This is a genomic window from Aeromonas sp. CD (assembly GCF_033349375.1).
Classification (GTDB): Bacteria; Pseudomonadota; Gammaproteobacteria; order Enterobacterales; family Aeromonadaceae; genus Aeromonas; species Aeromonas hydrophila.
The window spans coordinates 4,230,107-4,453,324 of sequence record NZ_CP137631.1; the positions used below are offsets into that span (position 1 = coordinate 4,230,107).

At 61.0% G+C, this 223,218-nt stretch carries 219 protein-coding genes, 9 tRNA genes, 1 other RNA gene, 3 pseudogenes and 2 riboswitches (2 of these 234 only partly in view); of the genes and pseudogenes, 83 read left to right on the forward strand and 149 right to left on the reverse strand.

Annotated elements, in window-relative coordinates:
- The 11 genes from parC to nudF all read right to left on the reverse strand — a co-directional run.
- Nucleotides 1–391, reverse strand: the beginning of a protein-coding gene (parC, locus tag R2E40_RS19655; RefSeq protein WP_318164190.1) for a DNA topoisomerase IV subunit A. The gene continues 1,904 nt to the left of window position 1, outside the view; 391 of the gene's 2,295 nt are visible here — the first part of the coding sequence; it begins with the start codon at nt 389–391; the stop codon falls past the left edge of the window.
- Between the two features lie 83 nt (nt 392–474).
- Nucleotides 475–2,370, reverse strand: coding sequence for a DNA topoisomerase IV subunit B (gene parE, locus R2E40_RS19660; RefSeq protein WP_171281622.1), 1,896 nt, complete (start codon nt 2,368–2,370; stop codon nt 475–477).
- Nucleotides 2,371–2,484: 114 nt separating this feature from the next.
- The gene (locus tag R2E40_RS19665) at nt 2,485–4,494 is read right to left on the reverse strand and encodes an FUSC family protein (protein ID WP_318164191.1); all 2,010 of its coding nucleotides are present in this window, start codon (nt 4,492–4,494) and stop codon (nt 2,485–2,487) included.
- 1 nt (nt 4,495) lies between these two features.
- The gene (locus R2E40_RS19670; RefSeq protein ID WP_041216469.1) at nt 4,496–5,362 is read right to left on the reverse strand and encodes an HlyD family secretion protein; all 867 of its coding nucleotides are present in this window, start codon (nt 5,360–5,362) and stop codon (nt 4,496–4,498) included.
- Nucleotides 5,355–5,624 carry a DUF1656 domain-containing protein gene (locus R2E40_RS19675; protein WP_043158843.1) on the reverse strand — a complete coding sequence of 90 codons (270 nt, stop codon included), beginning with the start codon at nt 5,622–5,624 and terminating at the stop codon, nt 5,355–5,357. Before R2E40_RS19675 ends, R2E40_RS19670 begins: the two co-directional genes overlap by 8 nt.
- A gap of 66 nt (nt 5,625–5,690) precedes the next feature.
- Entirely contained in the window at nt 5,691–6,092 is a 402-nt protein-coding gene (locus tag R2E40_RS19680) for a GFA family protein (protein ID WP_043171324.1), read from the reverse strand.
- Between the two features lie 37 nt (nt 6,093–6,129).
- Complete coding sequence (locus R2E40_RS19685) at nt 6,130–6,753, reverse strand: NUDIX hydrolase (RefSeq protein WP_318164192.1); 624 nt, start codon at nt 6,751–6,753, stop codon at nt 6,130–6,132.
- Between the two features lie 2 nt (nt 6,754–6,755).
- Nucleotides 6,756–7,343, reverse strand: a complete 588-nt coding sequence (locus R2E40_RS19690; protein ID WP_318164193.1) for a YqiA/YcfP family alpha/beta fold hydrolase — start codon at nt 7,341–7,343, stop codon at nt 6,756–6,758.
- A 9-nt stretch (nt 7,344–7,352) separates the two neighbouring features.
- The gene (cpdA, locus tag R2E40_RS19695) at nt 7,353–8,171 is read right to left on the reverse strand and encodes a 3',5'-cyclic-AMP phosphodiesterase (protein ID WP_043164547.1); all 819 of its coding nucleotides are present in this window, start codon (nt 8,169–8,171) and stop codon (nt 7,353–7,355) included.
- A gap of 26 nt (nt 8,172–8,197) precedes the next feature.
- Nucleotides 8,198–8,623, reverse strand: a complete 426-nt coding sequence (locus R2E40_RS19700; RefSeq protein WP_370539134.1) for a DUF1249 domain-containing protein — start codon at nt 8,621–8,623, stop codon at nt 8,198–8,200.
- 129 nt (nt 8,624–8,752) lie between these two features.
- The gene (gene nudF, locus R2E40_RS19705) at nt 8,753–9,394 is read right to left on the reverse strand and encodes an ADP-ribose diphosphatase (protein ID WP_024943166.1); all 642 of its coding nucleotides are present in this window, start codon (nt 9,392–9,394) and stop codon (nt 8,753–8,755) included.
- A gap of 304 nt (nt 9,395–9,698) precedes the next feature.
- Between nudF and tolC the strand changes: the two genes are divergently transcribed.
- Nucleotides 9,699–11,024 (forward strand): outer membrane channel protein TolC, encoded by a 1,326-nt coding sequence (gene tolC / locus R2E40_RS19710; protein WP_318164194.1) that lies wholly within the window; start codon nt 9,699–9,701, stop codon nt 11,022–11,024.
- A 103-nt stretch (nt 11,025–11,127) separates the two neighbouring features.
- Here the strand turns inward: tolC and hldE are convergent, their stop codons facing one another.
- Nucleotides 11,128–12,555 (reverse strand): bifunctional D-glycero-beta-D-manno-heptose-7-phosphate kinase/D-glycero-beta-D-manno-heptose 1-phosphate adenylyltransferase HldE, encoded by a 1,428-nt coding sequence (hldE, locus tag R2E40_RS19715; protein ID WP_043164541.1) that lies wholly within the window; start codon nt 12,553–12,555, stop codon nt 11,128–11,130.
- Nucleotides 12,556–12,860: 305 nt separating this feature from the next.
- Here hldE and lpxL point away from each other — a divergent pair, with 305 nt between their 5' ends.
- Nucleotides 12,861–13,784, forward strand: a complete 924-nt coding sequence (gene lpxL, locus R2E40_RS19720) for an LpxL/LpxP family Kdo(2)-lipid IV(A) lauroyl/palmitoleoyl acyltransferase (RefSeq protein WP_318164195.1) — start codon at nt 12,861–12,863, stop codon at nt 13,782–13,784.
- A gap of 152 nt (nt 13,785–13,936) precedes the next feature.
- Nucleotides 13,937–14,404, forward strand: a complete 468-nt coding sequence (locus R2E40_RS19725; RefSeq protein WP_024944696.1) for an energy transducer TonB — start codon at nt 13,937–13,939, stop codon at nt 14,402–14,404.
- Nucleotides 14,405–14,464: 60 nt separating this feature from the next.
- Here the strand turns inward: R2E40_RS19725 and R2E40_RS19730 are convergent.
- Nucleotides 14,465–15,427: pseudogene (locus R2E40_RS19730) on the reverse strand (IS1595 family transposase).
- A 127-nt stretch (nt 15,428–15,554) separates the two neighbouring features.
- Nucleotides 15,555–16,514 (reverse strand): CYTH domain-containing protein, encoded by a 960-nt coding sequence (locus tag R2E40_RS19735; protein ID WP_318164196.1) that lies wholly within the window; start codon nt 16,512–16,514, stop codon nt 15,555–15,557.
- Between the two features lie 169 nt (nt 16,515–16,683).
- Between R2E40_RS19735 and R2E40_RS19740 the strand changes: the two genes are divergently transcribed.
- The 3 genes from R2E40_RS19740 (at nt 16,684) to ybaK (ending at nt 19,262) form a co-directional block, all read left to right on the forward strand.
- On the forward strand, nt 16,684–17,364 hold the full coding sequence (locus tag R2E40_RS19740) for a TIGR00153 family protein (protein WP_005305357.1): 681 nt from the start codon (nt 16,684–16,686) through the stop codon (nt 17,362–17,364).
- 23 nt (nt 17,365–17,387) lie between these two features.
- Nucleotides 17,388–18,653, forward strand: coding sequence for an inorganic phosphate transporter (locus tag R2E40_RS19745; protein WP_043162891.1), 1,266 nt, complete (start codon nt 17,388–17,390; stop codon nt 18,651–18,653).
- Nucleotides 18,654–18,800: 147 nt separating this feature from the next.
- The gene (ybaK, locus tag R2E40_RS19750) at nt 18,801–19,262 is read left to right on the forward strand and encodes a Cys-tRNA(Pro) deacylase (protein ID WP_318164197.1); all 462 of its coding nucleotides are present in this window, start codon (nt 18,801–18,803) and stop codon (nt 19,260–19,262) included.
- A gap of 48 nt (nt 19,263–19,310) precedes the next feature.
- Here ybaK and R2E40_RS19755 read toward each other — a convergent pair whose 3' ends face one another.
- The 4 genes from R2E40_RS19755 to R2E40_RS19770 all read right to left on the reverse strand — a co-directional run bounded on the left by R2E40_RS19755 (nt 19,311) and on the right by R2E40_RS19770 (nt 22,421).
- Nucleotides 19,311–20,573, reverse strand: coding sequence for a DUF1479 domain-containing protein (locus tag R2E40_RS19755; protein WP_318164198.1), 1,263 nt, complete (start codon nt 20,571–20,573; stop codon nt 19,311–19,313).
- A gap of 213 nt (nt 20,574–20,786) precedes the next feature.
- Nucleotides 20,787–21,509: a GNAT family protein gene (locus R2E40_RS19760; protein WP_318164199.1), complete on the reverse strand. Its 723-nt coding sequence runs from the start codon at nt 21,507–21,509 to the stop codon at nt 20,787–20,789.
- Nucleotides 21,499–21,936, reverse strand: a complete 438-nt coding sequence (locus R2E40_RS19765; RefSeq protein ID WP_318164200.1) for a rhodanese-like domain-containing protein — start codon at nt 21,934–21,936, stop codon at nt 21,499–21,501. Before R2E40_RS19765 ends, R2E40_RS19760 begins: the two co-directional genes overlap by 11 nt.
- 17 nt (nt 21,937–21,953) lie before the next feature.
- Nucleotides 21,954–22,421: an OsmC family protein gene (locus R2E40_RS19770; RefSeq protein ID WP_318164201.1), complete on the reverse strand. Its 468-nt coding sequence runs from the start codon at nt 22,419–22,421 to the stop codon at nt 21,954–21,956.
- Between the two features lie 128 nt (nt 22,422–22,549).
- Between R2E40_RS19770 and R2E40_RS19775 the strand changes: the two genes are divergently transcribed.
- Nucleotides 22,550–23,986 (forward strand): PLP-dependent aminotransferase family protein, encoded by a 1,437-nt coding sequence (locus tag R2E40_RS19775; protein ID WP_318164202.1) that lies wholly within the window; start codon nt 22,550–22,552, stop codon nt 23,984–23,986.
- A 54-nt stretch (nt 23,987–24,040) separates the two neighbouring features.
- Nucleotides 24,041–24,919: a hypothetical protein gene (locus R2E40_RS19780; RefSeq protein ID WP_318164203.1), complete on the forward strand. Its 879-nt coding sequence runs from the start codon at nt 24,041–24,043 to the stop codon at nt 24,917–24,919.
- Nucleotides 24,920–24,925: 6 nt separating this feature from the next.
- Here the strand turns inward: R2E40_RS19780 and R2E40_RS19785 are convergent, their stop codons facing one another.
- Nucleotides 24,926–25,801 carry a LysR family transcriptional regulator gene (locus R2E40_RS19785; protein WP_318164204.1) on the reverse strand — a complete coding sequence of 292 codons (876 nt, stop codon included), beginning with the start codon at nt 25,799–25,801 and terminating at the stop codon, nt 24,926–24,928.
- 127 nt (nt 25,802–25,928) lie between these two features.
- On the opposite strand from R2E40_RS19785, the gene R2E40_RS19790 reads away from it, so the two are divergent.
- The 4 genes from R2E40_RS19790 to R2E40_RS19805 all read left to right on the forward strand — a co-directional run bounded on the left by R2E40_RS19790 (nt 25,929) and on the right by R2E40_RS19805 (nt 28,978).
- Nucleotides 25,929–26,330, forward strand: coding sequence for a CidA/LrgA family protein (locus R2E40_RS19790; protein WP_318164205.1), 402 nt, complete (start codon nt 25,929–25,931; stop codon nt 26,328–26,330).
- Nucleotides 26,323–27,012 carry an LrgB family protein gene (locus tag R2E40_RS19795; protein ID WP_011707492.1) on the forward strand — a complete coding sequence of 230 codons (690 nt, stop codon included), beginning with the start codon at nt 26,323–26,325 and terminating at the stop codon, nt 27,010–27,012. Before R2E40_RS19790 ends, R2E40_RS19795 begins: the two co-directional genes overlap by 8 nt.
- A 96-nt stretch (nt 27,013–27,108) precedes the next feature.
- Entirely contained in the window at nt 27,109–28,023 is a 915-nt protein-coding gene (locus R2E40_RS19800) for a hypothetical protein (protein ID WP_029304761.1), read from the forward strand.
- Between the two features lie 76 nt (nt 28,024–28,099).
- On the forward strand, nt 28,100–28,978 hold the full coding sequence (locus R2E40_RS19805; protein ID WP_252377637.1) for a hypothetical protein: 879 nt from the start codon (nt 28,100–28,102) through the stop codon (nt 28,976–28,978).
- Between the two features lie 82 nt (nt 28,979–29,060).
- Here the strand turns inward: R2E40_RS19805 and R2E40_RS19810 are convergent, their stop codons facing one another.
- Complete coding sequence (locus R2E40_RS19810) at nt 29,061–30,299, reverse strand: multifunctional CCA addition/repair protein (protein WP_252376393.1); 1,239 nt, start codon at nt 30,297–30,299, stop codon at nt 29,061–29,063.
- Nucleotides 30,300–30,562: 263 nt separating this feature from the next.
- Here R2E40_RS19810 and exeA point away from each other — a divergent pair, with 263 nt between their 5' ends.
- The 5 genes from exeA to mltC all read left to right on the forward strand — a co-directional run bounded on the left by exeA (nt 30,563) and on the right by mltC (nt 35,623).
- The gene (exeA, locus tag R2E40_RS19815; RefSeq protein ID WP_318164206.1) at nt 30,563–32,209 is read left to right on the forward strand and encodes a type II secretion system protein ExeA; all 1,647 of its coding nucleotides are present in this window, start codon (nt 30,563–30,565) and stop codon (nt 32,207–32,209) included.
- On the forward strand, nt 32,209–32,889 hold the full coding sequence (gene exeB / locus R2E40_RS19820; protein WP_318164207.1) for a GspB family T2SS assembly factor variant ExeB: 681 nt from the start codon (nt 32,209–32,211) through the stop codon (nt 32,887–32,889). Before exeA ends, exeB begins: the two co-directional genes overlap by 1 nt.
- A gap of 197 nt (nt 32,890–33,086) precedes the next feature.
- Nucleotides 33,087–34,148, forward strand: coding sequence for an A/G-specific adenine glycosylase (gene mutY / locus R2E40_RS19825; RefSeq protein ID WP_318164208.1), 1,062 nt, complete (start codon nt 33,087–33,089; stop codon nt 34,146–34,148).
- 8 nt (nt 34,149–34,156) lie between these two features.
- Nucleotides 34,157–34,429, forward strand: a complete 273-nt coding sequence (locus tag R2E40_RS19830) for an oxidative damage protection protein (RefSeq protein ID WP_005305420.1) — start codon at nt 34,157–34,159, stop codon at nt 34,427–34,429.
- Between the two features lie 93 nt (nt 34,430–34,522).
- Entirely contained in the window at nt 34,523–35,623 is a 1,101-nt protein-coding gene (gene mltC, locus R2E40_RS19835; RefSeq protein WP_005305423.1) for a membrane-bound lytic murein transglycosylase MltC, read from the forward strand.
- Between the two features lie 68 nt (nt 35,624–35,691).
- On the opposite strand, the gene R2E40_RS19840 is transcribed toward mltC, so the two are convergent.
- Entirely contained in the window at nt 35,692–36,072 is a 381-nt protein-coding gene (locus R2E40_RS19840; protein ID WP_024944710.1) for a YgiW/YdeI family stress tolerance OB fold protein, read from the reverse strand.
- Nucleotides 36,073–36,309: 237 nt separating this feature from the next.
- Between R2E40_RS19840 and R2E40_RS19845 the strand changes: the two genes are divergently transcribed.
- The gene (locus R2E40_RS19845; RefSeq protein ID WP_253627981.1) at nt 36,310–37,326 is read left to right on the forward strand and encodes an SGNH/GDSL hydrolase family protein; all 1,017 of its coding nucleotides are present in this window, start codon (nt 36,310–36,312) and stop codon (nt 37,324–37,326) included.
- A 59-nt stretch (nt 37,327–37,385) separates the two neighbouring features.
- Here the strand turns inward: R2E40_RS19845 and R2E40_RS19850 are convergent, their stop codons facing one another.
- A complete protein-coding gene (locus tag R2E40_RS19850; protein ID WP_043127047.1) occupies nt 37,386–38,120 on the reverse strand; it encodes a substrate-binding periplasmic protein in 735 nt (244 codons plus the stop codon).
- 233 nt (nt 38,121–38,353) lie between these two features.
- Here R2E40_RS19850 and ompA point away from each other — a divergent pair, with 233 nt between their 5' ends.
- The gene (gene ompA, locus R2E40_RS19855) at nt 38,354–39,412 is read left to right on the forward strand and encodes a porin OmpA (protein WP_011707503.1); all 1,059 of its coding nucleotides are present in this window, start codon (nt 38,354–38,356) and stop codon (nt 39,410–39,412) included.
- An 86-nt stretch (nt 39,413–39,498) separates the two neighbouring features.
- On the opposite strand, the gene R2E40_RS19860 is transcribed toward ompA, so the two are convergent.
- From R2E40_RS19860 to R2E40_RS19870, 3 genes are read right to left on the reverse strand one after another with little or no spacing between them, the layout of a single operon-like run.
- The gene (locus R2E40_RS19860; RefSeq protein ID WP_318164209.1) at nt 39,499–40,068 is read right to left on the reverse strand and encodes a PqiC family protein; all 570 of its coding nucleotides are present in this window, start codon (nt 40,066–40,068) and stop codon (nt 39,499–39,501) included.
- Nucleotides 40,068–41,714 carry an intermembrane transport protein PqiB gene (gene pqiB, locus R2E40_RS19865; protein ID WP_011707505.1) on the reverse strand — a complete coding sequence of 549 codons (1,647 nt, stop codon included), beginning with the start codon at nt 41,712–41,714 and terminating at the stop codon, nt 40,068–40,070. Before pqiB ends, R2E40_RS19860 begins: the two co-directional genes overlap by 1 nt.
- The gene (locus R2E40_RS19870) at nt 41,707–42,987 is read right to left on the reverse strand and encodes a paraquat-inducible protein A (protein WP_043160297.1); all 1,281 of its coding nucleotides are present in this window, start codon (nt 42,985–42,987) and stop codon (nt 41,707–41,709) included. The genes pqiB and R2E40_RS19870 overlap by 8 nt, the downstream gene beginning before the upstream one ends.
- Before the next feature lie 177 nt (nt 42,988–43,164).
- Between R2E40_RS19870 and hfq the strand changes: the two genes are divergently transcribed.
- On the forward strand, nt 43,165–43,527 hold the full coding sequence (hfq, locus tag R2E40_RS19875; protein ID WP_011707507.1) for an RNA chaperone Hfq: 363 nt from the start codon (nt 43,165–43,167) through the stop codon (nt 43,525–43,527).
- A gap of 139 nt (nt 43,528–43,666) precedes the next feature.
- Here hfq and R2E40_RS19880 read toward each other — a convergent pair whose 3' ends face one another.
- The 4 genes from R2E40_RS19880 to dapA all read right to left on the reverse strand — a co-directional run bounded on the left by R2E40_RS19880 (nt 43,667) and on the right by dapA (nt 48,038).
- A complete protein-coding gene (locus R2E40_RS19880; RefSeq protein WP_318164210.1) occupies nt 43,667–44,257 on the reverse strand; it encodes a beta-phosphoglucomutase family hydrolase in 591 nt (196 codons plus the stop codon).
- 65 nt (nt 44,258–44,322) lie between these two features.
- Nucleotides 44,323–45,426, reverse strand: a complete 1,104-nt coding sequence (locus R2E40_RS19885) for an EAL and HDOD domain-containing protein (protein WP_318164211.1) — start codon at nt 45,424–45,426, stop codon at nt 44,323–44,325.
- Between the two features lie 4 nt (nt 45,427–45,430).
- Entirely contained in the window at nt 45,431–47,071 is a 1,641-nt protein-coding gene (locus R2E40_RS19890; protein ID WP_318164212.1) for a sensor domain-containing diguanylate cyclase, read from the reverse strand.
- A 94-nt stretch (nt 47,072–47,165) separates the two neighbouring features.
- Complete coding sequence (gene dapA / locus R2E40_RS19895; protein ID WP_011707511.1) at nt 47,166–48,038, reverse strand: 4-hydroxy-tetrahydrodipicolinate synthase; 873 nt, start codon at nt 48,036–48,038, stop codon at nt 47,166–47,168.
- Nucleotides 48,039–48,318: 280 nt separating this feature from the next.
- On the opposite strand from dapA, the gene rsmC reads away from it, so the two are divergent.
- The 9 genes from rsmC (at nt 48,319) to R2E40_RS19940 (ending at nt 53,307) form a co-directional block, all read left to right on the forward strand.
- The gene (gene rsmC / locus R2E40_RS19900) at nt 48,319–49,347 is read left to right on the forward strand and encodes a 16S rRNA (guanine(1207)-N(2))-methyltransferase RsmC (RefSeq protein ID WP_318164213.1); all 1,029 of its coding nucleotides are present in this window, start codon (nt 48,319–48,321) and stop codon (nt 49,345–49,347) included.
- A gap of 149 nt (nt 49,348–49,496) precedes the next feature.
- Nucleotides 49,497–50,714 (forward strand): glucose-1-phosphate adenylyltransferase, encoded by a 1,218-nt coding sequence (gene glgC, locus R2E40_RS19905; RefSeq protein ID WP_011707513.1) that lies wholly within the window; start codon nt 49,497–49,499, stop codon nt 50,712–50,714.
- A complete protein-coding gene (gene glgA, locus R2E40_RS19910; RefSeq protein ID WP_039214006.1) occupies nt 50,704–52,164 on the forward strand; it encodes a glycogen synthase GlgA in 1,461 nt (486 codons plus the stop codon). Before glgC ends, glgA begins: the two co-directional genes overlap by 11 nt.
- Nucleotides 52,165–52,280: 116 nt before the next feature.
- Nucleotides 52,281–52,366: transfer RNA gene (locus R2E40_RS19915), tRNA-Leu, on the forward strand.
- Nucleotides 52,367–52,421: 55 nt separating this feature from the next.
- Nucleotides 52,422–52,507 (forward strand) — tRNA-Leu (locus tag R2E40_RS19920).
- Between the two features lie 44 nt (nt 52,508–52,551).
- Nucleotides 52,552–52,637 (forward strand) — tRNA-Leu (locus R2E40_RS19925).
- Nucleotides 52,638–52,682: 45 nt separating this feature from the next.
- Nucleotides 52,683–52,768, forward strand: a tRNA-Leu gene (locus R2E40_RS19930).
- 71 nt (nt 52,769–52,839) lie between these two features.
- A tRNA-Leu gene (locus R2E40_RS19935) sits at nt 52,840–52,925 on the forward strand.
- 109 nt (nt 52,926–53,034) lie between these two features.
- Complete coding sequence (locus R2E40_RS19940) at nt 53,035–53,307, forward strand: late competence development ComFB family protein (protein ID WP_016352123.1); 273 nt, start codon at nt 53,035–53,037, stop codon at nt 53,305–53,307.
- On the opposite strand, the gene R2E40_RS19945 is transcribed toward R2E40_RS19940, so the two are convergent.
- Nucleotides 53,302–53,511 carry a hypothetical protein gene (locus tag R2E40_RS19945; protein ID WP_011707516.1) on the reverse strand — a complete coding sequence of 70 codons (210 nt, stop codon included), beginning with the start codon at nt 53,509–53,511 and terminating at the stop codon, nt 53,302–53,304. The genes R2E40_RS19940 and R2E40_RS19945 overlap by 6 nt on opposite strands.
- Before the next feature lie 299 nt (nt 53,512–53,810).
- Here R2E40_RS19945 and nhaC point away from each other — a divergent pair, with 299 nt between their 5' ends.
- From nhaC to R2E40_RS19980, 7 genes are all read left to right on the forward strand, one after another.
- Nucleotides 53,811–55,220 carry a Na+/H+ antiporter NhaC gene (gene nhaC, locus R2E40_RS19950; protein ID WP_318164214.1) on the forward strand — a complete coding sequence of 470 codons (1,410 nt, stop codon included), beginning with the start codon at nt 53,811–53,813 and terminating at the stop codon, nt 55,218–55,220.
- Between the two features lie 106 nt (nt 55,221–55,326).
- The gene (locus R2E40_RS19955) at nt 55,327–56,250 is read left to right on the forward strand and encodes a LysR family transcriptional regulator (RefSeq protein ID WP_318164215.1); all 924 of its coding nucleotides are present in this window, start codon (nt 55,327–55,329) and stop codon (nt 56,248–56,250) included.
- Nucleotides 56,251–56,449: 199 nt separating this feature from the next.
- Nucleotides 56,450–57,595, forward strand: coding sequence for an ABC transporter substrate-binding protein (locus R2E40_RS19960; protein WP_318164216.1), 1,146 nt, complete (start codon nt 56,450–56,452; stop codon nt 57,593–57,595).
- Between the two features lie 72 nt (nt 57,596–57,667).
- Nucleotides 57,668–58,681: an ABC transporter ATP-binding protein gene (locus tag R2E40_RS19965; RefSeq protein WP_318164217.1), complete on the forward strand. Its 1,014-nt coding sequence runs from the start codon at nt 57,668–57,670 to the stop codon at nt 58,679–58,681.
- Nucleotides 58,678–59,646, forward strand: a complete 969-nt coding sequence (locus tag R2E40_RS19970) for an ABC transporter permease (RefSeq protein ID WP_024944801.1) — start codon at nt 58,678–58,680, stop codon at nt 59,644–59,646. Before R2E40_RS19965 ends, R2E40_RS19970 begins: the two co-directional genes overlap by 4 nt.
- 110 nt (nt 59,647–59,756) lie before the next feature.
- A complete protein-coding gene (locus R2E40_RS19975; protein WP_019840685.1) occupies nt 59,757–60,572 on the forward strand; it encodes an ABC transporter permease in 816 nt (271 codons plus the stop codon).
- 29 nt (nt 60,573–60,601) lie between these two features.
- Nucleotides 60,602–62,032, forward strand: coding sequence for a gamma-aminobutyraldehyde dehydrogenase (locus R2E40_RS19980; RefSeq protein ID WP_318164218.1), 1,431 nt, complete (start codon nt 60,602–60,604; stop codon nt 62,030–62,032).
- 94 nt (nt 62,033–62,126) lie between these two features.
- Here R2E40_RS19980 and cyoE read toward each other — a convergent pair whose 3' ends face one another.
- The 4 genes from cyoE to R2E40_RS20000 are packed head-to-tail and all read right to left on the reverse strand — an operon-like array spanning nt 62,127 to nt 65,216.
- A complete protein-coding gene (gene cyoE / locus R2E40_RS19985) occupies nt 62,127–63,032 on the reverse strand; it encodes a heme o synthase (RefSeq protein ID WP_318164219.1) in 906 nt (301 codons plus the stop codon).
- Complete coding sequence (locus tag R2E40_RS19990; protein WP_318164220.1) at nt 63,029–64,039, reverse strand: COX15/CtaA family protein; 1,011 nt, start codon at nt 64,037–64,039, stop codon at nt 63,029–63,031. The genes cyoE and R2E40_RS19990 overlap by 4 nt, the downstream gene beginning before the upstream one ends.
- Nucleotides 64,036–64,521: a hypothetical protein gene (locus R2E40_RS19995; protein ID WP_318164221.1), complete on the reverse strand. Its 486-nt coding sequence runs from the start codon at nt 64,519–64,521 to the stop codon at nt 64,036–64,038. The genes R2E40_RS19990 and R2E40_RS19995 overlap by 4 nt, the downstream gene beginning before the upstream one ends.
- Nucleotides 64,518–65,216, reverse strand: coding sequence for an SURF1 family protein (locus R2E40_RS20000; RefSeq protein WP_318164222.1), 699 nt, complete (start codon nt 65,214–65,216; stop codon nt 64,518–64,520). Before R2E40_RS20000 ends, R2E40_RS19995 begins: the two co-directional genes overlap by 4 nt.
- Nucleotides 65,217–65,289: 73 nt before the next feature.
- On the opposite strand from R2E40_RS20000, the gene R2E40_RS20005 reads away from it, so the two are divergent.
- Nucleotides 65,290–65,499, forward strand: coding sequence for a DUF2909 family protein (locus tag R2E40_RS20005; protein ID WP_253627400.1), 210 nt, complete (start codon nt 65,290–65,292; stop codon nt 65,497–65,499).
- 8 nt (nt 65,500–65,507) lie between these two features.
- On the opposite strand, the gene R2E40_RS20010 is transcribed toward R2E40_RS20005, so the two are convergent.
- Genes R2E40_RS20010 through coxB form a run of 4 tightly spaced genes read right to left on the reverse strand, consistent with a single transcriptional unit; the run spans nt 65,508 to nt 69,676 of the window.
- Entirely contained in the window at nt 65,508–66,389 is an 882-nt protein-coding gene (locus tag R2E40_RS20010; protein WP_318164223.1) for a cytochrome c oxidase subunit 3, read from the reverse strand.
- A 2-nt stretch (nt 66,390–66,391) separates the two neighbouring features.
- A complete protein-coding gene (locus R2E40_RS20015; RefSeq protein ID WP_318164224.1) occupies nt 66,392–66,946 on the reverse strand; it encodes a cytochrome c oxidase assembly protein in 555 nt (184 codons plus the stop codon).
- Nucleotides 66,947–66,955: 9 nt separating this feature from the next.
- Nucleotides 66,956–68,554, reverse strand: coding sequence for a cytochrome c oxidase subunit I (ctaD, locus tag R2E40_RS20020; RefSeq protein WP_318164225.1), 1,599 nt, complete (start codon nt 68,552–68,554; stop codon nt 66,956–66,958).
- Nucleotides 68,555–68,563: 9 nt separating this feature from the next.
- The gene (gene coxB, locus R2E40_RS20025; RefSeq protein ID WP_253627404.1) at nt 68,564–69,676 is read right to left on the reverse strand and encodes a cytochrome c oxidase subunit II; all 1,113 of its coding nucleotides are present in this window, start codon (nt 69,674–69,676) and stop codon (nt 68,564–68,566) included.
- 410 nt (nt 69,677–70,086) lie between these two features.
- Between coxB and R2E40_RS20030 the strand changes: the two genes are divergently transcribed.
- Nucleotides 70,087–70,686 (forward strand): Yip1 family protein, encoded by a 600-nt coding sequence (locus R2E40_RS20030; protein ID WP_318164226.1) that lies wholly within the window; start codon nt 70,087–70,089, stop codon nt 70,684–70,686.
- Between the two features lie 199 nt (nt 70,687–70,885).
- Here the strand turns inward: R2E40_RS20030 and R2E40_RS20035 are convergent, their stop codons facing one another.
- Nucleotides 70,886–71,218 carry a hypothetical protein gene (locus tag R2E40_RS20035; protein ID WP_016352131.1) on the reverse strand — a complete coding sequence of 111 codons (333 nt, stop codon included), beginning with the start codon at nt 71,216–71,218 and terminating at the stop codon, nt 70,886–70,888.
- A 335-nt stretch (nt 71,219–71,553) separates the two neighbouring features.
- Nucleotides 71,554–72,420 (reverse strand): EamA family transporter, encoded by an 867-nt coding sequence (locus R2E40_RS20040; protein ID WP_318164227.1) that lies wholly within the window; start codon nt 72,418–72,420, stop codon nt 71,554–71,556.
- A gap of 103 nt (nt 72,421–72,523) precedes the next feature.
- Between R2E40_RS20040 and R2E40_RS20045 the strand changes: the two genes are divergently transcribed.
- Complete coding sequence (locus R2E40_RS20045) at nt 72,524–72,982, forward strand: Lrp/AsnC family transcriptional regulator (RefSeq protein ID WP_016352133.1); 459 nt, start codon at nt 72,524–72,526, stop codon at nt 72,980–72,982.
- Nucleotides 72,983–73,101: 119 nt separating this feature from the next.
- On the opposite strand, the gene R2E40_RS20050 is transcribed toward R2E40_RS20045, so the two are convergent.
- From R2E40_RS20050 to treR, 4 genes are all read right to left on the reverse strand, one after another.
- Nucleotides 73,102–73,707, reverse strand: coding sequence for a sugar O-acetyltransferase (locus R2E40_RS20050; RefSeq protein ID WP_318164228.1), 606 nt, complete (start codon nt 73,705–73,707; stop codon nt 73,102–73,104).
- A 3-nt stretch (nt 73,708–73,710) separates the two neighbouring features.
- Entirely contained in the window at nt 73,711–75,372 is a 1,662-nt protein-coding gene (gene treC / locus R2E40_RS20055) for an alpha,alpha-phosphotrehalase (RefSeq protein ID WP_318164229.1), read from the reverse strand.
- A gap of 69 nt (nt 75,373–75,441) precedes the next feature.
- Nucleotides 75,442–76,872 carry a PTS trehalose transporter subunit IIBC gene (gene treB / locus R2E40_RS20060; RefSeq protein WP_042066915.1) on the reverse strand — a complete coding sequence of 477 codons (1,431 nt, stop codon included), beginning with the start codon at nt 76,870–76,872 and terminating at the stop codon, nt 75,442–75,444.
- Nucleotides 76,873–77,063: 191 nt separating this feature from the next.
- Entirely contained in the window at nt 77,064–78,011 is a 948-nt protein-coding gene (gene treR, locus R2E40_RS20065) for a trehalose operon repressor TreR (RefSeq protein WP_318164230.1), read from the reverse strand.
- 281 nt (nt 78,012–78,292) lie between these two features.
- On the opposite strand from treR, the gene R2E40_RS20070 reads away from it, so the two are divergent.
- From R2E40_RS20070 to ansB, 3 genes are all read left to right on the forward strand, one after another.
- Nucleotides 78,293–79,243 (forward strand): AEC family transporter, encoded by a 951-nt coding sequence (locus R2E40_RS20070; protein WP_025201088.1) that lies wholly within the window; start codon nt 78,293–78,295, stop codon nt 79,241–79,243.
- Between the two features lie 67 nt (nt 79,244–79,310).
- Nucleotides 79,311–79,505, forward strand: coding sequence for a heavy-metal-associated domain-containing protein (locus tag R2E40_RS20075; RefSeq protein WP_011707532.1), 195 nt, complete (start codon nt 79,311–79,313; stop codon nt 79,503–79,505).
- A gap of 132 nt (nt 79,506–79,637) precedes the next feature.
- The gene (gene ansB, locus R2E40_RS20080; RefSeq protein ID WP_011707533.1) at nt 79,638–80,696 is read left to right on the forward strand and encodes an L-asparaginase 2; all 1,059 of its coding nucleotides are present in this window, start codon (nt 79,638–79,640) and stop codon (nt 80,694–80,696) included.
- Between the two features lie 90 nt (nt 80,697–80,786).
- Here ansB and R2E40_RS20085 read toward each other — a convergent pair whose 3' ends face one another.
- The gene (locus R2E40_RS20085) at nt 80,787–81,773 is read right to left on the reverse strand and encodes a sodium:calcium antiporter (protein WP_318164231.1); all 987 of its coding nucleotides are present in this window, start codon (nt 81,771–81,773) and stop codon (nt 80,787–80,789) included.
- An 89-nt stretch (nt 81,774–81,862) separates the two neighbouring features.
- A riboswitch (yybP-ykoY riboswitch) is annotated at nt 81,863–81,969 on the reverse strand.
- Nucleotides 81,970–82,164: 195 nt separating this feature from the next.
- Between R2E40_RS20085 and R2E40_RS20090 the strand changes: the two genes are divergently transcribed.
- Nucleotides 82,165–82,752 (forward strand): superinfection exclusion B family protein, encoded by a 588-nt coding sequence (locus tag R2E40_RS20090; protein WP_010635988.1) that lies wholly within the window; start codon nt 82,165–82,167, stop codon nt 82,750–82,752.
- Nucleotides 82,753–82,812: 60 nt separating this feature from the next.
- Here the strand turns inward: R2E40_RS20090 and R2E40_RS20095 are convergent, their stop codons facing one another.
- From R2E40_RS20095 to R2E40_RS20110, 4 genes are all read right to left on the reverse strand, one after another.
- Nucleotides 82,813–83,271: a methylglyoxal synthase gene (locus R2E40_RS20095; RefSeq protein ID WP_318164232.1), complete on the reverse strand. Its 459-nt coding sequence runs from the start codon at nt 83,269–83,271 to the stop codon at nt 82,813–82,815.
- Between the two features lie 88 nt (nt 83,272–83,359).
- A complete protein-coding gene (locus R2E40_RS20100) occupies nt 83,360–85,465 on the reverse strand; it encodes a DUF885 domain-containing protein (protein ID WP_318164233.1) in 2,106 nt (701 codons plus the stop codon).
- A 202-nt stretch (nt 85,466–85,667) separates the two neighbouring features.
- Nucleotides 85,668–86,147 carry a bacterioferritin gene (gene bfr, locus R2E40_RS20105; RefSeq protein ID WP_011707537.1) on the reverse strand — a complete coding sequence of 160 codons (480 nt, stop codon included), beginning with the start codon at nt 86,145–86,147 and terminating at the stop codon, nt 85,668–85,670.
- Between the two features lie 142 nt (nt 86,148–86,289).
- A complete protein-coding gene (locus tag R2E40_RS20110) occupies nt 86,290–86,496 on the reverse strand; it encodes a bacterioferritin-associated ferredoxin (protein ID WP_016352142.1) in 207 nt (68 codons plus the stop codon).
- A 137-nt stretch (nt 86,497–86,633) separates the two neighbouring features.
- Here R2E40_RS20110 and R2E40_RS20115 point away from each other — a divergent pair, with 137 nt between their 5' ends.
- The 3 genes from R2E40_RS20115 to R2E40_RS20125 all read left to right on the forward strand — a co-directional run bounded on the left by R2E40_RS20115 (nt 86,634) and on the right by R2E40_RS20125 (nt 90,273).
- Entirely contained in the window at nt 86,634–86,945 is a 312-nt protein-coding gene (locus R2E40_RS20115; protein ID WP_103827093.1) for an HlyU family transcriptional regulator, read from the forward strand.
- Complete coding sequence (locus R2E40_RS20120; RefSeq protein ID WP_318164234.1) at nt 86,942–89,005, forward strand: tRNA(Met) cytidine acetyltransferase TmcA; 2,064 nt, start codon at nt 86,942–86,944, stop codon at nt 89,003–89,005. The genes R2E40_RS20115 and R2E40_RS20120 overlap by 4 nt, the downstream gene beginning before the upstream one ends.
- A gap of 254 nt (nt 89,006–89,259) precedes the next feature.
- Complete coding sequence (locus R2E40_RS20125; RefSeq protein WP_011707542.1) at nt 89,260–90,273, forward strand: chemotaxis protein; 1,014 nt, start codon at nt 89,260–89,262, stop codon at nt 90,271–90,273.
- Nucleotides 90,274–90,332: 59 nt separating this feature from the next.
- On the opposite strand, the gene R2E40_RS20130 is transcribed toward R2E40_RS20125, so the two are convergent.
- Nucleotides 90,333–91,505, reverse strand: coding sequence for a nucleoside recognition domain-containing protein (locus R2E40_RS20130; protein ID WP_024944786.1), 1,173 nt, complete (start codon nt 91,503–91,505; stop codon nt 90,333–90,335).
- Nucleotides 91,506–91,847: 342 nt separating this feature from the next.
- Nucleotides 91,848–92,363 carry a ClbS/DfsB family four-helix bundle protein gene (locus tag R2E40_RS20135; protein WP_318164235.1) on the reverse strand — a complete coding sequence of 172 codons (516 nt, stop codon included), beginning with the start codon at nt 92,361–92,363 and terminating at the stop codon, nt 91,848–91,850.
- A 112-nt stretch (nt 92,364–92,475) separates the two neighbouring features.
- Here R2E40_RS20135 and R2E40_RS20140 point away from each other — a divergent pair, with 112 nt between their 5' ends.
- On the forward strand, nt 92,476–92,808 hold the full coding sequence (locus R2E40_RS20140) for a hypothetical protein (RefSeq protein WP_318164236.1): 333 nt from the start codon (nt 92,476–92,478) through the stop codon (nt 92,806–92,808).
- 27 nt (nt 92,809–92,835) lie between these two features.
- On the opposite strand, the gene R2E40_RS20145 is transcribed toward R2E40_RS20140, so the two are convergent.
- From R2E40_RS20145 to plsY, 14 genes and pseudogenes are all read right to left on the reverse strand, one after another.
- The gene (locus R2E40_RS20145) at nt 92,836–94,179 is read right to left on the reverse strand and encodes a potassium channel family protein (RefSeq protein WP_039213987.1); all 1,344 of its coding nucleotides are present in this window, start codon (nt 94,177–94,179) and stop codon (nt 92,836–92,838) included.
- A 138-nt stretch (nt 94,180–94,317) separates the two neighbouring features.
- Nucleotides 94,318–94,569: pseudogene (locus R2E40_RS20150) on the reverse strand (hypothetical protein); the annotation flags it as partial.
- Nucleotides 94,570–94,594: 25 nt separating this feature from the next.
- Entirely contained in the window at nt 94,595–95,200 is a 606-nt protein-coding gene (locus R2E40_RS20155) for a hypothetical protein (protein ID WP_318164237.1), read from the reverse strand.
- A 77-nt stretch (nt 95,201–95,277) separates the two neighbouring features.
- Nucleotides 95,278–95,598: pseudogene (locus R2E40_RS20160) on the reverse strand (IS1 family transposase).
- Between the two features lie 34 nt (nt 95,599–95,632).
- Nucleotides 95,633–96,007 (reverse strand): hypothetical protein, encoded by a 375-nt coding sequence (locus tag R2E40_RS20165; protein WP_318164238.1) that lies wholly within the window; start codon nt 96,005–96,007, stop codon nt 95,633–95,635.
- Between the two features lies 1 nt (nt 96,008).
- Nucleotides 96,009–100,226 carry an RHS repeat-associated core domain-containing protein gene (locus R2E40_RS20170; RefSeq protein ID WP_318164239.1) on the reverse strand — a complete coding sequence of 1,406 codons (4,218 nt, stop codon included), beginning with the start codon at nt 100,224–100,226 and terminating at the stop codon, nt 96,009–96,011.
- Nucleotides 100,227–100,490: 264 nt separating this feature from the next.
- Nucleotides 100,491–100,898, reverse strand: coding sequence for a DUF1795 domain-containing protein (locus tag R2E40_RS20175; protein WP_318164240.1), 408 nt, complete (start codon nt 100,896–100,898; stop codon nt 100,491–100,493).
- 9 nt (nt 100,899–100,907) lie between these two features.
- Nucleotides 100,908–102,761 (reverse strand): type VI secretion system tip protein VgrG, encoded by a 1,854-nt coding sequence (gene tssI, locus R2E40_RS20180; protein WP_318164241.1) that lies wholly within the window; start codon nt 102,759–102,761, stop codon nt 100,908–100,910.
- 325 nt (nt 102,762–103,086) lie between these two features.
- Nucleotides 103,087–103,605, reverse strand: coding sequence for a type VI secretion system effector Hcp1 (hcp1, locus tag R2E40_RS20185; RefSeq protein WP_010634822.1), 519 nt, complete (start codon nt 103,603–103,605; stop codon nt 103,087–103,089).
- 861 nt (nt 103,606–104,466) lie between these two features.
- Nucleotides 104,467–104,542 (reverse strand) — tRNA-Asn (locus R2E40_RS20190).
- A gap of 45 nt (nt 104,543–104,587) precedes the next feature.
- Nucleotides 104,588–104,663, reverse strand: a tRNA-Phe gene (locus R2E40_RS20195).
- Between the two features lie 3 nt (nt 104,664–104,666).
- Nucleotides 104,667–104,742 (reverse strand) — tRNA-Thr (locus tag R2E40_RS20200).
- A gap of 52 nt (nt 104,743–104,794) precedes the next feature.
- Nucleotides 104,795–104,870, reverse strand: a tRNA-Phe gene (locus R2E40_RS20205).
- A gap of 47 nt (nt 104,871–104,917) precedes the next feature.
- Complete coding sequence (plsY, locus tag R2E40_RS20210; RefSeq protein ID WP_016352149.1) at nt 104,918–105,580, reverse strand: glycerol-3-phosphate 1-O-acyltransferase PlsY; 663 nt, start codon at nt 105,578–105,580, stop codon at nt 104,918–104,920.
- Between the two features lie 176 nt (nt 105,581–105,756).
- Between plsY and folB the strand changes: the two genes are divergently transcribed.
- The 3 genes from folB to R2E40_RS20225 all read left to right on the forward strand — a co-directional run bounded on the left by folB (nt 105,757) and on the right by R2E40_RS20225 (nt 107,347).
- Complete coding sequence (folB, locus tag R2E40_RS20215; protein WP_011707547.1) at nt 105,757–106,128, forward strand: dihydroneopterin aldolase; 372 nt, start codon at nt 105,757–105,759, stop codon at nt 106,126–106,128.
- A gap of 105 nt (nt 106,129–106,233) precedes the next feature.
- Nucleotides 106,234–106,743, forward strand: coding sequence for a 2-amino-4-hydroxy-6-hydroxymethyldihydropteridine diphosphokinase (gene folK, locus R2E40_RS20220; RefSeq protein ID WP_318164242.1), 510 nt, complete (start codon nt 106,234–106,236; stop codon nt 106,741–106,743).
- 121 nt (nt 106,744–106,864) lie between these two features.
- On the forward strand, nt 106,865–107,347 hold the full coding sequence (locus R2E40_RS20225; RefSeq protein ID WP_318164243.1) for a YbaK/EbsC family protein: 483 nt from the start codon (nt 106,865–106,867) through the stop codon (nt 107,345–107,347).
- A gap of 9 nt (nt 107,348–107,356) precedes the next feature.
- Here the strand turns inward: R2E40_RS20225 and mdtD are convergent, their stop codons facing one another.
- The 4 genes from mdtD to R2E40_RS20245 form a co-directional block, all read right to left on the reverse strand.
- Nucleotides 107,357–108,745, reverse strand: a complete 1,389-nt coding sequence (mdtD, locus tag R2E40_RS20230; protein WP_318164244.1) for a multidrug transporter subunit MdtD — start codon at nt 108,743–108,745, stop codon at nt 107,357–107,359.
- 61 nt (nt 108,746–108,806) lie between these two features.
- A complete protein-coding gene (locus R2E40_RS20235; protein WP_318164245.1) occupies nt 108,807–109,934 on the reverse strand; it encodes a GTP-binding protein in 1,128 nt (375 codons plus the stop codon).
- Between the two features lie 71 nt (nt 109,935–110,005).
- A complete protein-coding gene (locus R2E40_RS20240; RefSeq protein WP_029302081.1) occupies nt 110,006–111,400 on the reverse strand; it encodes a D-arabinono-1,4-lactone oxidase in 1,395 nt (464 codons plus the stop codon).
- A 123-nt stretch (nt 111,401–111,523) separates the two neighbouring features.
- Nucleotides 111,524–112,141, reverse strand: a complete 618-nt coding sequence (locus tag R2E40_RS20245; RefSeq protein ID WP_257703485.1) for a LysE family translocator — start codon at nt 112,139–112,141, stop codon at nt 111,524–111,526.
- Nucleotides 112,142–112,217: 76 nt separating this feature from the next.
- Between R2E40_RS20245 and R2E40_RS20250 the strand changes: the two genes are divergently transcribed.
- Nucleotides 112,218–113,111, forward strand: a complete 894-nt coding sequence (locus R2E40_RS20250; RefSeq protein ID WP_318164246.1) for a LysR family transcriptional regulator — start codon at nt 112,218–112,220, stop codon at nt 113,109–113,111.
- A gap of 4 nt (nt 113,112–113,115) precedes the next feature.
- Here the strand turns inward: R2E40_RS20250 and R2E40_RS20255 are convergent, their stop codons facing one another.
- From R2E40_RS20255 to R2E40_RS20265, 3 genes are all read right to left on the reverse strand, one after another.
- The gene (locus tag R2E40_RS20255; protein ID WP_318164247.1) at nt 113,116–114,690 is read right to left on the reverse strand and encodes a cyclic diguanylate phosphodiesterase; all 1,575 of its coding nucleotides are present in this window, start codon (nt 114,688–114,690) and stop codon (nt 113,116–113,118) included.
- Nucleotides 114,691–114,853: 163 nt separating this feature from the next.
- Complete coding sequence (gene acnB / locus R2E40_RS20260; protein WP_318164248.1) at nt 114,854–117,451, reverse strand: bifunctional aconitate hydratase 2/2-methylisocitrate dehydratase; 2,598 nt, start codon at nt 117,449–117,451, stop codon at nt 114,854–114,856.
- 228 nt (nt 117,452–117,679) lie between these two features.
- On the reverse strand, nt 117,680–119,938 hold the full coding sequence (locus tag R2E40_RS20265; RefSeq protein ID WP_318164249.1) for a patatin-like phospholipase family protein: 2,259 nt from the start codon (nt 119,936–119,938) through the stop codon (nt 117,680–117,682).
- A gap of 237 nt (nt 119,939–120,175) precedes the next feature.
- Between R2E40_RS20265 and R2E40_RS20270 the strand changes: the two genes are divergently transcribed.
- The 3 genes from R2E40_RS20270 to R2E40_RS20280 all read left to right on the forward strand — a co-directional run bounded on the left by R2E40_RS20270 (nt 120,176) and on the right by R2E40_RS20280 (nt 124,192).
- Entirely contained in the window at nt 120,176–122,083 is a 1,908-nt protein-coding gene (locus R2E40_RS20270; protein WP_318164250.1) for a methyl-accepting chemotaxis protein, read from the forward strand.
- Nucleotides 122,084–122,216: 133 nt separating this feature from the next.
- Complete coding sequence (locus R2E40_RS20275; protein WP_318164251.1) at nt 122,217–123,863, forward strand: methyl-accepting chemotaxis protein; 1,647 nt, start codon at nt 122,217–122,219, stop codon at nt 123,861–123,863.
- 146 nt (nt 123,864–124,009) lie between these two features.
- The gene (locus R2E40_RS20280; RefSeq protein WP_011707560.1) at nt 124,010–124,192 is read left to right on the forward strand and encodes a hypothetical protein; all 183 of its coding nucleotides are present in this window, start codon (nt 124,010–124,012) and stop codon (nt 124,190–124,192) included.
- Here the strand turns inward: R2E40_RS20280 and R2E40_RS20285 are convergent.
- The 6 genes from R2E40_RS20285 to ampD all read right to left on the reverse strand — a co-directional run bounded on the left by R2E40_RS20285 (nt 124,189) and on the right by ampD (nt 133,212).
- On the reverse strand, nt 124,189–125,145 hold the full coding sequence (locus tag R2E40_RS20285) for a sensor domain-containing diguanylate cyclase (RefSeq protein ID WP_318164252.1): 957 nt from the start codon (nt 125,143–125,145) through the stop codon (nt 124,189–124,191). The genes R2E40_RS20280 and R2E40_RS20285 overlap by 4 nt on opposite strands.
- 122 nt (nt 125,146–125,267) lie before the next feature.
- Nucleotides 125,268–126,695, reverse strand: a complete 1,428-nt coding sequence (gene lpdA, locus R2E40_RS20290; RefSeq protein WP_318164253.1) for a dihydrolipoyl dehydrogenase — start codon at nt 126,693–126,695, stop codon at nt 125,268–125,270.
- A 149-nt stretch (nt 126,696–126,844) separates the two neighbouring features.
- Nucleotides 126,845–128,746, reverse strand: a complete 1,902-nt coding sequence (aceF, locus tag R2E40_RS20295; RefSeq protein ID WP_318164254.1) for a pyruvate dehydrogenase complex dihydrolipoyllysine-residue acetyltransferase — start codon at nt 128,744–128,746, stop codon at nt 126,845–126,847.
- A 113-nt stretch (nt 128,747–128,859) separates the two neighbouring features.
- Complete coding sequence (aceE, locus tag R2E40_RS20300) at nt 128,860–131,520, reverse strand: pyruvate dehydrogenase (acetyl-transferring), homodimeric type (RefSeq protein WP_011707563.1); 2,661 nt, start codon at nt 131,518–131,520, stop codon at nt 128,860–128,862.
- A gap of 79 nt (nt 131,521–131,599) precedes the next feature.
- A complete protein-coding gene (pdhR, locus tag R2E40_RS20305) occupies nt 131,600–132,364 on the reverse strand; it encodes a pyruvate dehydrogenase complex transcriptional repressor PdhR (RefSeq protein WP_011707564.1) in 765 nt (254 codons plus the stop codon).
- 275 nt (nt 132,365–132,639) lie between these two features.
- Nucleotides 132,640–133,212, reverse strand: coding sequence for a 1,6-anhydro-N-acetylmuramyl-L-alanine amidase AmpD (ampD, locus tag R2E40_RS20310; RefSeq protein WP_202003185.1), 573 nt, complete (start codon nt 133,210–133,212; stop codon nt 132,640–132,642).
- Nucleotides 133,213–133,359: 147 nt separating this feature from the next.
- Here ampD and R2E40_RS20315 point away from each other — a divergent pair, with 147 nt between their 5' ends.
- The 9 genes from R2E40_RS20315 (at nt 133,360) to yacG (ending at nt 141,057) form a co-directional block, all read left to right on the forward strand.
- Nucleotides 133,360–133,830 (forward strand): retropepsin-like aspartic protease, encoded by a 471-nt coding sequence (locus tag R2E40_RS20315; RefSeq protein ID WP_318164255.1) that lies wholly within the window; start codon nt 133,360–133,362, stop codon nt 133,828–133,830.
- Nucleotides 133,831–133,835: 5 nt separating this feature from the next.
- Nucleotides 133,836–134,693: a carboxylating nicotinate-nucleotide diphosphorylase gene (nadC, locus tag R2E40_RS20320; RefSeq protein WP_318164256.1), complete on the forward strand. Its 858-nt coding sequence runs from the start codon at nt 133,836–133,838 to the stop codon at nt 134,691–134,693.
- Between the two features lie 322 nt (nt 134,694–135,015).
- Nucleotides 135,016–135,498: a type IVa pilus major pilin TapA gene (gene tapA, locus R2E40_RS20325; protein ID WP_318164257.1), complete on the forward strand. Its 483-nt coding sequence runs from the start codon at nt 135,016–135,018 to the stop codon at nt 135,496–135,498.
- Nucleotides 135,492–137,207 carry a PilB family type IVa pilus assembly ATPase TapB gene (gene tapB / locus R2E40_RS20330; protein WP_318164258.1) on the forward strand — a complete coding sequence of 572 codons (1,716 nt, stop codon included), beginning with the start codon at nt 135,492–135,494 and terminating at the stop codon, nt 137,205–137,207. The genes tapA and tapB overlap by 7 nt, the downstream gene beginning before the upstream one ends.
- Before the next feature lie 115 nt (nt 137,208–137,322).
- Nucleotides 137,323–138,564 (forward strand): type II secretion system F family protein, encoded by a 1,242-nt coding sequence (locus tag R2E40_RS20335; protein ID WP_286041689.1) that lies wholly within the window; start codon nt 137,323–137,325, stop codon nt 138,562–138,564.
- A gap of 22 nt (nt 138,565–138,586) precedes the next feature.
- A complete protein-coding gene (locus tag R2E40_RS20340) occupies nt 138,587–139,459 on the forward strand; it encodes a prepilin peptidase (protein WP_065392462.1) in 873 nt (290 codons plus the stop codon).
- A gap of 19 nt (nt 139,460–139,478) precedes the next feature.
- Entirely contained in the window at nt 139,479–140,093 is a 615-nt protein-coding gene (gene coaE, locus R2E40_RS20345; RefSeq protein ID WP_318164259.1) for a dephospho-CoA kinase, read from the forward strand.
- A 37-nt stretch (nt 140,094–140,130) separates the two neighbouring features.
- Nucleotides 140,131–140,853, forward strand: a complete 723-nt coding sequence (gene zapD, locus R2E40_RS20350; protein ID WP_024945431.1) for a cell division protein ZapD — start codon at nt 140,131–140,133, stop codon at nt 140,851–140,853.
- 9 nt (nt 140,854–140,862) lie between these two features.
- Entirely contained in the window at nt 140,863–141,057 is a 195-nt protein-coding gene (yacG, locus tag R2E40_RS20355; RefSeq protein WP_005305661.1) for a DNA gyrase inhibitor YacG, read from the forward strand.
- Nucleotides 141,058–141,117: 60 nt separating this feature from the next.
- Here the strand turns inward: yacG and mutT are convergent, their stop codons facing one another.
- The 20 genes from mutT to R2E40_RS20455 form a co-directional block, all read right to left on the reverse strand.
- Nucleotides 141,118–141,531, reverse strand: coding sequence for an 8-oxo-dGTP diphosphatase MutT (gene mutT / locus R2E40_RS20360; RefSeq protein ID WP_016352173.1), 414 nt, complete (start codon nt 141,529–141,531; stop codon nt 141,118–141,120).
- A gap of 8 nt (nt 141,532–141,539) precedes the next feature.
- The gene (locus R2E40_RS20365; RefSeq protein ID WP_318164260.1) at nt 141,540–142,724 is read right to left on the reverse strand and encodes a tetratricopeptide repeat protein; all 1,185 of its coding nucleotides are present in this window, start codon (nt 142,722–142,724) and stop codon (nt 141,540–141,542) included.
- 74 nt (nt 142,725–142,798) lie between these two features.
- Nucleotides 142,799–145,519 carry a preprotein translocase subunit SecA gene (gene secA, locus R2E40_RS20370; RefSeq protein ID WP_318164261.1) on the reverse strand — a complete coding sequence of 907 codons (2,721 nt, stop codon included), beginning with the start codon at nt 145,517–145,519 and terminating at the stop codon, nt 142,799–142,801.
- A 59-nt stretch (nt 145,520–145,578) separates the two neighbouring features.
- Nucleotides 145,579–146,484, reverse strand: coding sequence for a peptidoglycan DD-metalloendopeptidase family protein (locus R2E40_RS20375; RefSeq protein ID WP_318164262.1), 906 nt, complete (start codon nt 146,482–146,484; stop codon nt 145,579–145,581).
- 140 nt (nt 146,485–146,624) lie between these two features.
- Complete coding sequence (lpxC, locus tag R2E40_RS20380) at nt 146,625–147,548, reverse strand: UDP-3-O-acyl-N-acetylglucosamine deacetylase (RefSeq protein ID WP_011707578.1); 924 nt, start codon at nt 147,546–147,548, stop codon at nt 146,625–146,627.
- Between the two features lie 101 nt (nt 147,549–147,649).
- Nucleotides 147,650–148,801: a cell division protein FtsZ gene (ftsZ, locus tag R2E40_RS20385; RefSeq protein ID WP_005305686.1), complete on the reverse strand. Its 1,152-nt coding sequence runs from the start codon at nt 148,799–148,801 to the stop codon at nt 147,650–147,652.
- A gap of 40 nt (nt 148,802–148,841) precedes the next feature.
- Nucleotides 148,842–150,101: a cell division protein FtsA gene (ftsA, locus tag R2E40_RS20390; protein ID WP_005305690.1), complete on the reverse strand. Its 1,260-nt coding sequence runs from the start codon at nt 150,099–150,101 to the stop codon at nt 148,842–148,844.
- On the reverse strand, nt 150,082–150,834 hold the full coding sequence (locus tag R2E40_RS20395; RefSeq protein WP_017409434.1) for a cell division protein FtsQ/DivIB: 753 nt from the start codon (nt 150,832–150,834) through the stop codon (nt 150,082–150,084). The genes ftsA and R2E40_RS20395 overlap by 20 nt, the downstream gene beginning before the upstream one ends.
- Before the next feature lie 97 nt (nt 150,835–150,931).
- Nucleotides 150,932–152,386, reverse strand: coding sequence for a UDP-N-acetylmuramate--L-alanine ligase (murC, locus tag R2E40_RS20400; protein WP_010635950.1), 1,455 nt, complete (start codon nt 152,384–152,386; stop codon nt 150,932–150,934).
- Nucleotides 152,383–153,468 (reverse strand): undecaprenyldiphospho-muramoylpentapeptide beta-N-acetylglucosaminyltransferase, encoded by a 1,086-nt coding sequence (gene murG, locus R2E40_RS20405; RefSeq protein ID WP_318164263.1) that lies wholly within the window; start codon nt 153,466–153,468, stop codon nt 152,383–152,385. The genes murC and murG overlap by 4 nt, the downstream gene beginning before the upstream one ends.
- Nucleotides 153,468–154,649: a cell division protein FtsW gene (gene ftsW, locus R2E40_RS20410; RefSeq protein WP_016352178.1), complete on the reverse strand. Its 1,182-nt coding sequence runs from the start codon at nt 154,647–154,649 to the stop codon at nt 153,468–153,470. Before ftsW ends, murG begins: the two co-directional genes overlap by 1 nt.
- Nucleotides 154,646–155,929 carry a UDP-N-acetylmuramoyl-L-alanine--D-glutamate ligase gene (murD, locus tag R2E40_RS20415; protein WP_318164264.1) on the reverse strand — a complete coding sequence of 428 codons (1,284 nt, stop codon included), beginning with the start codon at nt 155,927–155,929 and terminating at the stop codon, nt 154,646–154,648. The genes ftsW and murD overlap by 4 nt, the downstream gene beginning before the upstream one ends.
- 3 nt (nt 155,930–155,932) lie before the next feature.
- Nucleotides 155,933–157,015 (reverse strand): phospho-N-acetylmuramoyl-pentapeptide-transferase, encoded by a 1,083-nt coding sequence (gene mraY, locus R2E40_RS20420; RefSeq protein WP_011707583.1) that lies wholly within the window; start codon nt 157,013–157,015, stop codon nt 155,933–155,935.
- Nucleotides 157,009–158,364, reverse strand: coding sequence for a UDP-N-acetylmuramoyl-tripeptide--D-alanyl-D-alanine ligase (murF, locus tag R2E40_RS20425; RefSeq protein WP_318164265.1), 1,356 nt, complete (start codon nt 158,362–158,364; stop codon nt 157,009–157,011). Before murF ends, mraY begins: the two co-directional genes overlap by 7 nt.
- The gene (gene murE, locus R2E40_RS20430) at nt 158,361–159,842 is read right to left on the reverse strand and encodes a UDP-N-acetylmuramoyl-L-alanyl-D-glutamate--2,6-diaminopimelate ligase (RefSeq protein ID WP_318164266.1); all 1,482 of its coding nucleotides are present in this window, start codon (nt 159,840–159,842) and stop codon (nt 158,361–158,363) included. The genes murF and murE overlap by 4 nt, the downstream gene beginning before the upstream one ends.
- On the reverse strand, nt 159,826–161,589 hold the full coding sequence (locus tag R2E40_RS20435; protein WP_318164267.1) for a penicillin-binding transpeptidase domain-containing protein: 1,764 nt from the start codon (nt 161,587–161,589) through the stop codon (nt 159,826–159,828). Before R2E40_RS20435 ends, murE begins: the two co-directional genes overlap by 17 nt.
- Nucleotides 161,586–161,900, reverse strand: a complete 315-nt coding sequence (gene ftsL, locus R2E40_RS20440) for a cell division protein FtsL (protein ID WP_318164268.1) — start codon at nt 161,898–161,900, stop codon at nt 161,586–161,588. Before ftsL ends, R2E40_RS20435 begins: the two co-directional genes overlap by 4 nt.
- Before the next feature lie 3 nt (nt 161,901–161,903).
- On the reverse strand, nt 161,904–162,842 hold the full coding sequence (gene rsmH / locus R2E40_RS20445; RefSeq protein ID WP_318164269.1) for a 16S rRNA (cytosine(1402)-N(4))-methyltransferase RsmH: 939 nt from the start codon (nt 162,840–162,842) through the stop codon (nt 161,904–161,906).
- On the reverse strand, nt 162,843–163,301 hold the full coding sequence (mraZ, locus tag R2E40_RS20450) for a division/cell wall cluster transcriptional repressor MraZ (protein ID WP_318164270.1): 459 nt from the start codon (nt 163,299–163,301) through the stop codon (nt 162,843–162,845).
- Nucleotides 163,302–163,541: 240 nt separating this feature from the next.
- The gene (locus R2E40_RS20455; protein WP_017409426.1) at nt 163,542–163,838 is read right to left on the reverse strand and encodes a hypothetical protein; all 297 of its coding nucleotides are present in this window, start codon (nt 163,836–163,838) and stop codon (nt 163,542–163,544) included.
- A 257-nt stretch (nt 163,839–164,095) separates the two neighbouring features.
- Here R2E40_RS20455 and R2E40_RS20460 point away from each other — a divergent pair, with 257 nt between their 5' ends.
- A complete protein-coding gene (locus tag R2E40_RS20460) occupies nt 164,096–164,950 on the forward strand; it encodes a lytic transglycosylase domain-containing protein (RefSeq protein WP_318165576.1) in 855 nt (284 codons plus the stop codon).
- On the opposite strand, the gene R2E40_RS20465 is transcribed toward R2E40_RS20460, so the two are convergent.
- The 24 genes from R2E40_RS20465 to lfgB form a co-directional block, all read right to left on the reverse strand.
- Nucleotides 164,886–165,344 carry a hypothetical protein gene (locus R2E40_RS20465; protein WP_318164271.1) on the reverse strand — a complete coding sequence of 153 codons (459 nt, stop codon included), beginning with the start codon at nt 165,342–165,344 and terminating at the stop codon, nt 164,886–164,888. The two genes, R2E40_RS20460 and R2E40_RS20465, sit on opposite strands and share 65 nt — an antisense overlap.
- The gene (gene lafU, locus R2E40_RS20470; protein ID WP_017409424.1) at nt 165,331–166,278 is read right to left on the reverse strand and encodes a lateral flagellar motor protein LafU; all 948 of its coding nucleotides are present in this window, start codon (nt 166,276–166,278) and stop codon (nt 165,331–165,333) included. The genes R2E40_RS20465 and lafU overlap by 14 nt, the downstream gene beginning before the upstream one ends.
- The gene (lafT, locus tag R2E40_RS20475; protein WP_017409423.1) at nt 166,278–167,135 is read right to left on the reverse strand and encodes a lateral flagellar motor stator protein LafT; all 858 of its coding nucleotides are present in this window, start codon (nt 167,133–167,135) and stop codon (nt 166,278–166,280) included. The genes lafU and lafT overlap by 1 nt, the downstream gene beginning before the upstream one ends.
- A gap of 47 nt (nt 167,136–167,182) precedes the next feature.
- Nucleotides 167,183–167,896 (reverse strand): lateral flagellar system RNA polymerase sigma factor LafS, encoded by a 714-nt coding sequence (gene lafS, locus R2E40_RS20480; RefSeq protein ID WP_318164272.1) that lies wholly within the window; start codon nt 167,894–167,896, stop codon nt 167,183–167,185.
- 7 nt (nt 167,897–167,903) lie between these two features.
- Nucleotides 167,904–168,362 (reverse strand): lateral flagellar basal body-associated protein LafF, encoded by a 459-nt coding sequence (gene lafF / locus R2E40_RS20485; protein ID WP_318164273.1) that lies wholly within the window; start codon nt 168,360–168,362, stop codon nt 167,904–167,906.
- 38 nt (nt 168,363–168,400) lie between these two features.
- The gene (lafE, locus tag R2E40_RS20490; protein ID WP_318164274.1) at nt 168,401–169,513 is read right to left on the reverse strand and encodes a lateral flagellar hook-length control protein LafE; all 1,113 of its coding nucleotides are present in this window, start codon (nt 169,511–169,513) and stop codon (nt 168,401–168,403) included.
- Complete coding sequence (locus R2E40_RS20495; RefSeq protein ID WP_318164275.1) at nt 169,504–169,656, reverse strand: hypothetical protein; 153 nt, start codon at nt 169,654–169,656, stop codon at nt 169,504–169,506. The genes lafE and R2E40_RS20495 overlap by 10 nt, the downstream gene beginning before the upstream one ends.
- 309 nt (nt 169,657–169,965) lie before the next feature.
- Nucleotides 169,966–170,358, reverse strand: coding sequence for a lateral flagellar export chaperone LafC (lafC, locus tag R2E40_RS20500; protein ID WP_318164276.1), 393 nt, complete (start codon nt 170,356–170,358; stop codon nt 169,966–169,968).
- 54 nt (nt 170,359–170,412) lie between these two features.
- Nucleotides 170,413–171,696: a lateral flagellar capping protein LafB gene (lafB, locus tag R2E40_RS20505; protein ID WP_318164277.1), complete on the reverse strand. Its 1,284-nt coding sequence runs from the start codon at nt 171,694–171,696 to the stop codon at nt 170,413–170,415.
- 120 nt (nt 171,697–171,816) lie between these two features.
- Entirely contained in the window at nt 171,817–172,656 is an 840-nt protein-coding gene (gene lafA / locus R2E40_RS20510; RefSeq protein WP_318164278.1) for a lateral flagellin LafA, read from the reverse strand.
- A 188-nt stretch (nt 172,657–172,844) separates the two neighbouring features.
- Complete coding sequence (locus R2E40_RS20515; protein ID WP_039213950.1) at nt 172,845–173,120, reverse strand: hypothetical protein; 276 nt, start codon at nt 173,118–173,120, stop codon at nt 172,845–172,847.
- On the reverse strand, nt 173,117–174,403 hold the full coding sequence (locus tag R2E40_RS20520; protein WP_318164279.1) for a motility associated factor glycosyltransferase family protein: 1,287 nt from the start codon (nt 174,401–174,403) through the stop codon (nt 173,117–173,119). The genes R2E40_RS20515 and R2E40_RS20520 overlap by 4 nt, the downstream gene beginning before the upstream one ends.
- Nucleotides 174,404–174,453: 50 nt before the next feature.
- Entirely contained in the window at nt 174,454–175,455 is a 1,002-nt protein-coding gene (locus R2E40_RS20525) for a hypothetical protein (protein WP_318164280.1), read from the reverse strand.
- Nucleotides 175,456–175,476: 21 nt separating this feature from the next.
- Nucleotides 175,477–176,376 carry a lateral flagellar hook-associated protein LfgL gene (lfgL, locus tag R2E40_RS20530; RefSeq protein ID WP_039213947.1) on the reverse strand — a complete coding sequence of 300 codons (900 nt, stop codon included), beginning with the start codon at nt 176,374–176,376 and terminating at the stop codon, nt 175,477–175,479.
- A 10-nt stretch (nt 176,377–176,386) separates the two neighbouring features.
- Complete coding sequence (lfgK, locus tag R2E40_RS20535; protein WP_017409410.1) at nt 176,387–177,706, reverse strand: lateral flagellar hook-associated protein LfgK; 1,320 nt, start codon at nt 177,704–177,706, stop codon at nt 176,387–176,389.
- The gene (locus R2E40_RS20540) at nt 177,706–178,104 is read right to left on the reverse strand and encodes a rod-binding protein (protein WP_017409409.1); all 399 of its coding nucleotides are present in this window, start codon (nt 178,102–178,104) and stop codon (nt 177,706–177,708) included. The genes lfgK and R2E40_RS20540 overlap by 1 nt, the downstream gene beginning before the upstream one ends.
- Before the next feature lie 8 nt (nt 178,105–178,112).
- Complete coding sequence (gene fgIL / locus R2E40_RS20545; protein WP_017409408.1) at nt 178,113–179,216, reverse strand: lateral flagellar basal body P-ring FlgIL; 1,104 nt, start codon at nt 179,214–179,216, stop codon at nt 178,113–178,115.
- Nucleotides 179,217–179,224: 8 nt separating this feature from the next.
- Nucleotides 179,225–179,896 carry a flagellar basal body L-ring protein FlgH gene (gene flgH, locus R2E40_RS20550; RefSeq protein WP_017409407.1) on the reverse strand — a complete coding sequence of 224 codons (672 nt, stop codon included), beginning with the start codon at nt 179,894–179,896 and terminating at the stop codon, nt 179,225–179,227.
- Entirely contained in the window at nt 179,896–180,681 is a 786-nt protein-coding gene (gene lfgG / locus R2E40_RS20555; protein ID WP_017409406.1) for a lateral flagellar basal-body rod protein LfgG, read from the reverse strand. Before lfgG ends, flgH begins: the two co-directional genes overlap by 1 nt.
- Before the next feature lie 83 nt (nt 180,682–180,764).
- The gene (gene lfgF, locus R2E40_RS20560; RefSeq protein WP_017409405.1) at nt 180,765–181,499 is read right to left on the reverse strand and encodes a lateral flagellar basal-body rod protein LfgF; all 735 of its coding nucleotides are present in this window, start codon (nt 181,497–181,499) and stop codon (nt 180,765–180,767) included.
- 10 nt (nt 181,500–181,509) lie between these two features.
- Entirely contained in the window at nt 181,510–182,736 is a 1,227-nt protein-coding gene (flgEL, locus tag R2E40_RS20565) for a lateral flagellar hook protein FlgEL (RefSeq protein ID WP_318164281.1), read from the reverse strand.
- A gap of 18 nt (nt 182,737–182,754) precedes the next feature.
- Entirely contained in the window at nt 182,755–183,450 is a 696-nt protein-coding gene (locus R2E40_RS20570) for a flagellar hook assembly protein FlgD (RefSeq protein WP_043126859.1), read from the reverse strand.
- Between the two features lie 3 nt (nt 183,451–183,453).
- On the reverse strand, nt 183,454–183,879 hold the full coding sequence (gene flgCL, locus R2E40_RS20575; RefSeq protein WP_017409402.1) for a lateral flagellar basal body rod protein FlgCL: 426 nt from the start codon (nt 183,877–183,879) through the stop codon (nt 183,454–183,456).
- Nucleotides 183,880–183,881: 2 nt separating this feature from the next.
- A complete protein-coding gene (gene lfgB / locus R2E40_RS20580; RefSeq protein ID WP_268000075.1) occupies nt 183,882–184,271 on the reverse strand; it encodes a lateral flagellar basal body rod protein LfgB in 390 nt (129 codons plus the stop codon).
- 51 nt (nt 184,272–184,322) lie between these two features.
- Between lfgB and lfgA the strand changes: the two genes are divergently transcribed.
- The 3 genes from lfgA (at nt 184,323) to lfgN (ending at nt 185,915) form a co-directional block, all read left to right on the forward strand.
- The gene (gene lfgA / locus R2E40_RS20585) at nt 184,323–185,123 is read left to right on the forward strand and encodes a lateral flagellar basal body P-ring formation protein LfgA (protein ID WP_318164282.1); all 801 of its coding nucleotides are present in this window, start codon (nt 184,323–184,325) and stop codon (nt 185,121–185,123) included.
- Nucleotides 185,124–185,199: 76 nt separating this feature from the next.
- The gene (flgM, locus tag R2E40_RS20590; RefSeq protein ID WP_045525721.1) at nt 185,200–185,475 is read left to right on the forward strand and encodes a flagellar biosynthesis anti-sigma factor FlgM; all 276 of its coding nucleotides are present in this window, start codon (nt 185,200–185,202) and stop codon (nt 185,473–185,475) included.
- Nucleotides 185,472–185,915, forward strand: a complete 444-nt coding sequence (lfgN, locus tag R2E40_RS20595; RefSeq protein ID WP_045525723.1) for a lateral flagellar protein LfgN — start codon at nt 185,472–185,474, stop codon at nt 185,913–185,915. Before flgM ends, lfgN begins: the two co-directional genes overlap by 4 nt.
- 3 nt (nt 185,916–185,918) lie before the next feature.
- Here the strand turns inward: lfgN and lfiJ are convergent, their stop codons facing one another.
- The 16 genes from lfiJ to rsmI all read right to left on the reverse strand — a co-directional run bounded on the left by lfiJ (nt 185,919) and on the right by rsmI (nt 201,105).
- Nucleotides 185,919–186,335, reverse strand: coding sequence for a lateral flagellar protein LfiJ (gene lfiJ / locus R2E40_RS20600; RefSeq protein ID WP_318164283.1), 417 nt, complete (start codon nt 186,333–186,335; stop codon nt 185,919–185,921).
- A 9-nt stretch (nt 186,336–186,344) separates the two neighbouring features.
- Nucleotides 186,345–187,676, reverse strand: a complete 1,332-nt coding sequence (gene lfiI / locus R2E40_RS20605) for a lateral flagellar FliI-like assembly ATPase LfiI (protein WP_318164284.1) — start codon at nt 187,674–187,676, stop codon at nt 186,345–186,347.
- The gene (gene lfiH, locus R2E40_RS20610; protein WP_318164285.1) at nt 187,669–188,361 is read right to left on the reverse strand and encodes a lateral flagellar assembly protein FliH; all 693 of its coding nucleotides are present in this window, start codon (nt 188,359–188,361) and stop codon (nt 187,669–187,671) included. Before lfiH ends, lfiI begins: the two co-directional genes overlap by 8 nt.
- A 12-nt stretch (nt 188,362–188,373) precedes the next feature.
- Nucleotides 188,374–189,402, reverse strand: coding sequence for a lateral flagellar motor switch protein FliGL (gene fliGL / locus R2E40_RS20615; RefSeq protein ID WP_017409395.1), 1,029 nt, complete (start codon nt 189,400–189,402; stop codon nt 188,374–188,376).
- Nucleotides 189,389–191,131: a lateral flagellar M-ring protein FliFL gene (fliFL, locus tag R2E40_RS20620; protein WP_318165577.1), complete on the reverse strand. Its 1,743-nt coding sequence runs from the start codon at nt 191,129–191,131 to the stop codon at nt 189,389–189,391. The genes fliGL and fliFL overlap by 14 nt, the downstream gene beginning before the upstream one ends.
- A 17-nt stretch (nt 191,132–191,148) precedes the next feature.
- Nucleotides 191,149–191,475 carry a lateral flagellar hook-basal body complex protein LfiE gene (gene lfiE, locus R2E40_RS20625; protein WP_017409393.1) on the reverse strand — a complete coding sequence of 109 codons (327 nt, stop codon included), beginning with the start codon at nt 191,473–191,475 and terminating at the stop codon, nt 191,149–191,151.
- A gap of 12 nt (nt 191,476–191,487) precedes the next feature.
- Nucleotides 191,488–192,864 (reverse strand): lateral flagellar response regulator transcription factor LafK, encoded by a 1,377-nt coding sequence (gene lafK / locus R2E40_RS20630; protein WP_318164286.1) that lies wholly within the window; start codon nt 192,862–192,864, stop codon nt 191,488–191,490.
- Between the two features lie 137 nt (nt 192,865–193,001).
- Nucleotides 193,002–193,089: riboswitch (cyclic di-GMP riboswitch) on the reverse strand.
- A gap of 196 nt (nt 193,090–193,285) precedes the next feature.
- Nucleotides 193,286–195,361, reverse strand: a complete 2,076-nt coding sequence (gene lfhA / locus R2E40_RS20635; RefSeq protein WP_318164287.1) for a lateral flagellar biosynthesis protein LfhA — start codon at nt 195,359–195,361, stop codon at nt 193,286–193,288.
- A 3-nt stretch (nt 195,362–195,364) separates the two neighbouring features.
- The gene (gene flhB, locus R2E40_RS20640; RefSeq protein WP_318164288.1) at nt 195,365–196,501 is read right to left on the reverse strand and encodes a flagellar biosynthesis protein FlhB; all 1,137 of its coding nucleotides are present in this window, start codon (nt 196,499–196,501) and stop codon (nt 195,365–195,367) included.
- On the reverse strand, nt 196,498–197,280 hold the full coding sequence (lfiR, locus tag R2E40_RS20645) for a lateral flagellar biosynthetic protein LfiR (RefSeq protein ID WP_017409389.1): 783 nt from the start codon (nt 197,278–197,280) through the stop codon (nt 196,498–196,500). Before lfiR ends, flhB begins: the two co-directional genes overlap by 4 nt.
- On the reverse strand, nt 197,277–197,546 hold the full coding sequence (lfiQ, locus tag R2E40_RS20650) for a lateral flagellar biosynthetic protein LfiQ (RefSeq protein WP_005305849.1): 270 nt from the start codon (nt 197,544–197,546) through the stop codon (nt 197,277–197,279). The genes lfiR and lfiQ overlap by 4 nt, the downstream gene beginning before the upstream one ends.
- A 1-nt stretch (nt 197,547) precedes the next feature.
- Nucleotides 197,548–198,282 carry a flagellar type III secretion system pore protein FliP gene (gene fliP / locus R2E40_RS20655; protein WP_318164289.1) on the reverse strand — a complete coding sequence of 245 codons (735 nt, stop codon included), beginning with the start codon at nt 198,280–198,282 and terminating at the stop codon, nt 197,548–197,550.
- Nucleotides 198,282–198,659, reverse strand: a complete 378-nt coding sequence (lfiN, locus tag R2E40_RS20660) for a lateral flagellar motor switch protein LfiN (protein ID WP_017409386.1) — start codon at nt 198,657–198,659, stop codon at nt 198,282–198,284. The genes fliP and lfiN overlap by 1 nt, the downstream gene beginning before the upstream one ends.
- Nucleotides 198,660–198,666: 7 nt before the next feature.
- Entirely contained in the window at nt 198,667–199,542 is an 876-nt protein-coding gene (lfiM, locus tag R2E40_RS20665; protein WP_029302030.1) for a lateral flagellar motor switch protein LfiM, read from the reverse strand.
- Between the two features lie 227 nt (nt 199,543–199,769).
- Nucleotides 199,770–200,156: RNase P RNA component class A (gene rnpB / locus R2E40_RS20670), an RNA gene on the reverse strand.
- Nucleotides 200,157–200,271: 115 nt separating this feature from the next.
- The gene (rsmI, locus tag R2E40_RS20675) at nt 200,272–201,105 is read right to left on the reverse strand and encodes a 16S rRNA (cytidine(1402)-2'-O)-methyltransferase (RefSeq protein ID WP_318164290.1); all 834 of its coding nucleotides are present in this window, start codon (nt 201,103–201,105) and stop codon (nt 200,272–200,274) included.
- A 199-nt stretch (nt 201,106–201,304) separates the two neighbouring features.
- On the opposite strand from rsmI, the gene R2E40_RS20680 reads away from it, so the two are divergent.
- The 4 genes from R2E40_RS20680 to dolP are packed head-to-tail and all read left to right on the forward strand — an operon-like array spanning nt 201,305 to nt 204,588.
- Nucleotides 201,305–203,092 (forward strand): penicillin-binding protein activator, encoded by a 1,788-nt coding sequence (locus tag R2E40_RS20680; protein ID WP_318164291.1) that lies wholly within the window; start codon nt 201,305–201,307, stop codon nt 203,090–203,092.
- Nucleotides 203,013–203,405: a YraN family protein gene (locus tag R2E40_RS20685; RefSeq protein WP_274277505.1), complete on the forward strand. Its 393-nt coding sequence runs from the start codon at nt 203,013–203,015 to the stop codon at nt 203,403–203,405. Before R2E40_RS20680 ends, R2E40_RS20685 begins: the two co-directional genes overlap by 80 nt.
- A 9-nt stretch (nt 203,406–203,414) precedes the next feature.
- On the forward strand, nt 203,415–204,005 hold the full coding sequence (locus tag R2E40_RS20690) for an SIS domain-containing protein (protein WP_005305871.1): 591 nt from the start codon (nt 203,415–203,417) through the stop codon (nt 204,003–204,005).
- Between the two features lie 4 nt (nt 204,006–204,009).
- Nucleotides 204,010–204,588 (forward strand): division/outer membrane stress-associated lipid-binding lipoprotein, encoded by a 579-nt coding sequence (gene dolP / locus R2E40_RS20695; protein WP_024945441.1) that lies wholly within the window; start codon nt 204,010–204,012, stop codon nt 204,586–204,588.
- Nucleotides 204,589–204,636: 48 nt separating this feature from the next.
- On the opposite strand, the gene R2E40_RS20700 is transcribed toward dolP, so the two are convergent.
- The 8 genes from R2E40_RS20700 to zapE all read right to left on the reverse strand — a co-directional run bounded on the left by R2E40_RS20700 (nt 204,637) and on the right by zapE (nt 210,810).
- Entirely contained in the window at nt 204,637–205,062 is a 426-nt protein-coding gene (locus R2E40_RS20700) for a ClpXP protease specificity-enhancing factor (RefSeq protein ID WP_017409380.1), read from the reverse strand.
- Nucleotides 205,059–205,688, reverse strand: a complete 630-nt coding sequence (sspA, locus tag R2E40_RS20705) for a stringent starvation protein SspA (protein WP_318164292.1) — start codon at nt 205,686–205,688, stop codon at nt 205,059–205,061. The genes R2E40_RS20700 and sspA overlap by 4 nt, the downstream gene beginning before the upstream one ends.
- An 87-nt stretch (nt 205,689–205,775) precedes the next feature.
- A complete protein-coding gene (locus R2E40_RS20710) occupies nt 205,776–206,510 on the reverse strand; it encodes a cytochrome c1 (protein WP_011707595.1) in 735 nt (244 codons plus the stop codon).
- On the reverse strand, nt 206,507–207,724 hold the full coding sequence (locus tag R2E40_RS20715; protein WP_011707596.1) for a cytochrome b: 1,218 nt from the start codon (nt 207,722–207,724) through the stop codon (nt 206,507–206,509). Before R2E40_RS20715 ends, R2E40_RS20710 begins: the two co-directional genes overlap by 4 nt.
- Nucleotides 207,725–207,726: 2 nt before the next feature.
- Nucleotides 207,727–208,317 (reverse strand): ubiquinol-cytochrome c reductase iron-sulfur subunit, encoded by a 591-nt coding sequence (petA, locus tag R2E40_RS20720; RefSeq protein ID WP_011707597.1) that lies wholly within the window; start codon nt 208,315–208,317, stop codon nt 207,727–207,729.
- 295 nt (nt 208,318–208,612) lie between these two features.
- Complete coding sequence (gene rpsI, locus R2E40_RS20725; RefSeq protein WP_005336286.1) at nt 208,613–209,005, reverse strand: 30S ribosomal protein S9; 393 nt, start codon at nt 209,003–209,005, stop codon at nt 208,613–208,615.
- A 15-nt stretch (nt 209,006–209,020) separates the two neighbouring features.
- A complete protein-coding gene (rplM, locus tag R2E40_RS20730; RefSeq protein ID WP_005336289.1) occupies nt 209,021–209,449 on the reverse strand; it encodes a 50S ribosomal protein L13 in 429 nt (142 codons plus the stop codon).
- Between the two features lie 266 nt (nt 209,450–209,715).
- Complete coding sequence (gene zapE / locus R2E40_RS20735) at nt 209,716–210,810, reverse strand: cell division protein ZapE (RefSeq protein WP_016352189.1); 1,095 nt, start codon at nt 210,808–210,810, stop codon at nt 209,716–209,718.
- Nucleotides 210,811–210,950: 140 nt separating this feature from the next.
- Between zapE and R2E40_RS20740 the strand changes: the two genes are divergently transcribed.
- From R2E40_RS20740 to R2E40_RS20795, 12 genes are all read left to right on the forward strand, one after another.
- Nucleotides 210,951–211,331, forward strand: coding sequence for a YhcB family protein (locus tag R2E40_RS20740; RefSeq protein ID WP_011707599.1), 381 nt, complete (start codon nt 210,951–210,953; stop codon nt 211,329–211,331).
- An 81-nt stretch (nt 211,332–211,412) separates the two neighbouring features.
- A complete protein-coding gene (locus R2E40_RS20745; RefSeq protein ID WP_011707600.1) occupies nt 211,413–212,774 on the forward strand; it encodes a Do family serine endopeptidase in 1,362 nt (453 codons plus the stop codon).
- Nucleotides 212,775–212,863: 89 nt separating this feature from the next.
- A complete protein-coding gene (gene degS, locus R2E40_RS20750) occupies nt 212,864–213,985 on the forward strand; it encodes an outer membrane-stress sensor serine endopeptidase DegS (protein ID WP_011707601.1) in 1,122 nt (373 codons plus the stop codon).
- A 310-nt stretch (nt 213,986–214,295) separates the two neighbouring features.
- Complete coding sequence (locus R2E40_RS20755) at nt 214,296–214,658, forward strand: transcriptional regulator (protein WP_017409378.1); 363 nt, start codon at nt 214,296–214,298, stop codon at nt 214,656–214,658.
- Nucleotides 214,659–215,024, forward strand: a complete 366-nt coding sequence (locus R2E40_RS20760) for a glycine-rich SFCGS family protein (RefSeq protein WP_011707603.1) — start codon at nt 214,659–214,661, stop codon at nt 215,022–215,024. It begins immediately after the preceding gene.
- Complete coding sequence (locus R2E40_RS20765) at nt 215,024–215,320, forward strand: DUF4312 family protein (RefSeq protein ID WP_017409376.1); 297 nt, start codon at nt 215,024–215,026, stop codon at nt 215,318–215,320. The genes R2E40_RS20760 and R2E40_RS20765 overlap by 1 nt, the downstream gene beginning before the upstream one ends.
- 40 nt (nt 215,321–215,360) lie before the next feature.
- A complete protein-coding gene (locus R2E40_RS20770) occupies nt 215,361–216,137 on the forward strand; it encodes a DUF4311 domain-containing protein (RefSeq protein ID WP_016352193.1) in 777 nt (258 codons plus the stop codon).
- A gap of 11 nt (nt 216,138–216,148) precedes the next feature.
- Nucleotides 216,149–216,799 carry a DUF4310 family protein gene (locus tag R2E40_RS20775; RefSeq protein ID WP_318164293.1) on the forward strand — a complete coding sequence of 217 codons (651 nt, stop codon included), beginning with the start codon at nt 216,149–216,151 and terminating at the stop codon, nt 216,797–216,799.
- Nucleotides 216,800–216,842: 43 nt separating this feature from the next.
- The gene (locus tag R2E40_RS20780; RefSeq protein WP_318164294.1) at nt 216,843–217,982 is read left to right on the forward strand and encodes an amidohydrolase/deacetylase family metallohydrolase; all 1,140 of its coding nucleotides are present in this window, start codon (nt 216,843–216,845) and stop codon (nt 217,980–217,982) included.
- Nucleotides 217,966–219,081: a DgaE family pyridoxal phosphate-dependent ammonia lyase gene (locus tag R2E40_RS20785; RefSeq protein ID WP_318164295.1), complete on the forward strand. Its 1,116-nt coding sequence runs from the start codon at nt 217,966–217,968 to the stop codon at nt 219,079–219,081. The genes R2E40_RS20780 and R2E40_RS20785 overlap by 17 nt, the downstream gene beginning before the upstream one ends.
- The gene (dagF, locus tag R2E40_RS20790) at nt 219,081–219,821 is read left to right on the forward strand and encodes a 2-dehydro-3-deoxy-phosphogluconate aldolase (RefSeq protein WP_318164296.1); all 741 of its coding nucleotides are present in this window, start codon (nt 219,081–219,083) and stop codon (nt 219,819–219,821) included. Before R2E40_RS20785 ends, dagF begins: the two co-directional genes overlap by 1 nt.
- Nucleotides 219,822–219,925: 104 nt before the next feature.
- Complete coding sequence (locus R2E40_RS20795; protein WP_318164297.1) at nt 219,926–221,830, forward strand: BglG family transcription antiterminator; 1,905 nt, start codon at nt 219,926–219,928, stop codon at nt 221,828–221,830.
- Between the two features lie 15 nt (nt 221,831–221,845).
- Here the strand turns inward: R2E40_RS20795 and npr are convergent, their stop codons facing one another.
- The 3 genes in view from npr to ptsN are tightly spaced (at most 42 nt apart) and all read right to left on the reverse strand, a layout consistent with a single transcriptional unit that may run on beyond the window.
- Nucleotides 221,846–222,118 carry a PTS phosphocarrier protein NPr gene (gene npr, locus R2E40_RS20800; protein ID WP_039213922.1) on the reverse strand — a complete coding sequence of 91 codons (273 nt, stop codon included), beginning with the start codon at nt 222,116–222,118 and terminating at the stop codon, nt 221,846–221,848.
- A gap of 20 nt (nt 222,119–222,138) precedes the next feature.
- A complete protein-coding gene (rapZ, locus tag R2E40_RS20805) occupies nt 222,139–223,005 on the reverse strand; it encodes an RNase adapter RapZ (RefSeq protein ID WP_011707611.1) in 867 nt (288 codons plus the stop codon).
- 42 nt (nt 223,006–223,047) lie between these two features.
- A protein-coding gene (ptsN, locus tag R2E40_RS20810) for a PTS IIA-like nitrogen regulatory protein PtsN (RefSeq protein WP_005305951.1) crosses the window boundary here: on the reverse strand, nt 223,048–223,218 show its 3' portion. It continues 276 nt past the right edge of the window; the window shows 171 of its 447 coding nt (coding positions 277–447); its start codon lies off the right edge, out of view — the gene reads right to left on this strand; its stop codon occupies nt 223,048–223,050.

Consider the following 223,218-nt stretch of genomic DNA (forward strand, 5'->3'; position numbering starts at 1 on the left):
GCGCCTCGGTATAACGCATGGCGGCGAAGGATTTGGGATCGTCCGGCGCCCCCCAGTTGCCCTGACCGTCCACCAGCGGGTAGCGGTAGGAGAAGGGCTGGGCCATCAGCACCATGGCTTCATAACAGGCGCTGTCGCCGTGGGGATGATACTTACCCAGCACGTCACCCACGGTACGGGCGGATTTCTTGTGCTTGGAGAGGGCCGACAGACCCAGCTCGCTCATGGCGTAGATGATGCGCCGCTGCACGGGCTTGAGGCCGTCGCCGATATGCGGCAGGGCCCGATCCATGATGACGTACATGGAGTAGTTCAAGTAAGCCTGTTCGGTAAAGGTGCGCATTGGCTGGCGCTCTACCCCGTCCAGACTGAGCTCGATAGCATCACTCATGTGATTATCTCTTTCGGTTCGGGAGCCGCCACAGGGCGACTCCGGCTAAATGCTTGCCGGCCCCGAGAGGGCCGGCCGACGGCTTAGATGATGGCGAGGTTGCCCTTCTCTTCCAGCCACTCGCGGCGATCACTCGCCCGCTTCTTGGCCAGCAGCATGTCCATCAGCTGCAGGGTCTCGTCCCCCTCGGCCTCTGGCCCCATGGTGAGCTGCACCAGACGGCGGGTGTTGGGATCCATGGTGGTTTCCCGCAGCTGTTTCGGGTTCATCTCACCCAGCCCCTTGAATCGGGTCACCATCACCTTGCCCTTCTTCTTCTCGGCTTCGACCCGCTGCAGCACGCCGTTCTTCTCGTCCTCGTCGAGGGCGTAGTAGACCTCCTTGCCGATATCGATCCGGTAGAGCGGCGGCATGGCCACATAGACGTGGCCCTGATTGACCAGCGCACGGAAGTGCTTCACAAACAGAGCGCAGAGCAGGGTGGCGATGTGCAGACCGTCCGAGTCCGCATCCGCCAGGATGCACACCTTGCCGTAACGCAGGCCGGAGAGGTCGTCGGAGTCGGGGTCGAGCCCGATAGCCACCGAGATGTCGTGCACTTCTTGCGAGGCGAGCACCTGACCGGCTTCGACCTCCCAGGTGTTCAGGATCTTGCCGCGCAGCGGCATGATGGCCTGAAACTCCCGATCCCGCGCCTGCTTGGCACTGCCGCCCGCGGAGTCACCCTCCACCAGGAACAGCTCCCCCTGCATGGGGTCGGCGCAGCCGCAATCGGTGAGCTTGCCGGGCAGCGCCGGGCCTTGGGTTATCTTCTTGCGCACCACCGTCTTGGCGGCGCGCATCCGGCGCTGGGCGCTGGAGATGCACAGCTCGGCCAGCTGTTCGGCCAGCTCGGTGTTGCTGTTCAGATACAGGCTGAAGGCATCCTTCACCACGCCGGAGACAAACGCCGAGCTCTGACGGGAGGAGAGCCGCTCCTTGGTCTGACCGGCAAACTGCGGATCCTGCATCTTGATGGAGAGGATGTAGGCGCAGCGATCCCAAATATCTTCCGGAGTCAGCTTGACCCCGCGCGGCAAGAGGTTGCGGAACTCGCAGAACTCGCGCATGGCGTCGAGCAGGCCCTGACGCAGACCGTTGACGTGAGTACCGCCCTGGGCGGTGGGAATGAGGTTCACATAGGATTCGGCGAGGCATTCGCCCCCTTCCGGCAGCCAGCACAGCGCCCAGTCCACCGCCGACTGCTCGGTGCTGAAGGCGCCGACGAAGGGCTGCTCCGGCAGGCAGGTGAACTGCTTGACCGCGTCGACCAGGTAATCCTTGAGGCCGTCTTCATAGCACCACTCCAGCTTGATGCCGGTGTTCTTGTCGAGGAACTTGATGGTGAGGCCCGGGCAGAGTACCGCCTTGGCCTTGAGCAGGTGCTCCAGCTTGGAGACCGAGAATTTGGGCGAATCGAAGTAGTGGGCTTCCGGCCAGAAACGCACCCGGGTGCCGGTGTTGCGTCGCCCGCAGGTACCGGTGATGGTCAGCTCCTGCACCTTCTCGCCCTTCTCGAAGGCGATGTCGTAGACCTGGCCATCGCGGCGCACCGTTACCTCGACCCGCTCGGAGAGGGCGTTCACCACCGAGATGCCCACCCCGTGCAGACCGCCGGAGAACTGGTAGTTCTTGTTGGAGAACTTGCCGCCCGCGTGCAGCTTACAGAGGATCAGCTCCACCCCGCACACCCCTTCCTCCGGGTGGATGTCGACCGGCATGCCACGGCCGTCGTCGATCACCTCGAGGGACTGATCTTCATACAGGGTCACCTCCAGGGTACGGGCGTGACCCGCCAGCGCCTCGTCGACGCTGTTGTCGATGACCTCCTGGCCGAGGTGATTGGGCCGGGTGGTGTCGGTATACATGCCGGGGCGGCGACGCACCGGTTCAAGGCCATTGAGGACCTCAATGGCATCCGCATTGTATTGAGTAGACATGGAGGGCCTTGCGAATTGACGTTTGGGGAGAATCTTACTCGTTGGGAGGGTATTGGACAAACCCGGCGGCGGCAAAGCTTGATCCGGACGGGGTAAGTCGCCCCGCCGGCCCGTTCAGCGCGCCTCGGCCGCCACCGGCAGCGCCTGCTGCAACTGGGAGAGCGAGCTGTGCAGCCGCCACACCATGCCGGCCAGCTCCCGCGCCGTCGGCTCCCTGTGGTTGGCCAGGGCCGCGCTGAGCCGCTGCAGCTCGGCCAGGGTGCGATCCAGAGAGGTGTGCTGCACCCCCTGCTCGGTGAGGATCCCCTGCAGAGAGCGGATGCAGTTGTCGCGCACCAGGTAGAGGGGCTGATCCTCGCCACGCCACTGGCGCAGCTGCCAGACGATGTGGCTACAGTTGAGCAGCACCACGCCCCAGCGCAGCACCCAGAGACGGGCGGTCTGATCCTGGCTCTGGCTGAGCTGGCTGATGCAATGATAGATGAGCGATTCGAACTGGCTCTCGCTCTGGCGCGGGGCCGGCTCCAGCTGATCCATGAAGTGGCGGCGCAGGGAGCGGATGAGGCGGCGGCTCTTGCGCCGATCCGAGCTCGGTCGCAACAGCTGGAACGCCAGTCCGGCGCTCATCACCCCCAGCGCCTGCCCCAGGCTGCCGTTGATGTACTGCAGGTAGTCGTAGCTGGGCGGATTGGTGATGGCGAGAAAGGAGCCGAGCAGCACGATGAGCTGGCCCCACAGCACCGCCTGCCTGGGCTGTTGCTGCTTGAACAGCTGCATGGTGATGAGCACGGGGAACAGGAGGGCACAGAAGAGCCAGAAGTCGTCGAGGCGGATCATCAGGCCGAACTTGACCGCGAAGCAGATGAGGCTGAGCAGCAGGATCGCCTTGAGCATGGTGTTGGCCCCCTTGGCGGGCGCCGGGGTGGCCGAGTAGAGCACGCAGCAGATGGAGAGCAGGGTCAGCGCCGAGCTGCCCGCATCCCACTGGCTGTGGATCCAGAAGGCGCAGCCGAGCAGCACGCAGAGGAAGGTGCGCCCGCCGTTGTAGGCCGCCTCCAGCGTGTCGGTGTGGCTGGTGAGCGAAGAGTGGCGCGGCGGCGCCGGCCACTCCTGATCGTCGTAACGGGCCAGCCGATCCAGCCAGCGCTGACACTCCAGATAGCTCCAGCAGAAGTGGCGCAGCCGTCGCCAGAAGGTATGCAGCCGATAGTCACTGGCCGCCGTCGACACCAAGGGGGCCAGCAGCCGGGCGATGCGGTACTTGTCGCAGCCGGGCTGGCCCAGCTCGGCCAGTAGCCGCTCCAGCAACGCCTGCAGCCCCTCCGGTTGCGTCGGCCAGTTGTGCAGCATGCGGCGCTGGCTGGAGATGAGGCTGATGAGCCGCAGCTGGCGGTGCAGCAGGAAGTTGAGCAGCCGGTTGTGGCGACGCAGCCTGTGATGGCTCCAGACCGCCTGGATGCGCAGCACGTTCATGGTGAGGATCTGGCCGATCAACCCCTCGTGGGCGGTACGCACCTCCGGGCTCGCCTCCCCCAGCCAGAGCAGTTGGGCATGCTCCAGCAGACGGGCCTGGGTCTTGTGCAGCGACTGCAGCAGGGTGTCGCCATCCGAGGTGCTGGGCAGGATCATCATCAACAGGCCGCCGCAGAGGATGCCGATGATCACCTCGCTCACCCGCGCCTGGGCGATGTCGAAAATGTGCTGCGGGTCGGTCACGTTGACGCAGGAGAAGGCGATGATGGCTGCGGTATAGCCCGCCAGCGCAAAGGCGTAGGAGACGTTGTTCTGATGGTGGTTGGAGATGTAGGTGCACAGCGCCAGCCAGAGCGCGATGAGGAAGCTGAACAGCCAGGGATCGCTGATGCCAAGGCCGGTGATCACCACCGCCGCCATGGCACCGATGAGGCTGCCCACCACCCGCCCCAGACTCTTGCTGATGACACCGCCCACGGTGGGAAAGCTCACCACCGCGGCCGAGGTCATCGCCCAGTAGGGGGAGTCCAGCTCCAGCACGAAGGCCAGCCAGAGCGACAGGCACATCGCCAGGCTGTTGCGCAGGGCGTAGCGCCACTGGCCGCCATTGGCCTTGCCCCAGGGGGTCTGGCGCCAGAGCGAGGCGGCCACCTCACTCCCCTATGGTGATGGTGCAGGTGGTGCCTGCAATCAGCGTCAGCTCGGGCGGCACCTCCAGCAGCTTGATCCGCACCGGCACCCGCTGGGCCAGTCGCACCCAGGGCACATTGGGTTTGACGTCCAGCAGCAGGTTGTCGGCCCCCTCCACGCTCTGATCGTGGATGGCGCGCCCTATGCTCTCCACTTCGCCGCGCAGCCGCTGCTCCCCGCTGTAGAGCACCACCTCGGCCGGTTTGCCCGGCGCTATGTGCCTGAGCTTGGTCTCCTCGAAGTAGCCCTGCACGTAGAAGGAGTGGATGTCCACCAGCGCCACCAGCGGCACGCCGGCGCTGGCATAGTTGCCGACCCGGGTCTGCAGGTTGGTGATGTAGCCGTCGCTCGCGGCATGCACCCGGGTCTTGGCCAGCGACCATCTGGCCTGCTCCAGATTGGCCTGGGCCACCTGGTAGGCCGCCTTCATCGCCTGGGCGTTGAGGCGGGCCTCATCCACCGCCTCGGCGGAGATGACGCTGCGCGACAGGCCGCTGCGCCGGCTCGCCTCGTGCTCCGCCTTGTCGAGATCCGATTTGGCCTTGGCCAGCGCCGCCTGGGCGTTGTCCAGCGCGATCCGGTAGGGCTCGGGATCCAGGGTAAAGATCTCCTCCCCCGCCTTGACCAGCTGGTTGTCTTTCACCGCTATCTTGATGATCTTGCCCGACACCTCGGGGGTGATGCTGACCAGCTCGGCCCGCACCTTGCCATCCCGGGTCCAGGGCCCCTGCATGTAGTAGTTCCACAGCCACCAGCCCGCCGCCAGCGCCAGCGCGCAGACCAGCAGGGTAGAGAAGTATTTGAGGGTCGCGAGGGGTGATTTAGCCATGTAGCAATATCCATAGGGCGCCGCTGACGGCGAGGATAAACAGGGAGAGATCCATCAGCAGGGGATGCCAGACATCCCCGCCGTAGAGCCAGTCGCGCAGCAGGTGGTGCACGGGCAGCCAGCCCAGCAGGCCGAGCAGGACCGCCTTGAACAGGGGCGGAAAGTAGAGAGAGGCGCCCAGGATCAGATCCGGCAGTGCTGAAGTTGTCACAAGCGGGCTCCCTGTTGGCAAGCGAGAGAATGCGGACTCACGGCCCGCCATGCGGCGGGTCTGGCAAGACTATCACAGCCCCGCAGGGTGCTACAGGAGCAGATGAGACCCTGTAGGTCAGACCAGCCGATCCGCCGGATGGTTGATGCCATCGAGCAGCGGCACCTCGCCCAGCTCGAATGGATTGACGCCTTCGAGGCAGGCGAGGTTGTAACCATACTGGGCCGGATTGGAGCGGCGCTGATGGTGGGTGTAGATGCCGCAGATGCTGCAGAAGTAGTGTTTGGCGGTGCGGGTATTGAACTGGTAGCAGCTCAGCACCTCCTCCCCTTGCAGGATGCGGATGCCGGACAGCGGCACCGAGGCGACGATGGCGCCCCGGCGCCGGCAGAGCGAGCAGTCGCAGCGGCGCGGATCCACCACGCCATCCGGCAGGGTCAGCTCCAGCACCACGGCGCCGCAGTGGCAGCTGGCCTTGTGCCGCTCCTGAATGGGGGTATTGCCGATGCGTTTGATCATGCTGCCTCCTTACAGACGGGTTAATTCTCCGTGCTAGTCAATCAAACAGGGTATCCTGCCGCCCCTGCAAAAGATGGTCGTACAGGGTGCGCAGCTGGGATTCCACCACCCGATGGCGAGAGAGCGGGGGCAAGTCGTCGATGGGGAAGTACCCCGCCCCTTTGGTTTCATCGGTTTCGCCCAGCAGCTGGCCACCGGTCACCTCGCACAGGAAGAACGCCTTGTGAGCGTGGGGCAGCTGGGGCGGATGAGGGTGTTTTAGCTTGTCGAACAGCGCCAGCAGCTGCACGGCCCGACACGCCAGGCCGGTCTCCTCCACCACTTCGCGCACCACGGCCCCCGCCGGCGAGTCACCGATGTCGCACCAGCCCCCCGGCAGGGTCCAGCAGTCGTCGCTGCGCTCCTGCACCAGCAGGATATGGCCCGCATCGTTCTGAATGAAGGCCCGCACATCGAGCTTGGGGGTGGGATAACCGCGATCGAGGGCGATCCAGTCGCTGATGGCTTCCGGTGCCAGCTCGCTCTGGCTGGCGATGAGCACCACCGTGGCCGCTCGCAGCGCCTCGAAACGGCCGATATCGAAGGGATCTTTGGAGTAGGTGAGGCCCGCCTGCGCCGTGGCCAGCACCTGCTCCAGAAAGGTGGCCAACGGCGGCTGCATGGCTAGAGCCCGAGGAAACGGACGATCTGGGCGGGGTAGCGTTCGAACGCCACGAAGGCGTGGTCGCCGCCGCACTCCAGCGAGAGGCGGGCAAAGCGGTATTCGTCCAGCGCCTTGCGATAGTCGAGCACCTCGTCCTCCTGCTGTTGCAGCACCCAGAGTCGCTCGGGGGCGCTCACCGATACCGCCAGTGCCCGCAGCTCATCCATGTGTTCAGGCAGCAGTTGATACTGCTCCCCCGTGTAGGGGTTGGTCTGGGGGCCGAGGTAGTCGCAGAGCAACTCGTGCGGGCGCACCGCCGGGTTGATCAGGGCGGCGTGGCAGCCGTATCGCTCGCTGACCCGGGTCGCCATAAAGCCGCCGAGGGAGCTGCCCACGGCGCCAAGCTTGAATTCGTTGCCATAACGGCTCTGCAGATCGGCAACTGTCTGCTCGATGGCCGCCCAGGCCGCCGCCGGGGTGTTGGGCTGGGCCGGGATCACCACCTCGATATCGGGTCTGTGTTCTGCCACCCAGGCAGCCATCTGCTGCGCCTTGGCAGAACCGGGCGAGGAGTTGAAACCGTGCAGGTAGAGGAGTACGGGCTTCATCGCAACTCCTCAATAACCGGTGGCATTGGGGTCGGGCACGAACTGCCCCACCGGCAGACGCCACACCTGGCTGGCGATACGGCCATCCGGGTAGAGGGTGAGGTAGCGCCAGCCAGGGCCGGATTCGTCCAGCGCGAAGCCATCAGAGAGCGGTTTGAACTGGATGCAGGTGGAGGGGCTGGCGATCAGCCGCACCCCGCGGTGCACCTCGTCAAACTCCTGGTGGACGTGGCCGAACAGTATGGTCTTCTGCTGCGGGTGGCGGGCCAGCACGGCAAACAGGTCGTCGGCATTCTTGAGATTGTGCTGATCGAGCCAGGCGCAACCCACCGGCACCGCCTGATGGTGCAGGGCGATCAGGGCATGGCGCTCGGGATGCTGGCGCAGCGCCTGATCCAGCGCCGCCAGCTGGTGATCCCCCAGCACCCCATGGGGTTTGCCGCGCACCTGGGTATCCAGCAGGATCACCTGCCAATGCTCGCCTACCAGCTGCTTGGCCTCGCTGATGCCGGCCGCGTGCAGGTATTCGGTCATCAGGGGGCCGTCGTCGTGATTGCCGGGCAGCCAGTAGATGGGGCGCGCCAGGGTTGCCATCATGGAGGCGAAGCGCTGGTAGGACTCCGGACTGTGATCCTGAGAGAGATCCCCGGTGGCGAGGATCAGATCGAACGGATGGTCATTGGCCTGCACCCGTTCCAGCACGGCAGCCAGGCTCTCGGCAGTGCGCACGGCCAATAGCCGCCCCTCGGCACTCGCGAAGAGGTGGGTGTCGGTAATTTGCAACAGGCGCACACTGCCGTCCTGCGCCTGGGGTAGCTCTGTTTCCAAAATCACGCTTCTTTTTATGAGTTCAACTAGAGGATGTTTATCAGGCTGGTACCATGTCTGAGACAAAATTTTAGCCAATCGGCCAGAAACAGGTTTACCTGCTCCTTTTCATCCCGCTGGTGCATATTTTTATTGGGATAATCATAACGTGGTTGCAACCTTGAAATCTGTTGCGCCGCACACACTTCCGCCATCCGCACGTCATGGTACAAACGAATCTCTATCCGGGCCTGCAAATAACTCGGCAATTCCGGGTTGTGCTGGGCCAGGATCACCTGGCTGGTGAAGCGACTCTCCTCGCTCACCGTGAGCTGAAACTGCAGGCCGTTGCCCACCTGATAGCGGCGTTCGGCGCCGACACTGCCGCCCGGGGGCAGCAGCTTCATCAGGGTCATGTAGTTGACCTCGCAGGTACGCTGCAAGGACATCAAATCAGGCACATAGCGCTTCATCGGGCTCTGGACTAACGACATTTCTCAGCTCCATCAATCCGAGCACATGGATAGTTGACCTCACAAGTACGCTGCAAGGACATCAAATCAGGCACATAACGCTTGGCCTGGGTCTGAACGAGCGCCACCTTAGCGCTCCGCCAGCCAGCGGGCACGCAGCTCGCCGTGATTGAGAGCCAGCCACTGCAAGGCGATGACGGAGGCGGCGTTGTCGATGCGCCCCTCTTTGAGCCAGGCATAGGCCTGCTCGCGGCTCACCACGTGAACCCGGATGTCTTCCCCCTCTTCCGCCAGACCGTGGATCCCCTCGGCCTTGCTGGCATCCACCTCGCCCACATAAACCTCGATACGCTCGGTGCTGCCGCCCGGGCTCACCAGATAGCTGATGGCGTGTTCGCAGCGGCCCACCTCGATGCCCGCCTCTTCCACAGCCTCACGCCGCACCACCTCTTCAGCGACCTCGCCCGGGTCTATGATGCCGGCCACCAGCTCCAGCAGCCAGGGGGTGGCGCTGGTCTCGATGGCGCCGATACGGAACTGCTCCACCAGTACGATCTGGTCACGCACCGGGTCGTAAGGCAACAGGGCGGCGGCATGGCCGCGCTCGAACAGCTCGCGGACGATGGGCTCGTTCCAGCCCCCTGCAAATAACCTGTGCTGCAGACGATAGACGTTCACTTTGAAGAACCCGTTATATCCTGCTGATTTATCGATAATTTTCACGTCATCGGCAGAGTAGTGACGGGTTTGGGGCAAGGCTTGCTGCGACATACGAGACTCCCGCCAGCTTGACTTGGCTCGGTTAGGCCATAAAATCCGGGAACATGAATGAACATTCATTCACTCGCTCCCGTCGGAGATGAGGGACGGATTTTAGCAGCCACAGGACATTTGGCTAGGCACGAGGGGGAGAAAACTCACCCTCGTTCTTGACGTTCCTGTCGCTGGAAAAGAGACAGTTATCATAAAATTTTGCTTATAGTAGAGTGATTAAGCTGCAATCAAGCTTGGTCGGTGACAATATTTGCCCTCTCCAGCAACCAGTTTGGGTTACTACATAAGGTTAAATCGATCTATGAAAAGAACACTTTTGTCCGTCATGGTGTTGCTGGGCGTCAGTGCCGGTGCCCATGCCGAAAACCTGCTCGACATCTACCAGCAAGCCCAGATCAAAGACCCGCAGTTGCTGCAGTCCAAAGCCGTTCGCGATCAGGCCTTCGAGAAGATCAACGAAACCCGTGCCCCTCTGCTGCCCCAGATCGATCTGGGTGCCGGACTCAATTATCTGAAAAACAAGAACGATACCCAGAGCAATAACAACGCCAAGGGTGAAGTGACGCTGTCGCAGTCCCTCTATCGTCGCAGTAACTGGGTCAATATGGATATCAGCGAGAAGCAAGCAACCCAGTCTGATGTCGCCTACAACCTCGAGATCCAGAGCTTGATGCTGCGTACTGCCCAGGCCTATTTCAACGTGCTCAAGGCGATGGATACCCTGGAGTTCGTGCGCGCCAACAAGGTTGCGGTAGAGCGTCAGCTGGAACAGACCCAGCAGCGTTTCGAAGTAGGCCTGACCGCCATCACCGACGTCCACGAAGCCGAGGCCTCTCGTGACCAGGCGCTGGCGGACGAGATCAATGCCGAGAACTCGCTGGACAACAGCTACGAGACCCTGCGCGAGCTGACCGGTATCGATCACCGTCAGCTGGACGTGCTCAACACCGATCGTTTCAGCCCGCAGAAGACCGCCTTCGGCTCCGACAAGTGGCTGGAGCTGGCGCTGGACAAGAACCTGCAACTGCACAGTGCCCGCATCGGCAAGGACATCGCCAAGGAGCAGATTGACCTGGCCAAGACCGGCCATGAGCCGACTCTGGATCTGGGTGCCGGACTGCAAACCAGCAATACCGATTACAAGCTGGATAGCATGCCGGGTGGCAATGACAATCAGGCCAATATCGGCCTGACCTTCAAGCTGCCGCTCTACAGCGGTGGCGCCACTAGCTCCAAAGTGAAGCAGGCTCAGTACAACTACGTGGCGGCCAGCGAACTGCTGGAGAAGAACTTCCGCTCGGTGCAGAGCACGGTGCGTTCCTCCTACAACAACGTGAACGCCAGCATCGGCTCGGTACGCGCCTACAGCCAGTCCGTCATCTCCGCCGACAGCGCCCTCAAGGCGACCGAGGCGGGTTACGAAGTGGGTACCCGTACCATCGTCGACGTGCTGGACTCCACCCGCAAGCTGTACGAGGCCAAGCAGAAGCTCTCCGAAGCCCGTTACAACTACATCCTCAATATCCTGAGCCTGAAACAGGCTGCCGGTGTGCTGGAGGCGCAGGATCTGGTGGAAGTAAACCAGGGTTTGATGCCAGCCACTGCAAAAGCCAAGACCAAAGTCTGATAGTCGTTATCGGCAATGAAAAAGGCGACCGTAAGGTCGCCTTTTTGTTATCCGGGTGTCATCGCTTGCTGGCGATGGCCCCGGATAAACGGGGCCAGCAGTATTAGCCGCGTTCACGGATGGTCTTGATGATGTCGCTGGTGGAGCAGCCATCCTCGAAGTTGAGGACCCGCACCTCGCCGCCGTTGGCGGTCACCTCGGCATAGCCGGCAATCTCTTCCGGCTGGTAGTCGCCGCCCTTGACCAGCAGGTCCGGCAGCACCTCGGCGATCAGCCGCTGCGGGGTATCCTCGGAGAAGGGCACCACCCAGTCCACGGCACCCAGCGCGGCCAGCACGGCCATCCGGCGCTCGGTCGGATTGACCGGACGACCCGGCCCCTTGAGGCGACGCACCGACTCGTCGGTGTTGACCGCCACAATCAGGCGATCCCCCAGCTTGCCGGCATTGGCCAGGTAGGAAACGTGACCGGCGTGCAGGATGTCGAAGCAGCCGTTGGTCATCACCACCTTCTCGCCACGCAGACGGGCGGCCTGCACGGCAATCTTGAGCTGGGCTTCTGACATGACGCCAAAGCCGGTTTCCTGCTCGGTGTAGAGGGCGTTGGCCAGCTCCACCGGGCTGACGGTGGAGGTCCCCAGCTTGCCGACCACGATGCCGGCGGCGGTGTTGGCCAGGGCACAGGCTTCGTCCAGGCTCTTGCCGGCGGCCAGCGAGGTGGCCAGGGTGGAGATGACGGTATCACCGGCACCGGTCACGTCATACACCTCGTGGGCCTGAGCCGGCAGGTGCAGCTCGGGTTGGCCTTCGCGGATCAGGGTCATGCCGTTCTCGGAACGAGTGACCAGCAGGGCCTCCAGCTCGAAGCGCTTGACCAGCTCCAGCCCCTTGGCAACCAGCTCCTCTTCACTCTTCACCTTGCCCACCACGGCCTCGAACTCGGACATGTTGGGGGTCAGCAGGGTGGCGCCGCGGTACTTCTCGAAATCGGTCCCCTTGGGATCGACCAGCACCGGGATGCCGGCGGCGCGGGCGCGCTGGATCATGCCGGGCACGTCGTTGAGGGCGCCCTTGCCGTAGTCGGAGAGGATCATCACGTCGCTGTGCGGCAGTGCCTGCTCGACCTTGCCCATCAGCAGGGTGGAGTCCACATCGTGGAAGGCCTCTTCAAAGTCCAGACGCAGCAGCTGCTGGTTGCGCGACAACACGCGCAGCTTGGTGATGGTCGGGTAGTCGGCCAGACGAACGAAGTCACAGGCGACCTTGACGCCAGCCATCTGGCCAGCCAGGGCATCGGCGGCCTCATCCTGACCAGTCAGACCCAGCAGCACGGCGTGGGCGCCCAGTGCGGCGGAGTTGAGCGCCACGTTGGCGGCGCCACCCGGGCGCTCTTCAATGTGTTCGACCTTGACCACGGGCACCGGTGCCTCGGGCGAGATCCGGCCGGTGGGGCCATGCCAATAACGGTCCAACATGACATCGCCAACGACCAGAACGCGGGCTTTTTCAAACTCGGGCAGGGTGATCTTCATCTGTATCGACTCTCAAAACCTGAAAAATCAGTCGCCGATTTTATCACACTCTTTTATTTGAGGGAGAAAAAGCAAACCTGCGGTTTCCATTTAAAGAAACCGGTAGTGACGATTCCCGTCACGCCAGTGAACCACCATCAGCCCCTCTGACCAGCACATAGCCATTCGCCCCCGACCCCGCTTTTCGGCTAGAATCCCCGCTTGCGAATAAAACGATCCGTTCAGGATCCCCACGTGCCTTTATCGCCTCCCCTTATTCGACCGGGCTTGCCCGGTGCATGGCGATTGCGAACAAGAGACTTTTCATGGCCCACGACAATGCTCCCCGCCTCGAACCCCGCCTGTTTCATCCCCGCTACTGGGCCAGCTGGTTCGGCCTCAGCCTGCTCTGGCTGCTGGTGCTGCTGCCCTGGCGCAGCCAGATGTGGCTGGGACGCCAGCTCGGCAGTCTGGCCCGCAAGCTGCTGAAATCCCGCGTCAAGATTGCCCGCCGCAATCTGGAACTGGCGATGCCCGAGCTGACCAAGGATGAGCGCGAGAAACTGCTCAAGCAGAATTTCGAGAGCGTGGGCTGCGCCATCTTCGAAGTCGGCATGGCCTGGTTCTGGCCGGATTGGCGGATGCGCAACCTGATGAAGGTAGAAGGGGAAGAGCACGTCATCGCCGCCATGGAGAAGGGTCAGGGCATGCTGCTGCTCTCCTGCCATTTCCTCACGCTGGAACTCAACGCCCGCTGCTTCGGCCTGGTGCGGCCCGGGGTCGGCGTCTACCGTCCCAACACCAACCCGGTGCTGGAGTATGCCCAGTACCACGGTCGCTGCGCCTCCAACAAATACCTGGTGGACCGGATGGACGTGAAGGGGATGATCAAGGCGCTGCGCAACGGCGATGCGCTCTGGTATGCGCCGGATCACGACTACGGCAGCCATGCCAGCGTGTTCGTGCCCTACTTCGCGGTCGAGCAGGCCGCCACCATCACCGGCACTGCCACCCTGGCGCGGGTGAAGAACACCGTCACCCTGCCCTGCTACAACATTCGCACCAACGAGGGTTACACCCTGCATATCGGTGCGCCGCTCGCCGACTATCCGAGCGGTGACGACCTGGCCGATGCGACCCGCGCCAACCGCGAGATAGAAGCCGCCGTGCGCAAGGCGCCGGAGCAGTACATGTGGCTGCACCGCCGCTTCAAGACCAGACCCAACCCGGATGATGCGGGCTATTACTGAGTGGGAAAAAACCGAAAAAGCCGCCGAAAGGCGGTTTTTTGTGGCCTGTCGCCGGTAAAGGGTTTTCATTCGTGGCTGAATATTTTATTAATGGCCCTGCCGAGCGGCGGGCCCAGGCCCGCCAGCAATACCAATAACGAAGGGAAGCGAACATGAAAGCCACTCTTTTGCTGGGCGCCCTGTGCGCATTGACCGGCTGCAGCCAGCAGACCCACAGCATCCATCTGACCTCCCTCCCCTTAAGCGATCTCAAGGAAGTGAACGCCCAGTGGAGCCCGCTCACCCGGATGGAGTCCCGCTACCCCAAAGAGGCCATCCTGGCCGGGCAGACCGGTTGCAGCTCGCTCGAGTACGTGATCAACCCGGCGGGACGGGCCGAACAGATCCGGGTGCTGGACAGCAGCGACCCGCAGTTCAGCGACGCCGCCATCGCCGTGCTGCAGCAGTGGCAATGGCAGGCCACCCCCACCAACTCGCAGCACATTCCGGTAAAATCCCGTACCCGCTTCGAATTCTGCATCGAGCACAACGGCCAGCCCTGCGACACCAGCGAACTGGAACTGCGCTGCCAGGGGGAAGACGTGGTGCGCAGCACCGGGCTGATCTACACCCAGGTCTGAATCAGCAGCGTAGACCTCCATTGCCAGCCCCGCTGGCCCCATCGACAGCCAAAGAAAAGGCTATGTCCCAATTACGTGTTGCATGGGGCGCCCCAGCGCCTCATGCAAGCAGCGTGAGATATTCACTTCCCGCCCATAGCGCTCCAACATCCTGCGCCAACCCAGATAATTCCTCAGATAGTGGGTCGCTACCCCATGGAACCGCTCCATCCACTCCTTCAATCACCTGTGGTACCCGTTCACATGTTGGATGTGATATGCACCCACCACCCGCTCTCCCGCTCGATTGCGCACCACTTGGTGTGTTATCCCTTGCCCCTTGCTGAAACTCGCATACACCCCGGCACCATCGCTGCACAGGACGGCATCCGGGGCGATAAGCGGCTGAAGCACTGCCTTCACCGCCCTGGCATTCAACTGTTCCAACTGGAAGTCAGCCAGGTGGCCTGCCCGGTCTTGCACCACCATCACCGGGATGTAATCCGGTCCTGTGCCTCGGGTACGGCCTTTACCTCCACGATGGCGGGCCGGGCGGGGCAATCCGCGCTGTCCTTTGAACGACTCCAGGAAGAAGGTCTCATCGACCTCGACAATACCCTCTTCCCGTACCGCCTGGTGGCTGGCCATGGCCTTCAGGAAGCGGTGACGCCACAAAAAGGCGGTGTTTTTACCGACCCCACAGCGGAGCGCCGCCTGCCGGACGGTCAGACCGTCGATGAGGGCCTGAGCATAGTCTTCCCAGCATTGTGGCTTGCGAAGTCGGGCGAGAGGCGTGTTGGTGAGCACGGAACTGGTGCGCAGACACTGCTTGCAGCGATAACGACGCAGCCCGCGAGACCAGCCCCAGGGAGCCAGCTGTGTGGCCTCGGCCTGGCAGTGAGGGCAGCATTGGCATGCGGGGAGTTGAGTGGCCAACGAGGTGATGGGGTGAGGGGTGGTGAGTTCATGTTGCGCGAGACGACGCTGACGCGAAGTGAGCGATGGAAAGAGGGACAATAGATGTTGAAAGGCTTGGGTATCCATGATGGGGGCCCTCAAGGTGATGACCTACTTCAAGGTTAGCCTTTCAACACATAACTGGGACAGAGCCAAAGAAAAAGGTGAGCCAGACTCACCTTTTTGCATTGCAAGCGCTGCGGCGCGCGGCTCATCATCCTTGCCGGTGCAGCCAGGCGGCGATGGCCAGTTGCAGGCGCACATAGTCGGCCTGAAGGAACAGTGCCGGCAACGCCTGCTGCCAGTCGGCCTGTCCGGCGACCGAGGCCAGCCGCGGCCCGAGCCGGGTCAGCTCAACCAGCCAGTCCGCTGCCGGCAACCTGTCGGCCGCCTCGGCAATCAGGTCCATGCCCAGGCGCAGCTGCTGCAACGCCAGCCCCTGCGCCTCGGCGTCTGTCTGCTCAAGCCAGTACTGCTCGTGATGCTGCCAGTGCTGCAGGCCGAGGGCGATACACTCGGCTGCGCTCAGGTCGGTCAGTGCAGGCAAGGCTTGCAGCGCCAGCGGCTTGCCGAGCCCAGCCAGCCGATAACCGCGCTGGGCCTTGGACTGAGCCCCGAGCCGCAGACCGCCAAGCCCGGCCAGCTGCTCTGCCAAGCCGAACAGGGCGCTCGCCTCGCCGGATTTGAGCTCCAGCTCCAGCTCGTCGATGCGGCTCTTGCCGAGCACGCCGACGATCTCCCCCTGATCCCAGGCCAGCTCGATTTCGGCTCCTTCGAAGGCGATCAACCAGTGGCGGCGCAGGAAGTCGGTACGAAACTGGGCCACCAGGGCGCCCTGGATTGCATCACGTGTGGAAAGACTCGGCCAAATCTCGTCAGGAAAAACGTCAAGCGCGGGCATATCGCCAGCGACCGGGGCATTGTATTCGGGTCTGGCATGCAGTCCGCCCACCGCCTGGCCCCGACATTTAATCGTCTGTTCGGCGAAATCATCGCTGCGACGGATCCGCAATCCCATCTCCAGGCGGCGCAAATCCAGCGCTGGCGTATCAAAATAGACATTGCCGAGCTCGGTTTGAGAGTTGGATATAATTTCCAGTGAATTCAGAAGGTTGAAAAAAGGCTGTCGAATATCTCGGGAGACAAAAAACTTTATCTCGATCTCAGTTTGCATAGTCATTCCGGGCTGGCAGGCAACTTTGGGGGGCGTGATGCTAAGCGCGAGGATATAATGCCTGCGATACATCAGGATTAATTCACGGTTTTATTGATGGCGCAGTTCGGTTACCATGCGCCCCTCATAAAATCGTATCGAGTGTTTTTTCACCGACACAGGTTTGGCCATGCCAGTAAATACTATTTTGGGGCTTTTTGCCAAGTCCCCCATCAAGCCGCTGCAGAAGCATATCGTCAAGGTTCACCAGTGCTCCCAGCAGTTGGTTCCCTTCTTTGATGCCGTTGCCGAAGACCGTTGGGAAGATGCCGAGAAGATCCGGCAGCAGATTGCCCAGCTGGAAAAAGAAGCGGACATCCTCAAGCGTGAAATTCGTCTGAAGCTGCCTCGCGGCCTGTTCCTGCCGGTCGCCCGTACCGACCTGCTCGAACTGCTGACCCAGCAGGACAAGATTGCCAACCGTGCCAAGGATATTTCCGGCCGCATGCTTGGCCGCAAAATGGAATTCCCCTCCGAGATGCGTGCCGATTTCATGGCCTATCTCAAACGCTGTATCGATGCGACCGCCCAAGCCGAGAAAGCCATCGGAGAACTCGATGAGCTGCTCGAAACCGGCTTTAAAGGACGTGAAGTTGAAATGGTTGCCGAGATGATCCACCAGCTGGATCTTATCGAGGACGATACTGACACCATGCAGATCGGACTGCGCCAACAGCTGCAAGCCGTTGAGCAGAAATACAATCCGATCGACGTTATGTTCCTCTACAAGATCCTCGAATGGGTAGGTGACCTGGCAGATCAGGCCGAGCGCGTTGGCGCCCGTCTGGAACTGATGCTGGCTCGTTCGTAATCGACTGACTGGGTAAACACTGAATGGACATTATCGCGAATTACGGCACTACTCTGGTGCTCGTGGCGGCCTTGTTCGGCTTTTTGATGGCCTGGGGTATCGGCGCGAATGACGTCGCCAACGCCATGGGCACGTCGGTCGGCACCAAATCCCTGACCATCCGTCAGGCCATCATCATCGCCATGATCTTCGAGTTTGCCGGTGCCTATCTGGCCGGCGGCGAAGTGACCGCGACCATCCGCAACGGCATCATCGACAGCAACGCCTTTGCCGATACGCCGGATCTACTGGTGCTCGGCATGATCGCCTCCCTGCTGGCTGCCGGCGCCTGGTTGATCCTGGCCTCCTACTTCGGCTGGCCCGTCTCCACCACCCACTCCATCATCGGCGCCATCGTCGGTTTCGCCGTGGTGAGCATTGGCCCGGAAGCGGTGCAGTGGAGCAAGTTCGGCGGCATCGTCGGCTCCTGGGTAGTCACCCCTGCCATCTCGGGCGTCATCGCCTACTTCATGTTCATCAGCGTGCAGAAGCTCATCTTCAACACCGATGATCCCCTCAACAACGCCAAGCGCTACGTGCCCTTCTACATGTTCCTGACCGCGCTGGTGATCTGCCTGGTGACCATCAAGAAGGGGCTGACCCACGTCGGTCTGCACCTGACCGACGGCGAGGGCATCCTGCTCTCCATCGCCATCTCCATCGCGGTGGCGTTTGCCGGCTGGCTCTACATTCGCGGCCAGCAGTACAACCCGCAGGATGACAGCAAGATGCACTTCGCCAACGTGGAGAAGGTATTCGGCATCCTGATGATCATCACCGCCTGTGCCATGGCCTTTGCCCACGGCTCCAACGACGTGGCCAACGCCATCGGCCCGCTCTCCGCAGTCGCCTCCATCGTGGCGGCCGGCGGCGAGATCGGCGGCAGCTCCCACATCGCCTGGTGGATCCTGCCGCTCGGCGGCATCGGTATCGTCATCGGTCTGGCTACCATGGGCGAGAAGGTGATGGCCACCGTCGGTACCGGCATCACCCACCTGACCCCGAGCCGCGGTTTCGCCGCCCAGCTGGCCACCGCCGCCACCGTGGTAATCGCCTCCGGCACCGGCCTGCCCATCTCCACCACCCAGACCCTGGTCGGTGCGGTCATGGGCGTGGGTCTGGCGCGCGGCATCGCGGCGCTGAACCTGGGCGTGCTGCGCAACATCGTGGTCTCCTGGGTCATCACCCTGCCCGCTGGCGCCATCCTGGCCATCGCCATCTTCTACGTGCTGCAGATCTGCTTCTCCTGAGATGCACTGCATTGAAAAGCCCGGGTCATTGACCCGGGCTTTTTTTATTTCGGCGCGCTCATCCACCCCTAGAGGACGCGAGCAACTTGCATCACCCGCCCCACAGGCGCAGACTGTTTGGCCTTGTTTCGACTCAAGGCACCCATCATGACGCCAGCCATCAACCTGCTGAAGAAGCTCAAGATCCCCCACAAGCTCTACCCCTACGAGTGCGAAGCCCACGACGACTTCGGCAAGCATGCCGCGACCCAGCTCGGCCTGCCGGAAGCCCAGGTTTTCAAGACCCTGATCGCCCATCACAACAAGCAGGCGGTAGTGGCCATCGTCCCCTCGTCCGGCCTGTGCAGCCTCAAGCAGCTGGCCAAGGCCACCGGTCTCAAGAAGGTGGAGATGATGAAGCCGGCGGAGGCCGAGAAGTTGACCGGCTACAAGGTCGGTGGCATCAGCCCGCTGGCCCAGAAGAAGCTCTTGCCCACCGTGCTCGACGACTCGGCCATGCAGTTTGACGAGATCCTGGTGAGCGGTGGCAAGCGCGGCCTCTCGGTGGGGGTGGCGCCCGCTGACATGCTACGCCTGATGAAGTGGATTGCCGCCCCCATCGGGGAATAGAGGCGTGAGCGGGCCTGCTACTGCGCAGGCCCGCCCGGCCACTCTCGTTTACGGGAGCATGCCCAGTGCGCGGCGGCCATGGTCGTTCAGATCGGCCAGGGTGAAGCGCCCCTGCCAGTCGGCCTCGTAATCTTCGCGGGGGAAGTCGCCAGGCGAAGTTCCCTGCTCCAGCGCCTGCCGCACCAGGCGCGCATAGGCCATGTTCTTCTCGCAACGGGGCGCCGCCGGAATATACATGACGTTGCCCCATCCCTGCTGCTGTTCCACCGGCGCCACGCCGTGGATCAGGTCGCAGTGCCACCAAACCGAATCCCCTGCGGTCACCGCCGGGATCGAGCTCATCGCCCGCAGCAACAGCGGATGCCAGGTCTCGGAGACCGGCAGCACCTTGCCCGGCGCGACACCGCACAACTCATCCTCCGGCACGTCCGGCTGCAGCGGCCGCAGCAGCACGTAGGCCATCGCCTCGGGGATCGGCACCACGTGCAACAATCCCTGTCCCGGCAACATGTCGGAGAGCGCCGTCCACCCCTGGAAGGTACGAAATACCGAGCACTTGGTGGTGTTCTCCACACTGTACTCCTCGACCTCGGTGCGATGGGCCGCATCCCAGGGATCGTAGGCAGCGACCTCCCCCCGGAAAATCGGCGCGAACACCTGCTGGTAGGCCGGCAGCAACCAGCGCTCGAGGGCCCCCGAGTCGGTATGGGCACCCAGCCCGCGAGAACAGGTACCGGGCGGACGGCGGCGAATGCGATCGGGATAGATGATGCTCACGTCCGGGTCGAACCAGTGTGTCCCATCCGGTCGCTCGAACTGCCACAGGCGGTTAAGGAACGACTGCACGGTCGCCATCTCGTCGCTCTGGCGCGCCTCCATCTGGGCCCGTGACCAGTAGATGGGATAAATCTCGGGGCGCGACGCGGCAAGGGAGCCGAAGAAACTGTCGCCGGGACCGCGATACAGCTCATCAAAACGGTTGAGATCCAGGTAGTCGAGCATGTCGCGATCCCAGGCCAGCGCCCGTTCCCGTGCAAAGTGCCCGCGGATCACCAGGCAGCCGCGCCGCCGTATGGCTGCAAGCTCGGCCTCGCCGACCTGGCCCGCCGCCAGCGCCTGGTAATTCACTTCTGACCACACCGGCTCACCACGGGCTCGCAACGCTTCCACCTCGGCCACCCGCGCCTCGATGCGGCGGCTGACCTCGGCAAAGACCGCCTCCACGTCGCCGAGTTGTGCGCGCAGGGCTTGTTTCATCTGACGGATGGCCGCCTTGTGATCGGCGGGCAACTGGGTATGGGTGACGCTCATCTTGCCTCCTGGATAATGGACGAAAGTCAGCAACCAACTTTCGTTCGAAACATTATGTAATTTCAAAAACAAAATACATTAAAAAAATGTTAATACAATCCTCTCCGCGCTCGGGCAATGAAGAAGCGGTGCAGAAAGAGAAGCGAAGGGAGATCAGCAGCGAGCAGAAAAGACGGCAAAAACAACAGGGCGGCCATGGCCGCCCTGGTTTATTCAAGCGCCGTGCAAGGCGGCCGTGAGGGTCGAGAGGCGCAGGCGCTGGTGCCCCTGTGCATCGAAGTTGTCAGGCGCCAGCCAGCGCTCGAAGCAAGCCTGCAGCGCCGGCCACTCACTGTCGATCACCGAGAACCAGGCGGTATCGCGCGTACGCCCCTTGTCCACCCGACTCTGGCGAAAGGTCCCCTCGTAGCGGAAACCAAGGCGCAACGCCGCCTGCCAGGAGGGCTGGTTGAAGGCATTGCACTTCCATTCGTAACGCCGATAGCCGAGGGCAAAAGCATTGGCCATCATCAGCGCCATGGCCGCCGTCGCCAGCCGCGAACGCTGCAAGGCGGGGGAAAAGTGCAGCCAGCCCACCTCGATGCTGCCGGCCAGGGGGTCGATGCGCAGATAACTAGCCAGCCCCAGCGGCTGTTCGCCATCCTGGTCGAAGATGGTGTAGAACTGGGGATCACTCTTGGCGGCGCACTCTCGCAGCCAGACCAGCATGTCCGCCTCTGTTGCGTAAGGGCCTGTGGTCAGGTAGGTCCACATGGCCCCGCTGTCGGCACTGAAAGCCTGCCACAGGCCGGGGCCGTGACGCTCAGGATCCAGCGGCTCCAGCCGGCAACCCCAGCCGTTGAGGGGGCGACGGGGCGGGAACTCGGCGCCCCGCCAGTCGGGCAGCGGTGCACCGACCGGCTGGCCGAACTCGTTCAGATGGATGTCAGCAGCCACAGGCAATCCCTCCCGTTTCCAGCACGCCCGCTTCGCTACCGGTGGCGACGGCAAAGCCATCCTGCCGCCACCAGTGCAGGCCGCCGATCAGCTCCTTGACCTGAAAACCGAGCGCCGCCAGCTTGCAGGCGCCCCGGGTCGAGCCGTTGCAGCCGATGCCGTCGCAATAGCAGACATAGACCTTGTCCCGCGCCAGCGCGGCCGTGGTCACCGGGTTCATGGTGGCGTGGGGAAAGCTGATGGCGCCGGGGATGTGTCCCTCGGCATAGTGACCGGCAGAGCGGGTGTCGATGACGACGATCCGCTCTTCACCGGCCAGCAGATCGGCGGCCAGATCCGCCGGATCGGTACGCAAGGCCAGCTGGGCCTCGAAGAAGAGGCGGGCTTGTTCGGCACTGGCCAACCCGCTGCTCAATACATGACTCATAGTGACGCTCCTTGTACTCAAACCCGGATCCGGGTGGTGATGTCGGTGGTGACCGAGTTGGCGATGAAACACTCCTCGTGTGCCTGGTGGTGCAACTGCTCCAGCACGGCCAGATCCGGCTGACGTTCACCGCCGAACTGCACCAGCGGCTGCAGGGTGACCCGGGTGATGGCCTGACGACCACGGGCATTGGCTTCCATGATGCCCACCGCCTCGTCCCGGTAGCTCTCCACCAGGTAGCCCGCCCTGGCCGCCAGCCAGAGGAAGGTAAGCATGTGGCAGCTGGAGATCGCCGCGACGAAGGCCTCTTCCGGGTCGACGTTTTCAGCCACCGACCAGGGCAGCGGCACCACGTGGGGAGACGAGGAGGCGGGCACCCTGACGCCGCCGTCGAACTCCCACCAGTGGGCCCGGCTGTAACCTTGATCGACGAAGGGCTCGCTGGCCCCGCGCTGCCAGCTGATGATGGCGCCGTACTCCGACATGCAGACTCCTTTCATTGCCAATAGTTGTGAATCCCGAACCTTGAGCCTCACTGTAGCGACATAATGGCCTTGCCACGCCGACCAATTTTGCCAATATGAGCAGACCAATTAGCGCCCGGGAGATCCCCATGCCTGCCCTGCCCACCCTGTTTGCCACCCAGCAAGCCAGCGATCTGCCGCTGCACGAACAGCTGGTCCGCACCCTGCGCTCGGCCATGCTGGCCGGCCACCTGCCCCAGCACAGCCGGCTGCCCGCCAGCCGCATGCTGGCCGCCGATCTGGGGGTCTCCCGCAGCACGGTGGAGCTGGCCTACGGCCGGCTGGAGGCGGAGGGCTATCTGGTGCGCAAGGTGGGGGCCGGCAGCTTCGTGGCGCTGGCTGCGGTCTCCCCGACTCCGCGCCCGCCCCAGTCAGCGGCCGGTCTGTCACGCCGAGGTCAGGAGATGGCCGACAGCGGTGCCTGTCACGACGTGCCCGAGGTGGGCCGCTCCTTTGCCTCCAGCCAGCCGGATCCCCGCCTCTTCCCCCAGGCCCTGTGGGGCCGGTTGATGCAGCAGCAGTGGCGCCGGCACGCCGGCGACTGGATGAATTACGGGGAGCCGCAGGGGTTGGAGGCGCTGCGCGGTGCCATCAGCAGCTATCTGGTGCAGTCGCGCGGCGTGGTGTGCGAGCCGGACCAGATCCTGATCCTCACCAGCTCCCAGCAGGGGATACTGCTGGCGACCCAGCTGCTGATCGATGCCGGCGATACCGTCTGGGTGGAGGATCCCGGCTACCCCGGGGCCCGCACCGCCATGGAGAGTGCCGGCGCCCGGGTGCACCCGGTGCCGGTGGATGAAGAGGGGCTCAACCCGCTGGGGGAACACCCGGCGCCGCGGCTCATCTACACCACGCCGGCCCACCAGTATCCGCTCGGCGTGCCCATGAGCCTGCCGCGGCGGATGGCGCTGCTGGCCGAGGCCGAGCGGCACGGCGCCTGGATCCTGGAAGACGACTACGACGGCGAGTACCAGTACGATCAGCGGCCGCTCCCCGCCCTGCAGGGGCTGGATGGTCAGGGACGGGTGCTCTATGTGGGCACCTTCAGCAAGGTGTTGTTCGGCTCGCTGCGCCTCGCCTACCTGGTGCTGCCCAGGCCGCTGATGGAGTCCTTCTGTCGGGCCCGGGCCGCGGTCGATGGCCACAGCAACCAGCTGCTGCAGGCGGTCACCGCCGACTTCATCCGCGCCGGCCACTTCGCCACTCACCTGCGCCAGAGCCGGCTGATCTACCAGAGCCGTCGCGACCTGCTGCTGGCCGAGCTGGCCAGCCACTGCCCCGCCCTCACCCCCATCCACAGCGGGGCCGGCCTGCAGTGCGCCGTGCTGCTGCCCTCCGGCGGCGAGGCGCGCTGGACAGAGACCGCCAACGCACAGGGGCTGGGGCTGCGCCCCCTCGGCCAGTTCTACCTGGGCCCGCCGACGCAGGAAGGGTGGCTGCTCGGTTTTGCCTCCCTCGACAACCAGGCCCTGCGCCGTCTCTGCCGCCAGCTGGGCAGCCTGCTGGCAAGCGACCGGCACGCCTGAACGGCTGGGGGCCGAACTATAATGGATGAAACAAAATCGTAGAGCCTAGCCTGGATGTATAGACTCCTGTTCCTGCTTCTCTCCCTCTTCCTCTCCTCCACGTCGATGGCGGCAACCCGCTTTACCTATATCAGCCCGGAGAGCGAACATGATCCGCGCATGACCTACGACAGGGAACTGCTCCGCCTCGCTCTCGACAAGACCCGCGATACCTTTGGCGACTATGAGCTGCTCCCCGCCCCCCCCATGACCAAGGCACGGGTACGGCTCAGCCTGCAGCTCAACAGCTTCACCAACCTGTTCGCCATGGACAGCTACAGCAGCACGCGTGATGGAAGAGGGTTGGCCTATGCCCGCTTTCCCATTCATCTCGGCATTGTCAGCTACCGCATCTGCTTCGTCAGTCCCCGCCAGCAGGCCGCCATGGCGAAGGTGCATGATCTGGCGGCATTGCGCCGTTTCACGTTCGGTCAGGGCAAGGGCTGGCTGGATGTGGAGATACTGCGCCACGCCGGCCTCAAGGTGGTGGAGGTGGATGGCTACGAGATGCTGTTCAAGATGGTGGCGCGCGGCCGGTTCGATCTCCTGTGCCGGGGTGCGAGCGAACTGCACAGCGAGCTGCTGACCCACAAGGACATAGAGGGTCTGCAAATGGATAACTACCTGCTGCTCTACTATCCACTGCCCAGAGTTTTCTATACCAATATGGCAAACAGCGAGGCCCTGAAACGGGTGGAGACAGGCCTGCGACAGGCCTGGCAGGATGGTTCGCTGCAGGCCTTGTGGCGCCACAGCTTCGGTCCCGCCATCGCCTTTGCCGGGCTCAAGCAACGGCGCATGCTGCGGCTGGAGAATCCCTTCCTCGAGGGGATCAACTTCGACTACCGTCCCTACTTCTATAATCCCATGACCGATCGCTTCGGCGAACCCTGATGCGGTTCAGCCCTGCTCGCGGCAGAGCGCCAGCCAGGCCTCGGCGGTGCGGGAAAGATAGCGCTCGCTCGGCCAGATCACCCCGAGCCGCCAGCTCAGCTCGGGCACCAGCGGTCGCAGTACCAGCCCATCCGGCGCCAGCCGCCGGCAGATGGGCTCGGGCAGAAAGGCGACCCCCATGCCGCTGCGCACCATGGCGGTGAGAAAGTCCCACTGGCTGCTGCGCGCCGCCACCTGGGGCTCGAAGCCGGCCGCTCGGCACGCCTGCTCCAGCCGCTCGCTCAGGGTGAAGGCCTGGGTGTAGAGCAAGAAGGGCTCGTCGCAGAGCGCCTCCAGCCGGATTTCAGGGCAATCCCGCCAGCGCGGCAGGTCGGGCAACACCACCTGGATCGGGTACTGGTCCAGCTCCAGCGCACTGAGGGCGCCACCCTCTTTGGTCGGCAGCATGGTGATGGCGAGATCCAGTTCCCCTTCCAGCACCGCCTGCTCGATGCGCCGGCCGCCGTACTCGACGATGGAGAGCTCAACCTTGGGATAACGGCTGCGGTAGGCGCGGATCAGATCCGCATAGACGTGGCCCACCATGGGCGGAATGCCGAGCGCCAGCCGGCCGAATTGCAGGCTCTGCAGATCGGCGAGCTCCGCCTCCAGCTGTTGCATCTCGGCCAGAATGGTCTGGGCCCGGTTGAACAGCACCCGACCGCTGTCGGTCAGGGTGAAGCGGCGCCCCGCGCGGCTCAGCAATGGCTGACCCAGCTCCTCCTCCATGTTGCGGATCATCTTGCTGATGGTGGGCTGGGTGACGAACAGTTTCTCGGAGGCGCGGGTGAAGCTCTGTTCCCGCACCAGTTCGACAAAGTAACGCAGGGCACGGATGTCCATGGCTCTCTCCTGGCGGACGGCAAAACCTGATCATGCCTCTTTGGCATGATTTTGATAATTTAAATTCATTTTTTGCAGGTTTGGCCTCTCTCTATACTGTGAGCAAGTTCACAGAAAGACCTAGATCATGAAAGCCCTCTGCATTCGCTGGTTCCAGACCCCCTTCCAAATCGCCCTGCTGGCCGCCATCTGGCTGCTGGCCGATGCGGCGGTACGTACCTTCCACCTGCCACTGCCTGCCAACCTCACCGGCATGCTGGCCCTGCTGGCCTTGATCCTGCTCGGCGTGGTCAAGACCCACTGGTTCAGCGCCGGCGCCCGCTGGTTGCTGGCCGAGATGCTGCTGTTCTTCGTGCCGGCGGTGGTGGCGGTGGTCAACTATCAGGATCTGCTGCTGCAGGAGGGGTGGCGCATCATGGTGGTGCTGCTGCTCAGTACCATACTGGTGCTCGGCACCACGGCGCTGGTGGTGGACCGGGTCTATCGCCTCGAGTTGAAACTGGCCCGCCGGAGTCGTCGTCATGTCTGATACCCTGCTTGGCCTGCTCTGCTTCGCGCTCACCCTGCTGTTCTACTACGCCAGCAAGTGGCTCTACGGCAAGAAACGCATCCTGCCCTTGATGCCGCTGCTGCTGGCCCCCACCCTGCTGGTGGCGGTAGTGATGCTGTTCCACATCCCCTATCAGGACTATATGGCCGAATCCCACTGGCTGCTGTGGCTGCTGGGGCCGGCCACCGTCGCCTTCGCGGTACCGGTCTACGAGAACCGCCAGCTCATTCGCCGCCACTGGCTGTCATTGTCGGTGGGGGTGGTCGCCTCGGTGGTGATGGCGGTGGGCAGTACCGTGCTGCTGGCCCGCTGGCTCGATCTCTCCGACATGCTGCAGCGCAGTCTGGCGATGCGCTCCATTACCACCCCGTTTGCGGTGGAGGCGACCCGCGCCATCGGCGGCCAGACCGATCTCACCGCCCTGTTCGTGGTGCTGACCGGCGTCATCGGCATGGCGGTCGGCGAGAGCGTGCTCACCCTGCTGGCCATTCGCAGCCGCCTTGGCAAGGGGGCAGGGTTTGGGGCCTCGGCCCACGGCGCCGGCACCGCCAAGGCCTATCAGATGGGCAACGAGGAGGGGGTGGTCTCCAGCATGGTGATGATGATCGCCGGCATGGTGACCGTGCTGCTGGCCCCCTTGCTCGGCCAGCTGTTCTGGTAACCTGCACGTCGGTAAAAGCCGGGTTTCCCGGGCCCAGGCCCCCAGCCTTGGCGCCACAGCCGCTACACTCAACTCAATGTGACAGCAGTGAGCGGTATGATGAACCACAGAGTGATGATCCTCGGGCTGCTGGCCGGCAGCCTGTTCTTCTCCCCCCTTCTGCCGGCCCTGGACATAGTGACCCACGTCAGCCCGGAGAGTGAGCGGGATCTGCGCACCCTCTACGGCCAGCAGCTGCTGCAACTGGCGCTGGAGAAGACCCGCGACAGCTTCGGCGACTACGAGTTGCGTCCGGCCCCGCCCATGAGCCGAACCCGGCTGCGTCAGGTGCTGCAGTACAACCTCTACCCCAACCTGCTGGCCATCGACAGCTTCCCGCGCCCGGAGGGCAGCCACGACCTCGACTACGTCCGCTTTCCGGTGGATCTCGGCATACTCGGCTATCGCATCTGCTTCGTCAGCCCCAAACAGCAGCAAGCCGTGGCCCAAGTCCGTACCCTGCACGAGCTGCAGCAGTTCAGCCATGGCCAGGGCCGCGGCTGGCAGGATGCCGACATACTGCGCAGTGCCGGCTTCAAGGTGCAGGAGGTGGAGGGTTACGAGCGGCTGTTCAAGCTGGTGGTGCGCGGCCGGGTGGATCTGTTCTGTCGGGGGGCCAACGAGCTGCTGACCGAACTGGATACGCACCGGGATCTGGGGCAATTGACGGTCGACCAGCATCTGGCGCTCTACTACCCCTTCATCCACCTCTTCTACAGCCACAAGGACAATCAGCACGCCCTGCGCCGGGTCCGGGCCGGTCTGCAGCTGGCCTGGCAGGACGGCTCCCTGCAGGCGCTCTGGCTCAAGACCTTCAAGCCAGCGCTGGATTTCGCCAGGCTGGACCAGCGGCTGCTGTTCAGGCTGGACAACCCCTTGCTGCAGGGGCTCGACTTCGATTACCAGCCCTATCTTTACGATCCCCTCACCCAGCGCTTCGGGCCCGGCGAGCCGGCCAGCGGCAAGCAGTGACTCCGGCGGCTCCCCGCTCACCGCCGGGGAGAGCCACTACACTCAGAGGAGTCTCAGCCTTTCACAGGAGCTCATGATGCACTGGACCCCGCTGCTCGCCCTGCTGCTGGCCCTGCCCGTGCTGGCCAGCCCGACCCTGTTCACCTACATGAGTCCGGAGAGCGAGCACGATCCCAGAAGCACCTATGATCGCGAGCTGCTGCGCCTGGCACTGGAGAAGACCCGCGCCAGCCACGGCGACTACCGGATGCAGGCCGCGCCCCCCATGACCCTGGCCCGGATGTGGGTCAGCCTGCGCTTCAATGACTACCCCAACCTGTTCGCCATGGACAGCTACCGCTCCGATCGGGACATGAGCGGCATCGACTACGTGCGCTTTCCCATCCACCTCGGCATCGTCAGCTACCGCATCTGCTTCGTCAGCCCAGAGCAGCAGAGCGCCGTCGCCGGAGTGACCAGCCTGGAGGGGCTCAAGCGCTTCGACATCGGTCAGGGCAAGGGCTGGCTCGACGTGCAGATCCTGCAGCGGGCCGGTTTCAAGGTGCAGGAGGTGGAGGGCTACGAGCAGTTGTTCAAGATGGTGGCGCGCGGCCGTTTCGCACTCTTCTGCCGCGGGATCAACGAGTTGCCCCAGGAGAAGCTGAACCACAGTGATGTTCCCGGGCTGGTGATGGATGAGAACGTGGCGCTCTACTATCCGCTGCCCAGGGTCTTCTTCACCCACAACAGCAACCAACAGGCCATCACCCGGGTGCAACAGGGGCTCAAGGCCGCCTGGCGCGATGGCTCCCTGCAGGCGCTCTGGTTGAAGACCTTCAAACCCTCCCTGAGCTTCGCCCACCTCCATACCCGTCGGCTGTTCCGGCTGGAGAATCCCTACATCAAGGGGATCGACTTCAACTATCAGGCCTACTTCTACGATCCTGTGCAGGGGCGCTTCGGCCCAGGTGAATAGCCGCTCGCCGTGCAGACGCAGCAATGAAAAAGCCCGGGTCAGTGACCCGGGCTTTTTTGTCCATGCCTCGCCTCCTGCCTCGTCAATCTTCGAGGAAGGTCCACTCGTCGCGCACCCGGCTGATGGCGTCGAGCCGCCGCTTGGCCAGCTGCTCGCGAATAGCCTCCCCCTTGAACCCGGCCGCCACTATCTCCTTCACCGGCACGGCCTGGGCCGCCGCCAGCGCTTGCGCCACATAGTCGGGCTCGGCATAGACCCGCTCCTCGAAGCCGGTGCGGCCGTGAAAGTCGGCGCGGCAGGCGTCCAGCAGCTGGGCGAAGCGATCCGGCCTGCGCCAGGCATCGGCCTTGTCGAACACCTTGAGCAGGGTCGCCGGCTTGAGCTCGAAGGCGATATGGATATGGGTGTGCAGATCGCTCACCAGCAGCGCCAGATCGCGGCACTCGTTCGGTACCCGGAACCGCTCGCAGAAATCGCGGATGAGCGGCAAGCCCTTCTGGCCGTGGCCGTGGTGACTCGGCCAGAACTCCGGCGGGGTCAGCCCCTTGCCAAAGTCGTGGCACAGCGCCGCGAAGCGCACCGCCAGCTCGGGGGAGAGGCGGCAGGCCTGTGCCAGCACCATCATGGTGTGGATGCCGGTATCGATCTCCGGGTGCCATTTGGCGGGAGCAGGCACCCCGAACAGGGCATCCAGCTCGGGAAACAGCGCCGCCAGGGCGCCGCACTCGCGCAGCACCTCGAAAAACACCTGCGGGGTCGGCCCCAGCAGCACCTTCTCCAGCTCCTTCCAGACCCGCTCCGGGGTCAGGTGGGCCAGCTCACCGGCCTCGGTCATCTCGCGCATCAGCGCCAGCGTCTCAGGGGCCACCACGAAGCCCTGGGCGTGGAAACGGGCGGCGAAGCGGGCCACCCGCAAAATGCGCAGCGGATCTTCGGCAAAGGCGGGGGAGACGTGGCGCAGCAGCCGTTGCTTCAGATCCTCGATGCCGCCATAGGGATCGTGCAGTTGCCCTGCCTCATCCTCGGCGATGGCGTTGACGGTGAGATCCCGGCGCAGCAGATCCTGCTCCAGCGTCACCTCCGGCGAGGCGTGGCAGACGAAGCCGGTATAACCGCGACCCTGCTTGCGCTCGGTGCGGGCCAGCGCGTACTCCTGCTGGGTCTTGGGGTGCAGGAACACGGGAAAATCGCGGCCCACCTGGGTAAAGCCCAGCGCCAGCATCTGTTCCACGGTCGCCCCGACCACCAGGTGATCCCTGTCGCCCTGCGGCAATCCCAGCAGGCGATCTCGCACCGCGCCCCCAACCAGATAAGTCTGCAAGCTGTGTCTCCCTTGATAAACCTGTCCCGATTATACCGGTTTGGCCGGTGGAGACTATGGCTGCCCCATCCCCCGTCGGCGGGACGAGGCCATGACGGCCCCATGAGAGGCAAAACGCCCCTCGCCAGCCAACCCGGCAGCGCCCTTTCTCCCGCCGGCAAATCAGGGTGCGCGCTGCCCCCCCCCCCTTAATAGCATCCGGGTCTTTGACATCCCTTTGGGGAGGCTTTAACCTGCCGCCCATAACAACGGAATGGATCCTTATGTACACACAGTTCTTCGGTCTGTCGGAGCACCCCTTCTCCATCTCGCCCAATCCCAAATACCTCTACATGAGTGAACGCCACGGGGAAGCCCTCGCCCACCTCAACTACGGATTGCAGGATGGGGGCGGCTTCGTGCTGCTGACCGGGGAAGTGGGCACCGGCAAGACCACCGTCTCCCGCTGCCTGTTGCAGCAGTTGCCGGCCGAGACCGAGATTGCCTACATCCTCAATCCATCCCTGACCGAACGAGATCTGCTGGCGGCCATCTGCGACGAGTTCCAGCTGGCCTATGGCCAGGATGCCGGCCTCAAGCAGCTGTTCGACCTCATTCGCGATCACCTGCTGGCCAACCTGGCGGCAGGCAAGCGCAGCGTGGTGCTGGTGGACGAAGCCCAGCACCTGCTGCCCGGCGTGCTGGAACAGCTGCGCCTGCTCACCAACCTGGAGACCGACGAGAAGAAGCTGCTGCAGGTGGTGCTCATCGGCCAGCCCGAGCTGCAGCAGATGCTGCGCCAGCCCCTGCTGCGCCAGCTGGCCCAGCGTATCACCGCCCGCTACCACCTGCTGCCGCTCTCCTGCCAGGACGTAGACGCCTATGTCCGCTTCCGTCTGCAGGTGGCCGGCTGCGTGCAGCCCATCTTCACCCCCAAAGCTATCCAGACCCTGCACCGCCTCTCCGGCGGCATCCCGCGCCTCATCAACCTCATCTGCGATCGCGCCCTGATCGCCGCCTTCGCCCGCGGCAGCCACAAGATAGTCCACGGCGACATCAGCCTGGCGGCCTTCGAGGTGAGCGGCATCCGTGACGAGGGGACCTGGCAGTCCGGTTTGATGGTGGCGCTGGTCGGCGCCTTGCTGGTGGCCACCGGCTGGTGGGGCTGGCAGTTCTTCGGCTTCTTCCCTACCCGCCCGGTGGTCACGGTGGAGGTGCCGGTCAAGGTGGACGACACCCCGGAGCAGCAGGAACAGCTGACCCGCGCCATCAATCAGGCGCTGGAACCGGACAGCGCCATGCAGAATCTCTACAAGGTGTGGGGCTATCAGACCGAGCTGGAAGAGGCAACCTGCGACAACGCGCCGCGCGCCGGCCTGCGCTGCCAGGAGGGCGAAGCCTCCCTGGCCGATCTGCAGGCACTGCAGTATCCCGCCCTCGTCAGCCTGACCGACGAGACCGGCGGCACCTATTACGCCACCCTGGTCAACCTCGGACCCGACCAGGCCAACCTGCTCATCGGCAACCAGAGCTGGCAGGTGGACAGGCAGTGGCTGAGCGATTACTGGGGCGGCAGCTACACCCTGCTGTGGCGCATGCCCAAGGGTGGCGTCACCCTGATCGGCAACAACGCCGGCCCCAGCCAGGTGCAGTGGCTCGACAACGCCCTCAGCCGGGCCCTGCAGCAGCCGGATCGCAAGGTCCGCCGCTTCGATGCCGAGCTCAAGACCAAGCTGCAGCAGTTCCAGCGCGCCCAGGGGCTGAACCCGGACGGCATCGCCGGCAGCAACACCCTGCTGCGCCTCAACGTGATGGCTGGCGAACCCATGCCGAAGCTGGAAGACCCTGCCCAGCGGGCCAGCAAGCCGGCCAGGCTGGACTCGGCAGAGGATGACGATGCCATGAACACACTGTCGGAGGAGGCTTCCTGATGTCCACCCTGCTCAAGGCGCTGCGGCGGGCCGACCAGCCCCAGTTCACCCCGCACATCCCGGCGATGGGGCTGCCGGTCAGCCAGGAAGAGGAACAACCCAGGCGCTGGATCTGGTGGTTGCTGGCCCCGCTGGCGCTGGTGATGGGGGCTGCCGCCAACTACGGCTGGCACCTGCTCAACAACCGCCCCATCGAGAAGACGGTGGAGGTGAAGGAGGTGGTGACGCCGCCCTTCGTGCGAGTCGAGCCCAGGCCGATGATCACCCGTCCGCTGCCACCGCCGCCGCCCGAACCCGTGGTCATCCCAAAAACCGATGCCCAAGCCGCACCGGCACCCGCCGACAGCAGCCAGGGGCTGGCCGAGCGCATCCTCAATGCCCTCAACAACACCCCGTTGCAGCAGAGCGCGCCACCACAGGTGCCGGCCGAACTGCAGGCCACGCCACTCAGCGCCCTGCCGCAGGCGCTCCGCCAGCAGGTGCCACCGCTGGCCTACGGCGCCCACGTCTTCTCCTCCAACCCGGCCAACCGGGCCGTGACCCTGAACGGGCGCACCTACCGGGAAGGCAGCGAGATCGCCCCCGGTGTCACCCTGCTCGCCATCGCCCAGGATTACATCATCCTGCAGGTGGGCGGCCAGAACGTCAGCCTCAAGGCGCTGCAGGACTGGCGCGGCTGAAGCGCGCCTCTGCCAGCCCGAGGCTGGCCACCATTTCAAGAGGGAGCCTGAGAGCTCCCCTTTTTAATCAATAACATGAGAACAACGTGAGCCATCCGAACAACACCACCTTCACCAACCGGGCGTTGCACTGGTATCAGCGCCAAGACCGCTACACGTTAGTCAATTTAGTTTTAAATCAATAATATGAGCATAATGTGAACAACTCAGATAACGTGACCTTCGCCACCAGGATCCTGGACTGGTATCAGCTCCACGGCCGCAAGACCCTGCCCTGGCAACAGGAGAAGACCCCCTACCGGGTCTGGGTCTCGGAAATCATGCTGCAGCAGACCCAGGTCGCTACGGTCATTCCCTACTATCAGCGCTTTATGGCACGCTTTCCCGACGTGCTGGCACTGGCCGATGCCCCCATCGACGAGGTGCTGCACCACTGGACCGGGCTCGGCTATTACGCCCGCGCCCGCAACCTGCACAAGGCGGCCCAGCAGATCCGCGACCTCCATGGCGGCCTCTTCCCGGAGCGGCTGGAGGAGGTGATGGCGCTGCCGGGGATCGGCCGCTCCACCGCGGGCGCCGTGCTCTCCCTCTCCCTTGGCCAGCCCCACGCCATTCTGGATGGCAACGTGAAGCGGGTACTCACCCGCTGGCTGGCCCTGCCCGGCTGGCCCGGCCAGAAGCAGGTGGAGAACGATCTGTGGGAGCTGGCCACCCGCCTCACCCCCAAGCTCGGGGTGGCCCACTACAACCAGGCCATGATGGACATGGGGGCCACCGTCTGCACCCGCAGCAAGCCCGCTTGCGAGCGCTGCCCGGTGCGGGAGGATTGCCAGGGGCTGTCGCAGGGCAACCCCACCGCCTACCCCAACAGCAAGCCCAAGAAGAGCATCCCGGCCCGCACCGGCATCATGCTGCTCATCCGCCACGGCGATCAGCTGCTGCTGGAGAAGCGGCCACCGCAAGGGATCTGGGGCGGGCTCTACTGCTTCCCCCAGGTGGAGTCGGACGCCGAGGTGGCGGGGCTGTTGCAGCGGCTCGGCCTGACCGGCAGCGAACCCCGTGAACTGGCCGGTTTTCGCCATACTTTCAGCCACTTTCACCTCGATATCCGGCCCATGCTGATCGAAACCGACACGCCGCCGGCCCCCCTGCTCATGGAAGCGGATAACCGACTCTGGTATAACTTACGCCATCCTGCAGAGGTGGGTCTGGCGGCCGCCACGGCCCGTCTGCTCGCCTATCCGGACTTACAACCATAGAGGTCAACATGAGCCGTACCGTATTTTGCCAGCGCCTGAAAAAAGAGGGCCCGGGTCTCGATTTCCAGCTCTACCCCGGTGAACTCGGCAAGCGCATTTTTGACAACATCAGCAAGGAAGCCTGGACCGAGTGGCAGAAGAAGCAGGTGATGCTGATCAACGAGAAGAAGTTGAACATGATGAACCTCGAGCATCGCCAGCTGCTGGAGAAAGAGATGGTGAACTACCTGTTCGAAGCGGGTGAAGTGGCCATCGACGGTTATACCCCGCCCAGCAAATAACCCGTGCACGGGGTCGGCCTGCGCAGGCCGGCCCCGCCGACTCACGGCAACGACGGAAGTGACGGGCGGCCCGCCGCCCAGTTTGAGGACTCTATGGGCCGAATTTTCTGGCTGCTGTGCACCCTGCTGTTTCTCTCTGCCTGCTCATCCTCCCCCAAGCCCAATGGCAACGAGGATGACGATCTCGTCAACGGCAAGGACATCCGCGGTTTCGAACACATGATCAGCGCGCTCTCCCACAACGTGAACGAGATATGGGGGCGTGAGGCGCTGTTTGCGGGCAAGTTTGACTACGTCAAATACACGGATCAGTACAAGAGCCGGGCCCACATCGACTTCTCCAGCGGCCACATCATGGTCGAGACCGTCTCCGGCATCGACCCGCGCTCCCATCTGCGCCGCGCCATCATCGAGACCCTGCTTACCCCGGACGATCCGGCGGAAGTGGATCTTTACTCCGACGCCGAGATCCTGCCCGGCGGCGAGCCCTTCCTTTACGGCCAGGTGCTGGACAACCAGGGCCAGCCGATCCGCTTCGACTGGCGCGCCGAGCGCTATGCCGACTACCTGCTCAACACGGCGATGAAAAAGCGCACCCTCGGCATTCGCACCATCTTCTTCGTCGACATCCCCATGGTGGCCAACCACGAGGATCGACGGGGCTACAAGTACGCCAGCCTGATCCGGGAAGCCTCCCGCAAGTACGGGGTGGCCGAGAGCCTGATCTACGCGGTGATCAAGACCGAGAGCAGCTTCAACCCCTATGCGGTCAGCCATGCCAACGCCTATGGCCTGATGCAGGTGATCCCGGCCACCGCAGGGCGGGACGTCTACGTGCGGGTCAAGGGCAAGAGCGGCCAGCCGACCCGGGAGGACCTGTTCAACCCAGCCTACAACATCGACGTCGGGACCGCCTACCTGCACCTGCTGCAGACCGTCTATCTGGTGGATATCCAGGATCCGCGCTCGCGTCGCTACGCCGTCATCTCCGCCTACAACGGCGGTGCCGGCGGGGTGCTCAACACCTTCTCCAGCGACCGCAAGGCGGCGCCAGGCATGATCAACCAGCTCTCGCCCGAGGCGGTGTACCAGATCCTGACCGAACAGCACCCCAAGGCGGAAGCCAGACGCTATCTCTACAAGGTCAATCAGGCCGAGAAGGGGTTCAAGCGCACGCTGGCCCGCACCGGCTAAGCAGACCAACAGCAAAAGGGCGCCTCCATGGAGGCGCCCTTGTTACGTCTGGCGTAGGGATACAGACCTTACTTGGCGATGAAACCGCCCTTGCTCTGCGGAGCGGCGCCCACCTTCTCCAGGCTCTCCACTTCCACTTCGGTCTTGTTCCAGCTGTGGTCCACCTCGCCACGGATGCGGATCAGATCGTCTGGGCCCACCTCGGTGCCGCGCCACACATCCTGATCCACTTCCACTTCCACCTCGCCACTGGCGTCGCGGAACAGGTAGTTCTCGCCGCCCAGGTGCTTGACCAGCTTCCCTTCCAGGGTGGCCCAGCTGTCATCGGCCAGATCCTTCAACTGCGCGACGGACACCTTGTTCTGCTCCTGCGGGCCGGTATAGGCCGCCATGGCGAAAGAAGAGATGGACATCAGGGTCAACAGACCGATTACGCTTGCCTTGTTCATTTCATGCTCCTGTCATTGGGTACGGGAGCAGTGTGCCGGCCGGTGCGTGAAACAAACGTGAAGCCTCCCCATCTGGGGGACAGCGGTGTGACCGTAATCGATTTAATCCATACCACATACTGCGAAATTAAATTCGGCTAGATACCCTGCAAGATGGCAAAACAGCTTCCCAGCACCTTTGCCTATCGAGGAACAGTCTGCAGGCACCACCTGCTTCCAACCAATGAGAACAACAAGATGAAAAAATGGTTTGTGTGTTTATTGGGACTCTGCGCGCTGACAGTTCAGGCAGCCGACAGTCGCCCCGCCTTCTCCCGGATCGTGATGTTTGGCGACAGCCTCTCCGATACCGGCAAGATGTACAGCAAGATGCGCGGTTACCTCCCCTCCAGCCCACCCTACTATCAGGGCCGCTTCTCCAACGGGCCGGTCTGGCTGGAACAGCTGACCCAGCAGTTCCCGGGGCTGACCATCGCCAACGAGGCGGAAGGGGGCGCCACCGCGGTGGCCTACAACAAGATCTCCTGGAATCCCAAGTATCAGGTCATCAACAACCTGGACTACGAGGTGACCCAGTTCCTGCAAAAGGACAGCTTCAAGCCCGATGATCTGGTGATCCTCTGGGTCGGTGCCAACGACTACCTGGCCTATGGCTGGAACACCGAGCAGGATGCCAAGCGGGTACGCGACGCCATCAGCGATGCGGCCAACCGCATGGTATTGAACGGCGCCAAGCAGATCTTGCTGTTCAATCTGCCGGACCTGGGCCAGAACCCCTCGGCCCGCAGCCAGAAGGTGGTCGAGGCGGCCAGCCATGTCTCCGCCTACCACAACCAGCTGCTGCTGAACCTGGCACGCCAGCTGGCCCCCACCGGCATCGTCAAGCTGTTCGAGATCGACAAGCAGTTCGCCGAGATGCTGCGCGAACCGCAGAACTTCGGCCTGAGCGACACCGAGAACGCCTGCTACGGCGGCGGCTATGTGTGGAAGCCGTTTGCCTCCCGCAGTGCGGCCAGCGTCGCCAGCGACAGCAGCCTCTCCGCCTTCAACCCGCAGGAGCGGCTCGCCATCGCCGGCAACCCGCTGCTGGCCCAGGCCGTTGCCAGCCCCATGGTGCGGCGCAGCGCCAGCACCCTCGACTGCGAAGGCAAGATGTTCTGGGATCAAGTGCACCCCACCACCGTCGTGCACGCCGCCCTGAGCGAGCGGGCCGGTGCCTTCATCGAGGCTCAATACGAGTTCCTCGCCCACTGATGAAAAAGGGCCGACGACAGTCGGCCCTTTTTATTGTGCGGCCCCGGCGGACCCACCGCTCAGCGGTAGCGCTTGACGATGCCATCGTAGATGCCGTTCTGCTTGATGGTGGCCAGCGCCTCCTGCAGCCGCTTGATCACCTCGGGCGGCGTCTTCAGACTCGCCGCCACGTACAGATCGCCCCCGGTAAAATCCTCGATGTCGTGCACTATCTTGAGGGCCTCCGGCCCATAGCCCGCCTGGCGCACATAGTAGTTGGCCGTCTCCTGCGATACCGGCCAGAGATCGATGCGCCCCATCAGCAGTTTGAGCATGTTGGCCTCATGGTTGTTGTTGCGTTGCAGGTTGGAGAACTTGCGACCGATCAGGTACTGCTCCAGCGCGTCGTTGCGCACCGTACCGATGGACCAGGCCCGTGCCTGCGACAGCTGGCTGAACGGCTTGATGTCGTCCCGCTTGGCCAGGGCGAAGACGTGAAAATTGATCTGCGCTATCGCCCCGATCCACTGGAACTGCGCCTCGCGCTCGGGGAAGCGGCTGATGCTGTAGATGAGCACGTTGGGGCGGCTGCGCGCCAGCGAGATGGCCCGCGCCCAGGGGTAGATGTCCAGCGTGTATTCGAAGCCGGCCTGCTCCAGCATGGCCTCCACCACCTCGGTGCCGAGCCCTTTGACATCGGCCTCCTCCAGATAGTTGTAGGGGGCATAGTCCTCGGTCACTACCTGCAGGGTCTCGGCCGCCCAGCCCGGCGCCAGCCACAATGCCCAGCACAGCCATATCCATCTGATGTTCATGCCCACCTCGCAGCAAATCCGCCTCGGTTAACTATTGCGCTCCCTCGCCAGAGCGCAAATCCCCACGGCAAATTGCGGCAATGGTAATCACATTATGTTTTATATCAGTTGGTTGAGAACCTGCTTAAAGCGACTACCCTTAATCTGTTGTGGCTGTGCTATAAGCCCCGACCCATAAGGAGAGGCGACCCTATCAACCTCCCCCCAACAATATGAAATTGCAGAGGCTCAACATGAATAAAACACTGATTACCTTGCTGGTTTCAGGCTTGCTTGCGGCCAACGCCCAGGCAGCCGGACAGGACAACACCTGGTATGGCGGTGCCAAGCTGGGTTGGTCCAACTTCTATGGCGTCGATCACAACCAGGCTATCAAGGACGACTACGCCATCAGCGAAGAGGACAAGAATGACGTCGGTGCCGGCGCCTTCCTCGGCTATCAAATCAACCAGAACCTCGGTGTCGAGCTCGGTTATGACTGGCTCGGCAAATACAAGTACACGGCGACCGACAAACTGATCCCCACCGACATCAGCCGGGACGAGATCAAGGCCCAGCTGGCCCAGCTCACCATGAAGATCGGCCTGCCGGTCAGCGAGAGCCTGGATCTCTATACCCGCCTGGGGGGCGCCTACGCCTGGACCGACAGCAAGCAGCTGGACAATGACAACGGCGCCGCCTTCGTCGGTGCCTTGGGCGCCGAGTACGCCTTCAACCGCGACTGGGCCGCCCGTCTCGAATACCAGTACACCACCCCGCTCGGCGACAAGGCGCTCGACAAGACCGGGGCCGAACTCGACAACGGCCTGCTGGCGGTCGGCGTGGTCTATCGCTTCGGTCAGGTAGCCCCCGTGGTGGCCGCCCCGGTGCCGGCCCCGGCGCCCGAGCCGGTAGTGGTCGACAAGCAGTTCACCCTGAGCTCGGACGTGCTGTTCGACTTCAACAAGGCCACCCTCAAGCCGGCCGCCGGCCAGGCGCTGGATAACCTCTACAGCCAGATTGAGCAGGCCAGACCCAAGGATGGCGTCGCCACCGTGATCGGCTATACCGACCGCATCGGCTCCGATGCCTACAACCAGAAGCTCTCCGAGCAACGCGCCCGGACCGTCGCCGACTATCTGGTCGGCAAGGGCCTGCCGGCAGGCAAGGTCAACGTGGAAGGTCGCGGCAAGGGCAATCCGGTCACCGGCGACAGCTGCACCAGCAAGTCCAAGAAAGAGCTGATCGTCTGCCTGGCCCCGGATCGCCGGGTTGAGGTCAAGGTCGAAGGGATCTCGGAAGTTCAGCAGTGATCCTCAAGCGTGGCTGACAGCCACGAATGAAAAAACGGGAGGCCAAGGCCTCCCGTTTCATTTTTGGTCGCAGCATCGGCACAGCGTCAGGCGCCCTTGCGCACCTCTGCCGCAATCTGGTCGAGCAGCTGCTGCCAGCCAGCCCCCAGCTCGCTCACCAGAGTGCCGTAGCCATCGGCCGGCAGCACCCGCACCTGCTGGAAAGGGACGTCACGCAGTACAGTACCCTCTTCGGTCAGCAGGCGCCAGCGGCCGCTCAGCACGGCACGCCCGTCGTGGCGCCCCTGGAAGCGCTCTACCGAAATGGTCAGCACCGGCCCCTTGCGGGCACCGTCCTGCCGCACCACCCAGCCCGGCAAGCGGCTGGAGAGGCCGTTCAGGGTCAGCTGATCGAGCTGGGCATCCAGCGACCCCGCCCAGCGATGGTACTCGGCGAAGTGCAGCTCCTTGCCCTCCAGCTGATAGACCAGGCTCATCCGATCCAGCTGGCCGGAGAGGGACACCGGCTTGAGCACCAGCTGGTGCTGCGGCTGAGCGACCACCGCGGCCGGTTGCTGCGCCTCGGCGTCGAGGGAGTAGTAGTGCAGCTGCGTCGGCGCGGAACTGCAACCCGCCAACAGGCCCAGCAAGGCCAGCACCATCATCTGTTTCTTCATCATTGACCTCGCTTGGGCTCGGGATCACGGGGACGAGCCCGATCGAAAATCAACGAACTCGGCTGCTCGTTGAGCGAATGCACCAGCGGCTGCAACTCGCGCATCAGCTGGTTGAGCGACTGCACCGACTGCCGCAGATCCTGGTTGGTCTGGGAGTTGGCGTCGTACTCCTGCAGCGTGCTCTGCAACTGCTTCAGGCTGTCGTTGAGGGACGCCGGCAACTGCTGGGTCGCACTCTGACCGGTGAACTTGTCCAGATTGGCGCTCACCGCGCTGACGTTCTTCAGGGTCTGTTCCAGGGTCACCAGGGTGTGGTTGACCTGGTTCAGCGTCTTGGCGGTGTCCATGTCGACGAACTTGTCGAGGATCTGGTTCACCTTGCGCTCAATCTGATCCAGCCCGGCCTGCACGGTCGGGAACACCTGATAGCCCGCCAGCTTGGTGGGCTGGAACCTGGGCGCATCCGGATAGAAGTTCAGATCCACCACCTTGCCCCCGGTCAGCAGGCTGGAAGTCTTGAGTGTCGCCCGCAACCCCTCTTTGAACTGCCTGCCGAACAGTGCCCGCCACTGCTCCTTCTCCGCGTTGGCATAGCGGTGGGAGAGGCGCTGCACCTCGATCCGCGCCAGTACCGGGATCTGCCGACTCTGGAACATTTGCACCCCTTTCTCATCGATGAGATAGGGGGCCGAGATGACGGTGCCGACCCGGATGCCGCGATACTCCACCGCCGCGCCCGGGTGCAGGCCGCCGACGCTGTCCTCGAACAGGAACACATAGTCGATGAACTGATCCAGGCTACCGGCCAGTACGCTGGCCTGATCCTGGAACAGGGTGAAGTCGTCCATCTGCTTGACCGGCTCACCGGGCGCCCAGCCGGGCGGCAGCCCCATGGTGATGCCGCCGTCCAGCAGGCTCTCCAGCGAATCCATCTTCACCTTCATCCCCTCGCTGCTCATGGAGACCTCGAAACCCGGGGTCATCCAGAAGCGGGAGTTGCTGCTCACCAGCACGTCATAGGGGGCGTTGATGAAGATCTGGTACTGCATCTCGCTCTTCTCGGGCAGGAACTTCGCCTCTTCCACCTGGCCTATGGTGAAGCCCTGGTAGTTGATGGGCGAGCCGACCCCGAGCGCCCGGGTGTCGCGGCTGCTCAGCGATAATCGCAGCCCCTTGGCGTCCTGCGAGGCCAGTGGCGGCTTGTCCAGCATGGCGTACTCGTCGCGCGCCTTGCCCTTCTTGCCGGGAGCCAGTTCGATGTAGGCGCCGGAGAGCAGGGTACCGAGGCCGGACACCCCCTCCCGGCCGACCCTGGGCTTGACCACCCAGAACTGGCTGTCCTTCTTGAGCATGCCGGCGGCAGCATTGGTCAAACGGGCCTTCAACACCGCATGGCTGTAGTCCTCGCTGAGCTCCACCGCCTCGATGCGGCCTACTTCCACCTCGCGGGAGCGGATCACCGTCTTGCCCGCCACTATGCCTTCGGCCGTCGCCACCGTCAGGGTGAAGCTGGGACCTTGTGAATACCAGTGCTGGAACAGCATCCAGATCCCGATGAACAGCGCCAGCAGCGGCACCATCCAGATAGCGGCGGCCGAGCTCAGAAAATCAGAGCCGGGTTTCCACCTTTTCTTACGCTCACTCACGTTCGCGTTCTCCTTGTTGTAAATCCCAGATCAGGCGGGAATCGAAGCTCATGGCTGCCACCATGGTGATCAGCACCACACCCGCAAAAGCGACGGCCGCAGGGCCCGGATAGATGGTCATCAGGTTGTCGAGCCGGATCAGGCCCGCCAGAATGGCCACCACGAAGACGTCGATCATCGACCAGCGTCCCACGAATTCAGTCATGCGATAAAGTTTGAGCTTGCCAAGGGGCGACGCCCCCTGGCCGCGCTGCACCATGTAGCAGAGCCACAGCAGCGCCAGGATCTTGACCAGCGGCACCACCACGCTGGCGAAAAAAATCACCGCGGCAATGGGATAGGAGCCCATGGCCCACAGCAGCACCACCCCGCCGAGAATGGTGGAGGGGCTGTCATCTCCGAGGAAGACGGTGTCCATGATGGGATAGAGATTGGCCGGGATATAGAGGATCACCGAGGTGAAGAGCAGCGCCCAGGTCCGGTTCAGCCCACCCGGTTTGCGGCTGTGCAGATGATCGCCGCACCGTTTGCAACTGTCGGCACCGGTCTCGCTCAGGGCGCCGCAGATGTGGCAGCCCACCAGCCCGGAGGTCATGGCGCTGGCCTCGTCATCCTCCACCGTCAGCCCGTGCAGCTCGCTCGGCCCGAACAATCGCTGCCACAGCCACATTCGGTCCAGCGACGAGATCATCTTGATCAGCAGCACCGTGTAGCCGACGAACGCCCAGAACGACAGGCCCATCTTGATGTCGGCCATCCCCATCAGCTTGACCAGCGAGATAAGCACCCCGATGAGGAACACATCCACCATCAGCCAGGGCTTGATCCGGCACAGCAGCCGGCCGAGGGAGCGCAGGGCGTTGCTGTGCAGATCCTTGTCGACCCGCCACAGCACCAGCATGATGGAACCGATATAGACCAGCGGCAAGCCGATCAGGGTCAGGCTCAACACGGCCCCGAGAAACAGGTAGCCCTGATCCACCAGGGTGGTGATGCACTGCAAAAAGGTCATCTCCTGCCCCACCCCCTTGGCGGAGAAGGACATGAAGGTAAAAGAGTTGGAGAGCACGAACATGATGATGGCCGCAAAGCCGTAGGCGATGGGCCTGCGCTCCTGCTCCGGCAGATGGCGGCTCAGAGTGTGACCGCAACGCGGGCAGCTGCTCGCCTCCCCCACGGCCAGCGTGGTGGCCGGCACCAGCAGGTCGCACTCTTCGCACGCGGTGGCGTCATGGGTATAGGTGGGTTGGTGTTGGTGTGAAACCGGATGCAAGATGAAACCCCAGCATGAGGCCCGCCACGGGGCCAGAGCCGCCAATTATTACAGCAGCGGCCCGCGCCGACCAGCCCTGTCGTTGCACCATCCGGGTCAGGTGTGAGAATGACTTTGACAAGCAAGTGACCATTTAGCACAATCAAACGCCACTTTTTTTCCGCGGGACAATAATTTATGACAACTGAATCCCCAAGCTACTCCACGATTGAGCAAGCCTTCTCCCTCGGGAACGGGCAAGATTCTGCCCTCAACTGGTTGCGCAAGAATCGCAGTCAGGTCGCCATCTTCCTGGTGAGCGGCATCAAGCTGGAGGGGACCATCAGCGGTTTCGACCAGTACAGCGTGCTGTTGACCGATGCCCACGGCAACCAGCAGCTGGTCTACAAGGCCAAGATTTCCACCATCGCCATGCACTCCGGCCGGCCGCAGGTCAGCATCCAGCGTGCCCGCAAGCCCCGCGTCTCCATGGCGCCGCGCCCCCACGGCGCGCCCGGTCGTTACGACGACAACCAGGGCGGCGGTAGCAGCGAGCAGTAATGCACTTGCCTGAGTCACCCCGACGCCATTGCTGCGTCAAAGGGTGACCGAGTCCATTCTCATGTATCATGTCTGTCCCGTATGAGAATGGACTCCACTCTTCCTCCGAGTGGACCCATCCGTTTTCTCTCTCATTCCTTCAATACTGCAAGTCGACCGGTCGGCCATCCCTGACCATGCAGGTCTGCATCCCCGCAGCCTGACCGGCCTGCACGCCGATCCCCGTATCCTCGAATACCAGACAGCCTGCCGGCTCGACAGCCAGCCGACGTGCGACCAGCAGAAACGTATCGGGATGGGGTTTGTGCAGTTCCACATCGTCGGCGGTCACCACCACGGGGAAGTAGCGATCCAGCCCGGTATTGCGCAGCACGGCCTCGGCATTGATACGGGGCGAGCCGGTACCGATCCCCATCGGGATGCGGCCATGATAGCGCTCGACCAGCTCCAGCATGGCCGGGAAGGGGGTTGCCTTGTGCAGGTTGGCGACGTAGTGCTCCGTCTTGCAGCGCGTCACGGTCAGGGGGTCCAGCGCGATCTGCTGCACCTCGGCCACCAGCAGGGCGATTTTGCGGCTCGGCATGCCCCCCAGCTCATAGAACCAGTCGGCATCGAACCGGAAGCCAAACTCGCGGGCCGTGTGCTCCCAGGCGGCCAAGTGCAGCGGCATGGAGTCAACCAGGGTGCCGTCGAGGTCAAATACCAGGCCTTGAAATCCGGATAGGGTCATGTGCGGAGTCTGTCTCTGAACAAAGGGCCCCCATTCTAGCCAGAGTCATCTTTGCTCGCCACGACCTAGGTGGCGAGAAACGCTTGCCCCCACATTTGTGCCTGAAAATAGATGGGCGTCAGCCTGGCGGGATCCAGCTGATAAGTGGGTGCCAGCTGGGCCAGCAAGGGCCAATCCCCCTGTTCATAGCTCTTCACCAGCTGGAACAGATGAAAGAGCGGCCCCTCGCGAGACTCCAGCGCCCGCCTCACGTCCTTGGGCAAGTGGGCCTTGAGCTGCTCGGAGAGCAGTGAGCCATCCAGCACCAACCCCACCAGAAAGGCCCAGCTGGCAGCCGCCTTGCCGAGCGTATTCAGGGCGATCAGCTCGCAGAAACGTCCGCGGGCGATGGCCATGCGGGTGCAGGCCTCCGGCATGTGCTGGCTGACCCTGGCCAGCCCGTAGATGAGCACGAACTTGCGGATCTCCTGCTCCCCCAGATAGGAGAGCGCTCGGGTGACCGAGACGATAGGGCTGGCGTGATCGAAACCGGGGGCGTTGACATAGCTCAGCAGCTGCCCCGGCAACCAGGCATCCTGCTCCAGCAGGGTGGCCACCCGGGCGAAGGAGAACTCCTCGCGGCAGATCAGTTGCAGTATCTCCTGCACCAGCTTCATGTCTGGCTGGGCGGCGCGCTGGTTGACCAGCTCGGGGCGGGCGAGAAAACCGCCGGCGAAGAAGTCGACTCCCGCCTCCTTGAGCGGCAGGAAGTCTCCCCAGGTCTCGATGTCGAGCGCCATCCGCTTGTGCTCGGTCGGCTGGCGGATCCCCTCTTCACCCATCCAGAACACCAGCAGCCGGGAGGCGTTGAACCAGCGCGGCTCGCGCTGGGCACCGTGCACCGCCAGCCGGCGCCGGTAGTCGCGCCACTGCTCCAGCACGGGGAAGGAGGCGGGCAGCCGATCGGTGGAAGCCTCGACCAGCGGTATGGTGTCCTGATCGAACAGCAGGGGACGCAGTTCATCGAGCTGCTCGTGGGTGAAGGGCAGCAGGTATTGCCGCCCCTGTGCCAGCAACCGGCACTGGGCGGCCAGCAGGGGCCATTCGGCAGGGTCGGCAAGCTGGTAGTCGATGCCATAGGCGACGAGGGCGAGGCGGCGGTTGAAGATGGGATAGCGACGTAACAACATGGGCTCACCGATAGGCTAGCGTACACGCCCTCCCCTGCGATTTGGCATGATAGAGCGCCTGATCAGCCTGTTCGGTCAAGCTCTGCCATGTTCCATCCAGCGAGGGAACCAGATAGCTAAAGCCTATGCTAACCGTAATGAAATCAGCAACTCGGGAGGCCGGATGCGGGATCTTTAATTCGCTGAGCCCCTGGTGAATCTGTTCCGCCAATCGCTCCGCCTCGCCGGGTTGCGGACCGCACAACAGGATCACGAACTCCTCGCCGCCATAGCGTGCCACCAGGTTGGTGCGCCGCCGCTCCGCCTCCTGCAGCAGACGGGCGACCTGCTGCAAACATTGGTCCCCCTTGGCATGACCGAAGTGGTCGTTGTAGGACTTGAACTCATCCACATCGATCATCAGCACCGCCAGCAGGTTTTGATGGCGGCGCGCCCACTCCCACTCCCGCTGCATGGTGAGATCCCAGTGGCGGCGGTTGGCGATGCCGGTCAGCGGATCCTCCAGTGACAGCAGCGACAGGCGCTTGTTGGCTTCCTCCAGCGCCCGGTTGGTCTCCGCCAGCTGCATGGTGCGCTCGCTGACCCGCTGCTCCAGTTCACGATTGAAACGCTCAAGTGCCTCCTGGGTACGCTGACGGATCAGCAACTGGGAGAGCATGGCCGCATACTGCTTGAAGATCTCGCTCTGATAGGCCTTGAGCGGTCGACGCCACAGCAGGTTGTCGGCCGCAATCCAGCCGATCGGGGTGGCGCCGTCCCACAGCGACACCATGGCGTTCCAGCCGCGACCCACCTCCTGCTTTTCGTAGTAGAGCGGCGCATCCTCCAGCACCAGCACATAATCCTTGCGGCGCAGCGCCTCCTGCACCGTGGGGTGATCAGGAATGGGACTGATGAAGTGATGTTCGTCGATCAGCTCGCCAGCCTCGTTGGTGCCCCAGGTGCCGTGCATGGTCTTGAACTCGGCGTCGACCAGGAAGATGGCGATGCGATCGAACTGCAGCTCCTGGCGGGCCAGCACCACGGCCTCGCGCAGCAGTTGATGCTCGCTGTCGCAGCGGGAGAGCTGAACCCCCACCTGATGCAGCGCCTGCAGCATGCTGAGGAAGGAGCCTTGCAGCGCCTGGCTGCGGATGAGGTCGGCCTGGGTATGGCGCCGCTGATCCCGCTCCAGATCGATCTGGCTGGCGAGCAACCGGCTCTCCAGTTCGGCGGCAAGATAGTGCATCAGCAGCTGAATGCTCTGTTGCTGGCGACGGGAGAGGCGATCGAGACGACGGCGGGTCTCCAGATAGACCACCGCCTCCAGCCCCTTGTGGCGTTTGAGCGGGAAACAGGCGCGCAGGCGTGTCGTCTGCGGCTCCACCGTCTCCCAGATGTCTTGAGGGTGGGCTAGCTGCTCCACCACCAGCTGTCCCTTGTCGAGGGCATGTTCGATGAAAACGATTGGCAGCTGGAGCGTAGCAAGGGCGTCGGCAGTCAGGCAGATCAGCCCCTGTTCGAGCTGAAAGCTGTATAGCTGGGACTCGGGCGCCCGCAGCCACAAGTAGATCTGTTCGGCTTCGGTTTTTTCCCTGACTGCCGCCAGCGTCACTTCACAGAGATGTTCAAAACTGGTGAAGTGCTCTGGATCCCATTCCTGCATGCCTGCCATCCTTGATTGTATCCAAGCGAGTATATCGGCAAACTTTGCACTTTAATTGACTAGCCAGTCAAAAGCGCGATCCAGAGCCCACTTTTTATAACAGATTCAACGCCTGCATCGCGTCACGAATGCGGGTGCGCGTCGCCTCTGACAGCGGCATCACGGGCAGACGGCACTCCTCGCTGCAAAAGCCCAGCAGGGAGACTGCATACTTGGCACCGGCGGGACTCGGCTCGGCAAACATCGCCTGATGGAGCGGAATCAGCTTGTCTTGCAGCTCACGGGCGGCTTGCCACTGGCCGGCCAACGTGAGGTTCTGCACTTCGGCCACCAGCTTGGGCGCCACGTTGGCGGTCACCGAGATGCAGCCCTGGCCGCCGCCGATGTTGTAGGCCACAGCGGTGGCATCTTCACCGGACAGCCAGGCAAACGGCTTCTTGATCAGCTGGCGTTCGGTCCAAGGGCGGGCCAGATCGCCGGTGGCGTCTTTCACCCCGGCAATGCGCGGCAGCTCGGCCAGTCGGGCCAGGGTGGCCGGTTGCACGTCGACGATGGCGCGCGGCGGGATGTTGTAGACGATGATCGGCTTGCTGGTGGCATCGTGCACCGCCTTGAAGTGGTGGTAGAGCCCCTCCTGATTGGGGCGGTTGTAGTAACCGGCCACGTGCAGGGTGGCATCGGCCCCCGCCTGCTCGGCATGACGGGTGTATTCGATCGCCTCGACCGGGTTGTTGGAGCCGGCCCCGGCAATCACCGGAATGCGGCCCGCCACCAGCTTGACCACCAGCTCCACCACCCGGCAGTGTTCGTCATGGGTCAGGGTCGGGCTCTCGCCCGTGGTGCCCACCGGCACTATGCCGTGGGTACCCTGTTCGATATGCCACTCCACCAGACGCGCCAGCGCCTCTTCATCCAGCTTGCCCTGTCGAAAGGGAGTGATCAGGGCGACGATTGAACCTTTGAACATGGAATTTCCTTCTCCGTTGACTCATGAATGTGGCAATAAAAAACCCCGGTACGATGTGCGCAACCGGGGTTTGAATCTGCTCAGGGATGAGAGGTTACGCGCGAACGTCGGCAGGCCCGAATGTCAGGCTTTTTTTATGCTTTCGTTTCAACCCGTTGAACCGCATTGCGTCATCTCTGCTCAAAAAATGGTGTCTGGGCATATTTCGGGAACACGGCATAAATGTCAAGGCGAAAGCGGCTATGTATAATGGCCGCCCAAAATTGCGTGGAGAGACCCGATGAGCAGCCCGATCAGTGCCGTCAGCCAGATGCTGGAACGAAACCAAGCCCTCTTTGTCGGCAAGCGGCTGCTGGTGTGCGGCGCGCTGGAGGATGACTATCCGCGCCAGCTGGCGACCCTGACTCACTCCCTCACCGTCTTTACCACGGATTACTGCTACTACCGCAGCCAGCAGGCCGCGCTGGGGGATACCATCCTGTTCGACCATCAGCTCGGCGGTGCCCCCCGTTTCGATGCCCTGCTGCTGCTGATGCCCAAGGCCAAGGCCGAGGCCCAGTATCTGCTGGCCATGATGACTCCACTGCTGGAGGCCGGTGCCGAGCTGTTCCTCGCCGGTGAAAACCGCGGCGGCATCAATGGGGCCGACAAGCTGCTGGCCCCCTACGGCGACAAGCCGGTCAAACGCGACTCGGCCCGCCGCTGCTCCCTCTATCACGGCGAGCTGAGCAAACCGGTTGAACCGTTCGAGCTGGATAGCTGGTTTGGTCGCTATCAATGCAAGGCCGGCGAGACCGAACTGACCGTGCTGGCGCTACCCGGCGTGTTCAGTGCATCCGAACTGGATCTCGGCAGCCAGATGCTGCTGGCCAGCCTGCCGGCCATGCAGGGAGCGCTGCTCGATTTCGGTTGCGGCGCCGGGGTGATTGGCTCGGTGCTGGCCAAGCGCAATCCCGAACTCCAGGTCACCATGGTGGATATCAACGCGCTGGCGCTGGAATCCAGCCGCCGCACCCTGGCCATCAACGGCCTGCAAGGCGAGGTGCGGGCATCCGACGTCTATTCCGACATCCAGGGAAAATTTGACCGGATCGTCTCCAACCCGCCGTTCCACGCCGGCCTCAAGACCTTCTACGCGGCCACCGAGACCTTCCTGGCCAAGGCACCGGATCATCTGCAGTCCCAGGGCTCGCTGACGATAGTTGCCAACGCCTTCCTGCGATATCAGCCTATACTGGAAACGCACTTCAAACGGACTGAAGTGATCAGCAGCGATGCCAAATTCAAGGTCTATCTGAGCAAAGTGTAAATAAGTGTAACCAGTCACCGGAAACAGGTAGAGAGCCCCATACGGGATCTGATAAGGTAATTGTCACACCTCAAACCACCCCTTTAGGGGTGTTTTTTTGCATCAGACTGAAAACCTTTTCATAGTATGAATTCAGGGAGAGAAATACGATGGCAGGCATACTCACCATGATCCTGGCCGGCGGCGAAGGTACTCGCCTCCAGCCACTCACCACCACCCGCAGCAAGCCCTCGGTTCCCTTCGGCGGCAGCTACCGACTGATCGACTTCGTCCTCAACAACTTCGTCAACGCCGACTTCCTGCGCATCTACGTATTGACCCAATTCAAGTCCCAGTCCCTCTATCTGCACATGAAGAAGGGCTGGAACATCGTCGGCATCACGGATCGCTTCATCGACCCGATCCCGGCCCAGATGCGGATGGGCAAACGCTGGTATGACGGCACCGCCGACGCCATCTACCAGAACCTGCGTTTCATCGAGATCTCCGACCCCGAGCACGTCTGCATCTTCGGCTCCGACCACATCTACAAGATGGACGTGAGCCAGATGGTGACCTTCCACAAGCAAAAGGCCGCCGCCCTGACCGTCGCCGCCCTGCGCATGCCCATCGAGGAGGCGAGCGCCTTCGGGGTGATCGAGGTGGATCAGGAGGGCCGGATGATCGGCTTCGAAGAGAAGCCCAAGCGACCCAAGCACATCCCCGGCGATCCCACCCAGGCGCTGGTCTCCATGGGCAACTACATCTTCGAGACCGAGGCGCTCTATCGCGAACTCAAGCGCGATGCCGCCGAGGAGAACTCCAGTCACGATTTCGGCAAGGACATCATCCCCAGCCTGTTCCCGCGCGCCCCCGTCTATGTCTATGACTACAGCACCAACGTCATTCCGGGCGAGAAACCCAACGTCTACTGGCGCGATGTGGGGACGCTGGACTCCTACTGGCAGGCGCACATGGACCTGGTGGCCGACGATGCCCCCTTCTCTCTCTACAACCGCAAGTGGCCGCTGCATACCCACTACCCGCCGCTGCCGCCCGCCACCTTCGTCGATACCGACGACTGCAAGGTGAAGATTGCCAACTCGCTGATCTCCGGCGGCTGCTTCATCCAGGGCAGCCAGATCCAGCGCTCCATCCTGGGTTTTCGTTGCAACGTGGGGCCTTGCAGCCACATCAGCGAGTCGGTCCTGCTCGGGGACGTGAAGATCGGCGAGGGCTGCTCCATTCGCCGCGCCATCATCGACAAGAACGTTGAAATTGCGCCCGGCACCGTGATCGGTGAAAATCTGGACCATGACAGAGAACGATTTACCGTGTCCGAAGGCGGTATCGTCGTGGTACCTAAGGGAGCAAGAGTTGGCTATTAACCCACTGAAAATCCTGTTCGTTGCCTCGGAAGTTGAGGGGCTTGTGAAGACCGGGGGCCTGGCAGACGTGGCCAGAGCCCTGCCGCTGTACCTGGCCCAGAAGGGGCATGATGTCAGGATCATGCTGCCCTTCTACAAGACGATAAAGCGACGGGATGAGGCCAAACTGCTGGTCTCGCGCTGGCTGCCAACCCACCCGGGCCTGCCGGATATCGGCTACCGCATCTATCAGATGGATCTGGAGGGAGTCTGCGTCTACCTGCTCGACTGCCCGCAGTACTTCGATCGCCCCCAGCTCTACGCCGAGAACAACCAGGCCTATCCGGACAACGGCGAGCGCTTCGCCTTTCTGGCCGCGGCAGCGCTGCACGCCAGTGAACAGCTCGCCTTTGCCCCCGACATAGTGCACTGCAACGACTGGCACACCGGCCTGCTGCCGCTGCTGCTGAAAACCCGTCACGCCCACAATCCCTTCTTCCAGCACACCCGCAGCGTGATCAGCATTCACAACGCGGCCTTTCAGGGGGTATTCGAGCGCCAGCAGTTCTGGGCCGTGCCCGAGATTGCCGACTACGAACAGCGCATCAGTTACGACTACGGCCACGTCAACCTGCTCAAATGCGGCGTGCTCTATGCCGACAAGATCAACGCGGTCAGCCCCAACTATGCCAGCGAATTGCTGACCCACCTGGGTGCCCACGGCATGGCCAGCATCTTCCAGCAACGGGCGGCGGATCTGCGCGGCATCCTCAACGGCTGTGACTATCAGGACTGGGATCCGGCGTTTGACGACTTCCTGCCGGCCACCTATGACGTCGACAATCTGGCCGGCAAGCGTATCTGCAAGCAGAGTCTGCAACAGGAAACCGGCCTGCCGGTGGCGGATCTGCCCATCTATGGCATGGTGTGCCGGCTGACCGAACAGAAGGGCGTTCACCTGCTGCTGCCGGTGCTGGACAAGTTTCTGCATCACAAGGTGCAGGTGGTGATCGTCGGCTCGGGGGATCCCTCCCTCGCAGCTCAACTGCAGACCCTGGCGCAACAATTCCCGGACCGGCTCGCCTTCATCAACACCTATGACGACCGGCTCGCTCATCTGGTGGAAGCGGGTGCCGACTTCTTCCTGATGCCCTCTCTGTTCGAACCGTGTGGACTCAACCAGATGTACAGCCTGGCCTATGGCACCCTGCCGCTGGTGCGGGCCGTCGGTGGCCTGAAAGATACGGTGGTGGACTGGGATGCCGACCCGGAGCACGCAACCGGCTTCTGCTTCAACGATCCAACCGCCAACATCTTGCTCGATGCCATGCGCCGCAGCCTGCTCTACTACCTGCAGGATCCCGAACAGTTTGCCCGGGTGCAGCGCAATGCCATGAACACCCGCTTCAACTGGCCGGATTCGGTCACTCAATACGAGCAGATGTATCAGGACGCACTGGCCCGCCACTGAGGCAGATTGCTGAAGTTTTGTCCCCTTGATGCTGCTTTGAACGTCAACAGCGAAAAAAGTCCCCTTTGGCTGTTGACGCTCCTTCAAAACTCTATAGAATCCCCCACCGCAGTGATGCGAAGGTGGCGGAATTGGTAGACGCGCTAGCTTCAGGTGTTAGTGTCCCACGGATGTGAGGGTTCGAGTCCCTCTCTTCGCACCATACTGCAACATGCTTTATCAGACAGCATGTCAATCCAGACTGATAACCCGAATGTGCGAAGGTGGCGGAATTGGTAGACGCGCTAGCTTCAGGTGTTAGTGCCCCCCGGGTGTGAGGGTTCGAGTCCCTCTCTTCGCACCATGCTTCTCCAGACAGCATGTAAATCAAAACTGGTAACACAATGTGCGAAGGTGGCGGAATTGGTAGACGCGCTAGCTTCAGGTGTTAGTGTCCCACGGATGTGAGGGTTCGAGTCCCTCTCTTCGCACCATGCTTTATCCAGACAGCATGTAAAACCAGACTGGAAACCCGATGTGCGAAGGTGGCGGAATTGGTAGACGCGCTAGCTTCAGGTGTTAGTGCCCCCCGGGTGTGAGGGTTCGAGTCCCTCTCTTCGCACCATGCTTCTGGCATGTAAAACGCAGAAAATGCGCTCCAACCGCATTTAAAAACCCGCTGGAGAAAATCAGTGTGCGAAGGTGGCGGAATTGGTAGACGCGCTAGCTTCAGGTGTTAGTGTCCCACGGATGTGAGGGTTCGAGTCCCTCTCTTCGCACCATTCATTATGCAAAAGGCCCATCACGAAAGTGATGGGCCTTTTGTTTTTAGCCCTTGTTATGACTATGCTTTTGACGACTCACCGCCCATCGTCATGCCAAGGAACGCATATGATACTGGATACCGACATTCACAACTTCTACGAGCATCTGGTGCTCAAGGAGATTGAGAGACAGGGGCTCAACCAGAAGCTGAGCGCCAACCAGATGGCCGATCTCTGCTGCCTGACCCTGAACCAGCTGCCCTCCCACTACATTCGTCACGACGTCGACATGATCTACTTCCTGACCGATGCCAAGCGTACCGAGATGGAGAAAAACGTCATCGAGTCGCTCAAGCTGGCGCAAGAGAAGGTGCAAAGCGCCCCGGCCACCTCGTCATAACCAGGGCTGTTGCCAGATCAGGGCCGCGACACCCGTCATACCGGCCACCGGCAGCAGGATCAGCGCAGGCCTCAGCCTGGGTTCGAGCATGACCCAGGCGGCCAGCAAAAAGCCCAGGCTCCACATACCGTACGCCTTGTCCTGACCCCAGATCAGGATCGCCAGCAGCCCGATCAGCAGCATGGCTCTCACTATCCATCTCATGACACACTCCCCTCCAACAATTGATAACAATTATCATTTGTATTTTAGAAGTATGCAATCGGACTTTTCTATCGGAGTCGAATGTCCCATCGGGGCAAACAGAGCACTCAAAAACGGGTTATGAGATCAACTAATTTGTAAGTTTTTCAATCAAAACTGCATTTTTGCTAAATCAGTTGGGATTTGCCCCCCCAGGTTTGTGGTAGATTGCGGCCTCTTTTTGGGTGGGCCCCTCGGGATACGTGTATCCACAGGACGAGAGGGACTGACCTTGGCGAGCAAGAGTTTAGGAAGTATCTATGCAAAACCAACAAAACCACATCCGATTGCCAGGCATGTCGCAGGTGTTTGCCTGCCTGGCCATTTTCCTGGCCCTGGCCTTCTCCTTCACCAGCGTGCTCGACCTGCCAATCCAGTTGGCACTGTTCATCGCCTGGTTCGTCATCATGGGGCTTGGCATCAAGCTTGGTCATGACTACAAATCCCTGGAGCAGGCGGCCGTCGACGGCGTCGCCAAGGGGATGGGGGCCATCCTGATCCTGGTCTCCGTCGGTGCTCTGGTGGGCACCTGGATTGCCGGCGGCATTGTCCCCAGCATCATCTACTTCGGCCTCAAGGTGATTCACCCGTCCATCTTCCTGTTGGCCACCCTGATCATCTGTTCGCTGACCTCGCTGGCCACCGGCACCTCCTGGGGCTCGGCTGCCACTGCCGGCATCGCCATGATGGGGATCGGCCACAGCCTCGGCGTGCCCGCGCCGCTGGTGGCGGGAGCCGTGCTCTCCGGCGTCTACTTCGGTGACAAGCTCTCCCCGCTCTCAGACTCCGTGGTGCTGGCCTCGACCATGTCCAACGTCGACGTGATGGAACACATCAAGGGGATGCTACCCATCAGCCTGTTCTCCTATGTCATCACCGCCGCCCTGTTCACCGTGGTCGGCATGCAGTACTCCGGCAACGTCAGCCTGGAGCAGGTCAACCTGGTGATGGAGGCGCTCGACAAGCAGTTCAACATCACCCCGCTGGCCATAGTCCCGGTGGTGCTGGTGCTGGGCCTGCTGGCCAACCGCAAACCCGCCTTCCCGGTGATCAGCTTCGGTGCCCTGCTTGGTCTGATCTGGGCCATCCTGTTCCAGGACATGGACCCGGTCAAGGCGATGCACTCCGCCTACAGCCCGTTTGCCATCACCTCCGGCGTCGACTTCATCGACAACATCCTGGGCCGCGGTGGCATGGAGTCCATGCTGGGCTCGGTCGCGGTCATCATCTTCGGTTTGGGGTTTGGCGGCCTGCTGGAGAAGGTCGGCATTCTGGAAGTCATCGCCAGCGCCTTCGAGAAGCGCATCAATAGCGTCGGCAGCCTGACCAGCCACACCATCGGCACCGCGTTTCTGGCCAACGTGTTCGGCTCGGCCATGTATGTGTCGCTGATCCTGACCCCCAAGATCATGGCCAAGAACTACGACCGGCTGGGACTGGCACGCAAGAACCTCTCCCGCAACGCCGAGTTCGGCGGCACCCTCACCTGCGGCATGGTGCCCTGGAGCGACAACGGCATCTTCATGGCCGGGGTACTGGGGGTGGCGACCCTCGACTACCTGCCCTACATGTGGCTCAGCTTCACCTGCATCATCGTGACCATCACCCTCGCCTATCTCGGCAAGGCGGTGAACCGGATCCCGGTGATCGAGGCGGCCAGCTCCCGCTAACCGCCGGAAAAACCATGACAAAAGGCGCCAGCACGGCGCCTTTTGTCTGGCCGCGATTCGAGGGTAAGCTGGCAGTCACCTTGATCACTCGCGGCAGGACGCCCAGATGAACTTCACCTTTCGCCAGATCCGCTATTTCGTGGCGGTGGCCGACAGCTTCTCGGTCAGCCGCGCCGCCGCCGAGCTGCACATTTCCCAGTCGGCGGTCACCAGCGCCATCCGCGAGCTGGAGACCGAGCTCGGCGCCGCCCTGTTCGAGCGCAATCCACGCGGCGTCAGCCTCACCACCCAGGGTCACCAGTTTCTGCTGCACGCCCGTCGCATCCTCGGCGCCATGACCGAAGCCGGCCAGTCCCTCAAGGCGGTGGCCCAGCAGGATCAGGGGCGGCTCACCATAGGCGTGACCACGCTGGTGGCCGGCTACTACCTGTCGGAGGCGCTCGGCCGCTTTCGCCGCGCCTTCCCGGCGGTGCAGATCGAGGTGAAGGAGGACGAGCAGCCCTATCTCGAGCACCAGATCGTCAATGGCGAGGTGGATGTGGGGATCCTGATGACCAACCGCACCATCCGCCAGGAGGCGTTCGATACCGAGCTGCTGACCCGCTCGCCGCTGCGGGTCTGGCTCGCCGCCAACCACCCGCTCTGCGCCGAGTCGACCCTCTCCCTCAAGGCGCTCGGCGAGGAGCCCATGATCTCGCTCACCGCCGACCAGCTGGACCAGATCATCGGTGGCGGCCTGCGCCGCTACGGCATAGCGCCACGCATCGTGCTGCGTACCGCCTCGGTGGAAGCGGTGCGCAGCCTGGTGGCGAGCCAGCTCGGGCTCGCCCTGCTGCCGGACTTTGCCTACCGCCCCTGGTCGCTGGAGCAGGAGCGGGTCGAGGCCCGCGCCATCAAGGAGCCCATCCCCGCCATCGACATCGGCCTGGTGTGGCGGCGAGGCTCGCGGCTGGAGTGGACCGCCCGCGAGTTCATCGACATAGTGCGGGATCAGAGCCGGCTGCGGACCCGTCAGCCCCTCGCCCGCTGAGCCTGCCCCCGGCACTGTCGTGGCATCTGCCGCAGAAATTCAGATTCATCTGCACTCGATATCGATTTAGCAGATACCTCTGGCGTTAAAAATTGAAATTCTCATTGCTCACGGCTTCTCCTACGCTCATGACTGGTTAACAAGATGTTAATTGTCAGCATGGCATCACAACCATGCCCGCCCCAGCAAGGAGAGCAAGATGAAACTGACCCCCCTCACCCTGGCCCTGATCCCCGCCCTGCTGGCAGGCCAGACTCAGGCTGTCCCCACCACCCTCGGCAAGGGTGAAGGCCAGCTCAACATCGTGGCCTGGGCCGGCTACGTGGAGCGCGGCGAGACCGACAAGAACTACGACTGGGTCACCGGCTTCGAAAAAGAGACCGGCTGCAAAGTCAACGTCAAGACGGCGGCCACCTCGGACGAGATGGTGGCGCTGATGAACGAGGGGGGCTTCGATCTGGTGGCCGCCTCCGGTGACGCCAGCCTGCGCCTCATCGCTGGCGGCAAGGTGCAGGCGCTCAACCTGGCGCTCATCCCGAGCTACGGCAAGATAAACCCCCGCCTGCAGAATGCCCCTTGGCACACGGTGGATGGCAAGCACTACGGCGTGCCCTACCAGTGGGGCGGCAACATCTTGATGTACAACACCAAGGTGTTCCCCAAGGCGCCCGACTCCTGGAGCGTGGTGTTCGAAGAGCAGACCCTGCCGGACGGCAAGTCCAACAAGGGGCGAGTGCAGGCGTTCGACGGCCCGATCCACATCGCCGATGCCGCCCTCTATCTGATGAGCCACCAGCCGGCACTCGGCATCAAGGATCCTTACGAACTGAACGAGGATCAGTACAAAGCAGCCCTCGACCTCTTGCGCCAGCAGCGTCAGCTGGTGGGGCGCTACTGGCACGACGCCTTCGTCCAGATCGACGACTTCAAGAACGAGGGGGTGGTGGCCTCCGGCTCCTGGCCATTCCAGGCCAATACCCTGACTGCCGACAAGCAGCCCATCGCCACGACGGTGCCCAAGGAGGGCGTCACCGGCTGGGCCGACACCAGCATGGTGCACAGCGAGGCGAAGAACCTCACCTGTGCCTATCAGTGGCTGGAGCACTCCCTCAACAACAAGCTGCAGGGGGATCTCGCCTCCTGGTTCGGCTCCGTACCCGTGGTGCCAGCCGCCTGCGAGGGCAATGCCCTGCTCGGGAAAGAGGGGTGCAAGACCAACGGCATCGACAACTTCGATCGAGTGCACTTCTGGCGTACCCCCGTCACCCAGTGCAAGAGCCAGGGAACCTGCGTGCCTTACTACCGCTGGGTCTCGGACTATATCGCCATCCTGGGTGGTCGCTGAGGTGCCTCAGTAAATGCCGATATGGGGCCGGACAGGAGTCCGGCCCGCTTCCCACACAGACAAGGACGCCCCATGAATGCCGTACAATTTGACCGGGTCAGCCGCCACTATGGCGAGGTGAAGGCGGTCGACGACATCTCCTTCCAGATCCCGGCCGGCGAGTTTTTCACCCTGCTGGGGCCGAGCGGTTCCGGCAAGACCACCTGCCTGCGGATGATCGCGGGCTTCGAATACCCGAGCGAGGGGGAGATCCGGCTGTTCGGCGAGCCCTGCTCCACCGTGCCCCCCTACGATCGCAACCTCAATACCGTGTTTCAGGACTACGCCCTGTTTCCCAACATGGATGTGCGCGACAACATCGGCTACGGCCTGATGCTCAAGGGCGTCACCAAGGCGGAGCGTTACTGCAAGGTGGACGAGATGCTGGAGCTGGTGCGCCTGCCAGGCGTCGGCAACCGCAAGCCGGGCCAGCTCTCCGGCGGCCAGCGCCAGCGCATCGCCATCGCCCGGGCACTGATCAACCAGCCGCGCATCCTGCTGCTGGACGAACCGCTCGGGGCGCTCGACCTCAAGCTGCGCGAGCAGATGCAGCTCGAACTGAAAGCCTTGCAGCGCCAGCTCGGCATCACCTTCATCTTCGTCACCCACGATCAGCAGGAGGCGCTCTCCATGAGCGACCGCATCTGCATCTTCAATCAGGGCAAGATCGAGCAGATAGCCGCGCCGGATACCATCTACGACGCCCCCGCCACCCCCTTCGTCGCGCGCTTCGTCGGCACCGTCAACCTGTTCGAGGGGGAGCAGGCCCGCCGTCTGTGCGGCGATGCTCAGCAGATGATGGTGCGTCCGGAGCGGATCCGGCTCACCGAGGCCGGCACACCGGGCTGGTCAGGGGAGGTGCGCGAGGTGGAGTACCTCGGCCCCTTCGTGCGCTACCGGGTCGATCTTGGCGAGCAGCTCGAGCTTATCGTCAACCACCCCAACGAGGGCCAGGCCCGCCTGCCCCGTGGCGCCCGGGTCAGCCTCAGCTGGCCGGAGCAGGCGATCCATCGCCTGCACACCGCCCCTCTGGGAGCTCAACCATGAGCGCCCCCCACAGTGCGAGCCTAGCCATGAGCCAACCCACTGCCCCCCTCTCCTATCGGCCGCTGCGGCGCCTCTCCACCCTGCTCTACGGGCGGCCAGGTCTGCTGCTGGCCATCCTGCTCGGACCGCCCCTGCTCTGGCTCGGCATCATCTATGTCGGTTCCCTGCTGATGCTGCTCTCCAACGCCTTCTTCGGGCTGGACGAGTTCAGCGGCCAGATCCGCCACGAACTGGGGCTGCAGAACTTCGTCGCCCTGCTGCGGGCGGAGAACCTGGACGTGATCCTGCGCACCGTCGGCATGTCGCTGCTGGTGACCCTGGCCTGCGCCCTGCTCGGCTTTCCGGTGGCCTACTACATGGCGCGCTACACCAGCGGCAAGACCCGGGCCCTGTTCTACGTCGGCATCATGCTGCCGCTCTGGTCCAGTTATCTGGTGCGGGTCTATGCCTGGAAGCTGATCCTGGCCAAGGAGGGGGTCATCAGCTGGCTGGCAGACACCCTGGGACTGGACTGGCTGCTGGACGCCATCCTCTCGCTGCCGGTGATCGGGGGGCCGTCGCTCTCGTTCTCGCGCATCGGCACCTTCATCGTGTTCGTCTACGTCTGGCTGCCTTTCATGATCCTGCCCATCCAGGCGGCGGTGGAGCGGATCCCGCGCTCCTTGCTGGAGGCGAGCGGCGATCTCGGCGCCACCCCGGCCCAGACCTTTCGCACCCTGATCCTGCCGCTGGCCCTGCCCGGCGTGGTGGCGGGCTCCATCTTCACCTTCTCCCTGACGCTGGGGGACTACATCATCCCCGGCATCATAGGCAACTCCACCATGTACATAGGTCAGGTGGTCTACATGCAGCAGGGCACGGCGGGCAACCTGCCCTTCGCCGCCGCCTTCTCGCTGGTGCCGATCCTCATCATCGCCATCTACCTCACCATCGCGAAACGCTTGGGAGCTTTCGATGCGCTTTGATACCCATATGTCACTCATCCACACGAGTTCGCGGGTGCCCATCCTGATCATGGCTATTCACCTGACGACAGCGAAACGTCTGGGGGCTTTCGATGCGCTCTAATACCTCCATGAAACGGGACCACGGCAGCCAACCCTCCGGCCTGCTCAAGTACGCGGCCATCGGCGGTCTCTTGTTCCTGCACTTTCCGATCCTGTTTATCTTCCTCTACGCCTTCACCAGCGAGAGCAAGAGTTACCAGTTTCCGCCCCCCGGCCTCACCCTCAAGTGGTTCGAGGTAACCCTCAATCGCCCCGACGTGTGGCGCGCCATCCAGCTGTCGCTGGAGGTAGCGGGACTGGCAACGCTGGCCGCCATGGTACTCGGCACCCTGGCGGCGGGGGCCATCGCCCGCAGCCGCTTCTTCGGCCAGGAGGTGGTGTCGCTCTTGCTGGTGCTGCCCATCGCCCTGCCCGGCATCGTCACCGGCATCGCGCTGCGCTCCGCTTACGGGGTGATGGAGATCCCCTTCAGCTTCTGGACCATCGTCATCGGTCACGCCACCTTCTGCGTGGTGGTCGTCTACAACAATGCCCTGGCGCGCTTTCGCCGCACCAACCAGAGCCTCATCGAGGCGTCCATGGACCTCGGTGCCGACGGCTTCCAGACCCTGCGCTACGTGATCCTGCCCAACCTCGCCACCGCGCTGCTGGCGGGGGGCATGCTGGCGTTCGCCCTCAGCTTTGACGAGGTGATCGTCACCACCTTCACCGCCGGCCAGCAGACCACGCTGCCGATCTGGATGTATCAGGAGCTGATCCGGCCACGGGACAGGCCGGTCACCAACGTGGTGGCGCTCATCATAGTGGCCTTCACCACCATTCCCATTCTGCTTGCCTACTACCTCACCCGCGACGGCCAGGACGTCGCCGGCAGTGGCAAATAACGACTCAACGCGTGCGCAAGGATGCAACCATGAAACTCTCAACCCAACTCTTGATCGACGGCCAGTTCGTCACCGGTGACGGCCAGGCCGAGCCCATTCTCAACCCGGCCACCGGAGAGCTTCTCGCCTCGGTGCCAGAAGCCTCGTTCGAGCAGGTGAACCGGGCGGTGAACGGCGCCCAGCGCGCCTTCGCCCAGTGGAGCCGCACCACCCCGGCCCAGCGCAGTACCCTGCTGCTGCGCCTGGCCGATGCCATCGAGCGCCACGCCGAGGAGTTCGCGGCCCTCGAATCCCTCAATTGCGGCAAACCCTATCTGGCGGTGCTCAATGACGAGCTGCCGGCGGTGGTAGACTGCTTCCGCTTCTTCGCCGGGGCCGCCCGCTGCCTGCAGGGGCCGCTGGCGGGGGAGTATATCGAGGGGCACACCAGCATGATCCGCCGCGACCCCATCGGCGTGGTGGGCAGTATCGCCCCCTGGAACTATCCGTTGATGATGGCGGCCTGGAAGATGGCCCCGGTGCTCGCCGCCGGCAATACGGTGGTGCTCAAGCCCTCCGAGCAGACCCCCCTCACCGCCCTGCGCCTGGCGGAACTCGCCAGCGAGCTCTTCCCCCGCGGCGTCATCAACATCGTCTGCGGCCGGGGCGAGAGCGTGGGGGCGCCGCTGGTAGAGCACCCGCTGGTGCGCATGGTGTCGCTCACCGGTGACATCGCCACCGGCCAGAAGATCCTGCAAAGCGCCGCCCGCACCATGAAGCGCACCCACCTTGAGCTGGGGGGCAAGGCGCCGGTCATCATCTTCGATGACGCGGATCTGGAGGCCGTGGTGGCGGGCATTCGCACCTTCGGCTTCTACAACGCCGGCCAGGATTGCACCGCCGCCTGCCGCATCTACGCCCAGGGCAAGATCTACGACAAGTTCGTCGCTGCCATGACCGAGGCAGTGGCCTCCATCAAGGTGGGGGGCCAGCGCGAGGAGGGGGTGGAGATGGGGCCGCTCATCTCGGACCGGCAGCGCAACCGGGTGGCCAGCTTCGTGGAGCGGGCCCAGAGCAGCGGCCACGTGGAGGTGACGGCAGGGGGCAAGATCCGCGCCGGCAACGGCTTCTTCTTCGAGCCGACCCTGATCGCCCATGCCCGTCAGGAGGATGAGATCGTGCGCCGGGAGGTGTTCGGCCCGGTGGTGTCGGTGACCCGCTTCAGCGACGCGGAGCAGGTGGTGCAGTGGGCCAACGACTCGGACTACGGCCTCGCCAGTTCGGTCTGGACACGGGATCTCGGCCTTGCCAGCAAGGTGGCCAGCCACCTGCAGTACGGCTGCACCTGGATCAACACCCACTTCATGCTCACCTCCGAGATGCCCCACGGCGGCATGAAGATGTCCGGCTACGGCAAGGATCTCTCCCTCTACGCGCTGGAGGACTACACGGTGCCGCGCCATATCATGGTCAAGCTCTGAAAGTAGCAAGGCTGGCCCAAGGGCCAGCCTCGCTGCATTGCCACTCTCCTGCCCTCCCTTCTTCTCTGGCCTTAGCCCCCAAGCCCTCCTTTCCTTATGACAGCCGCCATAACCAGTGGTGATCCAGAAGCAGCAGACCAAACAGCAGCATCAGGTGGTAGATGGAGAAACGGAAGGTGCGCATCGCCTGACCGGGCCGCTCCCCATGCTTCAGCAGCCAGCCATGCCAGCAGAACCCGAGGTTCAACCCCAGGCTGCCGACCAGATAGATCAGCCCCGACATGCCGATCAGGTAGGGCAACAGGCAGATCAGGGTCAGCATCAGCAGATAAAACAGGATGGCTGTCTTGGTGAACTCGATGCCATGGGTGACCGGCAGCATGGGAATATTGGCGCCGGCATACTCATCGCGCCGGTGGATTGCCAGGGACCAGAAATGTGGGGGAGTCCAGGTGAAGATGATCATCACCAGCAACCAGGGCTCGGCCGAGAGCTGCCCCGTGATGCTGATCCACCCCAGCAACGGTGGCATGGCCCCTGCCAGCCCGCCGATGACGATGTTTTGAGGGGTAGCCTTCTTCAGCAGCAGGGTATAGACGATGGCATAACCAAACAGGCTGGCCAGGGTCAGCCAGGCGGTCAGAGGATTCACCCCCCAATAGAGCAGCACAAATCCAGAAGCCGCCAACCATAGCGCGAAAATCATGGCAGCCCGAGTACTGATCCGCCCCCTCGCCACCGGGCGCCAACGCGTCCTGCGCATCTGGGCGTCGATACTGCTATCCAGGCTGTGATTCATGGCCGCCGCGGCCGAAGCCAGCAACCCTATCCCCGCCAGCCCCAGCACCATGTTATCCAGGGAGGCGATCGTCGGCTCGGCCAACAGCATGCCGACCCAGGCCGTCAGCAGCAGCAGGGCCACCACTTTCGGCTTGGTCAGCTGGTAGTAGTCCTGTAGCAACGGGAGATCGAATAGCTGCGCCAGCGACTTGTCGTTCATATCCGGCTCCGGATCGCCAGAGGCGACAACGAGGGGGAGGTGGCGGCGTGGGAGAGGTGCCGACGAGCCAGCACACACACCACCAGCAGGTGCGCCCCCACCAAGTTATGGGCGAGCGCGTTGGCCAGAGGCAGGGCGAGGTGCACATTGGCCAGTCCCAGAGCTATCTGAACCAGCAGCAGGGTGAGGAGCAGAGATCCGAACGCTCGCATCGGCCCTCCATGACGGATCAGGCCCAGTGCGAAGCCTCCCACCAGCAGGGCCGCGGCCAGAGCCCCCAGTCGATGGGCGATATGAATGGTCTGGCGCGCCTCCTTGCCCATCACTCCGAACTCGTAGCTGGCATGGCCGAGGGGCAGATGGAAGGCCTCCTCCCACGCCAGTTGGTCCTGCCAACCGGCCTGACAAACCGGCAGCTCGGCGCAGGCCATGGCAGCATAGTTGGATGAGGTCCAGCCTCCCAGGGCAATCTGGATCAAGAGCATGCCGCAGGCGAGAGTGCCCAGCCAGGTGAGCCCCTGGCCACAGACGATGGCTTGGCGGGCTTGCCCCAACTCGCTGCGATAGAGCCACAGCAGGGTCAGGATCGCAAAGCCACTGAGCAGGTGTGTCGTCACCACCAGGGGGTGCAGTGCCAGGGTCACGGTCCACATGCCAAGCGCCGCCTGCCCGATTACCAATACCAGTAGCGCCCCCGAGAGAAAACGCAGGCGGCCACCAGCACGCCAGCTCAGAACAAACAGGGTCGTGATGAGGCAACCCAGGGCCCCGGCAAAATAACGATGTACCATCTCGCTACGGGCCTTGTGAGGCTCAAGTGGACTATCTGGATAAAGCAGGGTCGCCTGTTCGGCATGTGCTTGCTGTGGAATGGCCAGGGAGCCGTAACAACCTGGCCAGTCGGGGCAGGCAAGCCCCGCATCGGTAAGCCGGGTATAGGCGCCGAGCAGAATGACCAGCACGGCCAGTGCGATGGCGATCGAGGCCAATATCTTCTGCAGTCTCATTGCACACCTCGCTGGAACTTGAGCAGTTGCTGCAGATCCGACAGCACCGCCTTGCCAAACAGGGGCCACTGACTGCTGTTGTCCGGTACCTCGTAGTGCAATATGGCCAGTCCCTGAGGATCTACCAGCATCAACTCATCCGCCTGCAATCCTTTGGCAGTGCCAAGGGATGACAACGGGAGGGGTACTAGTGCCAACTTGTCCCCATTGCGCCCCAGAGCGCTCTGGATCCGCTGCATCAGGGCAGGCACCTGCTGGCACAGAGCCTCACAACGTTCAGGCTCCAGATAGACCAGACGCCACTGACTCTCATGTGTCGAGAGCGGTGGTAGCAGATAGACCTCCCTCTGCAACCACTGTCCCTTGCTGCGGGTACCGGCCTCATACCAGCCCTGATGCAGGGTCAGCGCCGCCAGCAATACAGGCAGCAGGATCACCAGCACAAAGGCAAGCGGCACCTTCCATCTAGTCCATTCGTTCATGACGAGCCCCTCCTTGTCAGCACCAGCCCCCCCACCAGCATCACCATTGCCAGCCCCAGCCATTGCAACGCATAGGCCCTGTGCTTCTCGGGCGGCATGACGTTGTGCTGGTAGTGGTAGAGAAACGGAGAACTCTTTTGATAGAAAATGGCGTCGGCGAGGGGCAAACCGGTCTGTTCACTCAGGCTGGCAACCCTGACGGACTGGATCCGGTTCGGATAAGGGCCGCTCTCTATGTTCTGGCCGAGCAGCAGGCCACCAGGCTTAATTCGCAGTAGGCCATCCAGTGCCAGCACAGACGGGATCGCGGGCGCGGGCAACTGATCCCGACTGACCGGAGCCGCTATCCAACCCAGATTGACCAGGAGCAGGGGTTCCTTCGACGAAGCGGTGCCGGTCAAGGCCGTGCCGTCATCGGCCCGGACCGGGATGATGACGTCATAACCGATTTCCCCCTCCATCCCCTGATTGTCCAGCAGCCAGATGTAAGGCCGAAACCACACCACCTGCCCACTCAGCACGGTACCATCGAGCCGCTCCGGTTCACGCCAGTCGAGCCTATCCAGCGTCAGGGGCGCCGATTGCTGCGCCGCGGCCACCTGCTGCAGCCAGGCCTCTTTCTCCGCTGCCCGTTGCCATTGCCAGAGGGCCAGCTTGCACAAAATGGCCGAGGCACCCAGAGTGAATAACAGCACCAGCCAGCGCCGTCGATGGAGTGGTCCTTGCTTGTGCCATGTCACCGCTTCACGCATATCACGAGGCCCTAACATGTTGATCAAGATAGTGCTGGTGCTCATGTTGCTGCTCATCATAGGGCAGCTGTTCCACGCCCTCTGGCTGATGATGACCACGGATCAGGCGACCAGGAGGATGTCGGCCCCTCTGGGTCGACGGGTCTTCTTCTCCCTGCTGGTGGTCGTCATCCTGCTGCTCTCCCTGGCGATGGGCTGGCTGGAACCCAACCCCCGTCCTTACTGAAGCCGGCCTCACAACAGATAGACGAAGACGAAGAGACAGAGCCAGACCACATCGACGAAGTGCCAGTACCAGGCTGCGGCCTGGAAGGCGAAATGTCGCTCGGGGGTGAAATGATCCCTCAGCACGATACGTAGCCAGATGATGCCAAGAAACAATGTGCCCAGGGTGACGTGCAGGCCGTGGAAACCGGTCAGGATGAAGAAGGTATTGCCATAGATCCCCGAATCCAGCCGCAGTCCCAGCTCCCGATAGGCATGTATGTATTCATAACCCTGTAACCACAGAAAGCTTCCCCCCAGCAGCAGGGTGGCGAACAGCATCCACTTGAGACGAGTACGCTGATTGTTCTCCAGGCCGGTATGGGCGAACAGCAGGGTGACGGAGGAGCTGAGCAAGATCAGGGTGTTGATGAGCGGAATGCCGTGCCAGGGCATCGCCTGGGTAATGGTGCCGCCAGGTGTCTTGAGCATGGGCCAGTGGGCCGAGAAGTCCGGCCAGAGCAGTTGCGCCGTCATCGCCTTGTTGCCGGCGCCATCCAGCCAGGGCATGGCCAACTGCCGCGCATAGAACAGCACCGCGAAGAAAGCCAGGAAGAACATCACCTCGGAGAAGATGAACCAGACCATGCCCTGTCTGAAGGATCTGTCCATCTGGGCGCTGTAGAGCCCGGTCATGGACTCCTGGATGATGTGGCGGAACCAGCCGAACAACATGAAAACCAGCAGGGCGACGCCCCCCAGCATCAGGTAGCCACCTATCCCCGTCTGCTTGCTGGCGACCTCGTTGACCAGGTGACCAGCCCCGAAGGCCAGCAGGAACAGGGCCATGGCACCTATGATGGGCCAGCGGCTCTGCTCCGGAACATAATAACTCTGCTTCACCTTGGCCATGATTATTTCCTCTGTGCAAGAGCCGGGGTCGACTTGGACTGAGTGATGTCATAAAGGGAATAGGAGAGTGTGATGGTATTGATGTCTTCTGGCAGGGCAGGATCGATATAAAACTTGAGCGGCATCAGCTTGCTCTCTCCCGCCTTCAGCTCCTGACGGTTGAAGCAGAAACACTCCACCTTCTTCAGGTAGGCGGCGGCAGTGCCCGGGGAGACAGAGGGAACCGCCTGACCCACCATGGTGCTGTCCGTCGGGTTGAACACCTTGAAGTTGACCTGCCTCATCTCACCGGGCTTCACCGACAGGCGCTGGGTTTCCCCGTTGAACTGCCAGGGCATCTGGGTGTCGGCATGGGCCAGGAACTCTACCTGTATGGTCCGCTTGTCATCTATCACGGTGCGCTCCACCGTGGCCGGCCGGTCCGCCGTCTTGCCATTGAGCCCGGTGATCCTGCAAAAGACGTCGTACAGGGGCACCAGTGCGAAGGCGAACCCGAACATGAGGACGATGATCAGGGCCAGCTTCCTGAGCAGCGGCCCATGATTGACTTGGTTCATGGGGCCTCCCTAGTGCTCATCCGGCCGGATTTCGGGCGGAACCTTGAAGCTGTGATAGGGAGGCGGCGATGGCAGGGTCCACTCCAGCCCCTCGGCCCCCTCCCACACCCGATCCGCCGCCGGCTCCCCTCCCCGGATGCACTTGACCACTCCCCAGACGAAGAGCAGTTGAGACAACCCGAAGGCGAAGCCCCCCAGGCTGATGAACATGTTGAAGTCGGCAAACTGCAGCGCGTAGTCCGGGATGCGGCGGGGCATACCCGCCAGTCCGACGAAGTGCATGGGGAAGAACAACATGTTCACCGAGATGAGGGAGCACCAGAAATGCCACTGCCCCAGCCGCTCGTCATACCTGTGCCCTGTCCATTTTGGCAGCCAGTAGTAAGCGGCAGCCAGGATCGAGAAGACGGCGCCGGTGACCAGCACATAATGGAAATGGGCCACCACGAAATAGGTGTCGTGATATTGGAAATCTGCCGGCGTCATGGCCAGCATCAGCCCCGAGAAGCCGCCTATGGTGAACAGGATGATGAAGGCGATGGCAAACAGCATGGGGGTCTCGAAGGTCAGGGAACCGCGCCACATGGTGGCGACCCAGTTAAACACCTTAACCCCGGTCGGCACCGCGATCAGCATGGTGGTGTACATGAAGAACAGCTCAGCCACCACCGGCAACCCCGTAGTGAACATGTGGTGGGCCCACACCATGAAGGAGAGCAGGGCTATGCTGCTGGTGGCATAGACCATGGATCGATAGCCAAACAGCTTCTTGCGGGAAAAGGTCGGGATGATGCTGGAGACGATGCCGAACGCCGGCAATATCATGATGTAGACCTCCGGGTGGCCGAAGAACCAGAAGATATGCTGGAACATCACGGGATCCCCGCCCCCGGCCGCATCGAAGAAACTGGTGCCGAAGTACTTGTCCGTCAGCACCATGGTCACCGCCGCCGCCAGCACCGGCATGACGGCGATGAGCAGGAAGGCGGTGATGAGCCAGGTCCAGACAAACAGCGGCATCCTCATCCAGTCCATACCCGGCGCCCGCAGGTTGAAGATGGTCACGATGACATTGATAGCCCCCATGATGGAGGAGATCCCCATGATGTGGATGGCGAACACAAACAGTGCCGTGCTGTTGCCACTGTACTTGGTCGACAAGGGGGCATAGAAGGTCCAGCCAGAGCTCGGGCCACCGCCCTCCATGAACAGGCTCGACAGCAGGATCAGGAAGGCAAACGGCAGTATCCAGAAGCTCCAGTTGTTCATCCTGGGCAGCGCCATGTCCGGCGCCCCTATCATCATGGGGATCAGCCAGTTGGCGAGGCCGGTAAAGGCCGGCATCACGGCGCCAAACACCATGATGAGGCCGTGCACCGTGGTCATCTGGTTGAAGAACAGGGGCTCGACCAGCTGCAGCCCGGGCTGGAACAACTCGGCCCGGATCACCATGGCCATGGCGCCACCGGTGAAGAACATGGTCAGCGCGAACAGCAGATAGAGGGTGCCGATATCCTTGTGATTCGTTGTATATAGCCAGCGCCTCAGACCCGTCGCTGGCTGATGGGCGCGCTCGCCGTGCGGGGTATCCATGATTCCATCACTCATGCCGACGCCTCACTTGTCCTGTTTCAAGATGGACTGCACCTCGGCAGCCTGAACCACATCGCCGGTATTGTTGCCCCAGGCATTTCGCTCGTAAGTCACCACGGCGGCCACCTCCTGCAGGCTGAGCTGCTTGCCAAAGCCGAGCATGGCCGTCCCGCTCTTGCCATGGAGCACCAGATCCAGATGATGGCTCCGATTTTCCGCCATAGTGGTGACCTTGCTGCCCTTGAGGGCGGGGAAAATGCCGGGCAACCCGGTCCCGGCGGGCTGGTGACAGGCGGCGCAGTGGCCGAGGAATACTTTCTCGCCGATCTCCATGGCCTGGGGCAGGGTCATGGTCTGACTCGCCAGATCTTGCTGCTGCGCCTTGGCGGCCGCCTGCTCCCCTGCGGTCTTGGCAATCCAGCCATCAAACTCCTCGGCGGATTTCGCCACCACGACGATGGGCATGAAGCCATGATCCTTGCCGCACAGCTCGGCGCACTGCCCCCGGTAGGTGCCCGGTTTGTCTATCCGGGTCCAGGACTCATTGATGTAGCCGGGGTTGGCATCCCGTTTCACCGCGAAGGCGGGCACCCACCAGGAGTGGATGACATCGTCCGAAGTCATCAGGAAGCGGATCTTCTTGCCGACGGGCAGTACCAGCGGCTGATCAACCTCCAGCAAGTAGTGGTCGCCTTTGGGCTGCTCACCCTTTATCTGCTTCCTGTTGGTAGCCAGCAGGGAGTAGAACTCCACCGGATGCTCGAGGTACTTGTAATGCCACTTCCATTGAGAGCCGGTGACCAGCACGGTCAGATCGGCCTTGGAGGTGTCTTCCATCTTCAGCAGGGTCGAGGTGGCGGGCACCGCCATGGCCACCAGGATCAACACGGGAATGGCAGTCCAGAGCAGCTCGATACGGGTGCTCTCGTGGAATTGGGCGGCCTTGGCACCGCGGGATTTACGATGACGGACGATGGACCAGAGCATGGCGCCGAACACCAGCAAGCCGATCAGGCAGCAGATGTAGAAGATGGTCATGTGCAGGTCATAGACCTGCTGGCTGATGGCCGTCGCCCCTCGAGTCATGTTGAATGTGATCTCGCTGGCGAAAACACTCTTGCCAGTAAGGCACATCATCCACACACCTTGCCTGATCGCACTTTTTCCCACTTTGCACTCCCTGTGCACGCTGGAAAGGACCACAAGTTTCGCCCATAAAAAAGGCCTAACCACCTGAAAATAATAGACTTATTAAAAACACTCTCACAGACAAGTATTAGTCCATATTGTGAAAAAGCCAAAATGATGTCGACGTTCTGGGACTCATCAGAGCAGTTTGTATCAACTCATGGCTCACTCGATGGCAAACCGCGCCAGCAGCAGGGATTGGAAATGGGGACCTTGACGTAGGGGGGCAGGGGCAGCTTTATTTAAAACTATCGGTGGCAGCCGCATAGGAATGGCTCGCCCAGTGATACCAACCAGGTACCTGAGGAGTAAAACGGGATACGACGATCCACAAACTAAAGTAGAGAAGGAATAACGCTATGATATTAAATCATTTATGGGGCCTGTATGCCCATCCTCACTCTGAATGGCATACCATAGACGAAGGTCATGACAGCTTCAGAAACAGTCTGGTCCATATTCTTGTCGTGGCTCTTATCCCCTCGGTTTGTGCCTACTACTCCGCCGTTCACATCGGCTGGAGTATTGGTGTCGGAGATCCCATAACCCTGACCGCAGAGAGTGCGTTCATGCTATCGGTAGCCATGTATATTGCGCTTATCGCTGGCGTATTTGCACTGGCCTATCTGGCTCACTGGATGGGGCACACCTTTGGCTCTGATCCCAGCTATACGACGGCGCTCGAACTGGCTGCCTATACCTCTACACCGTTGTTTATGGTTGGCTTCTCAGCCTTTTTCCCGCACCTCTGGTTTGTCATGATCATTGGTCTCATAGGATTGAGCTATTCCATCTACCTGCTCTATATCGGCGTGCCAATACTGATGCACATCCCCAAGGAACAAGGGTTTATCTATGCCAGCTCTGTGGTGACGGTAGGATTGGTGCTGCTGGTCTGCGTACTGGCGACCACGGCCATTTTGTGGGGTTCTGGTTTTGGCCCCGTATTTACGCAATAGCACCCTGACCACGGCAACATCGGCGAATCACCAGCAATGACAAAGGCGCCTTTACGGCGCCTTTGTCATTTGGCGGAATGGCATCACCCTCACCCTCACCCTCATCCGCATTGCCTGCGACTGCGAGCAATCTCAGACAATCAGGACATTGCCTCACACCACAGTTATTGCTAATCAGCAACCGGGGGGATAGCGATAATTAGCGCTGCTTGCCGCTGCCGATGCCGAACGGGATGCGGTAGTCGCTGCTCTGATCACCCAGGCTCACGGTCAGGTTGCCCTGGGTGCGGCTCGGGATCTGCACTTGCTGGGTGCCCATCAGGTTGGCATGGACGGAGGCAACCACGTCGCCAGACTCGTCACGCACTTCCAGCATGGGGTTGGCCTTGCCTTCGACGGCGGCGGTCGCGTGCCAGTTCACAAACAGCACGCCCGGAGCGGCGTTGAAGTCAGCCGGAACGGAAGCCTGGGCGAAACCTGCGGTCATCAGGCCTGCAACGGCCAGCATCTTGATTACGTTTTTCATGTTCATTCACTCTCTTGGTTTTTATGTCATTGCCTGGGCCGACGGGCCCGAATCAATGCATCCTTGCAAGAGGTTATTCAAATAGTGTGTTGTTCTTTCACCGACATCCGGCACCCTGTTTGAGAGTGCCACAGCCTTGAACGACCAGTTATTTGGCCGCTTGGCGTTCCTGCCTAAGCGTTGAGTGAATATTAAACATCCAGGCCCGCCATTGTTAGCGAGATAAACTGGCCTAGATGTTCAAAAAATCTGAAGTGGCTGTGCATCCCGGGTTCAGCGAAGAGCAGACCCCCACCGACAGGGTCATGAGGGTAATACAGCGACCGTACGGGCCCGGCAGATCACGCCGGCTCGGTGCGCCGGCGCCCGCCTTGCCAGGTGGTGCCCATGGAGGCGACGATGATCGCCGCTATCCCTAGCCACTGGGCCGGAGGCAACTGTTCCCCCAGCAACAGCAACCCCATCAGGGCCCCCATGGCGGGTTCACCGCTGGTCAGAATGCCGTAGCTCTTGAGCGGCAGCCGGCGCAGGGCAAACATCTCGAGGGAGTAAGGGATCGCGCTGGAGAGCAGCCCTACCCCCACGATGGTCAGCACCACGGGCAGGGTGAAGGTGGCCTCGCTCGCACCACCGAGGCCGAATGGCAGCACCAGCAAGGCCCCCACCCACATGCCCAGCGCCGGCGCCTGCGCCCCCAGCAGGGCACCGGCCCGCTTGCCGGTCAGCATATAGAGCCCCCAGAACACCCCGGCCCCGAGCGCCAACGCCGCCCCCAGCGGATCGAGGGTCTGTTCGGCCGCCCGCAGCGGCAGCAACAACAGCAGGCCGACGATGGCCAGCGCCAGCCAGAGGAAGTCTGCCCGATGGCGCGAGCCGAGCAGCGCCACCGTCAAGGGGCCGATGAACTCGATGGCCAGCGCCACGCCGAGGGGGATCAGCTCGATCGCCAGATAGAACAGCAGATTCATTGCTCCCAGCGACAGCCCATAGGGGATGGCCCCCAGCAGGGTGCGTCGATCGAGGGACATTCGCCAGATGCGAAACACCAGCGAGAGGAGCAGGGCGGCGCATCCCAGCCGGAACAAGGTGGTACCGGCGGCCCCGATCAGGGGAAACAGGGACTTGGCCAGCGAGGCGCCGAGGGTAATCGACAGCATGGCGAGGATGACCGCCAGCAGGGAGGAAAAAGCAGTGGTGTTCGGCGGCATCTTGTTCAAACCTGAGCAGACAATGAGAAGTAAAATATATCTGGCGACGACCGTAATTTCGGTCTAAAACTGGCTCTATTCGATAATTTTTATCTCTCTTCCCATGACCGACAAATTCGATCTGCTCATCCTCGCCGAACTGCAGCAGGATGCCCGCCTGCCGATCCCCGAGCTGGCCCACCGGGTCGGCCTCTCGGCGCCGGCCTGTTACCGCCGCGTGCGGGCGCTGCGGGAGGCGGAACTCATCGAGCGGGAGGTGGCACTGGTAGCACCGGCCACCATGGGCTGGCCCATCACCATGCTGGTGCTCGTGACGCTGGAGCGGGATCACGGCCGCATCGTCGATGAGATGATCGCCAGCCTGCAAGGGGAACCGGAGGTCATGGACCTCTGGTACGTCACGGGGGAGCAGGACTTCGTGCTGCAGGTCGCCGCACGAGACATGCAGAGCTACGACCTGTTTACCCGGCGGGTGCTGCATGCCAGGGAGCAGGTGCGCAGCTTCAAGACCCTGGTGGTCATGAAACAGCACAAACGCTGCGGAGCCTTGCTGCCTGCCTGAGGTGAGAACGCACTGCCCGGTCGGGCCGGCACGTCCTTGGGAAGAAATCAGACGAAGGATGGCGCCTTTGAGCGCGCCGCCAGATATCAACCGGGGCGGGATTGCCCGCCCCGGCTGGGTCAGACCGCCGCCAGCTCCTCCGCCGTCATCGGCCGCAACACCTTGCAGGGGTTGCCGGCCGCCACCACGCCCGCCGGCACATCCTTGGTCACCACCGAGCCCGCGCCGATGACGCTGTTGTCCCCTATGGTGACGCCGGGGCAGATGACTGTACTCCCGCCAATCCAGACGTTGTGGCCGATCCGTACCGGCTTGCCGAACTCCACCCCCTTGATGCGCGGCGCCACCGCCACCGGATGAGCGGCGGTGTAGATCTGCACCCCCGGCGCCAGCAGAACGTTGTCGCCGATGTGTACCTCGCACACATCGAGGATGGTGCAGCCCACGTTGGCGTAGAAGTTCTCCCCCACGAAGATGTTGGCACCATAGTCGCAAAAAAACGGCGGGTTGATGGCACACGCTTTGCCACGGCCACCCAGCAGTTCATGGAGCAGGGCATCCCGCGCCGGTTTCTCCTGCCAGCTGGTGTTGAAGGTGTGATAGAGCCGGCGGCAGCGCTCGCGCGCCGCTTTCAGTTCAGGGTCGCCTGCATCATAAGGCTCCCCTGCTACCATCTTCTGCCACTCGGCACCACGCACCGCCGTCTTCGTCGTCACCTCGCTCATCACCTACTCCACCAGCCAGATCAGGGATTCATAAGGGCGCAGCATACAGGACTGCGGTCGGCCCGGGCTATCTGGGTAGTTGCCAAGCAGCAGGCGCCCCTTGCCAGTGGCCAGTTCGTCCGGCAGGGCGAAGGTGGCCGGCTCGCCGTAGAAGTTGCTCACCACCAGAAGGGTCTGGCCGTTGGCACGGCGGGCATAGGCCCAGATCTGCGGCTGCCCTGCCAGCAGCTCCTGATAATCCCCCTGGCTGAAGATGGGGTGAGTCTTGCGCAGGCGGATCAGATCCCGGTAGTGCCAGAACACCGAGTGCTGGTCGGCCAGCGCCGCCTCGGCGTTGATTACCGGGTAGTTGGCGGCGGGCTTGAGCCAGGGCGTTCCGCTGGTAAAGCCGGCGTTGGGGGCGGCGCTCCACTGCATCGGAGTGCGCGAGTTGTCGCGGGACTTGGCGCCGAGAATGGCCAGGATCTCGGCCTCGCTCATCCCTTCGGCCTGCTTGATGGCGAAGATGTTGCGGCTCTCCACATCCTGATAGTCATCGATGCGCTGATAGCCGGGGTTGGTCATGCCGATCTCCTCCCCCTGATAGATGTAGGGGGTGCCTTGCAGGCCGTGCAATGTGCTGGCCAGCATCTTGGCGGCCACCACCCTATGCTCGCCCTCGTCACCGAAACGGGAGACGATGCGCGGCTGATCGTGGTTGCACCAGAACAGCGCCGACCACCCCTTGCCGTGCATGCCGCTCTGCCAGTGATTAAAGATGCGCTTGAGTTCGAGGAAATCGAACGGTGCTTTCGTCCACTTGTCGCCATTGGGGTAATCCACCTTCAGATGGTGGAAGTTGAACACCATGGAGAGCTCGGAGCCATCCAGCGCGCCGTAACGCTGGCAGTGCTCCAGCGAAGTAGAGGACATCTCCCCCACCGTCATGGCGCCGACCGGGGCAAAGACGTCGCGGCTCACATCCTGCAAGAACTCGTGGATACGCGGCCCGTCGGTGTAGAAACGGCGGCCATCGCCTATCTCGTCGTTCGGGAACGCCTGATCCTTGGAGATGAGGTTGATGACGTCGAGCCGGAAACCGTCCACCCCCTTCTTGGCCCAGAAGTGGATGATGTTTTTCACCTCGGCACGTACCGCCGGGTTCTCCCAGTTGAGATCCGCCTGCTCGCGGGCAAACAGGTGCAGGTAGTACTGACCGGTGAGGTCATCTAGCTCCCAGGCACTGCCGCCAAACTTGGATTGCCAGTTGTTGGGCACGCCGCCATCCACCGGATCGCGCCAGATGTAGTAGTCGCGGTAGGGACTGTTTTTATCCCCCAGCGCCGACTTGAACCAGGCGTGCTCGGTGGAGGTGTGGTTCACTACGATATCCATCACGATGCGGATGTCGCGCGCGTGGGCGGCAGCCAGCAGCGCCTCGAAGTCGGCCATGGTGCCGTAGGCGGGGTCGATGGCAAGGTAGTCGGCGATGTCGTAGCCGTTGTCCACCTGCGGGGAGACGTACACCGGAGTCAGCCAGAGGGCATCGACACCGAGGGTCTTGAGATAGTCGAGGCGGGCCATGATCCCCTTGAGATCGCCGGTGCCACGGGCAGCGGAATCCTGAAAGCTCTTGGGGTAAATCTGGTAAATCACGGCGCTCTGCCACCAGGGTGTTTGGCTCATGGGTCTTGCTCTTGTCTCGAATGAAAAAGGGAGAGGGCGACCCCCTGCGGGTCGCCCTGATGCGTGGGATCAGGCGCTGGCCTGGGCCAGCTTGCCGGCCGCCTGCTGGCGCTTGTAAACCAGCAGGGTCAGCACCACAGGCACTACGATGGCCACCAGCATGGCGAGGGAATAAATGGCCCAGTATTGCGGCTGGATGGAGAGGATACCCGGTAGGCCCCCTACCCCGATGCCGTTGGCCATCACCCCGGCGAAACCGCAGATGAGGGCCGCAAGGCTGGAGCCCACCATGGCGCACAGCATGGGGAACTTGTACTTGAGGTTGATGCCGTACATGGCCGGCTCGGTCACCCCCAGGTAGGCGGAGATGGCGGCAGGCACCGAGATCTCCCGTTCGTTCTCCTTGCGGCTAATCAGAATGATGCCGACGACCGCAGACGCCTGGGCAATGTTGGAGAGGGCGATCAGCGGCCAGATCGGGGTACCACCCATGCTCTGCATCAACTGCAGATCCACCGCGTTGGTGGTGTGGTGGATGCCGGTGATGACCAGCGGCGCATAGAGGAAACCGAACAGGGCGGCACCGATGGGGGCAAACGAACCTGTCATGGCCGCCTTGGCAGCGAAACCGACGCCATCACCCAGCCAGCGACCGAACGGGCCGATAAAGGCGTGGGCCACGATCACCGCCAGCAGCAGGGAGATGAAGGGCACAATCACCAGATAGAGATAGGCCGGAATGATCCGCTTGAGGTTGGTCTCCACCCAGGCCAGGAATACCCCCGCCAGCAGGGCCGGAATGACTTGCGCCTGATAACCCACCTTCTGGATGACGAACAGGCCGAAGTCCCACACCTCTGGGGTCTGCTGACCGATGCCGTAGGCGTTCATCAGTTGCGGGGAGACCAGGGTGATACCGAGCACGATACCCAATATCTCGGAGCCGCCCATCTTCTTGACCGCAGACCAGCAGACGCCCACCGGCAGGAAGTGGAAGATCGCCTCGCCCAGCAGCCAGAGGAAGGCATGCACCTGCGCCCAGAACTGGCTGATCTCGGTGAGGGAATGAGTGCCATCGTCGAACATCTTGATGTCGCCGATGACGTTGCGAAAGCCCAGGATCAAACCGCCGGTGATGATGGCGGGCAGCAGCGGCACGAAGATCTCCGCCAGATGGGAGATGCCCCGCTCCAGCGGATTCATGTTCTGGCGCGCCGCCTGCTTGGCGGCCTCCTTGCTGCCGCCGCTGACGCCGATCTCTTCGGTCAGCGCCTTGTACCACTGCTCCACCTCGTTGCCGATGACCACCTGGAACTGGCCACCCTGGGTGAAGCTCCCCTTCACCGCCGGGATGGTTTCGATGGCCTTGCTGTCGGCCTTGGCCGGATCGTTCAGGACGAAGCGCAGCCGGGTCAGGCAGTGGCTGACGGTGGCGATGTTCTCCTTGCCACCGATCTTGTCGATGAGCGTGGCCAGGTGTTGTGCGTTGATCTTGGACATGAGCCTTCCCTCTGTGACTCCATTGATATTGGTCTGCGTCGCCCTTTTGGGCCAGTCAGTGGGCCCGAGCGTTTTTGGTATCGTTCCCATTTAGCATGCCGCCAATCTGGCCAGATCAAAATGGGAACGTTCCCATTTCGTGGCCGAGCTCACAAAAAGCACAGTTTTTGTGCAGGACTAGGTGATGGCAATCACAGAGGGTGGCTGGGGGCTATGGTCGCCAGCGGGGGCAGATCCTGCTCGATCTGGCCGAGCAGCTGACGAGCAGCCTGCTCGCCCGCCCCCTTGTAGCCCAGATCCAGGCTGAGGGCGTTGGGGAAGAGAAAGCTGAGCATGGGGTTGTTGCCAAGGCCGGTCACCAGCACTTCGCTGCGCCCCTGCTCCTGCAGGTATTTCGCCGCGCCGATGGCGAGGGTGTCGCTGGCGCAGACCAGGGCGCCAGTGGTCGGGGTGAGCAGCTCCCCCGCCAGCCGGTAGCCGCTCTGCAGGCTGAGATCACCGAGGGCGCTGCGCGCCGCCAGCCCCTGCTCGGCACAATAGCCGAGGTAGGCGTCGAGCCGGCGCTGGCCGGTGGTGAGGTCGCTGGTATCCACCCCCAGGTAGGCGATGTCGCGAATGCCGCGGGCGGCGAGCTGGTCCAGCATGGTGTGCACCGCACCAGCATCGTCAAAACAGACCGAGGAGAAGCCAGGATGATCGCGGGCAACCAGCACCAGCTTATCCCTGAGCGGCGCCATGGCGGCATAATCCAGGTCGTTGAAGGCGAACAAAATAATGCCATCCACCCCGCGCCGCTCCAGCACCGCCAGATGCTCCTGCACCTTGGCGGGGGAGAACTTGCTCTCCATCAGCACGGCGTCGTAGCCGCACTGGTAGAGGGTCTCCAGCATGCCGCGCACCGCCTGGTTTTCCGAGCTGGAGTCGAGCCGCGAGACGATGATCCCCACCACCTGCTGGCTCTGGCTGCGCATGGCCCGCGCCGACTTGCTCGGCACGAAGCCGTGTTCGGCGATGATCTGCTCCACCCGGTCGCGCGTCGCCTGCTTCACCTTGGGATCCTGATTGAGCACCCGGGAGACGGTCGACTTGCCGACACCACTGAGTCGGGCGATGTCGAGGATGGTCAGTTTTTTGTCCATGAAGTGGCTCACAGGGGCTCGGCGGTGGAATTGCCCACATTGTTGTGATTAACCCCTGTGAATACAAGCCCATGGCGTTAGAATGCCCCTTTGGCCCGGGCGAACGCCGTGCCATTCGCCATCGCACAGGACGCGCATCATGGGTCTATTCGCCAGTCTGCTTCCATCTCTCTCCGTCACGGGCCTCGTCTATCGCACAGGACATCCATCATGACTCTGTTGGCCAGTCTGCACTTCTCCCTCTCCGTCACGGGCCCCGTCTATCGCACAGGAGATCCATCATGACTTTGCTGGCCAGTCTGCACTTCTCCCTATCCATCACGGGCCCCATCTGCGTGGTGCTGTTGCTCGGCATCTGGCTCAAGCAGCTCGGTCTGTTGCCCGACAGCTTCGTCGAGTCCGCCTCCCGCCTGGTGTTCCAGGTCACCCTGCCCGCCCTGCTGTTCCTCAGCATGGTGCGCACCGACTTCTCCACCATGCCGAGCCCCTGGCTCATCCTCTACGGCCTGCTCGGCACCCTCACCGGCTTTCTGGTGCTGGAGCTGCTGGCAGCCCGCTTCATCCCCGAACGGCGCCAGCGAGGCATCTTCGTGCAGGGCAGCTTTCGCGGCAACATGGGGATCATGGGGCTGGCCTATGTACAGAACGCCTACGGCGCCGAGGGGATCGGCGCCGCCGCCCTGCTGGTGGGTTCGGTCACCGTGCTCTACAACGTGCTCGCGGTGATCACCCTGACCCGCAGTCTGGGGGGCAGCAAGGGGATAAAGCCGATCCTCAAGGGGATCGCCAAAAATCCGCTGATCATCGCCATTCTGTCCGCCCTGCCCTTCGGCCTGCTCGGCATCGAGCTGCCCCAGCTGGTGATCACCACCGGCAACTACTTCGCCAACATGACCCTGCCGCTGGCCCTGCTCTGCACTGGCGCCAGCCTCAACCTCAAGGCCCTGCGCGGGGGCGCCCTGCTGACCGGCTGGGCCACCGCCAACCGGCTGCTGTGCATCCCCGTGCTGCTGGTGATGGGCGCCTGGGCGCTGGGCTTCAGCCCGCAGGCGCTCGGCATCCTGTTTCTCATCAGCTCCACCCCCACCGCCGCCGCCAGCTATGTGATGACCCGCGCCATGGGGGGCGACAGCGTGCTGGCAGCCAACATCATCGCCACCACCACGCTGGGTTCGCTGGTCAGCACCAGCCTGGGCGCCGCCCTGATGAACTACCTGGGGCTGATGGGCTAGCCAGCAGCTTGACCTTGCCGCGGGCGGCAGCTTTACGCTGACTGCCTATCAACAGAGGAGCTATCCCATGACCATCGAACTCACCGTCTCCGGCATGTCCTGCGGTGGCTGCGCCGCCAGCCTGCAAAAAGCCCTGCTGGCCCAGCCTGCCGTCAGCACCGCCAGCGTCGACTTTGCCAGCAGCAAGGCCGTCATCGAGAGCGAACTGAGCAAGGCCGAGCTGATCGCCCTGATCGAAGCCAAAGGCTTCTCGGCGAGTTAAATTATCTCTATATAGGTATAAAACAGGTTAAAATTCTGTACCCAGCTGTTTTTTGGTGAGAGTCATCACAAACCCCGGCAACAGAAAGCGCAAACTTGCTGCAATTTTTCTCACCTCAGAAGGATTTGCTGCATGACTCTCCCGATCCGCAAGACCCTGCTCGCCGCCGTCCTCGGCCTGACCCTCTCCCCGATGGCCATGGCCCTGCCCAACGTCCATATCCTGGCCACCGGCGGTACCATTGCCGGGGCGGGACAGTCCGCCACCCAGTCCAACTACGAGGCCGGCAAGGTGGCCATCGAGACGCTGATCGCCGCCGTGCCCGAGATGAAGAACGTGGCCGACGTGCAGGGTGAGCAGGTGGTCAAGATCGGCTCCCAGGACATGAACGACGAGGTGTGGCTCAAGCTGGCCAAGCGGGTCAACGAGCTGCTGGCCAAGGATGACGTGGACGGCATCGTCATCACCCACGGCACCGACACCATGGAAGAGACCGCCTACTTCCTCAACCTGACTGTCAAGAGCGACAAGCCGGTGGTGCTGGTCGGCGCCATGCGCCCCTCCACCGCCATGAGCGCCGACGGCCCGATGAACCTCTACAACGCCGTGGTGACCGCCTCTGACCCCGCCTCCAAGGGGCGTGGCGTCATGGTGGCGATGAACGACACCGTGCTGGATGCCCGCGACGTCACCAAGACCAACACCACCGGGGTGCAGACCTTCGCCTCCCCCAACTTCGGCCCGCTCGGCTACATCCACAACGGCAAGATCGACTATCAGCGCAGCCCGGCCCGTCTGCATACCAGCAAGACCCCGTTTGACGTGAGCAAGCTCGACAAGCTGCCGCAGGTCGGCATCGTCTACAGCTACGCCAACGCCACCGATCTGCCGGCCAAGGCGATGGTGGATGCCAAGTTCGACGGCATCGTCAGCGCCGGGGTGGGCAACGGCAACCTATACCACACCCTGTTCGACACCCTGGCCAAGGCGAGCAAGGACGGTATCCGCGTAGTGCGTTCCGCCCGCGTGCCGACCGGTTCCACCACCCTGGATGCCGAGATCGATGACGCCAAATACGGCTTCGTCGCCGCCGAGACCCTCAACCCGCAGAAGGCGCGGATCCTGTTGATGCTCTCGCTCACCCAGAGCAAGGATCCGGCCCAGATCCAGCGCTGGTTCCAGCAGTTCTGACCACCCTGCCGGCATCAGCCGGCATGGGGTGATGACAACAAAAAGGGCGGGACAAGGTCCCACCCTTTTGCATCTGGTGTGGCTGGTGCCTCAGTTCGCCATCAGCCAGCCGCAGAAGCCAAGATAGATAAGCCCCACCCAGGCGAGCCTGCCCGCCGTCATCCGCTCCCGACTGAACCCCCACCACAACAGCACGACCGCCAGCAGCGTCACCAGCGAGGAGACCATCATGGTGCTGTCCAGCAGCCAGGGGGTGAACAACAGGCAGAACGCCTTGGGAATGGTGCCCTGGATCATCATGGCCCCCGAGATATTGGCCAGCGCCAGCCGGTGCTTGCCCTGCCGCACCCAGATCAGCACGTTCATCAGCTCTGGCATCTCGGTCGCCACCGGGCTCAGCAACAGGGCCGCCAGTACCGGCGAGAGGCCGAACAGCTCGCCCATGCTCTCCAGCTGGTGAACGAACAGCTGGGCCGCCAGCGCTACTACCACCAGCGCCACCAGGGTTTGCAGCAGCACCTTGCCGAGCGCCGGGATCTCGGCGCCCGGATCCAGCTTGAGGGGCTCTGGCAACTCTACCTCGTGGCTGTCGGTCTGTTTCAGCTCGCGCCGCACATAGACCAGATACACCAGCACGAACAGCGGGGCCAGCCAGATTTTACCGGTGAAGGCCACCATGCCGAGGGCCACCGCCACCAGGAAGATACCGACGAACCAGGCCTGATCGCGGCCTATCTCGCGCTGCACCTCACCATCGATAGCCCTGTGCTCGCGGCTCATGCACAGCAGCAGGGTCACGCCGACGGCGGCATAGCCAATGGTGGAGAGTACCAGCGGACCGCCGAGGGCGGCGCCTATCCCGATCTGCTGCTGAGCGGGGGCATTCCCCATCAGCAGCGCGGTCAGGGTGACGATGCATTCGGGCAGGGCCGTGCCGAGTGCCGCCAGCAGGGAGCCGGTGGCACTCTGGGAGAACTTGAAGTGGTGGCCGGTCCATTCGATGCCGTTGACGAAATATTCGCAGGCCAGATAGATGGTGACGGCAGAGAGCAGAAATAACAGCAGGGTGATCAGCATGATGAGTAACCGCCAGGCGAGCAGAACAACCAATGGACCCGATACGGCTCGCCCGGCTGGCTTGCATATCGAGGCCAAAGGTCTTGCAGAGCGATGGATGCCATCGCCGCCCATGCCATGGATCTGAGGATCCAAGAATGTTGACATGAGCCCTGCCCGGATCACGGGCGGGTTGCTACTCCCCTATGACAGTGCGGGCTTTTTACCAAGTTGAGCGCCGCCTCACAAGGCAAACTAATGATCATTCGCTCAACAAGTTGTAAGGGAATGTAACCGTGCCCTCCACCGGCTTTGTCGTCCGGATCCACTCCCCTGCCGCTGAACGCTTCGCCTTGGCACACCGTTTGCTATGAGATGACTACTGTCCACACTGATTTGGGAAGGGTGAACGATGAAACGGTGGATCCAACATTTCTATCAACTGAACCGCCTCAACTGGCTGATGGTCTGGCTGCTGCTCTGCTGCAGCATCATCCTGCTGTTTCCGGCCGGTTTGATGAAGGGGGCCGTCAGCCAGTGGGCCGCCACACACGCCGCCTGGCTCGGCGTCGGCATGCTGATCGCCATCTCCTACTTCTGCAGTCAGGGCTTCCTGATCGCCTGGGAGTGGGCCTGCGACGAGTGGCAGTCCCGCCGCCAGCAGGATCAGCTGGCCCAGATGATCTCCTTTCTCGACTTCAATGAGAAGGCGGTGCTGCGCGAGTTCGTGCTGCAGCGCAAAAGCGTCATAAACTTGCCGATCACCGAGCCTGCCGTCAAAAACCTGATGGATGCCGGCGTACTGACCTATGCCTATGGCAAACCGGTGCGTGAGAAAGAGGACGAGAACCAGATCCGCGCCCTGATGATCGCCCTGCCGGCCCGGCCGCTGCTCACCTACAAGGTGCTGGGGTTGTCGCGCGGCAAGATGAGCGACGAGCAGGTGGAGCAGATCATGAATGCCAGACCCAAGTTCGCGCAGAAAAGCTTCCAGCGCTGATCTTCGTTCCCGCCAATAAAAAGAGCCGGCCCTGTGGCCGGCTCTGTCGTTTCTGCCCCGTTACTGGGTTCTGGCCTTGAGATAGCCGGCGTAGTCCGGGATCTGCACGCTGAACTCCTGGCGCATGTGGGGGCTGTCCATGATGAAATCGGCGGTCGCCTCGTTGGTGGCGACCGGGATGTTCCAGACTGCCGCGAGGCGCAGCAAGGCCTTCACGTCCGGATCGTGGGGCACCGCATTGAGGGGATCCCAGAAGAAGATCAGCACGTCGATCTTGCCCTCGGCGATCAGGGCGCCGAGCTGCTGGTCACCCCCCATGGGGCCGGAGAAGAGACAGGTGATGGGCAGTTGTGCCTGCTTGCCGAGCATGGTGCCGGTGGTGCCGGTGGCGTAGAGGTGATGGAGCTTGAGCTCCTCCTTGCGCCGCATCACCCAGTTCAGCAGGGGGGTCTTCATGTTGTCGTGAGCCACCAGCGCCACTCGCTTGTGGGCCGCCATCTCACGGGCGATCTGTTCCATGGACATCATCCGTAGCAGTGTTGTTTGAATAGAGCCGTATCCTAATCGAAAGCGGCGCCCGTTGCCTTGCCGGGCGCCGTAACTGTGATCACTTCGACTGTTCAATCCACTGCTTGTTCTTCTGCTCCAGCACCGAGATGGGCAGCATGCCGTATTCCAGCACATGGTGGTGGAACGCCTTGAGGTCAAAACCTCCGCCCAGCGCCTGCTCGGCCGACTCCCGCATCCGGATCAGCGCCAGCTGGCCCGCCTTGTAGGAGGTCGCCTGGCCGGTGTAGGCCATGTAGCGCGGCACCTCGGAGCTGATGTCCCCCGCCCCCAGCGCCGAGTTCTCCTTCATGTAGTTGACGGCCTGGTCGTGGCTCCAGCCATACCAGTGGATGCCGGTATCCACCACCAGCCGCATGGCCCTCAGCATCTCCTCGTTGAGGCGACCGAAGTACTGCAGCTGGTTGTTGAAGGCGGACGATCCCTCGATCTTCACGTCCCCTACCGCCGGATCATAGAGACCGCGCCCCTGATAGAGCCCCATGTCGTGATCCGCCAGGTATTCGGTGTAGAGTGCCCAGCCCTCCGCATAGGCGGTGTAGGAGGCGCTCGCCACGTACTGCGGGAAGTCGGGATCCTTGGCGGCCAGCTCCTGGGCGATGGTGATCTGGAAGTGGTGGCCCGGCGCCGCCTCGTGGGCCAGCAGGGTGCTGATGTTCCAGCTCTGCAGACCATAGGGGTAGTAGGTGTTGAGGAAGAACTGCCCCTTGCGACCGGTCTGCGGGTTGCCGTCCTGATACCAGGCCACCCCGCCGTATGGCGCATCCGCATAGGAGACGGGCACCACCTCGTAATCCAGCTTGGGAATGGTGCGCTCGGCATCGAAGAAGTCCGGCAGCACCAGCGCCGCCTTGCTCTTGAAGGCGTTGTACTCCTGCAGTGCCCGCTCGTGTTCGGCCAGCGCCTGCTGCTGCGGCCCGCTCAGGGTCGCCCCGGCTGCATTGTCCGGGTTGAGGCCGGCGGACCAGACCGCCAGCGGGTTCTGATAGAAGAAGGCCGGCTCGTTCAGATAGCGGAAGAAGGCGTAGATCTGGCCGCTCTGCTTGCTCTGGACCACGTCGTCGCTGTCACACTTGCCGACGGTATGGCACACCTTGACCATGGCGCCGAAGATCCGCTCCACCTCGCTCAGCCCCAGCGCATGCACCTGCTCCGGCGTCATGTCGGTGGTGGTGTGCTTCTTCAGCAGCCAGCGATACCAGTCGCGCCCGTTGGTCATGCCGCAGAAACCGTCGTCGCACTCGCCGCTGCCAAGGCGCACCGCATAGGCGCCGCCGTGCTGGTAATCCAGGTAGTCGCGCAGCGCCAGATAGCGGCCGTTGATGCTGTCCAGCACTCCCTTGTACTCGCTGCGCAGCGCTTCGTCCGCCTCTCCCGGCAGCTGCAGCCAGCCGAGATAGGCACCGGCGATCGCCTCCCCATCCAGCTTGCTGTTGAGCTGGGCCAGCAGCCGGTCCACCAGCTCGTCCGGCAGGGTGTTGCCCTGGGCGCTGCCCAGTTCGAACTGGTGCTTCACCTCGGCCAGGTAGCCGTCATAGGCCTTGAGCCAGGTGAGGTGCTCCTGATACCAGGCCAGTGGCACGGTGGCAGCCCTCGCCTTGCCCGCCGGAACCGGTGCCGCAGCCGGGCGATCGAGGTCGCGCCGCCAGGCGGCATCCCCCGGCGCGACCCGCTCGGCCGAGCTCTGCTCGAAGTAGTCGAAGCCGCGCTCGACGGTGCGGGCCGCCCTGCCGCTGGCGGGCGCAGCCCCCACCTCATCGGCCAGATCCACCACCCGGTTGCGGAAGTGATGGATCGGGATCTGGGACTGGGGCAGATCGTAACCCGCCAGGTTGATCTGCAGATCCCAGCGGATCATGTCGTAGAACAACCGGTCCCGTTCGCTCAGTACGCTCGAGTCCAGGGCATCCAGCCGTTTGAGCAGGGAACTGTCGAGGGCCTTGCGCTTAGCGATGCTGGCGGCATCGATGGCAAAACCGTAGGGGTCGAGCGCCTGGCCTTCGCGCAGGGCCTCGTCCATGGTCTGCATCAGAGAGGCCTTGGTGGCGGCGGGATCCGCCGGGGCGTTGGAGCTGTTGTCATTGCAGGCAGCGAGCGAGAGTGAGATGGCGCAAGCCAGCGCCAGCTTGTTGGGCAAGAAGTGCATGGTGTAGTCCTTTAACCGTTGTTATTGTTTGTCCCCAATAAGGGGTTCCAATAGTGCATCTCTCCCGCGTACTTTTTTGCGACCTGACTAACAAAAATAAGCTTACTTTTCATGGTGATAAGCCTCATGAAAAGCTATGCAGCCAGACATTAAAAAACCCGCCGCAGCGGGTTTTTTAATCGTTTTTTCATGCCATAACTATTCAGGATCCGCCGTGATGCAGCTGGGACTGCTGATAGTTCTCCAGGCCGATGCGATCGATGAGATCGAGCTGGGTCTCCAGCCAGTCCACGTGCTCCTCCTCGTCTTCCAGGATCTCCTGGAACAGGTCGCGGCTGATGTAATCCTGCACCGACTCGGCGTAGGCGATGGCGACTTTCAGGTCCGGGATGGCGTCCATCTCCAGCGACAGGTCGCAGCGCAGCATCTCCTCCACCGTCTCGCCGATGCGCAGCTTGCCCAGATCCTGCAAGTTGGGCAGCCCTTCCAGAAACAGCACCCGCTTGACCAGCTCGTCGGCGTGTTTCATCTCATCGATGGACTCGTGATACTCCTTGTGACCGAGCGCCTTGAGGCCCCAGTCATCGTAGATGCGGGCATGCAGAAAATATTGGTTGATGGCTATCAGCTCATTGGCCAGCACCTTGTTGAGGTGGGCAATGATCTTGGGATCTCCTTTCATCGACAGTGCTCCTTGGTTCGTGCCTGAGGCTGAGATCCTTAGAGCTTAGTCCAGAAAAGTGACAACAAGAGGTCCGGCGAGCCAGCTCGCCTGCGGGAAGGAATTGAAAAGACGGGCCGGTTTTGCCGGCAACAGGCCCTGCTCAGGCCACCTCGTAGTAGAGCGGCGCCTGTTCCAGCTCGGCCTTGTCGAGTTCGGCGGCGATGATCTCCATGGTCATGCGCACGCATTTGCCACACTGGGCACCCACTTCGAGCGACTGCTTGAGCTGGCGAAACTCGGTCTTGCCTGCCTGTACCGCCTTGCGGATCTGGGAATCTGTGATGCCGCGGCACAAACAGACGTACATAGTGTTTACCTCATGCTGGATTGCCATGAAATCTAAATGAGAATGGTTCGTAGTGCAAATAACGATTGGTAATAAGATCCCCCGCTTGCCAGCCATCAACCCCTTGGTGACAATGCCCTGTCACTGAGGGAAACATCATGCTCAAGAAACTGTTCACTGCCCTGTTTGGCGGCCAGCCCGCTCCGGCCACCGAAGTCACGCCCACCGAATACGCCGGCTACCTCATCTATCCCGAGCCCATGGCCGAAGGGGGTCAGTATCGGCTGGCAGGCCGCATCACCAAGGAGCTGGACGGAGTGCTGCAGACCCACCGCTTCATCCGCTCCGATCTGTTTGCCAACCCCGCCGATGCGGAGCGCTTCATGGTGCAGAAGGCACACACCTTCATCGACCAGATGGGGGATCGCATGTTCGAGCCCCGCAAACCGGCCGACAGCACCGCCTCATGATGCCGGCTGCGCTCGACGAGTTGCGCCAGGCGCTGGCCCGCACCGGTGAACGGCGGCTGATCTGGCTGGAAGGTGATGAGGCCGATTGCATCGCCCGAGCCGAGGCGCTGCTAAGCGGCGCCAGCTACTGGCTGGGGGACGGCCCGAGCGAGCACCACCCGCAACCGGCGGCCAAGGCGTTGCAACGGCTCGGTCAGGAGTGCGACACGCTTGTGTTTAATACTTTCAGCGGTTTTCACCCCGACGCATTCGGGGCGCTGGCGGGCACCTTGCGGGCAGGCGGTCTGCTGCTGCTGTTGACCCCTCCGCGGGCCCAATGGCCAGCCTGGCCGGATCCGGATCGGGTGCGGCTGGTGGCACAACCGGAAGACATTGTGCTGGCGGGTCACGGCTTTCTCGCTAGGCTGGTGCGGCTGCTGGCGGGTGACCCTGCCCTCGATCTGACGCCCCCTGCCGCGACAACCCCGTGGCAGTCGGTTGGTCCAGCGCGGCCATTGAGCTGTGATCAGGCGCGCGCCCTGCCCGCCATCCACAAGGTGTTGCACGGTCACCGCCGCCGCCCGCTGGTGTTGAGCGCGGATCGGGGTCGCGGCAAGAGCAGCCTGCTGGGGCTGGCCGCCGCCGAGCTGCTGCGCCAACAACCCGATCTGCAGATCGTGGTGACGGCGCCCTCCCAGGCCACGGTCGCCACCCTGTTTACCCACGCTGCCAATGCCCTTGAAGACGCGCCGCAACTGCTGGCAGGGCTCAGCTACTGCTCGCCCGATCGGCTGGTGCACGAGCCGCTGCAGCCCGATCTGCTGCTGGTGGACGAAGCGGCCGCCATTCCCACCCCGCTGCTGGAAGCCATGCTGGCCCGGCACGGCCGCATCGTCTTCGCCACCACAGAACACGGCTATGAGGGCACGGGTCGCGGTTTTCACCTGCGCTTCAAGCGGGTGCTCGATCGCGAGACGCCCGGCTGGCAGGAAATCCACCTGGCCGAGCCGATCCGCTGGAGTAGCCGGGATCCGCTGGAGCCGCTGGTGTTCCGGCTGCTCGGCCTCAATGCCGAGGTCGAGACGCCGCCAGCGCCCACCCAGCCTGGCTGGCGCCGGCTCGAGCAGGAGGCACTGGCCGCCGACGAGGGGCTGCTCCATCGGGTGTTCGGCCTGCTGGTACTGGCCCACTACCAGACCACGCCGAGCGATCTGCGCTACCTGCTGGAGAGCCCGGCCCTCGACATCCACCTGCTGGAGCAGGGCCCACATCTGCTCGGGGTGGCGCTGGTGGCCCGGGAAGGAGAGATAGCAGACGAGCTGGCCGAGGCGATCTGGGCCGGGCGGCGGCGCCCGCGCGGCCATCTGCTGCCCCAGTCGCTGCTGGCACACGCCGGCTTCAAAACCGCAGGCGCACGCAGCTACGCCCGGGTAATGCGCATCGCCATTCATCCGGCGCTCCATCGCCACGGGCTGGGGTCGCTCCTGCTGGCCCACCTCGAACAGCATTATCAGGCGGCAGGGCTCGACTATCTGGGCTCCGCCTTCTCGGCCAGCGCCGACTTGTTGCCATTCTGGCGCAAGGCCGGGCTCAGGGTGCTGCGCATCGGCCTGCAGCGGGATGCCGCCAGCGGCAGCCACGCCGCCCTGCTGCTCAAGGCGCTGCAACCGGCCCGCGCCGCCGAGCTGGCCGACTGGCACCAACGCTTCGTGCGCCAGCTGCCCACCCTGCTGGCGGGCGAGCTGAAAAATCTTGAATCCGAACTGGTGTGGCAGTGCCTGCAGGATGGTGAGGCCAGCTCGAGCGGGCTCGATGAGTTTGATCAGGATGAGCTGGCCTGCTTTGCCCACCATCACAAGCCGTTCGAGCTGTGCCAGCCTAGCCTGCAGCGCTGGCTGGCGGGCAACCTGACAACACTGGCGCAGCTTGACCCCGCCGAGCGGCAACTGCTGATCGCCACCATCTGGCAATATGCCGACTGGGGAACGCTAGCGGCCAGGCTGCAACTGGCAGGCAAACCGGCGGTCATCAAGGCGCTGCGCAGCCTGCTGGCCCGGCTGCTGGCGCCGACCGATGACTGATGGCCATGTCAGGGGCCACCCCACCGGCCTCCATCACCAACACGCTCATGCAGCCTCCCTTGTGGCGAGTGTGATGGCCTTCTCCATCGCCCCGCGCTTTTCCTGATAGGCTGATACGCGCCTTCCAGCCTGCGGGATCAAGCGGTTATGGAGGTGATCTTGTGTGGATCCCGCCGTCAGCGGCGGATCCATTCCTATACTGAGGGAAAACCGCAGCGGGTGCTGCCAGCGCAACCAGAAGCACGAGAGTGACCATGATGTCCAAAGACGGGGAAGAGCGTAAATCCATCCTGACCGAGAGCGGCACCAACGAGCTCGAGATCATCGAATTCCACCTCAAGAAGCAGCTGCCCGATGGCCGCGAGAAAATAGCCTATTACGGCATCAACGTCGCCAAGGTGCGCGAGGTGATCCGAGTGCCGGAGACCACCGACTACCCCAATGCCCAGCGCCACATGGTGGGGGTCTTCTCCCTGCGCGAGCGGCTGATCCCGCTGGTAGATCTGGCCGGCTGGCTCGGCATCCGCACCAACCCGGACAACAGCAACAAGGTGGTCATCGTCACCGACTTCAACAAGATGGCAAACGGCTTCCTCATCGACAGCGTCAGCAGGATCCACCGGGTCTCCTGGGAGGATGTGGAGTCCCCCAGCCAGTTCCTGGAGGCAGGCGAGAATGACTGCGTGGTGGCTGTGGTCAGGCGCGACGGCAACCTCATCATGATCCTCGACTTCGAGAAGATCATCGCCGACATCAACCCCGAGCTGAGCATGGAGAAGTACGATGTGACCCAGGATCGCAAGGTCATCATCGACGATCGCATGATGGCCATGCGCCAGGCCAAAACCATCCTGGTGGTGGACGACTCCGCCTTCATTCGCAAGATGATCGAGACCACCCTGCGCACCGCGGGCTACAACGTGGTGACCGCCAAGGACGGGGGCGACGGGCTGGAGATGCTGATGGAGTTCGATCGCCTGTCGCAGGAGGAGAAGATCCCGGTGGCCGAATTCGTCAGCGGCATCATCACCGACGTGGAGATGCCCCGCATGGACGGCATGCACCTGCTCAAGCGGCTGCGCGATACCCCCGCCTTCAAGACCACCCCCATCGTCATGTTCTCGTCGCTGATGAGCGATGACAACCGCCACAAGGCGCTGCAGCTGGGCGCCAACGACACCATTACCAAACCGGAGCTGGGCCGCATGGTCGGCATGATGGACAACTTCCTGCTCGGCATCCCCATCCCCAGACCCGGCAACCTGTGAGGCCGCCGGACGGCCACGCAAGCAAAAGGGCGCCGAGGCGCCCTTTGCTGCTTGATGGCTCACCCCAGCCAGAGATAGAGCTGATGAGCCGCCACCCCGGCGCACAGGCCACCGATGGTGTGGGCCACGATGGCGCGGGAGGTGAGATGGCGATAGCCGAGCGCATCCAGCATGGCGGTATGGGTGCTCAAGAAGCCGCTCCAGCACATGCCCATGGCGGTGAACACCGCCACCTCGTTGCCGGTGATCCAGCCCTTGCCGATGAAGGGGGGAACCAGCGACATGGCAGCCCCGACCGCCCCCAGCGAGGTGACCGGGAAGGCCACCAGCTCGGCGTGGGTGAAGCCGAACAGCAGCTCGAACAACCAGCCCACCTTGGCTGCCAGCACCGGCAGCAGCGCCACCCCCTGGAAGGCTTCACCACTGTAACCCTGCTCGCCCGGGCCGAAGGTCAGCAGCATCACGAAGGTGCTGATGATGAGCACCCCCGGGATCACCGCCATCCCCAGCTCCACCCCGGACTTGCCACCGTCCAGCAGAGCGTTGAGCACCCGCAGCCAGGTAGGGGCGGCTTCCTGGCTCAGACCCGGTTTGGCCCCCACGCTCGCCACCTCGTCGGAAATCGGGGTCTCCCCCACCAGCGGGCGGATCATCCGCTGCATCAGCCGGGTCGACACCACGGAGCCGATGAGGGCGCCGAGCAGGCCGATCAGCGCCGCACTGGCGGTGGACTCGCCGCCCGGCAGTTGCAGGGTGGCCATGAAGGTCACCACGATCAGCCCCATGCCAAAGGCGGTACCGAAGTTGGTGAGCGACACCAGCTGCCAGGGGGTGAAGCCCTTGCGAAAGCGGCTGTCCTTGGCGAGGCTGATCACCGCCGGGTTGTCGGAGAAGAAGGTCATCAGGGCCGCCAATGCGGTACGCCCCGGCAGCCGGAACACCGGCTTCATCAGCGGTGCCAGCAGCACCTCCAGCAGGCGGATCACCCCGAACTCGCTGAGCAGTTGGCTGAGCGCGCCAGACAGCACGGTAATGCCCATGATGAAGAGCACGGTATTGAGCAACAGCTGGTGAGCGGTATTGAACAGGGTGTTGACCAGGGCGGAGAGGCCCATCTGGCTGCCGAGGTAGCCAAACAGGCTGCCGAGGATAACCAACACCAATACCGGCTCCAGCCAGCGGCGAAGGGAGGCCGCCCCCTGGTGAGAATCTTTAACTGCTTGATTTTCCATACCAATCCTGAAATCTGTCGCTGTGTGGTGAGTATTGTTGTTATGGCACCCATAAAGCAGGAGCCCTTGTCTTGCGACAAGGGCTCCTTGAATGACTCTTCCTGCTGGCCGCAAACCCGTGCCATACGGATTGACGCTTCGCCGCGCTGGCGGCTGAACCAGGGAGGAAAAACGGGTGGCCGGACGATCCTGTCCAGTCTGCCCGCCTCGCGTCAGCGCGCCGGCCCACGGCCAGCCCGGCGACGAAACGGGGCGGCAGTATAACAACTGGAGCCAGTCAGCGAAACATGGGGGAGACCTGTGCCTTGCCACCCCCTCGCCTGTACTGGCCGCCAACGAGCTCTACGGCTTCACACCCTCGCTCTTCAACCACTTGCGCAGCCGGCCGTTGGCGTTGTGATAGGGCGAGGCGGTATTGAACTGGATCATCCGCCCCAGCGGCCAGCGTTCATACCAAGGGCGACCGTACAGCTCATCGTCGCTGCGTTGCCCGACCAGCTCGACGATGCGGGCCCTGGCCGCCACCAGCCGGGTCAGCAGCTGCGGGTAGGTCAGCCCCTCATAGTCCCGATAGAATTTGTGCGCCAGTCCGCCCAGCTCGTTCCATTTAAAGCCGGTCTCGGGAAAGTCCACCGGCAGATCCGCCGCATCCCGCTCGATCCACTTGATCACCAGCTCATTCCAGCCGATGAGGTAGGCCACCAGATTGGCCACGCTCATGGGGGTGCCCTTGCTGTGCCCCTCCATCACCGGCTCTTGTGTCAGGCCCTCGGGGACTGCCTGCAAGGCCTTGAACAGCTTGCCGAAGTTCGTCTCGATGGCGAGCAGCAGCTCGGCCTTGTCAGCAGGAATCCCCATCACTTTTCTCCTGAATGCCCGCCACCAGACAAGCGGCGGGCGAGATTGCCGTCCACGGCCGGCGCGGGTAAGCTCGCCCCATCGGCCATCCATCTACTCATCCAGCAGCACCATGAACGACCTCGTGACCTATATCAGAGCCATCCATCGCCAGGTGGGGCCGGCGATAATCGTCCGCCAACAGAGTGAACAGCACAGCGAGCAGGACGAGAGCGGCACCCTGACTCATCACCGGCAGACCCATTACTGGTTTGCCAACGGCGTGGTCATCTGCCACCAGCTGGAGCTGGACGAAGATCCCTCTCCGCAGCTCTGTCCGGAGTGCTGGATCAGCTACCGGGTTGTCGCCAGCCCCATTCCCATCACACCTGCACGCAAGCTGTTCCACAACCCCTGCCAGGAGGCCTTCTGGCTCAAGATGCAGGAGATCACGCCAGCCGGCTGACCCGCTCGACCAGCAACCGACGCCCCATCAATACTGCTTGGTCTTGGAGGCAAACCCCGCCAGGAACAGCCCGGTCAGGAACATGCCGCAGAAGGCCTCGATGGCCGACAGCAGCTGGAGCGGGGAGGAGGTCTGGGAGATGTCGCCATAGCCCAGGGTTACGAAGGTGACGATGCTGAAGTAGAGCGAGCGGCCCAGGTGATGATAGGTAACCGAGGCCGGCGCCAGAAAATAGGTCAGGGTCGCCAGCAGGATCACCCCCATCGACAACAGCAGGCTGCGGATCGGCCGCTCGCCAAAGCCCCAGGTGATGAAGCTGATGAACTTGGCGGCGCACTTCAGGTAGCACAGCAGGGTGAGCCAGCCTTTCTTGAGCCAGCCGCTGCGCAGCCAGCACTCCTTGAACAGCTCTCTGGGGCTCGCCAGCGACTTCATCTCGTGCAGCTTCTCCTTGTAGTAGCACTCGCCGGCATCGACGGTATCCCCCACGCTGGAGAAGAGCCGCTTGGCGTTGCGGTAGAGCTTGCTGGCCTCGCTGTGATCGACCCGACCATTCTCGTTGTAGGCCACCTGCACCTTGTCCAGGTTGGTGTGCTCCATGGTGGCGTCGAAGTTCTTGGCCCGCACGTTGAAGTTTTTCAGCACCGCCCGGGAGGAGTGAAAACGGATCTCCTCGCACTCGATGGTGAAATCCTGAAACACCCCGTCCTCCAGCGCCAGCTCCCGTTTCTTGGCCCAGGCCCTGTGGTCCCACAGCAGGGAGTCGAACAGATCGAGCCCGATCACCCCGCCGTTGACCCTCACCCCCTTGGCCGAGCAGTGCCACAGATAGACCTTGGAGTTGTTGACGGCGCCATCCAGCGAGAGTTCATCCAGGCAGGTGAAGTCGAGCAGCCGGCCGGAGATGATGGGGCTTTTGAGCTCGACGCCGCCGATGTTGAGCAGGCGGTGCTTGCCCAGCACCTGGGCCTCCCCCTTGTTGTTCTCGGAGACCGAGAGCAGGCTCTGCACCCGCTTCACCTCGTCCTTGCCGTGCTTGCCGGCCAGCCACATGCAGTAGGGTTCAAAGCGTGTCTCGGCACGGATCAACCCGCTCTTGCGCAGGGACTCCAGCGCGCTCGAGGCGGTCTCATAGAGCCTGATCTTGTCGTCGCTCATGTAGAGGCACAGGCTCAGCACGCAGCGGGAGCTGATGAAGCGGGCGATGCCGATCTGGAAAATCACCTGCTTGTCGATCTTCTGCTCCGTCATCCAGTCGTCGAAATGGGGCAGCGACGCCACCAGCAGATCCCAGATCAGGGGATAGTCGTTGGCCCGGCGCCACTCGTTGAACTGTTCGGGGGAAAGCTGCCAAAGCTCTGTTGCATTCATGGATGACCTCGCTCAAGAAACGGTTCCGCTTGCCTGCACCGGGCCTGGTACCCGATAAGCCTGCATGACCCGAACCGGGCAGGAGACGGACTCAGCAAGCCATCATACTAGCCGAGCCGACGAAGTCACTGATGGGGAGGAAGCATTGGCGCAGATCCGCGGCTCGGCGGCCAAAGAACCCGACTGCTGTGCCGCTTGCTGCATCCAGTGCATGGCATTGGAGTAATCAGGCTGGCTTGCCAGACGTTTGGCCAGCTCATATTGGGCACGGCCATCCCCCTGTTTTGCGGCTTGGGATAACTCGGCGTCAGTGAGTGACACCGTGGAAGAACAGGCTGCAAGCATGCTGGCTGCCACTGCCACTGCCAGCCATAAGGCTTGATGTGTCATGAGAAAATTCTTCGCAGAGTGAAATCTATGGATAACGTCGTTCACGATATCCATTCGGATAACACTTTACTATTTCACTTAAAGCACCATTCTCATAGCCAAAAAATAAAGTATGATTAGAATACCCTTCCTGAGAATGTTCTCTCTCATGAACCATTATATCTGTTAGTATATCGTCATTATAATGATAATCCGAAAAGCTCGAGCCAAATCTCCCATAATTAAATTCTTTCATTGCCTTACCATTGTTAAACTCAATATCCATAACAAAAGCCAGTGAGTCATCATCGTAAAAGCCAATCACTCTGACTCCATTGTCAGAGTGAAAGTAAAAATCACTATACTGAACTTCCCCATTTGAACCAAGCCGTTCGACTAATAGAGTATCCCCGGTAGAATTAAAACTCCAAAACTGAACGTCTTTTTTATTTTTTGGGAAAACATTTAGTTCTTTTCCTAGTTTAAAACCAAACCTCTCCGCTTCAAAAGGCCTGATATTTAACAATCTTCCTTCGCTTATTTTATTGACAGCTGAATGTTTTTCTACATCTGAATAAAATCTCTCTAAAAATACCCGTGAGGTAGCATTTATTTTTTCAAATTCAGATTTAAGTGTATCCACCTCGTTCATTACGGTCCCTTAGAATTTAAAAGTACCACTTGATATCTCTGATGCTATTTTACTAAGCTCGTCGGTAATGCCTCTAATCAGTTAAAATGATGCCTTTCGATAAAGGCACCAATCACTTTCTCGTGGAGCTCAACGGAACGAGAGAAGCAGATGGTTTTGCGAGCCAATCGCTTGGTATCACGAGCACCTGAGCCGTTGAACGCCATATCAACAATCTTCTCTTTGACGCCAGGCTTGCGTGCTTCATAGGTGTAAGTGAGCTGAAACACGTGGACAACGATAGCGAACATTGCCTGCAGGGGTCTTGCCATGGCGGTATACGCAGCCAGAGTTACAACGAGGGCAGTGAACGGTGATGGACGCCATGATGACACAAGCCTCAAAGGAACCCACCACACCTACTCAACCGATCGGAGACATCACCCCAGATTTTCATGGCATAATAAATTTCGACTCCATTGTTTGAAAAATACCGTCATATTGCTCATGGTCTGGTGTGGCAAAGGGGACTTTTTTTACAACAAGCCTTAAGATTAGAAATAAATCCATTTTCAACTCATCATCACTTACATAACCTTTAATTCCTGCAGCATATTGAAATAGCGCATCCTTATTCGGAATTTCAACTATTTCGAAAGGTTTAAGGTCACCTTCATCACTAGCCATGACTAATATTGAGTCACCAATCGGGCACTTCATTTCAACATGTTCCAATGCATCTATCAATGGCTGTAGATCAGCCATCACCCTCTTAAATGATTTTGTATAAATTCTATTTTTCGAGACAACAGCAATAGAGAAATTCATATTAATGATACACCGGGTTATAAGGTGGCATATGACCAAACATTCGCTCATATGTAGTAATGTAACGGAGTTCTAAAGCCTTAGCTGCTGCTTTTCCTTCAACCGTGGCCAAATGCTCTGGGTAAGTTTTTATACCTAGCTCATTGAATCTCCTTTGGTGTTCAGCAAAGCGCGCCATGTATCCTCGACCAGTCTCCCCAAAGTGCAATAAACGACCACTCCCAATTTCGCGAACTACATAGACATCGTGAGGGCCAGTAGCTAATCGGCTATTTCCATGAATACGTCCAGACAGTGAATTCAGCCAATCAGAGTATCCTCCTCTTGTACCATGCCCCCAAGGCTGTGAACGAGTATGCCGCCCCCATGAACTCATATTCATCGTCCCGCCACTTGCTTTGTATTCTCGCCATTTACTTAATCGAGTCATTAGCCTAGGGTTTATGCCACACCCCGCCAACCCCAGTGGGTCAACCCAGTTCACTGGATTAGACACATACCCATAGTTATTCTCACCACCCAGTATCCCTATCGGGTCGGGGGAGATATAACAAGCACCTTGCGGGTCGTAGTACCGAAAACGGTTATAGCAGAGTCCACTCTCGTCGTCACGCAGCTGGCCCGCGAATGCCAGACCGGGGTCACGGATATCGGCATGATTGCTTAACCGCTGGCCCCACAGACTGGTTTTTGTCGGTTGCCAGTGCAGTTCCCCTTGTGGGTTATAGAGCCCCAGCAGTTCGCCATTTTGCTGGCTGACGACAAAATCGGTCTGCCAATTCTCTGCGGCGGCTTGTCGGCCTTGTTCGATATAGACAGTGGAGACATGAGGCAGACTCGCCGCGCCAGCTTGTGTCATCTGACGCTGCTGCACCAGCAATTCCCAGCCACGCCAGACCCAGTGGCGGCGGGCCCGTAACTGCCCTTGCTTGAAATAACGCACCTCGGCGATCTGGTCGCCATCCCACAGGTAACGCACCTCTTCGCCAGTCTGCTCACAGCGCTTGCTGATGCGTCGACCAAACGGGTCGTAGCGATAAAACCAGTTAGAACCTTCGGGGGTGGTGACTACCCTCAACTGGTTACGACTGTCCCAACGGTAGTGCCACTGTTCGGGCCGAAAGCCTGGGCGCAGCTGGCGTTTGCTGATAAGCCTACCCGCCTTGTCATAATCGTAGTGGGTATCGCCGCGCTGACTGACCCGCCCTTGCTGCCACCGGGTGTGTTCACCGTCTGCTAATGGCAACCCCTGACGGGTGTAGCTAAATTGCGCCTCCCGCTGACGGCCAGCGTTGGGATGTTGGCTGAGGGTCTCCAGCACCCGACCACAGGCATCAAGCCGATAGCCCTGCGCCTCGCGTCCACGCCGTTCGCCAATCAGGTTGCCAGCACGGTCATAACCGTACTCGCGGGTGAGCCCCGCCAGCAAGCGCCCCTCTTGCAGCTGACCGCTTTGGGCGCGAGTGAGCTGGCCCAGTACGTCATACTCTTGCTTCAGACCAAAAGCACCGCCCTGACGCTGCGCCTCACGGCCAGCCAGGTCGTGCCCCAGGGTCAGCGCTGCCCCATCTGGCAAGCCAACATGGGTCAGTTCGCCGACGTTGTTGACGGTAAAGGAGGTGGTCAGTGGGGCCGGTTCGTCCTCCTTATCCCCTTCGTGTCCCTCAGGCCAGCTCAAGGTTCGAGTCAGGGTGTGGGCCTGCTCATCATAGCTGCGGCTGAGGGTGGCGCCGTTTTGCTCTTCACGTATCACCCGGTCGCGGGCGTCATATTCAAAGCGCAGGTGGCTGGTGTTGGATGACACTTCCAACAATCTGCCTGCCCCGTCGTAGTGATAATGAAGGGTATCATCGTCACTGATTTCGCGTAGCAGCAAACCCCGGCCATCAAACAGGAAGTGGCGAGCCTGACCTTCGCCATTGCGGACTTCGATGCAGTGACCATCTTCGTCATAGCCATAGTGAGTGACGGTGCCCGCCATATCCTGCTCGCGCACCACCCGGCCATCATTATCGAGCCACCACTGCCACACCTGCTGGTCGGGCCCGGTGACCTTTATTAGCTGCTGGGTATCGCGGTCGTATTGATAGTACCAACTGCGGCCACTGGCATCAGTGCGCTCAAGCAGCAGGTCGAAGGCACCAAAGCGTTGGCGCCAATGCTGGCCATTGCCATCGACATGGTCGGTCAGGTTTTTGTGGCGATCGTAATGGCGTTGCTCTTCTACCTCATCGGGCCGTTTGAGCTGCTCTGGCAGTTGCCAGCTGGGGCGACGATAGCCTAACTGATAGCGGGCACCGTCGGCCCGTTGCCATTGCGCAACCCGGTCCTGACCATCGTAGCGCCACTGCTCGGTACGTCCCTCGGCATCCGTCTGGCTCAACAGGCGCTGGCGCTGGTCATACTGCAGGCGTGCTTGCACCTTGCCACTTTGATCGCTCACCGCCGTCAGCAGCCCATAACGGTTCCAGCTAAAATGCACTTCGCTGGCATCCGGCCCCATCAGTTTGTCCGGATTCCCCATGTCATCGAAACGCCACTGCCAGTTGCGCCCGAGCGGGTCAGTGACGGCACACAGCCGCAGCTGCTCATCATACTCGTAGTGCCAGGCGTGGCCGCTGCCGTCCACAAAGCGGGTAACCAACCCGGTGTCATCCAGGTATTCAAACTCGACCACCCGTCCGGCCGGGGAAATTTCCCGCAGCAGGTTACCAAATTCGTCGTAGTCAAAGCGGGTCACATGACCAAGGGGGGAGCGGATCGCGCTCACCAGGTCAAGCTCGTTAAGCTCATACTCGTGGCGACCCATCCCGTCGGTCATGACTACCTTGCCAGGCTGATAGTCAAAGCGTGCGGTGAGCATGCCATCGGCACAGGTGGTGTAGACGCAGCGCCCTTGCACGTCATATTCATAACGCGCCCAGGTCTGGTCGTTATCATGCCAACGCGTCAGTTGCCCCAGGTCATCGTATTCGTAAAACAGGTGGTAGTGATGGCTGGCATCCGCTTCGACTAATTGACCAGCGCGGTTTTGGGTGTAGTGGACCAAGCGTGTCTGCTGGCCTCCATCTACACGAACAATGTGCTGCAGGTAGTCGTCTTGCCAAGCTAGCGCCAGCGCGATGCCATCGCTGTGGCGCACCCTACAAAGTTTGCCTGCCTGGTCGCGTACCAAGGTAATGCGATTGCCATGGCGGTCTGACAGTGCTTCGAGCCAGTACCGGTCCCCCTGTTGATGGATAAAGTGACGGGTCTGCTGACTGTCTCTATCCCACAGCAAAAAACCGTGTTCGGTTCGTGTCAGGGTAAATTGGGGATAATGCGGGCAATAGACGCAGGTCACATCTTGATGGAAAGTGAAATCAATGTCATAGCCCTGTGCCAGGGTGATAGTCACAACGGTGTCTAGCCCCTGCGGACTGACGCTGGCGACTTCACTCCAGCTGTCATGCCACCCCTTACCGAGCAACCCCGTATGGTCGGATGCAGTGCGGTAGGTGCGCTCAAAGCGCAGCGGCAAGGTTTGCCCCAACTCGACATCCAGCCGGGATTCAATCACCTCTCCACTGGGGATATAGACGGGGTCTTTAAGAAAACCCTTGGCGGCTTCCTTGAAACGTGCCAGCCCTTTGTTATTTTTGAACCCTTGGCTCATGCAGCGAAGCGCAGTCCGCTTGAACTGGCGCACCGCCACTTTGGCCCCCACCAATGCCCCCCGCAATACTGCGCGCGGTCCCTTGGTAAAGAGTTTGCCTATCCCTTTGAACATGCCACGACTGGGCGGCACCAGGAACTCGACCGCAATCAGCAGTCCCTTCTCCCACCAACTGAACTCATCTGCTATTTCTGCGTACGTTCCTTGGCCTGAGCCAAAGAAGACGGTGGATGCACCCTCCTTGATAGTGGCGCCACAGGCTGTCTGGTCATCCACTCGTGCGGCGGGGCTGTCGTTGACAAAAACAGACTCACTGCCTTGTGCAATGATGGGCGGAACCGAGTGCTTGGTGCACGCGACGGTATCAACCAACGCACGGGAGACCGGTTGTCCTTCGACAAACACATTGGCAGAGCCAGTTGCAACCGGACCGAAGGACGGGGACGCACTATCAACCATGCCAGACACACTTCCTGATACCTTGGCGATAAGATCCCCCGCCCCTATGGTGGCAGCAATGCCCAGGCCAAGCTTGGCGACCCCCACCACCAACGCCAGCCCCATCCCCCCAGTCACCCCCGTCAAGGCGACGGCAGCCGTTACTACCGCAGCAGCCACAGCAAAGACTGCAGCCGCCACCAGGGCACCGGCTATCGCCCCCGCCAAAGCACCCAAGAAACTCTTGTGCTTAATCATTTTTCCAGGGGACGTGGGCGGCTTGCCCTCACCTGGTTTGGGTCTATCAGCGGGGGGAGAGGGGTGGTTTCCCGCATGCATCGCACCAACTCGCGCTACCCGCGTTAAGATATCGCCAAGCATGCCCCCCCCTTAGCCCGCCGCTTTAAAGGTTGCAATCACGTCAAGCAAGGCTTGTTTCTGTTCATTTTGCAGAGTGCCGGCTGCCGTGATGGTAAAGGTCAGCAGCAACGTCCCCCTCACCTGCATCACCACCACCTGGTGCATCGGCCCCTCGGTCGAGCGCCAGGTGTACTCGATGGCTGGAGCGGCTTGCCCATCCAGCTGTGTTTCCCAGCTGGCCAATTCCTGATAACCCTTGAGGTGAGCCGCAAATTGCGAAAGCGTCTGTTGATAGACGGTCTCTGGCGCCAATCCAAACTCGAACGGTGAACGATTGACCACCAGATTGACTGTATCGCCCGGCAATACAAACACATGGAGGGACTCATCGCGCCATTGCTGTGGTATCAACAGTGCACCTTCATTCATCTGATACATGTCACATCCTTAATTCAAATCAATGCGGGTGCCGTTCAACACGAGTCCCTTGCCAGTAATGGCGATGTTGCCCTCTTTGTCGATGGCGATATAACCACCGGCTGTGGCAATGAGAATGTCCCCATCCTGCGATTGGATGGCGATATTGTTTTTCACCTGCAGAGACTCATTGTCATTGACCATGGTGCTGCGATTTTTGGTAACCACTACGGTTTGCTCACCCTGCACTTCTGTCACCTGGTCCAGCTTGACCGACACCGTCTGGTTACCCTGAACGGCAACGGTTTGACTCCCGCCAACCTGTTCCGTGTGATTGGCATTAACAGAGGTGGAGCGATTGTTAAGCACCACCGTATTCATGTCATGTTGAGCGTGGAGGAACACCTCTTCCTGGCCTGCTTTATCTTCAAAACGAAGTTCGTTAAAGCCCTTGCCCTTGTGAGTGTTGCTGCGCAGTGACATGCGGGTTTTGTTAGCTGGCAACCCCTCTGGAGGAAGGTTGGTTGCGTGATAGGTGCGGCCAATGACGATGGGCTGGTCAGGGTCCCCCTCAAGGAAGCTCACAATGACCTCATGCCCAATGCGCGGAATGGCCATCATGCCATAGCCACCTCCGGCCCAGGCCTGACCGACCCTTACCCAGCAGGAGCTGTGCTCATCGCTGGCGCCATACCTGTCCCAAGGAAACTGCAGCTTGATGCGGCCATATTTATCGCAGTAGATTTCTTCCCCCGCAGGCCCCACAACAGTGGCAATCTGCGCCCCATCAACCAGAGGCTTATGGGGCATCTGCGCACGCCAGGTGGTGGTAGCCTTTACTACCCCAAAATCGTTGTAATACACCGTGGGCTCGCTACCACCTTCTTCCTCCAATGCTTGAGGCTGCTTACCGGTGTGTGTCACATGCACTACTTGCCAGGCAATATTGAGTGCAGGTGCAGGGTGTTCCGATAGCTCGAAACTCAGTCCAGGCATCAACCCCGCCTCTGTCGAGTGTCCATTTCCCGTCACCGCGTCGGCTCGCAGCGCATCCAGTCGATGCTGAGCAAACGCCTTGCCGCTTGGGTCCTGCTTGAAGCGGCCGGGATAGTCGAAGTGCTGGTAGCTATCACGCTGGTGTTCCAGCTCAGCCCCCATTTTTTTGTGAGACAGGCCATAAGCCGGGGTCTTGAAGCTGTAGTCTTTGAGCTCTACATCGCTCGGACGCACCGCTTCCTGATAATGGAACCGGCGCACAAACGCCCCTTGCTGCAACCCTTGATTGGCCAGATTGAAAAAGAGGGCGAGCCCTTCCTGCAGCGCAGCAGCATCGTCGGCAAAAACGAGCCGGTGCTTGCCTGCTTCAAATTCGTGGAAGTAGAACATCCCCTCTTCAGCCGCTAGCCGGTTCAAAAAAGCCAAATCGCTCTCACGGTACTGAACGCAGTATTCGCGCTGGGCATGCTCGTTTTTCAGGGCAAAGGCATAGTCGGTAATACCGTGCTCTTGCAGCAAGATGGAGAGGATCTCTTCAGGCTTCTGCGCCTGGAAGATGCGGGCATTGGTACGTAAGGAGAGCCGCCATAGTGCAGGCTTCACCACCATGCTGTATCGGGTACGACGAAACCCAGTATCGCCCTGAGCAAATTGGGCCACCACGCCACTGACACGGCGCAGAAGATCCCCCTCAAACCACACCAGCAGTTCACAGGGCTGATCCAACACGGCACCGAAATCAATGTCACTCAGTAGACTGGCCAACTCGAGATGAAGGTCAAATGGACGATTGAGCCCTTCGTTAAGTTCAAAGCTTGCCACAGCGAAGCTGGGGGCAGGCAGCGTGCCCACCTTAACGGTGAATTGCAATCCGGTCTGATTAGCCATCATCTCTCCCTATCACCTTTCGAAACTGCACCAGAAACCTGTCAAAACACCACGCTACTGCCCTCTCTGGCACACAAGCAGTCACCAAATATAAGTAACATGACGGGTAATCCGCTGTTTGTGTCTGCATAACAGAACACCCCTTATTGCTTTGCTATCACTCCGCATTCACCAACACGGTTCAACTGGTAAGCAGGGGGATGGCAAAGCATAAAAACTCCGGCAGCCCAAGACTGTCCGGAGAAATAGGCGATAAAAGGCCGGTGCACACCGGCCACAACATACGAGATGACTTACAAGGAATAGCAAGGTAAGAAAGTGAGGTTTAGGCCTCGATCGGCGCGCGCCAGTCGTCCGCACCAGAGGTGCCGGCAACGGTGTGCTCCCAATCGATTTTGCGGTAGGCCAGAGAGACCTGGATCAGCTGGGTGAAGTCAGACTTTGCCGGATCCTGGCAGTGCGGCATCTGGCAGTCGATGTCGACGATGGTGGCATCGGTCAGCACGGTAGAGAAGAAGTGCTCCTGCTTGCCCTCGACGGAGGTACGGTACCACTTCAGGGTCACTTTCGGCAGCATTTCGCCGGAGGCCAGCGAGTTGTACATCAGCGGCACGGCTTTGTTCAGAGCAACGGTGAACTTGAACGGCTTGTGGACACGCTGACCAGCAGGTTGACCGGATTGCGGGTCAGTCGGTACGGTGACAACGTGTTGAAACTCTTGCACCAGCATCTCGTCTTCGTGACCCTGCACGAAGATGTTGCCGACAGAATCGGAAGTGAAAGCACCGGCGGTGATATTGCCCTGGGTTTTACCTTCGATGCTGATATAACATGGAGTTGGCATGTGTATGCTCCTGATTGGTTGAACGGTAATGACACTCGACCGACCAGTTAGCAGCGACCATGCCAACCAACATATCCGCTATTTATCAATCACTTATCGACATCGCGACACGCTAGCCATATATCCACGAGCAGATTTCAGCTCAAAATGAGTCCTTACACCAGCAAAAATTGCGCCTATAGCTATTAAATCCACAAAGTGAGCAACATATAGCTCTCTGCAGAATAATTCGCTGACTTTCACCAACGTCATACATCCAAGCGGCATCAATATTGAACCTGACTGAACCTTAGTTGGGGATGAAGATGTGAGTAAATGCCGCGGGCACAGCATGTGAAGAACGTTAGGGTGGCGCAACAAAAGTAATCAGGAGCGATAGACGATCAGGGGAAGTATGCGCTCTCTGGGGTTGCATCGCCCCCAGTTCCCTAGACACCTCACAGCCTTAAAATGAGGCAACTATTGGAGATCTTATACACCAGCCATTCTTCCAGCCTTGCCCATAGCAGCGCCTTGCATCTCCCCAAGCTGATCAAATTTAACTCCTGTGACATCAGCTCCGGTCTGAACATACTCGCGCCTCTGCAACAAAAAGACCGGAAGGACGACCGGAGAAAGTCTCGAGTGGCTCGCTGTTGAGCGGGAAGGAAGATGTGTCGACCTGGCCGACACTCCGTGTAAAGCAGCCTCCGAGCCGGCCTGAGTCGGTTATGACTTCAATACGGCGGGCAGAGATAGCGGTAAAGATGGCTTAACCAGAGACAAAGCGTGCAGAGTGACTAGATGACTGATGCGCGATGGTGCTAAATCCGAGAATCGCAGATAAAGAAAAAGCCCAGCATTGCTGCTGGGCTTTTGAATTGGCTCCTCCTACTGGACTTGAACCAGTGACATACGGATTAACAGTCCGCCGTTCTACCGACTGAACTAAGGAGGAATTAACTATCGGAGACCAGACATCGCTATCTCATCGCCTTTATTGTGGTGCCCAGAGACGGAATCGAACCGCCGACACGGGGATTTTCAATCCCCTGCTCTACCGACTGAGCTATCTGGGCAAATGGTGCCGGCTACCGGAATCGAACTGGTGACCTACTGATTACAAGTCAGTTGCTCTACCTACTGAGCTAAGCCGGCACACTTTAAACCATTGTGCATGAACAAGTTTTTATTTCATGGCACCAAAATTTGGTGCCCAGAGACGGAATCGAACCGCCGACACGGGGATTTTCAATCCCCTGCTCTACCGACTGAGCTATCTGGGCGTGGGCGCTATTAAACGGATTTTAAGGCAGGTGGTCAACGGGAAATTTCACTTTTTGTCTCGTTCGTCTCTTTTTTGCTCAGGATCATCCATTTCCAGCACTTCTTCCTGCTCGGCACGGTTCTGGCGGCCCCAGACTCTGGGTTCCTCCCCCTTCAGCAGGCGGGCAATGTTCTCGTGATGGCGGATCAGAATGAGGCAGGAGAGCAGCGACACCGGCAACGTGTATTCCGGTTTGAGCAGGTAGGTAAAGAGCGGGGTCAGCAATACGGTAATGATGGAGGCCAGCGACGAATAGCCGCTCACCAGCAGCACCAGCAGCCAGGTGCCGATCACCGCGCCCCCCATGGTGAAGCCGATGGGCATCATGGTGCCGAGCGCCGTGGCCACTCCCTTGCCGCCACGAAAGTGGAAGAAGATGGGGTACATGTGGCCGAGACAGGCAGCCACCCCGATAAAGCCGAGGTAGACGGGTTTGATCTGCAGATACCAGGCGAGATAGACGGGAGCGGTGCCCTTGAGCACATCGAGCAGCAACACCACCACGGCCGCCAACCGGCCACCGAGGCGCAGCACATTGGTGGCCCCCGGGTTGTGGGAGCCGTGATCACGGGGATCCGGCAGACCCGTGATGCGGGAAACCAGCACCGCACTGGACAGCGAGCCGCCCAGGTAGGCCAGAATAATCATCAAAATCGTCAGGGCCGTCATCTTGGTCGTTTTTACCACGATATGAATGGGGTATGATGCGGGCCACATTCTCTGGCGCCGACGTGGGGTTGCCCAACGCGTGTCGCCCAAACCGGCCGCCGGCACTCATCCGCTGGCCAGGCCTGCATCCCTGCGCTGTCATCACAGCCCATCAAGAGTAAAGAAGAAGTACTGTCATGGACAAGGTGTTTATTCGCGGACTCGAGGTTTTGACCACTATCGGTGTATACGAGTGGGAGAAAGGCATTCGCCAGAAGCTCTGTTTCGACCTCGAGATGGGGTTCGACAACCGCCCCGCCGCCGCAACCGACGATATCAAGCTGGCACTGGATTACGCCACCCTCTCTCGCAAGATCTGTGATCACGCCTCCAGCAAGGTGGTGGAGCTGGTCGAAACCATGGCCGAACAGGTCGCCATGCTGGTGCTAGCCGACGAACGGGTGCAGTGGGTCAAGGTCACCCTGACCAAGCCGGGCGCCGTCCCCAATGCCGCCGGCGTCGGCGTCGAGATCCTGCGTCACCGCACCCCGGCCGCGAGCGCCAACTGATGACCCGCATCTATATCAGCCTGGGCTCGAACCAGATAACAGGGAGCGCTGCATGACCTGTATCTACATCAGCCTGGGTTCCAGCCAGATGACAGGGAGCACCGCATGACTCGTGTCTATATCAGCCTGGGATCCAACATCGAGCGCGAGCGTCATATCCGCGCCGGCCTTGATGCGCTGCAGGCCGAGTTTGGCGAGCTGCAGGTCTCCCGGGTGTTCGAGAGCGAGGCGGTGGGCTTCAACGGCCGCCCCTTCTACAACCTGGTGGTGGGCGCCGATACCGAGCTGCCGCTGGCGACCCTGTGCCAACGGCTGCGCGCCATGGAGTTCGCCCACGGCCGCGAGCCGGATGCCAAGAAGTTCGCCCCGCGCACCCTGGATCTCGATCTGCTGCTCTACGGCGAGCTGGTCTGCGAGACGCCGCTGGTGCTGCCGCGCGGCGAGATCCTCAGCAACGCCTTCGTGCTCTGGCCACTGGCCGAGCTGGCGCCCAAGTTCTGCCACCCCGTCGATGGCCGCACCATTGGCGAGCTGTGGGCGTGCTACGACAAGGCCTCCCAACGGCTCTGCCCTATCCCCTTTCACTGGGCAGCGGGCGAATTGCAGCACCACTGAACGACAAGGGCACCTCGCGGTGCCCTTGTCGTTGATGGACGGAGCTGATAACGGATAAGAAACCGTGATTGGGCCTGCGCCGGAGCAAGTGGCAGGATGGCCGCCATCACAGGAGAACCCCATGCCACTCGATACCATTCACGACTTCAACTGCCGGCTGCTGGCCGGGCTGCCCCATCAGCGCTTCGAGCACGAACCCATCCTCGACTACGCCACCGATGAAAAGGTGAAAGCCCGCCTCGGCTGGCAGGCCGAATTCAGCAAGACCCTGTTTCTCAAGTTCAAGGATGGCCGCTTCGCCCTGCTGCTGACCCACAGGGACGGCCGGCTCGACAACAAGGCGGTCAAGGCGGCGCTCGGCGCCAAGCCCTCCATCTGCACCGCCGACGAGATGCAGGCCCAGATCGGTTGCCTGCCGGGCGCGGTCTGCCCCTTCCTGCCCCGCGCCGACATCCCGCTGCTGGTGGATCCCGTGCTCATGACCCACCACGCCTTTACCTGGACGCCGGGCCACCCCGAGCAGACCTTCCTGCTGGAAACCGCCCACCTGGCCGGGCTGCTGACCCAGCTGCCCTGCCAGGTGAGCTACCTGCCGGCCCCCTGAGCCCGCGGCTCAGCGCTTGTCCCGCGCCAGCTGGGCAAAGATCAGCGCCGCCAGCATCGACATCAGGCCGATGCAGAGGTAGGTGAGGTGAAAGCCTCCCAGCCACTGGCCATCCGCTGCCGACGAGCCGGCAGAGAAGAGCCCCAGCAGACTGGCGGCGATGGCCACCCCCAGGCTCATGGAGAGCTGCATCACCACCGACAGCAGGCCGTTGCCGCTGCTGGCGAACTCCGGGCTGAGATCCTGCAGGGTCAGGGTGTTCATGGCGGAGAACTGCAGCGAGTTGATGGCGCCGAACAGCATCAGCCAGCCCAGCAGCACCCCGTAGGGGAGCTGGTTGTCGATGAGGGAGAAGCTGGCGATCATCACACCGAGCGCCAGGGTGTTGCCGATCAGGATGCGGCGATAACCGATGCGCGGAATGAGCTTGTTCACCAGCGTCTTGGTCAGCATGGCCCCCAGCACGGTGGGGATCATGGTCATCCCCGCCTTGCTCGGCGAGAAGCCGAGCCCCAGTTGCAGAAACAGCGGGGTGAGAAACGGCATGGCGCCGCTGCCGAGGCGGGCAAACAGGTTGCCCCAGATGCCGATGGCGAAGGTGCTGGTCTTGAACAACCCCAGCCCGAACAGCGGCTCCTCGGCATTGGCGGCATAGAGCCAGTAGCTCGCCATGGCGGCCAACCCGAACAGCAGGGCAAACAGCGCCCAGCCGGTGGAGATGCTGTGCTCCCCGAGCCCCTGCAGGCCCACCGACACCAGCACCATGCCGGCGCTGAACATCACGAATCCCTGCCAGTCGAACTTGGCCGTGCTCTGGCGCAGATCCGGCATGAAGTACCAGCTGGCGATAAAGCCGAGCAACCCCACCGGTAGGTTGATGAGAAACACCCAGTGCCAGCTCGCCACTTCCACCAGCCAGCCCCCCAGCGCCGGGCCGATGAGCGGCCCCACCAGGCCGGGGATGGTGACGAACGACATCACCCGCAGCAGCTCGTGCTTGCTGTAGACCCGCAGCACCGCCAGCCTGCCCACCGGCATCAGCAGGGCGCCACCGACCCCCTGCAGCACCCGCGCCGCCACCAGCAGCGGCAGGGAGTTGGCGGCCGCGCAGGCCAAGGAGCCCAGAGTAAACAGCAGGATGGCGGCCAGATAGATGCGGCGGGTGCCGAATCGGTCCGCCAGCCAGCCGGAGGCGGGAATGAGCAGCGCCACCGTCAACATGTAGGCGATGATCACCGACTGCATCTGCAGCGGGCTCTCGCCCAGGGTCTCGGCCATGCTCGGCAGGGCGGTGTTGAGGATGGTGCCATCCAGCGTCTGCATGAAGAAACCGACCGCCGTGAGCGGCGGCAGCCATTTGCGCTGGGCAGGGGTCACCATGTGTGTGCTATCGGGCATCTGCAGCCACCTCCTCTTCAGACAAAAAAAGACCCGCACAAGCGCGGGTCATCTCATTACATCAGGCATCAGGCTGGCCGAGCATGGCTCTGAGCTGCTCTTCCAGGCTGGGCTCGGGCGCCTTGAGCGTATCAAGGAACAACCGCTCTATGCCCGCCTTGTCCTGACTCTTCACGATGAACACCAGCCGGGACTGGGCCTTGCCTTCCGGCCACTCTCCCAGCGCCTGCAGCGGATAGAGCTGGCCATGGACGCCGTGGATCACCACCGGCTGGCTCTCTCCCTCCAGCTGCAATATGCCCTTGAGCCGCAGCAGCGCATCGCCGTATTGCGCCTGTACCGCGTCGACGGCGGCCAGCAGGCGGGACGGCTTGAGCGGCTCGCCGATGCGCAGGGCGAAACTCTCGATATTGCCGTGCTCGAAGTGGGTCGGCGCGGCCGTGCCCACCTTGGCGGCGAACGGCTTCATCTTCGGCTGCATCGGTGAGGCCAGCCCCTGTTTCGGGGCTTCGGTACGCAGCCAGGCCAGCAGCTGGCGCACGTCGCGCCCGGCCGCCTCGTTGTAAGCCCCCAGCTTATCCAGCACGGCGGGCGAAAGCACCCCGTTGCTGACCCGTTCGACGGGGGCCGCCGGGTTCAGGGCCGCCAGCTGGGCTTCGACCCGTGCCAGCGTCTCTTCATCCACCAGGTCGCCCTTGCTCACCACCAGCAGATCCGCCAGCGCCACCTGTTTCACCGCTTCATACTGAGCCGCCAGCTGCTGCTCGATATGACCGGCATCCACCACGGTGACAGTACCGTCGAAGCGGTAACGCTGGGCGATAAAGCCCTCTTCCCTCAATGTGAAGAGCACGGGGGCCGGATCGGCGAGGCCAGTGGTCTCGATAATGAGTCGTTTAAAAGGCTTAATTTTCCGCTGGATAGCCTTCATAAACAGCCCCTGCAACGCCTCCACCAGGGAGCCCTGCACCGAGCAGCAGATACAGCCGGAATCGAGCAGCACCACCTGCTCGTCCACCTGCTGTACCAGGTGGTGATCCAGCCCCACCGAGCCGAACTCGTTGATCAGCACCGCGCACTCGCCAAGCTCGGGCTGCTTGACCCAGTGGTTGAGCAAGGTGGTCTTGCCGCTGCCGAGAAAGCCGGTCAGCAGGGTCACGGGGATACGAGTATCTTGCATGTCCGTCATAGGGATGACTCCCCTCTGGTCGGCAGGGTGATGAGTAAGCGAGTGTCTTGCATATCGGTCATGTCAGATCCTTACCGGTTGGCAAACAGGTCGGCGAGCCAGCGGTTTTCGAAGCGGCCGTGGGGGTCGAGCTCGCCCTTGAGGGCCAGGAAGTCGTGCCAGCGCGGCAGCAGCGCCGGGAAGTCGTAGAGATCCATCGCCAGGTGCTTGCCAAAGTGCGGGATGCCGCCGAGCGGCACCAGCAGTTGCTGCAGCTCACGCATCTGCTCCATGGAGCCGTTGACGAAGGTGCCGTCCGCCGCCAGATAGACCAGGAACCCGATCCAGCACACCGACTGATCATAGGCGGCACTGAGCCAGGCCTTAGAGGGGCCGGTGCAGCGCAGGATAAAGGGGTAGTGCAGCACGCCTGGGTTGGCCTGCTGCCACGCCTGCAGGGTCTCCAGCGCCTCGTTCATGCGATGCAGCGGCACCGCCACCTCGCAGTTGATCTGGGGCGCCGGGATCCCCTTGCAGAGGATCTGGTAGACGTTGCCCACCAGATCGGAGGCATCCTTGAAGCGGCGCACCGTCTCGAAGTGCTCGCCGGCCAGCGCCTCATCCTTGGTGTCCTTGGCCATCTTCTGCAGAGTCGCATCTATGGTGGCATTCATGCGGGCGTCGATGTCGCCCTCCAGCAGCAGCGGCTCGCTGCCACCTGCGCGGTAGCGCGCCACCTCCTCCTCGGAGGCCGGGTCCACCAGCCAGATGTGGCTCTCACCGGTCCAGGCGAACCACCAGCTCTTCACGAAGGCGTGCTCGCGGTTGAGCCGCTCGTTGTGCGCCAGCAGGAAGGGGTAATCGGTGGTGAACTTGGTGCAGCGCATGATGCGGTTGGGCACGGTCTGCAAGGTGACGTCGAGCAGGATACCGAGCATCCCCATGCCCATCACGAAGGCGCCGAAGCGTGGATCGCTGCGGTCCACCCGGATGATGTCGCCGCTGGCCAGCATCACTGTCATGGCCGCCACCGCATCACACAGGGCGGACTGGTGCAGCCCCTGGCCGTGGGTGCCGGTGCTGAGCGCACCGCCCAGGGTCTGGATGCCGATGACGCCGGGGGAAGCCGGCAGCATCCGCTCCATGGCGATGAGATCGGCGTAGACGGTGTCGAGCGGGGTGCCCGCCTGATAGGTGACGGTGTCGGCGGTCTGCGCCAACTGGCCACGCAGGTGGTGCAAGTCCACCAGCAGCGCCTGGCTGCCCTCGGCATAGACGCTGTGGATGGGTTCGAAGGAGAGGCCGGAGCCGATGAGACGCAGCTTGCGCTCGGGGTTTTCCCGCAGCAGTTGCTGCAGTTCGTCGCGATTCTTCGGACGCCACACCTGCTCCAGTGCACCGAGCGGATTGGTTCTGGACCAGTTGAACAGCACCTCCCGCTGACCTATCGCCTTGATGCTGTGAAATGCCTGGAACCTGACCGTCATACCGCCCCTCATCTTTATTGACGTCAAAATGAGCGCCAATTCTACCGAAAAGCGGGGCGCAAGGCATGAAAAACAAGCCCCTACAGTCGGGGATGGATAGGGGAGAGCGCCTCTCCCCTCGCCTCAGCGCGTCTGCTGGGTCAGTGCCAGCAGCATGCCGAACCCCACCAGCAGCCCGCCAAACACCCGATCAATCCAGTGGCGCACCGCCAGCAGCCGACCCCGCACCGAGTCGGTGGAGAAGAAAATCGCCACCGCGCTGAACCAGACGGCATGGGCCAGCACGATGAAGGCGCCGTAACCGAGCTGGACCGCCAGCGGCGTCTGCGGCTGCACCACCTGCATGAACAGACTGACGATGAAGATGGTTGTCTTGGGGTTGAGCACATTGGTCAGAAAACCGGTGCGCAGCGCCCCCAGGCTGGAGAGAGCCGGCTGCTCGGCCAACACCTCGGCGGTCGCCGGTTTGGCCCGCAGCATCTTGATGCCGAGGAAGATGAGGTAGGCGGCCCCCGCCAGCTTGATGAGATTGAACAACCAGAGCGACTGCTGGATCAACAGCCCCACCCCGAACAGGGTGTAGGTGACGTGCACGCAGACCCCGGCACCAATACCGAGCGCTGTCAGCACCCCGCTGCGGCGCGAGAGCAGCAGGCTGTTGCGCGACACCATGGCGAAGTCGGGTCCCGGGCTGATGACGGCAAAGAAGGTAATGGCTACTACGGCTAACAGTTCGGTCATGAAAATAGTCCTGATTACATGGAATATCGGCTATTTTATTTGGCCATAGCACCAATAACGAACGATAACTTCTGACATGAACGGTGAGAATGATTCACAGAAAAGCCTGTCGCTGCCAGCCCTGACCGCGCTGCGCTGTTTCGAGGTGGCGGCCCGTACCGAGCACTTCAGCCGCGCCGCCGACGAGCTGCACCTCACCCACGGCGCGGTCAGCCGGGCGGTACGCCTGCTGGAAGAGGATCTCGGGGTCATGCTGTTCGAGCGGCGCCAGCGCCGGGTCTTTCTGACCGAGGCGGGGGAGCGGCTCTATCAGGCGGTCAGGGAGGGGCTGGGCGGCATCCGCCAGACGGCGCAGGCGCTGCGCCGGCAGGGGCGGCCGTCGTCGCTGGTCATCTCCTGCGAGCCAACCCTGCTGATGCGCTGGCTGATCCCGCGCTGGCCCGCCTTCCAGGCCCTGCATCCCGAGCTGGACGTGCACCTGATGGCGGGGGGCGGTGCCCTCAGCTTCGGCAGCGGCATCGATCTCGCCATCCGGCGCAACGACTTCCAGTGGCCCGCCGAGCTCTACAGCCAGCCGCTGTTCGAGGAGCTGACCGGGCCGGTCTGCCAGCCGGGCAAGGTGGCACAGTTCTTCGACACGGGGGCAAACGGCCCGGCCCTGCGCCCTGCAGCCCCCCGCCTGCACACCAAGACCCGGCCGGGAGCCTGGCAGGAGTGGTTGCAGCACGCCGACCAGTCCGCCGGCGAGGAGGCGCCGGGGCAGACCTTCGAGCACTTCTACTTCAGCCTGCAGGCGGCCGTCGCCGGGTTGGGGGTCGCCATCGGCCCCTACCGGCAGGTGTGCGACGACATCGAGGCCGGCCTGCTGGTGGCGCCGCTCGGCTTTTGTCCCGACGGCACCGGCTACCACCTGCTCGCCCCCGGCAGCGCCCACGCCAGACTGGCAGAGTGGCTGCAATCCCTCACCTGATGGCTCAGGCAGAAGCCAGCTGCGCCGTGCGGTCGACCTGAGGCTGGGCCAACGCAACCTGAAAGTCGCGCAGCGGCAGCGGACGGCCAAACAGGTAGCCCTGCAGGTAGTCGACGCCTTTGCGTTTCAGGTAGTCGGCCTGCTGGCGCGTCTCCACCCCCTCGGCAACCAGCGCGAGGCCGAGCCGGGTCCCCAGATCGATCACGTTGTCGACTATGTGCTCGGACAGGGATTCGGTGCCGATCCTGCCGATAAACGACTGATCTATCTTGAGATAGTCCACATGGAACTGCTGCAGGTAGTGCAGGCTGGAGTGGCCGGTGCCAAAATCGTCCATGGCCAGCCTGACCCCCATCTGGTCGAGCTGGCGAAACAGCGCCAGGGTCTGGGGATCCGCCACCAGCAGCTCCCGCTCGGTCAGCTCCAGCACCAGTACCACCTGGCCCGGCGCGAAGTGATCGAGGAAGCGCCGGCACTCGGCAAGCAGCGCCATGTCGCGACAGTGGGCGGCACTGATGTTGAAGCTGATGTGAAACCCGTCGGGCACCAGGTCGCGCTCCATGCTCAGCTCGCGGGCCACCTCCTCCATCAGCAGGCTGGTCATCGGCACGATCAGACCGCTCGCCTCCGCCTGGGGGATGAAGAGATCAGGGCGGATCAGCCCGGCCGTCGGGTGCTGCCAACGCATCAACACCTCGGCCCCCATCACCCGCTCGCTCCCCGCCGCCACCAGCGGTTGCAAATAGGGCACAAACTCCCGATTGCGCAGGGCTCGCGCCAGCTCGACCTCCGGTGAACGGGGCCGTCCCAGCAGCCACCAGATGAGCAGGGCGAAGCCGAGGGAGATCCCCAGCAGCAGCAGGATGGCCCAGCGCCTGGCCTGCCACAGGGAGTTCCAGAACGAGGGCACCTCGTGCCCGGCATAGATGGAGAGCGGATAGCGGCTGGAGTGGATCTCATGGCTGGCCAGCATCGCCTGCGGCTGCCCCCCTTCACTCAGCACGCCCCGCTCATCCAGCCACTGCTGCCCCACGTGCAGCAGCAGGGTGCAGGGCCGTCCGCTCAGCACCAGCATGAAGCGCAGGTACTCGCCGTCTATGGTGCTGAAAGCGGCCCCCTTGCCATGGCTGTCGCGCAGGGCCAGCAGGGGGTGGTGGGCCCGCACCTGGTTGCCCGCCAACAGCAGCAGCCGTCCGCCGCTGTAACGCTCGAGCCGATCCGGCCACTGGATGGCGCCAAACAGCGAGTTGCAGTAGATCCCGTTCTCCCCCACCAGGTTGACGGTGCGCACGAAGGGCACCAGCGCCACCTGCTGGCGCAGGGTGAACAGGGCCTGCTCGCACGGCTGATCGATGAAGGGAAAGAGCGAGCGGTTGGCACTCTCGGCGTGGGCCAGCATGGTCTCCATCAGGGTCACCGCCTGTCTGGCGGAGTGCTCGGACTGACGATCCAGAGCGTGCATATGGCTGTTGTAGATGGCCCAGCCGCCGAACGTGAAGGGCAGGCTGAACAGCAACAGTGTGCAGCCAAGACGGAGCCAGGGACGGGAGAAATCCAGATTGGGCAGCGACATCGACATAGCGGGACCAGACAGCAAACATGGCAGCCCACCTTAACAGCCGATGCTGAACCCAGCCCTAATGTGTGCAAAAAACAACCAGCCATACCCAGAACAAAAGCAAAAGCCCCGGCACGGGCCGGGGCTTTGCATCAACACGGGAGCGCCATGATGGCGCCGCCCCTTATACCGCTTGCTGCAGGATCACCGCATCGGCCTTCTTGGTGTAGGAGGCGATCTCGTTGAAGTTGAGGTAGCGATAGGTGTCGGCCGCAGTGGCGTCCAGGGTCTTGGCGTACTGCAGGTACTCGGCCACGGTCGGGATCTTGCCGATGATGGCGGCAACCGCGGCCAGCTCGGCAGAGGCCAGATAGACGTTGGCACCCTTGCCCAGACGGTTCGGGAAGTTGCGGGTGGAGGTGGAGACCACGGAGGCCCCTTCCGCTACCCGCGCCTGGTTGCCCATGCAGAGGGAACAGCCGGGGATCTCGATGCGGGCACCGACCCGGCCGAAGATGCCGTAGTAGCCCTCTTCGGTCAGCTGATCCTTGTCCATCTTGGTGGGCGGCGCGATCCACATGCGGGTCGGCAGCTCGCCCTGATACTTCTCGAGCAGTTTGCCGGCGGCGCGGAAGTGGCCGATGTTGGTCATGCAGGAACCGATGAATACCTCGTCAATCTGGTCGCCAGCCACGCTGCTCAGCAGACGGGCATCGTCCGGATCGTTCGGCGCGCACAGGATCGGCTCCTTGATGCTGGCCAGATCGATCTCGATGATTTCGGCGTACTCGGCATCCTTGTCCGCTTCCATCAGCACCGGGTTGGCCAGCCACTCTTCCATCCCCTTGATGCGGCGAGTGATGGTGCGTACATCGCCGTAGCCTTCGGACAGCATCCATTTGAGCATCACGATGTTGGACTTCAGATACTCGATGATCGGCTCTTTATCCAGCTTGATGGTGCAACCGGCGGCGGAACGCTCGGCGCTGGCATCCGCCAGCTCGAACGCCTGCTCCACCTTCAGGGTCGGCAGACCTTCGATCTCGAGGATGCGGCCGGAGAAGATGTTCTTCTTGCCCGCTTTCTCGACAGTCAGCAGCCCTTTCTGGATGGCGGCGTAGGGGATGGCATGGACCAGGTCACGCAGGGTGATGCCCGGCTGCAGCTCGCCCTTGAAGCGGACCAGCACGGATTCCGGCATGTCCAGCGGCATCACGCCGGTGGCGGCGGCGAAGGCCACCAGACCGGAGCCCGCCGGGAAGGAGATGCCGATGGGGAAACGGGTGTGGGAGTCACCACCAGTACCCACGGTATCCGGCAGCAGCATGCGGTTCAGCCAGGAGTGGATGACGCCGTCGCCCGGACGCAGGGAGACACCGCCGCGGTTCATGATGAAGTCCGGCAGGGTGTGGTGGGTCTGTACGTCGATGGGCTTGGGATAGGCCGCGGTGTGGCAGAAGGACTGCATGGTCAGATCGGCGGAGAAGCCGAGGCAGGCCAGGTCTTTCAGCTCGTCGCGGGTCATCGGGCCCGTGGTGTCCTGGGAGCCGACCGTGGTCATCTTGGGCTCGCAGTAGGTGCCGGGGCGAATGCCCTTCACGCCGCACGCCTTACCCACCATCTTCTGGGCCAGGGTGAAGCCTTTGCCGGTATCGGCCACCGGCTGCGGACGGCGGAACACGGTGGAGAACGGCAGACCCAGCGCTTCGCGGGCCTTGTCGGTCAGGCCGCGGCCGATGATCAGCGGGATGCGGCCACCGGCGCGCACTTCGTCGATCAGCACGTCGGTTTTCAGTTCAAACTGCGCCAGCACCTGGTCGGTGCCGTGCTTGCAGATCTTGCCGGCAAACGGGTAGATGTCGATCACATCGCCCATTTCCAGCTTGGAGACGTCCACTTCGATGGGCAGGGCGCCGGCATCTTCCATGGTGTTGAAGAAGATCGGGGCAATCTTGCCACCGAGGCAGACACCGCCGGCGCGCTTGTTCGGCACGTGCGGAATGTCGTCGCCCATGAACCAGAGCACCGAGTTGGTGGCGGATTTGCGGGAAGAACCGGTACCCACCACGTCACCCACGTAAGCCAGCGGGAAACCTTTCTCTTTCAGCGCATCGATGGTCTTGATAGGGCCGATGACGCCATCCTTGTCCGGGGTGATGCCGGGACGGGCGTTCTTCAGCATGGCCAGCGCGTGCAGCGGAATGTCCGGGCGGGACCAGGCGTCCGGCGCCGGCGACAGGTCGTCGGTGTTGGTTTCGCCGGTCACCTTGAACACGGTGACGGTGATCTTCTCGGCCAGTTCAGGGCGGGAGAGGAACCACTCGGCGTCGGCCCAGGATTGCATCACCTGCTTGGCGTGGGCATTGCCCGCCTTGGCCTTCTCTTCCACGTCGTGGAAGGAGTCGAACATCAGCAGGGTGTGGGAGAGGCCCTTGGCGGCAAGAGGAGCCAGGGTCGCGTGGTCCAGCAGGTCGATCAGCGGCTGAATGTTGTAACCACCCTGCATGGTGCCCAGTAGCTCGACGGCTTCGGCAGCGCTCAGGATGGGAGAGTGGGCTTCGCCCTTGGCGACGGCGGTGAGGAAGCCGGCTTTGACATAGGCCGCTTCATCAACACCAGGGGGAATACGGGAGGACAACAGCTCTTTCAGAAAGTCTTGTTCGCCGGCGGGCGGGTTCTTCAGCAGCTCGACCAGGGCGGCGACCTGCTCTGCGTCCAGAGGTTTGGCAACCACGCCTTCGGCGGCACGTTCTGCGACGTGTTTACGGTATGTTTCAAGCACGACTAATTCCTCTTTGGTCTTTTTTTGGGGTTCGCCCACGCTCGCGGCGATCGTCCTTGCGGGACACCCGTAGGGTGCCCCCCACTATATAAGTTTTAACGACTAATTAAAATCCAAAGCCTGTACAGATATTCATCAAAACAACATAACCATCTAAAGTTGCTGGTGTTTTACAAGCAGATAAATGGCACACCAGAAATAAGTTAACAAAAATGCAGCACTTGGCCATTATTCGAATGTGCTGCCCAATTGCAGATAGAACATGTCGTTGCCCCCCTCCGCCATGCCGTAGCCGAGGAAGATGGGGCCGAGGAAACTCTCCACCCCCACGTAGACGGAGCCGGCGGTGAAGGAGCTCTCCATGCTGATATCCCTGCCGCTGTTCCACACCCCACCCTGCTCGAGGGAGCCGCCCAGATAGAGCGGCGCCCGCAGCGCGCCGAAGTCGTTGTCCGCCACCCGGTAGATGTAGCGCAGCCCGCCAAACAGGCTGTAGCGGCCGCTCAGCTGATAGCGCTGGAAGCCCGACATGCGGAACAACCCGCCCAGATCCTGCACGAACAATGGGTACTCTTCCTGGGAGGTGGAGCCCCCGCCCTCCAGCAGCAGGTTGAGGCTGTGTCTGTCCCAGGACCAGGGCTTGACCATCGCCAGGTGGTAGTTGACCCCCTCATAGCGCTCGTTGAGCGTGTCGTTGTCATCCAGCCGGACGGCGGAGTATCCCCCCTTGATGTCCCAGTAGGCGCCCTGATAGGGGAAGTAGCGGCTGTCGAGGGTATCGTGCTCGAAGCGGACATAGGGGCCCCAGGAGGAGGCATCCACCTTGGCATCCGCCACGTTGCGCACATCGATGTCGCCCACCTTCCCCTCCAGCCCGAGCGAGAGGCGACTCCAGGGCTGGCGATTCCAGCCCACCGCCAGATCGACGTTGGTGAAGTTGTACTCGGAATCGACATAGCTCACCCCGTCCGCCGCCCGCGTCTCCTCGGGCATGAAGATGCGACGCTGGGTCTTGTCATAGGCCAGGCTCGCCTCGCCGAAGAAGGTCTGGGAGGGCTCCAGCGGGGTGTAGAAGTCGGTCTTGAAGTGCTTGGCGGTGCCGAGCGATGCCTCGGTCAGCCACTCGGCCCCCCAGTCGTTGACGTTGGTGAGGGTGTAGGACATGCCCACGTTGTAGTTGGAGCTGCTCTCGAAGTCATCGGAGAAGCCGAACTGGAAGTTGAGGTAGCCCGGCCCCCAGTTCTTCTCGCTGGCGTTGACCACCAGCACGTTCTCGCCGCCCCGCTCCTCCACCTCGTAGGTGATGCGATCGAACGACTCCAGCGCATAGAGCCGGCGAATGCCCGCCTCCAGGCTCTCGTTGGTCTGGATCTTGTCGGGCCGCACCTTCAGCATGGCGCGCACCGTCTCGTCGGAGAGACGGGACTTGTTGATGATCTCCACCTTGTCGATGTAGTAGGCGGGCTGGCCGCTGCGCTCGGCGCGCCGGCTCAGCTTCTGGTTGCGATAGGCGGTATAGGCAGCGGGCGAGAGAGAGAGCGCATCGAGCTGGGCCGAGGCGCGGTTGGCCACCTGCTCCCCGAGCTTGATCCCCTCCGGCATCAGGGCGAAGTCGGCGATGCCCATGTTGCCGAACTCAGGCGTCAGCAATACGTCCCTGGGCCCCATCAGCGCCTTCTGTTTCTCGGTGCCGACCTGGGTCATGTAGGTGGTGAGCTGATCGATCATGGCCAGCCCCGACTTCAAGGACTCGCGGGTGCGCAGCTTGGCGCTGATGTCCACCGCGATCACCACGTCGGCCCCCATCGCCTTGGCGACGTCCACCGGCATGTTGTTGACGGTGCCACCATCGGCCAGGATGTGACCCTCCCACTCCACCGGCTTGAGGGCGCCGGGAATGGACATGGACGCCTGCATCGCCTTGGCGAGGCTGCCGTGGTCCAGCACGAAGGGGGTCACCGTCTCCATGTCGGTGGCCATGGCGCGATAGGGAATGGGCAGATCGTCGAAGCTCTTCTGCACCGGCAGGTTGGAGGTGGCGTGGCGCAGCAGGCTGGCCATGGACTGCCCCTGGAAAAAGCCGTCGGGGAACTGGACCGAGTCACCATTGATGCCGATGTCGGTGCGCAGCTGGTACTGCTCGCTCTGCTGCTTCTTGCGCAGGGAGAGCTCGTCGCGCCCCACCTTGTCCTGATAGCCCTTGTTCCAGTCGATGGCCAGGGTGGTGCGCTCCACCTCTTCGGCACTGAGCCCCATTGCGTACATGCCCGCCACGTAGGAGCCCATGCTGGTACCCACTATGATGTCGACCGGGATGCGCTTCTCCTCCAGCACCTTGAGAATCCCGATGTGGGCCGCCCCCTTGGCGCCACCGCCGCTGAGCACCAGGGCAATTTTGGGCCGCTCGGGCTGGGCCGCTGCCATCAGCGGCAGACAGGCCAGCAATATCAGGAACAGGGGGTTCCATCCTCGACGAAAGATGCGCATATGATTTTCCATTGAATCCAGGGCGAGCCAGCTAGGCAGTGAAGCCTACTATAAGGGGCGGCCGGCGAACCGCAACAGTTCGCAGGGGATATCGGCACGCATTGCGACGCTGGCCGCCCATGCGGCGATGTGAGCGCAAACGTAATCCGTCAATAAAGTGGGTCGGCCTATCAAGGGTGACGCCGGGCTGCCGCTAATATGTCCTCAATCCCGTGTTCACACACCCGAGTCACTCCTATGCTTGCAAGCCTGACACTCAAACAGAAAATCCTGGCCACGGTCACCCTGGCCGTGGTGCTCTCCTGCCTGCTGGTAGGCTACTTCAGCCAGCGCTCGGCGCAGCAGCTGATCGAAAGCCGCATGTTCGAGCAGGAGCTGCCCAACCTGACCCAGCGCATCGGCAAGGAGATCGAGAAGGATCTCACCTCGGTCGCCGGCGCCGCCAGACAGCTGGCCAACGATCGCTTCGTGCTGGACTGGGTGGCCCGCGGCATGCCCAAGGAGCAGGAGTCGATCCTGATCGACCAGCTCAAGGACATGGCAGCCCAGTACGGGCTGGTCACCGCCTCTTTCGCCGATCGCCAGAGCGCCGCCTACTACAACCAGGATGGCTTCCTGCGCAACCTCACCCCGGAGCAGGATGCCTGGTTCTACGGCTACACCAAGAGCCAGCAAGACCTGATGCTCAGTATCTTTCGCGAAAGCAACGGCGAGGTGAAGTTGTTCGTCAACTTCCAGCAGCTCAATGGCCGCGGCCTCGCCGGCCTTGCCAAGTCCCTCGACAGCATGGTCAGCATGCTCGCCAACTTCCGCATCGGCGACAGCGGCTTCGTGTTCATGACCGACGGCAGCGGCAAGGTGAAACTGCACCCCGACGCCAGCCGCATCGACCGTGACAACCTGGCCCAGCTGGCAAACAGCAGCGGCAACCTGCTGAACAAGCAGTCCTTTGCCGCCACCCACGCCGAGATCGACGGTCAGCCGGTGGTGCTGGCCAGCAGCTACATTCCGCTGCTCGACTGGTATCTGGTGGCCCAGGTGCCGGAAGCGGAGATCTATGCCGAACTGGATCGAGCCCGCCTGCACATCCTGCTGGTGAGCCTGGCCATCGCCGCCGGCATGGGACTGCTCGGCATGCTGCTGGCCGGCTCGGTGAGCCGCCCGCTCAACCAGCTGGCCCGCCTGTTCCGCGAACTCGGCAGCGGTGACGGCGATCTGACCCAGCGTCTCAAGGTGGAGGGGCGGGATGAACTGGCCCAGGTGGCCACCGGCTTCAACAACTTCGTCGCCAAGATCCACGGCTCCATCGAGCAGGTGGCGAGCAACTCCCGCCAGCTCGCCGCCACTGCCAACGAAGTGGCCGCCAAGGCCCAGCTGACCCAGCACAACTGCACCGCCCAGCGGGATCGCACCGTGCAGGTGGCCACCGCCATCCACGAGATGGGTGCCACCGTGAGTGAAATCGCCGGGAACGCGTCACTGGCAGCCGATGTGGCCAAGCAGGCCAACGAACAGGCCGACGCCGGCGCCCTGGTGGTGGCCCAGGCCCGTCACGGCATCGTCGGCCTCTCCGGCGAGATTGAGCAGGTGGCCGGGGTGATCGAGTCGCTGGCCAGCCAGACCGACTCCATCGGCAGCATCCTCGACACCATCCGCAGCATCTCGGAGCAGACCAACCTGCTGGCGCTCAACGCCGCCATCGAGGCTGCCCGCGCCGGGGAGCAAGGGCGTGGCTTCGCGGTGGTGGCCGACGAGGTGCGCAACCTCGCCAGCCGCTCCGCCGCCTCCACCGCCGAGATCCAGGGCATGATCAACCGGCTGCAGGAGCAGAGCGCCCGCGCCGTCAGCGCCATGGCCCAGGGCCGCAACCAGAGTCTGGACGTGGTGACCCAGGCTGACGAGGCCAACGGCGCCCTCGGCCAGATCACCGCCCACATCACCCAGATCAGCGACATGAACATCCAGGTCGCCACCGCCACCGAGGAACAGTCCAGCGTGGTGGGCGAGATCAACCGCAACGTGGAAGACATCAACCAGCTCACCATGGAGACCGCCGACATCGCCCACCAGCTGACCGAGTCGAGCCGCAGCCTGCAGCACCTCTCCGGCGAGTTGGACAAGCTGGTCGGCAACTTCCGGCTTTAAGACTTCTGACATCATAAGGGGCGCTATGGCGCCCCTTTTTGTTGGCCATTTGTTAACAAAAACTCAAGTTGGCGCCAAATCCGTCGATTTATACTCTGATAATTCACATCGTCATGATCAGCGAGGAAAATCCATGCTAGAAGGTAAACTGACGCTCAAATTGCAGCTGATCCTGGCTGTCACCGTGCCCTGTCTCGCCCTGCTGCTGGTGGGCGGTGCCAGCCTCAAGAGCATGGGCACCATCCAGCAACAATCCACCGAGCTTTACCAGAACACCGCTACCCCCATGCGGGCCATGGCGGAGGTGGTCTCGCGCATTCCCCGCATGCGGGTCGGCATCGACATGATGCTGCTGCAGGATACCTCCCTCAAGGATGCGAAGGGGGTGATCACCCGGGTCAAGGAGAGCCGGGAGGAGGACATTCCCGAGATGCGTCAGGCCATGCAACAGGCCGTCACCGCCCAGACCGACCCCGCCGCCAAAGCCAATGCCCAGCAGCTGCTCAGCCAGTTCGAAGGGATGGCGAGCAACGAGCTGGCGCCCATGTTGCAGGCGCTGGAACAGGGCGACATGGAAGCGGCAAGGGGCATCTATCGGGATCGCTATACCGTCACCTACGGCACCATGCGCAAGGATGCCAACGCCCTGCTCGACGGTCTGATCCAGCAGGCCCAGCAGCGCCATCAGCTCGGTGAACAGAGCTATGCCAGCGGGCGGCTGCAGATGATCAGCATCATCACCGGCGCCATCCTCATCTCACTGCTGGTCTCGGTACTCATCCTGATGAACCTCAAGCGCCGGGTCGGCTTCCTGCAGCAATACATCGGCTATGCCGCCGAACACCTGGCGCTGGATTCCCGTGCCCAGCTGAACGGCAATGACGAGCTGGCGGAGATCACCGTGAGCTTCAACCACTTCGTCAGCAAGATCCACAACGCCATCGAGCAGGTGGCCCGCAACTCCCACCAACTGGCCGCCACGGCTGACGAGGTGGCCGCCAAGGCCCAGCTGACCCAGCAAAATTGTACCGCCCAGCGCGATCGCACCGTGCAGGTGGCTACCGCCATCCACCAGATGGGCGCCACCGTCACCGAGATCGCCGGCAACGCCTCCCTCGCCGCAGAAGTGGCGAGACAGGCCAACGAGCAGGCGGATGCGGGTGCCGGCGTGGTCGCCCAGGCGCGCCACGGCATCGTCGGTCTCTCCGACGAGATTGCACAGGTCGCCGGGGTGATCGAGTCGCTGGCGACCCAGACCGACTCCATCGGCAGCATTCTGGAAACCATCCGCAGCATCTCGGAGCAGACCAACCTGCTGGCACTCAACGCCGCCATCGAGGCGGCCCGCGCCGGTGAGCAGGGTCGCGGCTTCGCGGTGGTGGCCGACGAGGTGCGCAACCTCGCCAACCGCTCCGCTGCCTCCACCGCCGAGATCCAGGGCATGATCCACCGGTTGCAGGAACAGAGTGCCCGCGCCGTCAGTGCCATGACCCAGGGCCGCAGCCAGAGCCTGGCCGTCGTGACCCAGGCTGACGAAGCCAACGGCGCACTCGGCCAGATCACCGCCCACATCACCCAGATCAACGACATGAACATCCAGGTCGCCACCGCCACCGAAGAGCAGTCGAGCGTGGTGGGCGAACTCAACCGCAACGTGGAGGACATCAACCAGCTCACCATGGAGACCGCCGACATTGCCCACCAGCTGACCGATGCCAGTCGCGGCCTGCAGCAGCTCTCCGGTGAGCTGGACAAGCTGGTCGGCCACTTCCGCCTGTAGATAGCATTGACGGCCTGATCATGATTCCCCAGAGGGTGCTGCGGCGCCCTCTGTCGCCACCACGGCAGGCCGTGACGCAGGGGCTCTTCATCACCTCCACCCGCTGCTGAAAATGCCCCATAATCAGGAAAATGAGAGGAGGAGTTATGGGCAAGCTGGTAGTGATGATCTTGTTGAGCGGTCTGCTCAGCGCCTGCAGCAGCGGGCCGGTACGGGTACACGGCGCCGACGTGAGCGTGGACGATACCCGGATCCGGGTCAGCGACGGGGATCGGGGGGGTTATGGTACCTTCTGTCCGCCGGGACAAGCCAAGAAAGGGCGCTGCTAGCGCCCTTTTTTACAGTCATACATCTTCTGGTCCGCCTGCTGCAGCAGCTGTTCCAGCGCTGGTGGCGAGCGTCCGTCATAATGTCCCACACCGATCGAGCAGGCCAGCTGATAGGGTTTGCAGCTCTCCTGATTGAAGACAGCCAGAGCCTCGGCAAAACGGGCCAATACCCTTGTTATCTCAAGAGGTCCTGAACCCAGCAGCAGCACCGCAAATTCATCGCCCCCCAGCCGGGCAAAAATATCCGCCTCCCGAAAAACCCGGCACATCAGACCGGCCATCTGTTGCAAGGCATCATCACCCACATCGTGCCCAAGCCGGTCGTTGATCTCCTTGAAACGGTTGAGATCGATGAACAGCAGGGTAGCCTCCCGCTCCTGCCGGTGAGCCAGTTGCAGACATTTTTGAGCCAGCAGCATGAAGCCGCGTCGATTGGTAATACCGGTCAGTTCATCGAGCGTAGCCAGCTGGATGGCGGCCAGCTCGCGCTCCACCATGCCGGCCAGATCCGTCAGCAAGTCCTGTTGGCGGGAATCCAGCAGTCGCGGCTTGCGGTCAATGATGCACAGGGTGCCCAGCTTGTAGCCTTCGCCAATCTGTAACGGGCAGCCTGCATAGAAGCGGATATGGGGTTCACCGGATACCAGTGGATTATCGGCAAAGCGCAGATCCTGCCTGGTATCCTCCACCACGAACAGACCATCACCGAGAATGGCATGCCCGCAGAAAGAGACGTCGCGCGGCGTCTCCTGCACCGGCAAACCACAACAGGACTTAAACCACTGCCGGTTTTCATCCACCAGCGACACCAACGAGATGGGCACATCAAACATGCTGCGCGCCATCCTGGTGATCCGATCGAAACGCTCCTCGGCGGAGCTGTCGAGAATGGAGATCCGGCGCAATGCGTCGAGGCGCAATCTTTCATTGTCAGGGATAGCCGGTGTTTGCATGGCTGACTCCAGCAAGTGATATGGAAGTCATTAGCATAGCAATCAGCCCCGAACAAATCTCAGCTATATACAAAAACAAAAAAGCCGCTCGATTGAGCGGCTTTTTTACAGGCTGAAGCGAATTACTTCTTCTTCTTGGCCTTGGCGTTCGGCAGATCGGTGATGGAGCCTTCGAACACTTCGGCGGCCAGGCCCACGGACTCGTGCAGAGTCGGGTGAGCGTGGATGGTCAGCGCGATGTCTTCGGCGTCGGCACCCATCTCGATGGCCAGACCGATTTCACCCAGCAGTTCACCACCGTTGGTACCCACGATGGCACCACCGATGACGCGGCCGCTCTCCTTGTCGAAGATCAGCTTGGTCATGCCGTCGGAGCAGTCGGACGCAATGGCGCGACCGGAAGCGGCCCACGGGAAGGTGGCCACTTCGAAGTTCAGCCCTTGTTGCTTGGCTTCCTTCTCGGTCAGACCAACCCAAGCCATCTCTGGCTCGGTGTAGGCGATGGACGGGATCACTTTCGGGTCGAAGTAGTGCTTCTTGCCGGCGATGACTTCGGCAGCCACGTGGCCTTCGTGCACACCCTTGTGCGCCAGCATCGGCTGACCAACGATGTCACCGATGGCGTGGATGTGCGCCACGTTGGTACGCAGCTGCTTGTCCACCTCGATGAAACCGCGCTCGGTCACGGCAACGCCGGCCTTCTCGGCATCCAGCATCTTGCCGTTCGGCACACGACCTACGGCAACCAGCACGTTGTCGTAACGCACCGGCTCGGCCGGGGCGTGCTTGCCTTCGTAGGAGACGTAGAGGCCGTCTTCACGGGCTTCAACTGCGGTGACCTTGGTCTCCAGCATGATGTTGAACTTCTTGGCCACGCGCTTGGTGTAGATCTTGACGATGTCTTTGTCGGCAGCCGGTACCAGCTGGTCGGCAAATTCCACCACGTCGATCTCGGAACCCAGGGAGGAGTACACGGTACCCATCTCCAGGCCGATGATGCCGCCACCGATAACCAGCAGCTTGCCAGGAACGGTAGTCAGCTCCAGCGCATCGGTAGAGTCCCATACGCGCGGGTCGTCATGCGGGATGAACGGCAGCTTCACCGGACGGGAACCGGCAGCGATGATGGCGTTGTCGAAGGTCACGGTAGTCTTGCCGTCATCCCCGGTCACTTCCAGCGTATTCGGGCCGGTAAACTTACCGAAGCCGTTAACAACCTGTACTTTACGCATCTTGGCCATGCCAGCCAGACCGCCGGTCAGCTGGTTGATGACTTTCTCTTTCCACAGACGGATCTTGTCGATGTCGGTCTGCGGGGCACCGAAGACGATGCCGTGCTCGGCCAGCGCCTTGGCTTCTTCAATGACTTTGGCGACGTGCAGCAGCGCCTTGGACGGGATGCAACCCACGTTCAGGCAGACGCCACCCAGGGTGGAGTAACGCTCGACGATAATAGTATCCAGACCCAGATCGGCTGCACGGAAGGCAGCGGAATAACCGGCAGGGCCAGCACCCAGTACTACGACCTGGGTTTTGATTTCTTTACTCATCATGACCTCTTTGTCGTTCTTATATCCCCGGACAGCGCAGTCTTAAACCAGAACGAGGCGGCTGCAGCCGTGAAAAAAACGGGGCAAGTTTACAATCCTGTTAACGAAATGAGAAGTAAAAAGGGCAGGCTCTGGGCCCGCCCTCTCACTTACAGGACCAGTCGACGGATGTCGGACAGTACGCCGTTCATGGTGGTGATGAAGCGGGCACCGTCGGCACCATCGATCACGCGGTGGTCGTAGCTCAGGGCCAGCGGCAGCATCAGGCGCGGCGCGAACTCTTTGCCGTTCCACTTCGGCTTCATCTCGGACTTGGAAACACCGAGGATGGCCACTTCCGGCGCGTTGACGATCGGGGTAAAGCTGGTACCGCCGATGCCACCTAGGCTGGAGATGGTGAAGCAACCGCCCTGCATGTCGGCAGCGGTCAGCTTGCCGGCACGGGCCTTCTTGGAGATCTCGGCCAGATCGCGAGACAGCTCCATGATGCCCTTCTTGTTGACGTCGCGCACCACGGGCACAACCAGACCGTTGGGGGTATCCACCGCCACACCGATATGGATGTACTTCTTCATGATCAGCTTGCTGCCATCTTCAGACAGGGAGCTGCAGAAGCGCGGATGGGCTTCCAGCGCCTTGGCGGCGGCTTTCAGGATGAACACCAGCGGGGTGATCTTCACGTCTGCCTTCTGCTTCTCGAGCATCGAGTTCTGCTCTTTGCGGAACGCTTCCAGCTCGGTGGTATCGGCTTCGTCGAACTGGGTGACATGGGGGATCATGACCCAGTTGCGGTGCAGGTTCGGACCGGAGATCTTCTGGATCCGGGTCAGATCGACCTCTTCCACATCACCGAACTTGCTGAAATCGACCTTCGGCCACGCCAGCACACTCATGCCGCTACCGTTGCCAGTGCCTTGACCTGCAGCCGGAGCGGACTCGGCGCGCTTGACCGCATCCTTCACATAGGCCTGCACGTCTTCTTTGACGATGCGGCCCTTGCGACCGGAGGCTTTCACCTTGGCCAGGTTGACGCCGAACTCACGGGCCAGACGGCGTACTGCCGGAGAGGCGTGCACGTAGGCATCGTTGGCAACGAAGTCGGAGGCGGCAGCAGCCTGGGCAACCGGAGCCGGAGCAGCGGCAACAGGGGCAGCAGCGACCGGGGCGGCAGCCTGAGCAACCGGGGCAGCTGCGGCGGCCGGAGCAGCACCAGCCACTTCGAATACCATGATCAGGGAACCGGTGGAGACCTTGTCACCCGCCTTCACCTTGATCTCTTTGACCACACCGGCGAACGGGGCAGGCACTTCCATGGAGGCCTTGTCACCTTCCACGGCGATCAGGGACTGGTCGGCTTCAACCTTGTCACCCACGGCGACCATGATCTCGGTGACTTCGACTTCGTCACCACCGATATCCGGTACATTGACCTCTTTGGCAGCGGCGGCAACCGGGGCAGCAGCCACGGGAGCGGCAGCCTGGGCCGGTGCAGCAGCAACGGCAGGAGCGGCGCCAGCTACTTCAAAGACCATCACCAGGGAACCGGTAGAGACCTTGGCGCCAGCGGCGACCTTGATCTCGACCACGCGGCCCGCGAACGGTGCCGGCACTTCCATGGAGGCCTTGTCACCTTCCACGGCGATGATGGACTGATCGGCTTCAACCATGTCGCCCACGGCAACCATGATCTCGGTCACGTCCACTTCGTCGTCACCGATGTCCGGCACGTGCACGTCTTTGTGAGCGGCAGCAGCTGGAGCGGCGGCCGGTGCGGCTGCAACCGGTGCAGCGGCCTGAACCGGCGCAGGTGCGGCAGCACCTTCGGCTTCGAAGATCATGATCTGGGAACCGGTGGCAACCTTGTCACCCACCTTGATCAGGATCTCTTTGACAATACCGGCGGACGGGGCCGGTACTTCCATGGAGGCCTTGTCGCCTTCTACCGCGATGATGGACTGATCGAGCTCGACCTTGTCACCCACGGCCACCATGATCTCGGTGACTTCAACTTCATCGGCGCCGATATCCGGCACCATAATCTGTTTGGACATTGTGCTTTATCCTCTTGCGTGCATCCGCGTGACCGACTGCTGTCACGCGTCTCTCGCGTTAACCTTTGCAAGGCCGTGCCGGGCAGCGAGTCCCGGCACGACACTTGATCCTCTTACGCGTACAGCGGGTTGACCTTGTCGGCATCGATGCCGTACTTGGCGATGGCGTCAGCCACAACCTGCTTGTCTACCTCGCCGCGCTTGGCCAGTTCGGTCAGGGCAGCAACCACCACGTAGAATTCGTTCACTTCGAAGTGACGACGCAGGTTGGCACGGCTGTCGGAACGGCCGTAACCGTCGGTACCCAGCACGCGGTAGTTCTCGGTCGGTACGAAGGCACGCACCTGATCGGCGAAGGACTTCATGTAGTCGGTCGCGGCGATGGTGGCTTCAGAACCCAGTACCTGAGCGATGTACGGTACGCGAGCATCGGCGTTCGGGTGCAGCATGTTCCAGCGATCCGCGTCCTGACCGTCACGAGCCAGCTCGTTGAAGGAGGTGACGCTGAACACATCGGAGCCGATGCCGTACTCGCTGGCCAGGATCTGGGCGGCGGTGCGCACGTGACCCAGGATGGAGCCACAACCCAGCAGCTGTACCTTGGCCTTGGTGCCGGCCACGGTTTCCAGCTTGTAGATACCCTTGCGGATGCCTTCCTCGGCGCCTTCCGGCATGGCCGGCATGGCGTAGTTCTCGTTCAGGGTGGTGATGTAGTAGAAGACGTTCTCCGGCTTCTCACCGTACATGCGACGCAGACCATCCTGTACGATCACCGCTACTTCATAGGCGTAGGACGGGTCGTAGGAGACGCAGTTCGGGATGGTGTTGGCCAGGATGTGGCTGTGACCATCTTCGTGCTGCAGACCTTCGCCGTTCAGGGTAGTACGACCTGAGGTCGCACCCAGCAGGAAGCCACGGGCTTGCTGGTCACCGGCTGCCCACGCCATGTCGCCGATCCGCTGGAAGCCGAACATGGAGTAGTAGATGTAGAACGGGATCATCGGGCAATCGTTGGTGCTGTAAGAGGTCGCAGCAGCCAGCCAGGAGGACATGGCACCCAGCTCGTTGATGCCGTCTTGCAGAACCTGACCCTGCTTGTCTTCCTTGTAGTAGGAGACGATGTCGCGGTCTTGCGGGGTGTACTGCTGACCGTGCGGGCTGTAGATACCGATCTGGCGGAACAGACCTTCCATCCCGAAGGTACGGGCTTCGTCAGCCAGGATCGGGACGATGCGCTTGCCGATGGACTTGTCTTTCAGCATCACGTTCAGGGAACGCACGAACGCCATGGTGGTGGAGATTTCGCGCGCCTGTTCACCCAGCAGCGGGCCGAAAGCATCCAGCGCCGGGATTTCCAGCTTGGTGGTGCTCTCGCGCAGACGGGTCGGTACATAGCCCTTCAGCGCGGCACGGCGGGCGTGCAGGTACTTGTGCTCTTCGGTACCCTCTTCGATCTTCAGGTACGGCAGGGTTTCCAGCTGCTCGTCGGTGACCGGCAGGTTGAAACGATCGCGCAGGTGACGCACGGAGCCCAGATCCATCTTCTTGACCTGGTGAGCGATGTTCTTGCCTTCGGCCGCTTCACCCATGCCGTAACCCTTGATGGTCTTGGCCAGGATCACGGTCGGCTTGCCCTTGGTCGCCGCAGCCTTGGAGAAGGCGGCGAACAGTTTGCGAGGATCGTGACCACCGCGGTTCAGGGCGAAGATCTCCTCGTCGGTCATGTCTTTGACCAGCGCGGCGGTTTCCGGGTAACGGTTGAAGAAGTGCTCGCGCACGTAGCCGCCATCGCGGGACTTCATGGTCTGGTAGTCACCGTCCACGGTCTCGTTCATCAGCTGGATCAGCTTGCCGGAAGTGTCTTTCTTCAGCAGCTCATCCCACTTGCGACCCCAGATCACCTTGGTGACATCCCAGCCGGCGCCGGAGAACAGGCCTTCCAGCTCGTTGATGACCTTGCCGTTGCCGACAACCGGGCCATCCAGACGCTGCAGGTTGCAGTTGACCACGAACACCAGGTTGTCGAGCTTTTCACGCACGGCAACGGTCAGGGCGCCCTTGGCTTCCGGCTCATCCATCTCGCCATCACCCAGGAAGGCGTAAACGGTCTGCTCGGAGCAATCCTTGATGCCACGGTCGGTCAGGTACTTCAGGAAGCGAGCCTGATAGATGGCGGCGATGGGGCCCAGACCCATGGAGACGGTCGGGAACTGCCAGAAGTCCGGCATCAGTTTCGGGTGCGGGTAGGAAGGGATACCCTTGCCATCCACTTCCTGACGGAAGTTGTCCAGCTGCTCTTCGGTCAGACGACCTTCGGCGAAGGCGCGAGCATAGATGCCCGGGGAGATGTGACCCTGGAAGTAGACCAGGTCGCCACCGTCCTTCTCGCTGCGAGCGCGGAAGAAGTGGTTGTAGCAGACTTCGTAGATGGTCGCGGAAGAAGCGAAGGAAGACATGTGACCACCCAGGTCCAGGTCTTTCTTGGAAGCGCGCAGCACGATCATCATGGCGTTCCAGCGGATGATGGCGCGAATGCGGCGCTCCATCTCCAGGTCGCCCGGGTAGTCCGGCTCTTCGCTGGACGGGATGGTGTTGATGTAATCGCGGTTTGCCTTGGCAGCCACGTCCACACCGCTTGCGCGGGCTTTCTCGGCCAACTGTTCAAGGATGAACTGAGCGCGTTGGGGACCCTCTTCACGCAGCAGGGATTCCAGAGAGGCAAGCCACTCCAGCGTTTCTATCGGGTCCACATCGTTCTTCAGGATATCAGACATGGCTGGTTCCTATTTTGTTGTGATTGCACGGCATTGCACGGCGAAGGGCGCAAGCATTCGACAATAAAGCCTTGTGGGATTAGTTTTCCTGCTGACGGATCCGACGCATGGATCGCTGGATCCGGCTGTCTTCCCTCTGCATATCCAACAAGGTGTCCTCGATAAAGGCCAGGTGCTCATGACAAGCTGCCCTGGCCCGCTCCGGAGCCCCCGACAGGATAGCCTCGATCAGATGCGCGCGATGGCGACGGATCTTGGCGACCACTCCCGGACGGCGATTCAGAATTTCGTTATTGCGTAAAATGTTCTGCTCAAGCATGGGGCCCATGGCCCGCAGCAGATGCAGCAGCACCACGTTGTGGGACGCCTCGGCCACCGCCAGATAGAACTGGGTGACGGCAGCGGATTCGCTGACCAGCGAGCCTTGCTGGCCGGCCTCCTCGATGGCGGACTGCACCTGACGGATGCGCTCGAAATCGGCGTCCGTACCCCGTAACGCAGCATAGTAGGCGCAGATGCCTTCCAGTGCGTGGCGAAACTCCAGCAGGTCATACTGGGCTTCCGGGTGAGTGCTGAGCAGCTCGAACAGGGGATCGGCGATCCCTTTGCTCAAGGCGTTTTGTACGTAAGTGCCGCCGCCCTGACGACGATACAAGAGTCCTCTTGCCTCGAGGCGCTGGATGGCTTCGCGCAGCGAGGGGCGCGACACCTGAAACTGGATGGCCAGTTCCCGCTCGGGCGGCAACTTCTGGCCCGGCTGCAAACTGCCTTCCAGAATCATCTGTTCCAGCTCGGCGACAATGGCGTCGGCCAACTTGGGTTGAGTAATCTTGAGATAGGGCATGAGGCTGCTTTGTTAAATTGGTATTACCAATTTCATGAATGGGGCGAAAATTAGCAGAGGGCATGGGAAAAGTCCACCCAAAAGATGATCTGAATCAAGAATCAACCTTGCCACTTAAGGGGTAAAGAGAGGGATTTATGATTTAGCTCATAGAAATTGGTCAGACCAATATTTTTGACATCGCTCACAGGCAACATTTGATCAACAGCCAGCAAAAATGGCCTGCCATAAAGGCAAGCCATTGTTTTAAAAACACAAACTTATTTTTAGAATAATTACTTAAAGTTGAGTGCCTGACGGTAGCGCGGCCATTCGAAACTGTCACCCGGATCCGTCTTGCGCCCCGGCGCTATGTCGCAATGGCCGACGATACGATCCGCCGTAATGGCGGGGTAATGGCTGGACAAGGTTCGGCTGAGCCCGACCAATGCCTCGTATTGTGCGTCGGTGTAGGGCTGCTCATCGGTCCCTTCCAGCTCGATCCCGATGGAAAAGTCGTTGCACGCCTCTCGTCCCTGCCAGCTCGATACCCCCGCATGCCAGGCTCTGGCACCAAACGGCACATATTGCACCAGCTCACCGTCGCGCCGGATCAGGCAGTGCGCCGAGACCCGCAACTGATGGATACCGGCAAAATAGGGATGGGCATTAGGATCGAGCCGCCCAAGGAAAAGATCATCGATGAAGGGACCGCCAAACTCGCCAGGCGGCAGGCTGATGCCATGCACTACCAGCAGGGAGATATCGCTCGGGGTGGCCCGCTCGTTGTGGTGCGGTGACGGCACCTTGCGGGCTTGCTCACACCAACCGTCTGAATCAATGGAAAAAACTATTTTAGGCTGAGTCATTGTCTAGTCGCTCTGCAATGGAATGGCGCATCTGGCAACACTGGACGGGCAACAAGGCGATCCACCTCTCAGGCTCATCGCAGTCGCCTCATGACAGCGGGCAACTGTGGTAGGCTGAGCCATCTTCCGCTCGACTCAGGAAAGGATATGCACCCGATGGCACGCCGCTTCTGGTTGCTGGCCTGGCTCTCCCTGATGGGATTGCTGACCCTCTATTTTCATGCCCGCGAACAACCGTCGGTGACCGCCAGCGGCGACCTGCTGCTCAAGGCCGATGCCAGCGGCCACTATCGTCTGGAGGGTGCCATCAACGGTCAGCCGGTGCAACTGCTGCTCGATACCGGAGCAACCCGCATTACCGTGCCACAACAGGTCGCCGAGCGGCTTGGCCTGACCGCCCGCGGCAGCAGCCAGGTCAATACGGCCGCCGGCTTTATCCGGGTCTTCAACGGCACCATCGAAACGCTGGCGATGGGACCACTGACCTTGTACGATCTGTCCATCTTCATCAATCCGGCAGCGGCTGGCGACGAGGTGCTGGTAGGCATGAACGCCCTCGGCCGGCTGGAGCTGGTTCAAAAGGAGCGGCAGTTGCTGCTCAGACCTTTGCAGGAATAAAAGGCATGCTACAACAGGACATCCGCCGCGCCGTGCGCGCCGCACTACTCGAAGACTTGGGCGATGCCCTCACCCCGTTGGATCAACCGGATGCCGGTGCCGACATCACGGCTCAGCTGATCCCGGCGGATCGCCTCGCCAGCGCCAGGGTCATCACCCGCGAGGCTGGCGTATTTTGCGGCCAGCCCTGGGTCGATGAGGTGTTTGTCCAGCTTGGTGGCGAAGTCAGAGTTGAATGGCTGGTACAAGATGGCGAAGTGCTCTCCCCCAATCAGGAACTGTTTCGCCTGCATGGCCCGGCCCGCGTGTTGCTGACTGGTGAGCGCAATGCCCTCAATTTCGTGCAGACCCTCTCCGGAGTGGCCTCTCTTACCGCTCGCTACGTGGCCGAGTTGGCAGATACCGATTGTCGGCTGCTCGATACCCGCAAGACCCTGCCAGGACTGCGCAGCGCCCAGAAGTACGCTGTCACCTGCGGTGGCGGCAAGAACCACAGGATCGGCCTGTTCGACGCTTACCTCATCAAGGAGAACCACATTCTTGCCTGTGGCGGTATCGCTGAAGCCATCAGCGAAGCCCGCCGTCTCAACCCGGGTAAACCGGTAGAGGTAGAAGTAGAATCCCTGGTCGAGCTGGAGCAGGCATTGGCTGCCAGCGCCGACATAGTGATGCTGGATAACTTCGACATTCCCATGATGTGCGAGGCAGTTGCCCTCAATCAGGGCCGCGCCAAGCTGGAGGTTTCGGGCAACGTTACGCTGGATACCCTGGCTGACTATGCCGCGACAGGGGTCGATTTTATCTCGGTTGGTGCACTGACCAAGCATGTACGCGCTCTGGATCTCTCGATGCGATTCATCTAGCCGAAGAGGCATCATCACGCCCCCGTCTTGTCGCTGACATATAACAAGATGAAGGACTTGCAAAAGGCGCCACGGGCGCCTTTTCTTTAAGGCAGGATCCCTCGGCAAAGGAGTGTGAGATGGACCCATCCCCGCCAGTAAAAAAGAGTCGATAGGGACTCTTCATCCATGATTTATATCAAAATTTTCGCAAATGACAGAAAGATTTTTAACAAAGACCCCGGCCTCTGTTGCCAAGTCAAACAGCTCGGATAAGATACTGACGTGTGGATAGTTTTCCACCGGCACTTCCCAGGAACCAAGGACAAAAAGGATATTTGAAATGAAGAAACAATCAGGCTTTACCCTTATCGAATTGATGATCGTGGTCGCGATCGTCGCCATTCTGGCCGCCATCGCGCTGCCGGCTTATCAAACATATACATTACGCGCAAAATACTCAGAGGTAATTGCAGCCGCTGGCCCAGCGAAAACAGCAGTAGAAGTATGCGTGCAAAGCCTTGATGTAGCTGCAATAGACCTGACTGATGCAGCTGCTGGCGGCTCATGCATTGATGCAGCAAATAGTGCATTAGCAAGTGCCATCACTAATGCGAATACTGCACGTATTGACACCGACGATACAAAAACTCTCGCTGCTGCAACTGCTGCAAATACCGTCACGATTACTGTAACAAGCGGTACTGACTTTGCTAACCTGACACCCGCTAACCCAACATTTGTCATGGTTGGAACTGTTGAAGCGTCTAAGCAAGTCAATTGGACAAGAGATACAGGTACATGTACTGCTGCTAGCATGTGCTAATTATGACTTCTAGTCCCAATAGCGGCCTGGCGTTAAGCCTGGCCGCCTCTTCCCTGCTCAGTGAGTCCGACTCACAACGCTATCTGAGCCAAGCCAAGGCCCAGCGCAAGCCCTTTGTGACCTTCCTGATCGAAAATGAAATCCTCGACAGCAAGGCATTGGCTGACTTCTGCGAGCTGGAGTATGGGGTACCTCTGCTGGATCTTGCCGCCTTCGACCTGGCAGAGATCCCGCAGAAATACCTCAATCAGAAGCTGATTGAAAAACATCACGTTCTGCCCATCTACACCCAGGGCCACACCCTCTATATCGCCATGTCGGATCCCACCAATGTGTCTGCACTGGAGGATTTTGGTTTCAGCTTCGGGTTGCATACCGAGGCGCTGCTGGTCGAGGAAAACAAACTCACCACGGCTATCGGCAAGCTGATGGAGAACGATCAGGATGCCCTCGGCATGGAGGACATCGACGAATCCGAGATTTCCGAGCTGGAAGTGTCTGACGAGGGATCGCGGCTCGACGAGAGCGTTAATACGGCCGACGACGACGCGCCCATCGTCAAATACATCAACAAAATCATGATGGATGCCATCAAGCGCGGAGCCTCCGACCTCCACTTCGAACCCTATGAGACCAAATATCGCATCCGCTTTCGGATAGACGGGATCCTGCATGAAATAGCGACCCCACCGGTCAACCTGGCCAACCGCTTCTCCGCCCGCCTCAAGGTGATGGCACGGCTCGACATCGCCGAGCGGCGACTGCCCCAGGATGGTCGCATCAAGCTCAAGCTGTCGCGCAACAAATCGATGGATATGCGGGTCAATACCCTGCCCACCATGTGGGGCGAAAAGATCGTTATCCGTCTGCTCGACTCCTCCGCTGCACGCCTCAATATCGAGCAGCTCGGTTTCGACGATCGGCAGAAGGCGCAATATCTGCGTGCTCTGTCGAAGCCTCAGGGCATGATCCTGGTGACCGGCCCTACCGGTTCGGGCAAGACGGTTTCACTCTATACCGGTCTCAATATTCTCAATACCACCGAGGTCAATATCTCCACCGCCGAAGACCCGGTGGAGATCAACCTGCCCGGCGTCAATCAGGTGCAGGTCAATCCCAAGGCAGGACTGACCTTCGCGAGCGCCCTGCGCTCTTTCTTGCGCCAAGACCCCGATGTGGTCATGGTGGGTGAAATCCGGGATCTGGAAACAGCCGAAATTGCCATCAAGGCCGCCCAGACCGGCCACCTGGTGCTATCCACCCTGCACACCAACTCGGCGGCGGAAACGCTGACCCGGATGATGAACATGGGAGTACCCGCCTTCAATATCGCCTCCTCGGTCACCCTGATCATGGCTCAGCGGCTGGCGCGTAAACTGTGCGATCACTGCAAAGCCCCCGAAGTGGTGCCAGAGGCTGAGCTGCTTGAGCTGGGTTTTACCCAGCAGCAGCTGGCCGCTGGCTTGCGGCTGTTCAAACCGGTTGGCTGCAAAGAGTGCTCGGGTGGCTACAAGGGCCGGGTCGGCATTTACGAAATCATGCTAATGTCTGAAAACATCGCAAAATTGATCATGCAGGGGGCCAACTCTCTGCAAATTGCCGCCATTGCCCAGAAGGAGGGCATGCGCACCTTGCGCACCTCCGGCCTTGAGAAGGCCCGCCTGGGGGTGACCAGTCTGGCGGAGATAAACCGGGTAACAACCAACTGACAGAATCTTTCGCTCAGCCGATTCATCCAGGTGCCGCCGGCCCTGGCGATTTCCATCAGGCCGAGGCTGCTTCTCCTCATGACGAGCAACCCGGGCCCCATTGCAGGACGCAGTGATGGCAACGCTAACCCAGAAACAGAATGCCCCCAAGAAAGTCTTCGCCTTTCGCTGGAGCGGGGTAAATCGCAAGGGCCAGAAGGTCTCCGGCGAATTGCAGGCCGACAGCATCAACACGGTCAAGGCAGAGCTGCGCAAACAGGGTGTCAACGTCACCAAGGTGAGCAAGAAGAGCCAGGGGCTCTTCTCCAAGGGCGGCGCCAAGATCAAGCCGATGGACATCGCCGTCGTCTCCCGCCAGATCACCACCATGCTGTCAGCCGGCGTACCTCTGGTCCAAAGCCTGCAAATCATCGCTCGCAGCCACGAGAAGGCGGCCATGCGCGAGCTCATGGGGCAGATTGCCGCCGATGTGGAGACCGGCACGCCCATGTCCGAGGCGCTGCGCCGCCATCCCCGTCACTTTGACGATCTCTACTGCGATCTGGTGGAGGCTGGCGAACAATCCGGCGCCCTGGAGACCATCTACGATCGCATCGCTACCTATCGCGAGAAATCGGAAGCACTCAAGTCCAAGATCAAGAAAGCCATGTTTTACCCCACCATGGTCATCCTGGTGGCCATTGTCGTTACCTCTATCCTGCTGCTGTTTGTCATTCCCCAGTTCGAGGACATCTTCAAGAGCTTCGGCGCCGAGCTGCCCATCTTCACCCAGTTTGTCATCGGCATCTCCCGTTTCATGCAGCATTGGTGGTATGTGATCTTTGGCGGCATAGCGCTCGCCATCTTTCTCTACGTGCGCGCCTGGCGCGCCTCCCAGAAGGTCAAGGACAACACCGACAAGTTCATATTGACCATCCCCGTGGTCGGCATGATATTGCACAAGGCCGCCATGGCCCGCTTCGCCCGCACCCTCTCCACCACCTTCTCTGCCGGTATCCCGCTGGTGGATGCCTTGGTTTCTGCAGCTGGCGCCTCCGGCAACTATGTCTACCGCACCGCTGTCATGGCCATTCGTAACGAGGTGGTGGCCGGTATGCAGATCAACGTGGCCATGCGCACCGTCGATCTGTTCCCGGACATGGTGATCCAGATGGTGATGATCGGCGAGGAGTCTGGCGCCATCGATGATATGCTCTCCAAGGTCGCCACCATCTTCGAGCAGGAGGTGGACGATCTGGTCGACGGCCTCACCAGCCTGCTGGAGCCTCTCATCATGGTAGTGTTGGGGGTTCTGGTCGGCGGCATGGTGGTCGCTATGTATCTGCCCATCTTCAAACTGGGGTCGGTGATCCACTGATCCCCCATCAATCCGAGACTCAATGTTGCTGATCACTGACGTTTTTCACAGCCTGCCCTGGCTCTATTTCTCGCTGGTATTCCTCTTTTCTCTGATGATCGGCAGTTTTCTCAACGTGGTCATTCATCGCCTGCCCATCATGCTGGAACGGGAGTGGCAGGCCGAATATCTCGGCTATTTCAATCCAGAGACACAGCCGCAGCAGGAAGAGCGCTACAACCTGATGGTGCCGCGTTCTGCCTGTCCCCATTGCGGCCACGCCATCACGGCCATGGAGAACATCCCCCTGCTCAGCTGGCTCTGGCTCAAGGGGCGCTGCCGTGAATGCCAGGCCCCCATCTCGGCCCGTTATCCTCTGGTGGAGCTGCTGACGGCCCTGCTCTCGCTGGTCGTCGCCGCAACATTCCCACCGGGCTGGGGCTTGCTGGCCGCCCTGCTGCTCACCTGGGTACTGGTGGCGCTCACTTTCATCGATCTGGACAAGATGCTGCTGCCTGACCAGCTGACCCTGCCACTGCTGTGGGGCGGCCTGCTGTTCAACCTGGCAGGGGGATTTGCACCGCTGGCCGATGCGGTGATCGGTGCCATGGCCGGCTATCTGGTGCTCTGGAGCCTCTACTGGGCCTTCAAGCTGCTGACCGGCAAGGAAGGGATGGGCTATGGTGACTTCAAGCTGCTGGCGGCGCTGGGTGCTTGGCTGGGCTGGCAGGCACTGCCCATCGTGTTGCTGCTCTCGTCACTGGTTGGCGCTTTCATCGGGATTGGTCTCATTCTGCTGCGCAACCATCATCAGAACAAACCCATCCCCTTCGGCCCCTATCTGGCCATCGCTGGCTGGATCGCGCTGCTGTGGGGCGATACCATCACCCGCTGGTACCTCACGACGTTTCTCTGATCAAAGGCAGCACTGACCCATGTATGTAGTCGCAATCACCGGCGGAATTGGCAGCGGCAAGACCACGGTTGCCAATCAGTTTGCAGAGCTGGGCATCGAAGTAGTGGATGCGGACGTCATCGCCCGCGAGGTAGTCGAGCCCGGTACCCCGGCCCTGGCCACCATCGCCGCCCATTTTGGCTCAGATGTCATCACCCCCGCTGACCAGCTCAATCGCCGTCGGCTGCGTGAGCGGGTCTTCACTGACCCGCAGGCCAAGGGCTGGCTCAATGCCCTGCTCCACCCACTCATTCGCACCGAGATGCAGCGCCAGTGTGCGGCCGCTCGCTCCCCCTATTGCTTGCTGGTAGTGCCCTTGCTGGTGGAAAACCGGCTCACTGCCCTGGCCAATCGGGTACTGGTGATCGACGTGGACGAGGCGACCCAGATTGAGCGCACCTGCCGCCGGGACGGCGTGAGCCGCGAGCAGGCCCAAGCCATACTGGCCGCTCAGGCGAGCCGGGCCGAGCGGCTGGCGGCAGCCGATGATGTACTGGACAACCAGAATGGCACGCCCGAGGCAATAAAGAGCCGAATTTTAGCGCTGCACGAGACATATCTGGCATTTGCCTCTCAACAAGCCCACCAACTGTGAGTACACTAGGCCGGTTTATGGCTGGCCAGGATTAGGCATGATTTACGATTTTCCCCTCAATGAAAAAAGCCGGACCTATCTTCGTCTGGAGTCCCTGTTTTCCCAGATCCGCGACAATCTGGAGAGCGACCAGTCCTGGGCACATATCGCCTTTTTCAAGGGTCTGTTCGACCTGCAGGAGTTGCTGGAACGCGGCGACCTGCGCGCCGATCTGATCAAGGATCTGGAGCGCCTCGGCCAGCGCCTGAGCCACTGGGCCAGCCTGCCCGATGTCGACCTGGAGCAGATCAGCCAGATGCAACAGGAGAGCGCCCAGCTCTCCCGCAATCTGCTGAGTGCGCCGCGTCCCGGTGCCCGCCTCAAAGAGGATCGGCTGCTCGGATCCATTCGCCAGCGCTTCTCCATCCCGGGCGGATTGTGCGCCTTCGACGTGCCGCAACTGCACCACTGGCTCGCTACCCCGGCCATCGCCCGTCATCAGCAGATGCAGCTGTGGCTGAGCGACATCAATCTGTTGATGAACGCCATCTCCCTGCTACTGCGGCTGTGGCGTGAGTCCGGCAACTTCAGCGAGCAGGTTGCCGTCAATGGCTTCTTCCAGGACACCGCCGAGAGCGCCGAGCTGATCCGCATTCGTCTGACCGGCACCCAGCAGTGCTACCCCACCCTGAGCGGCCACAAGAACCGGTTCGCCCTGCGTTTCCTGCCCACTACGGAGCAGCAGATCGGTGATGTCCCCTTCCAGCTTGCCTGCTGCTGAGGAGCATTCATGGTGACCAAAGTAAAATGCCCGACCTGCCAAACCGAGCTGGAATGGGGCCCGCAAAGCCCGTTTCGCCCGTTCTGCAGCAAGCGCTGCCAGCTGATAGATCTCGGCGAGTGGGCCGACGAGGAGAAGCGGATCCCGGGGGAAATAGACCCGGAGCTGCTGCCATACCCCGAAGAAGGGGAGCAGTGGCAGTAAGCCAGCAAGCAAAAAGGGCCGATACGGCCCTTTTTGCTTTGGTATGCACTGCGGCTCACATCAGCCCTGTGCGGCCAGCGATGCCTGCAGGCGCGTCACGATCGGGCCATTGGCGTCGGGAAAGTGGTACTCGTGCAACGAAGCCAGCGGCACCCAGCGACACTCCTGCCCCTCCTTGCCGAACGGCTCGCCGCTGAAGCGGGTCACCTTCCAGATATCCAGCAGCACCTGCTTGTCCGGGTAGTCGTGATGCAGTTCCATGAAGGGGGCGCAATCCTGCACCCGGATCCCGATCTCTTCCCACAGTTCGCGATCCAGCGCGGTAAGCAGATCCTCCCCGGCTTCCACCTTGCCGCCGGGAAACTCCCAGCGATCCCCCTGATGGCGATCGGCGGAGCGTTTGGCGATGAAGATATCGCCCCGTTCGTTCTCGATGACGCCGACCGCCACCCAGATCCGTTTCTTCTGTTCCATCATTGTCCTCAACGTAAACACGGCAAACGGGCAATCCAGGGCGCCAGCCGACGGGCCTGCAGCTCCCTTTGTGCCGTAAAGATATCCTGCCCCACATGTTCGCTCCCGCCAGGGGCGGGCTGCGGCCAGGGAATGGCACCGGGCGGCGTGAAGCAGTGATCGTGCACCAGACAGCTCTGCGAGAGATAACCCCAGAGCCGGTCGCGCAAAAACCATTGGTCGATGTTTGGCGTCTCCATCACATCGGGCTGATAGCCTTCGAGCAGGGGCGCCAACGGCGGCAATACGCCGGCCACCCCGCCCCACATCCCCGCCAGCACCAGATCGGTATGGCTCCACCAGTCGCGCATGATATGAAACCAGCGCGTCGATGCAAGCCACTCCTGTATCGCTAGCCGCTCGCGCACGCCCGGTACCGAATCCACATCCCGCACCAGAAAGCGCCCCACCAATGGATCATTGGCCACCTGGAAGCGCCAGCACAGACGCTGACGCAAAGGCTGACCGGCAGGCTGCAACAAGAGCTCAGCCCCCAGTTCGCGCAGCGCAGCGAGCAACTCGGCAGGCACGCTCTCATCCACGTAGAAACGCACCCGCCAACCCGGGTAGAGATAGGCCGCCGCCAGCACATTGTCGATGGCCCCCCGCAGATAGCGGGGAGCACTGCCCCACAGGGAAAAAGCGATGACATCCAGCTTGCAACTACCATCGGCCAACCAGACGGCCGGTTCTGCCGCAGGCAATGACCAGGATGGTGGCGCCTTGCCCGCCGACCGGGCCTTGAGGGTCAGTGCGCGGGTTCCCGCCAGGGCGGCCTCATCGTGGCGAGCCAGCTTGGCCAACGAGGCGCAGAGGGCGTCCAGCGCATGGAAATCGTCGGGGGCGCGCTGCAGCAGGGTCTGCAAGCGTGCCACTGCCAGCTCGTACTGACCGGCCCGCGACAGGCAAGCACAGAGGTTGCGCAGCACCTCGTCATTGCCGGGTTCGGCCTTGTGGGCCATCTCCAGCACCTGCGCCGCGGAAGCCGGGTCATCGCACAGAAAGAGGTAATAGGCAAACTGCAGCTGCAAGGCAATCGGCTTGGCCGCGCTGCCGTTGAGCCGGGCCAGCAGTTGCTGGATGGCAACCTCGCGCTGGCCGGCCAGCCAGCTGTTGTGGGCAGTAGTATCCCATCCTGTCGGCATCTTGCTCATCGCACGGCTCTCCCTCTTTGCCTGCCGGAAATGAATGCACCGCCCGGAGGCGGTGCATCATCGTCATTGCGCTATCAGGTCAACTGACCGTGGCAGTGCTTGTATTTTTTGCCTGAACCGCATGGGCAGGGGTCATTGCGTCCCACCTTCTGCTCGTCCCGCACGAAGGTGACCGGAGCCGCTTCGGCCTGGGCCTCGTCGTCAGCCAGCTGGTTGTCGGCCGCGGCATGGGTGTAGGTGCGGGGAGCCGCTTCCGCCTGCTGGCGCTGCTGCTCTTCCATCGCCTCCACGTCGCGCTCCTGAACCTGTACCCGGCTCAGGATGCTGACCACGTCGCGCTTGAGGGTTTCCAGCATCTGGGTGAACAGATCGAAGGATTCGCGCTTGTACTCCTGCTTGGGGTTCTTCTGGGCGTAACCGCGCAGATGGATGCCCTGACGCAGGTGATCCATGGCCGCCAGGTGCTCTTTCCACAGGCCGTCCAGGGTTTGCAGCATCACCGCCTTCTCGAAGTTGCGCAGCACCTCCTTGCCGACCAGCTCTTCCTTGTGGGCATAGAGCTTGGTGGCTTCATCCAGGATGCGCTCGCGCAGCTTCTCTTCATAGAGCTTGTCGTCTTCCGCCAACCACTGCTGCAACGGCAGATCCAGCGCGAAGTCAGACTTCAGGCGGGCTTCCAGACCCGGCACGTCCCACATCTCTTCCAGGGACTGCGGCGGGATGTACTCATCGATGATGGCGCCATAGACGTCGTCACGGATGACGTGGATGGTCTCGGAGATGTCGCTGGTGTCCAGCAGCTCGTTGCGCTGCTCGTAGACCACCTTGCGCTGGTCATTGGCAACGTCGTCAAACTCCAGCAGGCTCTTGCGGATGTCGAAGTTGCGACCTTCCACCTTGCGCTGGGCATTTTCGATCGCCTTGGTCACCCACGGGTGCTCGATGGCCTCGCCCTCTTCCATCCCCAGCTTCTTCATCATGCCGGTGACGCGATCGGAGGCGAAGATCCGCATCAGGGTATCTTCCATGGAGAGGTAGAAACGGGAGGAGCCCGGGTCGCCCTGACGACCGGAACGGCCGCGCAGCTGGTTGTCGATACGACGGGATTCGTGGCGCTCGGTACCTATGATGTGCAGACCACCGGCGGCCAATACCGCATCATGACACACCTGCCAGGCCGCTTTCAGCTCGGCGATTTGTGCCTCGGTCGGGTTCTCCAGCTGGGCAATCTCTGCCTGCCAGTTGCCACCCAGCACAATGTCGGTACCACGACCGGCCATGTTGGTGGCGATGGTGACGGCGCCAGTTTGGCCTGCCTGGGCGACGATCTCCGCCTCCATGGCGTGGAACTTGGCGTTCAGCACCTTGTGCGGGATGTTTTCCTTGGTCAGGATGCCGGAGAGCAGCTCGGAGTTCTCGATGGAGACGGTACCGACCAGCACCGGCTGGCCACGCTCGACGCAACCGCGAATGTCTTCGATGATGGCGGCATACTTCTCGTTGGCGGTCAGGTAGACCAGATCGCCCATGTCTTTGCGCACCATCGGTTTGTTGGTCGGGATAACAACGGTATCTAGGCCATAAATCTGCTGGAATTCAAAGGCTTCGGTATCGGCAGTACCCGTCATGCCCGCCAGCTTGTCGTACAGACGGAAGTAGTTCTGGAAAGTGATGGAGGCCAGGGTCTGGTTCTCGTTCTGGATCTTGACCCCTTCCTTCGCCTCGACTGCCTGATGCAGACCATCGGACCAGCGACGACCCGGCATGGTACGGCCGGTGTGCTCGTCGACGATGACGATCTCGTCCTTCTGGACGATGTAGTCGACGTTGCGTTCAAACAGGGTATGGGCGCGCAGGCCGGCGTTGACGTGGTGCAGCAGGCTGATGTTGGTGGCGGAGAACAGGGAATCGTCCTCGGCCAGCAGCCCCTCTTTCTTGAGTAGCTCTTCCACGAAGATCTGGCCGTTCTCGGTCAGCAATGCCTGGCGGTTCTTCTCGTCCACCGTGTAGTGGCCGTCGCCGGTGTACTCTTCAGAGTCTTCCTTGTCCTGCTTGACCAGCAGCGGGATCAGCTTGTTGACGCGGATATAGAGCTCGGAGCTGTCTTCGGCAGGGCCGGAGATGATGAGCGGAGTACGGGCTTCATCGATGAGCACCGAGTCCACCTCATCCACCAGCGCATAGTTGAGCGGACGCTGCACGCGCTGCTCGGGCGAGAACGCCATGTTGTCGCGCAGGTAGTCGAAACCGAATTCGTTGTTGGTACCGTAGGTGATGTCGGCGGCGTAGGCGTCACGCTTCTGGGACGCGTCCATGCCGGGCACGTTGCAGTCGACTGTCATGCCGAGGAAGGCGAACAGCGGGCGGTTCGCCTCGGCGTCACGCTTGGCCAGATAGTCGTTCACGGTCACCACGTGCACGCCGCGACCGCTCAGGGCGTTCAGGTAGGCCGGCAGGGTCGCGGTGAGGGTCTTACCTTCACCTGTCTTCATCTCGGCGATGCGGTTGGAGTTCAGCACCATGCCACCGATCAGCTGGACGTCGAAGTGACGCATGCCGAACACCCGGCGAGAGGCTTCACGCACGGTGGCAAAGGCCTCCGGCAGCAACTGCTCCAGTGTCTCACCCTGCTCCAGACGCTGACGATACTCGGCCGTCTTGGCCTGCAGCTGTGCATCGGACAGAGCTTCGAACTGAGGCTCCATCGCATTGATCTGTTTTACAATTTTGCGCAGAGCCTTGAGCGTTCTGTCGTTCCGGCTGCCGATAATCTTGGTAAGCAGTGTGCTAATCATGGGTACCAACTATTTCTGGTTATATAAATGTTCCGTCACTGGAACCTGGAGAAAAAAACCTAACCCCGTCTGGCATTGAGAAAACGCGCGGGGTCCACCTGACGACCATCTTTCAACACTTCGTAATGCAAATGGACCCCGGTCGCGCGACCGGTGCGTCCCATCAAGGCAATTTTCTGGCCCTCATCGACCAGGGTGCCCACTTCGACCAGCAACTTGGAGTTGTGGGCATAGCGGGTCACCAAACCATTGCCGTGGTTGATCTCCACCATGTTGCCAAATTCCGGATGACGGCCCGCCCAGCTCACTACGCCCGGGCCCGTCGCCAGAATCGGGGTGCCGGGCTTGCCACGGAAATCCACCCCTTTGTGCATCTTGGCGCGACCGTTGAACGGATCGACCCGGCCACCGAAGCCAGAGGAGACCCAAACCCGCTCCTGCTTGACCGGTGTTCCGGAAATAAAGCCGGCATCGGTTATATGGTGATTCATGATGAAAGATTCAAGTACCGACAGCTGCTCTTCACGACTGCTGAGCTGCTGGCTGAGATGCTTCATGGAGTCCTGCAGCTCGTTGAGGCTGACTTCCAGATCCGCATCATAGGAGGGGCCGCCCATGGGAGGCAGCTCCTTGAAATTGAACTCTTCGGGATCGAGGTCGGCCTTTTCGGTCAGCCGCTCGCCGAGTGCGTTGAGACGACCCAGCTGTCCCTGCATGGTGCCCACCTGGGCGGCCAGCATGGCAAGCTGTTCGCGGGCTTCATCAGCCCCTTGCGTGGATTTTTGCTGTTCGGCCATGGCCAGCGCGACTTCCAGCGCCTCCATTTTTTGATGCCAGCTCTGCCAGAGCCAGCCACCACTCAGGGCCAATACAGTGAAGAAGATACCGCCGACCCAGGCCAGACGTTGTTTCGGTAAGTGCAACTTGTGTCGCTGCTTGCCATTGAGGATCAGGGTAATGCTCATAGAAATCAGTCTGCTCGGTCAGGTGTGGCCATTGGCCCGCACGGGAAATAAAACCGGGAGATAATCGGTATTACAGAATGGAGTAAACAAATGACGGAACGTCGGTGCGGAGAGAGGACCGACGTTCCGTTGCACAGCTATCAGGCCAGAACCAGACCGTTATCGTAGTAAGCGATGGGAGCTTTGTCGCCCTCACCCTCGAAGGTCACCAGTTCCCAGGCCTCCTGCTTGGCCAGCAAGGCACGCAGCAGCTTGTTGTTCAGGGCATGGCCGGTCTTGTAGGCACGGAATTCGCCGATGATGCTGCGGTTACACATGTAAAGGTCACCGATCGCATCCAACATCTTGTGTTTGACGAATTCATCTTCATAGCGCAGGCCATCTTCGTTCAGTACCCGGTAGTCATCCAGCACCACGGCGTTTTCCAGGCTACCGCCCAGTGCCAGGTTCTGGGAACGCAGATACTCGATGTCACGCATGAAACCGAACGTACGAGCACGGCTGATCTCTTTCACGAAAGAGGCACCGGAGAAGTCCAGCACGCAACGCTGATTGCGTCCTTCAAATACCGGATGCTGGAAGTCGATCTCGAGATCCATCTTGAAGCCGTTGCGATAGGGGTGGAATTCCGCCCACTTGTCGCCGTCTTCAACCCGGATACTCTGCTTGATCCGCACAAACTGCTTCGGCGCATTCTGTTCACGAATACCGACTTCTTGCAGCAGGTAGATAAAGGGGTGCGCACTGCCGTCCATCACCGGGATCTCGGGCGCATCAACCTCGACATAGAGGTTGTCGATGCCCATCCCGGCCAGGGCGGCAGAGAGGTGCTCAATGGTAGAGACTCGGACACCGGCTTCATTGACCAGAGCGGTACAAAGCACGGTATCACGCACCTGATCGGCATTGGCTGGCAGCTCTACCACAGGATTCAGATCGGTACGCAAGTAAACGATCCCTGTGTTAACAGGCGCCGGACGGAACGTCATTGTGACTTTCCGGCCCGAATGCAGGCCGACACCGGTGGCCTGGACACTCGTTTTCAAGGTTCTTTGTCTAATCATGGGCGTATCCGCTTAACAGCTCAAATTCCTGACCAGATGGTCGTTGCCGGGCCATCTTAGCACATTCCTTAAGCAACAAACAAACCAGCGTCATTAGAGGCTTAGTCAGCTTGCTTGCGCAGGAACGCAGGAATATCGAGATAATCCGGTTCGCGACGAGCTTGCGGCTCGGCGTTGACCACCTTGGCCGGGGCCTCTTCCATCACGCGAGACTGCAGGGCTTCGCTGATCAGGGGCTGACGGGCCGGACGCTCTTGTACCATGTTGTTCTTCACCAGGGTGATGTCGGGCTTGCGCTCGGCACCGATACCGGTGGCAACCACGGTCACGCGCAGTTCGTCATGCATTTCCGGGTCGATTACGGTACCCACCACCACGGTGGCGTTCTCGGAGGCGAAGGCCTTGACCGCGTTACCCACGGTTTCGAACTCTTCGATGGTCATGTCCATGCCGGCGGTGATGTTGACCAGGATGCCACGGGCACCGGCCAGATCCACGTCTTCCAGCAGCGGGCTGGAGATGGCTTTCTCGGCCGCTTCTTCGGCACGGTCATCACCGGAGGCGGAACCGGTACCCATCATGGCGGTACCCATTTCACGCATCACGGTACGCACGTCCGCGAAGTCGACGTTGATCAAGCCCGGACGGGTGATCAGCTCGGCAATGCCCTGTACCGCACCCAGCAGTACATCGTTGGCAGCCTTGAAGGCGTCCAGCAGGGAGATGCCGCGGCCCAGCACCTTCAGCAACTTGTCGTTGGGGATGGTGATCAGGGAGTCGACGTTCTTGGACAGCTCTTCGATGCCGTGCGCAGCGAAGCCCATCCGCTTCTTCCCTTCAAAGGAGAACGGCTTGGTTACGACAGCAACTGTCAGAATACCCATCTCGCGGGCCACTTCGGCCACGATCGGTGCAGCACCGGTACCGGTACCACCGCCCATGCCGGCGGCAATGAACACCATGTCGGAGCCAGTCAGCAGCTCGCGCAGCGCTTCCCGATCTTCCATGGCCGCATCACGACCCACTTCCGGATTGGCTCCAGCACCCAGACCCTTGGTGATGCCACCGCCGATCTGCAGGGTTGTGTTGGCGCTGGAGTTACGCAGAGCCTGGGCGTCGGTGTTGACGGTAATGAATTCAACGCCTTCGATGTTTTGACGAACCATGTGCTCGACCGCGTTGCCGCCGCCGCCACCCACACCAATCACTTTAATGACGGCTTCGTCAGTGTGGCTATCCATAAATTCAAACATGTTGTCTCTCCGCTTTATTTGCCTGACTCAGCAAAATCTTTTAGAACTCGCCACGCAACCAGTTGCTGACCCGTTTGACCAGCCCACCTACGCTTGCCTTGGCGGCATATTCCTTGCTACTGCCGGTGGATTGATGGGTGCGGCCATACTGCAGCAACCCGACCGCGGTCGAGTACACAGGCGCCTGCACATAATCACTCAATCCCCGGATATTCATGGGCTCCCCTACCCGGACCTGGCTCTGGAAGATCTGCTCTGCGCACTCCACAATGCCTTCGATCTGGGCAGCGCCGCCGGTCAAGACCACACCGGCTGCAAGCTGATGCTTGACCCCCTGCGCTTTCAATTCGCTTTGTACCCGCACCAGCTCATCATTCACCATGGAGAGCAACTCGGTGTAACGGGGCTCAATCACTTCAGCCAGTGTCTGCCGCTGCAGGCTGCGCGCCGGACGACCGCCGACACTGGGTACTTCAATATTGTCTTCCTTGCTGACCAGCCGGCCGAGGGCGCAGCCATAGCGCACCTTGATCGCCTCCGCATCCAGCGGCGGGGTGCCGAAGGCATAGGCGATGTCGCTGGTCACCGTGCTGCCGGCGTACGGGATCACCTTGGTGTGACGCAGGGCGCCGCCGGTAAACAGCGACATGTCCATGGTGCCGCCACCGATGTCCACCACGCAGACACCCAGCTCTTTCTCGTCTTCGGTCAGCACGGCGTAGCTGGACGCCAGCGCGGAGAAGATCAGCTGATCCACCCGCAGACCCACCTTCTCCACACATTTCTCGATGTTGCGAGCCATGTCGTTGTGGCAGGTGATAAGGTGCACCTTGGCCGCCATCCGCACGCCGGAGAGGCCGACCGGGTTCTTGATCCCTTCCTGGTAGTCGATGGCGAACTCCTGGGGCAGCACGTGCAGCACCCGGAGCTCATCGGACAACCGTACCGACTTGGCGGTGTGGATGACGTTGTCCACGTCTTCCTGAGTCACCTCTTCATCGGAGATGGGCACCATGCCGGTTTCATTGCGACAGTCGATATGCTTGCCGGACAACCCCAGATAGACGGAGCTGATCTGGCAGTCGGCCATCATTTCAGCCTCTTCCACCGCGCGACGCAGGGACTTGACCACGGAATCAAGATCGTTGACCCCGCCCTTGTCCATGCCGCGAGAGGCGTGACTGCCCATGCCGATGACATTGAGCTCACCGTCTGGCAGCACTTCGCCAACCAGAACCGCCACCTTGGTTGTGCCGATATCCAGCCCGACAATCAGATTTCTATCTGCGGTTTTGGTCATTCACTTTCTCTTCGTTCTTCTTCCAGCCAACTGCCATTCCGGTGTCGTATCGAAGATCCACGTAAGCAACCCGCTCACGAGGCTCGATAACCGGAAAGGCATCGATAAACCGCTGCAGTCGAAGCGCGATATCCGAGCGCCCCAAAAACAGCTGAATGTTGCCATCCAGGGTCAGTTCCCAGGCATGGCGAGGGGTCAGATTCACCCCCAGCAGCTTGTACCCTCTGGCCGCCAGCTGCGCCTCGTATTGGCGGCTGGCCTCCAGCACCTTGACGGCCTGATCTTCTGGCCCGGACAGCTGCATCAGAGGGGTCTTCACCCTGTCCGGCGCACTGAACACCTCACCCTTGGTGTTGACGAAGCGGTTGCCATTCCAGCGGGCCGCAACCGCCTGTTCGGTGAGGTAGACCTTGATCTTGTTGGGCCACTTCTTGCGTACCGAGACCTGGGCCACCCAAGGCAAGGCGTTCAACCGCGCCTGCAATTCGTTCACATCCAACTCGAAGAAGTTGCGCAACTCGGCGCCATCCAGCACGGCGCTGCGCAGTTCATCGGTTTGCAAATACTGGTGTTGCCCCTGCAGCAACAGCTCGCTCATGGGCAACCGATTGGCATCCGTCAGCCAATCTTTAACATCCAGCGCGGTCTGGTAGAGGCCCCACATGACCAGGATGAAAAATCCCACCCCGGCGATGAAGCCCCCCTTGGTGCGCCCTTGTGCCCTTGCCTCCACCCGATCGATCCCCGTTTAACGCGCCATGCCGGCCCTTTGCAGACCGGTTCGCCATTATATAGGCCCCGGCTTGGCGGTCAAAATACTCATTGGGCCCTCAGGCGCCGGATTTCATGCTCTCGATGCTCAATTTCATCTCGCCGAGACGGCGAGCCAGTGCGCCGACGTTCCCTGCCCCCTGGGTCAGTACCAGATCGCCCTCGCCGACCAGCCCGGCCAGCACCGCCGGCACATCGTCCGGCGTCGCGACAAAGATGGGCTCCAGGCTGCCGCGGGAGCGGATGGAGCGGCACAGGGCGCGGCCATCGGCGCCCGGAATGGGTTCTTCACCGGCGGCATAAACCTCCAGCATCACCAGCACGTCCACCTTGGAGAGCACATCCGCGAAGTCTTCGTAGAGATCGCGGGTGCGGGTGTAGCGGTGCGGCTGGAACACCATCACCAACCGCTTCTCGGGCCAGCCGGCGCGCGCGGCGTTGATGGTGACCTTGACCTCGCTCGGGTGGTGACCGTAGTCGTCCACCAGCATGGCCTTGCCGCGACCGGTCTCGAACTCGCCATATTGCTGGAAGCGGCGACCCACCCCTTCAAACTTGGCCAGCGCCCGGATGATGGCATCATCGCCGATCCCGTCCTCGGTGGCGACCGCAATCGCCGCGGCGGCATTGAGCGCATTGTGGATGCCGGGCAGGTTGAGGGTCACCTCCAGCTCGCCGGCATCTTTGCGGCGCACCCGGAAGCGACTGCGGTTGCTGGTCTGCACGAAGTCCAGCACCTGCACGTCGGCATCATCACTCAGACCGTAGGTGATGGTGGGACGAGCGATCTCCGGCAGCATGCCGCGGATCACCGGATCATCCACGCACACCACGGCCAGCCCGTAGAACGGCAGGTTGTGCAGGAAGTCGATGAAGGTGGCCTTCAGCTTGGAGAAGTCGCCACCATAGGTGTCCATGTGATCCGCTTCGATGTTGGTCACGATGGAGACCATCGGCTGCAGATGCAGGAAGGAAGCGTCGCTCTCGTCCGCCTCGGCAATCAGATAGCGGCTGCTGCCCAGGCGGGCATTGGTGCCGGCGCTGTTGAGCAAACCGCCGATGACGAAGGTCGGATCCCGGTCCGCTTCGGCATAGATGCTCGCCACCAGACTGGTGGTGGTGGTCTTGCCGTGAGTGCCGGCGATGGCGATGCCGTGGCGGAAGCGCATCAGTTCGGCCAACATCTCGGCACGGCGCACCACGGGAATGCGCAGCTCGCGGGCGGCCAGCAGCTCGGGGTTGTCCTGCTTGATGGCGGTGGAGACCACCACCACACTCGCCTCGTTCACGTGCTCGGCACTGTGGCCGACGAAAATGTGGGCACCAAGGGACTCGAGTCGCTCGGTCACCGCATTGCGGGCCAGATCCGAGCCGGTTACCTGATACCCTTCGTTGGCAAGTACTTCGGCGATACCGCCCATCCCGGCACCACCGATGCCGATGAAATGGATGCGACGCACGCGACGCATTTCAGGGATAACGGTACGCAGTTTTGCCAGTTCAACCTTGGTCATAGTTCTCTCTCAATCTGCCCGGACGCCAGGCGTTTGCACTCATCGGCAACCCGCTCGGCGGCATCGGTAATGGCCACGCGACGGGCGGCCTGGGCCATGTTCAATAGGGTTTCCCTGCGCCCGGCAAGCCAGGAGAGACGCGCGGCCAGCGAGGCCGTCGTTAGCTCGGATTGGGGCAGGAATTCAGCCGCACCGCCATCGACCAGGGTCAGGGCGTTGCGGGTCTGGTGATCATCCACCGCGTGAGGCAGCGGTACAAAAATGGCGGCGACCCCGGCGGCGGCCACTTCGGAGACGGTCAGCGCCCCCGCCCGGCACACCACCAGATCGGCCCAGGCGTAGGCATCAGCCATGTCCTTGATAAATTCGCTCACTTCGGCCGCAACACCCTCTTTGGCATAGGCTTCGGCCACGGCCTCCCGATTGCCCTTGCCACACTGGTGACGCACCTCGATGGGCACACCGGCCGCCGCCACCGCTGGCGGCACCTGCTCGTTGAGCACCCGGGCCCCCAGACTGCCACCGACGATCAGCAGCCGCAGTGGCTCGGCACCGCTGCGCAGCTGAGGATCCGGCAGCGCCACCACTTCGGGGCGAACCGGGTTGCCCACCACGGCGGTACGACGGCTCGGCGCGAAGGCGCCCGGAAATGCCATCAGCACCCGCTTGGCGAGGCGAGCCAGCAGCTTGTTGGTCAGGCCGGCCGCAGCATTCTGCTCGTGCAGCAGCAGCGGGATGCCGGACAGCCAGGCCGCCACGCCACCCGGGCCGGAGGCAAAGCCGCCCATGCCGAGCACCACGTCTGGGCGAATGGTCTTGAGCACCCGGCGCGCCTGCAGCACGGATTTGACGATGCGATAGGGCGCCACCAGCAGACGCTTGATGCCGTTGCCACGCACCCCCTGGATATCGATGAAGGAGATGGGGTAACCATGGGCAGGCACCAGCTCGGCCTCCATCCGGTCGGCGGTGCCGAGCCAGTGAATGGTCCAGCCCTGGGCCTTGAGGCGATCAGCCACGGCCAAGCCGGGGAACACATGGCCCCCGGTACCGCCTGCCATCACCAACAGCGTCTTGCTCACTAAACCTCCCGCACGCGCGCCTGGGCACTGGCCTGGCGCAACTCGAAATCGATACGAATCAACATGCTCACCGCCACCATCATGATGATGAGACTGGAGCCACCGTAGCTGACCAGCGGCAGGGTCAGCCCCTTGGTCGGCATCATGCCGCTGGCTGCCCCCACGTTGACGAAGGTCTGGAAGCTGAACCAGATGCCGATGCCAATGGCCAGATAGCCTTCATACAATCGCTCGGCCACCAGCGCCTGGTGCCCCAGCTTGAGCGCCTTGATTGCCAGCGCAAAGATGAGAAACAGCGCGCCCAGCACGCCCACATAGCCCAGCTCTTCACCCAGGATGGCGAACACGAAGTCGGTATGCGCCTCCGGCAGGTACTCCATCTTCTGGATGGAGTTGCCAAGCCCCTCGCCAAACCAGCTGCCACGGCCGAAGGCCATCAGCGACTGGGTCAGCTGGTAGCCGCTGCCGAATGGATCGGCCCAGGGATCGAGGAACGAGGTCACCCGCCGCATCCGGTACGGCTCGGCGATGATCAGGGTCACCACGGCGCTCACCCCCACCAGGATGAGACCGATGAACTGCACCAGGCGGGCGCCGGCCAGGAACAGCATGCCGAGCGAGGTGACGAACATCACCACCACCGAGCCCAGATCAGGCTGGGCCAGCAGCAGGATGGCCACCACGAACAGCACCGCCATCGGCTTCATGAAACCAATAAAGCGCTCGCGCACCTCGCTCTGACGGCGCACCAGATAGCCCGCCAGATAGACGAACAGCGCCAGCTTGCCGAACTCGGCCGGCTGCAGGTTGAACGGGCCAAGCGGCAACCAGCGCACCGAGCCGTTGACGCTGCGGCCCACCAGCAGCACCAGCACCAGCATGACGATGGCCAACAGCAGCATGGGGCCGTTGTAGTGCTGCCAGCGCGCCATCGGCACCTGCAGCACAAACCAGGAGATGCCAAGCGCCATCAGCAGAAACAGGCCGTGACGCTTCACGAACATGAAGGGATCGTTGTTGATGGCGATCCCCTCCGGGATCGAGGCGGAGGCCACGATCACCAGACCCACCGCCATCAGCGCCAGCGCCAGCACGACCAGCTGCCGGTCATAGAGACCGGCAGGGCGCGCCGGCAACAGCCAGCGCTGCAAGAAGCCTGCGACTGCGCGAAGGGCGTTCATAACTTCTGTACCAGCTCGGTGAAACGATCACCGCGCGCTTCGAAAGACTTGAATTGGTCCAGGCTGGCGCAGGCCGGCGCCAGCAGCACCCAGTCGCCGGGGCGAGCATCGGCCGCCGCCTTGGCGACCGCGGCATCAAGATCCGCGACCTGCTCGGTCTGCTCGCCGAGGGCCAGCAGCACCTCGGCATCCTGGCCGAAACAGTACATGTGATCGATCTGGCTGCCGAGCAGCGCCTGCACCGGGCCGAAATCCTGGCCCTTGCCCTGGCCACCGGCCAGCAGCAGCAGGCGCCCCTTCACCGACTCGCGCACCCCGGCCACGGCAGCCAGGGTCGCCCCTACGTTGGTGGCCTTGGAGTCGTTGATCCAGCGCACCCCGTTCACCTCCCGCACGAAGCGGGCACGGTGAGGCAGCCCTTCGAAACGGCGCAGCACTCGCAGCTGCGGCTCGCGCGGGATGCCGACCGCATCGCACAGGGCCATGGCGGCCAGCGCGTTGGCCTGGTTGTGGGCGCCGACGATCTTCATCTCGTCCACCGCCAGCAACGGCTCGCCGTGCAGGGTCAGCCAGTGACGGCCATCCAGCTCGCAGCGACCATAGCCGTTGCAGTCAAGGCCGAAGCTCTGCCACACCTGGCCGACATCGGGCAGGGTCTGGGCATCGTCGCGATTGATCAGGATGTGCTGGGAGTGCTGATGGATCTCCATCTTGGCGGCGCGATAGTCGGCCATGCCCTGATAGCGATCCATATGATCCTCACTGAGGTTCAATACCACGGAGGCGGCGGCGCGCAGGCTGTGGGTGGTCTCCAGCTGGAAGCTGGAGAGCTCCAGCACGCAGAGATCCATCGGCTGCTTGAGCAGCTCCAACGCCGGCGTGCCGATGTTGCCACCCACCCCGACCTTGAGGCCGGCCTCGGCGATCATCTCACCCACCAGGGTGGTGACCGTGCTCTTGCCGTTGGAGCCGGTGATGGCGATCACCGGCACCTGGGTCTCGCGCACGAACAGCTCGATGTCGCCGACGATGCGCACCCCGAACTCGGCGGCCGCTCGCAGTTCGGGCGTCGCCAGGGCAATGCCCGGGCTCGCCACTATCATGTGCGCCTGCTTGAGCAGCTCGCCATCCAGCCCGTGGATGAGTTCCACCTCGGCAGGCAGTTGATCCTTGCCGGGCGGGTTGGCGCGGGTGTCCATCACCAGCGGCGTCACGCCACGGCCGAGAAAGTAGTCGACGCAGGAGAGTCCGGTTTTGCCGAGTCCGATGATGATGACCATGGCTTACCTCACCTTCAGGGTGGCGAGGCCGAGCAGCACCAGCATGAGAGTGATGATCCAGAAGCGCACGATGACGCGCGGCTCCGGCCAGCCCTTCTTCTCATAGTGGTGATGGATCGGTGCCATGCGGAAGATGCGCACGCCGCGCAGCTTGTAGGACCCCACCTGCAGGATCACCGAGACGGTCTCCATCACGAAGACGCCGCCCATGATCACCAGCAGAAACTCCTGACGCACCAGCACGGCGATGGTGCCGAGCGCGCCGCCCAGCGCCAGGGAGCCCACGTCCCCCATGAACACCTGGGCCGGATAGGTGTTGAACCAGAGGAAACCCAGACCCGCCCCGACGATGGCGGTACAGACGATCACCAGCTCGGAGGTATAGGGCACATAGGGAATATGCAGGTAGTTGGCGAAATTGACGTTGCCGGTGGCCCAGGCGATGAAGGCGAAGCCCCCCGCCACCATCACGGTCGGCATGATGGCCAGACCATCCAGGCCATCCGTGAGATTGACCGCGTTGGAGGTGCCGACGATGACGAAGTAGGTCAATACGATGAACATCAGCCCGAGTTGCGGCATCACGTCCTTGAGGAAGGGCACCACCAGCTGGGTCTGACCGTCGTGCGTGGCGGTGGCGTAAAGGAACACGGCCACCCCCAGCGCAACGGCGGATTGCCAGAAGTACTTCCAGCGGGCGATCAGGCCGTCGGTGTTCTTGCGCACCACCTTGAGGTAGTCATCGGCGAAACCGATGGCGCCATAGGCACCCAGCACGAACAGCACCAGCCAGACATAGGGGTTGTCGAGGCGGCACCAGAGCAGCACCGAGATGAAGATGGCAGCGATGATCATCAGGCCGCCCATGGTCGGAGTGCCTTTCTTGCTCAGGTGCGACTCGGGACCGTCATTGCGGATCACCTGGCCGAATTTGAGGATCTGCAGGCGGCGGATGAGACGCGGCCCCATCCAGAGCGCCACCACCAGGCCGGTGATGATCGACAGGATGGCGCGAAACGTCAGGTAGGAGAAGACGTTGAAGAAGGTGAAGTGCGGGGTGAGCAGTTCCGCCAGCCAGACTAGCATGTGGCTGACTCCTGACGGTCTTTGACCATCTCGACGATATCTTCCATGCGGGAGCCACGGGCACCCTTGACCAGGATCGCGATTTCTTGATGTGTATTTATCATTTGCGCAAGCACTTCAAACAACGACGCCTTGTTATCGAAATGTCGGCCAGCCGCGGCATCTGCGGTGTGGCGACTCTGTTCCCCTACGGTCAGCACGGCATCGAGGCCGCGCTCGCTGGCGTGGCGTCCGACCCGGGCGTGCTGCTCGGCGGACTCCTCACCCAACTCCTTCATGTCACCGAACACCAGCACCTTGTAGCCGCTCATGGCGGTCAGGGCATCGATGCCCGCCAGCACGGATTCCACGCTGGCGTTGTAGGTGTCGTCCACCAGGGTGAGACCACCCCAGCGCTGAACGCAGAAACGGCCCTTGACCGGTGCCATCTGCTCGAGCCCGGCCTTGACCGAGGCGAGCGAGGCGCCGAGCGCCAGCGTGCCGGCGGCGGCGGCCAGGGCGTTCGCCACGTTGTGGCGGCCCGGAATGGCCAGGGTCAGGCTCACTTCACCCTGCGGGGTCACCATGACGAACTCGGCACAACCCTGCTGGTTGATCACCACGTTGCTGGCGTGGAACGGCTGACGCTGATCCTCGATGGAGAAGGCGCAGTGGATCCCGCGCGCCTGCCACTTCGGCCAGAATTCGTTGTCGGCATTGACGATGGCGGTGCCGCCCTCTCCCAGCCCCTCGAAAATCTCGCTCTTGGCGTGGAACACCCCTTCCAGCGAGCCGAAGCCCTCCAGGTGGGCGGCCGCCACGTTGTTGATGATGGCGGCATCGGGTTTGGCCAGCGAGGTCGTCCAGGCGATCTCGCCCGGGTGGTTGGCCCCCAGCTCCATCACCGCAAAGCGGTGTTGCGGCTCGAGGCGCAGCAGGGTGAGCGGCACCCCCACTTCGTTGTTGAAGTTGCCGGCGGTGGCCAGCACGTCCCCTTCCTGACGCAGGATGGCGGTCGCCATCTCCTTCACCGTGGTCTTGCCACAGCTGCCGGTGATGGCCAGCACTTTCGGGTTGATCCGCTCGCGCACCAGCCGGCCGAGGCGACCCAGTCCCTTGAGACTGTCGGTCACCACCAGCTGGGGGATCGCCAACGGCAGTTCACGCTCGACCAGCAGGGCCGATGCCCCGGCGGCCACGGCCTGCTCGCAGAAATCGTGGGCATCGAAACGCTCGCCGCGCAGCGCAACAAACAGCGCGCTTGCGCCCAGGGTACGGGTGTCGGTGCTGACAGCCGTGATCGCTCCGTCTTCACCAATCAGACGGGCATCGAGCGCCTGCGCCAGCTCGGCAAGCCTGAGGGTCATCATCTGAATGACTCCAATAATGTGTGCAAGGCGGCGGCGACGGTTTCCCGGTCGCTGTAGTGCCGCTTGTCGGTTCCAATGATCTGATAATCCTCGTGACCCTTACCGGCCACCAGGATGATGTCCTGTTTGCTCGCCTGAGACAGTGCCAGAGCGATCGCCTTGACCCTGTCGTGCTCGATCTGCACGGCGCCGGGATCGCGAAGACCCGCCACCATGTCCGCCATGATCTGGGCCGGCTCCTCGGTACGGGGATTGTCGTCGGTCAGGATCACGCGATCCGCATGCTGCTCTGCCATGGCGGCCATCATGGGACGCTTGCCGCGATCCCGGTCGCCACCGCAGCCCACTAGGCACCAGAGCTCGCCTTCGCAGTGCACCCGCAGGGCCTGCAGTGCCTTCTCCAGCGCGTCCGGGGTATGGGCATAATCGACCACGGCCAGCGGCGCATCGCCACCGCCGAAGCACTCCATGCGACCGGTCACGGGTTGCAGCCTGGGGGCGCTCGCCAGCAGGGCGTCGAAGTCGTAGCCGAGCACCAGCATCACGCCCATGGCCGCCAGCACATTGCTGACGTTGAAGCGGCCGAGCAAGGGGGCGGATAATACACCATTCCCCCAGCTGGAGTTAATCTGCGTGTGAAAACCTTGTTGGTGAAATTGGGGATCCTGCGCCGTCAACTGTCGCCCGCCATGGTTGGCGATGGGACCATTCACCCCGAAGGCCACCGCAGCGGGGTAGCGGGACAACCAGCGCCTGCCCAGCTCATCATCCGCATTGATGACGGCGCAGGGCTCGTCTACCAGCTTGATCAGCTCTTCCTTGGCCGCGCCATAGGCTTCCATGGTGCCGTGATAGTCCAGATGATCTCGGCTCAGGTTGGTGAAGGCCGCCGCCGCAAAATGCAGTGCCGCCACCCTGTGCTGTACCAGACCGTGGCTGGATACCTCCATCGCCACCAGGCTAGCCCCCTCTTGCCGTAAGGCATCCAGGGTGGCCTGCACCTCCACCGCGCTGCCCGTGGTGTTCGGCGCCTCCACCAGCTCGCCGAACAGGCCGTTGCCTATGGTACCCATCACCCCGGCCCTGCCCCCCAGCAGGGTGCGCCAGTTTGCGACCAGCAGCGCCGTGGTGCTCTTGCCATTGGTGCCCGTGATACCGACCAGTTGCAGCCTGTCGCTGGGTTGCCGGTAGAAATAGCCGGCCAGCTCGGAGAGCCTGGCGGGCAGTTCAGGGACTCCGAAGCAGGGTACAGAGAGCGCGGGGGGGACGAATTCACCGTCCTCCTCAAACAGCACGGCGGCGGCTCCCCGAGCCACCGCCTGTTCGATAAAGCCTCTGCCATCCACCTGGTGGCCGCGCACGGCCACGAACAGAGAACCGGGCCCAACCCGCCGACTGTCCAGCTGGAGGTCGGTGAGGGGGAGCGCCGGGGCATGAATGCCGAAGGGGCGCAGCAGATCATCAAGTGCGCGGTGCAAGAGAGGCCTCCGTACGGGCAAGTTTGGCGGGTACCTCGGTGGGGACCGCGTCGGGACGAATATTGAAGAGTTGCAACACGCCACCCATGGCCTCGGCGAAGGGCGGAGTCGCGACTGCGCCGCCGTAGTAGGCGTTGCCCTTGGGCTCGTTGATCACCACCACCATGACGAAGCGAGGGTTACTGGCGGGGGCGAAGCCGGCGAACCAGGCCATGTAGTCCTTGCCATAGCCGCCGGCGACGGCGACCTTGGCGGTACCACTCTTGCCGCCGACCCGGTAGCCGGGGATCTTGGCCTTGGGAATGGCATTGTCCACCACGTACTCCAGCGCCTGCAGCATGGCGGTGGCGTTGTTGTGATCGATGACCTGCTCCCCCTTTGGCGGTGTGGTCACCTTGATGATGGAGAGGGGCACCCGCTTGCCCTTGTTGGCCAGGGTGGCATAGGCGGAGGCGAGCTGCAGCGGGGTGACCCGCAGACCATAGCCAAAGGAGAGGGTCGCCCGCTCGATATCGGACCAGCGACGACGCTGGGGCAGCATGCCGCTGCTCTCCCCCATCAGACCGCTACCGGTATCCATCCCGAAGCCGACCATGCTGAGGGTGTTGATCATCTCCTGGGCCGGCATGCGCAGGGCGATGCGCGACATGCCGATGTTGGAGGAGTAACGCAGTATGTCGTACAGGTTGGTCGCCTTGTGGATACTCACGTCACGGATCTGCTTGGCCCCGATAAACAGGGGGCCGCCCTGGATGGTGTCCTTCCAGCTGGTCACGCCCGCCTGGAGAGCACTCAGCAGAATCAGGGGCTTGACGGTGGAACCCGGCTCATAGGTATCGGTCACCACCCGGTTGCGCACCCGGAAGCTCTGGTATTGGCCCCGGTTGTTCGGGTTGTAGGAGGGGGTGTTGACCATGGCGAGCACCTCGCCGGTCTTCACGTCCAGCATCACCATGGAGCCGGAGGTCGCCTTGTTCTCGTCGGTGGCACGCTTGAGGGCCCGGTAGGCCAGGGCCTGCACCCGCTGATCGATGCTCAGCTGCAGATCGTTGGCGTTCTTGCCCTCCTTGACCAGGCCGAGGCGCTCGATGACGCGGCCCTGGCGGTCCTTGCGCACCCGCATCTCCCCCGGGGTCGCGGTCAGCCACTCGTTGTAGCTGCGCTCTATCCCTTCGATCCCGCTGCCATCTATGTTGGTCACCCCCACCAGGTGGGAGCTGATCTCGCCGGTCGGATAGAAGCGGCGGGACTCGGGACGCAGGTAGATGCCGCCGAGCTTGAGGCCCTTGATGTATTCCGCCACTGCCGGCGTCACCTGCCGCTGCAGATAGACAAACCGCTTGCTGGGGTTGGAGATGCGGTGCTTGAGGGTATTGATGTCGAGCTTGAGCACAGCGGAGAGCGCCAGCCAGGCGCGCTCGTTATGGATGGCGCCGGTCTCGTGTACCGTCTTGGGATCCGCCCAGACCGCCTCGACGGGCACGGAGACCGCCAGCTGCTCACCGTTGCGATCCGTGATCATGCCGCGCACCGCCTGGGTGGAGGTGGTACGCAGGGAGCGCATGTCCCCCTCCTGACGCAGGCGGTCGGGATCGATCACCTGGATCCAGGCAAGACGCAGGATAAGACCCGCAAAGGCGATGCCGATGAAAAATACCAGCGTGCGAAAGCGCCACGGGTAGAGTGACGGTGCTTTGGCCTTGGCTTTTTCTTTTGCCGGTGCCCTGGTGGCGGCCTTGCGTTTCATGGTTGAGTTATTACCTTCTCGGTGGTCACCAGGGGGCGAGCCATCTGCAATTTATCCATGGCAAGGCTCGCCACTCTGGAGTGCTCGGCCAGGGTGCCCTGCTCCAGCAGCAGGTGCCGCCACTCGATGTTGAGCCTGTCCTCTTCCGCCATCAGATCATTCTGCTTGGCGGTCAGGCCCCGGGTCATGTTGGTCACCAGGATCACCGCGAAGGCGGTGACCAGGACGGCGATGGCCAGCACCACCTGCAGCTTGTGACGCCAGAGATCCCCGATGATCTCCTTGGCCAGATGAACGCGCACCTCGCTCATGACTCAATCCGCCAGACGCTGGGCGACCCGCAGCACCGAGCTGCGTGCGCGCGTGTTTTCGGTGACTTCATGATCGGAAGGCTTGAGCGCCTTGCCGACCGACTTCAACTTGCGACCACCCGCCAGCTGAGCCTCGGTCAGCGGGATGCCGTGCGGCACCTCGGGTCCCTTCTCGTGCTTGCGGATGAAGTGCTTGACCAGCCTGTCTTCTAGGGAGTGGAAGCTGATGACGGAGAGGCGCCCCTCGGGGGCCAGCACCTGCAGGGCACCGTTCAACGCGGTCTCGATCTCGTCCAGCTCGCTGTTGATGTAGATGCGGATGGCCTGGAAGCTGCGGGTGGCGGCGTGTTTGCCCTTCTCCTTGCTCGGATTGACCCGGGCAATCATCTCCGCCAGCTGACGGGTGCGCACATAGGGCTCGGTGACCCGGTCGTGGACGATGGCGCGGGCGATCTTCTTGGCGAAGCGCTCCTCACCGAAGGTCTTCAGCACCCAGGCGATGTCGTCCACATCGGCGCGAGCCAGCCACTCGGCCGCGCTCTGACCGGAGGTGGGATCCATCCGCATGTCGAGCGGACCGTCCTTCATGAAGCTGAAGCCGCGCTCGGCGTCGTCGAGCTGGGGGGAAGAGACACCGAGATCCAGCAGGAAGCCGTCGACCTTGCCGAGCAGGCCGCGCTCACTCAGATAGGAGGTGATGCCGGAGAAGGGGCCGTGCACGATTTCGAAGCGGGGATCCTGGATCTTGGCCGCCTCGGCAATGGCCTGGGGATCCCGGTCTATGGCGATCAAGCGGCCCTGTGGGCCGAGCTTTTCGAGAATGAGACGAGAGTGACCACCCCGGCCAAAGGTACCGTCGACATAGACGCCGTCCGGCTTGATGGCCAGCCCTTCGACGGCTTCGTGCAACAGCACTGTGATGTGTTCAGCGGCTTGGGTCATTTATAAAGAGAAATCCTGTAGTCGTGGTGAACTTGCCCAATCGTCCTCGGGCAGGCCCTGGATATCGTCATTGATCTGTTGCTGCCAGCGGGCTTCATCCCACAGCTCAAACTTGTTGAGCTGGCCCACCAGCATGATTTTCTTGTCCAGCCCGGCGTGATTGCGCAACGGCTGGCTGAGCAGCAGACGGCCATTGCCGTCCAGCTCGCATTCGGTCGCATGCCCGAGCAACAGCCGCTGCAGGCGGCGCTCAAGGGGATTCATGCTGGAGAGCGTCTTGAGCTTGCGCTCGATCTCTTCCCATTCATTCAGGGGATACAGCAGCAGACAGGGGTGAGCGATGTCGATGGTGCAGACCAGCTGGCCGTCGCATTCGTCGCGCAGCCAGTCTCGATATTTGGTCGGAATCGCCAGTCGCCCCTTGCTGTCGAGGCTGATGGCATGCGCACCACGCAACAAATTGCAGTCCCTGAAAATGAGTTAAAGGGGGCAAATCGCCCGATAAAAACCACTTTGATCCACTTTTCCCCACCTTGAAGTTTAAGGACGTGCTGAGGGCTTTTCAAGCGAGGATCTCGGGCATGGGGAACATATTGACGCAGCGTTTCAGCAGCGAGGATTAAATGAGTTGATTTTCCACAAGTTATTTGCGTAAGAAGTGTATCGATTAATTAGCTGTCGACCTGAATGCCGACTCTGTCAGGGGGAAATAATGAAGCGGAACAACACCACGGCACACAAGATGATGCTAACACCGACCACGGGATAAATGATGTAGCCATCCCCGGCACGTCGAGCCCGCAGACAGACCAGCTGGCAAAGCAGCAAATTGTAGATAATCAGCAGGAACGTCAGCAGGATATTGGTACCAAATGCCAGCTCTCCGGCATGCACGACATAAAGTCCCATCAATACAAAATTGGCGAGAATCAAATACAGTAGAAATTTCTGGATCGCCTTGCCCGCTTTTGGGGTCTTTTTTACTCGTGCTATCATGCTTATCACATCCTGGATTCCACATGAACAGTCGACAAAAACTATCGAAAACTGTTGAGATACATCATGTTTTTATTTTTTAGCGCTGCTTGCCTTTCCCCCATATCATGACTCGAGCTATCCGCTGGCTAGTTAGCGTACTGCTAATGACTCCGCCTTATTGTTATTCCTATCATAACTATCATTGGCAGGCTGGTTTTCCTACCCCAATACAAGGAAAAGGAGCCGACCTGGTCACTCAGCAAACCCAGTTTCTGTTGAAGCAACGAGCTCACCTGCAAAGACGACTGGCGCAATCCCAGCCCATGATCCGCTGGGTGGAACAACAGGTTAGCGCTCGCAAGTTGCCCAGTATGCTGGCCTTTTTGCCACTGATTGAGAGCAGTTATCGGCTGGATGTGGTATCGACAGCAGGAGCCGCAGGGCCCTGGCAGTTGATGCCGGACACAGCCGCACGCTTCTCCATTCCCATGATGCCAAGCTTTGATGGCCGCTACTCCTTGCCCCTTGCGACCGATGCTGCGCTCTCCTATCTCGGCTGGCTTCATCAATTCTTTGGGCAGGACTGGTTACTGGCGCTGGCGGCCTATAACGCGGGGGAGGGCCGAGTACTAAAAGCTGTGCTCAATGCAGGTACGCGCAATCTATGGGAGCTGCAGTTACCCACGGAAACACGCCTCTATGTGGCTCGCTTTATCGCGCTCGCCCAATTGCTTGATCGAGCAGAACAACACCAGCTCACCCTGCCCCCCTGGCAAGCAGGAGAAAATATTCAGGTAGCCATGCATCCTGGCAGTTGCTCCCTGTTACAGTGGGCCATGACAAAGGGGGTAGCGATGAATGAAGCAAGCCACTGGAATCCGGCATGGCAGCTTCCCGATGCTCCCGGAATCACCAACTGTCCCATCGTCTACAGCCGGGGAGGCTCTCCTGCCCCGACACACCAAAACAGCAAATTAGTGTTTCGCAAGGCAGTGTCACTGGAAAGCTTACATGACCCCTTGTTGCTGCAAGCGGCAAGAGGATTGGATATGAGTCGGGGTAAGATCAAGCTGGATGCGTTACAGGATCCACTGGGGCTGGACACGAGGCGCCCACCCCTGTTGCCATGAAACAGTGACGCCAGTGACTGAGTACCGGTGAGAGATCGACTGACTCAGGTACCGACCAGCGGGCGCCATAGAAACTGAGATATTGCCCGATGGCTCGTCGATGGGTGATGCGGCAATCGAGCATAATCCGGGGAGAGAGAGACAGGCTAACCGTCTCGGGCAGGATGAAACGGGCAGGAGCCAGAAAACCAACACCTCCCGGCCCAATATCCTTGATCACTGCCCTGCCGATATTTTTGTCAAACAGCAAACCAGAGACCATCAGCCGCGCGGCAATGCCGCAGCTTTGTGATTCCAAGGGGGTAGTACCGTCGTGTAGATACCAGCGGGGTACCTTGCGGCGGGGATCATTGAACTCGCTCGGTTCCGACAGCGCTACTTCAAGGTTGTCCATGGGAAGTTTCGTCCTTGGCCTGCTTCACGGCGGCTTGCGTTTGTGCGCTAAACAGTTGCTCCAGATTCTTTTCTGCCTGACTGGTCATCACCAGCAGCTCAATCCGGCGATTCTGGCTTCCCCGTGGGTCAGCCGTATTCTCCAGCATGGTATCCGACATGGCGACGACCTGGCCTACTCGTTCCGGAGGCATGCCACCGGCCAGCAATACCCGCCTTGCCATCATGGCGCGGTCGGATGACAGCTCCCAGTTACTGTAATTATCCCCCGCAAAAGGGGTGCTGTCGGTATGACCAGAAATCATGACTCGATTTTCGACGCGTTGAAAAATCGGAGCCAGCGCCATCAGCATATGCCTGAAGAAGGGGCTGATGCGAGCACTGCCACGGCTGTACATCTCCCGCTCGTCATCATCACGAATGAGGATCCGCAGACCCTGCGGGACCAGCTGTAACTCCAGATTATTCTTGGCCTGCATCTGCTCAGCCAGCGAGCCAATGAAACCGGCCAGCTGCTTCATCTGTGCCTCGCCTTCAATTTTTCCGACCAACAGGCTTTCATAACCACCGCTGGCACCATCAGAAAAAATACTGCGATCCCTCTCCATGTGCCTCGGCATCCTCTGCCCTTGTTCTACGAACTTGGGACTGAGTTCTTCCAATACAGAAGGATTACCACCCAGATCAACCGGATAGGGGCTATTTCTGATATCGAATGGATTGGCCTCGCTGTCCATGATGCTGTAATCACGCAAGCGGCTGGCAACGACTTCACGCTCCTCCTGGCTGGAAACAGCCAGGATCCAGAGCACCATGAAAAATGCCATCATCGCCAAGGTAAAATCAGCAAAGGCAACTTTCCAGGCCCCGCCCCCCTTGGGCGCACTATTACGCCGTTGCTGGCGTTTGATGATGATCTGTTCGTGATTGCGCATTACATGGCCCTGTTGGTCACCCAATCTTCCAGTTCAAGGAAGCTGGGTTTCACATCGGGCTCCAACATCTTCCGGCCCGAGTCAACCGAGATCAGCGGGGTTTTGCCGCGCAACTGGGCGATCAGAATGGACTTGATGCACATGAGCAGCCCGATCCGCCGTTTGACCATCTCTTCCATGGCATTGCTGATGGGCTCAAGCAGGCAGTAACAGAGGAAGATACCGATGAAGGTGCCTACCAGTGCGGCGGCGACATGCACACCGATATTGCTCAGCGGGCCGTCCAGTTGCTGCATGGTAATGATGATCCCCATCACGGCTGCCAGGATGCCGAAACCGGGACAAGCCTCCCCGGTCTTGTGCAGTGCGTGCGCCGGCTTGAGCATGTCTTCCTCGATGGCCATGATCTCCTGTTCCAGCACGGTATCCAGCTCATGCGGCGTGATCTTGCCCATACCTAGCAAACGTAAGTTGTCGATAATGAAACCGAGCAACTGGGGATCTTCCGATATCTGGGGATACATCAGAAACACCGAACTCTGTTGCGGATTCTCAATGTGCTCATCCAGCGCCTTCATGCCCTTGTTGCGCGTCTCCTCCAGCAATTGATGCATCAGGGTCAGCAGCTCGCGATAGATCTCTTTTTCATCCTTGTTGGATTTGAAGCACAACTTCATCTGCCGCCACATCTCATGCATCACTTCCTTTGAATTGCCCAGGAACATGGAGCCCACCGCAGCTCCGATGATGATGATCAGCTCGGCAGGCTGCCACAAGGCAATGGGCTTGCCACCCGCCATCATGAAACCGCCCAGCACACATATGAAAATGACGCCAAGGCCTATCTGTTTTTGCATGAACGCTCCCGCAGAATTCAAGGATCCTCACCAGGGATGGTGAAGCGTTAATAAATGGAGTCGACCAAACGCTGCTTGAGCTGAAGGACACACTGCTTGTGCAACTGACAAACCCGAGACTCCGTCAGCCCCAGCACCAGGGCAATCTCTTTCATGTTCAGTTCTTGCTGATAGTAGAGGGAGAGCAACAGCTGCTCACGCTTGTCCAGCGAGGTCAGCGCCTTGCTGATGGTCATTGCCAAATCGACATCATCGGATTCAGTAGCTGGCGCCTTGCCACCGTTCTCCAGCCACTCCTCCAGGCTATGTAGCGCTTCAGCCTGACTGGCGTAGGCCAGTTGGCGCACTTCCTCGATGGAGCACTCCAATACCGTGGCCAACTCCTGCTCTGATGGAGCTCGTCCCAATCGGTTGTGCAATTCGCGCTGGGCCTGATTATGACTGTGTACTTGCTGCCGCAGCTGGCGCGGCCGCCAATCCAGGCGGCGAAGCTCATCCAGCATGGCACCGCGGATTCGCTTGAAGGCATAACTCTCAAACTGGGCATCCGGCTCGCTGTCGTAGCGGCGCCAGGCTTCCAACAGCCCCATCATGCCAACCTGCTCCATATCCTCCTGATCGAAGCAAGCCGACACCTGACTGCGCAAGTGACTGGCAGCTCGCTTCACCAGCGGCAGATATCGGGTCAGTATGGCCTGCTCGCCCGTACGGGGAGGAGAAGCGCTGAACTTGTGCGGGGTATCCCAGTCGACATCGGTCATATATGCGTTACTGCACCAGCACTTTGGTGATCAACACCTCATCCAGATAGGTCTTGTAACCGTAACTCTGCAACGTGGTGACCAACTTGCCCAGTAGAGAACTTTGCAGTGCAGTGATGTTCTGCAGCTCTTTCTTCACGTCATCGTGGGTACGGTGACTGAAATACTGCACCATGGCATTGCGGATCAATGGTGTCAGCTCATTGAGCGAATTGAGCTGTGCCGGATTGTGGGTCACCAAAGCCAACTCGAGCACGAGATAATGGGACTCAACCCCCCCTTCCAGGCTGATGACAAAGCGCTCCATCGGCTTGAACAGCGGAGTGGCGCTGAGCTCAGGCTTTGGCTCCGCCAATCCCAGCCATACGGCAACCAGATCTCGCTTCAGATAGACCCCATAGGCCAGCACGGCCAGTAGGCACAGAGCCATCACGCCCATCATCAACCACTTAACCACTCGCCGCATAATATGAAATCACTCTCGCTATTGCCGGATAATAAAAATCAAACCAGGGTGTTCAGCCAGTCACGTCCACTACCATCGGCAGGCTTGAACTCTTCCTGCCATTGACGTCGTCCGGCCATGATCTGCTGTTGTTGCCACTTACCCTGCCGTTCTTGCTCACCACCCTGCCCCACGTTGACTTCGACTCCCCCCGCATGATGGGGAGCCAGGCTCATCCGCAAGCGTTCCATCGACTGGATCAATGCCTCGCGCACCGCAGGATTGGTTACGTTGAGCTGAACATTGAGGCGATCCCCCTCAAGACGTACAGTCAACTCGAGTCGGCCCAGTTCGGGAGGGTCAAGGCGGATATGGGCCTGCTTGATCTGCTGGTTGACCTGAAGCTCCACCTTGTCTTTCAGCACATCCATCAGCTGCTGTCCCCACTGAGCGGGGTTGTCGACCAACTTCACAGGAGCCCATTGATACTCGGCAGATTTGGGGGCTGCCGCAGGCGTCAGATTGCTGATCACACCTTTCACATCGGCAAAGGTGGATTCACGTTCACCGGCACCGTCGCTCGCAAGCAGGGGCTGCACACTGGCAATCACCTTGTCACGCAATACCGGGTCCATTGTCTGCCCAGCAGGCTGTGTGCCCATGCGGTTGGATGCATCCACACTGGGGACAAACACCCGATTTTCACTCTGAGGACCCGCCGTCTCCCCTGCTACTTTCTTGTAATCAGAACGACCATAGGCAGACAGTGAACGCAATACCGCCGAGACGGCTGACGATCCGTCAGGTCGGACAGCCTCAACCCCTTCACCAGTCGTTACGGCTACAGGTTGTGCCTGCGTTACGGCTATAGGTTGTGCCTGGCGCAGCATCGACAGTCTCGCAGCATCATCGGTCAAGAGGAAAACCGGGGGCTGGTTGCTGAAAGAATCCAACTGCTCTGTGGCATTATCTCGCTGCTCATCCGTCACATCCGGCTTTTTCTCGTCGATGGTTTCAACTGGTAAAGGCAATGCTACCAGCTCTTCCATGAATGGCAGGCCCAGCGGCTGGTATGTGTCGCCCTGGCCATCAGGCTGCCGGGAAAGACGACTGAATCCTGCGGAATCAAGCGCAGCCAAGCCATCAAGGCCTGGGAATTGAATCATGCCCATTCCTGCACCTCGCCATAGGCTTGCAACCCTTCCCGCTTCCGAGACAGCTCCTGCCACTCCCGCTTACGCAAGGCCGTCTCTTGCTGGCAAAGCAGCAGGGCCTCCTGCTGCCAGGATCGCACCTGATCCCTGGCAGGTTGCATGGCGGCCCATAATTCTGGCTGCCCTTGCATATGCTGAATGAACTGGGACAATCGGCTATCAGCCAAACTAACTGCATCCCACTGGCCAGCACGGGCCTGCTGCAATATCAGGCGTCCCAACCCCAACAGCTGACGCTGGCGAGTCTCATGCTCTGCAGTAAGTTGCTTAGTTCCGGTTACCGACATGGTGATGGCCCCCAATGAAAATGACCTTGCCAGCTAGCAAGGAGCAGGCCAGCTGGGAAATACAGGAATACTGGAGAATGGTCAGGGATCAGGCCGAGGAAAGCAGGAAGCATCACTTCCGCATCAGCGAGGATGACGTGCCATTGCTTCCCAGCCTTCCTTCAACTCCAGCAGGATACGACGCACTTCGGCAAACCCGGCCACATCATTGGAGACACTGATCTCAAACAGACGTTGGCCACAGTAGTCATAGAGACGATGCAGGTTGACAGCAAGATCCCCGCCCTTTTCCATGTCCAGCGCACTGTCCAGTCCACCCAGGATCTGCAGGCATTTGTTGATAGCTTGCCCTTTGCGCTCAAACTGCTTGGCCAGAATATGGCCTTCCGCCCGGGCCATTTCATCGAGCAACCCATCCATCAACATCAGCACCAGCTGATGTGGGTCCGCACTCGCCGCCTTGGCCTGGGTAGCGGCGAATTGGTAGGCATCGTAGCCATCTTGATCTTCAAACATGTACAACTCGCTTGTTCCGGATAAGATGCCGTAGATAGCAGGAAGCGTGCCGGTTTAGAGAGCACCCATAGTCTGCAACATTTGATTCATGGTGCTGAACTGATTGAGATAGCGCTTATACGCGGAGTCCATGCGGCGATCCAGCGCATCCATGCGTTCTTTGACGCGTTTCTCGCTCGCCTCAAGACCCGTCTTGCGGCCCTTGAGTGCACCATCACGCTTGGTATAAGGATCGAGTGAGTCACTCATGCGCTTGAGCAGGCCATCATCGCCCAGCAACGCCTTGCCAAGCAGTTCGGGGTCCTTGTCCAGCGCCTTGTTGAAATCAGTCTCGCTGAAGGAGAGCTTGCCGGCCTTGTCGGTCTTGATACCCAGACTGCTGAGGCTCAAGCCATTGGGCAGGTCGCGCACACTGTTGGACAGCACGCTCTTGAGGCTACGCACCCCGCTGTCGGAAGAGAGAGCACCGGGAGCCTTGGGATCGCTGGAGGTCATCTTGGCCAGCTCATCAACCAACTCGTTATAGCTGTCGACAAACTTCTTGAGCGAGCCGGTCACCGCCTCCTTGTCTTGCTCGATATTGACCAGCAAGGGGGCATCACCGCTCTTCTGAGCCTTGGTCAGCTGCAGCGTCAGACCATCGACCACGTTTTCGATCTTGTTGCTGGCGGAGGTGATGGTCAACGGGTTGTCCCCCCCCATCCGCAATTTGGCATCCTGAGCTTTGGTAATGTCCGTCTTGCCGCCTATAGCGGCCCCAAGCGAATTGGTCGCATCTCCGCTGTACTTGACAGAGATGGCATTCTCCAGCCCGCTGTCCTTGCTGGTCAGCACCATGTTGACCTTGCCGTCGGTGCGGACCAACGTCGCTTTGACGCCGGGATTGTCCTTGGCATCGTTGATGTGGGAGACCAGGTCCTTGACGGTCGACCCTGCCGGCAGGGTGGCCAGATCGATGTCGATGGTCTTGCCCTTGACGCTGAGCGAGAAGACGCCATCCGCAGGCAGGGGGGCCGTTTCACTATCCAGACTGAGACCAACCTGATGGGACTGGGCCAGCTGATCCACAAAGAAGTTGTACTGTCCCGAGCTGGCTTTGCCGTTGCTCGTCACCGTCATGATCCCGTCCTGGGACATGGTCGCCTTCTGTGCCTGTAAATTGGACGCCTTGTTGAGATCCTTGAGCATGGTCTGGAAGGTCGACAGCTTGGTATTGAGGGTGCTGAGTGCACTCTGCTGACCCTTGATGCCATCCATCTGCTTCTTCAGCAGTGCGTCCATATTTTTTCGCTCGATAGCGACTAGCTGCATCGCCGTGGCGGCCGGATCTATTTGCATCTTAATCCCTCTTCATTTCACTCAACTGGCATGCCTGTTGGAAAAAGCCGCCTCGACTCTTTCCAACCGACAACCCTTGTCAGACAAAGGCCGCCCCCACAGGAGCGGCCATGCGATTCATTAACGCAGCAGACCAGTTACCATGCCGGTCATCTGGTTGGAGTTGGACAGCACGGACATGCCGGCCTGCATCAACATCTGGTTCTTGGTCATGTTGGTGCTTTCCTGAGCGAAGTCGGCATCCATGATGCGACCATTCGCCATGTCGGTGTTCTCTTTCATGTTGGAAAGGTTGTTGACGGTGTGCTCCAGACGGTTGATGTTGGCACCGAAAGTGGAGCGGGCTTCACCGATCTTCTCCAGCATGCTGTCCATCGCAGTGATCTGGGTAGTCGCATTACCTGAGCTCAGGGTTACCGCAGCCGCACTGGTGATGGCAGTGTTGACTGCTTTCACTTGGGTGGATGCATTCAAATCCAGCTTCTCGGTAGCACTGGCACCGATCTGGAAGGACACTGCAGCGCTTTCGAATTTACCACCAGCCTTCAGAAGCTGGGTGCCACCGAAAGTGGTGTTGTCTCTGATGTTCTTCAGCTCTTTGCCCAGTTCATTGAACTCGGAATTCATGGCTGCGATATCTTTATCGCTGTTGGTGCCGTTGGCAGCCTGAGTAGCCAGATCCTTCATGCGTTGGGTAATGTTGGTCATCTCGTCCATGGCGCCTTCAGCGGTCTGGATCATGGAGATGGCATCCTGAGCGTTGCGCATGCCGACTTTTTGACCGTTGGACTGAGCCTGCAGACGGGTGGCGATTTGCAGACCGGCAGCATCGTCAGCCGCGGAGTTGATACGCAGACCGGTACCCAGGCGCTGCATGGCGGTGCCCAGCATCTTGTTGGTGGAGTTCAGCTGGTTCTGGGTGGTCATGGAAGCAAAGTTGGTATGAATGGACAAGCCCATGGTTATTTCCTCGATTTAGGCGCTGCACTGCAGCTTGTTAGGTAGACAAAATAGAAGGACGACCATGGGTTGGAAAAAATTGAACACAAGAGAAGGATTTTTCTTTTTATGCCTAAGAAGGGCATGCTCAGCGGAAAAACATCGGGGCTGACAAAGTGCCAGCCCCGTAGGAATAATCGCAGTGACGATCAGCGCAAGGCGCGATCAATATCATCCAGCAAGACCGGAAGTTCGAACTCCAGGTAGTCAGACAGCCCAACCCAATCATGACGTTCCTGACATTGCAGCAACTGCCTTGCCAGAAGCAGCAACGATGATTGCAGCTCGACCGGTAGATTCGTCATCAGCGGTGTCAGCAATTGCAGCATCCGTCCGCATTCGAAGCAGGCCTCTTCATCCTTTCCCTCACGCAACAAGGCGGCCAGAGCATCTGCCCCAACCTTGAAACTGGCCACATCGATCATCCGGCAAACTCCTCATGGTAACTGGTTCCCAGAATACGTGCCCCGTCCCGGCTGCTATTCATGAAATTCACCTCTGGATGGCGTTGAATATAAACTTCCAAGCCATTCAGATAGATGCAGAAGCTGAGTAGTGTTTTCACCGGTTGACCATGTCCATTGGGTACTGTTCTGCGACCATAGCGGGCATCACTACCCAGTTCACCATCCTGCCATCCGGTGTGAGTCCGGCCTTCAGGAAAGGAGAAATCGGCCCCAAACAGCGTAATGCTGTGGGCCCCCATCCTGACCGCCAGGTCTGTGGCAGGGTGAATAACGCTACCCCCGGTAAAGAGGGATGCCCGCCGCAATTTCTTCTGCAGGCCGGCATAGGTGTCCAACATCTCATAAGCGCCATACCGCGGGCCTTGCCATTGTGACAACACCTTGTTGTCCACCATGGGGATATAGACAAGAGCAATATGGGAAGAGTACAGGGGATCCAGGATACCAAGGTGAATGTGCCGATCTATGGTCACCACAATATCGGGTTTGATTCCTTGGGCCATCAGAGGCCGTAGAGCCGTATCGACACAGATGAAAAGAGGACGCTCAGGTCGCTCATAAACCGCTTTCAATGCACTCAGATGATGAGCCAGCGTCGGCCCTGTAGCCACGACATAAGCATCCCGTCCTTTGGCTGTGTCAAATAACTGCGCCACATCGGCATCTTCGCGCAATAGGTCCAGATTGCCAGCCAGGCGCTCCGATACCCAGTCCTGCCCGAATTGTTCATTGATTGCCTCAAGCCGACTCTGGATAAGGACTCTATCCCTGATCTTGGCAGCAGATTCATCCGCCAATTCCAATTCCGAAGTAAGGAAAAGGAAAGGGGACATGACCAGCTCATTTTCTTGAGCAAGCAACAGGTTCACCCTGGGGTCAGAAAGCCAGTCCAGCTGTTCCGTCAAATGCAAGACCAGGGCAAAGATCGAGGCATTCATGATCTTCACATTCAGCCGGCGCAGACGCTTGCGCCTCAGCAGTACCCGGGGTACGTCGCCAAGGCCGGTCCCATAGAGGGTCAGCTCCGGTGCTTTTGCCGAAGACATGGCAGCAATCCGTTCGGCCTCCTGCATCCTGTCATGACGACTGGTCAGTTGAATGCCGTTGATGGCCAGGGTGGAGCTGAGCCCTTCTACCAGTTCGGCAGGCACACTGTTGACGTCCTGTGCTTGCAGGCATGCCAAAACGGCAGGCCAGCGACGAGCAATGAGCTCTGCATGCTGGGGGAAATAGTCGATCATGTGGGTAATGTCACTTGCAGAAGAGGAATGAAAAAAAGAGAAGAAAGTGTTCAGGTCAGCAACGCGACCACATTCTGGCGGGAGACATTTGCCTGTGCCAGCAGGCCGGCCATAGTGCCCATGAAGCCCCCCTCCTTGAGTTGCTGGCTGAGCTTGCCCTGCAACTGCTCAAGCTCTTCCTGCTTGAGGTTCTGGCTGCGCGCCTTGACCCGATCAAGCTGCTTGACCATGCGTTGGCGAAACTGTTTCAACTCACGGACAGATTGCTCAATCTCACCCAACAGGCGTTTCAGACGCTGCTGCTCCTGCTTGAGCTCCCCCTTGTCGATGCCCTCCCCCAGCTGGGTCAACTGCCCAGGTTTGGGTTTGAACTGCACCGGAACAGGATTGCCGGCCGGAATACGGATCCCCTCGCCGCTGAGCAGAACCGGTTCATCCAGTTTGCGTCGATGCAGCTCGGGTACGGTCAGTTCCAGCTTGCCCAGTTCGTTCAAGCGAGCCTGGATGTGCTCTTTGCGCAGAGCCCGATCCAGCCGGGTAACCACTTCCGCCTCATTGGCGCCAGCAGGCAGCATCACTTCAACGGCGCGGCTGGTCTGTGGGAAGGAAAAAACCAGGCGTTCTGCACTCGCTTTGGGACTCAACAGGTCGAGCCGCTCCGAGCCATAACTTACCCGGCTCTCCCCTGCTGACGCCAGCAAGCGAGGCTTCAACTCTGTGGTCAGCGGAGCCTGGGGCTGGGTCAGCTTCTCTTCCAGCAACTTGAGGCGTGATACCAGATCACCGCTCGCGGCACGATTTTGGCCAAGCTGCTGCTCGAGACGTTTCAATTCACCCCAGACCTGGCTCAGCGCTTGTTCTCCCCCCTGCGCGTGGGCGATCCGCTGCTGCGCCGTACCGATCAGGGCCCAGCGGTCCAGCCGGACAATATTGGGATGGCGCTCCGTTTTGCTGGTTGGCTGGGACGCACTCTGAGCAGTCACACGCCCGCGCAGTCTGGGTTGGGCTGGAGTTTCGGCCACGCCGCCCAAACGGGTTTGTTGAATCTGCATCATGGCTCCCTGAAGCTGAACTTATGGCATGTAATTGAACAGGCTCAGCCCATTGACCTTGGCAAAGGCCTGCTGCTGAACTTGCAGAGCCATCAGCACATGGGCCTGCTGGGTGACGGCACTGGCATAGTCGAGGGACTCTATCTGATTACTCACTTCCTTGCTATAGGTCCCCTTCTCGGCATGCCCTTCATCCACCTGATCGAGCAGATTGATGCGGGCACCAATGGTGCTGACCATCTGGCTGATATCATCCTGCAGTGTCTTGCTCCGGCCCAGCATGTCACGGGCTTGGTCGGCTGCATCCGGCGCACCATTTTCCAGGGCATCCACCACGGCATCGAGTTGCTTAAAGAAGTCACCATTCTGGATGAACAGCTGATCCGCCGTCTGATTGAGCCCAACGGTCACCCCCTTGGCGATGCTGACCTCGCGGATCAAGGCATCCCCCTGATACTGGTAATCACCGGTCGGGGTTTTGACGATGGCGGTCTTGCCAACCTGGCTGCCCGCAAAGAGGCTGGAACCACTCTCATTTCTGGCGTTGGCCAGATCGAGCAAACCATCTTTGATAACGGCCGTCTCACTGGCGACCGCCCGGCGATCATCTTCTGACAATGAGCCAGTAGCAGCGGTCTGAGTCAGCTCGCGCAACCGCATCAGCATGTTGGTCATGGTTTCCAGCTGCTGTTCTCCTTGGGAGAGCTGGCTCTTGGCATTGGCAATATTCTTCTGATACTGCTCCATGGCCACTTGCTCTTTCTTCAATCCGAGCAGACGCACACTCCCCACTGGGTCATCCGAAGGTTGCAGAATGCGCTTGTTGGTGGAGATCTGACGATCGAGGCGGGCATATTCACCAAAACCATGCTGCAGGTTGTCGAGCATGCTGAGTTGAATCTGGTTGGTACTGATGCGCATGATCGCTCCGTTAGAACATGTTCAGGATGGAGGTAAAAAGTTGCTCTGAAGTGCTGATCACCTTGGCATTGGCCTGATACGCCTTGGTATAGGCCATGATCTTGACCCCTTCCTCATCCGTGTTGACCCCGCTAACGCTGCTCAGCTTGGTGGCCAGCTGTTTCTCCATATTCGCATCGGCCGTCATGGTGGCCTTGGCCTGGCCACTTTGTACCGCCATCCGGCCCAGCAAGGCGCTGTAGGCATCATATTGATCATCCTTGATGGTCAACAGCTCCTGCAGATTGCGGTTGTCACCACTGCCGCCGCCAGCCTTGGCAAAGGCGAGGTCATCGCCAGTGAAGCCATCGGCAATCTTCAGAGTGCCGGACGGGTTGAGGGGATCGTAGGTGAAGAGCGGCTTGCCCGGATTGCCATGCAAGTCGACACCGCCACCCTGCTTGGCATTGAAATCATCCGCCAGTTTTTTCGCGATCTGGTTGAGCTCGTCGCGCAGCGGACGCAGAACTGTCGTCCGATATTCCATTACCCCAGCCAGGCTGCCGCCATGCAGCTTGGGAATATCGAACGATTGCGGACCGAAGCTCAAACTGAGCTTGTCACCCGCCAGCGAGAGTGTACTGCTGCTGCCAGCCAGCACCAACGGCTGACCCTGAGGCAGGCTCAGTGAAAACGAACCGTCACTTTGCCGGTTGACCCTGACCTCCATGAAGGTCGACAGCTCACGTACGATCTGCTCGCGACTGTCTTCCAGCACCGAAGTATTGACGCCCTTGGACGCCTGCTCGCTGATCTGGGTGTTCAGCTCGGCAACCTGTTTCAGATAGCTGTTGACCTGAGAAACGGTACTGTTGAGCTGATCATCGATCTGCTTCTCCTGGGTCAGCATGCTCTCGTTCAATTGGCCAAAGCGGTTGGCCAGTGCCCCCGCCGAGCTGACGATCTGGCTGCGCTGGGCCGGTGTTTCCGGGCTGTCGAGTGCTGCGCTCAGGGAAGCGAAGAAGCTGTCCAACCCCTTGGCGATGTTCATCGACTCGCTGCCCAGCAGTTGTTCGGTGGTATTGATGTATTGATGGAAAGAGTAAGAGGCGCCGGTTGCAGAGCGGCTGCGCCAATGTTGGGAGACCAGATAGTCATCCGTGATCCTGCGAACACCGGTTACCTCTACCCCCTGGCCATTATCCAGCCGGCCAAAACCGGACAGGCTGCCCATCATGGCTTCCTGGCGGCTATAGCCGATGGTATTGACGTTGGCGATATTCTGGGCGGTGATATTTAACGCGATCTGGGCCGAGTTAAGTCCGCTAAAACCGATATTGAGCAGCGACATCAGTCAACTTTCCTCATTTTTGCCGAATTCAGAGGCTGACTGAAGGCAGCCAGGGTCTGCTGTTCTGAAGCGACCACCGACTCGGCATTCTTTAATGTCGGCGCCAATTGGCTGACCATCTGCTCTTTCAACCCGATGCCGCCGCGCTTGACCATGCTCATCGCCAGCTGGCTGTCATACATGTCGCGATAGAGCTCCTGGCCCTTGATGAGCTTGTCATCCTCGTCCTGCATGGCATCGGAGGCTGAACGCATGTGCTTGAGCACAGTTTGCAGAAAGCTCACTTCAAATTGGCCGGCGGCCGCATCCAGTGCGGCACGCTGATCCGGGTTGCTCTTTATCTGCTGCAGTTCGTTGAGATCCTGATAAAATCCAGGTTCCGAAGTTATTCTGGTCATAGAGATCCTTAGATGACCACCAGCTCTCCCTCGAGGGCACCAGCCTCATCGAGTGCTTGTAGGATGGCCATGACATCATCGGGGGTTGCCCCGAGCGAGTTGACTGCCTTGACGATCACCTCCAGTGAGGTGCCATCCGGCCAGACAAACATGTTGTTTCGTTCCCGATCCACCTGGATCTTCGAGTTGGGGGTCGTGGTGGTCTGCCCATTGGAGAAGGCATTGGGCTGACTGACCGTCTGGCTCTCGCCAATGGTCACCGTCAGACTACCATGGCTGACCGCCGCTTTGTGAACCTTGACCCCCTGCCCCATGACCACGGTTCCGGTCCGGCTGTTGAAGACGACCCGGGGGCGCTCCTTGCCCATATCAACCTGAATGTCCTGCAGCAGCGCCATGAACGAGATCCGCTGGCTCTCGTCCTTGGGAGCCGCCACCTGGATCCGCCCCGCACTGACTGCTCTGGCCACCGGCCCCAACTGACGATTGATCTCCCGCTCCACATTGCGAGCGGTCTTGAAGTTGGGCTGGTGCAGATTGAGCGTCACTTCGGGCTTTTCCGCAAAATTGCTGGCCACTTCGCGCTCTATGATGGCGCCGTTGGGAATGATCCCTGCGGTCGGCACGTTGATAGTGACAGAAGAGCCCGACTGCCCCTCGGCCTTGACCCCGGCCACCACCAGATTCCCCTGGGCGACGGCATACACTTCCCCATCGATACCGCGCAGTGGCGTCAGCAGCAGCGAACCGCCGCGCAGACTCTTGGCATCCCCGATCGAGGTGACCGTTACATCCACCATCTGCCCCTTGCCAGCCAAAGCCGGCAAATTGGCCTGAACTGACACCGCCGCAACGTTCTTGAGCTTGGGATCGATATCATCCGGCAGTTGGACGCCAAACTGCTTGAGCATGTTGGCCATCGACTGGCCGGTGAACTTGACCTGACTCTTGTCACCCGTGCCGGACAAACCCACCACCAACCCATAACCCACCAGCTGGTTGGTCCGCATCCCCTGCACATCGGCGATATCCAGCAAGGCCCGCTTGGCGGGTGCGGCATTAGCCCACCAGGGCAGGCAGAGGCAAAGCAGGGTGATAAACCATCTGTTCATGTAAAACCTCAAAAGGGGGCGAATGCGGAGCTGAAGAAACGCCCCAGCCACCCCATCTGGTTGCTGTCGGCAAGGGCGCCACGGCCGGCATAGGTGATGCGGGCATCAGCGATGCGCTGGGACGAGATGCGGTTGCTCTGGTCGATATCCTCAACCCGTACCATGCCACCCAACCGGATATACTCATCGCCCTGGTTAAGCCGGATCCACTTCTCGCCGCGGATCCCCAGCACCCCGTTTGGCATCACTTCGGCCACCGTCACCGTGATCGAGCCGGCCAGGGTATTTTGCTGGCTGGAAGTCGCACCGCCATCAAAGTCACGATCCGCGCTGAGTGACGCCCCCCAGTCAGAACGCACCTTGCCACCTATGGTCGGTGCCGGCACGTTCATACTGCTGTTCTTGCTCATGCTGGTATTGGCTTTCTTGCTCGACTGGGTGCGCTCTTCCAGCACCACGGTGAGAATATCACCGATACGATAGGCTCGACGATCCTGAAACAGGGTCATCATGTAGTCGCCGCGATAGAGGCTGCCGTCTTCTCCCTTGGCCGAGACGGGCAACTTGGGGCGTGAAGGCGCCCACTTTTCCTCACCCGGTTCGGGAGCCTTGAGCTCATAGGTGGCACAACCGCCCAACAGCAGAACCACCCACAGATAACGCCACATCGTCTTCATCATCACAGCGCTTGGGTAATGAACTTGAGCATCTGGTCGGCCGACGAGACGACCTTGGCGTTCATCTCATAAGCCCGCTGGGTAGTGATCATGTCGACCATCTCCTCCACCACGTTGACGTTGGAGCTCTCCAGCGTGAACTGCTTGATGGCCCCCATGGCCTCTTCACCGGGCACACCTTCAATGGCCTCACCAGAGGCGCCGGTCGCTCGATAGAGGTTACCACCGAGCGCTTCCAGGCCGGCAGGGTTGGCAAAGTTGGTCAGGGTGATGCGACCCAGCTCCACATTTTCCTGTTGGCCCGGCAAAGTCGCACTCACGGTTCCGTCGGTGCCGATGGACACCTTGGTCGCATTGTCCGGGATCTGGATCTGCGGCAGCATGGGCAAGCCATCGGAGTTGACCAGCAGGCCTTCGGCGTTGCGATGCCACTGACCATTGCGGGTATAGGCGGTCTCACCGTCAGGGCGTTCCACCCCGAAGAAACCGGCCCCCACGACCGCCATGTCCAGCTCCTGGTTGGTGTTCTGGAACTGGCCGGGAGTGAACACTTTCTGGGTACCGACCACACGAACCCCGTTACCCATCTGGATGCCGATGGGAGACAGGTTCTGTTGATCCTGCTGGGCCCCGGGCTGGCGTTGCACCTGATAGAACAGATCTTCAAAAGCAACCCGATCGCGCTTGAACCCGACCGTGTTTACGTTAGCCAAGTTGTTGGAAATACTGGCCATTTTGGCATCTTGCGCCGACAGACCGGTTTTACTTACCCAAAGTGCCGCGTGCATCTTCGTCTCTCCACCTGATTCATGAGGGCATCAACGCCCCCTCAATGCGAATTGGCCGTGGCGGGCGGCAAGCCCGCCACTCATCAGCCCTGGCCGGAAATCAACCGGGCACCTTGCCGGGCCTGATCGTCCGCCGTTTTCATCAATTTGACCTGCAGTTCGAAATTGCGGGTCAGCGACATGCTGCTGATCAGCTCGTCGACTGCATTCACGTTCGCCCCTTCCAGAAAGCCGGACGCCAGTACCACCTGCTCGCTGGCCTCGGCATCCCCGCCCTGACGCAACCGGAATAGACCATCCGGCCCCTTGACCAGTTCTGCCGGGTCCGGGTTCACCAGCTTGAGACGCCCCACATCCAGCCGGGCACCGCCGCCGGGCGGTGTGATGCTGAGCGAGCCATCCTTGCCAAAACTCAGATCCCGATAGGCAGGAAGCACCATTTCCCCGCCTTCCCCCAGTACCGGACGACCATTGAGCGTCAGCAGACCATCGGCATCGCTCTCCAGATTGCCGGCCCGGGTATAGGCCTCTTTGCCATCGGCGGTCTGGACCGTGATAAAGCCTTCACCGCGGATCGCCACATCCAGCTTGCGGCCCGTCTGCATCAGGGCTCCCGCCTTGAAGTCGGTACCGGCCAGCTCCTCGCGGGCCATTACCCGGCTTGGATAGCCATCACCGGCCAGGGCATAGGCCGACACGCGCTCGAAGTCGGCCCGAAAGCCGGCCGTGTTGACGTTGGCCAGGTTGTTTGCCCGGATTTGCTGGGCCATCAGGGTATGCTGCGCCCCCGACATGGCGGTATAGATAAGCTTTTCCACGCATCAAACCTTAGAAGGAGTTGAAGAGAACCTGGGTCATCTTGTCAGCGGAGCTGATGGTCTTGGCGTTGGCCTGATAGTTGCGCTGAGAAGTCATCAGGCTGACCAGCTCCCCGGTCAGATCCACGTTGGAACCCTCATAGGCCCCTGCGGTCAATGACCCCATGGTCCCTGTGCCAGGAGCACCCAATACCGGCTGGCCAGAGCTGAACGATTGCTGCCAGGTGGTGTTGTTGGTTTGCAGCAGACCGTTGGGGTTGGTGAAGTTCGCCATCACCACCTGGCCCTGCAACAGGCTCTGACCGTTGGTAAAGGTGGCATAGACACCACCATCGGCATCCACCCGCACCCCGGTCAGATCGCCGGCCGCATAACCATTTGACTGGTTGCGCGTGGCGTTGAAATCGGAAGCGTACTGGCTCACCTTGCTGACATCGATTGCGAGGTTAATATCCAAGGCTCCCGGCGCCTTGAGGGTCAGTGACGGCGGGAGTGTGGAGCTCGCCAAGGTGCCTTTCTCGCTGAACGTCAATGTGCCAAGGGCGCTATAAGGCGAGGCTTGTTCCGTGCCATCTTTATCAATAACTTTGCCATTAAAGGTATCAAATTGCTCCCAAGTATTGGCGCCGGTTTTGACGAAATACTGGGTGAGGGTGTGCTCAACCCCCAGCGAGTCATATACCTTACTGGACTGGGAATAGCTGAAGGTCTCTGACTTGTTGGGGTCAAAAGCGGGTGCGGGAGGGATGATAATGCTGGCATCGGCCTTGAGGTTGGCGACGAACTCCAGTTTGTCGGATGGTTTGGCAGGCAGGCTGCCAGCCTTGACCTGAATGTCTCCCACCACGCCGGACTGCAGTTCGCCCGCATCATTGGTGGTGTAGCCTTGCAGCCGGGTACCGCTGGCGGTGGTCAGGTAATTGTTGGGATCTCGCTGGAACATGCCTGCCCGGGTATAGGAGGTCTGGCCGTTGCTGTCCTTGAGCACAAAGAAGCCGCTGCCCGAGATCGCCAGATCCAGCCCACGACCGGTACGGGTCACGTCACCATTGCGGTCGAAGTTCTGGGAAACGTTGTTCATCTCTACACCACCAGCCTGACCACCGCCATAAATGGCAGCAAACTCGGCACGGCTGGACTTGAAGCCGGCCGTGCTGGCGTTGGCCACGTTGTTGCTGATGACACTCAATTCCTGGTTTACGGCGCGCAGGCCGCTCAATCCGATACTGAAAGACACAGTTTCGCTCCTATCTGATTACGCCGATTTGCCGAACTGGATGGCGCTGAAGAGAGGGACATCGCCCACTCCGGCCACCTGTAACATGATTTCGCCTGTACCAGGCAGGGTGACCCGCTCTACCGTGCTGGCCACATAATTCTTGGTAGTGGTCGCCACACCCTTGAGCGAGGCTTTGACCTCGAAGCTGTATTCACCGGCAGGCAAAGGCGGCAGTTCATAGTCGAGGCCACCGGCCTTGCTCTCACCCCAGCTCTTGGTTGCAACCAGGGTGCCGTGCTCGTCATACACCTTGAGCTCAACCTGATCGGCGGCACCGGCCAGCTCCACCTGCCCCCGGATCGCTTTTTCATCGCTCTTGGTCAGTGTCTTGCTCGGAACCATCACTTCCTTGTCGATCAGGTCCGTACTCTGCAGTACCTGCTGGGTATCCATCATGTTGATGGACTTCTGCTGCAAGACTTTCAGGCTTTCCACCCCTTCCACCATGCTGAACTGGGCCAGCTGGGTAACATACTGGGCACCATCCAGGGGGTTGGTGGGATCCTGGTTCTGGATCTGGGCAACCATCATCTGCAGGAATTCGTTACGCAACTGCATACCGCTCTGGGCATTCTGGCCGGCAGCCGTGTTATTGGGGGCAATCTCCGGTGTCGTGTTGCGCTGGCTGGTGCTGCGGGCCGTATCCAGACTGCTTACCTGAGGCAGACTCATGGCTTACACTCCCTGACCCAGGCGCAACAGACCCTGCTGCATGCTGTTGATGCGGTTGATCACCTCGACGGAGGTTTCAAAGCCACGGGAGGCACTCATCATGTCGGCCATCTCCTCCACCGCGTTGACGTTGGAGTAGTAGACAAAGCCATCCTGATCAGCCAGAGGGTTGGTGGGCTCAAGACGCTTCTCAACCTGACGATCGGATTGCACTATGCCGGCAATCTGCACCTGGGCCGACCCCAGTGACTCGGCATCCTGCACCCGCTGATAGAGGGTGGAGAACACCGGCTTGATGGCACGGAAGGCAGCCTCTTCACTGCCCGCGGCACTGTCCACGTTCGCCAGGTTGGAGGCAACTGTGTCCAGACGAACGGTTTGTGCTCGCATTGCACTACCGGCAATGTCATAGATGCGATTGAACGACATAATCAGCGGCCCTCGATCGCCTTGGCGATCCCGGTAATTTTCATATTCAGAAAGGTGAGACTGGTCTGGAAATCAGTGGCATTGTTGGCAAACTTGCTCTGCTCGACGCTGAGTTCGGCGGTGTTGCCATCCATCGATACCTGATAGGGAATGCGATAGAGAGGATGCAGCATGTCATTGGCCATGCTGCCTTGTGCAATGGCGGCACTCTCGTCTCCCGCTGCAACTTGCTGCGCGACACGCCCCAGAATCGTCTTATAATCGACATCCCGGGCCAGATAACCTGGGGTATCTACATTGGCCAGGTTGCCTGCCAGGATACGCGCCCGATCCGCCCGCACATCGAGGGCATAAGGGTGTACACCCAAAGCGCTGTCAAATGAGATACTCATGCTTCATCCTTCTATGAATCAGTCAGACCGGTGCACTCTTTATCAAGACTCATGCCAACCATGAAGAACCTTTATTTCCGCTGGTTACAGCGTCAACAGTGGCTGATAACACGGATAAAAGGGGAAGCACTGTTTCCCGTATGGAAGCGAAGCAACCTGCTGGCCCTGTGGCTGCTGTCATGGTCACTGCAGGCCGAGCCAACCGCCCTGACCCGGCAGCTTGAAGCGCTGTTACAGGAGGATGCCAGCCAGGCCCTGCATGCCTATCTGCAGCAGCAAGGCTGGCCAGCACCCGAAGCGGAATATCAGGTCTGGATCTCCCCGGCAGTCTCCCATCTGCCCGACTGTTCGCAACCTATCCGCCTGCAGGCCGGCGGTCTGTACCGTCAGCCTTGGGGACGACGACCCTATCTGGCAGAGTGCGTCGACCCGGCCTGGCAGATCAGGGCCAGGGTCGAGGTGACACTGATGCTGCCGGTCTGGGTGACGGCACAGGAGCTGCCGAGAGGCCATGTCATCCGACCGGGCGATCTGATCGAAAAATCACTTGAGGTCAGCCGGTTGCAACGTGGCTTTGTACCCACCTCAGAGTCTCTGGTGGGCAACAAGAGCAACCGCAACCTGCGGATGGGTCAGCTGATTGGTGAACTGGATTTGCAGAAAGCCTGGGCCATACGGGAAGGTGAAGGGGTGTTGATCCGGGCTGGCCAGGATGGATTTTCCGCCACAACACGGGGACGTGCACTGGCGAACGGGGCCATCGGCGAAGGAATTCGGGTGAAAAATCTGAGTTCGGGCAAGGAAATCCAGGCCTGGGTGATCGACAAGGGAGAAGTTGAAACCCGTTTTTAACACAAAGTACGGGTTTGATTTAAGTTACATCGACCTTGGGTCGCTTGTCATAGATAGACCATCAGGAATTGACGTTATGAAGATCACACGCACCGACCCGCTCTATGTTCAGGCCCAGCTGCAACGCAAGCAGGAAGCACCATCCACTCCGTCGCAACCACGCGCCAGCCAGGCAGATGCCCAGATCAGCACCACGGCCCAGTTCGTGAATCAGGCGAGGGCCGAGCTGGCTACGACTTCCGATGTGGACATGGACAAGGTCAACCAGATCCGCCAAGCCATCAGCGAGGGCAAGCTCGAACTCGACATGGATGCGCTGGGCCAGGCCATTCTGGACATGCATCGTCGATGAGCATGGACGCCAAGCAGAGGGTCAAAGAGCTGATCCTGGGCATTCAGCAAGACGGCACCCGCTATGGCGCCCTACAACAACTGCTGCAGCGCCAGCACAGTCTGCTGGCCGCTCACGACGTCGACGCGCTGGCTGAACATAATCAGCAGCAAACACAACTGATGATGCAGGTACAGCAACAGGCGCAACAACGCTGCCAGCATCTGCTGGCGCTGGGATTGAAGCCTGATGAAAAGGGGATGGCGGCACTCATCGAAAAACTGCCCGCCAACCTGCAACACAAGGTTGCCAAGCAGTGGCTGCAGCTGGAACAGCTGTTGCAGCAATGTCTGCGTCAGAACGAGCTCAACGGCCGCTTGCTGGCCGGCCAGATAGAAACCATCAATACGCTGCTGGGTCAGGAACCCGCCTATGGGCAGCAGGAACGCTTTCCGGATTAATCCCTACTCCCCTTTCAGCATGCGATGCCGCAGACTGGCCAGCTCATCCAGCTGGCGTTGATCGCGCGACTCCAGCTGCCGCTGCTGTACCTGTTCACGTTTATCCAGCAACAGCTCCAGCCCTTTGACCCGCCCAAACTGTTTGAGCACCTCTCCCTCGTGTCGCTCCAGATCGAGTCTGGCCAGAGCAGACTGCTGTATTTGATGGGCCAGCAGTTGCCGCAGCTGACCATCCATCTGATGCTTGTTCTGCCACAAAAGAGGGTGAAAAGTTGCCGAGCCACTGTGCAATGAGCCAATGATCTCCTGCAATCGCAATGCCCGCTGCTCTTCGCACATGGCATCTTCCCGCAGTCGTTGACGCTCCTTGCCCATGTTTTCCAGCGCATCCTGCTGCAAACCAAGATAAGACTTCAGCACGGCAGCCCCTTATTGCCTTCCGAGCACTTGTCTGAGCCCAGCGGTGACCTGGGCGAGAGGGGTCTCTTCGTGGATGCCTTGCTGCAGGAAGGCGGCAATGGCTGGATAACGCTGCACAGCTTCATCCATCTGGGGATCGGCGCCCGGCTGGTAACCACCTAGCGGCAGCAGCTCACGCACCTGCTGATAGCGACCCCACAGTTGACGCAGCGTGACAGCCAGTTGCTGCCACTCGGCAGGCACCACTTGCGGCATTACACGGCTGACCGAGGCACCAATGTCGATGGCTGGATAGTGACCTTCCTCCGCCAGCCTGCGGGTCAACACTATGTGACCATCCAGAATGGCGCGGGCCGAATCCACTACGGGATCCTGCTGATCATCCCCCTCCGCCAGCACCGTATAGAAGGCGCTCAGGGAACCATCCGGGTGCGTACCATTACCAGCCCGTTCCACCAGCTGGGTCAGCATGCTGAATACCGATGGCGGATAACCTCGAGTCGCGGGCGGTTCCCCTATTGCCAAGGCTATTTCACGCTGGGCCTGGGCATAGCGGGTCAGAGAGTCCATCAACAGCAACACATCCTGACCCTGCTCACGAAAGTACTCGGCGATACGGTGACACAGCTGAGCCGCCCGCAGCCGCATCAACGGTGACTGATCTGCTGGCGCCGCTATCACCACGGCGCGAGCCAGCCCTTCCGCCCCCAGGCTGTGCTCGATGAACTCGCGAACCTCGCGTCCCCGCTCACCAATCAGGCCGACGACGACTATCCGGGCGGTGGTATTGCGGGTCATCATGCCGAGCAACATACTCTTGCCGACCCCCGAGCCCGCAAACAGGCCCAGCCGCTGTCCCTTGCCGACCGTCAGCAGGCCGTTGATGGCACGGATGCCGACATCCAGCGGCTCACGGACCGGTGTACGCAGCAAAGGGTTCGGAGGGGAAGAGAACAGCGCCACATGCTCCCCCTCATCGCGCAGCGGCCGGCCATCCAGTGGCTGCAGCAGGCCATCGACGACACGCCCCAGCAGGTGTTCACCGACCCGAATCGTCTCTTCTCCGTCGATGGGCAGCACCCGGGCACCGGCATAGAGACCACCCATTGGTTGCAGCGGCATCAGATAGGAGACATCACGGTTGAAACCCACCACTTCAGCCAACAATGGCGTGCCTGTCGCAGTATCGACCCGGCAACGCTGACCCATCACCAGCTGGCAGCCCACCACCTCCAGCGTCAACCCCGTCACCCTCACCAGCCGACCATAGCGGCGAAAGCCGGGGACATCGTCAAAACTATCCAGCGCCGATGTGAGCGCCTGTTGCAGGGCTTCATGCATCCTGGGGCAATTCCAGTGTGCTGTTGAGCTGCTCCATGCAGGCGGCAAGGCGTTCGCTCGTGTTGACCTCTATGACTGCAGCCCGGGTCTCCAGGCGTGCATCGCCTATGCCCAGTGCCGGGTCCACCTGCAATGGCCACCCCTCGCAGCGGGTCACCCCCTGCTCTGCCAGTCGCTGACGATCCCCTTCGCTGAGATAGATCACCAGCTCTTCCGAGGTAGCGGGCAGACTCGCCAATGCCTGTTCTACCTGCTTGAGCACCTGTTGCGGATTGAGCGTAAACTCGGCCTGGATCACCCGCTTCGCCACCTGGGCAACCAGCCGGGCAACCAGTTCCTTCTGTTCCTGCATGCGACTGCGGGTCAGGGACTCCCACTGCGCCTGCAATTTGGCAAACGGCACCATGGCCTGATCGAAAGAGGCTCGCCCTTCCGCCAGTCCCTGGGCAAACCCGCGGGTTTGCCCTTGTTGCAGCCCCTTGGCTTCCCCTTCCACCAGACCGCTGGTCAGGCCCTGTTGGTACCCTGACTGATACCCTTCGTCGTGACCTTGTTCCAGACCCTGCTGATAGCCGAATTCGAATTGTTCCTGCTGGCTCTGTGCTTCTTCTCCACTCTGTCCCAACGACGGAAAACGGTAGAGACGGGTAGCTCCCGCCGCCAGCTTGCGCACACTGTGGCTCATGGACGCCTCCTGTTAATTGACGGTGGGTTCTTCGAATAGCTGGAATTCGACTTCGCCCTGCTCCACCAATTCGCGGACCAGCTGCATCACCTCTTCGCGGGCCTGTTCGACCTTGCGCAGAGAGACGCTGCCCTGTCCCTGGATCTGGGCTTCCAGCGCCTGTGCCATCCGCTTCGGCATGGCTCCCAGCACCACCTTGCGGAAGCTGGCCTCGGTATTTTTCAGTGCCAGCGCCAGCAGATCGCCTGGCAGCTCTTGCACCAGACGCTGCAGGGTTTCGTCGGTCTGACGACGCAACGCCATGAAATCGAACATGTTTTTCTCGATTTCCAGCGCCATGTCACCATCGTGTTCGCGCAGCAGAGAGAGCATCTGTTCCTTGTCACCCTGATAGCGGTTCAGAATGTCCGCCACCTGGCGCACCCCGTTGACCTTGGCTCCCGACTGATCGGCAACGTAAGCCAGACAGCGGTCCAGGGTCAGACGCAATTCTCCCAGCACGTGTTCGCTGACACTGTTGAGACTGGCGACACGAACCAGCAGATCGTCGTGTACCGAACCCGGCAGAGCATCCAGCACGGCGGATGCCGTCTGCGGGGGCAGGAAGGCCAGCAACACGGCCTGCATCTGTGGATGTTCATTGCGGAAGAAACGGGCAAGCACCTCGGCGGGTACCCACTGCAAACGCTGGATGTCCTGGCTCATCACGTCGCCATACAGGCTGTCGAGCAGGCTGCGGGAGAGGCGCTGGCCCAGCGCCAGATCCAGCGTCTGTTCCAGATACTCGCGTGAGGCGCTGCCGATGCCGCTCTGTTCACGGTACTGATTGAAGAACTGCTGCAGCGTCCACTTGGCCTCCATCGAACTGACCCCTGACAGGCCGGCCATCTTGGAGATAAGTCGTTGTACCTCATCACGGGACAGTTTTTGCATCACCTTGGCGGCGGCCTCGGTCCCCATGCTCAGCAGCAGAATCGCGGCCTTCTCCAGATTGTCGATGTCGATGTCGACGGCGTTTTGGTTCAGGTTAACGTTGTTCATTGCCACTCACCCATGATCTGACCACTTCCGCGACGCGCGCCGTGTCTTTTTCCACCAGCAGTTGCAGGTGTTTGAGCTGTACTTCAAGTTCGGAGCCAGGCTCCGGCAAAGCCTCCAGATCCAGCGAGGAGAACTGCGGTTCCATCTGGTTGTCAGAGCGGATCAAACCATTGCCCATCGCGGGGGCAGCCAGAGCCGCATCATCATCCCGACGCATGGAAAGACCCACAGTCGGTTCCAGCGGCTCATCCTGCTCCTCGGTCGCGGTTTCCTCCGGCAACTGCTGGGTACGCACCAGATGTTTGACCAACGGTCTGATGCCGAAGAACACCAGCGTCAGGCCAAGCAAGCCGCCCACCAGGTAACGCAGAGAGTCCTGCCAGTACGGGGTTTCCCACCAGCTCGACTCGGGCGGAGCGATCGGCACGGCACCGGTAAAATCGAATACCTGCAGGCTGATCTGATCACCACGGGTATCGTCAAACCCCACCGAACGCTCCACCATCTGCCGGATCTGCTCCAGCTGCTGCTCATTCCAGCCACCCTTGGGGGCACTCTGCTGGTTCAGCAAGATGGAGACATTCATCTTCTCCAGGCGACCCTGCTGGTAGCGGGTGTGTACTATGGTGCGGCTGTTTTCGTACTGCTTGTTGACCTCTTGGCGCTCGGTACGAGAATCGTTCTTCTGGGCTTCTGCGCTGGCCGCCCCCTGGTTCTGGGCTGGTTGTTCACTCTTGGGCGTCGTTTCGGGCGGGCGATTGGACAAGGCGCCGGGGATCCCCAATGCCAGCGCATCGATGGTTTTGTCCGACTTGCTGGACTCTTTGGTGACCACGCCTTGTGGATCCAGCTGCTGCTGGGTCTCCTCTACCGCATTGAAGTTCACGTCGGCAGCAATCTGTACCCTGAAGTTGCCGGTGCCCAGCATGGGATAGAGCATGTCGCTGGCGCGCTGACGGATGTACTGCTCCAGCTTGCGTACGTACTCCATCTGCTGCACGCTCTGCTTGCCAAAGCCAGCCTTGTCTCCCAGTTCGGCGCTGAGCAGCTGACCTGCCTGATCCACTATGGTCACTGCCCCCGGCTTCATGCCGGAGATGCTGCCCGCTACCAGATTGGCGATCGCTTCGACCTGTCCAGGCTCCATGGCCTGACCAGGCTGCAGGTCCAGCATGACGGACGCACTGGGCTTCTCTTCATCCCGGCCGACGAACAGTGTCCGCTTGGGGATCGCCAGATGCACGCGGGCGCTGCGCACCGCATCCAGTGAAATGATGGTTCTCGCCAGCTCTCCTTCCAGCGCATGCCGGTAACGGGCTCCCTCCATGAACTCGCTGGTCCCGAGGCCCGTCACATTGTCCAGCCCTTCCAGACCGGCTGGCATGGCGGCCCTCACCCCTCTGGCCGCCAGCGCCATGCGCACATGGGCCAGCTGATTTTCCGGCACCAGGATCTGGCCGGAGCTCTTCTCCAGCCTGAATGGCACCTGCTCTTTCTCCAACATCTCCATGATGTTGGCCGTGTCATACAACTCCTGCTTGCCGTAAAGAGGGACGTAGTTCTTGCTGGAGGTCCACAGGATCACCACTATGGTACCCGCCACGATGGCGGCGAGCAGCGCTATGGTCAGAATGGATTTGTTGTCGCGGGACAGACTGCGCCAGTTGCGCAACCCCTCCTGGACGCGTGTTCTGAAGGAATCCGAAGCCCCTTGCGGGGACGTTACCAGTTCAGTCATCACTTACCTCAGAGTGGCATACGCATAATGTCGTCGAAACCGGTCATCAGCTTGTTTCGCACCTGCATGAGGGCGGAGAAACTGAGGCCCGCTTTCTGGCTGGCAACCATGGCACCAACCAGATCATCGCTCTGACCCGCATCCACGGCAGTCATCAGCCGTGAGGCGATATTTTGTTGCTCGTTGACCCGGCCAACCACATCGCGCATGGCGTCACCGAATGATACGTTCGAGACATCATTTGATTCGATAACAGGGGTTTGGCTGGCGACTCGCTGCATCTCCTGCATCTGCTGCAAGAGCGTCACCTGTGATGACATCATTTCAATCTTCACTCGGTTTATCCCTTAGTTTTGAAGCTGCTGCTCAATATCTATGCCCTGCTCACGCATGGCCGCCAGCTTGTATCTCAGTGCCCGGGTCGTCATCCCAAGGGCTTCAGCCGTGCGGGTCCGATGGCCGCGAAAGCGGCGCAAGGTCTCTAGTACAAATTGAAATTCTGCATAGCGGCGAGTCTCACTCAGCCCTTCCGGGGCGGAAAGTACTTCCGGCAACGCATCGTCGGATTCAATGGTATAACTGGGTAGCATCAAATCGACGGCCTGAATATGCAATCCGCGAGCCATGATTAATGAACGTTGTATGACATTGTCCAACTCCCTGACATTGCCGGGCCAGCCGTATGTCAGCAGTTGCTTGCGCGCATTTTCACTGAGGCGATAGCCCTGCTGCGGGGCATGCAGTTCAACGAAGTATTCCGCCAGCGGCAATATGTCGTCGGGGCGCTCACGCAACGCAGGCCAGCTCATGGGCAGCACATCGAGGCGATAGAACAGATCCTCCCGAAACTGACCTGCCATGACGAGGGTGCGTAGATCCTTGTTGCTGGCGGCGATGATCCGGACATCCAGCGCAATGGTTTGATGGCTGCCGAGCCGTTCAACTTCTTTCTCCTGCAAGACCCGCAGCAATTTTGCCTGCAGCGTCAACGGCAATTCGGAGATTTCGTCGAGCAGCAACGTGCCTCCCTGGGCCTGCTCGAATTTCCCGGCCTGGGCTCCCGTTGCACCGGTAAATGCGCCCTTGTTGTGGCCGAACAGAATGGACTCGAGCATGGATTCGGGGATAGCCGCGCAGTTGATGGCAACGAATGGTCGACCGGCCCGGCTGGACATGTCGTGGATATAACGGGCCAGTCGCTCCTTGCCAGTACCGGACTCACCACCAATCAGAATGGTAGCAGGGGTCTTGGCCGCGCGGCGGGCCAGTTGCAGCACTTGCAGGCTCATGGCGGAGACAGCGATCAGATTGGGAATGGATTGACGCAAGCGCAGCGCCCCCTTCACTGCATCAACCATCTGCTGACCACTGAAGGGTTTGATGATGTAGTCGATGGCCCCCGCCCGCATCGCTTCCGCCGCAAGATAGGCTTGATGTTCGTTGACCAACACCATGCAATCAGTGCCACTGAAATCATGTACCAATTGCGGACCTGCTTCGGTCATGGCATCCATATCGAGCAGGATCAGATTAACTGAATTATCAGCGAGAATTGATTTTGATTTGCTGATGGAATCAACACAGGAAATGTTATAGCCATGAGCCAACAATATTCCAGCAATATCGTTTCCATTTGATAACAAAGAGCCAATCAATAACAAATGGGGAGCACTCTCAATAGCGATTGGCCTTGAGTTTTTTTTGGTAGATAAATCCGAAAGCATAGGAACCCGAACCCGTGATTGTGGACAAACCAATCAACAGAACTGATGTGTCAAAAATAAAAGCGCACCATCCCAAAAGGCGCCGAAAAAGACGTCATTTATTGGGTGAGAGGTGATATCAAGGCGGTGACAATAGCCTTGGTAACCCCGCTATCATTAGCATTCCTGCTATTAGACCGGAGGCTTTGCGTCCTGACTTTTCAGTTCAGTTTGCCTTTATCATGCGACTGTCCGTATTGGGACAAGGCGGCACCACCTATTCGATGGGAGCTGCATGGCACATGTGAATTGTTATATTTGTTATTTATTTTTAACATCAAGTGCGTCAAAAACAGTCACATCATAACGGCTTCCAATGACAATTCAAGTAGATATGCGGAATATCATCTTCCTGTCAGTTCATTAACATGGCAGTTCCGCTTCAGCCCAAGGTGCCAATAACTTCCACCCGTAAATCCTCCGGAATTTCATTATAAGAGAGCACTTTGAGGCCTTTTGAAAATGAACGGGCATAGCGTGCCATCAAGGGGCGAAGTTGAGGCATGACCACCAACACGGGAGCATGTCCCTGCTGTTGCAATTGCTCCTTCACCAGCGGCATGTTTTGCTGCAATTGCGCCAGCAACTGAGGATCAACCGGAAAACTGTCCAGCTGGATCTTGCCTTGCTGCTGGGACTGGTTCATGGCCGCCAGCAAGGTTTGCTCCAGCCGATCATCCAGCGTAAAGGTGGCCAGTACATCCCGGTTGCCGATGGCCTGTCTGACAATCTGGCGCTTGAGTGCACAACGCACATCGGAGGCCAGCAGAACCGGATCCTTGGTCAACTCACTCGCATCCAGCAAGGTAGTGGCAATGGTGCGGATATCGGTCAGACTGATCTGCTCCTTGAGCAGTTGACGAAAAACTCGCAATTGCTGCATTTGGGTCAGCGCCAGATTCAGTTCTTCCGCCAGCCGAGGAGACTGGGTAGCCAGGTGCTGGCCAAGCTTACCGACCTCGTCATGACCGAACAATCCATCCAGCTGCTCCCTGAGCAGCTTGCTTGCATGAGTGGCGATGACGGTCGCAGAATCAACCACCGAGTAGCCCAGGTTCAGCGCCTTGGCCTTGTTCTCAGGCGAGATCCAGACTGCACTCATGCCATAGGCCGGATCCTGGGTCAGCTCACCGTCCAGCGCACCATAGGTTTCACCACTGCTGATCGCCATCAACCGCTGGCAATCCACGTTACCGGTCGCCAGCCCTACACCTGACAGCTTGATCCGGTATTGATCCGGCTGCAGTTGCAGGTTGTCACGTACCCGGATTTCGGGCAGCAGAAAACCATACTGTTCTGACAAGGTTTTACGAATGCCCCGCACCCGCGCCAGCAATTCAGCCCCCTTGTCGGCCTCAGCCAGTGGTACCAGCCGGTAACCCAGTTCAATGGCAACCGCATCGACCGGCAGCAAATCCTGCCACTCCAGCCCCTGCGGTTCCGGCTGGACCAGCTGACGAGTCAATTCTTGCGCGGCATCCAGATCCGGTTCATTGGCCCGACGCTTGCTCACGCTCCAGCCAGCCCAGGCCAGTACGGCAGCGAAGCTGAGGAATGCCAGCATGGGCATACCGGGTACCAGACCCAGGATCAGCATGATGGCAGCCGCAGTGTAGATTACCCGGGGCGATGCCAGGATCTGCTGACCCACCTGATCAGACATCTCTCCTTCATCACTGACCCGGGTCACTATGATGGCCGCTGCAGTGGACATCAGCAGGGAGGGGATCTGGGCAACCAGACCATCACCGATAGTGAGCAGTGCATAGCTCTGGAACGCTTCAGCAACTGGCAGAGAGTGCTGGAAAATACCGATGGCCAAACCGCCAACCAGGTTGATGATGAGCACCAGCAGACCGGCAATGGCGTCACCACGCACGAATTTGGACGCGCCGTCCATCGCACCGTAGAAGTCAGCTTCCCTCGCGATCTCATCACGCCTTGCCCGCGCCTGATGCTGATCCAGGGTGCCGGCATTGAGATCGGCATCGATCGCCATCTGTTTGCCCGGCATGGCATCCAGGGTGAAACGGGCGGATACTTCGGAGATCCGCTCTCCCCCCTTGGTGATCACCACGAAGTTGATGATCATCAGGATCACGAAGACCACCAGACCGACGACATAGTTGCCACCGATCACTACCTCACCAAAGGCTTGAATGACCTTGCCCGCGGCCTCATGCCCTTCATGACCATGCAACAACACCACCCGGGTAGAAGCGACGTTCAGCGACAGTCGCATCAAGGTGGCAACCAGCAGAACGGTCGGAAACACGGAAAAATCGAGCGGTCGACGAGCCGAGACCGAGACCAGCAACACCAGCACCGCCAACACTATGTTGAATGTAAACAGAGCATCCAGCAGCCAACCCGGCAGAGGCAGGATCATCATGGCCAGAATGGCCAGGAGCATCATGGGGATCGCGGTATAGGATTTGGTCAATACACGCCAGTTCACAACTTACCTCTCAGGTTGACGTAACTCGGGCGGCACATGCAAAGGCGCAAGAGGGTTGGGTTTTTTCCCCTTGCCAGCCGCATAGGCCCGTAACTGCAATACATGGTTCAGCACATAGGCGACCGCGGTGTAGAGGCCCGCCGGCACCTCCTGGTCCACCCGGGTGGAGTAGTAAATGGCCCGGGTCAGCTCAGGCAGACTCATGACCATCTTGTCATGCTGCTTTGCGACCTGGCGGATCCGTTCCGCCATGCCATCGACCCCTTTGGCAATCACATAGGGTGCATTGGCCCGGGCAGGGTCATACTTGATGGCCACCGCATAATGGGTCGGGTTGACGATGATCACATCCGCCTGCGGCACACGCTGTTCAATGCGCGCCCTGGCAAGCATCCCCTGAACCTGACGGATCTTGGCCTTTATCTCGGGTCTGCCTTCGCTATTCTTGTGCTCATCCTTGACTTCCTGCTTGGTCATGCGCAACTGCTTGTTCAACGACCAGCGCTGATAGGGCACATCCAGCACGGCAATCAGCATCTGCACGGAACCAAGCAAAATAAATGCCTGTGAAAGAATGCGCAGCGCCTGCTCCATCGCAGCCTGGGGAGGCATGCGGTTCATCATCATCAGCAAGGGCCACTGATGCTGCAACATCAAGGCCAATGTCGAACCAATGAGCAGGATCTTGAGTATCGACTTGAGCAGCTCCATCATGCTGTGAGACGAGAACATCCGTTTAAGCCCTTTGAGCGGATTGATTTTTTCCACACTGGGCAGGAGTTTCTTCCAGGTCAGTACCATGCCGCCCGGAACAATGCTGAGCAGCACCAGCAGCAGGGCCAGAAAACCGAACAGAGGCAGCAAGACCCACAACATGCTGAGCAGGGCTTCTGCCGTCCAGTGGAGCATCATCTGGGGATCCCGGGCCCCCTGCCAGTCGAAACGCTGGGGGCGTTTCATCAGCTCGGCGAAGAAGTTGCCGAAGCTGGGCACCATCCATTGCATGGCGAGCCCCCCCAGCAACAGCAGCCCGGCCGAGCTCAGCTCCTTTGAGCGCGCAATTTGCCCCTCTTCCCGTGCCTTGCGCAGTTTCTGGGAAGAAGCCTCTTCGGTTTTGTCCTGAGCGCTGTTCTGACTCATGAAGGTGTCAGTGCCCTGAGCTGTTCCAGCACATAGGTCACCAGATCAAGGTAACGAGCCGGCACACCGCTGATGGAAATGGCCATGGTCAGCAGACCCAGCATCAGCGTCATCGGAAAGCCCAGCGAGAAGATATTCAGGGAAGGGGCGGTTCTGTTCATCACCCCGAAGGTAAGGTTGACCATCAACATGGCAACCACGGCTGGCAGAGTCAGGATAAGCGCGGCCCCGATACTCCAGCCAAACAGACCGATGACCCCTTTCATGTCCAGCAGATCGAGCGAGGAGCCGGGTGGCCAGCTCCGCAGACTCTGCACCAGCACGTCCAGCGTGACCAGGTGGCCATTCAGGCCGAGAAACAACAATGAGCAGAAGATAAGCATCAGCTGGCTGACAATGGGGGCCGTATCTCCGTTGCTGGGATCATTCATCACCGCCATCGCCAGCCCCATCTGCATGGAGAGGATCTGACCGGCCATGGTCATGATCATGAACAGCATCTGGACACAAAGCCCGAACAGCAGTCCAAACAATAACTGCTCTATGGTCAGCACCAGCGCCCCCGTGCTGAAAGGGTCGACCACGGGCATGCCCTTGAGCATGGGCGCCAGCAGCAGGCTGATGATGAAGGCAAGAAATAGACGAACCTGAGGCGGCAACCGGCCATCACCGAAGATGGGCATCACCCAGAAGGCGGTGGCGATCCGGATGAACGGCCACCACCACTGCCCCAACCAGGCCGTCAGGTCGGCTGCGCTGAGGGACAGCAGAGAATTCATCCGATCAGTCCGGGTATCTTCAAAAACAGATCGTGGAACAGGGTAGTGATTTGGGAGAGCAGCCAGTTTCCGGTAAAGATGAGCGTCATCAGGGTTACCAAAAAACGAGGCAGAAAGCTGAGGGTCTGTTCTTGGATCTGCGTTGCGGCCTGGAACACGCTGACGATGAGGCCGATGATGAGGCCGGGAACAATCAGCACCGACACCATCACCACGACCAGGTTGACGGCACCGCCAACCAGCGCAACACTCTGCTCCGGCGTCATGTCAGCTTCCCCCGCCAAAGCTGGCCGCCAGCGTACCGACCGTCATCGACCAGCCGTCTACCAGCACGAACACCATCAGCTTGAATGGCAACGAAATGATCAGAGGGGACAACATCATCATCCCCATCGCCATCAGCACGCTGGCCACCACTAGGTCGATCACCAGAAAGGGGATGAACAACATGAATCCGATCTGGAATGCCGTATTCAGCTCGCTCAGCACAAACGCCGGCAACAAGACACCGAACGGGACGTCGGCCTTGCTGAGGGTAGTGGGCTCACCGGAGATCCGCAGCATCTGCTCCAGATCCGGCTCCCGGGTCTGGGCCAGCATAAAGTGACGCAGCGGTTTTTCAGCCCGGGCCAGCCCTTCCGACAAGGTAATTTCGTTCTGATCGTAGGGAACAAACGCGTTCTGATACATATCGGTCCAGACCGGACGCATGATGACCAACGTCAGGATCAGGCTGATACCGATCAACACCCTATTAGGCGGGCTTTGCTGCAATCCCATCGCCTGCCGTAAAATTGCCAACACTATGATAATACGAGTAAAACTCGTCATCATCAGCAACAGAGTCGGCAACAATCCCAACAGGGTCATGAAGAAGAGGATCTGCAACTTGATGTTGTAGTCCTCGCCACCACCCGCCCCTGGCAGTACTGAGAACAGCGTCATATCCGCCCCCCAGCCGGGCAGCGAAAACAACAGCAGAGCAAACGGCAGATGGCGCATCAGTCGTCCATGCCACCCAGCAGGTTGGTGTCGATCACATCTACCAGACGCAGGCCATATTTGCCGTTGACCACGACCACTTCGCCCTTGGCCAGCAGTCGGCCGTTGACTCGAACATCCAGCGGTTCACCAGCCAACTTGTCGAGCTCGATCACGGCCCCCTCTTCAACACGCATCAAATCACCGAGAGGCACTTCGGTGCTGGCCACTTCCAATGTCACTTTGACCGGGATCTGGCGAAAAAAGGAGAGATCACGCTGCTTGCTGCTACTGGTGGGGGACATGTAATCGGCGGCACTCGGCATGCTGATATCATCACCAAACAGTTGATCCAGTCCATCCAGGTCCAGCGGGTCGTTCATATTGTGCTCGTTCATGATGTGATTATTCCTCTACAACTGTCGCGACCTGATAGACCAGGTTGCCTTTATGTTCGGCGACTCGTCCGCTGAAACAGGAACGATTGCCAATCAGGGCCGGAACTACCTCAGGTAGATCCAGCGAGAGCACATCGCCTACCTTGAGGCACTCCAGATCGGCCAGTGTCATGGAGAGTTGTCCCATGACCACGCGCAACCGCACTGGCACATGTGTCAATGCTTGCTCCAATGCACCATCTTGCAAATCATGTCCCACAGAGCAACCGTTACTCTCGGCAGGTGGTACCAGCCAGAGCCGCCAATCATGGGCAAAACTGCCCACGGTCAGGTTGGCCTCTGCCATCCACAACCGTGATTGCGGTAATGCATCGCGGGTAATCAAGGTCAGCTGCCAATCAAGATCGCCCAGTCCCAGACATGAAGACCAGATGTCGACCTGATATTGGCAAAGACGCAGCATCAGCCGCTGCTCAGTATCGGTCAGCCCTTTACCATGGGAGGGAGCCTCGCTCTGGTCACGCAATGCACCACCAAAAAAGAGTACGGCCAGGCGATATATGACGGCCGGCGAGATAGAAAAATAGGCAACCCGATGCGCATCGAGTGCACTGCGAGCTTCAACCCAGATAAGACCGTCGTCATGCTCCGGAGATGCCAGCACGGTGAACTCCTGATAATTCAGTTCACAATCCGCACTATTGAAAAGCTGGGCCATACACCCTGCCGCTTGCAGAGAAAAGGTTCCCAACAGGGCATTGATTTGTTTGAGTCGTTCCTGGTCGGCACGTTCAATACCAAGAAGATCGTAATGGGGAAGAGTTTTGCCCCGCTGTGCACAGAGCAACCGGGAAGGTGTGAGCATTACGCCGCTTGATGACATTCAAAATCCACCTTAGCCATTCTTATTTCACCTTACAGCCACAAAGGCGTCTATCAGGCCAGCCATGTGATCGGTACAGATAGTCCAGCCGACTTAGAGCGACCAGAATGGGCGAGAACTTTATTACAAAACCCTAAAAGGCGCCACGCACCAGGCCCGCAACTCCATAATAAAAATCCCGGCACCAGAAGGTGCCGGGATTAGTTGGTATTTGCATACCTTGAATAGGTCGGAGTCGGCCTGTAAGCCGGGTTCTGTACCGGGTTGCCCCGGGTAGCAATCATTCCTCTAGGCCAGCAATCGCTCGCTGGCTCAAGCAACCTACCCGCCCCCAACGCGGGCCGCGCCAATAGGGGCCTATTTGGTCTTGCTTCGGGTGGAGTTTACCGTGCCACGAACTGTTGCCAGTCGCGCGGTGCGCTCTTACCGCACCCTTTCACCCTTACCTGATCCCTTGCGGGCCATCGGCGGTTTGCTCTCTGTTGCACTGGTCGTAGGCTCACGCCCCCCAGGCGTTACCTGGCACCCTGCCCTATGAAGCCCGGACTTTCCTCCCCTCCGCCCGTCTGTCCCGAGGGACACAACGACGAAGCAGCGATTGCCCAGCCAACTCCGGGCGCGGATTATAGCCTTGTCCGACACCTCCGGTAAACCTGCAATTGAGTTTTGACCGAGTTAATCGCACTCGAGAGAACGCCAAGGCTGGCCTCCGGCCTGCATCTACCCGCCTCAGTAATGTTCGAGGCCGTACTTGTAGAGCGCGTTCTTCTTCACCCCGTGGATCTCGGCGGTGAGCGCCGCCGCTTTTTTGAGCGGAAGTTCGGCAACCAGCAGACCCAGGGTGCGGATCGCCTCGGCCGGCAGCTCCTCTTCCGTTTTATTGGCCCCCGCGACCACCAGCACGATCTCGCCGCGGCAGCGATTTTCGTCCTCACCCAGCCAGACCAGCATCTCGGAGGCAGGCAGACCGTGAATCGACTCGAAGGTCTTGGTCAACTCGCGACACACCACCACCTGGCGTTCGCCGAGAATGCGGGCGATTGCTTCCACCGTGTCCTGCACCCGACGCGGGGATTCGTAGAACACCAGTGAGCGGGTGTCTTCGATCACCGCCTGCAAACGGTCGTCTCGGCCCTTGGCTTTTGCCGGCAGGAATCCTTCGAAGGCAAACCGGTCGGTGGGCAGCCCGGCAGCTGACAGCGCCGTGATGGCGGCACAGGGGCCGGGCAGCGGCACTACCTTGACCCCGGCTTCGCGACAACGGGTGACCAGGTGATAACCGGGGTCGCTGATGAGTGGCGTACCAGCATCGGAGACCAGGGCCACGCTCTTGCCCTCTTTTATCCGGCCGATCAGCACGTCCGCCTTCTGCTGTTCGTTGTGATCGTGCAGCGCGAAGGTGGACACCGAGATTTGATAGTGGCTGAGCAGGATGCCGGTATGGCGGGTATCCTCGGCAGCCACCAGATCGACACTGCGTAAAATGTCCAATGCACGCTGGGTAATGTCAGCCAGATTGCCGATCGGGGTGGGGACTATGTACAGGGTTGGGATGTCACTCATGGGAGCTCCGAGTGTCCCGACAATTGTGTCGCCATATTGGCCCGTTTACACTATGGAGAATTTCAACACTGGTCGGGGAATGAACTTGAACCGGGTTACAAAGCAGCTAAGTGTATCACGACTCTTCGGCATCCTACTCGCGGCAGTACTGCTTGCCGCCTGTGCGTCGGAGCCCAATCAATCAGCCGGACAATCCGGCATGCCGTCGGCCTTCTCGGATCTGACCAAGAATGCCCAGTGGTATCTGGCACAGGTGGATCCGGCCAAACCGGCCGAGGCCTTCACCTGGCAGGTGATGGCGGCGCGCAGCTATCTGGCGCTCGGTCAGGCCAAGCCGGCCGCGGCCCTGTTCCAGCAACTGCAGAAGCAGGGCCAGAGTGCCGAGCAAAAAGCCCAGCTGCAACTGTTGCAGGCTCACCTGCTGCTCGCCCAGGGTAACGCCAATCAGGCGCTGATCCTGCTGGAGGGCAAGCCCGAGGTGGCGCTGGATGCCGATACCCAGAAAGACTGGTATCGCCAGCGGGTGGTGCTGCAACTGGACATCAACAACAAGTTCGGTGCCGCCAAGTCACTGATCCTGCTGGAGCCCTATCTGGCCCAGAATGAGCTGGCCACCAATCACCAGCAAATCTGGTCACTGCTCAAAAGCATGACCCCCTCCACCCTGCAGGCACTGGAAGAGGCGCCGGCTCCCGATGTGACTACCGGCTGGCTGCGACTGGCGGCACTGGTGAACGAGTTCGGCGCCCAGCCCAATCAGCTGGCCCGCCAGCTGGCAGGCTGGAAGCAGGCCTTCCCGAACCACCCGGCCCAGACAGACATGCCGGCGGGTCTGGGTGATCTGGCGACCAGCGACATCAATACCCTGCAGCAGATCGCCGTGTTCCTGCCGCTCTCCGGCAATCTGGAGCCTCAGGGCGCCGCCATCCGCAACGGCATGCTGATGTCTTACAAGGAGAATCAGGGCCAGTTCACCCTGAACTTCTACGACACCCAGACCAAGTCGATGGGCGAGCTCTACAAACAGGCGATTCAGGAAGGGGCCAACATGATCATCGGCCCGCTGCTCAAAGACCGGGTCGAGGAGCTGCTCAAGTCCAATCCGACCGTGCCGGTGCTGGCTCTCAACGAGCTGGACAAGCCGATCGTCAACGACAACACCTTCTACTTCTCCCTCTCCGCCGCTGCCGATGCAGCGCAGGCCGCCCAGTACCTCTATGGTCAGGGCTATCGCAAGCCGCTGCTGATCGCCGCCCAGGGGCGGATCGGTTATGGCAGCATCAAGGCGTTTGAACAGGCCTGGGCCACCGTGAGCCAGGACAAGCCGGTCGTCGCCACCTTCGGCGCTCGCAACGAAGTGCAGGGCATGGTCAAGAACGCCCTGAGCGGTCGCTCCACCGCCCGGGCCGGCGAAGTGGTACAGCTTGCTGACACGGCGCCGCGCAGCATCGACGTGGTCTATGTGGTCGCCAACAGCCTGGAGACCCGGATGATCAAGCCGTATGTGGACATCTCGGTCAATCCGATGGGCAGCCTGCCGATCTACAGCAGCTCGCGCAGCTATGACAGCGCCACCACCGAAGTGGCTTCCGAGCTCAACGGCATGCATATCTCCGACATGCCGCTGCTGCTGGGTGGTTATGAGAAGCAGCGCGAACAGATCGCCCTGCTCTGGCCCCAAACCCAAGGTGACCTGCTGCGCCTGTTCGCGCTGGGCTACGATGCCGTGGCGCTGGCGGAAAACCTGCAGCAGATGCGCAAGGTCAATGCCATGCAGCAGCCGGGCATGAGCGGCCAGCTGAGCGTGGATGCCAGCGGCAACATAGTGCGGGTACTGGACTGGGCCACCTACCAGAATGGCAAGCTGGTCAGCGACAGTGCCATGCCTCAGCTCGAGGGAGCCCCCCATGAAGGGTCTATTGGCACGGATGCACCAGCAGTGGCAGAACCTGTTCCCGTCAGCACCGAGCAAGGGACAGCACTTTGAGCAGCTAGCGGAGCGCTGGTTGCAGGCCCGCGGCCTGCAACCCGTGACCCGCAACTACCGCTGCCGGGGCGGCGAGATCGATCTCATCATGCGCCAGGGGGAGACCCTGGTGTTTGTCGAGGTCCGTTACCGCGCCCAGACCAGCCATGGCGGCGCCGCCGCCTCGGTCACCCGGCGCAAGCAGCACAAGATCGTGCTGGCAGCGCGCCACTATTTCAAGCAACATGCCATCAACGAGGCCAGCCAGGCCTGCCGATTCGATGTGATCGCGTTCGAGGGCGACCAGCCAGACTGGCTCCAGAACGCATTTTAAGAGGACCCCATGACTGACCGCATCAAAGAGAACTACACCGAGAGCATCCAGACCAAGATAGCCGCCGCCGAGGCGCTGCCGGATGCCATCCATACCGCAGCCCAGATGCTGACCATCTGCCTGCTCAATGGCCACAAGGTGATGGCATGCGGCAACGGTCCTTCCGCAGCGCTGGCCCAGCTGTTCATCTCGGAATTGGTCAACTGCTACGAAACCGAGCGCCCTTCCCTGCCCGGCATGGCGCTGACCCCTGACATGGCCACCATCAGCGCCATCGCTACCGATCACGGTTTTGAAGAGGTGTATGCCAAGCAGATCCGGGCGCTCGGTCAGCCCGGCGACATCCTGGTGGTCATAACCACCACCGGCAACAGCCGCAGCCTGATCAAGGCCGCCGAAGCCGCCCTCTCCCGCGACATGACCATAGTGGTGCTGGGCGGTGGTGACGGCGGCGAGATCGCCGGCCTGCTCGGTCCCAACGACGTGGAGATCCGGGTACCGTCGGCTCGTCGACCCCGCATTCTGGAAGTGAACCTGTTGACCCTGCACTGCCTGTGTGATCTCATCGACCAGACTCTTTTCCCGCAACAGGAAGATTGAAACCATGAACAAGCAAATGCTCCTGCTCGGCCTGCTGGCCGGCACCCTACTGCTGCAAGGCTGCGCGGCCGTAGTGGTAGGCGGTGCCGCCGGCACGGCCAAAGCCTCCGGCGATCGTCGCACCCTGGGCGCCCAGTGGGACGATCAGGCTATCGAGCTGAAAGCGGCCAACCTGCTGGCTGACAACAAGCCGCTGAGCGCGGCCAGCAAGATCAGCGTCTACAGCAACAACGGCCGCGTGCTGCTGGTCGGCCAGACACCGTCTGACGCTTACAAGCTCGAAGCTGGCAAGATAGTGGCCCGCATCGAGGGGGTGCGCCATGTCTACAACGAATTGCGCCTCGGCCAGCCGGTCAGCATAGGGGTTCGCAGCAATGACTCCTGGATCACCTCCAAGGTGCGGGCAGACATGCTGGGCGCCAAGAATTTTGACAGTGCCAAGGTCAAGGTGGTCACCGAGAATGGCGAGGTGTTCCTGATTGGCCTGGTGACCCGCCAGGAAGGGGATCATGCCGTCGAGATCGCCCGCCACGTCAGCGGCGTGAAGCGCGTGATTAAGGCCTTCGAGTTCGCCCAGAACTAGTACTGACGACTCCCGGCATAAAAAAACGCAGCCAGTTGGCTGCGTTTTTTATTTGATGACCTTCAGGGTCGGACGACCGCTCGGACGCGGCGGTTCCGGCTCGGGTTCCACCGGTGCTTCGGCTTGTTCCAGCCAGAGGTCATAACCCGGCTCGGGCGGGAACAGGGTACCCACGCCGTTTTCCCGGGCATGGATGGCCAATACGGCCGCCATCGGGATGTAAACCTGCTGGGAGACACCACCAAAACGGGCGCTGAAGCTGATGGCCTCATTATCCATGTGGAACTGCCCTACCGCACGAGGGGCGATGTTAAGCACTATCTGTCCATCCTGGACAAACTGCATCGGCACCATCACATGAGGGATGTTGACGTTGACCACCAGATGTGGGGTCAGATCGTTATCCAGCAACCAGTCGAAGAACGCCCGCAGCAGGTACGGGCGACTGGGTGTCATTGTCGGTTCCATGCTCATACGCCGGCACGGATCTCGCGCTCGGCTTCAGTCAGGGAAGCCTGGAAAGACTCGCGCTCGAACAGACGAACCATGTAGGCCTTCAGCTCTTTGGCGCCACGACCGGTGAAGTCGATGCCGAGGCTCGGCAGACGCCACAGCAGCGGGGCCATGTAGCAGTCGACCAGGCCAAACTCTTCGCTCATGAAATAGGGCATTTCACCGAAGATAGGAGCGATGGCCAGCAGGTTGTCTCGCAGTTCGGCACGCGCCGCATCCACGTCGGTACCCGCCATGATCTTGTCGGCCAGAGAATACCAGTCCAGCTCGATACGATGCATCATCAGACGGCTGTTGCCGCGGGCCACAGGGTAGACCGGCATCAGGGGCGGGTGCGGGAAGCGCTCGTCCAGATACTCCATGATGATGCGTGAGGTGTACAACGCCAGCTCGCGATCGACCAGGGTCGGTACGGTGTTGTAGGGGTTCAGCTCGGCCAGCTCATCCGGCAGGTTGCTTGGGTCAACCTGGCAGATATCTACGCTAACACCCTTCTCCGCCAGGACAATGCGCACCTGATGGCTGAACATATCGTTGGTACCGGAAAACAGCGTCATTACCGAACGCTTATTGGCAGCTACAGCCATTGAACCCTCCCGTCATTAAAAAGCAGAAACGGCAATGAAGCCTCTTGGTCTTCATTGCCGTGCATTATATTACCCGGATCTGGTCGCTTAGTGAACGTCGCGCCAGAATTCCTTCTTCAACAGCACAGTGAAGATGAAGAAGATCACGATGAAGCCAAGTACCCAGAAGCCCATGCGTTCGCGCTCCTGTTGTACCGGTTCAGCCGAGTAGACCAAGAAGTTTACCAGATCCAGTACCGTCTGATCATACTCTTCGTTATTCATTTCACCGTTGCCGTCAGATTTGACACTGACAACCTGCTGTACTTCCACTCCGTCGACGGTGTGGGTCGCGAACTCGGCGCGGGGCGTGCCTTGCAGCGGCTCCAGCACATGGGGCATGCCCACGGACGGGAATACCACGTTGTTCACGCCAAACGGACGGGTCTCATCCACGTAGAAGGAGCGCAGGTAGGTGTAAATCCAGTCGGCACCACGCACCCGGGCAACCAGCGTCAGGTCGGGGGGCGGGGCGCCAAACCATTTGGCCGCATCCTTGTCCGGCACCGAGTTTTCCATCAGATCGCCGATCTTGGCACCATTGACGATCAGGTTGGCCGCCATCAGATCTTCCGGAATACCGATGTCTGCCGCCACCCGGTTGTAACGCTGGTACTGGGTGCTGTGACAGCCAAAGCAGTAGTTCATGAAGGTGGCCGCACCACGCTGCAACGACGCCTTGTCGTTCAGGTCGTAGTTCGCCTTGTCCAGGTGCACAGCCCCGGTGTTGGCAAACACCAGCGACGGCAGCAGGGTCAGCACTGCAAAAATTATTCTTTTCATTTAAATGTCACCCTCTCCGGCAGCGGCTTGGTGCTTTCATTCTTGCTGTAGAAGAACAACAGGACGAAGAACCCGAAATAACCCAGGGTACAGATCTGGGCGATCAGCGTCAGGGTCGGAGTCGATGGCAAGACGCCGAGCACCCCGAGAATGATGAAGCAGACCACGAACTGGGCTATGTTCAGCTTGTGCAGGGTACTGCGATAACGCACCGAACGTACCTTGCAGCGATCCAGCCAGGGCAGCAGGAACAGCACCACGATGGAGAGCCCCATCATGATGACGCCCAGCAGCTTGTCAGGCACTGCCCGCAAGATGGCGTAGAAGGGGGTGAAGTACCAGACAGGCGCAATGTGTGCCGGGGTCTTCAGACCATTTGCCACTTCAAAGTTCGGTTTCTCGAGGAAATAACCCCACATGTCCGGCTTGAAGAAGATGATGGCGCAGAACAGGAACAGGAAGCCTGCGACACCGATCATGTCCTTGACGGTGAAGTAGGGATGGAATGCCACCGCATCCAGCGGCCAGCCGTTCTCGTCCTTGTGCTTCTTGATGTCGATGCCGTCCGGGTTGTTGGAACCCACTTCGTGCAGCGCCAGGATGTGCATGGCAACCAGCATCACCAGTACCAGCGGCAGGGCGATGACGTGCAGTGCGAAGAAGCGGTTCAGGGTAGCGCCGGAGATGACGTAGTCACCGCGGATCCACAGGGTCAGATCGTCACCGATGACCGGAATGGCACCAAACAGCGAGATGATGACCTGGGCCCCCCAGAATGACATCTGGCCCCACGGCAGCAGATAGCCCATGAAGGCTTCCGCCATCAGGCAGAGGAAGATCAACATGCCGAAGATCCACAGCAGCTCGCGCGGCTTCTGGTAGGAGCCGTAGATCATGCCGCGGAACATGTGCAGATAGACCACGATGAAGAACGCAGACGCGCCGGTGGAGTGCATGTAGCGCAGCAACCAGCCGTAGTCCACATCCCGCATGATGTACTCCACGGAGGCGAAGGCACCTTCGGCGGAGGGGTTGTAGTTCATGGTCAGCCAGATACCCGTGATGATCTGGTTGACCAGCACCAGCATGGCGAGCGAGCCAAAGAAGTACCAGAAGTTCAGGTTCTTGGGCGCCGGGTACTTGGCCATGTGGTCGTTGTACATGGCAGTGAGCGGAAAGCGGTAATCAATCCAGCCCATCAGTTTGGCAAACATGGTCAGGCCTCCTTGCCATCGGCACCGACCAGGATGGTGGTGTCGCTAAGATATTTGTACGGCGGAATGACCAGGTTCAAGGGTGCGGGCACCCCCTGGAACACTCGACCAGCCATGTCGAACTTGGAGCCATGACAGGGGCAGAAGAAGCCTGAGGTCACACCCTGCACCTGCTCGCCAAAGCTGTCCGGCAGATAGGAGGGGGAGCAGCCCAGATGAGTGCAGATACCGACGGCCACGAAGATCTCCGGCTTGATGGATCTGTAACCGTTGTGGGCATAGTCGGGTTGCTGGGGCTCGTCGGAAGCCGGATCGCGCAACTTGTCGTCGTGCGCGGCCAGGGCATCCAGCGTCTGCTTGGTGCGTTTCACCACCCAGACCGGCTTGCCTCGCCACTCAACACGGATGAGCTGGCCTGGTTCCAACTTACTGATATCCACTTCGACCGGAGCACCCGCCGCTTTGGCTTTGGCACTCGGGTTCCATGACTTAATAAACGGCACTGCGGTAAAAGCAGCTCCTACCCCACCAACGGCGACCGTTGACCAGGTAAGAAATCTGCGGCGACCGGTATCAACTGGCGCATTGCTCATCCAAAAACTCTCCCATGTGGACTCCGCACATTCTTATTGTGTCCCTGTTCCCCTTTCTTCCGTGACAACAGCGGCGGAAGCGGAGTTACAATTGTCACAGAAAAACCGAGGGAATTTTAAAGAAAAGATAACAACTTGACAAGAAAGAGAAGCGAAGGTCAAAAACAATAAATACACAATTTTTTGTCTTTTGTGACGTGGTGTTAGCAATGCCGTTGGTAATATTACCAATAAAAAAAGCCTGGCACATGGCCAGGCTTTTTTGACACTCGCGAGAGTGCGTACCAAAAGCGAATTAACGCTTGGAGTACTGCGGACGCTTACGAGCTTTGTGCAGACCGACTTTCTTACGCTCAACCTTACGGGCATCGCGAGTAACAAAGCCTGCTTTACGCAGTTCGGAACGCAGGGTTTCATCGTACTGCATCAGAGCACGAGTGATACCGTGGCGGATCGCACCAGCTTGACCGGAGATGCCACCACCGTTAACGGTGATGTACAGGTCCAGTTTCTCGGTCATCTCAACCAGTTCCAGCGGCTGACGAACTACCATGCGGGCAGTCGGACGGCCGAAGTACTGCTCCAGGGAGCGCTGGTTGATTACGATTTTACCGCTACCCGCTTTGATAAATACGCGAGCAGTGGAGCTTTTGCGACGGCCGGTACCGTAGTATTGATTTTCTGCCATTGTTGCCAGTTCCCGTTAGATATCCAGTACTTGAGGTTGCTGAGCAGCATGAGCGTGCTCGGCGCCTGCGTAAACTTTCAGCTTACGGAACATGGCACGGCCCAGAGGACCCTTCGGCAGCATGCCTTTGACGGCAGCTTCGATTACCATTTCCGGTTTACGCTGAATCAGCTTGTCGAAGCTGATGGACTTGATACCACCCGGGAAACCGGAGTGAGCATGGTACATTTTGTCGGTAAATTTCTTACCGGTTACGTGTACCTTCTCAGCGTTTACAACGATGATGTAATCACCGGTGTCAACGTGCGGAGTGTACTCAGCTTTGTGCTTACCACGCAGACGAGCAGCGATCTCGGTTGCGATACGACCCAGAGTTTTACCTTCTGCGTCCACAATGTACCAGTCACGTTTTACGGTTTCTGGCTTGGCAACGAAAGTTTTCATTAAGTTAAACCCAATTACCTGTTACAGACCCAATTGCTTATGGGGGCTCTCCCACAAACAACAAACGATGGCCTACCTGTACCCCTTCGAATACAAGTAAAGCTTAAAGTGTTGCTGTCTTATCGACAGCTGTAACGTGGGCCGGGCGATTATAAGTGAAGTTGCCTTAAATATCACCTGCTAATTTCACTGCCATGAAGCTAGCAAATGTCGCCCGGCCCTACCTGCCGCAGATGCCCATCCGACTGGCAGGCGCGGTATTGTGACTAAGGAAGGTGCACTCTGGCAAGGTATTCGTGCGATTGCATTTCCTGAAGCCGTGAAAGACAACGTTTGAACTCGAAATTCAGCAGCCCGTTGCCATAGAGTTCCTGCATGGGCACCGCCGCCGATATGATCAGCTTGACGTGCCGCTCATAGAACTCGTCCACCATGGCGATGAAGCGGCGCGCCGCGTCATCCGTGCCCGCCCCCATTGGCTGCACATTGGCCAGCAGGACGGTGTGAAACAGCCGGGCCAGCTCGATGTAATCGCCCTGTGAGCGGGGAGTACAGCAAAGTTGCTCAAACTCCATATAGAGCACACCTTCTCCCATCCCCAGCGACGCCAGCTGACGGTGATTGATCTCGACACTGCCCGCCCGGGCCTCTTCCAACCCGGTTAACTGCCGAAAATAGCGATCCAGATTGGATTTTGCCTGCAGATCCAGCGGGAAGTGATAAATCTCCGCCTGCTCCAGCGTACGCAGGCGATAGTCGGTGCCGCCGTCCACGTTAAGTATCTCGCAATGGCGCTCGATGAGCGCAATCGCCGGTAGAAAACGGGCGCGCTGCAGACCATTTCGATACAAATCCTGCGGTGGTATGTTCGAGGTCGCCACCAGCACCACCCCGTGGCCGAACAACTCCTGGAACAGCGTTCCCAGCAGCATGGCGTCGGTGATGTCGGAGACAAAAAATTCATCGAAGCAGATGACGTCGGTCTCGCCGGCCAGCTTGCTGGCGATCAGCTTGAGCGGATCGGCCTGACCGGTCAGCCCCTTGAGTTCGTCATGCACCCGGTGCATGAAACGGTGGAAGTGAATGCGCAACTTGCGCTCTCCCGGCAGGCTGTCGAAAAAAGTATCCATCAGCCAGGTCTTGCCTCTGCCCACTCCGCCCCACATATATAGACCCAGGATGGGCGCGCGGGGTTTCGGCTTTTGCAGCCAGCCCAGCAGGCCGCGAGATCTGGTCGGAGTCGGGGTTTGGCACAAATCCTGATAGAGTCGCTCCAGACGGGCCACTGCCATCGCCTGGGCGGGGTCGGCCACGAAGCCGGGGCGCTGCAAATCCTGCTGATACTTTTGCTGCGGGGTCATCCTGTCGATTGCCTTCAAGTCCCTGAATGAAGGACAAAATGGTATCACGCTCTCGGGGGGCACGGTATAGTGCCATCAAGGCGTAGCGGCCGCTTTGGCCGCATCAACCCACATTGATTTAGCTGTAACAAGGAGCATCTATGAGTCTGTTAAACGGGATCCTGCTGGCTGTCGCCGCCTTGATTATCGGTGTCATCATCGGCCGCTTCACAGTGCGCAGCCGGGATGCCGGCCGTCTGGAACAAGAACTGAAGAAGGCTCACAAGGAACTGGAAAGCTACCAGGGCCAGATCAATACCCACTTCGCCGACAGCGCCGCCCTGATGGAGCAGTTGGCCGAGCAGTACCAGACCCTTTATCGCCATATGGCGGAGCAGAGCAAGTTCCTGGCCAAGGCTCAGGAGCCGCTGTTCCGTGAAACCCTGCTCGACGAGAGCAGCGATGTCCCGGCCAATGAAGAACCGGGCGTTCCACCCCGTGACTATGCAGGGGCCTCCGGTCTGCTCAAGCAGTCCAGTTAGTTCCCTGCGGAACTAATTGCGCGGTAGCGTGGTCAGACCTTGACGATTGCATTGCAACTTTTTCTGGGAGCTGTTTTTCATATGCGTAAACCTCTTTCTGTGCTCAGTGTGTTAGCCCTCAGTGTCGGTATCGCCATGTCTGCGGCCCCTGTTCAGGCTGCACTGCCCTCTCTGCTGGCGAACAATCAGGAGATGCCGAGCCTGGCGCCGGTGCTCGAGCAGGTCACCCCTGCCGTGGTCAACATTTCAGTCTCCGGCAAGAAGATCACCCGCCAGCGTCTGCCGGAACAGTTCCGTTTCTTCTTCGGCCCCAACATGCCCGACGAGCAGGTGAGCGAGCAGCCCTTCCAGGCACTCGGCTCCGGCGTCATCATCGATGCCAAGAAGGGCTACGTGATCACCAACGCCCACGTGGTGCACGAGGCGGACGAGATCAAGGTCAACCTGAAGGATGGCCGTGAATACGCCGCCAAGAAGATCGGCGAGGACAAGCAGTCCGACATCGCGCTGCTGCAAATCAAGGCCGAGGATCTGGTGCAGATCAAATTTGCCGACTCCGACGAGCTGCGGGTCGGTGACTATGCGCTGGCCATCGGCAACCCGTTCGGCCTCGGCCAGACCGTCACCTCCGGCATCGTCAGTGCGCTCGGCCGCAGCGGCCTCAACATCGAAAATCTGGAAAACTTCATCCAGACCGATGCCGCCATCAACTCCGGCAACTCAGGTGGCGCCCTGCTCAACCTGCGCGGTGAGCTGATCGGTATCAACACCGCCATCCTGGGCCCGAACGGCGGCAACATCGGCATCGGCTTCGCCATTCCGTCCAACATGGTGCGCGACCTGTCCGAGCAGATCGTGAAATACGGTGAAGTGCGCCGCGGCCAGCTGGGTATCACCGGCACCGAGCTCACCTCCGAAATCGCCAAGACCTTCGGCTACAACAAGAAGGACGGCGCCTTCGTCAACCAGGTCATGCCTGACTCCGCCGCCGCCAAGGCGGGCATCAAGGCCGGCGACATCATCATCAGCATCGATGGCAAGGCCATCCGCTCGTTTGGTGAGCTGCGCGCCAAGATCGCCACCATGGGGGCTGACAAGCAGGTCGCTCTGGGCCTCATCCGCGATGGCAAGGAGCAGACCGTCAAGGTCACGCTCAAGAAGGCGGATGACAGCGAGATCCTGGCCAGCGCCCTCCACCCGGCACTGGAAGGGGCCAAGCTGAGCACCACCGCCGAGCCGGTGACCGGCGTGGCCGTGGCCGACATCGATCCGCGCTCGCCTGCCGCGGCTTCCGGCCTGCAGAAGGGTGACATCATCATCGGGGTCAACCGCCTGCGCATCAACTCGCTGGAAGAGCTGAGCAAGGCGCTGAAGAACAAGCCGGATGTGCTGGCGCTGAACATCCAGCGCGGGGAATCCTCCCTCTATCTGGTGATCCGTTAACTCCCTCTCACCCGCGGCCCTCGCCGCGGGTGATTTTTATCCACCGATAGTGTTATTCTCTGCGCGCTGTATGTACGGATGAGAATGACATGAAAATCCCCCCTCTAGTCAGTTACTTGGGCAAGTCTGTCGGCTTCGGTCTCACCGTGGCGGCTCTTCTGTTGCTGCTGTTTCCCAATTTCCGTGGCGGGGCCCAACTGCCCGGCCTCATCACCAATGCCCGTGAACTGAGTTTCTCCTACGCCGCCCACCGCGCCGGGCCGGCGGTCGTCAACATCTATACCCGCAGCTTCGCCCGCAACCAAGGCAATCAGGCCGAACTCAGGCCGCAGGGGCTCGGCTCCGGCGTCATCATGAGCCAGCGTGGCCACGTGCTGACCAACTATCACGTCATCGCCGATGCGGACCAGATCATCGTTGCGCTGCAGGATGGGCGGGTATTCAGCGCCGAGCTGGTTGGCTCCGATCAGCTGACCGATCTGGCGGTGCTCTACATCGAGTCGGACAATCTGCCGGTGATCCCGCAGGATCCGGAGCGCCTGCCCGACGTGGGCGACGTGGTGCTCGCCATCGGCAACCCCTACAACGTCGGCCAGACCATCACCCAGGGCATCATCAGCGCCACTGGCCGCATCGGTCTCTCCAGCATGGGCCCGGACAGCAACGGCCGGCAGGATCTGCTGCAGACCGACGCCGCCATCAACGAGGGCAACTCGGGGGGCGCCCTGGTCAATGCCCGCGGCGATCTGGTGGGCATCAACACCGCCGCCTACCACCTCAACGGCAACCAGGAGAGCTACGGCATCAGCTTCGCCATCCCCTACAAGCTGGCCAAGCGCATCATGGATGAACTGATCGCCAACGGTCGGGTGATCCGCGGCTACCTCGGCATCTCCAGCGTCGAAATCAACCCCATCGTCGCCCGCATGATGAACCTGGGCGATCTGCGCGGCCTGGTGGTGGAGAGCCTGGACCCCAACGGTCCGGCCACCAGAGGCGGGCTGAAGCGGGGCGACGTGCTGCTCAAGATCAACGGCGAGGCCATCAGCGGCGTGCGTACCGCCATGGACAAGATCGTCGAGAGCCGGCCGGGCACCAAACTCACCATCTCGGTGATCCGTGACGGCAAGCCGCTGGAGGTGGAGGTCACCATCGAAGAGGATCTGCGCTACCAGAACCGGGCCAGCGCGAGCGCCGCCACCGCCAGCTGATATCCCGCCAACTCTCTTTGACAGGGGCGGTCAACCGCCCCTGTTTGCTTCTCCCACACGCCCCCATCCGTGAGGCGACTCACAGTTTCCAGCAAGCCTTGTCGGCCCGACTCGACGGGCCAAGTGCGTCCTCGATCACACAAAGTCGGCCCCGATAGCAGCCCTTTTTCCCTCCACCCCACAAAAATCACCGTTTTCAGCCCAGGCGTGCGGGAATTTCCGCTTCGAATCGGAAAAACAGTGCCTCCTCTCTCCTCTACTGCCGGCTTAGGGTAGCGCTATCCCTTCTGCCAGCCTTGGAGAGCAGACCTTGCACACAGAGACCCATGACCAGAACCTGACCCCGGACAGCCCGGCGTTGCTGCGCCAGACCGACCACACGCTGGCGCGCATCCACACCCTGCTCGGCGAGCAGGGCATCCGCCCCAACGAGGTACAGCGGCAGATGCTAGCCTCCCACGTCAAAGCCATGGTGTGGCGCTCCTACAGCGGGGAATCGCTGCCAGAGGTGGATCTCAGCCTGTTCGAGGAGATCTCCCCCCTCTCCCTGCGCCTGGCCGAACAGGTCGTCGCCTGGCTGGACAAGCTGGCCTATGAAGAGGCCCATCTGCTGTCCGTCCATTTCGAAGTTGCCAAAGAAAACGAACTCAGCTCAGTGAAAGGAGAAAGCTAAATGACAGCCATCAAACTCGTGATCGGTGATCGACTCGGCAAGGGTCAGAAAGTGGGAGCAGGTGCGGAAACCGCCGGCGCCAGCGTGACCATCATCCCCGGCATGGCCGCCGACATGAAGCTCGGTGACGTGATGAACAAGGAGCAGGCGGATCTCGGCATCTCCTTCTGCGGCAGCGGCGGCGCCGGTGCCATCACGGCCCAGACCAAGTACGGCTACAAGTGCCGCTACGGCATGCGCTCCATCGAAGAGGGCGTGACCGCCATCAACGAAGGCTGCGTGGTGCTGGGTTTCGGCTTCATGGACAAGGAAGAGCTGGGTCAGAAGCTGATCGAAGCCTTCGCCAAGAAACACGGACGCGCCTGATGAAAGAGGACTTCACCACCCAGGTCATGGTCAGCGGCAAGGGGCCGACTCGCCAGCAGGCGTTCGCCGCCGCCCTCAGCCAAGTGCAGCCTACGCTGCTCAAGGACAACCCGCGGGTGATGCTGCGCATTGAGCCGCTCGAGGTGCAGGTGCTCAAGGCCGAAGAGTCGGTCCGGGTGGAGAAGTTCCTGTTCTTCTTCCTGCCGCGCCAGCGCCGCGAATTCCGGGTCCAGCTGGCGATCACGGTCAAGGTCACCAGCCTGGATGCCGAGCAAGTGACGTTCACCCTGGTGTGACGCCGCCCGCGGGTACCACCCCACAAGAAGGATACGTTGGATGTTTCTAATCATATTTATCAAGTCACTTATCATCGGCGGCCTGGTAGGCGTCGGGGTGGGGGCCGGCGCGGCACGGATGTTCCACGCGCCGACCGTACAGGGCATGGGAGCCTTCCGTACCCTGGGTGAGCTCAACTCCTGTGAAGGGGACCCCGCCTCCCACTTCTCGTTTGGTCTGGGCTTCTTCTTCAACGCCTGGGCTTCCACCGTGGCGGCAGGCGCCTTCACCCAGGATGTGGATCACCGCATCATTCCCCACTGGGCCACGGCGGCACTGCTGTTCAAGAACCGGGATCTTGCCACCACCCTGCACGACCCGAAGAAGATGGCCATCGCCGGCGGCATCATAGGTGCCATCGTGGTCGCCTTCCTCAACAGCACGGCTGCCGCCGTACCGGCCGCCCTGCAGGTCACCGCGGTCAAGGTGCTGGTACCGGCCGCCAACCTGCTGGTCAACACCGTCATGCCGGTGATCTTCTGGCTGGCCGCCATCGAGGCGGGCAAGAAGTCCGGTTTCTGGGCCACCATCTTCGGCGGTCTGGCCCAGCTCATCATGGGCAACGCGGTACCGGGCCTAGTACTCGGCATCCTGATCGGCAAGGGCGTGGAAGAGAGCGGCTGGAACCATGTCACCAAGGTGATGATGGCGGCCATCGTCCTGCTGTTCGTACTGAGCGGCTTCTTCCGCGGCTTCGACATGAAACTCATCGAGTCCTTCCATCTGGGTGTTCCCCTGTGGCTGGAAAACGTCCATAACCTGCTGAGCGGCAAATAAGGGGTCACACCGTGGATGAGAAACTGAAAAACAACTTCTGGTACGCCGACTGGTCCTTCCCCATCTTTGTCGGCCTGCTGTCGGCCGGGGTCTTTGCCGGTACCCACATGTTCTACCTGTACGGGGTCGGCGCCTTCAACGAGGTGGCCTTCGTCGCCATGCTCAAGGCCGGCATGGACACCGGTGCCTACGGTGCGGTGGCGGCCTTCGGCGCCAGCTTCCTGTTTGCCCGCATCATCGAGGGCTCCCTGGTGGGGATCCTGGATATCGGCGGCGCCATCCAGACCGGGGTCGGTCTCGGCGTGCCCGCCCTGCTGCTGGGGGCCGGCATCGTCTATCCGGTGGAGAACTTCGGTGCCTCCCTGGCAACCGGCATGGGGATCGGTCTGGCCATCGGCTACGTGATCATCCTGGCGCGCAAGTTCACCATCAACCAGAGCAACTCCACCTACGGCGCCGACGTCATGATGGGGGCTGGCAACAGCTCGGGCCGCTTCCTCGGCCCCCTCATCATCCTCTCCGCCATGGGCGCCTCGATCCCCATCGGCATCGGCTCCCTGCTGGGTGCGCTGCTGTTCTACGTGTGGGGCAAGCCCATCACCGGCGGTGCCATCCTGGGGGCCATGCTGCTCGGTACCTTCTTCCCGATTGCGCTTGCATAACCATCCGCCGCCCTGCGGGGCGGCGCTCGAGAGGCCATCTAGCATGTACGACATCATCATCAGAGCAGGGCGCCAGGGAGATGGCCAGCTCGTCGATATCGCCATCAGGGAGGGCAAAATAGCCGCCATCGGCACCCTGCCGGAGACGGCAGCGGCGCGGCAGATCCTGGATCTCGGCGGCCGGGTGCATGTGAGCGCCGGCTGGATCGACGGCCACACCCACTGTTACCCCGCCTCCCCCATCTATCACGATGAGCCGGACAAGGTGGGCGTGGAGTCCGGCGTCACCACCGTCATCGACGCCGGCAGCACCGGGGCCGACGACGTGGATGGCTTCCAGCGTCTCGCCGCCGGCTGCAAGACCCGGGTGCACGCTCTGCTCAACATCTCCCGCATCGGCCTGCTGCGCCAGAACGAGCTGGCCGACAGCCGGGACCTCGACATGGATCTCGCCTCGGCGGCCATTGCTCGCCACCCCGGCTTCATCGTCGGCATCAAGGCGCGGATGAGCGGCAGCGTGGTGGGTGAGAACGGCCTGCAGCCGCTGCGCATGGCCAAGGCGCTGCAACAGGCCCACGATCGGCTGCCGCTGATGGTACACGTGGGCAACACGCCGCCGGATCTGGACGAGATCGTCGCCCTGCTGGGCGATGGCGATCTGCTGACCCACTGCTTCAACGGCAAGCCCAACCGCATCCTGACCCCGGCCGGCGAACTGCGCCAGGCGGTACGTGAGGCGATGCAACGGGGCCTCTTGCTCGACATCGGCCACGGCGGCGCCAGCTTCAGCTTCGAGGTAGCAGAACTGGCCATTGCCCAGGGGATCCTGCCCCGCACCATCAGCTCCGACATCTACTGCAAGAACCGCATCAAGGGGCCGGTCTACAGCCTGGCCCACGTGATGTCGAAGTTTCTCGCCATCGGCATGACCCTGGAGCAGGTGCTGGCCTGCGTCACCCACCATGCCGCCGATGCCCTGCGCCTGTCCGGCAAGGGGCGACTCGAGGTGGGCGCCGATGCCGACCTGACCCTGTTCGAGGTGAGCAGCGGCCCCACCCTCTTTACCGATACCGAAGCCGGCGCCCGCAATGGCGATCGGCAGTTGCAGCCCCTCGCCGCCCTGGTCGGTGGCGAACTGGTTCTGACTCACTATGGGAAATCACACCATGCCTTCTGTGTATGAGAAATATCAGCTCAAACCGGTGATCAACGCCTCCGGGCGCATGACCATTCTCGGCGTTTCCACCCCCGAGCAGGAGGTGGTCGACGCAGTCAACTTCGGCCTCGGTCACTACTTCGAGGTGAAGGATCTGGTCAACAAGACCGGCGCCTACCTGGCCGGCTTGCTGGACGTGGAAGATGCAGTGGTGGTCTCCTGCGCCAGCGCCGGCATCGCCCAGTCGGTGGCCGCCGTGATCGTGCGCGGCGACCCTTACCGCCTCGAGCAGTTGCACGCCCATGCCCACCATGTGCCAAGCGAAATCGTGCTGCCCAAGGGGCACAACGTCAACTTCGGCGCCCCGGTCGGCACCATGGTCAACCTGGGTGGCGGCAAGGTGGTGGAGGCCGGCTACGCCAACGAGTGCTCTGCCGCCCAGCTGGCCGCCGCCATCAATGCCAGCACAGCTGCCATCCTCTACATCAAGTCCCACCACTGCGTGCAGAAGAGTATTCTGTCGGTGGCCGAGGCAGCCGAGGTGGCCAAAGCCCACGGGCTCCCGCTCATCGTCGATGCGGCGGCCGAGGAAGATCTGCGTCTCTACTACAACCAGGGCGCGGATCTGGTCATCTACAGCGGCGCCAAGGCCATCGAAGGGCCCACCAGCGGTCTGGTACTCGGCAAGCGCCAGTACGTGGAGTGGGTCAAGCAGCAGGCCAACGGCATCGGTCGTGCCATGAAGGTGGGCAAGGAGGGGATCCTCGGCCTCACCCACGCCATCGAGCGCTATCTGGCCAAAGAGAAGGAGAGCGGCGCCGCCATGGTCGCCAAGATGACCCCCTTCATCGAGCGCCTCAACCAGCTGCCCGGCGTCAGCGCCAAGGTGTTGTGGGACAGCGCGGGGCGCGACATCGCCCGCACCGACATCGCCTTCGACCACCAGCAGATCGGCATGACCACAGTGCAGGTCGTCGCCCGTCTACAGCAAGGTACGCCTGCCATCTACTGCCGCGGCTACAAGGCCAACGAGGGACACCTCGAGATAGACGTGCGCAGCGTCACCCTGCCCCAGCTCGACCAGATCCATGCCGCCATTGCCCACCTCGTTCAGGAGAACAACTGATGTCTTTGACTCCCAATTACTACCGCGATCGGGTCTGCCTCAACGTACTGGCCGGCTCCCGACAGAATGCCATCGACATTTATGAAGCCGCCGAGGGCCATGTGCTGGTCGGCGTGCTCTCCAAAAACTACCCGGATGTGCCCTCCGCCGTCGCTGACATGCAGGCTTACGCCAAGCTTATCGACAACGCCCTCTCCGTCGGGCTGGGGGCCGGCGATCCGCGCCAGTCCGCCATGGTGGCCGAGCTGGCTCGCCAGCTGCAGCCCCAGCACGTCAACCAGGTGTTCACCGGCGTCGGCGCCAGCCGGGCACTGCTCGGCCAGTCTGACACCCTCGTCAATGGCCTTGTCTCTCCCACCGGCACCCCGGGGATGGTGAAGATCTCCACCGGCCCCCTGAGCAGCCAGCAGCCCGACGGCATCGTCCCCATCGACACCGCCATCGCCCTGCTCAAGGACATGGGCGGCAGCTCGGTCAAGTTCTTCCCCATGGGCGGGCTGACCTGCCGCGCCGAATATCAGGCAGTGGCCGAGGCCTGCGCTCGCCACTGCTTCTGGCTGGAGCCCACCGGCGGCATCGATCTCGACAACTTCGAAGAGATAGTGCGAATTGCGCTGGATGCCGGGGTAGAGAAGGTGATCCCCCACATCTACAGCTCCATCATCGACAGCACGAGCGGTCAGACCCGTCCCGAGGACATGCGTACCCTGCTGGCCACGGTGAAGCGGCTGCTGGCCTGACAGCTCTCAGGCACCGGTCCGATCACTGACCGGTGCCTGGCTTGTTAATGACCCGCTTGTTAACATCGAAGTTTCATTCCGCGACAGGAGTCCGCTCCCCCCTCATGATCAAGCTGCCCCACCCCAGACTCCATCAACTGCTCACCCTGCTCCACGCCGAACCGCTGCCGCAGGAGGAGCTGGCCCGCCGCCTCAATGTCTCCACCCGCACCGTGCGCACCGACGTGGCGACCCTGAACGAGCTCATCGCCACCCGGGGCGCCCACCTGATCCACCAGCGCGGCAGCGGCTACCAGCTCAAGATCTACAATCAGGAGCTGTTCGAGGCGCTGCTGGCGGCCCAGGAACAGGAGAGCGGGCTGCCCCGTACCAGCCGCGAGCGGGTGCTGCACCTGCAGATCCTGTTGTTGACGGCGGAGCAGGGCATCAAGCTCGACGAGCTGGCGGACACCTGGTATCTGAGCCGGGCGGCACTGCAGGGGGACATGGCGGAGGTGCGGGAGCGGCTCGCCCACTTCGGACTCGCCATCGACAGCAAACCCAGACTGGGGATGCGGATCCAGGGGGGCGAGACGGCCATCCGCGCCTGCCTCACCCAGTTGCTTTACCAGGAGCTGCTGCACAGCAACCCGTTGCAAAGCCTGCTACCCAACCTCTGTCCCAGCAAGACGCTGGAGGTAGTGGGCAATCACATCCACGAGCAGCTCGGCCGTCATCAGCTGCGCCTGGCCGATGAGAGTCTGCAGCAGCTCGCCATCTACTGCGCCGTCGCCCTGCTGCGCCAGGCGGCCGGCCATGAGCTGTGCCACTTTGCCAGCGAGGATCTCACGGCGCCTCTGTTGGCGGTCGCCCGCGACATCTATGGCGAGCTGCCGACCCTCACTCCGCCGGGGGAGGAGGAGATAGCCTGTCTCGCCATCCAGATCCAGGCCCGCCTCACCGCCGATGCCCCCCAGCTCAGCCCGGCCATGGCGGCCGAGAGCGAGCAGCTGGTGGAGCATCTGCTGGCCTACATCCACCAGCACTATCCCTATGACCTGCGCGGCGATCTGCAACTGCGAGCCGACCTGCAGACCCATATCAGCGCCATGCTGCTGCGGGTCAAATACCAGATCGGCAGTCACAATCCATTGGCGGACCACATCAAGCAGTACTATCCCCTCGCCTACGACATCACGCTGGCGGCCATCTCGGAGTGGATCAGGCAGACTCCCTATCGGCTGACCCACCACGAGATAGGCTATCTGGTGATCCACATCGGGGTCGGACTGGAGCGGCACTACGACATCGGTTACACCCGCCGCCCCCAGGCGCTGCTGCTGTGCGATGCGGGCAACGCCACCTTCCGGGTGCTGGAGGCCCGCATCAAGCGGGAGTATCCCCAGTTGCAGCTGACCACGCTGGAGTCGGTGCGGGATTACGAAGGGCTGGCGCGGATCGAGCAGGACTTCGTCATCAGCACCGTCAAGGCCGGCGAGAAGAACGTGCCCGTGGTGCAGGTCGCCCCCTTCCCGACCCAGTACCAGCTGGAGCAGCTCGGCAAGCTGGTGCTGGTCGATCGCACCCGCCCCTACCTGCTCGACAAGTACTTCGATGCCGAGCACTTCATGGTGGCCACCGAACCGCTCAGCCAGGCGGCGCTGTTTGATCGCATCTGCAGCCAGCTGGAAGCGGAGGATCTGGTGGAGAGCGGCTTTCGGGGATCGTTGCAGGAGCGGGAGCGGATCGTCTCCACCATGCTGGGGGAAGGCATCGCCCTGCCCCACTCCCTCGGCCTGCTGGCGCGCCGCACCCTGGTCTATACCGTGCTGGCCCCGCAGGGGATCGACTGGGGCAATGGCGAGAGCGCTACTCTCGTCTTCGTGCTGGCCATCGCCAAGGCCGACTACGAAGAGGCCATGGGGCTCTACGACCTGTTCCTGGCGCTGATGAACGAAAAAGCCAGCAGGAGTCTGCTGGCTTGTCGGGATTTTGCCGCCTTCAAGGCGCTGGCTCGCAGCGCACCTTGAACATGCCGAAGCCCGTTACTCCTCGTTGAAGCCCGAGGTGAACAGCGCCACCACGGCGGCCAGGGCCTCCACTTCCTCGGGCCCCTCCACCTGGACTTCCACCTGCTTGCCCTGGGCGGAGTCCAGCATCAGCAGGCCGATCACGCTGTCCGCGTCGGCCTCGATCCCCTCTTCGTTGCGCAGCAACACGTGGGCATCGAACCCCTGCACCAGCTCGAACAGCATCATGGCCGGTCTGGCATGCATGCCCAGTTTGTTTTTCACTTCCACCGAGGCTGAGACGGTCATCTGATCTTCCTATTGGTCCATCAAAATTGCGGCGCACTCTTGTCGAGGGTGCGGTGGCGGATCTGGACGTTCTTGCCCAGCAGGCGGAAGGCACCGGCCAGCTGCTCGGCAATGAACACCGATCTGTGCTGGCCGCCGGTGCAACCGATACCGACTGTCACATAGCTGCGATTGTTGCGCTCCAGATGGGGCAACCAGGTCGCCAGCATGTTCTCGATCTGCAGGATGAACTGCATCACGTCGGGCTGACTGGAGAGGTAGCGGGCCACCGGTTCATCCTTGCCGGTGAAGGGCTTGAGCTCGGGGATCCAGTGCGGATTGGGCAGGAAGCGGGCGTCGAACACGAAGTCGGCATCCTTGGGAATGCCGTACTTGAAACCGAACGACTCGAACACCAGCACCAGCTCGTTCTCCTTCTTGCCGAGCACCCGGGTCTTGATGAGCTCGCTCAGGTCGTGAATGCTGAGGTTGGTGGTATCGATGCGCAGGTCGGCCGTCGAGGAGAGCGGTGCCAGCAGGTGGGTCTCCTCCCGAATCGCCTCGTCCAGCGACAACTGATTGCGTGACAAGGGGTGCAGCCTGCGGCTCTCGCCGTAGCGCTTGAGCAGGGTGGAATTTTCCGCATCGAAGAAGAAGCTCGAGAACTCCACCCGCCCCTCGTTGCGAACCTGGGCCAGCAGGGTTTCCAGCTTGTCCGGGCTCGCCGGCAAGTTGCGCACGTCGATGCTAACCGCCAGCTTGTCATACTGGCTCTCGACCGAGACGATCAGCTGAGGCAGCAGGTTGACCGGCAGGTTATCCACGCAGTAATAACCGAGATCCTCCAGCACACGCAGGGCAACTGTCTTGCCCGAGCCGGAGCGCCCACTCACCACTATTAATTGCATCTTGTTCCCTCACCGCTTGGCGTCATTGCAAGGGCCTGCATCTCAGGCCGATGTCATGATCTGATAGAGTTCTTCGTCGCTGGTTGCCTGGCGCAACTGGCGGCATACCGCCTTGTCGCCCAGTTTGGATGCCATCAGGGAAAGGGTCTTGAGGTGCTGCTTGCACTCGCTTTCCGGCACCAGCAGGGCGAACAGCAGGTCAACCGGTTGATT

What these genes read in the sequence shown, in the direction of transcription:
- R2E40_RS20085 (WP_318164231.1), bottom strand. Translation starts at nt 81,773, where the DNA reads ATGCTGATCACCCTGCTGTTATTTCTGCTCTCTGCCGTCACCATCTAT.
- lpxL (WP_318164195.1), top strand. Translation starts at nt 12,861, where the DNA reads ATGGCCCACGACAATGCTCCCCGCCTCGAACCCCGCCTGTTTCATCCC.
- coaE (WP_318164259.1), top strand. Translation starts at nt 139,479, where the DNA reads ATGTATGTAGTCGCAATCACCGGCGGAATTGGCAGCGGCAAGACCACG.
- flgM (WP_045525721.1), top strand. Translation starts at nt 185,200, where the DNA reads ATGAAGATCACACGCACCGACCCGCTCTATGTTCAGGCCCAGCTGCAA.
- R2E40_RS19675 (WP_043158843.1), bottom strand. Translation starts at nt 5,624, where the DNA reads ATGGCGGGCCGTGAGTCCGCATTCTCTCGCTTGCCAACAGGGAGCCCG.
- fliGL (WP_017409395.1), bottom strand. Translation starts at nt 189,402, where the DNA reads ATGAACAACGTTAACCTGAACCAAAACGCCGTCGACATCGACATCGAC.
- R2E40_RS19755 (WP_318164198.1), bottom strand. Translation starts at nt 20,573, where the DNA reads ATGAGCGTCACCCATACCCAGTTGCCCGCCGATCACAAGGCGGCCATC.
- R2E40_RS20270 (WP_318164250.1), top strand. Translation starts at nt 120,176, where the DNA reads ATGCTTGCAAGCCTGACACTCAAACAGAAAATCCTGGCCACGGTCACC.
- flhB (WP_318164288.1), bottom strand. Translation starts at nt 196,501, where the DNA reads ATGAGTCAGAACAGCGCTCAGGACAAAACCGAAGAGGCTTCTTCCCAG.
- hcp1 (WP_010634822.1), bottom strand. Translation starts at nt 103,605, where the DNA reads ATGCCAACTCCATGTTATATCAGCATCGAAGGTAAAACCCAGGGCAAT.
- dolP (WP_024945441.1), top strand. Translation starts at nt 204,010, where the DNA reads ATGAACAAGCAAATGCTCCTGCTCGGCCTGCTGGCCGGCACCCTACTG.
- R2E40_RS20540 (WP_017409409.1), bottom strand. Translation starts at nt 178,104, where the DNA reads ATGACCAGAATAACTTCGGAACCTGGATTTTATCAGGATCTCAACGAA.
- lfiN (WP_017409386.1), bottom strand. Translation starts at nt 198,659, where the DNA reads ATGAACGAGCACAATATGAACGACCCGCTGGACCTGGATGGACTGGAT.
- ctaD (WP_318164225.1), bottom strand. Translation starts at nt 68,554, where the DNA reads ATGAGTGATGGAATCATGGATACCCCGCACGGCGAGCGCGCCCATCAG.
- exeB (WP_318164207.1), top strand. Translation starts at nt 32,209, where the DNA reads ATGTCCACCCTGCTCAAGGCGCTGCGGCGGGCCGACCAGCCCCAGTTC.
- lfgG (WP_017409406.1), bottom strand. Translation starts at nt 180,681, where the DNA reads ATGCACGCGGCACTTTGGGTAAGTAAAACCGGTCTGTCGGCGCAAGAT.
- R2E40_RS20110 (WP_016352142.1), bottom strand. Translation starts at nt 86,496, where the DNA reads ATGTACGTCTGTTTGTGCCGCGGCATCACAGATTCCCAGATCCGCAAG.
- R2E40_RS20285 (WP_318164252.1), bottom strand. Translation starts at nt 125,145, where the DNA reads ATGCAAACACCGGCTATCCCTGACAATGAAAGATTGCGCCTCGACGCA.
- R2E40_RS19850 (WP_043127047.1), bottom strand. Translation starts at nt 38,120, where the DNA reads ATGAACATCAGATGGATATGGCTGTGCTGGGCATTGTGGCTGGCGCCG.
- R2E40_RS20740 (WP_011707599.1), top strand. Translation starts at nt 210,951, where the DNA reads ATGAGTCTGTTAAACGGGATCCTGCTGGCTGTCGCCGCCTTGATTATC.
- degS (WP_011707601.1), top strand. Translation starts at nt 212,864, where the DNA reads ATGAAAATCCCCCCTCTAGTCAGTTACTTGGGCAAGTCTGTCGGCTTC.
- R2E40_RS19735 (WP_318164196.1), bottom strand. Translation starts at nt 16,514, where the DNA reads ATGCAAACTGAGATCGAGATAAAGTTTTTTGTCTCCCGAGATATTCGA.
- R2E40_RS19860 (WP_318164209.1), bottom strand. Translation starts at nt 40,068, where the DNA reads ATGAAGAAACAGATGATGGTGCTGGCCTTGCTGGGCCTGTTGGCGGGT.
- folB (WP_011707547.1), top strand. Translation starts at nt 105,757, where the DNA reads ATGGACAAGGTGTTTATTCGCGGACTCGAGGTTTTGACCACTATCGGT.
- R2E40_RS20250 (WP_318164246.1), top strand. Translation starts at nt 112,218, where the DNA reads ATGAACGGTGAGAATGATTCACAGAAAAGCCTGTCGCTGCCAGCCCTG.
- R2E40_RS20435 (WP_318164267.1), bottom strand. Translation starts at nt 161,589, where the DNA reads ATGAAACGCAAGGCCGCCACCAGGGCACCGGCAAAAGAAAAAGCCAAG.
- lafA (WP_318164278.1), bottom strand. Translation starts at nt 172,656, where the DNA reads ATGGGCTTGTCCATTCATACCAACTTTGCTTCCATGACCACCCAGAAC.
- R2E40_RS20375 (WP_318164262.1), bottom strand. Translation starts at nt 146,484, where the DNA reads ATGAGCATTACCCTGATCCTCAATGGCAAGCAGCGACACAAGTTGCAC.
- mltC (WP_005305423.1), top strand. Translation starts at nt 34,523, where the DNA reads ATGGGCCGAATTTTCTGGCTGCTGTGCACCCTGCTGTTTCTCTCTGCC.
- R2E40_RS20315 (WP_318164255.1), top strand. Translation starts at nt 133,360, where the DNA reads ATGCACCCGATGGCACGCCGCTTCTGGTTGCTGGCCTGGCTCTCCCTG.
- R2E40_RS20255 (WP_318164247.1), bottom strand. Translation starts at nt 114,690, where the DNA reads ATGTCGATGTCGCTGCCCAATCTGGATTTCTCCCGTCCCTGGCTCCGT.
- R2E40_RS19945 (WP_011707516.1), bottom strand. Translation starts at nt 53,511, where the DNA reads ATGAGATGGATAGTGAGAGCCATGCTGCTGATCGGGCTGCTGGCGATC.
- nhaC (WP_318164214.1), top strand. Translation starts at nt 53,811, where the DNA reads ATGCAAAACCAACAAAACCACATCCGATTGCCAGGCATGTCGCAGGTG.
- sspA (WP_318164292.1), bottom strand. Translation starts at nt 205,688, where the DNA reads ATGGCTGTAGCTGCCAATAAGCGTTCGGTAATGACGCTGTTTTCCGGT.
- ftsW (WP_016352178.1), bottom strand. Translation starts at nt 154,649, where the DNA reads ATGAACGCCCTTCGCGCAGTCGCAGGCTTCTTGCAGCGCTGGCTGTTG.
- R2E40_RS19940 (WP_016352123.1), top strand. Translation starts at nt 53,035, where the DNA reads ATGATACTGGATACCGACATTCACAACTTCTACGAGCATCTGGTGCTC.
- lafC (WP_318164276.1), bottom strand. Translation starts at nt 170,358, where the DNA reads ATGTTTGAAGATCAAGATGGCTACGATGCCTACCAATTCGCCGCTACC.
- lfgK (WP_017409410.1), bottom strand. Translation starts at nt 177,706, where the DNA reads ATGTCGCTGCTCAATATCGGTTTTAGCGGACTTAACTCGGCCCAGATC.
- murF (WP_318164265.1), bottom strand. Translation starts at nt 158,364, where the DNA reads ATGATGACCCTCAGGCTTGCCGAGCTGGCGCAGGCGCTCGATGCCCGT.
- lafS (WP_318164272.1), bottom strand. Translation starts at nt 167,896, where the DNA reads ATGACCGATGTCGACTGGGATACCCCGCACAAGTTCAGCGCTTCTCCT.
- R2E40_RS19775 (WP_318164202.1), top strand. Translation starts at nt 22,550, where the DNA reads ATGCCTGCCCTGCCCACCCTGTTTGCCACCCAGCAAGCCAGCGATCTG.
- lafB (WP_318164277.1), bottom strand. Translation starts at nt 171,696, where the DNA reads ATGCAAATAGATCCGGCCGCCACGGCGATGCAGCTAGTCGCTATCGAG.
- R2E40_RS20145 (WP_039213987.1), bottom strand. Translation starts at nt 94,179, where the DNA reads ATGAATGCAACAGAGCTTTGGCAGCTTTCCCCCGAACAGTTCAACGAG.
- folK (WP_318164242.1), top strand. Translation starts at nt 106,234, where the DNA reads ATGACTCGTGTCTATATCAGCCTGGGATCCAACATCGAGCGCGAGCGT.
- pdhR (WP_011707564.1), bottom strand. Translation starts at nt 132,364, where the DNA reads ATGCCCTATCTCAAGATTACTCAACCCAAGTTGGCCGACGCCATTGTC.
- R2E40_RS20155 (WP_318164237.1), bottom strand. Translation starts at nt 95,200, where the DNA reads ATGAACGAGGTGGATACACTTAAATCTGAATTTGAAAAAATAAATGCT.
- R2E40_RS20040 (WP_318164227.1), bottom strand. Translation starts at nt 72,420, where the DNA reads ATGCCGCCGAACACCACTGCTTTTTCCTCCCTGCTGGCGGTCATCCTC.
- R2E40_RS20030 (WP_318164226.1), top strand. Translation starts at nt 70,087, where the DNA reads ATGATATTAAATCATTTATGGGGCCTGTATGCCCATCCTCACTCTGAA.
- R2E40_RS19955 (WP_318164215.1), top strand. Translation starts at nt 55,327, where the DNA reads ATGAACTTCACCTTTCGCCAGATCCGCTATTTCGTGGCGGTGGCCGAC.
- R2E40_RS20170 (WP_318164239.1), bottom strand. Translation starts at nt 100,226, where the DNA reads ATGGGGCTGGCGTTGGTGGTGGGGGTCGCCAAGCTTGGCCTGGGCATT.
- R2E40_RS20265 (WP_318164249.1), bottom strand. Translation starts at nt 119,938, where the DNA reads ATGCGCATCTTTCGTCGAGGATGGAACCCCCTGTTCCTGATATTGCTG.
- R2E40_RS20165 (WP_318164238.1), bottom strand. Translation starts at nt 96,007, where the DNA reads ATGAATTTCTCTATTGCTGTTGTCTCGAAAAATAGAATTTATACAAAA.
- glgC (WP_011707513.1), top strand. Translation starts at nt 49,497, where the DNA reads ATGGCAGGCATACTCACCATGATCCTGGCCGGCGGCGAAGGTACTCGC.
- zapE (WP_016352189.1), bottom strand. Translation starts at nt 210,810, where the DNA reads ATGACCCCGCAGCAAAAGTATCAGCAGGATTTGCAGCGCCCCGGCTTC.
- R2E40_RS20770 (WP_016352193.1), top strand. Translation starts at nt 215,361, where the DNA reads ATGTTTCTAATCATATTTATCAAGTCACTTATCATCGGCGGCCTGGTA.
- R2E40_RS20745 (WP_011707600.1), top strand. Translation starts at nt 211,413, where the DNA reads ATGCGTAAACCTCTTTCTGTGCTCAGTGTGTTAGCCCTCAGTGTCGGT.
- R2E40_RS19765 (WP_318164200.1), bottom strand. Translation starts at nt 21,936, where the DNA reads ATGAGTCATGTATTGAGCAGCGGGTTGGCCAGTGCCGAACAAGCCCGC.
- R2E40_RS20760 (WP_011707603.1), top strand. Translation starts at nt 214,659, where the DNA reads ATGACAGCCATCAAACTCGTGATCGGTGATCGACTCGGCAAGGGTCAG.
- lafK (WP_318164286.1), bottom strand. Translation starts at nt 192,864, where the DNA reads ATGCTTTCGGATTTATCTACCAAAAAAAACTCAAGGCCAATCGCTATT.
- R2E40_RS20035 (WP_016352131.1), bottom strand. Translation starts at nt 71,218, where the DNA reads ATGAACATGAAAAACGTAATCAAGATGCTGGCCGTTGCAGGCCTGATG.
- hldE (WP_043164541.1), bottom strand. Translation starts at nt 12,555, where the DNA reads ATGAAGATCACCCTGCCCGAGTTTGAAAAAGCCCGCGTTCTGGTCGTT.
- R2E40_RS20130 (WP_024944786.1), bottom strand. Translation starts at nt 91,505, where the DNA reads ATGGAAAATCAAGCAGTTAAAGATTCTCACCAGGGGGCGGCCTCCCTT.
- R2E40_RS19975 (WP_019840685.1), top strand. Translation starts at nt 59,757, where the DNA reads ATGAAACGGGACCACGGCAGCCAACCCTCCGGCCTGCTCAAGTACGCG.
- R2E40_RS19995 (WP_318164221.1), bottom strand. Translation starts at nt 64,521, where the DNA reads ATGAACGAATGGACTAGATGGAAGGTGCCGCTTGCCTTTGTGCTGGTG.
- tolC (WP_318164194.1), top strand. Translation starts at nt 9,699, where the DNA reads ATGAAAAGAACACTTTTGTCCGTCATGGTGTTGCTGGGCGTCAGTGCC.
- R2E40_RS19960 (WP_318164216.1), top strand. Translation starts at nt 56,450, where the DNA reads ATGAAACTGACCCCCCTCACCCTGGCCCTGATCCCCGCCCTGCTGGCA.
- lfiM (WP_029302030.1), bottom strand. Translation starts at nt 199,542, where the DNA reads ATGTCATCAAGCGGCGTAATGCTCACACCTTCCCGGTTGCTCTGTGCA.
- murC (WP_010635950.1), bottom strand. Translation starts at nt 152,386, where the DNA reads ATGACCAAGGTTGAACTGGCAAAACTGCGTACCGTTATCCCTGAAATG.
- ftsL (WP_318164268.1), bottom strand. Translation starts at nt 161,900, where the DNA reads ATGAGCGAGGTGCGCGTTCATCTGGCCAAGGAGATCATCGGGGATCTC.
- R2E40_RS20240 (WP_029302081.1), bottom strand. Translation starts at nt 111,400, where the DNA reads ATGACGGTCAGGTTCCAGGCATTTCACAGCATCAAGGCGATAGGTCAG.
- R2E40_RS19790 (WP_318164205.1), top strand. Translation starts at nt 25,929, where the DNA reads ATGAAAGCCCTCTGCATTCGCTGGTTCCAGACCCCCTTCCAAATCGCC.
- R2E40_RS20335 (WP_286041689.1), top strand. Translation starts at nt 137,323, where the DNA reads ATGGCAACGCTAACCCAGAAACAGAATGCCCCCAAGAAAGTCTTCGCC.
- exeA (WP_318164206.1), top strand. Translation starts at nt 30,563, where the DNA reads ATGTACACACAGTTCTTCGGTCTGTCGGAGCACCCCTTCTCCATCTCG.
- aceE (WP_011707563.1), bottom strand. Translation starts at nt 131,520, where the DNA reads ATGTCTGATATCCTGAAGAACGATGTGGACCCGATAGAAACGCTGGAG.
- nudF (WP_024943166.1), bottom strand. Translation starts at nt 9,394, where the DNA reads ATGTCGCAGCAAGCCTTGCCCCAAACCCGTCACTACTCTGCCGATGAC.
- R2E40_RS20275 (WP_318164251.1), top strand. Translation starts at nt 122,217, where the DNA reads ATGCTAGAAGGTAAACTGACGCTCAAATTGCAGCTGATCCTGGCTGTC.
- R2E40_RS20280 (WP_011707560.1), top strand. Translation starts at nt 124,010, where the DNA reads ATGGGCAAGCTGGTAGTGATGATCTTGTTGAGCGGTCTGCTCAGCGCC.
- R2E40_RS19670 (WP_041216469.1), bottom strand. Translation starts at nt 5,362, where the DNA reads ATGGCTAAATCACCCCTCGCGACCCTCAAATACTTCTCTACCCTGCTG.
- cyoE (WP_318164219.1), bottom strand. Translation starts at nt 63,032, where the DNA reads ATGAACGACAAGTCGCTGGCGCAGCTATTCGATCTCCCGTTGCTACAG.
- R2E40_RS20010 (WP_318164223.1), bottom strand. Translation starts at nt 66,389, where the DNA reads ATGGCCAAGGTGAAGCAGAGTTATTATGTTCCGGAGCAGAGCCGCTGG.
- ftsA (WP_005305690.1), bottom strand. Translation starts at nt 150,101, where the DNA reads ATGACCAAAACCGCAGATAGAAATCTGATTGTCGGGCTGGATATCGGC.
- R2E40_RS19700 (WP_370539134.1), bottom strand. Translation starts at nt 8,623, where the DNA reads ATGAAGCGCTATGTGCCTGATTTGATGTCCTTGCAGCGTACCTGCGAG.
- R2E40_RS20680 (WP_318164291.1), top strand. Translation starts at nt 201,305, where the DNA reads ATGCCGTCGGCCTTCTCGGATCTGACCAAGAATGCCCAGTGGTATCTG.
- ompA (WP_011707503.1), top strand. Translation starts at nt 38,354, where the DNA reads ATGAATAAAACACTGATTACCTTGCTGGTTTCAGGCTTGCTTGCGGCC.
- R2E40_RS20070 (WP_025201088.1), top strand. Translation starts at nt 78,293, where the DNA reads ATGACTTTGCTGGCCAGTCTGCACTTCTCCCTATCCATCACGGGCCCC.
- R2E40_RS20225 (WP_318164243.1), top strand. Translation starts at nt 106,865, where the DNA reads ATGCCACTCGATACCATTCACGACTTCAACTGCCGGCTGCTGGCCGGG.
- yacG (WP_005305661.1), top strand. Translation starts at nt 140,863, where the DNA reads ATGGTGACCAAAGTAAAATGCCCGACCTGCCAAACCGAGCTGGAATGG.
- nadC (WP_318164256.1), top strand. Translation starts at nt 133,836, where the DNA reads ATGCTACAACAGGACATCCGCCGCGCCGTGCGCGCCGCACTACTCGAA.
- R2E40_RS19745 (WP_043162891.1), top strand. Translation starts at nt 17,388, where the DNA reads ATGGACATTATCGCGAATTACGGCACTACTCTGGTGCTCGTGGCGGCC.
- dagF (WP_318164296.1), top strand. Translation starts at nt 219,081, where the DNA reads ATGTCTTTGACTCCCAATTACTACCGCGATCGGGTCTGCCTCAACGTA.
- R2E40_RS20340 (WP_065392462.1), top strand. Translation starts at nt 138,587, where the DNA reads ATGTTGCTGATCACTGACGTTTTTCACAGCCTGCCCTGGCTCTATTTC.
- R2E40_RS20140 (WP_318164236.1), top strand. Translation starts at nt 92,476, where the DNA reads ATGAACGACCTCGTGACCTATATCAGAGCCATCCATCGCCAGGTGGGG.
- aceF (WP_318164254.1), bottom strand. Translation starts at nt 128,746, where the DNA reads ATGTCCAAACAGATTATGGTGCCGGATATCGGCGCCGATGAAGTTGAA.
- coxB (WP_253627404.1), bottom strand. Translation starts at nt 69,676, where the DNA reads ATGATGTGCCTTACTGGCAAGAGTGTTTTCGCCAGCGAGATCACATTC.
- R2E40_RS20120 (WP_318164234.1), top strand. Translation starts at nt 86,942, where the DNA reads ATGATGCCGGCTGCGCTCGACGAGTTGCGCCAGGCGCTGGCCCGCACC.
- R2E40_RS19800 (WP_029304761.1), top strand. Translation starts at nt 27,109, where the DNA reads ATGATGAACCACAGAGTGATGATCCTCGGGCTGCTGGCCGGCAGCCTG.
- R2E40_RS20095 (WP_318164232.1), bottom strand. Translation starts at nt 83,271, where the DNA reads ATGGAACAGATCGCCCGTGAGATGGCGGCCCACAAGCGAGTGGCGCTG.
- R2E40_RS20715 (WP_011707596.1), bottom strand. Translation starts at nt 207,724, where the DNA reads ATGTTTGCCAAACTGATGGGCTGGATTGATTACCGCTTTCCGCTCACT.
- fliP (WP_318164289.1), bottom strand. Translation starts at nt 198,282, where the DNA reads ATGCGCCATCTGCCGTTTGCTCTGCTGTTGTTTTCGCTGCCCGGCTGG.
- R2E40_RS20115 (WP_103827093.1), top strand. Translation starts at nt 86,634, where the DNA reads ATGCTCAAGAAACTGTTCACTGCCCTGTTTGGCGGCCAGCCCGCTCCG.
- npr (WP_039213922.1), bottom strand. Translation starts at nt 222,118, where the DNA reads ATGACCGTCTCAGCCTCGGTGGAAGTGAAAAACAAACTGGGCATGCAT.
- tssI (WP_318164241.1), bottom strand. Translation starts at nt 102,761, where the DNA reads ATGGCTAATCAGACCGGATTGCAATTCACCGTTAAGGTGGGCACGCTG.
- R2E40_RS20465 (WP_318164271.1), bottom strand. Translation starts at nt 165,344, where the DNA reads ATGGACAACCTTGAAGTAGCGCTGTCGGAACCGAGCGAGTTCAATGAT.
- R2E40_RS19840 (WP_024944710.1), bottom strand. Translation starts at nt 36,072, where the DNA reads ATGAACAAGGCAAGCGTAATCGGTCTGTTGACCCTGATGTCCATCTCT.
- lafU (WP_017409424.1), bottom strand. Translation starts at nt 166,278, where the DNA reads ATGCGCAATCACGAACAGATCATCATCAAACGCCAGCAACGGCGTAAT.
- tapA (WP_318164257.1), top strand. Translation starts at nt 135,016, where the DNA reads ATGAAGAAACAATCAGGCTTTACCCTTATCGAATTGATGATCGTGGTC.
- dapA (WP_011707511.1), bottom strand. Translation starts at nt 48,038, where the DNA reads ATGTTCAAAGGTTCAATCGTCGCCCTGATCACTCCCTTTCGACAGGGC.
- lafT (WP_017409423.1), bottom strand. Translation starts at nt 167,135, where the DNA reads ATGCAAAAACAGATAGGCCTTGGCGTCATTTTCATATGTGTGCTGGGC.
- R2E40_RS20235 (WP_318164245.1), bottom strand. Translation starts at nt 109,934, where the DNA reads ATGACGGACATGCAAGATACTCGTATCCCCGTGACCCTGCTGACCGGC.
- R2E40_RS20005 (WP_253627400.1), top strand. Translation starts at nt 65,290, where the DNA reads ATGTTGATCAAGATAGTGCTGGTGCTCATGTTGCTGCTCATCATAGGG.
- R2E40_RS20365 (WP_318164260.1), bottom strand. Translation starts at nt 142,724, where the DNA reads ATGAGCAAGATGCCGACAGGATGGGATACTACTGCCCACAACAGCTGG.
- R2E40_RS20780 (WP_318164294.1), top strand. Translation starts at nt 216,843, where the DNA reads ATGTACGACATCATCATCAGAGCAGGGCGCCAGGGAGATGGCCAGCTC.
- R2E40_RS20455 (WP_017409426.1), bottom strand. Translation starts at nt 163,838, where the DNA reads ATGATAGCACGAGTAAAAAAGACCCCAAAAGCGGGCAAGGCGATCCAG.
- R2E40_RS20685 (WP_274277505.1), top strand. Translation starts at nt 203,013, where the DNA reads ATGAAGGGTCTATTGGCACGGATGCACCAGCAGTGGCAGAACCTGTTC.
- R2E40_RS19885 (WP_318164211.1), bottom strand. Translation starts at nt 45,426, where the DNA reads ATGTTGTTACGTCGCTATCCCATCTTCAACCGCCGCCTCGCCCTCGTC.
- R2E40_RS19680 (WP_043171324.1), bottom strand. Translation starts at nt 6,092, where the DNA reads ATGATCAAACGCATCGGCAATACCCCCATTCAGGAGCGGCACAAGGCC.
- treR (WP_318164230.1), bottom strand. Translation starts at nt 78,011, where the DNA reads ATGGACAAAAAACTGACCATCCTCGACATCGCCCGACTCAGTGGTGTC.
- R2E40_RS19880 (WP_318164210.1), bottom strand. Translation starts at nt 44,257, where the DNA reads ATGACCCTATCCGGATTTCAAGGCCTGGTATTTGACCTCGACGGCACC.
- lfgL (WP_039213947.1), bottom strand. Translation starts at nt 176,376, where the DNA reads ATGCGCATCAGTACCAACCAGATTCAACTCAGCATGCTCGACAACCTG.
- R2E40_RS19690 (WP_318164193.1), bottom strand. Translation starts at nt 7,343, where the DNA reads ATGAAGCCCGTACTCCTCTACCTGCACGGTTTCAACTCCTCGCCCGGT.
- R2E40_RS19740 (WP_005305357.1), top strand. Translation starts at nt 16,684, where the DNA reads ATGCCAGTAAATACTATTTTGGGGCTTTTTGCCAAGTCCCCCATCAAG.
- lfiR (WP_017409389.1), bottom strand. Translation starts at nt 197,280, where the DNA reads ATGAATTCTCTGCTGTCCCTCAGCGCAGCCGACCTGACGGCCTGGTTG.
- R2E40_RS20795 (WP_318164297.1), top strand. Translation starts at nt 219,926, where the DNA reads ATGATCAAGCTGCCCCACCCCAGACTCCATCAACTGCTCACCCTGCTC.
- R2E40_RS19965 (WP_318164217.1), top strand. Translation starts at nt 57,668, where the DNA reads ATGAATGCCGTACAATTTGACCGGGTCAGCCGCCACTATGGCGAGGTG.
- R2E40_RS20765 (WP_017409376.1), top strand. Translation starts at nt 215,024, where the DNA reads ATGAAAGAGGACTTCACCACCCAGGTCATGGTCAGCGGCAAGGGGCCG.
- R2E40_RS20045 (WP_016352133.1), top strand. Translation starts at nt 72,524, where the DNA reads ATGACCGACAAATTCGATCTGCTCATCCTCGCCGAACTGCAGCAGGAT.
- R2E40_RS20090 (WP_010635988.1), top strand. Translation starts at nt 82,165, where the DNA reads ATGAAACGGTGGATCCAACATTTCTATCAACTGAACCGCCTCAACTGG.
- R2E40_RS20515 (WP_039213950.1), bottom strand. Translation starts at nt 173,120, where the DNA reads ATGATCGATGTGGCCAGTTTCAAGGTTGGGGCAGATGCTCTGGCCGCC.
- R2E40_RS19685 (WP_318164192.1), bottom strand. Translation starts at nt 6,753, where the DNA reads ATGCAGCCGCCGTTGGCCACCTTTCTGGAGCAGGTGCTGGCCACGGCG.
- flgCL (WP_017409402.1), bottom strand. Translation starts at nt 183,879, where the DNA reads ATGTCGTTCAATCGCATCTATGACATTGCCGGTAGTGCAATGCGAGCA.
- R2E40_RS19805 (WP_252377637.1), top strand. Translation starts at nt 28,100, where the DNA reads ATGCACTGGACCCCGCTGCTCGCCCTGCTGCTGGCCCTGCCCGTGCTG.
- lafE (WP_318164274.1), bottom strand. Translation starts at nt 169,513, where the DNA reads ATGGGCATGATTCAATTCCCAGGCCTTGATGGCTTGGCTGCGCTTGAT.
- R2E40_RS19845 (WP_253627981.1), top strand. Translation starts at nt 36,310, where the DNA reads ATGAAAAAATGGTTTGTGTGTTTATTGGGACTCTGCGCGCTGACAGTT.
- R2E40_RS19970 (WP_024944801.1), top strand. Translation starts at nt 58,678, where the DNA reads ATGAGCGCCCCCCACAGTGCGAGCCTAGCCATGAGCCAACCCACTGCC.
- lfiQ (WP_005305849.1), bottom strand. Translation starts at nt 197,546, where the DNA reads ATGACGCCGGAGCAGAGTGTTGCGCTGGTTGGCGGTGCCGTCAACCTG.
- R2E40_RS20175 (WP_318164240.1), bottom strand. Translation starts at nt 100,898, where the DNA reads ATGTATCAGATGAATGAAGGTGCACTGTTGATACCACAGCAATGGCGC.
- R2E40_RS20700 (WP_017409380.1), bottom strand. Translation starts at nt 205,062, where the DNA reads ATGAGCATGGAACCGACAATGACACCCAGTCGCCCGTACCTGCTGCGG.
- rsmH (WP_318164269.1), bottom strand. Translation starts at nt 162,842, where the DNA reads ATGACCCAAGCCGCTGAACACATCACAGTGCTGTTGCACGAAGCCGTC.
- treC (WP_318164229.1), bottom strand. Translation starts at nt 75,372, where the DNA reads ATGAGCCAAACACCCTGGTGGCAGAGCGCCGTGATTTACCAGATTTAC.
- R2E40_RS20690 (WP_005305871.1), top strand. Translation starts at nt 203,415, where the DNA reads ATGACTGACCGCATCAAAGAGAACTACACCGAGAGCATCCAGACCAAG.
- plsY (WP_016352149.1), bottom strand. Translation starts at nt 105,580, where the DNA reads ATGACGGCCCTGACGATTTTGATGATTATTCTGGCCTACCTGGGCGGC.
- zapD (WP_024945431.1), top strand. Translation starts at nt 140,131, where the DNA reads ATGATTTACGATTTTCCCCTCAATGAAAAAAGCCGGACCTATCTTCGT.
- hfq (WP_011707507.1), top strand. Translation starts at nt 43,165, where the DNA reads ATGACAACTGAATCCCCAAGCTACTCCACGATTGAGCAAGCCTTCTCC.
- lfgN (WP_045525723.1), top strand. Translation starts at nt 185,472, where the DNA reads ATGAGCATGGACGCCAAGCAGAGGGTCAAAGAGCTGATCCTGGGCATT.
- flgH (WP_017409407.1), bottom strand. Translation starts at nt 179,896, where the DNA reads ATGATGAAGACGATGTGGCGTTATCTGTGGGTGGTTCTGCTGTTGGGC.
- R2E40_RS20245 (WP_257703485.1), bottom strand. Translation starts at nt 112,141, where the DNA reads ATGACCGAACTGTTAGCCGTAGTAGCCATTACCTTCTTTGCCGTCATC.
- ftsZ (WP_005305686.1), bottom strand. Translation starts at nt 148,801, where the DNA reads ATGTTTGAATTTATGGATAGCCACACTGACGAAGCCGTCATTAAAGTG.
- ansB (WP_011707533.1), top strand. Translation starts at nt 79,638, where the DNA reads ATGACTCTCCCGATCCGCAAGACCCTGCTCGCCGCCGTCCTCGGCCTG.
- R2E40_RS19785 (WP_318164204.1), bottom strand. Translation starts at nt 25,801, where the DNA reads ATGGACATCCGTGCCCTGCGTTACTTTGTCGAACTGGTGCGGGAACAG.
- rapZ (WP_011707611.1), bottom strand. Translation starts at nt 223,005, where the DNA reads ATGCAATTAATAGTGGTGAGTGGGCGCTCCGGCTCGGGCAAGACAGTT.
- lafF (WP_318164273.1), bottom strand. Translation starts at nt 168,362, where the DNA reads ATGCGGCGAGTGGTTAAGTGGTTGATGATGGGCGTGATGGCTCTGTGC.
- R2E40_RS19780 (WP_318164203.1), top strand. Translation starts at nt 24,041, where the DNA reads ATGTATAGACTCCTGTTCCTGCTTCTCTCCCTCTTCCTCTCCTCCACG.
- lpdA (WP_318164253.1), bottom strand. Translation starts at nt 126,695, where the DNA reads ATGAGTAAAGAAATCAAAACCCAGGTCGTAGTACTGGGTGCTGGCCCT.
- R2E40_RS20075 (WP_011707532.1), top strand. Translation starts at nt 79,311, where the DNA reads ATGACCATCGAACTCACCGTCTCCGGCATGTCCTGCGGTGGCTGCGCC.
- mraY (WP_011707583.1), bottom strand. Translation starts at nt 157,015, where the DNA reads ATGCTAGTCTGGCTGGCGGAACTGCTCACCCCGCACTTCACCTTCTTC.
- fgIL (WP_017409408.1), bottom strand. Translation starts at nt 179,216, where the DNA reads ATGAACAGATGGTTTATCACCCTGCTTTGCCTCTGCCTGCCCTGGTGG.
- lfgA (WP_318164282.1), top strand. Translation starts at nt 184,323, where the DNA reads ATGCCAACCATGAAGAACCTTTATTTCCGCTGGTTACAGCGTCAACAG.
- rsmI (WP_318164290.1), bottom strand. Translation starts at nt 201,105, where the DNA reads ATGAGTGACATCCCAACCCTGTACATAGTCCCCACCCCGATCGGCAAT.
- R2E40_RS20710 (WP_011707595.1), bottom strand. Translation starts at nt 206,510, where the DNA reads ATGAAAAGAATAATTTTTGCAGTGCTGACCCTGCTGCCGTCGCTGGTG.
- R2E40_RS19725 (WP_024944696.1), top strand. Translation starts at nt 13,937, where the DNA reads ATGAAAGCCACTCTTTTGCTGGGCGCCCTGTGCGCATTGACCGGCTGC.
- lfiH (WP_318164285.1), bottom strand. Translation starts at nt 188,361, where the DNA reads ATGAGCCACAGTGTGCGCAAGCTGGCGGCGGGAGCTACCCGTCTCTAC.
- rplM (WP_005336289.1), bottom strand. Translation starts at nt 209,449, where the DNA reads ATGAAAACTTTCGTTGCCAAGCCAGAAACCGTAAAACGTGACTGGTAC.
- murD (WP_318164264.1), bottom strand. Translation starts at nt 155,929, where the DNA reads ATGGTCATCATCATCGGACTCGGCAAAACCGGACTCTCCTGCGTCGAC.
- R2E40_RS19770 (WP_318164201.1), bottom strand. Translation starts at nt 22,421, where the DNA reads ATGTCGGAGTACGGCGCCATCATCAGCTGGCAGCGCGGGGCCAGCGAG.
- mdtD (WP_318164244.1), bottom strand. Translation starts at nt 108,745, where the DNA reads ATGCCCGATAGCACACACATGGTGACCCCTGCCCAGCGCAAATGGCTG.
- R2E40_RS19795 (WP_011707492.1), top strand. Translation starts at nt 26,323, where the DNA reads ATGTCTGATACCCTGCTTGGCCTGCTCTGCTTCGCGCTCACCCTGCTG.
- R2E40_RS20785 (WP_318164295.1), top strand. Translation starts at nt 217,966, where the DNA reads ATGCCTTCTGTGTATGAGAAATATCAGCTCAAACCGGTGATCAACGCC.
- R2E40_RS20125 (WP_011707542.1), top strand. Translation starts at nt 89,260, where the DNA reads ATGATGTCCAAAGACGGGGAAGAGCGTAAATCCATCCTGACCGAGAGC.
- lpxC (WP_011707578.1), bottom strand. Translation starts at nt 147,548, where the DNA reads ATGATTAGACAAAGAACCTTGAAAACGAGTGTCCAGGCCACCGGTGTC.
- R2E40_RS20570 (WP_043126859.1), bottom strand. Translation starts at nt 183,450, where the DNA reads ATGAGTCTGCCTCAGGTAAGCAGTCTGGATACGGCCCGCAGCACCAGC.
- R2E40_RS20520 (WP_318164279.1), bottom strand. Translation starts at nt 174,403, where the DNA reads ATGATCGACTATTTCCCCCAGCATGCAGAGCTCATTGCTCGTCGCTGG.
- secA (WP_318164261.1), bottom strand. Translation starts at nt 145,519, where the DNA reads ATGATTAGCACACTGCTTACCAAGATTATCGGCAGCCGGAACGACAGA.
- mutT (WP_016352173.1), bottom strand. Translation starts at nt 141,531, where the DNA reads ATGGAACAGAAGAAACGGATCTGGGTGGCGGTCGGCGTCATCGAGAAC.
- R2E40_RS19830 (WP_005305420.1), top strand. Translation starts at nt 34,157, where the DNA reads ATGAGCCGTACCGTATTTTGCCAGCGCCTGAAAAAAGAGGGCCCGGGT.
- R2E40_RS20015 (WP_318164224.1), bottom strand. Translation starts at nt 66,946, where the DNA reads ATGAACCAAGTCAATCATGGGCCGCTGCTCAGGAAGCTGGCCCTGATC.
- R2E40_RS20525 (WP_318164280.1), bottom strand. Translation starts at nt 175,455, where the DNA reads ATGCAGATTCAACAAACCCGTTTGGGCGGCGTGGCCGAAACTCCAGCC.
- R2E40_RS19890 (WP_318164212.1), bottom strand. Translation starts at nt 47,071, where the DNA reads ATGCAGGAATGGGATCCAGAGCACTTCACCAGTTTTGAACATCTCTGT.
- R2E40_RS20050 (WP_318164228.1), bottom strand. Translation starts at nt 73,707, where the DNA reads ATGAGCGAGGTGACGACGAAGACGGCGGTGCGTGGTGCCGAGTGGCAG.
- R2E40_RS19990 (WP_318164220.1), bottom strand. Translation starts at nt 64,039, where the DNA reads ATGAGACTGCAGAAGATATTGGCCTCGATCGCCATCGCACTGGCCGTG.
- R2E40_RS20495 (WP_318164275.1), bottom strand. Translation starts at nt 169,656, where the DNA reads ATGCAACCTGCCAGGGATCAGGTGCGATCCTGGCAGCAGGAGGCCCTG.
- lfgB (WP_268000075.1), bottom strand. Translation starts at nt 184,271, where the DNA reads ATGAGTATCTCATTTGACAGCGCTTTGGGTGTACACCCTTATGCCCTC.
- R2E40_RS20100 (WP_318164233.1), bottom strand. Translation starts at nt 85,465, where the DNA reads ATGCACTTCTTGCCCAACAAGCTGGCGCTGGCTTGCGCCATCTCACTC.
- petA (WP_011707597.1), bottom strand. Translation starts at nt 208,317, where the DNA reads ATGAGCAATGCGCCAGTTGATACCGGTCGCCGCAGATTTCTTACCTGG.
- R2E40_RS20135 (WP_318164235.1), bottom strand. Translation starts at nt 92,363, where the DNA reads ATGGGGATTCCTGCTGACAAGGCCGAGCTGCTGCTCGCCATCGAGACG.
- bfr (WP_011707537.1), bottom strand. Translation starts at nt 86,147, where the DNA reads ATGAAAGGAGATCCCAAGATCATTGCCCACCTCAACAAGGTGCTGGCC.
- ampD (WP_202003185.1), bottom strand. Translation starts at nt 133,212, where the DNA reads ATGACTCAGCCTAAAATAGTTTTTTCCATTGATTCAGACGGTTGGTGT.
- rsmC (WP_318164213.1), top strand. Translation starts at nt 48,319, where the DNA reads ATGAGCAGCCCGATCAGTGCCGTCAGCCAGATGCTGGAACGAAACCAA.
- rpsI (WP_005336286.1), bottom strand. Translation starts at nt 209,005, where the DNA reads ATGGCAGAAAATCAATACTACGGTACCGGCCGTCGCAAAAGCTCCACT.
- ybaK (WP_318164197.1), top strand. Translation starts at nt 18,801, where the DNA reads ATGACGCCAGCCATCAACCTGCTGAAGAAGCTCAAGATCCCCCACAAG.
- parE (WP_171281622.1), bottom strand. Translation starts at nt 2,370, where the DNA reads ATGTCTACTCAATACAATGCGGATGCCATTGAGGTCCTCAATGGCCTT.
- R2E40_RS19980 (WP_318164218.1), top strand. Translation starts at nt 60,602, where the DNA reads ATGAAACTCTCAACCCAACTCTTGATCGACGGCCAGTTCGTCACCGGT.
- treB (WP_042066915.1), bottom strand. Translation starts at nt 76,872, where the DNA reads ATGTCCAAGATCAACGCACAACACCTGGCCACGCTCATCGACAAGATC.
- lfiI (WP_318164284.1), bottom strand. Translation starts at nt 187,676, where the DNA reads ATGCATGAAGCCCTGCAACAGGCGCTCACATCGGCGCTGGATAGTTTT.